Origin of the sequence: Streptomyces griseoluteus, from assembly GCF_004784465.1 — a bacterium.
GTDB classification, from domain to species: domain Bacteria; phylum Actinomycetota; class Actinomycetes; order Streptomycetales; family Streptomycetaceae; genus Streptomyces; species Streptomyces griseoluteus.
In genome coordinates this window covers 282136-504873 of record NZ_SRRU01000003.1, presented here as the reverse complement: position 1 = coordinate 504873, position 222738 = coordinate 282136, and the positions used below count along the sequence as shown (strand labels likewise).

General features: G+C 71.4%; 217 protein-coding genes and 11 pseudogenes (2 of these 228 cut by a window edge). 106 read left to right on the top strand and 122 right to left on the bottom strand.

All coding sequences use genetic code 11. The features are described from left to right. The 5 genes from E5082_RS11245 to E5082_RS11225 all read left to right on the top strand — a co-directional run. Positions 1 to 1231: the 3' portion of an urease subunit alpha gene (locus E5082_RS11245; protein ID WP_135791103.1), read on the top strand. The gene continues 491 nt to the left of window position 1, outside the view; the window shows 1231 of its 1722 coding nt (coding positions 492–1722); its start codon lies beyond the left edge, outside the window; the stop codon is at positions 1229 to 1231. A gap of 8 nt (positions 1232 to 1239) precedes the next feature. Next, entirely contained in the window at positions 1240 to 1914 is a 675-nt protein-coding gene (locus E5082_RS11240) for an urease accessory protein UreF (protein ID WP_135791236.1), read from the top strand. Positions 1915 to 1945: 31 nt separating this feature from the next. Beyond that, entirely contained in the window at positions 1946 to 2623 is a 678-nt protein-coding gene (gene ureG / locus E5082_RS11235) for an urease accessory protein UreG (protein ID WP_135791102.1), read from the top strand. After that, a complete protein-coding gene (locus tag E5082_RS11230) occupies positions 2620 to 3390 on the top strand; it encodes an urease accessory protein UreD (RefSeq protein WP_135791235.1) in 771 nt (256 codons plus the stop codon). The genes ureG and E5082_RS11230 overlap by 4 nt, the downstream gene beginning before the upstream one ends. Before the next feature lie 114 nt (positions 3391 to 3504). Beyond that, positions 3505 to 5100: an alpha/beta hydrolase gene (locus E5082_RS11225; RefSeq protein WP_135791101.1), complete on the top strand. Its 1596-nt coding sequence runs from the start codon at positions 3505 to 3507 to the stop codon at positions 5098 to 5100. Positions 5101 to 5166: 66 nt separating this feature from the next. Here E5082_RS11225 and E5082_RS11220 read toward each other — a convergent pair whose 3' ends face one another. Continuing rightward, positions 5167 to 5877 carry a lysophospholipid acyltransferase family protein gene (locus E5082_RS11220; RefSeq protein WP_135791100.1) on the bottom strand — a complete coding sequence of 237 codons (711 nt, stop codon included), beginning with the start codon at positions 5875 to 5877 and terminating at the stop codon, positions 5167 to 5169. A 211-nt stretch (positions 5878 to 6088) separates the two neighbouring features. On the opposite strand from E5082_RS11220, the gene E5082_RS11215 reads away from it, so the two are divergent. From E5082_RS11215 to E5082_RS11200, 4 genes are all read left to right on the top strand, one after another. Further along, positions 6089 to 7528, top strand: a complete 1440-nt coding sequence (locus E5082_RS11215) for a cytochrome ubiquinol oxidase subunit I (RefSeq protein WP_135791099.1) — start codon at positions 6089 to 6091, stop codon at positions 7526 to 7528. Then, positions 7529 to 9235, top strand: a complete 1707-nt coding sequence (locus E5082_RS32895) for a cytochrome d ubiquinol oxidase subunit II (protein ID WP_135791098.1) — start codon at positions 7529 to 7531, stop codon at positions 9233 to 9235. Between the two features lie 51 nt (positions 9236 to 9286). Beyond that, complete coding sequence (locus E5082_RS11205; protein WP_190045243.1) at positions 9287 to 9685, top strand: DUF6153 family protein; 399 nt, start codon at positions 9287 to 9289, stop codon at positions 9683 to 9685. 81 nt (positions 9686 to 9766) lie between these two features. Beyond that, the gene (locus E5082_RS11200) at positions 9767 to 10375 is read left to right on the top strand and encodes a DUF305 domain-containing protein (RefSeq protein ID WP_135791097.1); all 609 of its coding nucleotides are present in this window, start codon (positions 9767 to 9769) and stop codon (positions 10373 to 10375) included. Positions 10376 to 10427: 52 nt separating this feature from the next. On the opposite strand, the gene rocD is transcribed toward E5082_RS11200, so the two are convergent. From rocD to E5082_RS11160, 8 genes are all read right to left on the bottom strand, one after another. After that, positions 10428 to 11654 carry an ornithine--oxo-acid transaminase gene (gene rocD / locus E5082_RS11195; RefSeq protein ID WP_135791096.1) on the bottom strand — a complete coding sequence of 409 codons (1227 nt, stop codon included), beginning with the start codon at positions 11652 to 11654 and terminating at the stop codon, positions 10428 to 10430. Beyond that, positions 11651 to 12463: a dimethylargininase gene (gene ddaH / locus E5082_RS11190; RefSeq protein ID WP_135791095.1), complete on the bottom strand. Its 813-nt coding sequence runs from the start codon at positions 12461 to 12463 to the stop codon at positions 11651 to 11653. The genes rocD and ddaH overlap by 4 nt, the downstream gene beginning before the upstream one ends. Positions 12464 to 12630: 167 nt before the next feature. Next, complete coding sequence (locus E5082_RS11185; RefSeq protein ID WP_030809053.1) at positions 12631 to 13116, bottom strand: Lrp/AsnC family transcriptional regulator; 486 nt, start codon at positions 13114 to 13116, stop codon at positions 12631 to 12633. 13 nt (positions 13117 to 13129) lie between these two features. Then, entirely contained in the window at positions 13130 to 13315 is a 186-nt protein-coding gene (locus E5082_RS11180; RefSeq protein WP_135791094.1) for a hypothetical protein, read from the bottom strand. A 90-nt stretch (positions 13316 to 13405) separates the two neighbouring features. Then, complete coding sequence (locus E5082_RS11175; RefSeq protein ID WP_135791093.1) at positions 13406 to 14356, bottom strand: cytochrome c oxidase assembly protein; 951 nt, start codon at positions 14354 to 14356, stop codon at positions 13406 to 13408. A gap of 105 nt (positions 14357 to 14461) precedes the next feature. Next, positions 14462 to 15487 carry a 6-phosphofructokinase gene (locus tag E5082_RS11170; RefSeq protein ID WP_135791092.1) on the bottom strand — a complete coding sequence of 342 codons (1026 nt, stop codon included), beginning with the start codon at positions 15485 to 15487 and terminating at the stop codon, positions 14462 to 14464. Positions 15488 to 15699: 212 nt separating this feature from the next. Next, complete coding sequence (locus E5082_RS11165; RefSeq protein WP_030809066.1) at positions 15700 to 16428, bottom strand: type 1 glutamine amidotransferase; 729 nt, start codon at positions 16426 to 16428, stop codon at positions 15700 to 15702. A gap of 23 nt (positions 16429 to 16451) precedes the next feature. Beyond that, positions 16452 to 17690, bottom strand: coding sequence for a MurT ligase domain-containing protein (locus E5082_RS11160; protein ID WP_135791091.1), 1239 nt, complete (start codon positions 17688 to 17690; stop codon positions 16452 to 16454). 160 nt (positions 17691 to 17850) lie between these two features. Between E5082_RS11160 and def the strand changes: the two genes are divergently transcribed. After that, positions 17851 to 18390, top strand: a complete 540-nt coding sequence (gene def, locus E5082_RS11155) for a peptide deformylase (RefSeq protein ID WP_135791090.1) — start codon at positions 17851 to 17853, stop codon at positions 18388 to 18390. Between the two features lie 17 nt (positions 18391 to 18407). Here def and E5082_RS11150 read toward each other — a convergent pair whose 3' ends face one another. Then, complete coding sequence (locus E5082_RS11150; RefSeq protein WP_135791089.1) at positions 18408 to 19052, bottom strand: TetR/AcrR family transcriptional regulator; 645 nt, start codon at positions 19050 to 19052, stop codon at positions 18408 to 18410. A 171-nt stretch (positions 19053 to 19223) separates the two neighbouring features. Here E5082_RS11150 and E5082_RS11145 point away from each other — a divergent pair, with 171 nt between their 5' ends. Continuing rightward, entirely contained in the window at positions 19224 to 20450 is a 1227-nt protein-coding gene (locus E5082_RS11145; RefSeq protein WP_135791088.1) for an acyl-CoA dehydrogenase family protein, read from the top strand. An 86-nt stretch (positions 20451 to 20536) separates the two neighbouring features. On the opposite strand, the gene E5082_RS11140 is transcribed toward E5082_RS11145, so the two are convergent. The 7 genes from E5082_RS11140 to E5082_RS11110 form a co-directional block, all read right to left on the bottom strand. Continuing rightward, positions 20537 to 21058: a cupin domain-containing protein gene (locus E5082_RS11140; RefSeq protein WP_135791087.1), complete on the bottom strand. Its 522-nt coding sequence runs from the start codon at positions 21056 to 21058 to the stop codon at positions 20537 to 20539. 7 nt (positions 21059 to 21065) lie between these two features. After that, complete coding sequence (locus tag E5082_RS11135) at positions 21066 to 22280, bottom strand: cytochrome P450 (protein ID WP_135791086.1); 1215 nt, start codon at positions 22278 to 22280, stop codon at positions 21066 to 21068. A 10-nt stretch (positions 22281 to 22290) separates the two neighbouring features. Continuing rightward, positions 22291 to 23343 (bottom strand): type III polyketide synthase, encoded by a 1053-nt coding sequence (locus E5082_RS11130; RefSeq protein ID WP_135791085.1) that lies wholly within the window; start codon positions 23341 to 23343, stop codon positions 22291 to 22293. A 228-nt stretch (positions 23344 to 23571) separates the two neighbouring features. Next, the gene (locus tag E5082_RS11125; RefSeq protein WP_190045242.1) at positions 23572 to 23805 is read right to left on the bottom strand and encodes a DUF6213 family protein; all 234 of its coding nucleotides are present in this window, start codon (positions 23803 to 23805) and stop codon (positions 23572 to 23574) included. 25 nt (positions 23806 to 23830) lie between these two features. Next, positions 23831 to 25216, bottom strand: a complete 1386-nt coding sequence (locus tag E5082_RS11120; RefSeq protein WP_135791084.1) for an NADP-dependent succinic semialdehyde dehydrogenase — start codon at positions 25214 to 25216, stop codon at positions 23831 to 23833. A 75-nt stretch (positions 25217 to 25291) separates the two neighbouring features. Next, entirely contained in the window at positions 25292 to 25765 is a 474-nt protein-coding gene (locus tag E5082_RS11115) for an NUDIX hydrolase (RefSeq protein WP_135791083.1), read from the bottom strand. After that, the gene (locus E5082_RS11110) at positions 25762 to 27300 is read right to left on the bottom strand and encodes an ATP-dependent DNA ligase (RefSeq protein ID WP_135791082.1); all 1539 of its coding nucleotides are present in this window, start codon (positions 27298 to 27300) and stop codon (positions 25762 to 25764) included. Before E5082_RS11110 ends, E5082_RS11115 begins: the two co-directional genes overlap by 4 nt. A gap of 78 nt (positions 27301 to 27378) precedes the next feature. Between E5082_RS11110 and E5082_RS11105 the strand changes: the two genes are divergently transcribed. The 5 genes from E5082_RS11105 (at position 27379) to E5082_RS11085 (ending at position 31625) form a co-directional block, all read left to right on the top strand. Then, positions 27379 to 27993: a helix-turn-helix domain-containing protein gene (locus E5082_RS11105; RefSeq protein WP_135791081.1), complete on the top strand. Its 615-nt coding sequence runs from the start codon at positions 27379 to 27381 to the stop codon at positions 27991 to 27993. Between the two features lie 98 nt (positions 27994 to 28091). Continuing rightward, positions 28092 to 29063 carry an NADPH:quinone oxidoreductase family protein gene (locus E5082_RS11100; RefSeq protein ID WP_135791080.1) on the top strand — a complete coding sequence of 324 codons (972 nt, stop codon included), beginning with the start codon at positions 28092 to 28094 and terminating at the stop codon, positions 29061 to 29063. Further along, the gene (locus E5082_RS11095; protein WP_135791079.1) at positions 29060 to 30241 is read left to right on the top strand and encodes an acyl-CoA dehydrogenase family protein; all 1182 of its coding nucleotides are present in this window, start codon (positions 29060 to 29062) and stop codon (positions 30239 to 30241) included. The genes E5082_RS11100 and E5082_RS11095 overlap by 4 nt, the downstream gene beginning before the upstream one ends. Next, a complete protein-coding gene (locus E5082_RS11090) occupies positions 30238 to 31329 on the top strand; it encodes an acyl-CoA dehydrogenase family protein (RefSeq protein ID WP_135791078.1) in 1092 nt (363 codons plus the stop codon). Before E5082_RS11095 ends, E5082_RS11090 begins: the two co-directional genes overlap by 4 nt. A gap of 101 nt (positions 31330 to 31430) precedes the next feature. Then, the gene (locus tag E5082_RS11085) at positions 31431 to 31625 is read left to right on the top strand and encodes a hypothetical protein (RefSeq protein ID WP_030809112.1); all 195 of its coding nucleotides are present in this window, start codon (positions 31431 to 31433) and stop codon (positions 31623 to 31625) included. Between the two features lie 10 nt (positions 31626 to 31635). On the opposite strand, the gene E5082_RS11080 is transcribed toward E5082_RS11085, so the two are convergent. The 7 genes from E5082_RS11080 to E5082_RS11045 form a co-directional block, all read right to left on the bottom strand. Then, positions 31636 to 31998 carry a DUF779 domain-containing protein gene (locus E5082_RS11080; RefSeq protein WP_373310016.1) on the bottom strand — a complete coding sequence of 121 codons (363 nt, stop codon included), beginning with the start codon at positions 31996 to 31998 and terminating at the stop codon, positions 31636 to 31638. A 147-nt stretch (positions 31999 to 32145) separates the two neighbouring features. Then, positions 32146 to 34119 carry an N-acetylmuramoyl-L-alanine amidase gene (locus E5082_RS11075; protein WP_135791077.1) on the bottom strand — a complete coding sequence of 658 codons (1974 nt, stop codon included), beginning with the start codon at positions 34117 to 34119 and terminating at the stop codon, positions 32146 to 32148. Between the two features lie 197 nt (positions 34120 to 34316). Next, positions 34317 to 35867: a M1 family metallopeptidase gene (locus tag E5082_RS11070; protein WP_229918797.1), complete on the bottom strand. Its 1551-nt coding sequence runs from the start codon at positions 35865 to 35867 to the stop codon at positions 34317 to 34319. A gap of 35 nt (positions 35868 to 35902) precedes the next feature. Further along, positions 35903 to 36559 (bottom strand): M15 family metallopeptidase, encoded by a 657-nt coding sequence (locus E5082_RS11060; protein WP_135791076.1) that lies wholly within the window; start codon positions 36557 to 36559, stop codon positions 35903 to 35905. Beyond that, entirely contained in the window at positions 36556 to 37590 is a 1035-nt protein-coding gene (locus tag E5082_RS11055) for a bifunctional GNAT family N-acetyltransferase/NUDIX hydrolase (protein ID WP_229918796.1), read from the bottom strand. The genes E5082_RS11060 and E5082_RS11055 overlap by 4 nt, the downstream gene beginning before the upstream one ends. Further along, the gene (locus E5082_RS11050) at positions 37587 to 38165 is read right to left on the bottom strand and encodes an NUDIX hydrolase (RefSeq protein ID WP_135791075.1); all 579 of its coding nucleotides are present in this window, start codon (positions 38163 to 38165) and stop codon (positions 37587 to 37589) included. Before E5082_RS11050 ends, E5082_RS11055 begins: the two co-directional genes overlap by 4 nt. After that, positions 38162 to 39451 (bottom strand): NUDIX hydrolase, encoded by a 1290-nt coding sequence (locus tag E5082_RS11045; protein WP_229918795.1) that lies wholly within the window; start codon positions 39449 to 39451, stop codon positions 38162 to 38164. Before E5082_RS11045 ends, E5082_RS11050 begins: the two co-directional genes overlap by 4 nt. 414 nt (positions 39452 to 39865) lie before the next feature. On the opposite strand from E5082_RS11045, the gene kdpF reads away from it, so the two are divergent. The 8 genes from kdpF to E5082_RS11005 all read left to right on the top strand — a co-directional run bounded on the left by kdpF (position 39866) and on the right by E5082_RS11005 (position 48757). Next, positions 39866 to 39955 (top strand): K(+)-transporting ATPase subunit F, encoded by a 90-nt coding sequence (kdpF, locus tag E5082_RS11040; RefSeq protein WP_135791073.1) that lies wholly within the window; start codon positions 39866 to 39868, stop codon positions 39953 to 39955. 8 nt (positions 39956 to 39963) lie between these two features. Then, complete coding sequence (gene kdpA, locus E5082_RS11035) at positions 39964 to 41625, top strand: potassium-transporting ATPase subunit KdpA (RefSeq protein ID WP_135791072.1); 1662 nt, start codon at positions 39964 to 39966, stop codon at positions 41623 to 41625. Positions 41626 to 41678: 53 nt separating this feature from the next. Then, a complete protein-coding gene (kdpB, locus tag E5082_RS11030) occupies positions 41679 to 43778 on the top strand; it encodes a potassium-transporting ATPase subunit KdpB (RefSeq protein ID WP_135791229.1) in 2100 nt (699 codons plus the stop codon). Between the two features lie 2 nt (positions 43779 to 43780). Next, entirely contained in the window at positions 43781 to 44449 is a 669-nt protein-coding gene (locus E5082_RS11025) for a potassium-transporting ATPase subunit C (protein WP_135791071.1), read from the top strand. A 109-nt stretch (positions 44450 to 44558) separates the two neighbouring features. After that, positions 44559 to 45245 (top strand): response regulator, encoded by a 687-nt coding sequence (locus E5082_RS11020; protein ID WP_135791070.1) that lies wholly within the window; start codon positions 44559 to 44561, stop codon positions 45243 to 45245. Between the two features lie 164 nt (positions 45246 to 45409). Then, positions 45410 to 46633, top strand: a complete 1224-nt coding sequence (locus tag E5082_RS11015; RefSeq protein WP_135791069.1) for a PP2C family protein-serine/threonine phosphatase — start codon at positions 45410 to 45412, stop codon at positions 46631 to 46633. A 139-nt stretch (positions 46634 to 46772) separates the two neighbouring features. Next, positions 46773 to 48314, top strand: a complete 1542-nt coding sequence (locus tag E5082_RS11010) for a sensor histidine kinase (RefSeq protein ID WP_135791228.1) — start codon at positions 46773 to 46775, stop codon at positions 48312 to 48314. After that, positions 48311 to 48757 carry a response regulator gene (locus E5082_RS11005; protein WP_086690552.1) on the top strand — a complete coding sequence of 149 codons (447 nt, stop codon included), beginning with the start codon at positions 48311 to 48313 and terminating at the stop codon, positions 48755 to 48757. Before E5082_RS11010 ends, E5082_RS11005 begins: the two co-directional genes overlap by 4 nt. Positions 48758 to 48812: 55 nt before the next feature. Here the strand turns inward: E5082_RS11005 and E5082_RS11000 are convergent, their stop codons facing one another. Beyond that, entirely contained in the window at positions 48813 to 50471 is a 1659-nt protein-coding gene (locus tag E5082_RS11000) for a DEAD/DEAH box helicase (RefSeq protein WP_135791068.1), read from the bottom strand. A gap of 87 nt (positions 50472 to 50558) precedes the next feature. Next, positions 50559 to 50762, bottom strand: a complete 204-nt coding sequence (locus E5082_RS10995) for a cold-shock protein (RefSeq protein ID WP_007502648.1) — start codon at positions 50760 to 50762, stop codon at positions 50559 to 50561. 278 nt (positions 50763 to 51040) lie between these two features. Here E5082_RS10995 and E5082_RS10990 point away from each other — a divergent pair, with 278 nt between their 5' ends. The 3 genes and pseudogenes from E5082_RS10990 (at position 51041) to E5082_RS10980 (ending at position 52630) form a co-directional block, all read left to right on the top strand. Continuing rightward, positions 51041 to 51388, top strand: coding sequence for a DUF1330 domain-containing protein (locus E5082_RS10990; protein WP_135791067.1), 348 nt, complete (start codon positions 51041 to 51043; stop codon positions 51386 to 51388). Between the two features lie 315 nt (positions 51389 to 51703). Continuing rightward, a pseudogene (locus E5082_RS10985) lies at positions 51704 to 51973 on the top strand (STM4011 family radical SAM protein); the annotation flags it as partial. A gap of 105 nt (positions 51974 to 52078) precedes the next feature. Then, entirely contained in the window at positions 52079 to 52630 is a 552-nt protein-coding gene (locus E5082_RS10980; RefSeq protein WP_135791066.1) for a type 1 glutamine amidotransferase domain-containing protein, read from the top strand. Between the two features lie 30 nt (positions 52631 to 52660). Here E5082_RS10980 and E5082_RS10975 read toward each other — a convergent pair whose 3' ends face one another. Both E5082_RS10975 and E5082_RS10970 read right to left on the bottom strand, forming a co-directional pair. After that, positions 52661 to 54292, bottom strand: a complete 1632-nt coding sequence (locus E5082_RS10975; RefSeq protein ID WP_135791065.1) for a phytoene desaturase family protein — start codon at positions 54290 to 54292, stop codon at positions 52661 to 52663. After that, complete coding sequence (locus E5082_RS10970) at positions 54285 to 54752, bottom strand: SRPBCC family protein (RefSeq protein ID WP_135791064.1); 468 nt, start codon at positions 54750 to 54752, stop codon at positions 54285 to 54287. The genes E5082_RS10975 and E5082_RS10970 overlap by 8 nt, the downstream gene beginning before the upstream one ends. Positions 54753 to 55013: 261 nt before the next feature. On the opposite strand from E5082_RS10970, the gene E5082_RS10965 reads away from it, so the two are divergent. Beyond that, the gene (locus E5082_RS10965) at positions 55014 to 55523 is read left to right on the top strand and encodes an NfeD family protein (protein ID WP_135791063.1); all 510 of its coding nucleotides are present in this window, start codon (positions 55014 to 55016) and stop codon (positions 55521 to 55523) included. A 71-nt stretch (positions 55524 to 55594) separates the two neighbouring features. Beyond that, positions 55595 to 57118: a flotillin family protein gene (locus E5082_RS10960; protein ID WP_135791062.1), complete on the top strand. Its 1524-nt coding sequence runs from the start codon at positions 55595 to 55597 to the stop codon at positions 57116 to 57118. A gap of 42 nt (positions 57119 to 57160) precedes the next feature. Here E5082_RS10960 and E5082_RS10955 read toward each other — a convergent pair whose 3' ends face one another. Beyond that, complete coding sequence (locus E5082_RS10955) at positions 57161 to 58207, bottom strand: PucR family transcriptional regulator (protein ID WP_135791227.1); 1047 nt, start codon at positions 58205 to 58207, stop codon at positions 57161 to 57163. Positions 58208 to 58290: 83 nt separating this feature from the next. After that, the gene (locus E5082_RS10950) at positions 58291 to 58827 is read right to left on the bottom strand and encodes a cysteine hydrolase family protein (protein WP_135791061.1); all 537 of its coding nucleotides are present in this window, start codon (positions 58825 to 58827) and stop codon (positions 58291 to 58293) included. Positions 58828 to 58943: 116 nt separating this feature from the next. Between E5082_RS10950 and E5082_RS10945 the strand changes: the two genes are divergently transcribed. After that, positions 58944 to 59363: a CBS domain-containing protein gene (locus E5082_RS10945; RefSeq protein WP_135791060.1), complete on the top strand. Its 420-nt coding sequence runs from the start codon at positions 58944 to 58946 to the stop codon at positions 59361 to 59363. A gap of 52 nt (positions 59364 to 59415) precedes the next feature. On the opposite strand, the gene E5082_RS10940 is transcribed toward E5082_RS10945, so the two are convergent. From E5082_RS10940 to E5082_RS10930, 3 genes are all read right to left on the bottom strand, one after another. Then, on the bottom strand, positions 59416 to 59619 hold the full coding sequence (locus E5082_RS10940) for a hypothetical protein (RefSeq protein WP_135791059.1): 204 nt from the start codon (positions 59617 to 59619) through the stop codon (positions 59416 to 59418). A 14-nt stretch (positions 59620 to 59633) separates the two neighbouring features. Then, a complete protein-coding gene (locus E5082_RS10935; protein ID WP_135791058.1) occupies positions 59634 to 59954 on the bottom strand; it encodes a hypothetical protein in 321 nt (106 codons plus the stop codon). A gap of 123 nt (positions 59955 to 60077) precedes the next feature. Further along, the gene (locus tag E5082_RS10930) at positions 60078 to 61562 is read right to left on the bottom strand and encodes an aminotransferase class I/II-fold pyridoxal phosphate-dependent enzyme (RefSeq protein WP_135791057.1); all 1485 of its coding nucleotides are present in this window, start codon (positions 61560 to 61562) and stop codon (positions 60078 to 60080) included. A gap of 130 nt (positions 61563 to 61692) precedes the next feature. Between E5082_RS10930 and E5082_RS10925 the strand changes: the two genes are divergently transcribed. The 14 genes from E5082_RS10925 to E5082_RS10855 all read left to right on the top strand — a co-directional run bounded on the left by E5082_RS10925 (position 61693) and on the right by E5082_RS10855 (position 75283). Then, entirely contained in the window at positions 61693 to 61875 is a 183-nt protein-coding gene (locus tag E5082_RS10925; protein WP_135791056.1) for a hypothetical protein, read from the top strand. A 369-nt stretch (positions 61876 to 62244) separates the two neighbouring features. Beyond that, positions 62245 to 63306 (top strand): NAD-dependent epimerase/dehydratase family protein, encoded by a 1062-nt coding sequence (locus E5082_RS10920; RefSeq protein WP_135791055.1) that lies wholly within the window; start codon positions 62245 to 62247, stop codon positions 63304 to 63306. A gap of 40 nt (positions 63307 to 63346) precedes the next feature. After that, positions 63347 to 64981 (top strand): carbamoyltransferase family protein, encoded by a 1635-nt coding sequence (locus E5082_RS10915; protein WP_135791054.1) that lies wholly within the window; start codon positions 63347 to 63349, stop codon positions 64979 to 64981. Continuing rightward, the gene (locus tag E5082_RS10910; RefSeq protein WP_135791053.1) at positions 64978 to 65973 is read left to right on the top strand and encodes a glycosyltransferase family 2 protein; all 996 of its coding nucleotides are present in this window, start codon (positions 64978 to 64980) and stop codon (positions 65971 to 65973) included. Before E5082_RS10915 ends, E5082_RS10910 begins: the two co-directional genes overlap by 4 nt. Beyond that, a complete protein-coding gene (locus E5082_RS10905; RefSeq protein WP_135791052.1) occupies positions 65970 to 66515 on the top strand; it encodes a D-glycero-alpha-D-manno-heptose-1,7-bisphosphate 7-phosphatase in 546 nt (181 codons plus the stop codon). The genes E5082_RS10910 and E5082_RS10905 overlap by 4 nt, the downstream gene beginning before the upstream one ends. Beyond that, complete coding sequence (locus tag E5082_RS10900) at positions 66512 to 67519, top strand: glycosyltransferase family 9 protein (protein WP_135791051.1); 1008 nt, start codon at positions 66512 to 66514, stop codon at positions 67517 to 67519. Before E5082_RS10905 ends, E5082_RS10900 begins: the two co-directional genes overlap by 4 nt. A gap of 12 nt (positions 67520 to 67531) precedes the next feature. Beyond that, a complete protein-coding gene (locus E5082_RS10895) occupies positions 67532 to 68494 on the top strand; it encodes a glycosyltransferase (RefSeq protein WP_135791050.1) in 963 nt (320 codons plus the stop codon). Then, entirely contained in the window at positions 68491 to 69723 is a 1233-nt protein-coding gene (locus tag E5082_RS10890) for a glycosyltransferase (RefSeq protein ID WP_135791049.1), read from the top strand. Before E5082_RS10895 ends, E5082_RS10890 begins: the two co-directional genes overlap by 4 nt. Beyond that, positions 69720 to 70355, top strand: coding sequence for a D-sedoheptulose-7-phosphate isomerase (locus E5082_RS10885; RefSeq protein ID WP_135791048.1), 636 nt, complete (start codon positions 69720 to 69722; stop codon positions 70353 to 70355). Before E5082_RS10890 ends, E5082_RS10885 begins: the two co-directional genes overlap by 4 nt. Further along, a complete protein-coding gene (locus E5082_RS10880; protein WP_135791047.1) occupies positions 70352 to 71776 on the top strand; it encodes a PfkB family carbohydrate kinase in 1425 nt (474 codons plus the stop codon). The genes E5082_RS10885 and E5082_RS10880 overlap by 4 nt, the downstream gene beginning before the upstream one ends. Further along, a complete protein-coding gene (locus E5082_RS10875) occupies positions 71773 to 72789 on the top strand; it encodes a glycosyltransferase family 9 protein (protein WP_135791046.1) in 1017 nt (338 codons plus the stop codon). Before E5082_RS10880 ends, E5082_RS10875 begins: the two co-directional genes overlap by 4 nt. Then, positions 72767 to 73708, top strand: coding sequence for a glycosyltransferase family 2 protein (locus E5082_RS10870; RefSeq protein WP_135791045.1), 942 nt, complete (start codon positions 72767 to 72769; stop codon positions 73706 to 73708). Before E5082_RS10875 ends, E5082_RS10870 begins: the two co-directional genes overlap by 23 nt. After that, entirely contained in the window at positions 73705 to 74613 is a 909-nt protein-coding gene (locus E5082_RS10865; protein ID WP_135791044.1) for a glycosyltransferase family 2 protein, read from the top strand. The genes E5082_RS10870 and E5082_RS10865 overlap by 4 nt, the downstream gene beginning before the upstream one ends. A 457-nt stretch (positions 74614 to 75070) precedes the next feature. After that, on the top strand, positions 75071 to 75283 hold the full coding sequence (locus E5082_RS10855) for a hypothetical protein (protein ID WP_135791042.1): 213 nt from the start codon (positions 75071 to 75073) through the stop codon (positions 75281 to 75283). A gap of 225 nt (positions 75284 to 75508) precedes the next feature. On the opposite strand, the gene E5082_RS10850 is transcribed toward E5082_RS10855, so the two are convergent. Next, entirely contained in the window at positions 75509 to 76531 is a 1023-nt protein-coding gene (locus tag E5082_RS10850) for an NAD-dependent epimerase/dehydratase family protein (protein WP_135791041.1), read from the bottom strand. 142 nt (positions 76532 to 76673) lie between these two features. Between E5082_RS10850 and E5082_RS10845 the strand changes: the two genes are divergently transcribed. Next, on the top strand, positions 76674 to 77861 hold the full coding sequence (locus E5082_RS10845) for a zinc-dependent alcohol dehydrogenase (protein WP_135791040.1): 1188 nt from the start codon (positions 76674 to 76676) through the stop codon (positions 77859 to 77861). Between the two features lie 25 nt (positions 77862 to 77886). On the opposite strand, the gene E5082_RS10840 is transcribed toward E5082_RS10845, so the two are convergent. Next, complete coding sequence (locus E5082_RS10840) at positions 77887 to 78474, bottom strand: UdgX family uracil-DNA binding protein (RefSeq protein ID WP_135791039.1); 588 nt, start codon at positions 78472 to 78474, stop codon at positions 77887 to 77889. Then, positions 78471 to 78806, bottom strand: a complete 336-nt coding sequence (locus tag E5082_RS10835) for a DUF6343 family protein (protein ID WP_135791038.1) — start codon at positions 78804 to 78806, stop codon at positions 78471 to 78473. The genes E5082_RS10840 and E5082_RS10835 overlap by 4 nt, the downstream gene beginning before the upstream one ends. 245 nt (positions 78807 to 79051) lie before the next feature. Between E5082_RS10835 and E5082_RS10830 the strand changes: the two genes are divergently transcribed. Together E5082_RS10830 and E5082_RS32890 are read left to right on the top strand one after the other, a co-directional pair. After that, entirely contained in the window at positions 79052 to 79633 is a 582-nt protein-coding gene (locus E5082_RS10830) for a hypothetical protein (protein WP_135791037.1), read from the top strand. A gap of 46 nt (positions 79634 to 79679) precedes the next feature. Continuing rightward, entirely contained in the window at positions 79680 to 80384 is a 705-nt protein-coding gene (locus tag E5082_RS32890) for a hypothetical protein (protein WP_229918794.1), read from the top strand. 71 nt (positions 80385 to 80455) lie between these two features. Here E5082_RS32890 and E5082_RS10815 read toward each other — a convergent pair whose 3' ends face one another. From E5082_RS10815 to asnB, 6 genes are all read right to left on the bottom strand, one after another. Beyond that, on the bottom strand, positions 80456 to 81328 hold the full coding sequence (locus tag E5082_RS10815) for an SDR family oxidoreductase (RefSeq protein ID WP_135791036.1): 873 nt from the start codon (positions 81326 to 81328) through the stop codon (positions 80456 to 80458). After that, a complete protein-coding gene (locus E5082_RS10810; protein WP_135791035.1) occupies positions 81325 to 82335 on the bottom strand; it encodes an iron-containing redox enzyme family protein in 1011 nt (336 codons plus the stop codon). Before E5082_RS10810 ends, E5082_RS10815 begins: the two co-directional genes overlap by 4 nt. Beyond that, the gene (locus tag E5082_RS10805) at positions 82332 to 82547 is read right to left on the bottom strand and encodes a CDGSH iron-sulfur domain-containing protein (RefSeq protein ID WP_135791034.1); all 216 of its coding nucleotides are present in this window, start codon (positions 82545 to 82547) and stop codon (positions 82332 to 82334) included. Before E5082_RS10805 ends, E5082_RS10810 begins: the two co-directional genes overlap by 4 nt. Positions 82548 to 82633: 86 nt before the next feature. Then, positions 82634 to 83299, bottom strand: a complete 666-nt coding sequence (locus tag E5082_RS10800) for a HemK2/MTQ2 family protein methyltransferase (protein ID WP_135791033.1) — start codon at positions 83297 to 83299, stop codon at positions 82634 to 82636. A 172-nt stretch (positions 83300 to 83471) separates the two neighbouring features. Continuing rightward, positions 83472 to 84371, bottom strand: coding sequence for a glycoside hydrolase family 19 protein (locus tag E5082_RS10795; RefSeq protein WP_135791032.1), 900 nt, complete (start codon positions 84369 to 84371; stop codon positions 83472 to 83474). Between the two features lie 285 nt (positions 84372 to 84656). Continuing rightward, positions 84657 to 86498 carry an asparagine synthase (glutamine-hydrolyzing) gene (gene asnB, locus E5082_RS10790; RefSeq protein ID WP_135791031.1) on the bottom strand — a complete coding sequence of 614 codons (1842 nt, stop codon included), beginning with the start codon at positions 86496 to 86498 and terminating at the stop codon, positions 84657 to 84659. A gap of 420 nt (positions 86499 to 86918) precedes the next feature. Here asnB and E5082_RS10785 point away from each other — a divergent pair, with 420 nt between their 5' ends. Next, positions 86919 to 88073 (top strand): glutathione-independent formaldehyde dehydrogenase, encoded by a 1155-nt coding sequence (locus E5082_RS10785; RefSeq protein ID WP_135791030.1) that lies wholly within the window; start codon positions 86919 to 86921, stop codon positions 88071 to 88073. A 21-nt stretch (positions 88074 to 88094) separates the two neighbouring features. Here E5082_RS10785 and E5082_RS10780 read toward each other — a convergent pair whose 3' ends face one another. Continuing rightward, complete coding sequence (locus tag E5082_RS10780) at positions 88095 to 88382, bottom strand: hypothetical protein (protein WP_086695328.1); 288 nt, start codon at positions 88380 to 88382, stop codon at positions 88095 to 88097. Positions 88383 to 88719: 337 nt separating this feature from the next. Between E5082_RS10780 and E5082_RS10775 the strand changes: the two genes are divergently transcribed. Next, positions 88720 to 90093: an NAD-dependent succinate-semialdehyde dehydrogenase gene (locus tag E5082_RS10775; protein ID WP_135791029.1), complete on the top strand. Its 1374-nt coding sequence runs from the start codon at positions 88720 to 88722 to the stop codon at positions 90091 to 90093. A gap of 21 nt (positions 90094 to 90114) precedes the next feature. Here the strand turns inward: E5082_RS10775 and E5082_RS10770 are convergent, their stop codons facing one another. From E5082_RS10770 to E5082_RS10695, 17 genes are all read right to left on the bottom strand, one after another. Next, a complete protein-coding gene (locus E5082_RS10770) occupies positions 90115 to 91200 on the bottom strand; it encodes an NADase-type glycan-binding domain-containing protein (protein ID WP_135791028.1) in 1086 nt (361 codons plus the stop codon). A gap of 5 nt (positions 91201 to 91205) precedes the next feature. Beyond that, positions 91206 to 91775, bottom strand: a complete 570-nt coding sequence (locus E5082_RS10765) for a phage tail protein (protein WP_135791027.1) — start codon at positions 91773 to 91775, stop codon at positions 91206 to 91208. Next, on the bottom strand, positions 91772 to 93730 hold the full coding sequence (locus tag E5082_RS10760; protein ID WP_135791026.1) for a putative baseplate assembly protein: 1959 nt from the start codon (positions 93728 to 93730) through the stop codon (positions 91772 to 91774). Before E5082_RS10760 ends, E5082_RS10765 begins: the two co-directional genes overlap by 4 nt. Next, the gene (locus E5082_RS10755; protein ID WP_031181818.1) at positions 93730 to 94152 is read right to left on the bottom strand and encodes a GPW/gp25 family protein; all 423 of its coding nucleotides are present in this window, start codon (positions 94150 to 94152) and stop codon (positions 93730 to 93732) included. Before E5082_RS10755 ends, E5082_RS10760 begins: the two co-directional genes overlap by 1 nt. Further along, positions 94149 to 94469: a PAAR domain-containing protein gene (locus tag E5082_RS10750; RefSeq protein WP_135791025.1), complete on the bottom strand. Its 321-nt coding sequence runs from the start codon at positions 94467 to 94469 to the stop codon at positions 94149 to 94151. The genes E5082_RS10755 and E5082_RS10750 overlap by 4 nt, the downstream gene beginning before the upstream one ends. 44 nt (positions 94470 to 94513) lie before the next feature. Continuing rightward, the gene (locus E5082_RS10745) at positions 94514 to 96337 is read right to left on the bottom strand and encodes a VgrG-related protein (RefSeq protein WP_135791024.1); all 1824 of its coding nucleotides are present in this window, start codon (positions 96335 to 96337) and stop codon (positions 94514 to 94516) included. Beyond that, positions 96334 to 97059 carry a CIS tube protein gene (locus tag E5082_RS10740; protein ID WP_135791023.1) on the bottom strand — a complete coding sequence of 242 codons (726 nt, stop codon included), beginning with the start codon at positions 97057 to 97059 and terminating at the stop codon, positions 96334 to 96336. The genes E5082_RS10745 and E5082_RS10740 overlap by 4 nt, the downstream gene beginning before the upstream one ends. A 49-nt stretch (positions 97060 to 97108) precedes the next feature. Further along, positions 97109 to 97534 (bottom strand): phage tail protein, encoded by a 426-nt coding sequence (locus tag E5082_RS10735; RefSeq protein WP_086696354.1) that lies wholly within the window; start codon positions 97532 to 97534, stop codon positions 97109 to 97111. A gap of 60 nt (positions 97535 to 97594) precedes the next feature. Beyond that, positions 97595 to 98569 (bottom strand): hypothetical protein, encoded by a 975-nt coding sequence (locus E5082_RS10730; protein WP_135791022.1) that lies wholly within the window; start codon positions 98567 to 98569, stop codon positions 97595 to 97597. Between the two features lie 1972 nt (positions 98570 to 100541). Beyond that, positions 100542 to 100700: a DUF6760 family protein gene (locus E5082_RS32345; RefSeq protein ID WP_165507338.1), complete on the bottom strand. Its 159-nt coding sequence runs from the start codon at positions 100698 to 100700 to the stop codon at positions 100542 to 100544. Then, positions 100697 to 101194 carry a zinc-ribbon domain-containing protein gene (locus tag E5082_RS10725; RefSeq protein ID WP_031183844.1) on the bottom strand — a complete coding sequence of 166 codons (498 nt, stop codon included), beginning with the start codon at positions 101192 to 101194 and terminating at the stop codon, positions 100697 to 100699. The genes E5082_RS32345 and E5082_RS10725 overlap by 4 nt, the downstream gene beginning before the upstream one ends. Further along, positions 101191 to 101631 carry a phage tail protein gene (locus tag E5082_RS10720; RefSeq protein WP_030803419.1) on the bottom strand — a complete coding sequence of 147 codons (441 nt, stop codon included), beginning with the start codon at positions 101629 to 101631 and terminating at the stop codon, positions 101191 to 101193. Before E5082_RS10720 ends, E5082_RS10725 begins: the two co-directional genes overlap by 4 nt. Before the next feature lie 48 nt (positions 101632 to 101679). Continuing rightward, positions 101680 to 103239: a phage tail sheath family protein gene (locus tag E5082_RS10715; RefSeq protein WP_135791021.1), complete on the bottom strand. Its 1560-nt coding sequence runs from the start codon at positions 103237 to 103239 to the stop codon at positions 101680 to 101682. Between the two features lie 141 nt (positions 103240 to 103380). Next, positions 103381 to 105426 (bottom strand): ATP-binding protein, encoded by a 2046-nt coding sequence (locus tag E5082_RS10710; RefSeq protein WP_135791020.1) that lies wholly within the window; start codon positions 105424 to 105426, stop codon positions 103381 to 103383. Beyond that, positions 105423 to 106130 (bottom strand): Pvc16 family protein, encoded by a 708-nt coding sequence (locus E5082_RS10705; RefSeq protein WP_135791019.1) that lies wholly within the window; start codon positions 106128 to 106130, stop codon positions 105423 to 105425. The genes E5082_RS10710 and E5082_RS10705 overlap by 4 nt, the downstream gene beginning before the upstream one ends. Next, positions 106127 to 109348 carry a DUF11 domain-containing protein gene (locus E5082_RS10700; protein WP_229918793.1) on the bottom strand — a complete coding sequence of 1074 codons (3222 nt, stop codon included), beginning with the start codon at positions 109346 to 109348 and terminating at the stop codon, positions 106127 to 106129. The genes E5082_RS10705 and E5082_RS10700 overlap by 4 nt, the downstream gene beginning before the upstream one ends. Before the next feature lie 155 nt (positions 109349 to 109503). After that, the gene (locus E5082_RS10695) at positions 109504 to 110211 is read right to left on the bottom strand and encodes a response regulator transcription factor (RefSeq protein ID WP_086690412.1); all 708 of its coding nucleotides are present in this window, start codon (positions 110209 to 110211) and stop codon (positions 109504 to 109506) included. 216 nt (positions 110212 to 110427) lie between these two features. On the opposite strand from E5082_RS10695, the gene E5082_RS10690 reads away from it, so the two are divergent. Next, positions 110428 to 111783, top strand: coding sequence for a COG1470 family protein (locus E5082_RS10690; protein ID WP_135791018.1), 1356 nt, complete (start codon positions 110428 to 110430; stop codon positions 111781 to 111783). An 880-nt stretch (positions 111784 to 112663) separates the two neighbouring features. Here E5082_RS10690 and E5082_RS10680 read toward each other — a convergent pair. The 5 genes from E5082_RS10680 to E5082_RS10660 form a co-directional block, all read right to left on the bottom strand. Further along, the gene (locus tag E5082_RS10680) at positions 112664 to 113419 is read right to left on the bottom strand and encodes a YqjF family protein (protein WP_229918792.1); all 756 of its coding nucleotides are present in this window, start codon (positions 113417 to 113419) and stop codon (positions 112664 to 112666) included. Further along, complete coding sequence (locus E5082_RS10675; protein WP_167514034.1) at positions 113416 to 114111, bottom strand: SDR family NAD(P)-dependent oxidoreductase; 696 nt, start codon at positions 114109 to 114111, stop codon at positions 113416 to 113418. Before E5082_RS10675 ends, E5082_RS10680 begins: the two co-directional genes overlap by 4 nt. Before the next feature lie 186 nt (positions 114112 to 114297). Then, a complete protein-coding gene (locus E5082_RS10670; RefSeq protein WP_135791016.1) occupies positions 114298 to 114984 on the bottom strand; it encodes an SDR family NAD(P)-dependent oxidoreductase in 687 nt (228 codons plus the stop codon). A 40-nt stretch (positions 114985 to 115024) separates the two neighbouring features. Continuing rightward, the gene (locus E5082_RS10665) at positions 115025 to 115411 is read right to left on the bottom strand and encodes an ester cyclase (protein ID WP_135791015.1); all 387 of its coding nucleotides are present in this window, start codon (positions 115409 to 115411) and stop codon (positions 115025 to 115027) included. 24 nt (positions 115412 to 115435) lie between these two features. Beyond that, the gene (locus E5082_RS10660) at positions 115436 to 116176 is read right to left on the bottom strand and encodes an SDR family NAD(P)-dependent oxidoreductase (RefSeq protein WP_135791014.1); all 741 of its coding nucleotides are present in this window, start codon (positions 116174 to 116176) and stop codon (positions 115436 to 115438) included. Between the two features lie 90 nt (positions 116177 to 116266). Here E5082_RS10660 and E5082_RS10655 point away from each other — a divergent pair, with 90 nt between their 5' ends. Together E5082_RS10655 and E5082_RS10650 are read left to right on the top strand one after the other, a co-directional pair. After that, complete coding sequence (locus tag E5082_RS10655) at positions 116267 to 116875, top strand: TetR/AcrR family transcriptional regulator (protein WP_190045241.1); 609 nt, start codon at positions 116267 to 116269, stop codon at positions 116873 to 116875. Between the two features lie 166 nt (positions 116876 to 117041). Then, positions 117042 to 117542: a hypothetical protein gene (locus E5082_RS10650; protein ID WP_135791013.1), complete on the top strand. Its 501-nt coding sequence runs from the start codon at positions 117042 to 117044 to the stop codon at positions 117540 to 117542. Positions 117543 to 117599: 57 nt separating this feature from the next. Here the strand turns inward: E5082_RS10650 and E5082_RS10645 are convergent, their stop codons facing one another. Continuing rightward, complete coding sequence (locus E5082_RS10645) at positions 117600 to 118223, bottom strand: TetR/AcrR family transcriptional regulator (RefSeq protein ID WP_135791012.1); 624 nt, start codon at positions 118221 to 118223, stop codon at positions 117600 to 117602. Between the two features lie 135 nt (positions 118224 to 118358). On the opposite strand from E5082_RS10645, the gene E5082_RS10640 reads away from it, so the two are divergent. Continuing rightward, positions 118359 to 118943, top strand: coding sequence for a hypothetical protein (locus tag E5082_RS10640; protein ID WP_135791011.1), 585 nt, complete (start codon positions 118359 to 118361; stop codon positions 118941 to 118943). Positions 118944 to 119039: 96 nt separating this feature from the next. On the opposite strand, the gene E5082_RS10635 is transcribed toward E5082_RS10640, so the two are convergent. From E5082_RS10635 to E5082_RS10625, 3 genes are all read right to left on the bottom strand, one after another. Further along, positions 119040 to 119444, bottom strand: a complete 405-nt coding sequence (locus E5082_RS10635) for an FKBP-type peptidyl-prolyl cis-trans isomerase (RefSeq protein ID WP_135791010.1) — start codon at positions 119442 to 119444, stop codon at positions 119040 to 119042. A gap of 135 nt (positions 119445 to 119579) precedes the next feature. Next, positions 119580 to 120242 (bottom strand): LysE family translocator, encoded by a 663-nt coding sequence (locus E5082_RS10630; RefSeq protein ID WP_135791009.1) that lies wholly within the window; start codon positions 120240 to 120242, stop codon positions 119580 to 119582. Between the two features lie 149 nt (positions 120243 to 120391). Next, positions 120392 to 120901, bottom strand: coding sequence for a 2'-5' RNA ligase family protein (locus E5082_RS10625; RefSeq protein WP_190045240.1), 510 nt, complete (start codon positions 120899 to 120901; stop codon positions 120392 to 120394). Between the two features lie 226 nt (positions 120902 to 121127). Between E5082_RS10625 and E5082_RS10620 the strand changes: the two genes are divergently transcribed. Beyond that, complete coding sequence (locus E5082_RS10620; protein WP_135791008.1) at positions 121128 to 122594, top strand: purine-cytosine permease family protein; 1467 nt, start codon at positions 121128 to 121130, stop codon at positions 122592 to 122594. Positions 122595 to 122827: 233 nt separating this feature from the next. Here E5082_RS10620 and E5082_RS10615 read toward each other — a convergent pair whose 3' ends face one another. Together E5082_RS10615 and E5082_RS10610 are read right to left on the bottom strand one after the other, a co-directional pair. After that, on the bottom strand, positions 122828 to 123139 hold the full coding sequence (locus tag E5082_RS10615) for a hypothetical protein (protein ID WP_135791007.1): 312 nt from the start codon (positions 123137 to 123139) through the stop codon (positions 122828 to 122830). Further along, complete coding sequence (locus tag E5082_RS10610; RefSeq protein ID WP_135791006.1) at positions 123136 to 123414, bottom strand: hypothetical protein; 279 nt, start codon at positions 123412 to 123414, stop codon at positions 123136 to 123138. Before E5082_RS10610 ends, E5082_RS10615 begins: the two co-directional genes overlap by 4 nt. 416 nt (positions 123415 to 123830) lie before the next feature. Here E5082_RS10610 and E5082_RS33695 point away from each other — a divergent pair, with 416 nt between their 5' ends. Continuing rightward, positions 123831 to 124139: a ferredoxin gene (locus tag E5082_RS33695; RefSeq protein ID WP_135791005.1), complete on the top strand. Its 309-nt coding sequence runs from the start codon at positions 123831 to 123833 to the stop codon at positions 124137 to 124139. Between the two features lie 361 nt (positions 124140 to 124500). Here the strand turns inward: E5082_RS33695 and E5082_RS10600 are convergent. Then, positions 124501 to 125058: pseudogene (locus E5082_RS10600) on the bottom strand (TauD/TfdA dioxygenase family protein); the annotation flags it as partial. 169 nt (positions 125059 to 125227) lie between these two features. Between E5082_RS10600 and E5082_RS33690 the strand changes: the two are divergent. The 4 genes from E5082_RS33690 to E5082_RS32340 all read left to right on the top strand — a co-directional run bounded on the left by E5082_RS33690 (position 125228) and on the right by E5082_RS32340 (position 128226). Beyond that, positions 125228 to 125341 (top strand): putative leader peptide, encoded by a 114-nt coding sequence (locus E5082_RS33690; protein ID WP_350882521.1) that lies wholly within the window; start codon positions 125228 to 125230, stop codon positions 125339 to 125341. Between the two features lie 75 nt (positions 125342 to 125416). After that, positions 125417 to 126628, top strand: coding sequence for an LLM class flavin-dependent oxidoreductase (locus E5082_RS10590; protein ID WP_135791004.1), 1212 nt, complete (start codon positions 125417 to 125419; stop codon positions 126626 to 126628). Between the two features lie 21 nt (positions 126629 to 126649). Beyond that, entirely contained in the window at positions 126650 to 128047 is a 1398-nt protein-coding gene (locus tag E5082_RS10585) for an NtaA/DmoA family FMN-dependent monooxygenase (protein WP_135791003.1), read from the top strand. Positions 128048 to 128058: 11 nt separating this feature from the next. Continuing rightward, positions 128059 to 128226 (top strand): hypothetical protein, encoded by a 168-nt coding sequence (locus E5082_RS32340; RefSeq protein ID WP_167514033.1) that lies wholly within the window; start codon positions 128059 to 128061, stop codon positions 128224 to 128226. Position 128227: 1 nt separating this feature from the next. On the opposite strand, the pseudogene E5082_RS10580 reads toward E5082_RS32340, so the two are convergent. Next, positions 128228 to 128788, bottom strand: a pseudogene (locus tag E5082_RS10580) (substrate-binding domain-containing protein); the annotation flags it as partial. On the opposite strand from E5082_RS10580, the pseudogene E5082_RS10575 reads away from it, so the two are divergent. Further along, positions 128786 to 129361 (top strand): annotated as a pseudogene (locus tag E5082_RS10575) (LLM class flavin-dependent oxidoreductase); the annotation flags it as partial. The pseudogenes E5082_RS10580 and E5082_RS10575 overlap by 3 nt on opposite strands. A gap of 100 nt (positions 129362 to 129461) precedes the next feature. Here E5082_RS10575 and E5082_RS10570 read toward each other — a convergent pair. The 8 genes and pseudogenes from E5082_RS10570 to E5082_RS32335 all read right to left on the bottom strand — a co-directional run bounded on the left by E5082_RS10570 (position 129462) and on the right by E5082_RS32335 (position 136238). Further along, positions 129462 to 132056 (bottom strand): fumarate reductase/succinate dehydrogenase flavoprotein subunit, encoded by a 2595-nt coding sequence (locus E5082_RS10570; protein ID WP_268255619.1) that lies wholly within the window; start codon positions 132054 to 132056, stop codon positions 129462 to 129464. Between the two features lie 190 nt (positions 132057 to 132246). Then, positions 132247 to 133014, bottom strand: coding sequence for an ABC transporter ATP-binding protein (locus E5082_RS10565; RefSeq protein ID WP_135791002.1), 768 nt, complete (start codon positions 133012 to 133014; stop codon positions 132247 to 132249). Beyond that, a complete protein-coding gene (locus E5082_RS10560; protein WP_229918803.1) occupies positions 132998 to 133804 on the bottom strand; it encodes an ABC transporter permease in 807 nt (268 codons plus the stop codon). The genes E5082_RS10565 and E5082_RS10560 overlap by 17 nt, the downstream gene beginning before the upstream one ends. 53 nt (positions 133805 to 133857) lie before the next feature. Next, positions 133858 to 135201 (bottom strand): ABC transporter substrate-binding protein, encoded by a 1344-nt coding sequence (locus E5082_RS10555; RefSeq protein ID WP_135791000.1) that lies wholly within the window; start codon positions 135199 to 135201, stop codon positions 133858 to 133860. Between the two features lie 14 nt (positions 135202 to 135215). After that, positions 135216 to 135350: pseudogene (locus E5082_RS10550) on the bottom strand (4Fe-4S binding protein); the annotation flags it as partial. Further along, positions 135329 to 135535, bottom strand: a pseudogene (locus E5082_RS32875) (GntR family transcriptional regulator); the annotation flags it as partial. The pseudogenes E5082_RS32875 and E5082_RS10550, both read right to left, overlap by 22 nt. Positions 135536 to 135698: 163 nt before the next feature. Further along, positions 135699 to 135950: a hypothetical protein gene (locus tag E5082_RS32655; protein WP_190045239.1), complete on the bottom strand. Its 252-nt coding sequence runs from the start codon at positions 135948 to 135950 to the stop codon at positions 135699 to 135701. A 141-nt stretch (positions 135951 to 136091) separates the two neighbouring features. Continuing rightward, entirely contained in the window at positions 136092 to 136238 is a 147-nt protein-coding gene (locus E5082_RS32335) for a hypothetical protein (RefSeq protein ID WP_167514032.1), read from the bottom strand. 165 nt (positions 136239 to 136403) lie between these two features. On the opposite strand from E5082_RS32335, the gene E5082_RS10530 reads away from it, so the two are divergent. Further along, positions 136404 to 136886 carry a GNAT family N-acetyltransferase gene (locus tag E5082_RS10530; protein WP_167514031.1) on the top strand — a complete coding sequence of 161 codons (483 nt, stop codon included), beginning with the start codon at positions 136404 to 136406 and terminating at the stop codon, positions 136884 to 136886. Positions 136887 to 136890: 4 nt separating this feature from the next. Here the strand turns inward: E5082_RS10530 and E5082_RS32870 are convergent, their stop codons facing one another. After that, a complete protein-coding gene (locus tag E5082_RS32870) occupies positions 136891 to 137088 on the bottom strand; it encodes a hypothetical protein (RefSeq protein WP_229918791.1) in 198 nt (65 codons plus the stop codon). Between the two features lie 910 nt (positions 137089 to 137998). On the opposite strand from E5082_RS32870, the gene E5082_RS10515 reads away from it, so the two are divergent. Next, positions 137999 to 139102, top strand: a complete 1104-nt coding sequence (locus tag E5082_RS10515) for an AI-2E family transporter (RefSeq protein WP_135790999.1) — start codon at positions 137999 to 138001, stop codon at positions 139100 to 139102. Positions 139103 to 139527: 425 nt separating this feature from the next. Here the strand turns inward: E5082_RS10515 and E5082_RS32865 are convergent, their stop codons facing one another. Beyond that, positions 139528 to 139734 carry a three-helix bundle dimerization domain-containing protein gene (locus E5082_RS32865; protein ID WP_229918807.1) on the bottom strand — a complete coding sequence of 69 codons (207 nt, stop codon included), beginning with the start codon at positions 139732 to 139734 and terminating at the stop codon, positions 139528 to 139530. 939 nt (positions 139735 to 140673) lie between these two features. Between E5082_RS32865 and E5082_RS10505 the strand changes: the two genes are divergently transcribed. From E5082_RS10505 to E5082_RS10485, 5 genes are all read left to right on the top strand, one after another. Beyond that, positions 140674 to 142413 (top strand): AIPR family protein, encoded by a 1740-nt coding sequence (locus E5082_RS10505; protein WP_135790998.1) that lies wholly within the window; start codon positions 140674 to 140676, stop codon positions 142411 to 142413. Between the two features lie 1142 nt (positions 142414 to 143555). Next, on the top strand, positions 143556 to 145244 hold the full coding sequence (locus tag E5082_RS10500; RefSeq protein WP_167514029.1) for a KAP family P-loop NTPase fold protein: 1689 nt from the start codon (positions 143556 to 143558) through the stop codon (positions 145242 to 145244). After that, positions 145244 to 146077, top strand: a complete 834-nt coding sequence (locus tag E5082_RS10495; RefSeq protein WP_135790996.1) for a hypothetical protein — start codon at positions 145244 to 145246, stop codon at positions 146075 to 146077. Before E5082_RS10500 ends, E5082_RS10495 begins: the two co-directional genes overlap by 1 nt. Beyond that, complete coding sequence (locus E5082_RS10490) at positions 146074 to 147345, top strand: adenine nucleotide alpha hydrolase family protein (protein WP_135790995.1); 1272 nt, start codon at positions 146074 to 146076, stop codon at positions 147343 to 147345. Before E5082_RS10495 ends, E5082_RS10490 begins: the two co-directional genes overlap by 4 nt. Continuing rightward, complete coding sequence (locus E5082_RS10485) at positions 147329 to 148093, top strand: TatD family hydrolase (protein ID WP_135790994.1); 765 nt, start codon at positions 147329 to 147331, stop codon at positions 148091 to 148093. Before E5082_RS10490 ends, E5082_RS10485 begins: the two co-directional genes overlap by 17 nt. A 26-nt stretch (positions 148094 to 148119) precedes the next feature. On the opposite strand, the gene E5082_RS10480 is transcribed toward E5082_RS10485, so the two are convergent. After that, positions 148120 to 148956, bottom strand: a complete 837-nt coding sequence (locus tag E5082_RS10480) for a pentapeptide repeat-containing protein (protein WP_135790993.1) — start codon at positions 148954 to 148956, stop codon at positions 148120 to 148122. Between the two features lie 64 nt (positions 148957 to 149020). Here E5082_RS10480 and E5082_RS32650 point away from each other — a divergent pair, with 64 nt between their 5' ends. Further along, on the top strand, positions 149021 to 149158 hold the full coding sequence (locus E5082_RS32650) for a hypothetical protein (RefSeq protein WP_208766234.1): 138 nt from the start codon (positions 149021 to 149023) through the stop codon (positions 149156 to 149158). A 626-nt stretch (positions 149159 to 149784) separates the two neighbouring features. Further along, complete coding sequence (locus tag E5082_RS10475) at positions 149785 to 150882, top strand: IS110 family RNA-guided transposase (RefSeq protein ID WP_167514028.1); 1098 nt, start codon at positions 149785 to 149787, stop codon at positions 150880 to 150882. A gap of 442 nt (positions 150883 to 151324) precedes the next feature. Here E5082_RS10475 and E5082_RS10470 read toward each other — a convergent pair whose 3' ends face one another. Beyond that, entirely contained in the window at positions 151325 to 152377 is a 1053-nt protein-coding gene (locus tag E5082_RS10470; protein ID WP_135790991.1) for a fatty acid desaturase family protein, read from the bottom strand. 29 nt (positions 152378 to 152406) lie between these two features. Here E5082_RS10470 and E5082_RS10465 point away from each other — a divergent pair, with 29 nt between their 5' ends. The 4 genes from E5082_RS10465 (at position 152407) to E5082_RS10450 (ending at position 155279) form a co-directional block, all read left to right on the top strand. Further along, positions 152407 to 153243: a magnesium transporter CorA family protein gene (locus tag E5082_RS10465; protein WP_229918790.1), complete on the top strand. Its 837-nt coding sequence runs from the start codon at positions 152407 to 152409 to the stop codon at positions 153241 to 153243. 189 nt (positions 153244 to 153432) lie between these two features. Continuing rightward, positions 153433 to 153909 (top strand): DUF5994 family protein, encoded by a 477-nt coding sequence (locus E5082_RS10460; RefSeq protein ID WP_190045238.1) that lies wholly within the window; start codon positions 153433 to 153435, stop codon positions 153907 to 153909. Positions 153910 to 154233: 324 nt separating this feature from the next. After that, complete coding sequence (locus E5082_RS10455) at positions 154234 to 154506, top strand: hypothetical protein (RefSeq protein ID WP_135791221.1); 273 nt, start codon at positions 154234 to 154236, stop codon at positions 154504 to 154506. A 284-nt stretch (positions 154507 to 154790) separates the two neighbouring features. Beyond that, complete coding sequence (locus E5082_RS10450; RefSeq protein WP_135790990.1) at positions 154791 to 155279, top strand: DUF5994 family protein; 489 nt, start codon at positions 154791 to 154793, stop codon at positions 155277 to 155279. Positions 155280 to 155318: 39 nt separating this feature from the next. On the opposite strand, the gene E5082_RS10445 is transcribed toward E5082_RS10450, so the two are convergent. From E5082_RS10445 to E5082_RS10435, 3 genes are all read right to left on the bottom strand, one after another. Beyond that, entirely contained in the window at positions 155319 to 156587 is a 1269-nt protein-coding gene (locus tag E5082_RS10445) for an ATP-binding protein (protein ID WP_135791220.1), read from the bottom strand. 119 nt (positions 156588 to 156706) lie between these two features. Next, complete coding sequence (locus E5082_RS10440; protein ID WP_135790989.1) at positions 156707 to 157558, bottom strand: slipin family protein; 852 nt, start codon at positions 157556 to 157558, stop codon at positions 156707 to 156709. Positions 157559 to 157681: 123 nt separating this feature from the next. Further along, the gene (locus E5082_RS10435; protein WP_135790988.1) at positions 157682 to 158374 is read right to left on the bottom strand and encodes a DUF5994 family protein; all 693 of its coding nucleotides are present in this window, start codon (positions 158372 to 158374) and stop codon (positions 157682 to 157684) included. A 353-nt stretch (positions 158375 to 158727) separates the two neighbouring features. Between E5082_RS10435 and E5082_RS10430 the strand changes: the two genes are divergently transcribed. Beyond that, positions 158728 to 159333 (top strand): DUF5994 family protein, encoded by a 606-nt coding sequence (locus E5082_RS10430; RefSeq protein WP_135790987.1) that lies wholly within the window; start codon positions 158728 to 158730, stop codon positions 159331 to 159333. A 62-nt stretch (positions 159334 to 159395) separates the two neighbouring features. On the opposite strand, the gene E5082_RS10425 is transcribed toward E5082_RS10430, so the two are convergent. From E5082_RS10425 to E5082_RS10405, 7 genes are all read right to left on the bottom strand, one after another. Then, a complete protein-coding gene (locus tag E5082_RS10425; protein WP_135790986.1) occupies positions 159396 to 160637 on the bottom strand; it encodes a PP2C family protein-serine/threonine phosphatase in 1242 nt (413 codons plus the stop codon). A gap of 350 nt (positions 160638 to 160987) precedes the next feature. Continuing rightward, positions 160988 to 161143, bottom strand: a complete 156-nt coding sequence (locus E5082_RS32325; RefSeq protein WP_099054839.1) for a DUF6131 family protein — start codon at positions 161141 to 161143, stop codon at positions 160988 to 160990. Between the two features lie 85 nt (positions 161144 to 161228). Then, positions 161229 to 161849, bottom strand: a complete 621-nt coding sequence (locus tag E5082_RS10420; protein WP_135790985.1) for an alkaline shock response membrane anchor protein AmaP — start codon at positions 161847 to 161849, stop codon at positions 161229 to 161231. Between the two features lie 28 nt (positions 161850 to 161877). Beyond that, positions 161878 to 162504, bottom strand: coding sequence for a DUF6286 domain-containing protein (locus E5082_RS10415; RefSeq protein ID WP_229918789.1), 627 nt, complete (start codon positions 162502 to 162504; stop codon positions 161878 to 161880). Between the two features lie 104 nt (positions 162505 to 162608). Next, on the bottom strand, positions 162609 to 163016 hold the full coding sequence (locus E5082_RS10410) for an Asp23/Gls24 family envelope stress response protein (RefSeq protein WP_135790983.1): 408 nt from the start codon (positions 163014 to 163016) through the stop codon (positions 162609 to 162611). After that, on the bottom strand, positions 163013 to 163180 hold the full coding sequence (locus E5082_RS32320; RefSeq protein WP_030645371.1) for a hypothetical protein: 168 nt from the start codon (positions 163178 to 163180) through the stop codon (positions 163013 to 163015). Before E5082_RS32320 ends, E5082_RS10410 begins: the two co-directional genes overlap by 4 nt. Before the next feature lie 84 nt (positions 163181 to 163264). Then, on the bottom strand, positions 163265 to 163762 hold the full coding sequence (locus E5082_RS10405; protein WP_135790982.1) for an Asp23/Gls24 family envelope stress response protein: 498 nt from the start codon (positions 163760 to 163762) through the stop codon (positions 163265 to 163267). Between the two features lie 153 nt (positions 163763 to 163915). On the opposite strand from E5082_RS10405, the gene E5082_RS10400 reads away from it, so the two are divergent. From E5082_RS10400 to E5082_RS10355, 9 genes are all read left to right on the top strand, one after another. Then, on the top strand, positions 163916 to 164491 hold the full coding sequence (locus tag E5082_RS10400) for an RNA polymerase sigma factor (RefSeq protein WP_171151366.1): 576 nt from the start codon (positions 163916 to 163918) through the stop codon (positions 164489 to 164491). Further along, positions 164482 to 165153 carry a hypothetical protein gene (locus E5082_RS10395; RefSeq protein WP_135790981.1) on the top strand — a complete coding sequence of 224 codons (672 nt, stop codon included), beginning with the start codon at positions 164482 to 164484 and terminating at the stop codon, positions 165151 to 165153. Before E5082_RS10400 ends, E5082_RS10395 begins: the two co-directional genes overlap by 10 nt. Beyond that, on the top strand, positions 165150 to 165518 hold the full coding sequence (locus E5082_RS10390) for a hypothetical protein (protein WP_229865396.1): 369 nt from the start codon (positions 165150 to 165152) through the stop codon (positions 165516 to 165518). The genes E5082_RS10395 and E5082_RS10390 overlap by 4 nt, the downstream gene beginning before the upstream one ends. A 452-nt stretch (positions 165519 to 165970) precedes the next feature. After that, positions 165971 to 167131: a PP2C family protein-serine/threonine phosphatase gene (locus E5082_RS10385; protein ID WP_373310013.1), complete on the top strand. Its 1161-nt coding sequence runs from the start codon at positions 165971 to 165973 to the stop codon at positions 167129 to 167131. Between the two features lie 723 nt (positions 167132 to 167854). Next, a complete protein-coding gene (locus E5082_RS10380; RefSeq protein WP_167514026.1) occupies positions 167855 to 168952 on the top strand; it encodes an IS110 family RNA-guided transposase in 1098 nt (365 codons plus the stop codon). Between the two features lie 807 nt (positions 168953 to 169759). Next, positions 169760 to 169963 carry a cold-shock protein gene (locus E5082_RS10375; RefSeq protein ID WP_006136369.1) on the top strand — a complete coding sequence of 68 codons (204 nt, stop codon included), beginning with the start codon at positions 169760 to 169762 and terminating at the stop codon, positions 169961 to 169963. 345 nt (positions 169964 to 170308) lie between these two features. Continuing rightward, positions 170309 to 171802: a DEAD/DEAH box helicase gene (locus tag E5082_RS10370; protein WP_135790980.1), complete on the top strand. Its 1494-nt coding sequence runs from the start codon at positions 170309 to 170311 to the stop codon at positions 171800 to 171802. Between the two features lie 46 nt (positions 171803 to 171848). Next, positions 171849 to 172241: a CBS domain-containing protein gene (locus E5082_RS10365; protein ID WP_135790979.1), complete on the top strand. Its 393-nt coding sequence runs from the start codon at positions 171849 to 171851 to the stop codon at positions 172239 to 172241. A 117-nt stretch (positions 172242 to 172358) separates the two neighbouring features. After that, positions 172359 to 173315, top strand: a complete 957-nt coding sequence (locus tag E5082_RS10355) for an IS481 family transposase (RefSeq protein WP_135790978.1) — start codon at positions 172359 to 172361, stop codon at positions 173313 to 173315. A 301-nt stretch (positions 173316 to 173616) separates the two neighbouring features. Here E5082_RS10355 and E5082_RS10350 read toward each other — a convergent pair whose 3' ends face one another. Further along, the gene (locus E5082_RS10350) at positions 173617 to 173859 is read right to left on the bottom strand and encodes a DUF5302 domain-containing protein (protein WP_135790977.1); all 243 of its coding nucleotides are present in this window, start codon (positions 173857 to 173859) and stop codon (positions 173617 to 173619) included. Between the two features lie 213 nt (positions 173860 to 174072). Then, positions 174073 to 174256, bottom strand: a pseudogene (locus tag E5082_RS32855) (DEAD/DEAH box helicase); the annotation flags it as partial. A 32-nt stretch (positions 174257 to 174288) separates the two neighbouring features. Here E5082_RS32855 and E5082_RS10340 point away from each other — a divergent pair. From E5082_RS10340 to E5082_RS10325, 4 genes are all read left to right on the top strand, one after another. Further along, positions 174289 to 174654, top strand: a complete 366-nt coding sequence (locus tag E5082_RS10340) for a hypothetical protein (RefSeq protein WP_208766233.1) — start codon at positions 174289 to 174291, stop codon at positions 174652 to 174654. Positions 174655 to 175238: 584 nt separating this feature from the next. Continuing rightward, on the top strand, positions 175239 to 176234 hold the full coding sequence (locus E5082_RS10335; RefSeq protein ID WP_167514025.1) for a LacI family DNA-binding transcriptional regulator: 996 nt from the start codon (positions 175239 to 175241) through the stop codon (positions 176232 to 176234). A 368-nt stretch (positions 176235 to 176602) separates the two neighbouring features. After that, positions 176603 to 177058 (top strand): RpiB/LacA/LacB family sugar-phosphate isomerase, encoded by a 456-nt coding sequence (locus tag E5082_RS10330; RefSeq protein WP_135790975.1) that lies wholly within the window; start codon positions 176603 to 176605, stop codon positions 177056 to 177058. A 236-nt stretch (positions 177059 to 177294) separates the two neighbouring features. Next, a complete protein-coding gene (locus tag E5082_RS10325) occupies positions 177295 to 178647 on the top strand; it encodes an MFS transporter (protein WP_229918788.1) in 1353 nt (450 codons plus the stop codon). Positions 178648 to 178681: 34 nt separating this feature from the next. Here the strand turns inward: E5082_RS10325 and E5082_RS33685 are convergent. Further along, positions 178682 to 178807, bottom strand: a pseudogene (locus E5082_RS33685) (IS701 family transposase); the annotation flags it as partial. Positions 178808 to 179849: 1042 nt separating this feature from the next. Here E5082_RS33685 and E5082_RS10310 point away from each other — a divergent pair. Both E5082_RS10310 and E5082_RS10305 read left to right on the top strand, forming a co-directional pair. Beyond that, entirely contained in the window at positions 179850 to 180188 is a 339-nt protein-coding gene (locus tag E5082_RS10310) for a helix-turn-helix domain-containing protein (protein WP_135790973.1), read from the top strand. Between the two features lie 243 nt (positions 180189 to 180431). Continuing rightward, positions 180432 to 180635 (top strand): cold-shock protein, encoded by a 204-nt coding sequence (locus E5082_RS10305; RefSeq protein WP_123545149.1) that lies wholly within the window; start codon positions 180432 to 180434, stop codon positions 180633 to 180635. A 193-nt stretch (positions 180636 to 180828) separates the two neighbouring features. Here E5082_RS10305 and E5082_RS10300 read toward each other — a convergent pair whose 3' ends face one another. After that, positions 180829 to 181389: a hypothetical protein gene (locus tag E5082_RS10300; protein WP_190045237.1), complete on the bottom strand. Its 561-nt coding sequence runs from the start codon at positions 181387 to 181389 to the stop codon at positions 180829 to 180831. Between the two features lie 419 nt (positions 181390 to 181808). On the opposite strand from E5082_RS10300, the pseudogene trhA reads away from it, so the two are divergent. Beyond that, positions 181809 to 182359: pseudogene (trhA, locus tag E5082_RS10295) on the top strand (PAQR family membrane homeostasis protein TrhA). A gap of 308 nt (positions 182360 to 182667) precedes the next feature. Here trhA and E5082_RS33680 read toward each other — a convergent pair. The 7 genes and pseudogenes from E5082_RS33680 to xylB all read right to left on the bottom strand — a co-directional run. Beyond that, positions 182668 to 182877 (bottom strand): annotated as a pseudogene (locus tag E5082_RS33680) (serine/threonine-protein phosphatase); the annotation flags it as partial. Between the two features lie 500 nt (positions 182878 to 183377). Further along, positions 183378 to 185063, bottom strand: coding sequence for a ribonuclease J (locus tag E5082_RS10285; protein ID WP_135790972.1), 1686 nt, complete (start codon positions 185061 to 185063; stop codon positions 183378 to 183380). A 546-nt stretch (positions 185064 to 185609) separates the two neighbouring features. Next, on the bottom strand, positions 185610 to 187133 hold the full coding sequence (gene exaC, locus E5082_RS10280; RefSeq protein WP_135790971.1) for an acetaldehyde dehydrogenase ExaC: 1524 nt from the start codon (positions 187131 to 187133) through the stop codon (positions 185610 to 185612). 57 nt (positions 187134 to 187190) lie between these two features. Then, positions 187191 to 188525: a GAF domain-containing protein gene (locus E5082_RS10275; RefSeq protein ID WP_135790970.1), complete on the bottom strand. Its 1335-nt coding sequence runs from the start codon at positions 188523 to 188525 to the stop codon at positions 187191 to 187193. A gap of 77 nt (positions 188526 to 188602) precedes the next feature. Then, on the bottom strand, positions 188603 to 189199 hold the full coding sequence (locus E5082_RS10270; RefSeq protein WP_373310024.1) for an N-acetylmuramoyl-L-alanine amidase: 597 nt from the start codon (positions 189197 to 189199) through the stop codon (positions 188603 to 188605). 481 nt (positions 189200 to 189680) lie between these two features. Continuing rightward, on the bottom strand, positions 189681 to 190889 hold the full coding sequence (locus E5082_RS10265; RefSeq protein ID WP_135790969.1) for an ROK family transcriptional regulator: 1209 nt from the start codon (positions 190887 to 190889) through the stop codon (positions 189681 to 189683). Positions 190890 to 190982: 93 nt separating this feature from the next. After that, complete coding sequence (gene xylB, locus E5082_RS10260; RefSeq protein ID WP_135790968.1) at positions 190983 to 192428, bottom strand: xylulokinase; 1446 nt, start codon at positions 192426 to 192428, stop codon at positions 190983 to 190985. Positions 192429 to 192587: 159 nt separating this feature from the next. Here xylB and xylA point away from each other — a divergent pair, with 159 nt between their 5' ends. Continuing rightward, positions 192588 to 193754, top strand: coding sequence for a xylose isomerase (gene xylA, locus E5082_RS10255; RefSeq protein ID WP_135790967.1), 1167 nt, complete (start codon positions 192588 to 192590; stop codon positions 193752 to 193754). Positions 193755 to 193944: 190 nt separating this feature from the next. Next, complete coding sequence (locus tag E5082_RS10250) at positions 193945 to 194127, top strand: hypothetical protein (protein ID WP_086693740.1); 183 nt, start codon at positions 193945 to 193947, stop codon at positions 194125 to 194127. A gap of 27 nt (positions 194128 to 194154) precedes the next feature. Here E5082_RS10250 and E5082_RS10245 read toward each other — a convergent pair whose 3' ends face one another. Together E5082_RS10245 and E5082_RS10240 are read right to left on the bottom strand one after the other, a co-directional pair. Continuing rightward, positions 194155 to 195018, bottom strand: a complete 864-nt coding sequence (locus E5082_RS10245) for a hypothetical protein (protein WP_135790966.1) — start codon at positions 195016 to 195018, stop codon at positions 194155 to 194157. Positions 195019 to 195158: 140 nt separating this feature from the next. Beyond that, positions 195159 to 195455 carry a hypothetical protein gene (locus tag E5082_RS10240; RefSeq protein ID WP_135790965.1) on the bottom strand — a complete coding sequence of 99 codons (297 nt, stop codon included), beginning with the start codon at positions 195453 to 195455 and terminating at the stop codon, positions 195159 to 195161. 95 nt (positions 195456 to 195550) lie between these two features. Here E5082_RS10240 and E5082_RS10235 point away from each other — a divergent pair, with 95 nt between their 5' ends. Beyond that, a complete protein-coding gene (locus E5082_RS10235) occupies positions 195551 to 196450 on the top strand; it encodes an oxygenase MpaB family protein (RefSeq protein ID WP_135790964.1) in 900 nt (299 codons plus the stop codon). A gap of 26 nt (positions 196451 to 196476) precedes the next feature. On the opposite strand, the gene E5082_RS10230 is transcribed toward E5082_RS10235, so the two are convergent. Further along, positions 196477 to 197076 (bottom strand): class I SAM-dependent methyltransferase, encoded by a 600-nt coding sequence (locus tag E5082_RS10230; RefSeq protein ID WP_135790963.1) that lies wholly within the window; start codon positions 197074 to 197076, stop codon positions 196477 to 196479. A 173-nt stretch (positions 197077 to 197249) separates the two neighbouring features. On the opposite strand from E5082_RS10230, the pseudogene E5082_RS10225 reads away from it, so the two are divergent. The 5 genes and pseudogenes from E5082_RS10225 to E5082_RS10205 all read left to right on the top strand — a co-directional run bounded on the left by E5082_RS10225 (position 197250) and on the right by E5082_RS10205 (position 202242). Then, positions 197250 to 198021, top strand: a pseudogene (locus E5082_RS10225) (MHYT domain-containing protein). A 48-nt stretch (positions 198022 to 198069) separates the two neighbouring features. Then, positions 198070 to 200583, top strand: coding sequence for a sensor histidine kinase (locus tag E5082_RS10220; RefSeq protein WP_135790962.1), 2514 nt, complete (start codon positions 198070 to 198072; stop codon positions 200581 to 200583). Next, complete coding sequence (locus tag E5082_RS10215) at positions 200580 to 201017, top strand: roadblock/LC7 domain-containing protein (RefSeq protein ID WP_135790961.1); 438 nt, start codon at positions 200580 to 200582, stop codon at positions 201015 to 201017. Before E5082_RS10220 ends, E5082_RS10215 begins: the two co-directional genes overlap by 4 nt. A gap of 18 nt (positions 201018 to 201035) precedes the next feature. Continuing rightward, positions 201036 to 201449: a DUF742 domain-containing protein gene (locus E5082_RS10210; RefSeq protein ID WP_135790960.1), complete on the top strand. Its 414-nt coding sequence runs from the start codon at positions 201036 to 201038 to the stop codon at positions 201447 to 201449. A gap of 190 nt (positions 201450 to 201639) precedes the next feature. Next, positions 201640 to 202242: a GTP-binding protein gene (locus E5082_RS10205; protein ID WP_086692341.1), complete on the top strand. Its 603-nt coding sequence runs from the start codon at positions 201640 to 201642 to the stop codon at positions 202240 to 202242. A 7-nt stretch (positions 202243 to 202249) separates the two neighbouring features. On the opposite strand, the gene E5082_RS10200 is transcribed toward E5082_RS10205, so the two are convergent. Beyond that, positions 202250 to 202678: a PPOX class F420-dependent oxidoreductase gene (locus E5082_RS10200; RefSeq protein WP_135790959.1), complete on the bottom strand. Its 429-nt coding sequence runs from the start codon at positions 202676 to 202678 to the stop codon at positions 202250 to 202252. Between the two features lie 92 nt (positions 202679 to 202770). Between E5082_RS10200 and E5082_RS10195 the strand changes: the two genes are divergently transcribed. Both E5082_RS10195 and E5082_RS10190 read left to right on the top strand, forming a co-directional pair. Beyond that, entirely contained in the window at positions 202771 to 203184 is a 414-nt protein-coding gene (locus E5082_RS10195) for a roadblock/LC7 domain-containing protein (protein ID WP_030803533.1), read from the top strand. Between the two features lie 126 nt (positions 203185 to 203310). Next, positions 203311 to 204375 carry a DUF6397 family protein gene (locus E5082_RS10190; RefSeq protein ID WP_229918787.1) on the top strand — a complete coding sequence of 355 codons (1065 nt, stop codon included), beginning with the start codon at positions 203311 to 203313 and terminating at the stop codon, positions 204373 to 204375. On the opposite strand, the gene E5082_RS10185 is transcribed toward E5082_RS10190, so the two are convergent. Together E5082_RS10185 and E5082_RS10180 are read right to left on the bottom strand one after the other, a co-directional pair. Then, positions 204362 to 205228 (bottom strand): acyl-CoA thioesterase, encoded by an 867-nt coding sequence (locus E5082_RS10185; protein ID WP_135790957.1) that lies wholly within the window; start codon positions 205226 to 205228, stop codon positions 204362 to 204364. The two genes, E5082_RS10190 and E5082_RS10185, sit on opposite strands and share 14 nt — an antisense overlap. A gap of 19 nt (positions 205229 to 205247) precedes the next feature. After that, complete coding sequence (locus E5082_RS10180) at positions 205248 to 207761, bottom strand: DEAD/DEAH box helicase (protein ID WP_167514024.1); 2514 nt, start codon at positions 207759 to 207761, stop codon at positions 205248 to 205250. 145 nt (positions 207762 to 207906) lie between these two features. Here E5082_RS10180 and E5082_RS10175 point away from each other — a divergent pair, with 145 nt between their 5' ends. Beyond that, positions 207907 to 208701 (top strand): metal-dependent hydrolase, encoded by a 795-nt coding sequence (locus E5082_RS10175; RefSeq protein WP_135790955.1) that lies wholly within the window; start codon positions 207907 to 207909, stop codon positions 208699 to 208701. A 17-nt stretch (positions 208702 to 208718) separates the two neighbouring features. Here the strand turns inward: E5082_RS10175 and E5082_RS10170 are convergent, their stop codons facing one another. From E5082_RS10170 to E5082_RS10150, 5 genes are all read right to left on the bottom strand, one after another. Next, on the bottom strand, positions 208719 to 208982 hold the full coding sequence (locus E5082_RS10170) for a type B 50S ribosomal protein L31 (RefSeq protein ID WP_030803545.1): 264 nt from the start codon (positions 208980 to 208982) through the stop codon (positions 208719 to 208721). A gap of 42 nt (positions 208983 to 209024) precedes the next feature. Continuing rightward, entirely contained in the window at positions 209025 to 209495 is a 471-nt protein-coding gene (locus E5082_RS10165) for a DUF5709 domain-containing protein (protein ID WP_135790954.1), read from the bottom strand. Positions 209496 to 209739: 244 nt separating this feature from the next. Next, positions 209740 to 211521 (bottom strand): ABC transporter ATP-binding protein, encoded by a 1782-nt coding sequence (locus tag E5082_RS10160; protein WP_135790953.1) that lies wholly within the window; start codon positions 211519 to 211521, stop codon positions 209740 to 209742. Beyond that, entirely contained in the window at positions 211518 to 213377 is a 1860-nt protein-coding gene (locus E5082_RS10155; RefSeq protein WP_135791215.1) for an ABC transporter transmembrane domain-containing protein, read from the bottom strand. Before E5082_RS10155 ends, E5082_RS10160 begins: the two co-directional genes overlap by 4 nt. Before the next feature lie 208 nt (positions 213378 to 213585). Continuing rightward, positions 213586 to 214032, bottom strand: coding sequence for a MarR family winged helix-turn-helix transcriptional regulator (locus tag E5082_RS10150; RefSeq protein ID WP_135790952.1), 447 nt, complete (start codon positions 214030 to 214032; stop codon positions 213586 to 213588). A 114-nt stretch (positions 214033 to 214146) separates the two neighbouring features. Between E5082_RS10150 and E5082_RS10145 the strand changes: the two genes are divergently transcribed. Next, complete coding sequence (locus E5082_RS10145) at positions 214147 to 215988, top strand: ABC transporter ATP-binding protein (RefSeq protein WP_135790951.1); 1842 nt, start codon at positions 214147 to 214149, stop codon at positions 215986 to 215988. A 43-nt stretch (positions 215989 to 216031) separates the two neighbouring features. Next, on the top strand, positions 216032 to 216910 hold the full coding sequence (mltG, locus tag E5082_RS10140) for an endolytic transglycosylase MltG (RefSeq protein WP_135790950.1): 879 nt from the start codon (positions 216032 to 216034) through the stop codon (positions 216908 to 216910). A gap of 39 nt (positions 216911 to 216949) precedes the next feature. Here the strand turns inward: mltG and E5082_RS10135 are convergent, their stop codons facing one another. The 5 genes from E5082_RS10135 to E5082_RS33675 form a co-directional block, all read right to left on the bottom strand. Beyond that, entirely contained in the window at positions 216950 to 218107 is a 1158-nt protein-coding gene (locus E5082_RS10135) for an LLM class flavin-dependent oxidoreductase (RefSeq protein WP_135790949.1), read from the bottom strand. Positions 218108 to 218123: 16 nt separating this feature from the next. After that, positions 218124 to 219137 (bottom strand): ABC transporter substrate-binding protein, encoded by a 1014-nt coding sequence (locus E5082_RS10130; protein WP_190045254.1) that lies wholly within the window; start codon positions 219135 to 219137, stop codon positions 218124 to 218126. Between the two features lie 79 nt (positions 219138 to 219216). After that, positions 219217 to 219972, bottom strand: a complete 756-nt coding sequence (locus tag E5082_RS10125) for an ABC transporter ATP-binding protein (protein ID WP_135790947.1) — start codon at positions 219970 to 219972, stop codon at positions 219217 to 219219. Further along, positions 219945 to 220814, bottom strand: a complete 870-nt coding sequence (locus tag E5082_RS10120) for an ABC transporter permease (protein WP_135790946.1) — start codon at positions 220812 to 220814, stop codon at positions 219945 to 219947. Before E5082_RS10120 ends, E5082_RS10125 begins: the two co-directional genes overlap by 28 nt. 143 nt (positions 220815 to 220957) lie before the next feature. Beyond that, a complete protein-coding gene (locus E5082_RS33675; RefSeq protein WP_343235472.1) occupies positions 220958 to 221041 on the bottom strand; it encodes a putative leader peptide in 84 nt (27 codons plus the stop codon). Positions 221042 to 221162: 121 nt separating this feature from the next. Between E5082_RS33675 and E5082_RS10115 the strand changes: the two genes are divergently transcribed. The 3 genes from E5082_RS10115 to E5082_RS10105 form a co-directional block, all read left to right on the top strand. Continuing rightward, positions 221163 to 221588: a YjbQ family protein gene (locus E5082_RS10115; RefSeq protein WP_135790945.1), complete on the top strand. Its 426-nt coding sequence runs from the start codon at positions 221163 to 221165 to the stop codon at positions 221586 to 221588. Between the two features lie 209 nt (positions 221589 to 221797). Beyond that, a complete protein-coding gene (locus E5082_RS10110) occupies positions 221798 to 222202 on the top strand; it encodes a Tat pathway signal sequence domain protein (protein ID WP_135790944.1) in 405 nt (134 codons plus the stop codon). Continuing rightward, positions 222199 to 222738: the 5' portion of a class F sortase gene (locus tag E5082_RS10105; RefSeq protein WP_135790943.1), read on the top strand. It continues 81 nt past the right edge of the window; only the first 540 of its 621 coding nucleotides appear in the window; the start codon lies at positions 222199 to 222201; the stop codon falls past the right edge of the window. Before E5082_RS10110 ends, E5082_RS10105 begins: the two co-directional genes overlap by 4 nt.

Genomic DNA, 222738 nt, shown 5'->3' with positions numbered 1-222738 from the left:
CGGTACCGGCCCGGCCGAGGGCTCCAAGGCCACCACCGTCACACCGGGCCCCTGGCACCTCGCCCGGATGCTGGAGGCGATGGAGGCGTACCCGGTCAACGTCGGCTTCCTGGGCAAGGGCAACACCGTCTCGCAGGAGGCGATGCTGTCCCAGATCAGGGGCGGCGCCGTCGGGCTGAAGCTGCACGAGGACTGGGGCTCCACCCCGGCCGTCATCGACGCGGCCCTCACCGTGGCCGACCGCACCGGCATCCAGGTCGCCATCCACACCGACACCCTCAACGAGGCCGGTTTCGTGGGCGACACCCTCGCCGCCATCGCCGGGCGGGGCATCCACTCGTACCACACCGAGGGTGCCGGGGGCGGGCACGCGCCGGACATCATGACGGTCGTCTCGCAGCCCAACGTGCTGCCCAGCTCGACCAATCCGACCCGGCCGTTCACCGTCAACACCGCCGAGGAACACCTCGACATGCTGATGGTCTGCCACCACCTCAACCCGGCCGTCCCCGAAGACCTCGCCTTCGCCGAGTCCCGCATCCGGCCGTCCACCATCGGCGCGGAGGACATCCTCCACGACCTCGGCGCGATCTCGATCATCTCCTCCGACTCCCAGGCCATGGGCCGCGTCGGTGAGGTCGTCCTGCGCACCTGGCAGACCGCCCACGTGATGAAGGGCCGCCGGGGCGCCCTGCCCGGCGACGGCCGCGCCGACAACCACCGGGTACGGCGCTATGTCGCCAAGTACACGATCAACCCGGCGCTCGCGCAGGGCCTCGCCGCCGAGATCGGGTCGGTGGAGACCGGCAAGCTGGCCGACCTGGTGCTGTGGGAGCCCGCGTTCTTCGGGGTGAAGCCGCTGCTCGTGCTCAAGGGTGGCCAGATCGCCTACGCGCAGATGGGCGACGCCAACGCCTCCATCCCCACCCCCCAGCCGATCCTGCCCCGCCCGATGTTCGGCGCGATCGGCCGCGCCCCGGCCGCCAACTCCGTCAACTTCGTCTCCGAGCTGGCGATCGAGGACGGCCTGCCCGAACGGTTGGGCCTGGGCAAGGAGTTCGTGGCGATCCGGTCCACCCGGGCGGTCACCAAGGCCGACCTGCGGGAGAACGACGCCATGCCGGAGGTACGGATCGACCCCGACAGCTTCGCCGTGCACATCGACGGCGAGCTGGTCGAGGCGGCACCGGCGGCCGAACTGCCCATGGCCCAGCGCTACTTCCTCTTCTGATGCCGCTGATGTCACGGGCCGCCCTGCTCGTCCTGGCCGACGGCCGCTTCCCCGCCGGAGGGCACGCCCACTCCGGCGGGGCGGAGGCCGCCGTCAAGGCGGGGCGCGTCACCGACGCCGCGACCCTGGAGCGCTTCTGCCGGGGACGCCTGCACACCACCGGCCTGGTCGCCGCCTCCCTCGCGGCGGCGGCCGTACTCGGCCTTGCCGCAGATGAGCTGGACGCGGCCGCCGACGCCCGCACCCCGTCACCCGCCCTGCGCACCACCGCCCGGCGGCTGGGCCGTCAGTTGGTACGGGCGGCCCGCGCCACCTGGCCGTCTCCCGAACTGGACGCTTTGGCGAAGGCGTTCCCCAAGGGCGCCCACCAGCCCGTCGTCCTGGGCCTCACCGCCCGCGCGGCCGGCCTGGAGCCCCTGGACGCCGCGTACTGCGCGCTGTACGAGAGCGTGAGCGGCCCCGCGACCGCCACCGTACGGCTGCTCAGCCTCGACCCGTTCGACGCCACCGGCGTCCTCGCCCGGCTGGCACCCGAGCTGGACCGGGTGGCGGACCGTGCCGTGGAGGCCGCCCGGCGCGCACTGACCGAGGGAGTGGACGACCTGCCCGCCGCGTCCGCACCCCTGCTGGAGATCGGCGCACAGGCGCACGCCGCCTGGCCGGTCCGCCTCTTCGCCTCCTAGAGGCCCCGACGAACCGCACTTGGAGCCGTACATGCATCTCGACCACACCCACACCGGCCCGGAGGCCGTCAGCGCCGACGCGCGCCGCCCCGACGGCGAGCGGCGTGCCCTGCGCATCGGGCTCGGCGGCCCGGTCGGCTCGGGAAAGACCGCGACCGTCGCCGCGCTGTGCCGGGCGCTGCGCGACGAACTCTCCCTCGCCGTGGTCACGAACGACATCTACACCCGCGAGGACGCCGAATTCCTGCTCCGCGAGGCCGTGCTGCCGCCCGAGCGGATCACGGCCGTGGAGACCGGTGCCTGCCCGCACACCGCGATCCGCGACGACATCTCCGCCAACCTCGAAGCAGTGGAGGACCTGGAGGACGCCGTCGGCCCGCTCGACCTGATCCTGGTCGAGTCCGGTGGCGACAACCTCACCGCGACCTTCTCCAAGGGCCTGGTGGATGCCCAGATCTTCGTGATCGACGTGGCCGGCGGCGACGACATCCCGCGCAAGGGCGGCCCCGGCGTCACCACCGCCGACCTGCTCGTGGTCAACAAGACCGACCTCGCCCCCTACGTCGGCTCCGACCTCGCCCGGATGGCCGCCGACGCCAAGGCGCAGCGGGCCGAACTGCCCGTGGTGTTCCAGACCTTGCGCGTCGAGAACGGGGTCGGCGAGGTGGCCGGCTGGGTGCGCGAGCGGCTCGCCGCGTGGACGGCGTGACGGCGGCCGGCGTCACCGCCCGCGCCCGGATCGAGGCCCGCGCCGACGGCCGGGGCGGCACCGCGCTCCCGGTGCTGGAGGGCGGGGGCCCGCTTGCCCCCCGCCGCACCCGCGCGCACGGCACCGAGGCCCGCGTCCTGCTGGTCGGCGCGATGAGCGGGCCGCTCGGCGGCGACCGCTTCGCCGTCGAGGCCCGCGTGGGGGAGGGCGCCCGGCTGCACCTCGGCTCGGCCGCCGCCACCCTGGCGCTGCCCGGCCAGGCCAAGGGTGAGGCCCGCTACGACGTACGGATCGACGTGGCCGCCGGGGGAGAGCTGCACTGGCTGCCCGAGCAGCTCATCTCGGCGCGGGGCAGCGACCTGCACGTCACCACCCGTGCCGAACTGGCGCCCGGCGCGCGGCTGTTGCTGCGAGAAGAGCAGGTGCTCGGGCGGGCCGGGGAGGAGCCGGGCCGGCTCACCAGCAGGCTCACGGTCCGGCTCGGGGGCGCCCCGCTGCTCGACCAGGAACTGTCGTGCGGCCCCGGAGCGCCGGGCGGCTGGGACGGGCCTGCCGTGCTCGGGGGGCATCGTGCGGTCGGGCAACTGGTCCTCGTGGCGCCCGGATCGCCGGCGAACCCGGCTGAGGCCCGGATGCTGGGGGAGGGCACCGCCCTGATGCCGCTCGCCGGTCGGGCGGTCCTCGTCAGTGCCGTGGCGCCCGACGCGCTCGCCCTGCGGCGCCGTCTCGACGAGGCTTTGGCGCTACTGACCGCCGATCGGAAATGACCATCCGTTTATCGGATTGGTAAAGAAGGTCGGTCAACCCTGTTCTCAGACGGCTCACAGCCGAGAGGATTCCCCGCCTGACTATTCGCAGTGAAGTCACGGGGAGGGGACCCCTTGAGGGAGAACAAGCCGAAGAGCCGTCTGCTGGCGCTCAGTTCGGCCGGCGCGCTCGTCACCGCCACGCTGATAGCCGGCGCGGTGACCGCGCCCGCGGCCAGCGCCGACAGCGGCCGGGGCCAGGACCGCAAGGCCCTCGGCGCCGCCACGGCCGCCGCGCGCGCCGCCAAGGCCGGCATCGACTGGCAGGACTGCCCCGCCGACTGGGGGCTGGAGAAGCCCATTCAGTGCGGCTGGGTCTCCGTGCCGCTGGACTACGCCAAGCCGAACGGCAAGCAGATCAAGCTCGCCGTCGACCGCATCGGCAACACCGGCACCAAGGAGGAGCGCCAGGGCGCCCTCATCTACAACCCCGGCGGCCCCGGTGGCTCCGGCCTGCGCTTCCCGCGCCGGGTCACCACCAAGAGCGCGCTGTGGACCAACACCGCCAAGGCGTACGACTTCGTGGGCTTCGACCCGCGCGGTGTCGGCCACTCCGCCCCCATCTCCTGCGTCGACCCGCAGGAGTTCGTCAAGGCGCCCAAGGCCGACCCGGTGCCCCGCGACGAGGCCGACAAGCGCGCCCAGCGCAAGCTCGCCCGCGAGTACGCCGAGGGCTGCGCCGAGCACAGCGGCGCGATGCTGCCGCACATGACCACGCCGAACACCGCCCGCGATCTGGACGTCATCCGGGCCGCGCTCGGCGAGAAGAAGCTCAACTACCTGGGCGTCTCCTACGGCACCTACCTCGGCGCCGTCTACGGCACGCTCTTCCCGGGCCACATCCGCCGGATGATCGTGGACAGCGTCGTCGACCCGGCGCGCGAGAACATCTGGTACCAGGCCAACCTCAACCAGGACATCGCCTTCGAGCGCCGCTGGAAGGACTGGCAGTACTGGGTCGCCGCGAACGACGCCGCCTTCCACCTCGGGACCACCCGCGCCGCCGTGCAGGAGCAGTGGCTCAAGCTGCGCGCCGCCGCCGCGAAGAGCCCGCTCGGCGGAGTCGTCGGCCCGGCCGAGCTGATCTCCTTCTTCCAGAGCGCCCCGTACTACGACTCCTCGTGGGTGCCGGTCGCCACGGTGTTCAGCAAGTACGTCGCCGGTGACACCCAGGCGCTCGTGGACGCGGCCGCGCCCGACCTGTCGGACACCGCGGGCAACATCTCCGCGGAGAACGGCAACGCGGTCTACACCGCCGTCGAGTGCGCCGACGCCAAGTGGCCCACCAGCTGGCAGACCTGGGACCGGGACAACACCCGGCTCAACAAGGACTACCCGTTCATGACCTGGGCCAACGCCTGGATGAACCTGCCCTGTGCCACCTGGCCCGCCAAGCAGCAGAACCCGGTCGAGGTCGGCACCCACAAGGGTCTGCCGCCCGTGCTGATCGTGCAGTCCACGCGGGACGCGGCCACTCCCTACGAGGGCGCCGTCTCGCTGCACCAGCGCTTCAAGGGCTCGCGTCTGATCACCGAGGAGGGCGCCGGCTCCCACGGCGTCACCGGCCTGGTCAACCCGTGCGTCAACGAGCGGGTCGACGCCTACCTGCTGACCGGTGAGCTGGACAGCTCCGACGTCACCTGCGCACCGCACGCCACGCCCAAGCCGTAACGGTTCCGAGCGACAAGGAAGGGGCGGCCGGAGATCTCCGGCGGCCCCTTCCGGCGTTCCCGCGACTCAGTGCCGCCGGGCGAACCGGCGGGTCTTCGCCGCCTCCGCCTCCGCCTTCACCTCGGCGGCGTAGCGGTCCACGTATTCCTGGCCCGACAGCTCCAGCACGGCGTACATGATCTCGTCGGTGACGGCCCGCAGGACCGCCTTCTCGTCCTCCATCCCCTCGTAGCGGGAGAACTCCAGCGGCTCGCCGAAGCGGATGGTGATCGGGCGCAGTCTTGGGATCTTGCGGCCGGGGGGCTGGGCCTCGAACGTGCCGATCATGGCGCAGGGCACGACCGGAGCCCCGGCCTTCAGGGCCATCACGGCGACCCCGACCTTCCCCTTGTACAGGCGCCCGTCGTGCGAGCGGGTGCCCTCGGGGTAGATGCCCAGCAGTTCTCCCCGGCCCAGCACCTTCAGCCCCTCGCGGACCGCCGCCTGCCCCGCCTCCTTGCCCGAGCGGTCCACCGGGATCTGGCCCGCGCTGCGGAAGAAGAAAGCCGTCAGCCTGCCCTTGAGCCCCGGCCCGGTGAAGTACTCCGCCTTGGCGAGGAAGGTGATCCGGCGCTTCAGGATGGCGGGCATCAGGAAGTGGTCGGAGAATGAGAGATGGTTCCCGGCGATGATCGCCGCGCCCGACTCCGGTACATGGTCCAGGCCCTCGATGCGGGGACGGAAGACCAGTCGGAGCACCGGACCCAGCAGCACGTACTTCAGCAAGTGGTAGAACAACGGCTCCCCCTCGCTCGCAGCGGCCTGTGCAGACACCTGTTACCGCCGGACACCGGGCTCATGCCCGGCACGCGGCGAATTCGCGGAAGCGGCCCTGTCCGGCGGCTCTGTCCACAGGCCGGAACACGCCGCATCCGCAGCCGTTACATTGGGCGAAATAGTGACAGATCAGCCCGAGAGCGCCTGAACCTGCGAAGAGGAGGGCCCGTCCATGTTGACGGTCGACCTGGCCAGGTACCCCTTGTTCCTGGCCGCCGCAGCGGAGCCGGACCAGCTCTTGCCCGCCAGGGAGCAGATGGCCTTCACGCTGGGCTTCCACATCATCCTGGTGCCCTTCGGCGTGGCGCTGACCTCCCTGATGCTCGTCGCCAACTACCGGGGCCTGCGCAAGGGCGACGAGGCCGCTCTGATGCTGGCCCGGCGCTGGTCCAAGGTGGCCGCCGTGCTCTTCGCGGTCGGCGCCATCACCGGAACGGTCCTGTCCTTCGAACTGGGTCTGCTCTGGCCGGGGCTGATGGGGACCTACGGCGCCGCGTTCGGCTTCCCCTTCGCCATCGAGGGCCTGTTCTTCTTCCTCGAGGCCATCTTCGTGGCCATCTACATCTACGGCTGGGACCGCATGCGCCCGTGGGCCCACTTCTGGTCGGGCGTGCCGGTGGCGCTGGCCAGCATCGGGGGAGCGGGCGCCGTCATCGCCGCCAACAGCTGGATGAACCAGCCCGGCGGCATCACCATGCGGAACGGCAAGGTGGTGGACGTCCGGCCGGGCGAGGTCTTCTTCAACAACGCCTTCTGGCTCCAGTTCTGGCACATGCTGCTCGCCGCCTACATCGTGGCCGGATTCGTGGTGGCCAGCGTCTACGCCGTCGGCATGATCCGGGGCCGGCGCGGTCATTACCAGAAGCTCGGCTTCCTGATCAGCTTCATCACCGCCGCCGTCGCCCTGCCGGTGCAGATCTTCGTCGGGGACACCATCGCCCGCCAGGTCTTCGACAGGGAGCCCGCCAAGTTCGCCGCCATCGAACTGCTGCCCACCACCGGCACCCACGTCCCCGAGACCCTCGGCGGCGTCCTCATCGACGGCGAGCCGCGCTACGGCATCTCGGTGCCCTGGGCGGCCTCCATCCTGGCCGGATTCAAACCCTCGACCCGCATCCAGGGGCTCGACGCCATCCCGGCCGATATCAGACCCACCACCGCCCAGGTCAACATCGTGCACTGGGCGTTCGACATCATGGTCGGCACCTCCATGCTGATGCTGGCCGTCGCCGCCTGGTTCGTATGGGTGTGGTGGAAGCGCCGGAACACCCTGCAGACCAACCGCTGGTTCCTGGGCGCCGCCTCCCTGTGCGGCATCGTCTCGATCCTCAGCCTGGAGAGCGGCTGGGTGGTCACCGAGGTCGGCCGCCAGCCGTGGGTCGTCGTCGGGCTGCTGCGCACCAGAGACGCGGTGACCACCCAGGGCAACCTCTGGCCCACCTTCGCCGGGGTCCTGGTGCTCTACGCGGCGGTCGGCACCGGCGCCATCTGGGTCCTGCTGTCGATGAAGCGGCGCTGGCACAAGCAGGGCGACGAGAACGTCCCCGTCCCCTACGGCCCCGATGCCGCCCCCGCCTCCCGGCGCGAGCGCTCCGAGGGGAAGGTGCGGTAAATGGCCGAGCTGGTCGCGGCATTCCTCTTCATCGGCGTCGTCGCCTACGCGGTGCTGGGCGGGGCGGACTTCGGCGCGGGCTTCTGGGACCTGATCGCGGGCGGCGCCAAACGCGGCCGCGAGCCACGCCATCTGATCGACGTGTCCCTCGCCCCCGTCTGGGAGGCCAACCACACCTGGCTGATCTACTGCCTCGTCGTCCTGTGGACCGCCTTCCCGCCCGCCTTCGCCGCCATCACCACCACCCTCTACATCCCGCTGATCCTCGCCCTGCTCGGCATCGTGCTGCGCGGCGCCGGATTCGCCTTCCGCAAGGCCACCGTCCGCACCGAGGAGCAACGCCTGTACGGGGCCGCCTTCGCGCTGTCCTCGGTCCTGACGCCGTACTGCTTCGGCGCCATCGCGGGCGGCCTGGCCTCCGGCCGCGTGCCCACCGCGGGCAACGGCGACGCGATCTCCAGCTGGGTCAACCCCTCCAGCATCCTCGGCGGCATCCTCGCCGTCCTGGCCTGCTCCTACCTCGCGGCCACCTATCTGACGGTGGAGGCGCTGCACCGCGACGACCAGAAGCTCTACCGGTACTTCCGGGACCGGGCGATGGCCGCCGGGGCGGTCACCGGTGCGGTCAGCATCGCCGGCATCTTCGTCCTCCAGGCCGACTCGCCGCGCCTCTTCGACCGCCTCAGCGGGCCGGCGCTGCCCCTGGTGGTCCTCGCGGCCGTCGGCGGCCTGGTCGGACTCGCCCTGCTGTGGGCCAGGCGGACCGTCGGCACCCGGGTGGCGGCGGCGGGCGCGGTCGCGCTGGTCATCGTCGGCTGGGGCGTGGCCCAGACGCCGTACCTCCTGGGCACCCACCTCTCCATCACCGAGGCCGCGGCACCGAACGCCACTCTGGCGGTCGTGGTGGGCGTCGCCGTCGTCGCGGGCCTGCTGATCGTGCCGTCCCTGGTGCTGCTGTTCCGGCTCACCAGCCGGGGCGAGGTGGGCGTGGGCGACCGGCCCTTTCGGGGCGGCATGACGGAGGGGGAGGGGGGTAGCGGGGAGGGCATGACCGAGGGCGACGGCAGTGCTGCGGGCGAGGCCGGCCGCAGTGGCGCGGCCCAGGCCGACCGGGGTGCCGCGGTCGGGTTGAACAAGGGCACCCGAAGCACCGGCGCGAAGGCCGACCGCACTGCCGTACCGCTCGACCCGGCCACCGTCCGGAGCCGGCCCCACCGCTGGGTGCCCTACGCCCTCTGCGCCGGGGCCGTCACGGCGACGGCGGTCGCGGGGGCGCGGGCCACGCGGCCGGACGCCCGCTGGTACCGCGAGCTGAACACTCCCGACTGGCAGCCGCCGCCCTGGGCGTTCGGCGCGGTCTGGACCCCGCTGTACGCCTCCATCGCCGTGGCGGGCGGCCGCGCCCTGAACGCGGCTCGCGGGCCCCAGCGGAAGGCCCTGGCCGGTGAATTCGCCGCCAACCTCGCCCTGAACGCCGGCTGGAGCAACCTCTTCTTCCGGCTCCGCAGCCCGCTCGCCGGTCTCGCGGGCACCCTCCTGCTGGACGCGAGCAATGTCCGCCTCCTGGCCCGCGTCGCCCGGACGGACCGCAAAGCGGCCGTCGTCCTGCTGCCCTACGCGGCCTGGTGCGCGTACGCCACCTGTCTGAACGCCTCGATCGTCGCCCGCAACCACGAACCCCGGCACCGGGGGCCCGCCAAGGGCTGAGCGGCGAGTCCCGCCGCAGCGGGCGCGAGGGGCACTCGTAGGATGACCTTCATGCCCGGCACCGCCCACGAGCGCCCCCCGCGACCGCCCCAGCGGCGTTCGCCCGCGCTGCTCGTGCTCGCGGTGCTGGTGGGGCTGCTCGGCATGCACACGCTGGCCCCGGCCGTCGGCACCGGGCACCCGGAGCGCGCTCACCGCGTCCATGCGGGCGTCGTCCTCGACGCCCCCGGCGACTGCCCGGACGGCCACTGCGGCGGCCACAAGCTCCACCACGCCGATCCGACCTGCGCCTCCGGGGCCGTGAGCAGCGGGCCCGAGCTGCCGAAACCCGTCGCGGGCCCGGCCGGCGCGCCGGCACCGTGCGGCGACCCCCGTATCCGTACCGCCACCGCGCCGGACGGCGCCCGCGCACCGCCCTCCCTGGCCGAACTCCAGCTCCTGCGGATCTAGAGGCACCCACGACCGCGCACCCATGCGGCGCGGCCGTTCCCACGCGTGCCCACATCCACTTTCATCAGCAGGAGTGCAAGCATGACCACCACCCACGCGATCCGCCGCGCCGCGCTCGGCGTCGCCACCGCCTCCGCCGTCGTCCTCCTCGCCGCCTGCGGCGGGGAGAAGCACACCGCAGCCCACGGCGCCCCGGCGGCGTCCGCCACGGCGGGCGTCCACAACGCCGAGGACGTCACCTTCGCGCAGGGCATGATCCCGCACCACCAGCAGGCCGTGGAGATGGCCCGGCTCGCCCCCGGCCACGCCGCCTCCGCCGAGGTGAAGGCCCTCGCCGCCCGGATCGAGAAGGCGCAGGACCCCGAGATCCGCACCATGACCGGCTGGCTGAAGTCCTGGGGTGAGGAGCCCCCGATGGCCGGCATGGACCACTCGCGCCACGGCGGCAGGGCGGGCATGTCCGGGATGATGAGCGCCGACGACATGACCGCGCTGAAGAAGAGCACCGGCGCCGACTTCGACAGGAAGTTCCTGACCCTGATGATCGTCCACCACCAGGGCGCCGTGGAGATGGCGCGCACAGAGAAGGCCAAGGGCCGGGACAGCCGGGCCACGAAGATGGCGGACGACGTGATCGCCGCACAGAGCGCCGAGATCAAGCAGATGAAGGGCCTGCTCGCCCAGAAGTGAGCAGACGGGCGGGGCCGGGACTTGAAGAAGCCCCGGCCCCGCCCGCGCACGCTCAGCCCGCCTGCCCCAGCACCTTCTCCAGCGTCCCCAGCGCGGAGCGCAGCTCGTCCGCCGTCACCGTCAGCGGGGGAGCCAGCCGGATCGTGGAGCCGTGGGTGTCCTTGACCAGGATGCCCTCGCGCATCAGCCGCTCACTGATCTCCCGGCCGGTGCCCAGGGCCGGGTCCACGTCCACACCCGCCCACAGACCCCGCGCGCGGAACCCGGTCACCCCCTGCCCCTCCAACGCCTGGAGCCCCTCGCGCAGGACGAGCCCCAGCTCGTCGGCCCGGCGCTGGAACTCACCCGTCTCCAGCAGCTCGACCACCGCCGTGCCGACCGCCGCCGCCAGCGGGTTGCCGCCGAAGGTGGAGCCGTGCTCGCCCGGACCCAGGACGCCCATCACCTCGCGCCGGGCCACCACCGCCGAGACCGGCACGATGCCGCCGCCCAGCGCCTTGCCCAGCAGCAGCACGTCCGGCACGACCGACTCGTGCTCGACGGCCAGGGTGCGCCCGGTGCGGCCGAGCCCGGACTGGATCTCGTCCGCGATGAACAGGCACCCCTTGCGCCGGGTCAGCTCCCGGACACCGGTGAGATAGCCCGCGTCCGGGATGATCACCCCGGCCTCGCCCTGGATGGGCTCGATCAGCACCGCGGCCGTGGTCTCGTCGACCGCCTCCTCCAGCGCGGCCAGGTCGTTGTACGGCACGATCCTGAAACCGGGCGTGAAGGGGCCGAAGCCCGCCCGCGCCGACTCGTCCGTGGAGAAGCTGACGATGGTCGTCGTACGGCCGTGGAAGTTGTCCGCCGCGACCACGATCGTGGCCTGCCCGTCCGGCACGCCCTTCACGTCGTACGCCCACTTGCGGGCCACCTTGATGCCGCTCTCCACCGCCTCGGCGCCGGTGTTCATCGGCAGCACCATGTCCAGGCCGGTCAGCGCGGCGAGCCGCTCGGCGAACTCCGCCAGCCGGTCGTTGTGGAAGGCGCGGGAGGTCAGGGTCAGCCGGTCGAGCTGGTCGTGCGCGGCCTGGATCAGCGCCGGGTGGCGGTGGCCGAAGTTGAGGGCCGAGTAGCCGGCCAGCATGTCGAGGTACCGGCGGCCCTCGACGTCCTCCACCCAGGCGCCCTCGGCCCGTGCCACGACGACGGGCAGCGGGTGGTAGTTGTGCGCGAGCACCGGCTCCTCCGCCCGGATCAGGTCGGCGGACGTGCGCGCGTGCGCGGGTGCGGTCATGAGCGGATCTCCTGAGTGCAGCACTTGATGCCGCCGCCTGCCTTGTGCAGCTCCGACAGATCGACGGGCACGGGGTCGTAGCCATGCGTCGCCAGGCGCTCGGCGAGCACCTCGGCCTGGGGGGCGATGAAGACGTGCCGGCCGTCGGACACGGAGTTCAGGCCGAAGGCCATCGCGTCGTCACGGGTGGCGAGCACCGCGTCCGGGTACAGCCGCTGGAGCACCTCGCGGCTGCCCGCCGAGAAGGCTTCCGGGTAGTAGGCGATGTTGTCGTCGTCCAGTACGAACAGCGCCGTGTCCAGGTGGTAGAAGTACGGGTCCACCAGGGTCAGTGTGATCACCGGGTGGCCGAAGAACTCCTGCGCCTCCCGGTGGGCGTCGCGGGTGGTGCGGAACCCGGTGCCGGCCAGCACGTACCGGCCGGTCCACACCAGGTCGCCCTCGCCCTCGGTCACCGCCAGCGGGCGGTACACGTCGTACCCCGCCGTCTTGAACCAGGAGTCGTAGTGCAGCGACTCCGGGCGGCGCTCCGGGGCGTGGAACAGCGAGCCGAAGACGCGGCCGCCGACCACGAAGGCGGCGTTGGCCGCGAAGACCATGTCGGGCAGGCCCGGCACCGGGTCCACGGCGTCCACGGTGTGACCATGGGCGCGGTAGGTGTCGATCAGCGCCTGCCACTGGGACTGGGCGAGGTCGACGTCCACGGGGGTGTCGGGACGCATCCAGGGGTTGATCGCGTACTGCACGGTGAAGTGCCTGGGTTCGCAGACCAGAAAGCGCCGGGGGCGCTGCACACGGGTTTCGGCCACAGAGGGTTTCCTCCGCTTTCCAGTGTGTTACTCACGGGGGTGACACCACGGTAGAAACTCCGGCCGAGGCACGACAAGCGAGGAAAGCTGCGTGATCGCGCAGGATCGCTGCGCATCCGCCAGTAGGGACGCACGAGACCTGCGCGCTCGGCGGGTTTGACCGCCGATCACTCGGGAGCGGCCTGGGTGGCGCCCGCCTCGGGGCTTTCCGGGAGGAGGTGGGACAGCACCATCACGCTGATCGTCTTCCGGATGAAGGGCTCGGCGCGGATGCGCTCCAGCACCTCCTCGAAGTGCTCCACGTCCCGTGCCCGTACGTGCAGCAGGGCGTCCGCGCCCCCTGTGACCGTCATCGCCGCCGTGATCTCCGGATGGTTGCTGACCACCTCCGCGAGCCGCCGGGGCGGGGCGGCGCCCTCGCAGTAGACCTCGACGTACGCCTCCGTGCGCCAGCCGAGCGCGGAGGGCTTCACGGTCGCGGTGAACCCGGTGATCACCCCGGTCTCGCGGAGCCGGTCGACGCGCCGCTTGACCGCCGTGGCCGACAGCCCGACGGCGGCGCCGATCTCGGCGAAGCTGCTGCGGGCGTTCGCCATCAGCGCGGTGATGATCTTGCGGTCGAGGTCGTCGAAGGACGCGGCCCTGCTGTTCACGCGGCCACTGTAGTCACGACTGCGTGACCGCCAGCGCCACCGTCAGCAGCCCCAGCACCACCCAGCCGAACCACAGCCAGCCATTGCCGCCGAGCGCGACCGTGTACGCCGTGACGACGACCAGACCGCCCACGGTCAGCGCCGCCATCGCCCTGGTGGAACCGTCCGCCTTGCTGGAACCTCGCATGGAACCCGGCATCGCGGCACCCTCCTCGTGGTCCGTCCACCACCATCGTGCCCCGGTTCCGCCGCCACCGGCACTCCGATGGCCGGGCGGATCCGCGCGGGATCAGCTCTCGCGCGCGCTGAGGGAGGCCAGATAGGCGTTGTACGCCTCCAGCTCCTGGTCGCCGTTGCGGTCCGCCGCCCGGTCCTTGCGGCGGGCCTGCCGCTGCTCGGAGCGGTACCACTGGAACAGCAGCGCGATCAGCACCAGCACCGACGGGATCTCGCTGAACGCCCACGCGATACCGCCGGCCGCGCCCTGGTCCGAGAGCGCGTCGATGCCGAGCGAGGCGGGCGGGTTCTTGAAGGTCTCCACCATCGGCTCGGAGGCCATCATCAGCGCGATGCCGAAGAAGGCGTGGAACGGCATGCCCGCGAACAGCTCCAGCATCCGCATCAGGTGGTTCGGCCGGTGCGGGCCCGGGTCGACGCCGATGATCGGCCAGAAGAACACCACGCCCACCGCGAGGAAGTGCACCATCATCGCGATGTGCCCGGACTTGGACCCCATCAGGAAGTCGAAGACCGGCGAGAAGTACAGCGCGTACAGGCTGGCGATGAACAGCGGGATCGTGAACGCCGGATGCGTGATGAACCGCATGTACCGGCTGTGCAGCAGCGCCAGCAGCAGCTCACGCGGGCCGGTGCGGCCCCGCCCCGCCGTGGGCAGCGCCCTGAGCGCCAGCGTCACCGGCGCGCCCAGCAGGATCAGGATCGGCGACAGCATGCTGATCACCATGTGCTGCACCATGTGCACGCTGAACATGACCATGCCGTAGTCGTTCAGCCGGGTGCACATCACCAGACCGATGGTCAGCACACCGACGACGTACGACAGGGTGCGCGAGACGGGCCACGCGTCCCCGCGCCGCCGCAGCCGCAGCACACCCCAGCCGTACAGGGCGAGCCCGGCCAGGCAGGCGATCAGGAAGAAGGGGTCCGCCGACCACACGAGCCCCCGTCCCAGCGTGAACGGCGGCAGATCCGGCATCATGCCGTGCCCGCTGTGGTCCATCCGGCGGCTCCTGGTTCGTGGGGGTTGAGCGGTTTCTGTCCGCACTCAGGGTACGGGCGCCCCCGCGCCCGCCCGTGAGCGGGGTCCGCCCGGCCCCGCGAGCCGCTACAGCACGCACTCCGCCTCGGCGTACCGCTCCGCCGGTACCGTCTTCAGGGTGCTGACCGCCTCGGCCAGCGGCACCATCACGATGTCCGTGCCGCGCAGCGCGGTCATCCGGCCGAACTCCTCCCGGTGCACCGCCTCCACCGCGTGCCAGCCGAAGCGGGTCGCCAGCACCCTGTCGTACGCCGTCGGGGTGCCGCCGCGCTGCACGTGCCCCAGGATCACCGGCCGGGCCTCCTTGCCGAGCCGCTGCTCCAGCTCGACGGAGAGCTGGCGGGCGATCCCGGCGAAGCGCTCGTGGCCGTAGATGTCCCGGCCGCCCTCGTCGAACTCCATGGAACCGGCGCGCGGCTTGGCGCCCTCGGCGGCCACCACGATGGCGAACCGCTTGCCCGCCTCGAACCTGGCACCGACGCGGCGGGTCAACTCGTCGATGTCGAAGGGCCGTTCGGGGACCACGATGGCGTGCGCGCCGGCCGCCGTGCCCGAGTTCAGCGCTATCCAGCCGGTGTGGCGGCCCATGACCTCCACGATCAGCACCCGCTGGTGGGACTCGGCGGTGGTCTTCAGCCGGTCCAGCGCCTCGGTGGCGACGCCCACGGCCGTGTCGAAGCCGAAAGTGACGTCGGTCGCCGAGATGTCGTTGTCGATGGTCTTGGGCACGCCCACGATGGGCAGCCCGCTGTCCGACAGCAGCCGGGCCGCCTTCAGCGTGCCCTCACCGCCGATCGGGATGATCGCGTCGAGCCCGAGTTCCTCGACATGGCCCTTGACCCGCTCCACCCCGCCGCGCAGATGCTCCGGACGGACGCGTGAGGAGCCCAGGATCGTGCCGCCGCGCGCCAGGATGCCGCTGACGGCGTCCAGGTCGAGCTTCAAGTAGTCGCACTCCAGCAGGCCCTTCCAGCCGTCGCGGAAGCCGATGACCTCGTCGCCGTGGTCGGCGACGGCTCGGTGCACGACCGACCGGATGACGGCGTTCAGGCCGGGGCAGTCGCCGCCGGAGGTGAGGACACCAATGCGCATAGCCCGAATTACCTTCTCGACGTGGGCCGGGAGGCCGGACCACATTGTCCGGCGGGTTCCCGGCCACACTACCGGCGGCAGGGGCCCCTCACCCAGCGGGCGTCCGCCTGCTGGACGCACCCGCACAGGTGAGCGGACGACGCGTCAGGCGGGCCCGCGAAAGCTCACGGGCCCGCCTGACGGGTGTACTGATATGCGGTGGTACGCGGGGATCAGGCCGGCTGCTGCGCCGCCGCGATGCGCTCGTCGCGCAGCGCCTCGTACCAGCGGTCGTCGATCGGCGGCAGCGCGTTCACGTCCAGCGCCAGCTTCAGCAGCAGGTCCGCGATCTGCGGGTTACGGGCCAGCACGGGGCCGTGCATGTACGTACCGAACACGGTGCCGTTGTACGCGCCCTCGGTCCCGTCACCGGTGCCGTTGCCCCGGCCCATGGTGACCTGGGCGAAAGCGCGGGCGGTCGGGCCCAGATGGGTGACGCCCTGGTGGTTCTCGAACCCGGTCAGCGGAGGCAGACCGAGGCGCGGGTCGATGTCGCCGAGCACATCGCCCACGCACCGCTCGCCCTCGCCGCGCGTCGACATCACGTCGAGCAGGCCGAGGCCCGGCTCGCGCTGGCCCAGGTCGTTGATGAACTCGTGGCCGAGGATCTGGTAGCCGGCGCACACGGAGAACACGATCGCGCCGTTCTCCACCGCACGCTGGAGGTGCCCGTCGCGGCGCAGCCGCTCGGCCGCCAGCCGCTGCGGACGGTCCTCACCGCCGCCGATCAGGTAGATGTCGCCCGAGGTCGGGATCGGCTGGTCGCTGCGCACGTCGAGACGGGCCACGTCCAGGCCGCGCTGACGCGCCCGGCGCTCCACGACGAGGGCGTTGCCCTGGTCGCCGTAGGTGCTCAGCAGGTCGGGATAGATCCACACCAGCCGCAGTTGGTTGTCGCTCATGGGGAGGTGTTCGCCCTTCTGGCTCAGTTGCCGACGCGGCGGCGCAGGTCCTGGAACGCGGTGTAGTTGGCGATGACCTCGATACGGCCCGGCGGGGCCGCGGCGACGGCCTCGTCGAGGTTCTCGCACACCTGGAAGTGCTGGTTCGCCACTTCCAGACGGACGGCGAGGTCCAGCTTCCGGTCACCGATGACGAAGATCGGGTGGCCGGTGAGCCGGGTGTAGTCCACGTCCCACAGCCAGGAGGTGTCGGTGCCGTCCGCCCCGCGCGCGTTCACCGAGAGGATCACCGGGGTGGGCGGCGGGTCGATCAGGGAGAAGGTCTCCAGCCAGCCGGCCGGGTTCTTCGCCAGCAGCAGACGCAGGTCGCGGTTCTGGAACTGGACCACGTCGTAGCGTCCGGCGACCGCCTGCACCTGGTACATCCGCTCCAGCGCCACCTGCGGCGGCACGCCGAACACGGCGGCGACCGCGGCCGAGCTGGCCGCGTTCGCCTTGTTGGCGCGGCCCGGCAGCTGGAGGTGGATCGGCCAGGCCGAGCCGTGCGGGTCGAGGACATGGTCGCCGGAGAGCGCCCAGGTCGGCGTCGGACGGCGGAAGCCGCACTCGCCGCAGAACCAGTCGTCACCGGGGCGCTGCATCACACCGCCGCAGGACGGGCAGGACCAGGCGTCGTCCTTCCACATCTGGCCGGCCGCGACCCAGACCACGTTCGGGGAGGACGAGGCCGCCCACACCACCAGCGGGTCGTCGCAGTTGGCGACGACGACGGCCTTGGAGCCGGACAGGCCCTCACGCCAGTTCTCCGCGAGCATCCGGGTCTCGGCCGCGCGGTCCAGCTGGTCGCGGGAGAGGTTCAGCAGCGCGATGCACTTGGGGCTGGTGTCACGTGCCACACCGGCCAGGTACTTCTCGTCGACCTCGATGACACCGAACTTGGCGTCCGAGCCGCCCGCGAGGGCGGAGGTGATACCGGCCGGCATGTTGGCGCCGAGCGCGTTGGACACCACCGGACCGGCGGCGCGCAGGGCCTCCGCGATCAGCCGGGTGGTGGTGGTCTTGCCGTTGGTCGCCGACACCAGGACCACGTCCAGGTGGGTGGCGAGCCGGGCGAGCAGGTCGGGGTCGAGCCGCAGGGCGACCTTTCCGCCGATCACCGACCCGCTGCCGCGCCCCGCGGCGCGCGATGCCGCCGCGACCGCCTTGCCCGCGGTCACGGCCAGCTTGGCCCGCGGCGAGAGCGGGTCCGAGTTGCCTGCCATCAGTCCTCGATCCTCCTTGCGTACGCGCCGCGCCTGGGGCCATCCGGCAGCGTGGTGGGGGCCTCAGCCTATCGAGAACCGTTCGCACACCCGAATCCCGGTCCGCCCGGCCCGCCCTCGCGCGCTCGGCGCGGGCCGAACGAACCGTACCCTTGCCGCCATGCGACACCGCTCGATACCGGGTGCCCACGGGCGCGTCCGGCCCCTCACCCTCCTCGGCGACCCCGTGCTGCACGCACCCTGCGGGGACGTCACCGACTTCGGCCCGGAACTGGAGGCGCTCGTGGCGGACTTGTTCGCCACCATGTACGCCCACGAGGGCGTTGGCCTGGCCGCCAACCAGATCGGCGTGAACCAGCGGGTGTTCGTGTACGACTGCCCGGACGACGACGAGGTCCGCCACCTGGGCCATGTGGTCAACCCCAGGCTGGTGACCGCCGACGGGCTGGAGTTCCTGGGCCCGGAAGGCTGTCTGTCCCTGCCGGGCCTGGAGGCGGGCACGGAGCGGTACGACCACGCGGTGGTCGAGGGCGTCACGATGACGGGGGAGCCGGTCACCGTCGACGGCACCGGGTTCTTCGCCCGCTGCCTCCAGCACGAGTGCGATCATCTGGCCGGCACGGTCTACGCCGACCGCGTGACGGGCCGCCGCCGGCGCAGGCTCGACCGCCAGGTACGGAAGGCCCCCTGGCGCACGTGAGGCCGGCCGGGACCGGTCTAGAAGCCCGGACCGCCCACCCGGTCGCCGGCGGCCGCCAGCCGTCCCCACAGCAAGTCGGCCAGCGAGCGCACCAGTTCGGCTTGCGAGCAGGGGCGCTCGCCCAGCCACCAGTCCCCGGCGGCGTGCATCATGCCGACGATCCCGTGGCCCCAGACCCGCGCCAGCTGCTGGCTGCCCGGACCGAGGTCCACCCGCTCCTCGATGACCTGGGCCAGCTCCTCGCCCATCCGGCGCAGCAGCGGGGCGCTGTGCTTGCCGACGTCGAAGCCGTGGTCGCCGCCCTGGCCGCCCTCGGAGGGGTGCATCAGGAACCGGTACACCTGCGGCCGGGCCTCGATGGCGGCGAGGTAGGTGTCGAGCGTGGACTCCACCCGCTCCCGGCGGTCGGCCGGGGCGTCCAGCGCCGCGCGCAGCGAGTCGAGCAGGGCGTCGGTGTGCCGCGTGGCGAGGGCCGCGTAGAGGCCGCCCTTGTCGCCGAAGTGGCGGTAGAGGATCGGCTTGGTGATGCCCGCCTCCGCGGCGATGGCGTTCATCGACGCCTGCGGGCCGTCGCGCAGCACCACCCGGTCGGCGGCCTCCAGCAGTTCCCGCCGTCGTCGGTCGGCGGACCGCTGCTGATCGGTCCGCTGTGTGGTGTCCATGTGGTCTCCCCACCCGTGCTGATTCGGTGACGCCTGCGCAAACTAACACTCACCGCGGGCCCGGCATCGAACGGGATACCGAGCCGTCATCCGGAGTTGACTTCACCTACCCGTCGGTAACATACTTCGGTTACCGCTAGTAACACCGTACGCGCCGCCGCTGGAGGGGACATGGCCGAGTTCACCATGGAGCTCAACGACGAACAGAAGGAGGTCCGGGACTGGCTGCACGGCTTCGCCGCCGATGTGATCCGGCCCGCGGCCGCCGAATGGGACGAGCGTGAGGAGACTCCCTGGCCGGTCATCCAGGAGGCCGCCAAGATCGGCGTCTACTCCCTCGACTTCTACGCCCAGCAGTACTTCGACCCCACCGGCCTCGGCATACCGATGGTCATGGAGGAGCTGTTCTGGGGGGACGCGGGCATCGCCCTGTCCATCGTCGGCACCGGCCTCGCGGCCGTGGGCGTCCTCGCCAACGGCACCGAGGAGCAGATCGGCACCTGGATTCCGCAGATGTACGGCGATGTGAACGACGTCAAGGTCGCCGCCTTCTGCTCCTCCGAGCCGGACGCCGGCTCCGACGTGGCCTCCATGCGCACCCGTGCGGTGTACGACGAGGCCAAGGACGAGTGGGTGCTCAACGGCACCAAGACGTGGGCCACCAACGGCGGCATCGCCAACGTTCATGTCGTCGTCGCCGTGGTCGACCCGGAGCTGGGCTCCAAGGGCCACGCCTCCTTCATCGTCCCGCCCGGCACGCCCGGTCTCAGCCAGGGCCAGAAGTTCAAGAAGCACGGGATTCGCGCCTCGCACACGGCCGAGGTCGTCCTGGAGGACGTGCGGGTGCCGGGCTCCTGCCTGCTCGGGGGCAAGGAGAAGCTGGACGAGCGGCTGGCGCGGGCGCGGGAGAAGGCCCGCAGCGGGGGCGAGCGGGTGAAGAACGCGGCGATGGCCACCTTCGAGGCGTCCCGGCCCGCCGTGGGTGCGATGGCTGTGGGTACGGCACGCGCCGCCTACGAGGTCGCGCTCGAATACGCCACTACGCGTGAGCAGTTCGGGCGGCCCATTGTTGACAACCAGGGGGTCGCCTTCCAGCTCGCCGACATGCGGACGTCCATCGACGCGGCTCGGCTGCTGGTGTGGCGGGCGTCCTGGATGGCAGTCAACGGCAAGCGGTTCACCGCGGCCGAGGGGTCGATGTCGAAGCTGTTCGCCAGCGAGACGGCGAAGAAGGTCACCGGACAGGCGATTCAGATCCTTGGGGGGAACGGCTACACGCGGGAGTATCCGGTGGAGCGGATGCACAGGGATGCGGCGATCTACACCATTTTTGAGGGGACCAGTGAGATTCAGCGGCTGGTGATCGCCCGTACCTTGGCCGGGGTCCCTATTCGGTAGCAGCCATAAAGGGCGCGGCGATCTGCGGGCCGACCCGCCGTTCTGGCAGGTCACGCAGTTCCCCGCGCCCCTTCGGGCCCGGACTCTCACCGGTGTTTCAAGGGTGTGAGCTGGTCTATGTCGTAGCGCTTTCTCAGTTCCTCGATGGCCTCCTGGTCCGGGGGGCCTCCCGCGTCCAGGATCTCCAGGAGTTCCTCGAAGTAGCGCTCGTGGTCCGGTGGGGGAGAGGCCTGGAAGAACATGCGGGCCGGGGTGTCGGTGGGGTTGGCGAAGGCGTGGGGGCAGCCGGGCGGGACGACGATGACCGTGCCCGGTGTCGCCCGGACCACCCTGGTGCCCGAACTCGACTCCCACTTCTGCCAGTTGTCGGGGGTGCGGACGCGGGGCTCGAAGGCGAGGACGTCGAGTTCTCCCTCCAGGACGTAGAACAGCTCCTCGCTGCGCGTGTGCACATGGGCGCCCACGTCGAAACCCGGCGGGACCTCCACCTCGAAGGTGGAGGCCGTCCGCGAGTGGGTGCCGGTGACCTTGAACGTGACCCGCTGGGCGGCCGTCGCCACGACCCGGCCGTGTCCCGGCGGTACGAGCAGTCCCTCGGTCGTCGTCATGACCGGCTCACCAGGTCACCGGCAGGGACTCGGGTCCCCGGATCAACGCACCCTTGCGGAAGGGGACTTCCTCCGGCGGAACCGCGAGCTTCAGCCCGGGCACCTGGTCCAGCAGGACGTCGACCAGCAGCTCGGACTCCAGCCGGGCGAGCATCCCGCCCGGGCAGTAGTGCGGGCCGAAGCCGAACGCCACATGCGGGTTGGGGCTGCGCTCCACGTCGATGGTGTCCGGGTCGGGGAACACCTCCGGGTCCCGGTTGGCGGCCAGGTAGGAGGTGTAGACCGCGTCGCCCGCGCGGATACGGACGCCCCTGATCTCCACGTCCTCCAGGGCGATCCTGGAGAGACCGACCGCGTTGCGGTGCGGGATGTACCGCAGCAACTCGTCGATCGCCTTCGGCCGGATCTCCCGGTCCGAGCGCAGCCGCTCCGCCAGCTCCGGCCGGGTCAGCAGCAGATAGAACATCTGCCCGCTGTTGTTGGTGACCGCCTCGCCGCCGATCTGGAGCAGCACGGCGAGGCCGACCGCCTCCACCAGCGTGATCTCGTCCCGGTCCACGGCCTCGCTCAGCAGCGAGCAGACCGAGCCCTCGGGGCCGCGCGCGCCGTGCCCGACGAGGTCGGTGAAGTAGGCGCTCATCTCGCGCTTGGCCCGCTCGCTGACCTCCTTGCCGTGCGCGGAGGACAGGATGAGCTGGGTCCAGTCGTGCATGGAGTGCCGGTCGGCGGCGGGTACGCCCATCAGCTCGCAGATCACCGCGATGGGGAACGGGCTGAGCACCGCGCTGGTGAGATCGGCCGGCGGCCCGTCCTGGAGGAGTTCGTCCACAAGCTCCTCCAGTATGGCCCGCGACCGCTCCCGGACCCGCTCCACGCCCTTGGCGGTGAACGCTGCGGCCACCGAGCGGCGCAGCCGGGTGTGGTCGGGCGGGTCGAGGAAGCCGACCGCGCCCCGGTCCGGAATGAAGTGCGGGGCGAGCCGCGTGACCTGATGGCCCATCACGGCTTCCCGGCCGAAGCGGGGGTCGTTGGTCACCATGCGTACGTCGTCGTACCGGGTGATCAGCCACGCCCAGCCCTCGCCGTTGGGCAGCTGGACGCGGGTGACCGGGCCCTCGTTCATCAGTTCGGCCAGCACCGGGTCGAAGTCGGTGCCCGCCAGGTCGGTGACCGGCCACTGCCGGATCGGAGGCGGGGTGCCGGTGAGCGTCTCGTCGGTCATGGCGCCCCTCCTATTCCCGGCCGACCCAGCGGCCGACGGTCATCTCGGCGGTGATGCCCGGCCCGAACCCGGCCAGCAGCCCGCGCGCCCGCTGCTCGGCACCGCCGTCGTCGAACAGCCGGCGCAGCGCGTCCAGGACGACGGCGCTGGCGATGTTGCCGTACTCGGTGAGCGTGGCCCGGCTGAACCGGAACGCGTGCGGCTCGACCTTCAGGAACTTGCTGAGGTCGTCGAGTATTCGGGGGCCGCCGGCGTGGATGATGTAGAAGTCCAGCTCGGAGGCGTTCCAGCCGTGAGTGCCCGCGAGTTCCTGGAGCGCCGGGGCCAGCGGCTCCATCGTGGTCGGCACCCGCTTGTCCAGCAGGAAGTGGAACCCGGTGTCCCGGACGTCGTACGAGATCCAGTCCTCGGTCTTCGGGATCAGGTACGAGCCGTTGCGCTCGAGCTGCACACCCGTGCCGCCCCGGCCGCGCACCACGGCGGCCGCGATGCCGTCGCCGAACAGGCCGTTGGAGAGCAGGGAGCCGACGCCGAGGTCGGTGGGCTGGTAGCACAGCGAGCAGAACTCGCAGGCCACGATGAGGGCGTTCGCCTCCGGGTAGGCCGAGCAGAAGTCGTGCGCCCGGTTGATGGCCGCACCGCCGGCCGCACAGCCCAACTGGGCGATGGGGAGCTGCCGGGTGGTGCTGGAGAAGTCCATCTCGTTGATCAGCCACGCGGTGAGCGACGGCATCATGAAGCCCGTGCACGACACGTAGACGATGACATCGATGTCGGAGGTGAGGAGTTCGGCCGAGTCGAGCGCCTCCTGGATCACCGCGGGAACCCGGGCCTTGGCCTCGGACTCGTACAGCTTGTTGCGCTGCTCGAAGCCCGGGTGCTTCAGGGTCTCCTCGATGGGCTGCACGATGTGCCGGGTGCGCACTCCGGTGTTCTCGATCAGACGGAGGGCCAGCGGGAGCTGTGGGTTGTCCGCGTGGTGCGTGCGGGCCAGCTCCAGGGTCTCCTCCATGGTGATCACGTGTTCCGGCACGGACACCGAGGGTCTGCACAAAGTCGCCATGAGCGGTCCCTGCTTTCGCCGTCCGGCGGGCCTTCGTCCGCCGGTCAGAAGGTGGTCCACCCACACTCACCCGGAAGGCCGACGATCTCGCGCCGGATTACTCCGAACCGGCGAGAACAGAGAGTGATAAGGGATCATTTCCGCAGCTCAGGCCCACTGCAAAAGGGGGGGCGGGGAACTGCGCGACAAGCCACGACGGCGCAGCACCCCACCACGCGCCCCAGCCCCCTACGGCGCTCCACTGCTATGAGCAATGCACGCCACATCGATCCGATCCGCCAGCTTGGCCAGCTCAATGGCCAACTCGGCGACGGTCTCCTCGTCGAGCCCCCGCTCCCCGGCCTCCACAAGATGCACCCACCGCGCGCCGACGCTGCGCAGCAGCTTGCTGACGTCGCCGGCCGAAACCCGCAGCGCACCACGGTCGTCCACGATCAGAGGCAGAGTCACTTCGCCGTTCACAGACCGGATCGTATCCGTGCGATCCTCACGCTCCCTGCCAAACGGTGGTGATGTTGCAGAACTCCCGGATTCCCTGCGCCGACAGTTCACGCCCGTACCCAGACCGCTTCACCCCGCCGAAGGGCAACGCCGGGTGCGAAGCGGTCATGCCGTTGATGAACACGCCCCCGGCCTCCAGGTCCCGCGCGCAGTGCGCCATCTCGTCCTCGTCCCGCGTCCACACGTTCGAACTCAGTCCGAACGGGGAGTCGTTGGCGATCAGGATCGCGTCCTCCAGGTCCTCCGCCCGGTACACGGTCGCCACCGGCCCGAACGCCTCCTCGCGGTGGATACGCATCTCGCGGTCGACACCCGCGATGACGGTCGGCGGGTAGTACCAGCCGGCGCCGCCGGGCCGCTCGCCCCCGCAGAGGATGTCGGCCCCGCTGCGGCGCGCGTCGTCCACCAGTTCCTCCACGTCCGCACGGCCCTGCTCGGTGGCGAGCGGCCCGACGTCGGTGTGGTCGTCCATGGGGTCGCCGACGGTCAGGTCCTTCATCCCGGCGACGAACTTCTCCAGGAAGGCGTCGTAGACGTCCGTGTGGACGATGAACCGCTTGGCGGCGATGCAGGACTGCCCGTTGTTCTGCACCCGCGCGGTCACCGCGGTCTCGGCCGCCCGGTCGAGGTCGGCGGAGGGCATCACCAGGTAGGGGTCGCTGCCGCCCAGCTCCAGCACGGTCTTCTTGATCATCTCACCGGAGGTGGAGGCGACCGCGCGCCCGGCGGGTTCGCTGCCGGTGAGGGTGGCGGCCTTGACCCGCTCGTCCCGGAGGATCTCGTCGACGGCGGCCGAGCCGATCAGCAGCGTCTGGAAACAGCCGACGGGGAACCCGGCCCGCTGGAACAGGCTCTCCAGGTAGAGGGCGGTCTGCGGCACGTTCGAGGCGTGCTTGAGCAGGCCGACGTTGCCCGCCATCAGCGCGGGCGCCGCGAACCGGATCACCTGCCAGAGGGGGAAGTTCCACGGCATCACCGCGAGCACCGGCCCCAGCGGCCGGTAGACCACGCGGACCCGCGAGGCGCCGGAGTCCTTCACGTCCGCCTCGTCCGGCACCTCGTCGGCGAGCAGCCTCTCGGCCCGCTCGGCGTACCAGCGCATCCCCTTGACGCACTTGGCGGCCTCCGCGCGGGCCTGCGCGAGCGGCTTGCCCATCTCGGTCGTCATGATCCGGGCGACCTCGTCGTTGTCCGACTCCAGCAGGTCGGCGGCCCGGTTCAGATGCTCGGCGCGCTCGGCGAACGACGTCGTCCGGTAGGTCCGGAAGGTGGCCTCGGCGAGCTGGAGCCGGCGCTCCACCTCGGCCTCGTCCATCGGCTCGTACGTCTTGACCGTCTCGCCGTTGGCCGGGTTCACCGTGGCGATGGGCATGGCTGACCTCCTGGTGCGGGGTGTGCGTCGACCTTCGCGCGCGGCAGGCGGCGCCGCAACGCTTCGATCCCCTGTTCAGCCCGAGTGCTCCGCCAGACGGTCCAGAAACGTGCCCTGTCCGGGGACCATCAGCGGCCTGGCCTCCTCGGGAGTGAACCAGGCCACCCGGTCCAGCTCCGGGAACTCCTGGACGCGGCCCGAGTGGGGCGGCCACTCCATGGTGAAGGTGCCGGGCGCGATGGTCGCGGGGTCGAGGTCGGCCTCCACCGCCCAGGCGGTGACGATCTTGCCGTTGCGCTGGGCGACCTCGCCCAGCGGCAGCGCGGGGCCGTCCGGCGGGGCGATGCCCAGCTCCTCCTGGAACTCCCGGCGGGCCGCCTCCCATGCGGGTTCGTCCGCTTCGTACTCGCCCTTGGGTACCGACCAGGCCCCCTCGTCCTTGGTGGCCCAGAAGGGGCCGCCCATATGGCCGAGCAACACCTCCAGCCCTCGGTCGGTGTGGCGGAACAACAGCAGTCCCGCGCTGCGCTTCGTCGCACGCACTGTCACGCCTTGACCTCCGGGTGGGCCGCGAGCAGGTCCTCCACCGTATCGGCGTCCTCGGGCCGCTTGTCCTCGCGGTAGCGGATCACCCGCGCGAACCGCAGGGTGACCCCGGCCGGGTAGCGGGTGGAGCGCTGGAGCCCGTCGTAGGCGATCTCCACGACGAGTTCGGGACGTACTCTCACGCCCCAGCTCTTCTCCTCCACCGCGAGTTCGCCGAGCCGTTCGGTCTGCCAGGCGAGCATCACGTCCGTCATGCCCTTGAAGGTCTTGCCGAGCATCGCGTAACCGCCGTCGGCCGTGCGGGCGGCCAGGTGGAGGTTGGAGAGCTTGCCGGTGCGGCGGCCGTGGCCCCACTCGGCGGCCAGCACCACCAGGTCGAGCGTGTGCACGGGCTTGACCTTCAGCCAGGACGCACCGCGCCGGCCCGCGCTGTACGGCGCGTCCAGCCCCTTGGCCACGATGCCCTCGTGCCCGCGCGCCAGGGTCGCGGCCGAGAACTCCTCCGCCGAGGCGGTGTCCTCCGGCCCGGCCACCAGCGCCCGGCGCACCCGCATCGGCTCCGGTACCAGCCGGGCCAGCTCCGCGTGCCGTTCGGCGAAGGGCAGGTCCAGCAGGTCCCGGCCGTCCACCGAGAGCGCGTCGAAGAACACGGGGGAGACCGGGACCTCCTCGGCCGCCCTGGCCACGTCCACCCGCGAGCCGACCCGGCCGGCCGTCTCCTGGAAGGACCGGGGGCGCCCGTCCGGGCCGAACGAGATCACCTCGCCGTCCAGCACGAACCGCTCGCCCGGCAGTTCCAGCGCCGCCGAGGTCACCTCGGGCAGCCGGTCGGTGATGTCGTCCAGCGTTCGGGTGTAGACGCGCACCTCGTCACCCTCCCGGTGCACCTGGACGCGGATGCCGTCGAGCTTCTCCTCCACCGCGCAGGCGCCCAGCTTCTCGACCGCCTCCGCGACCGAGGACGCGCTGCGGGCCAGCATCGGCAGCACCGGGCGCCCCACGGTGAGCCGGAACTCGTCCAGCGCGCCGGGGCCCTCGGCGAGCAGCGCCTGGGCCACCGTCTGGAGTGAGCCGGCCAGCATCACCGCCCGCCGCACCGTGGCCGGGTCGGCCTCCGTGGCGCGGGCCAGCCCCTCCACGGCGAGCGCGTCCAGGGCGCCCTGGCGTACCTCGCCGGTCAGCAGGCCCCGCAGGAACCGCTGTTCGTCGTCGGTGGCCGCGCCCATCAGTTCGTCCACGATCCGTGCCCGCTCGGCCTGCGAACCGGCCCCGGACACCCCGGCCAGCTCGGTCAGCAGGGCGTCCACCCCGCGCACGGTGAGCGTGGGATCGGCGGCGGGCGGCACCTCGCGGCCGAGCACCTTCCAGCCGACCCCGATCCTGCCCTGCGGCAGCCGTCCCGCGAGATACGGGATCACCACGGGCACGTCGTCGGGCTCCGCGTCCCGGAAGAGTTCCGCGAGCAGATCCGTCTTACGGGTCCGGGACGCCGTAGCGGCGACCTGACCCGACACCTCAGCGAGCCGAGTGAGCAGCATGCAGCATTGGTGCTCTGCGAAGGCCCCGCTCACACCTGCCGGATTGACAAACCGCCTTGCCGAATCTGCAATGCAGGCATGAGTGAGACGAGCGACGCGGGCGCGGAGAGCACCGACGAGGTGCTGGCCGCCGTCGGCCCGAGACTGCGGCGCATCCGCAAGGAACGGGACGTGACGCTGGCCGCCCTGTCGGAGGCGACCGGCATCTCGGTCAGCACCCTCTCCCGGCTGGAGTCCGGCCTGCGCCGCCCCAGCCTGGAACTGCTGCTGCCCATCGCACAGGCCCACCGGTTGCCGCTGGACGAGCTGGTCGGCGCCCCGCCGGTCGGTGACCCCCGCGTGCGGGCCGAGCCGGTCAAGCGGGACGGCCGCACCTTCTACCCCCTGACCCGGCGTCCCGGCGGGCTCCAGGCGTACAAGGTGCTCGAACCGCGCCGCGACCGGCAGCCGGACCCGCGCACGCACGAGGGGTACGAGTGGCTGTACGTGCTCTCCGGGCGCCTCCGGCTGGTCCTCGGGGACCACGACGTGGTGCTGGGTCCGGGGGAGGCCGCCGAGTTCGACACCCGCGTACCGCACTGGTTCGGGTCGGCGTGGGACGGGCCGGTGGAGTTCCTGAGCCTGTTCGGGCCGCAGGGGGAGCGGATGCATCTGCGGGCGCGGGCGGGGCGGCGGTCCGCGGGGGAGGGGTGAGCGTTTCCGTACCCCGGCACCTGTTCCCTGATCGGCAAGCGACCGCTTAGTATGCCCAGGACCCCGGTTCAGACGACGCAGTCCCGTGGAGGCCCGGCATGCAGGCATGGCAAGTGCACGAGAACGGCGAGCCGCGCGAGGTGATGCGCCTGGCGGAGGTGGAGCGCCCCACGCCCGGCGAGGGCCAGGTGCTGCTGCGCGTGCGTGCCGCCAACGTCAACTTCCCGGACGCCCTGCTCTGCCGGGGCCAGTACCAGATCCGGCCCCCGCTGCCCTTCACACCGGGCGTGGAGATCTGCGGCGAGACCGAGGACGGCCGCCGCGTCATCGCCAACCCGGCGCTGCCGTACGGCGGTTTCGCCGAGTACGCGCTCGCCGACGCCCGGGCGCTGCTGCCCGCGCCCGAGGCCCTGGACGACGCCGAGGCGGCCGCGCTGCACATCGGCTACCAGACCGGCTGGTTCGGCCTGCACCGGCGTGCGTACCTGGAGGCGGGGGAGACCCTGCTGGTGCACGCCGCCGCGGGCGGTGTCGGCAGCGCCGCCGTCCAGCTCGGCAAGGCCGCCGGGGCGCGGGTCATCGGTGTCGTCGGCGGCGCCGACAAGGCCGCCGTCGCCCGCGACCTGGGCTGCGACGTGGTCGTGGACCGCCGCGCCGAGGACGTGGTCGCCGCCGTGAAGGAGGCCACCGGCGGCAAGGGCGCCGACGTGATCTACGACCCCGTCGGCGGAGAGGCGTACGCGCAGTCCGCCAAGCTCGTCGCCTTCGAGGGCCGGATCGTGGTCGTCGGCTTCGCCAGCGGTTCCATCCCGAGCCCCGCGCTCAACCACGCCCTGGTGAAGAACTACTCGATCCTGGGCCTGCACTGGGGCCTGTACAACACCAAGAACCCCAAGCTGGTGCTGCGCTGCCACGAGGAGCTGACCGAGCTGGCCGCGCGCGGCGCGATCAAGCCGCTGGTCAGCGAGCGCGTACCGCTCGCCGGGGCGGCCGACGCCGTGCAGCGGGTCGCCGACGGCGTGACCACCGGCCGGATCGCCGTCCTGCCGCAGAACGGAGCCACCGCATGATCGACGCCGGTGAACTGCGCCGCCGCACAGCCGAGTTGCTGGCCGCGTACCCGCCCGCCACCACCGACCGCCTCGACTTCCTCCGGGCCCGCTTCGACGCCGGGCTCGCCTGGGTCCACTACCCGGAGGGCCTCGGCGGACTCGGTGCCCCGCGCTCCCTCCAGGCCGTCGTGGACGAGGAGCTGGCCGCGGCCGGCGCCCCCGACAACGACCCGCGCCGCATCGGCATCGGCCTCGGCATGGCCGCGCCGACCGTGCTGCGCTACGGCACCGACGAGCAGAAGGCCCGCTTCCTGCGCCCGCTGTGGACCGGCGAGGAGGTGTGGTGCCAGTTGTTCAGCGAGCCCGGCGCCGGGTCCGACCTGGCCGCGCTCGGCACCCGTGCCGTGCGGGACGGCGAGGACTGGGTGGTCGACGGGCAGAAGGTGTGGACCTCCAGCGCCCATCTGGCCCGCTGGGCCATCCTCATCGCCCGCACCGACCCGGACGCGCCCAAGCACGCGGGCATCACCTACTTCATCTGCGACATGACCGACCCCGGCGTGGAGGTCCGGCCGCTGCGCCAGATCACCGGCGAGGCCGAGTTCAACGAGGTCTTCCTCACCGGCGTCCGCATCCCCGACCGCCACCGCCTCGGCGAGGCCGGCGACGGCTGGCGGGTCGCCCAGACCACGCTGATGAACGAACGCGTCTCCATCGGCGGCATGCGGCTGCCCCGCGAGGGCGGCATGATCGGCCCGGTCGCCAAGACCTGGCGCGAGCGCCCCTACTTGCGCACCCACGACCTGCACCAGCGGCTGCTGAAGCTCTGGGTCGAGGCCGAGGTGTCCCGCCTCACCGCCGAACGGCTGCGCCAGCAGCTCAACGCCGGCCAGCCCGGCTACGAGGGCTCCGGCATGAAGCTCGCCTTCGCCCGCCTCAACCAGGAGATCAGCGGCCTGGAGGTCGAACTCCGGGGCGAGGAGGGGCTGCTGTACGACGACTGGACCATGCGCCGTCCCGAGCTGGTCGACTTCACCGGGCGCGACGCCGGGTACCGCTATCTGCGCTCCAAGGGCAACAGCATCGAGGGCGGGACCAGCGAGGTCCTGCTGAACATCGTCGCCGAGCGCGTCCTCGGCCTGCCCGCCGAACCGCGCACCGACAAGGACGTCCCCTGGAAGGACCTGGCCCGATGAGCACGCCGAACGCCGAGCCCGACCTCCTCTACTCCGAGGAGGAGGAGGCGCTGCGCGCCGCCGTCCGCGACCTGCTCACCGATCACTGCGGGCCCGCCGCGGTGATCGCCCGCACCGAGTCGGACACCCCGCACGACCCCGCCCTGTGGAAGCAGCTCACCGAAGGCATGGGCCTGGCGGGGCTGCTGATCCCCGAGGCGCGGGGCGGTCAGGGCGCCACCCACCGCGAAGTCGCCGTCGTGCTGGAGGAGTTGGGGCGGGCCGTGGCGCCGGTGCCGTACCTCACCAGCGCCGTGGTCGCCACCGAGGCACTGCTCGCCTGTGACGACGCCGAGCTGCTGGAGCGACTCGCCTCCGGCCGCACGGTGGGCGCGCTCGCCGTCTCCCTGACCGCCGCGCCCGGCGCCCCCTTCGCCACCGCCCGAGTCGAGAACGGCGTACTGCACGGCGAGCTGACCTCCGTGGCGGACGCGGTCGCGGCCGACGTACTGCTCGTCCCGGCCGACGACGGCGATCTCTACGCGGTCGCCGCCGACGCGGTCACCCGCACCCCGCAGATCCCGCTCGACCTCACCCGCCCGCTCGCCACCGTCACCCTCGACGGCGCCCCCGGCCGCCGCCTGGGCCCCGCCGAACCCGCCGTACGGCGTGCGCTGCGGGCCGGTGCCGGACTGCTGGCCTCCGAGCAACTGGGCGTGGCAGACTGGGCGTTGACCGAAACCGTGCGCTACCTGAAGGAGCGCAAGCAGTTCAACCGGCCGGTCGGCGGATTCCAGGCGCTCAAGCACCGGCTCGCCCAGCTCTGGCTGGAGGTGGTCAACCTCCGCGCGGCCGCCCGCGCCGCGGCCGACGCGCTCACCACCGGCCACGACACCGACCTCACCGCCGCCGTCGCGCAGTCCTACGCCTCTCCCGTCGCCGTCCGCGCCACCGAGGAGGCGCTGCAGCTCCACGGCGGACTCGGCATGACCTGGGAACACCCCGTCCACCTGTACCTCAAGCGGGCCAAGGCCGACTCCCTCGCGTACGGCAGCGCGGGCGCCCACCGCGCGGCCCTCGCCGGCCTGGCGGACCTCCAAGCCCCCTGACACCACCCTTACGGGGGACACGTCAGCGCCCCGGAACAACCCTCCGCTACGCCACACTTGCGGCCGAACGCCGCACACCGGGCGTGGCGGAGGAGGTTCCGATGGCTGTTTCCATCTCAGTGGTGCTGCTGCTCCTGATCCTGGCGGTGGTCTTCATGCGCAACGGCGCGCTGAAGATCTCCCACGCCCTGGTCTGCATGCTGCTCGGCTTCTACCTGGCCAGCACCAGCATGGCCCCCACCATCAGCAGCGGCCTCACGGCGACCGCGGACCTGGTGAGCGGACTACGGCCGTGAGGCGCGACCGTCAGCTGCCGATCACGCGCGAGCGGATCAGGAAGCGGACGCCTTCGGGGGCTTCCAGCGAGAAGCCGCCTCCGCGGCCGGGGACGACGTCGACGATGAGGCGGGTGTGGCTCCAGAGGTCGTGCTGGGACTTGGACATCCAGAAGCCCACCGGTTCCGGGACGCCGTCCAGGACCAGTTCGGCGAGGAGGACGTCGGAGGCGCCGGTGCGGAACTCGCCCTCGGGGTAGCACATGGGGGCGCTGCCGTCGCAGCAGCCGCCCGACTGGTGGAACATCAGCGGACCGTGCCGCTCGCGCAGCCTCCGCACCAGTGCGGCCGCCTCGGGCGTGAACTCGACGCGCTGACTCTCTTGCGTTTCCACGATCACCGTCCAGGAAGAGCGGAGCGTCCGGCACCCCCAGTCTGGGCGCTCACCGGAAGCCAGTCCAGCGGTCGGCGACGACCCGCGCAAGCGGCCGGGGCCGGACCTCCGCGGTCCGGCCCCGGCCGCGGTGGGTCAGCTCCCGGCCTACGGCTTGGCCGGTTTCGGCGCACCGGCGGCCGCCGGAGGCTCCTTCACGTCCACGTCGCTCGCCCGCACATAGGCGAGCCGGTGGTCGAGCTGGATCTCGTAGTACTCCTCCTGCCCCTTCACCACCGGCGCCGGGGTCTCGGCGAAGGAGGACCGGTCGACGTAGGTGCCGTGCACGACGGACTGCGTCACATACCGCTGACCCTCCTCGATCGTGTACGGCAGCGGCGTCTCCTGCTGCTCTTCCATCCCCTCCGGGTACGCCGACTCCTCCGGGAGCGCCCGTCCGAACACCGGGATCTCGTGGAGTCCTTCCTTCGGCGTGACGGTCCGGGCCCGCTCGCCCACGGCGGTCGGCTGGTTCTTCGGGTTCTTGAACCACGCCTTGTGGCCCTGGAACCAGATCGCCGTCCAGTCGCCCTGCCGCCCGGCCACCGCGAACATCTGGCCCGCCGACACCCGCGATCCCAGGTCGTTGACGTCCACCGTGGTGTCGTCGCCGTCCGGCTTGCGGCCCGGGTCCTGGATCAGCCCGGAGTCCTCGCTCGGCTCGGTGTGCAGCCGGACCGCGCTGGAACCGTGCGGCGCGCACTTCTCGCCGCTCTCCACGCACCCGGTGAACACCGGCTTGTGCTTGGCGTACTCCGGAAGGATCATCACCGTGTCGCTGTCCGGCCCGGCCTTCGCCTTCAGCGGTGCGCCCAGCAGGTCGAAGTAGTGCCGCCAGTCCCAGAACGGGCCCGGGTCGTCGTGCATGTCCGGGATGGCGCCCTCGGTCGGCGCCGGCACGTTGTCGTGGCCGAAGATGTGCTGACGGTCCAGCGGGATATCGTACTTCTTCGTCAGGTACTTCACCAGCCGGGCGGAGGAACGGTACATCTGCTCCGTGTACCAGGCGTCAGGCTGCCGCAGGAAGCCCTCGTGCTCGATGCCGATCGAGCGGCCGTTCACGAACTGGCTGCCCGAGTGCCAGGCGGCGTCCTTGGTCTTGACGTGCTGGGTGACACTGCCGTCGCTGGACCGGATCGAGTAGTGCCAGGACGCCTCCGTCGGGTCCTGGACGGTCAGCAGCATCGAGGCCAGCGGCGCCTCGGTGTCATGGATGACGATGTACTCGATCCGCTGGTCCTCGGGCCGGTCGGCCAGGTCGTGGTTGCCGTACGCGTCGTCGTCGAGCCGTACGTACGGCGCGCTCAGCCAGGAACACGACAGTTCCGCCGGGCACTCCACGTTCTTCGAGCGGGCCGCGCCCGCCGCCCCGGCCTTCGGGCGCACCCGGGGACTCGCGGCCAGGACGACGTGCTGACCCGCGTCCGTGACGCGGTTCGCGCCCTTCCTGATGATGTCGAAGACATCGTTGGCATAGGCCGCCGCCGAGCCCGCGTCATTGGAGCCCGGGAAGCGCGAGACCGCCTCCCACCAGTCGGCGGGGTCGGTGCTGAGCGGCTTGCCGAGCTGCTTCTGCGCCGCCGCGAGCAGGGCAGCGCCGCCACGCACGTTGGCGGCGTCGTCGGTGCGCAGCCGCTCCACCGGGAGACCGACCAGATCGGCCGCCCGCCGCAGGTCGGCGGAGCGCCGGGCCTCCTCGGCGGCGTTCTGCGCCGGGGACGGGCTGGCCTTCCGCACCTTCGGGTGGGGCGTCACATGGTGCGGCGGGGTGGCGGCCGGCGGCCCGGCGGAGTCCACCAGGTGCATCGGCCCGTAGCCGCCGATGACGCTGGGCGCGCCCTGGTGGGAGTCCCACCGGGACTGGAGGTAGGACACCCCCATCAGGACGCTGCGGGGGACGTGGAACTCCTCCGCCGCGGCGGTGTAGTCGTCCTGGAGGCGATGGTCGTCGGGGCCGCCGGAGTCGTCCGAGCGGTCGATCAGCAGGGGCACCAGGAGCGCCGCCGACGCGGCGGTCACGCAGACGATCCGCCGATGCCCGCGCACGGCACTGGACAGGCGGGGGGCAACGCGCTTTCTCATACGGGTGGCTCCAACGAGGTTCGGCGTGGCCGGAACATGCGGCCAGGGCGCGAACCAGGGCGCGCCCCGCATGTCACCCCGCTCACGTTTCCTTGCCTCGCGCGCCGCGTCGCGCCGAGCGTCACTGGCGTGGACGAGCCCCCGCGCTCAGGCCACCCGGTCGGCGGCAGCCGACCCCGCCGGGTGGGGGCAGCCCTTCACCCCTCCTCCACCGGGTCCACCCGCCAGCCCGGCCGGCCCGGCATGGGCGGGGTGTGCGACCCGTACAGCCACGGGGTCAGAAAGCCCGTCAGGTCCTCGCCGGCCACCTTCGAGGCCAGCCTGACGAAGTCCCGGCTCCCGGCCACCCGCCCCTGATACGTCGTCACCCAGGCCCGCTCGACGCGCCCGAAGGTCTCCGCGCCGACCTTCTCCCGCAGGGCGTACAGCACGAGCGCCGAGCCGTCGTACCGCATCTGCCGGAACAGGCCCTCCTCGTGCGGCTCGGCGGGGGCGCCGTCGTCGTGCCGCCACTGGTCGTGCTGCTCGTAGGCCGAACGCATCATGTCCTCCAGGCTCGGACCGCCCCGCGAGTCGGCGTACAGCAGCTCGTAGAACCGGGCATGACCCTCACTCAGCCACAGGTCCGACCAGCGGCGGATCGCCACGCTGTCACCGGTCCAGTGGTGGGTCAGTTCGTGCACGAGATTGCGTTCCGCGGCGACCTGATCCCCGAGCAGGTCCGCGCTCGGCACCACCGAGAGGGACTGCGTCTCCAGCGCCACCGGCAGCTCGGTGTCGCCCACCAGCACGCCGTAGCGCCGGAAGGGGTACGGGCCGAGCCGCTGCTCCAGCCACGCGAGGTGGTCCGGGGTCAGCGCCCGGTACGCCTTCGTCTCCGCCACCAGCCCCGCCGGGACCACGTCGCGCAGCGGGAGCCCGTGCGGGCCGGTGCCGTCGACCACGTCGAACTTGCCGATGGCCAACTGGACCAACTGGGGGGCGACCGGATGCTCCGAGTCGTACGTCCAGCGGACCCGGCCGTCGCGCTGCGGGGCGCGGGTGACGAGCCGTCCGTTGGCCACCGCCGTCAGGCCTGGCGGGGTGGTGATGTGGAAGGTGAACGGCGCGCGCAGGCTCGGGTGGTCGTCCGCCGGGAAGATCATCCGGGCGCCGTTGGGCTGCGGGGACAGCACGGTGCCGTCCGCCGTCGGCACCCAGCCGTAGTCCTGGATCGCGTCGGTGCGGTGGCGCCGCTGGGTGGGGTCGGCGGTGTAGGTGACCTTCACGGTGAAGGCGCGGCCCCGCGTGAGCGGCTTCGCCGGGGTGACGACCAGTTCGTCGCCCTGGCGCGCCGTCTTCGCGGACGCGCCGTCGACGGTGACGCCGCGCAGGGTGTTGCCCGCGAAGTCGAGGTCGAAGCGGGAGAGGGCCTGGGTGGCGGTGGCCCTGATCGTGGTGGCTGCGGCGAAAGGGGTTTTCGGCGCCTGCCAGTCGAAGTCCAGGGTGTAGCGGCGGACCGTGTAGCCGCCGTTCCCGTCCCGCGGCATGAGGGGGTCGCCGATGCCGGGGGCGCCGGGGGAGGGGACGTCCGCCGGTCCGGGGGCGGGGTGGCCGGGGAGGGCGGCGGGGGAGCGGGGCTGGTCCTCGGAGAGGTCCAGCGCGAGGACGACGCCGCCCGTGATCCCGAGGACACAGGCCAGCGCCGGCACCGCGCGACGGCGGCCGCCGCCCCGCCGCGAGCCGTCCTTACGGGGCGTGAGAGTCATGGGGGCACTATGCCAGCGATGGGGCGATATGCGGCTTATATGGCTCCCGGTTCGGTGGGGCCGTAGAGCGCGGTCGGGTTGTTCGTCTGGAGCGCCCAGTAACGGTCGCCCCAGCTCCAGTGCCACCACTCCGTCGCGTAGTTGACCAGGCCGGCCTCGGACAGCACGGTGGCCAAGGTGTTCCGGTTGGCCGTGGCCTCGGCGCCGATGTTGGTGGCCGAGGTGTAACAGGCGCCCTCGCTCTCCACCGGGTCCGCGTTCATCCGGGTGCCCAGGTCCAGTTCGTTGCCGTCGGCGTCCACCAGGGTGAGGTCCACGGCGGCGCCCGCGCTGTGCGGGGCCATCTCCGGCGGGGAGACGAACCGGCTGGCCTCGTCCCGCACGCGGGCCGGGGACCAGCCGGGGTTGTCCCGGCCGAGCGCGGCGGCGTACTCCTCGAAGTACCGGCGCTGGAGGCCGGGCGGCCGGTACCCCTCGACGTACAGCAGCCGCATACCGTCCGGCAGGAGCGACTGGGCGTGCAGCAGGCGGTGCAGCACCCCTTGGCGCAGATACGCGAAGGCCCCCGAGGCGTCCGCCTTGCGCGGGTCGACCCGGAGGGCGCCGTGCGCCCGGACGTCGACCAGCGGCTCGCCGCACTCGCGCACCGGGACCGCCGCCACCCGCTGGTCCGACATCAGTACGACGCTCATTCCGTCCCCCAGTCCCAGGTGTCGAAGTAGGCGGCCACACCGGTGCGGCGGGCCTCCATCACCGCACTGAGCCGCGCGAAGTCCCGCGGCGGCATCAGCGGCCGCCACTCGGGAAGCGCCAGCACCCGCATCTCGTCGTGCTCACGCGGGTCCAGCACGATGTCCCGGAGCCGCGCCTCGTCCAGCCGCCCGCCGTCGAAGACGAGTCCCATCGTGCTGTACGGCCACTCGGCGCCCGGCAGCCCGTACACCGTGGCCAGCAGGCGGGGCGGGCTGTCGAGTTCGATGCCGGTCTCCTCCCGGCACTCCCGCACGGCCGTCTCCCAGGGCCGCTCACCGGGGTCCATGGTGCCGCCCACCAACTGCCAGGGGTGGGTCGCGCTGTAGACCCCGTGGAGCTGCACCGGCCGGTCGTGGACGTCGGTGAAGAGGACGCAGGCGAAACCGGTGGCCTTCATGACCGTCTCGGCGTACTGCTCCGGCGGGAGCCAGACATGGCCGGTCCTCTCGTCCACCCGCCCCCGGACCGCCGGCTCGGGCCATGTCATCCGCATGGGGGCCACGCTGCCGCAGAATCCCGAGGCACGGAAGAGCGCGCCCACGCCGGCGGGCGCGTCCGCCTCGACGGGCGCCACCCCCTCCGCCCGGAGCCGGTCGAGCAGCGCGGTCAGGGCCGACCTGGCGTGTCCCCGGCGGCGCCACGCGGGATGCGTGGCGACCGTGTGCATCCGCGCCGCCCTCCCGCCGGGGGACGCCGGTTCGGGCAGCGCCGGGTGGAGCAGCGCGAGGGCGCAGGAGACGAGGGCGCCGTCGGCGGCGTCGACGACACAGGCCCGCGCGTCGCCAGCGGGGGCCAGTCGGGCGGCCAGTTCGGCGCCGGAGCGGACGATCCACTCCTCAGGCAGCGGCTCGGCGAGGACGTGGGCGGACCTGAGCCGGACGATGCCCTCCGCGTCGGCGGGCGTGGCGAGCCGCGCCGCGTGCGCGGTGCCGGGGTGCTGGGGGCGGGTGTGCAGGGCCTCACTGCTCACGATGCGTCTCCAAGGGTTGGGGCGGGGCCGGGCCACCACTGGACGGGCAGGGGGCTGACGCCGGAAACGACCTGGAGCCGCTCGGCCGCAGGGTCGTGGGCGATCGGGTCGCCCGGCCGCTGGAAGTGCACGGCCAGGTGCTCCCCGGCCCGGTACGCGTCCAGGCCGGCCCGGCAGTACGCCACCGTCGCGGCGGGCAGCGCGTCCAGCGGGACCCAGGTCATGGCGTCGCAGACGTCCGGCTCCATGACCCGTGGCTCGCCCGCCCACCGCCGCACCTCGAAGAGGAAGCCGACGCGGGCCGAACCGCCGGGCGCGCGATGGTGGACGGTGACGGCCGCGCGCACGTCGGCCCGGTCGATGACGACCCCGGTCTCCTCGCGCGCCTCCCGGATCAGCGCGTCGACCACGTCCTCGTGCGGGCCGTCCAGGTGCCCGGAGGGCAGATGCCAGAGCCCGGCCGCGTACACCGCCCCGGCCCGGCGTGACACCAGCACCTCCGGGCCGTCGCCGGTTTCCCGACGCAGGATCAGATGCACGTCCACCGGCACGGTGTGCCGCCGCCGGCCGCTCATGCCGGGCACCAGCCCATCTCCGAGTAGGTACGGCCCGTCCGGATGCCGTCGATGGCCGTGCGGGCGTAGGGCACGAGGGGTTCCGGCAGCCCGTCCGGGTCCCACCAGCGCCAGGCGAGGCACTTGTCCGGCTCCCTGAGCCACGGTGTTCCGCCCAAGCGGCGTGCGCGGAACACCAGTTGCATGCGCGGCCGCGCGCTCGGTCCGTGCAGCACGTGCACCACATGGGCCAGCTCCAGGTCGGCGGGGTCGATCACCAGCCCGGCCTCCTCGTACGCCTCCCGCACCAGGCACGCGACGGCCGACTCCCGCTCGCAGTGTCCGGCCAGGAAGTGCCAGGTGGACCCCGCGAAGGCCGCGTCCGGGTGGCGCAGTCCGAGCAGGACGCGGCCGGCGTCGTCCTCGGCGTACAGATGGACGCCGACGATGTTCAGCTCCGTGCCGCCCGTCTCCGGTGCCCTCGCCGGGCGCGGGATCACCGGGGCCCGCACAGCCGGGCCCGCCGCGTGGCGCAGGATGAGGTCACGCGTGCCGGTACTCAGCCGCAGCCGGTGCAGCATGTCCGGGCGGAACCAGCGCAGCAGCACCCCCTCCGCCAGCCCCACCCCGTCCGGATCGCCGGTCCAGCGGCCCGAGAAGACCTGCACGGGCACGCACAGCCCGTCGGTACCCGTGGCCTCCTCGACGGCGTACGGCTCCAGGCAGGCCGGGTCGAGACCCGGTACTTCTTCGGCCAGTTCGCGTCGGAGGGTGTCCTCCAGTGTGCGGTCCCCCGGCTCCCGGCCGCCGCCGAGCAGGGCGAAGGCACCCGGCTCCCAGATGCCCGGGATGTTGTCGCGCAGGTGGAGGAGGTAGCGGCCGTCACCGTCGTGGATCAGGGCCGAGGCGTTCACCGGAGTCGGTCTTCCGTCCAGGTTCAGGGCGCGCAACTTGGCTCCCAGGGAGCCTGAGTCGAGCTGCTCGACCGGTAACCAGTCGGCCTCCAGGGGTTCTGGCAGCTCGCGGGCCAGGCAGAGGGCGAAGGTGAACTCGTAGTGGGCCGGTCCGACTGCCTCGACATGGACCGGAGCGGTCAGCAGCTCCGGGGTCAGGCACAGGTCACCCGGTGCGAGCCCGGTCCGCTCGGTCACCGCCCGCAGCGCGGCTTCCAGCAAGGTGCGGTCGTCCGCCCCGGCGGGCGCACCGGGCAACTCGGCAGGTTCCCGTGTCCGCAGGACGCGCCCCTCGCGGTCGACGACGAGCGCGCGGCAGATGAGCTGGGCGGAACCGGGGGCGAACGTACTCATGTCGTCGATCTCCTCCATCCGAGCGGGAAGTGAACTGGTGCTCTAAAAACGCGCCGGACACCGGCCTTGTCACGGTCTCGGCCAGGCAATTTCCGGAACGCGTGTTCCCATCCCCCGCTCGGCCCGGCGCGCCAAGGGCCGTCGTTTCCAAACTCGTTCGATCGAGGGAAGCGCACCCTCATCGCCGCGCTCCGCCGCGCGCCCCCCGTCAGAGACCCGTCAAGGCCGCACCTCTGCCCGTATGAGAGGCGTCAACGCGGGGCCCCGACCCCTTGGAGCGGGGGTTTCCTCGAAGCGTTCCCCTTTCGAACCCCGTCTGTTCAGGAGTCCCAAGATGGCCGACCTGGCCTTTGTCGTCACCGTGCTCGCGGCCTTCGCGCTGGTGGCACTCGTCGCCAAGGGGGTGACGAAGCTGTGACCGCCGAGAACGTCGTCGGCCTGGTCGTGGCCGTCGCCCTGCTGGGCCATCTCGTCCTCGCCCTGATCTTCCCGGAGAGGTTCTGAGAGCAGACATGGGTTCCGTACTCGCGGGAGTGCTCCAGCTCCTCGCCCTCATCGGCGCGCTGGCCCTCGTCCACGCGCCCGCCGGCGGCTACCTGGCCAAGGTGTACTCCTCGCGCCGTCATCTGCGTGCCGAGCGCTGGATCTACCGGGCCATCGGCGCCGACCCCGACACCGAGATGCGCTGGCCGGCGTATCTGCGCGGGGTGCTCGCCTTCTCCGTGGCCGGTGTCCTCTTCCTCTACCTGCTCCAGCGGCTCCAAGGGGTGCTGCCAGGCTCGCTGGGGTTCTCCCCGGTGAACCCGGCGCAGTCCTTCAACACCGCCGTCTCCTTCGTCACCAACACCAACTGGCAGTCGTACTACGGCGAACAGACCATGGGCCATGTCGTGCAGACCGCGGGGCTCGCGGTGCAGAACTTCGTGTCCGCCGCCGTGGGCATGGCCGTCGCGGTCGCCCTGGTGCGCGGCTTCGCCCGGTCCCGCTCCGGCGAACTGGGCAACTTCTGGGCCGACCTGGTGCGCGGCACGCTGCGCGTCCTGGTCCCGGCCGCGGTGCTCGGCGCGCTGGTCCTGGTCGCGTGCGGCGTCATACAGAACTTCTCCGGCATCCATGAGGTCGGCCAGTTCCCGGGGGGCACCCAGCAGTGGAACGGCGGCGCGGTCGCCTCCCAGGAGGCCATCAAGGAGCTGGGCACCAACGGCGGCGGCTACTTCAACGCCAACAGCGCCCACCCCTTCGAGAACCCCACCCCCTTCTCCAACCTGTTCGAGATCTTCCTGATCCTCGTCATCCCGTTCTCGCTGACCCGCACCTTCGGCCTGATGGTCGGCAGCGTCCGGCAGGGCTACGCGATCCTCGCCGCCATGGCCGCCATCTGGCTCGCTTTCACCGCCCTGATGACGGCGGCCGAGTTCAGCCACCACGGCCCGGCGCTCCAGGCCGCGGGCGGCGCCATGGAGGGCAAGGAGGTCCGCTTCGGCGTCGGCGGCTCCGCGCTCTTCGCCGTGTCCACCACGCTCACCTCCACCGGCGCCGTGGACTCCTTCCACTCCTCCTACACCGGGCTCGGCGGCGGTGTCGCCATGCTCGGGATGATGCTGGGCGAGATCGCGCCCGGCGGCACCGGCTCCGGGCTGTACGGCATGCTGATCATGGCCGTGATCGCGGTGTTCCTCGCCGGTCTGATGGTCGGCCGCACCCCCGAGTACCTGGGCAAGAAGATCGGCGCACGCGAGATGAAGCTCGCCGCCTGCTACATCCTGGTCACCCCCGCACTGGTCCTCGTCCTCACCGCGGCCTCGCTGGCCCTGCCGACCCCGCCGCACTCCATGCTCAATCCGGGCGCGCACGGCTTCTCCGAGGTCCTGTACGCCTACACCTCCGCCGCCAACAACAACGGCTCGGCCTTCGCCGGGCTGAACGCCGACACCGACTGGTTCAACACCACGACCGGGCTCGCCATGCTGCTCGGCCGCTTCCTGCCCATGGTGTTCGTCCTCGCGCTGGCCGGCTCGCTCGCCGCCCAGCGGCCCGTCCCCGAGAGCGCGGGCACCCTGCGCACCGGAAAACCGCTGTTCGCGGGCCTGCTGGTCGGGGCGATCCTCATCATCACCGGCCTGACCTACTTCCCGGCGCTGGCGCTGGGACCGCTCGCGGAGGGGCTGTCATGACCCATCCCCGTACCGACGCGCCGACCCCCCGTACCCACGACCCTGAGGCCGCCATGTCCACACTCACTCCCACCCGCGCGCCGCAGGATGAGGCGGCGGCCGGGGTTCCGTCCGGCGGGGGGCGGGTCGGTGCGGGCCTCTTCGATCCCCGGCAGTTGCTGAGATCGCTGCCCGACGCCTTCCGCAAGCTCGATCCGCGGGTCATGGTCAAGTCGCCCGTGATGTTCGTGGTGTGGGTCGGCTCCGTGCTGACCACGGCCTTCTCCCTCACCGACCCCACCGACTGGTTCGGCTGGACGATCAGCGTCTGGCTGTGGCTGACCGTGCTGTTCGCCAACCTCGCGGAGGCGGTGGCCGAGGGCCGGGGCAAGGCGCAGGCCGACACCCTCCGCAAGGCCCGGGCGGACACCGTGGCCCGCAGGCTGACCGGAACCGCCGAGGAGCATGTCTCCGGCACCGAGCTGCGCGTCGGTGACCTGGTCGTCTGCGAGGCGGGTGATGTGATCCCCGGCGACGGTGATGTCGTGGAGGGCGTCGCCTCGGTGGACGAGTCCGCGATCACGGGTGAGTCGGCGCCGGTCATCCGGGAGTCCGGGGGCGACCGGAGTGCTGTCACGGGTGGCACCAAGGTGCTCTCCGACCGGGTCGTCGTCCGGATCACCACCCGGCCGGGGGAGACCTTCATCGACCGGATGATCGGACTGGTGGAGGGGGCGGCCCGGCAGCGCACGCCCAACGAGATCGCGCTGAACATCCTGCTGGCCTCGCTCACCCTCGTCTTCCTGCTGGCCTGCGCCACGCTGCCGCCGTTCGCCGCCTACGCCGGCACCCATCTCACGATGGTCGTGCTGGTCGCCCTGCTGGTGTGCCTGATCCCCACCACCATCGGCGCCCTGCTCTCCGCCATCGGTATCGCCGGGATGGACCGCCTGGTCCAGCGCAATGTGCTGGCCATGTCGGGCCGGGCCGTGGAGGCGGCCGGTGACGTCTCGACCCTGCTGCTGGACAAGACCGGCACCATCACCCTCGGCAACCGCCGGGCCGCCGAGTTCCTGCCGGTGGGCGGCGCGAGCGAGGTCGAACTCGCCGACGCCGCCCAGCTCTCCTCGCTGGCCGACGAGACCCCCGAGGGCCGTTCCGTCGTCGTCCTGGCCAAGGAGGCGTACGGCCTGCGCGAGCGCCACCAGGGCGAGCTGGCCGGTGCCGAGTGGGTCGCGTTCACCGCGCAGACCCGGATGTCCGGCGTGGACGTGGACGGGCGCAGTGTCCGCAAGGGCGCGGCCGCCTCGGTGCTGCGCTGGGTGCGTGAGCAGGGCGGCACGGTCGCCGACGACACGGAAGCCGCCGCCGACCGGATCTCCCGCGCGGGCGGCACCCCGCTGCTGGTCGCCGTACGGGACGCTCGGGGTGCCCGCGTACTCGGTGTCGTCCACCTCAAGGACGTCGTCAAGGACGGCATGCGGGAACGGTTCGCCGAGCTACGCCGGATGGGCATCCGGACCGTCATGATCACCGGGGACAACCCGCTGACCGCCAGGGCCATCGCGGAGGAGGCGGGCGTCGACGACTTCCTCGCGGAGGCCACCCCCGAGGACAAGATGGCCCTCATCAAGCGGGAGCAGGCGGGCGGCAAGCTCGTCGCCATGACCGGGGACGGCACCAACGACGCCCCCGCGCTGGCCCAGGCGGACGTGGGCGTGGCCATGAACACCGGCACGTCGGCCGCCAAGGAGGCCGGCAACATGGTCGACCTGGACTCCGACCCGACCAAGCTCATCGAGATCGTCGGGATCGGCAAACAGCTCCTCATCACGAGGGGCGCGCTGACCACGTTCTCCATCGCCAACGACGTGGCCAAGTACTTCGCGATCATCCCGGCGCTGTTCGCCGCCGTGTATCCGGGGCTCGACCGGCTGAACATCATGCGGCTGGCCTCGCCCGACTCGGCGATCCTCTCGGCCGTCGTCTTCAACGCGCTGATCATCATCGCGCTGGTCCCGCTCTCCCTGCGCGGGGTGCGGTACCGGCCGGTGAGCGCCGACCGCCTGCTGCGGCGCAACCTCGCCGTCTACGGCCTCGGCGGACTCGTCGCGCCCTTCGCCGGCATCAAACTCATCGACCTGCTCCTCTCCTTGATCCCCGGGATCGGCTGACCATGAACACCTCCCTCACCGGCAAGATCCGGTCCCTGGGCGCGGGCCTGGGCGCCCTGCTCATCCTCACCCTCGTCACCGGCGTCCTCTATCCCCTCGCCGTGACCGGCGTGGCCCAGCTCCTCCTCCCCGGCCGGGCGGGCGGCTCCGAGATCCGGGCGGACGGACGAGTCGTCGGCTCCTCACTCATCGCGCAGTCGTACACACTTCCGCTGAGGAAGGGCCAGGAGACGGCGCCGCCGGACCTCAGGTGGTTCCAGGGGCGTCCGGCGGCGGGGCTCGGCACCAACACCGAGAACACCCGCTACCACCTGCTGCTGTCCGGTGCCACCAATCTCGCCGCCGACAACAAGGTGCTGGTGCGGCGAGTGGAGGCCGCCAAGGCCGCCGTCGTCCGCGACAACTCCGTGCCCGGCCGTCCGGTGCACCCGGCCGACGTCCCCGCCGACGCGGTCACCTCCTCCGGCTCCGGCCTCGACCCGGACATCTCCCCGGAGTACGCCCGGCTCCAGACGAACCGCGTCGCCGCCCGGAACCACCTGCCCGTGCCCGAGGTGGCCCGGCTCGTCCACGACCACACCGAGGGGCGCACCCTGGGCTTCCTGGGCGAGCCCCGCGTCAACGTGCTGGAGCTGAACATCGCCCTCGAGGAACTGGCGGCCCGGCGCTGAACCGCCTCAGCGGTGTCCGGAAGCCGCACCTGGACCGCCGACTCCCGCCCCGATGCCGTAGGTTGCTGCCGTCGGTCCACCGAGGCGTACGACAGGAGGGCGCGCGTCCATGACACGGGTGCTCGTGGTGGAGGACGACCCGCAGCTCGTACGGGCCCTCGTGATCAATCTCCAGGCCCGCCGGTACGCCGTCGACGCGGCCCCGGACGGCGCCACCGCGCTCCGGCTCGCGGCCGACCGCGGGCCGGACGTGGTCGTGCTCGACCTCGGCCTGCCCGACATGGACGGCGCCGACGTCATACGGTCCCTGCGCGGCGGCCGGAGCCGGGTGCCGATCCTCGTCCTCTCCGCCCGCCAGGCGTCCGAGGAGAAGGTCGCCGCGCTGGACGCCGGGGCCGACGACTACGTCACCAAGCCGTTCAGCATGGACGAGCTGCTGGCCCGGCTCCGCGCCGCCGTCCGCCGCACCGAGGCCGGCCGGGCGGCCCCGGAGACCAGCCTGGTGCGGACGGCGGACTTCACCCTGGACCTCACCGCCAAGAAGGCCGTGCGCGACGGCCGTGACATCCGCCTCACCCCGACCGAGTGGCATCTGCTGGAGATCCTTGTCACCAGCCCCGGCCGTCTGGTGAGCCAGAAACACCTGCTGCGCGAGGTCTGGGGGGCTTCCCTGAGCGACCGGACGAACTATCTGCGCGTCTACATGGCCCAGCTCCGCCGCAAGCTGGAGGCGGACCCCGCCCACCCGCGCTACCTGATCACGGAGCCCGGCATGGGCTACCGTTTCGAGGGCTGAACCCTCATCGAGGGAAACCATGCCCTCGCGTTCGAGTCCGGACGGGTGAATGATGTCACTCGGACTGGTCACGCCCGGATCTTCGCACTGAGTATGCTCGTCCAATGTTGTCGGTCGACAACTTATGGCGACGGGCGGCATGAGCGGAGCGGAAGGGCGGGACCATGGTGACGTCGCGGGCTGATGCCGATGAGCTGAGGCCGGTGACCGCGGACGGGATCGACGCGGACTGGGACGAGCGACGGCCGTCCGTGCTCCTGGTGGAGGACGACGCCGGCGACGCGCTGCTGGTCGAGGAACTGGTCGCCGACAGTGCCCTGGAGATGCGGCTGCGCTGGGTGCGCACGATGGCCGAGGCCGCCGGGGTGCTCGCCACCGAGCGCCCGGACTGCGTCCTGCTCGACCTGCACCTGCCGGACGCGAGCGGCCTCGAAGCGGTCTCCCTGGTCAAGGCGCACGCCGATCCGGTGGCCATCGTCGTCCTCACCGGCCTCGCCGAGGAGCAGACCGGCCTCGCCGCGGTGACCGCCGGCGCCCAGGACTACCTCGTCAAGGGCCGCGTCGAACCCGAACTCTTCGGCCGCGCCGTCCGCTACGCGATCCAGCGCAAGCAGGCCGAGCAGTCCGCGGTGGAGCTCCAGGCCAGCCTGATGCAGGCCCAGGAGAACGCCCGCCTGGAACGCGGCCTGCTGCCCCGCCCGCTCCTGCGCGCCGACGGAGTCCAGGTCGTCGCCCGCTACCGCCCCGGCCGCGCCCAGGCCCTTCTGGGGGGCGACTTCTACGACATCGTGCAGAGCGGGGACGGCACCGTGCACGCCCTGGTCGGGGACGTCTCCGGGCACGGCCCGGACGAGGCCGCCCTCGGTGTCGCCCTGCGGATAGCCTGGCGAACACTGGTCCTCAGCGGCATCACCGGCGTCGAGCAGGTGGCCCGCCTGGAGGAGATCCTGGTCGCCGAGCGCGCCCGCGACGAGGTCTTCGCCACCCTGGTCAGCCTGTCCGCCGTACCCGGCGAGCACCGGGCCACCGTGGTGCGGGCCGGCCACCACGGGCTGCTCCGGCGCGGCGCCCGGGAAGTGGACTGGATCGAGGTGCCGGGCGGTCCCGCGCTGGGCCTCATTCCCGGTGGCGCCCGCTGGCCCACCGCGGAACTGCCGGTGCCGCCGGGAGCCTCCGTCGTCCTCTTCACCGACGGTCTCTTCGAAGGGCACGTCAGCCGGGGCCCGCAGCGCCTCGGCGAGGAGGGGCTGCTCGAACTCGCCCGCGAGGCGGCCGCACTGGCGCCCGACGAGTTCGTGGACCGGCTCATCGGCGAGGCCGAGGGGCTGGCCGAGGAACAGGGCGGGCTCGCGGACGACGTCGCCGTCGTCCATGTGAGCTGGAACTGAGAAACGTGAGACGAGGGAAACGAGTGGGACGCGTGAGTGACGAGTCGGTACGGAGCACACGGTGAAGAACCTCGCGGACAAACCGTGGACCGGGCGCCGCCTGACCGTGCAGGGCTGGTTCTACCTCGTGCTGTCGCTCATGAGCCTCCTGGTGCTGCTCGGCACCGTGGTGGGCGCCAGCCTCCTCAACCGCACGGCCGTGGCGACCGACTCCCTGCTGCGGGGCGTACAGCCCGCCCAGACCGAGGCGTACCGGCTCCAGTCCGCCATGGTCAATCAGGAGACCGGCATCCGGGGCTACGCCATCACCGCCGACAAGCGCTTCCTCAAGCCCTACACCGAGGGCAAGAAGAGCGAGTCGGAGTCCGCGGCGCGGCTGCGCCGTCTGGTCGCCGACCAGCCCGAGCTGCGTGACGACCTGACCGCGGTGGAGCGCCAGGCGGCCCAGTGGCGTCTCAGCTACGCCGAACCGCTCGTCGCCTCCGTCACCCCCGGCAAGCCGAAGTCCGTCGACCTGCGGACGGTGGAGAACGGCAAGGAGGACTTCGACAAGCTGCGGAAGAGCTGGGCCGACCAGAACGCGCACCTGGCCCGCGTGGTCCGGGACGGCAACGCCCACATCGCCCACGAGCGCACCCTGCGCAACTCCGTGCTCGCCGCCATGGTCGCCGCGTTCCTGCTGACCGGCGTCGCGCTCGCCGTCCTCGTGCGCATGCTCGTCACCCAGCCCCTGCAGCGGCTGCGCACCGCGTCCCGCCGGGTCGCGGGCGGCGACTTCGACCACGTCATCGAAGGCGGCGGACCGGCCGACCTGATCGCCGTGGCCCACGACGTCGAGGAGATGCGCAAGCGGATCGTGTCCGACCTGGACGCCTCCCACGCCCAGCAGCGCATCCTCACCACCCAGGCCGCCGACCTGGACGCCCAGGCGGTCGAACTGCGCCGCTCCAACGTGGAGCTGGAACAGTTCGCCTACGTCGCCTCCCACGACCTCCAGGAACCGCTGCGCAAGGTCGCCTCCTTCTGCCAGCTCCTGGAGAAGCGGTACTACGACAAGCTGGACGACCGCGGGCGGCAGTACATCGACTTCGCGGTGGACGGCGCCAAGCGCATGCAGGTGCTCATCAACGACCTGCTCACCTTCTCCCGCGTCGGCCGGCTCACCGACGACCGCGTGCCCGTCGGCCTGGAAAAGGCGCTGGAGAAGGCGATGCTGAACCTCGACGCGGCCGTGGAGGAGTCCGGCGCCCGCGTCGAACGGCCCCAGGAGATGCCCGAGGTGGTGGGCGACCCGACCCTGTTCACCATGCTCTGGCAGAACCTGATCGGCAACGCCCTCAAGTTCCGCCACCCCGACCGCGCCCCGCAGGTCACCCTCACCTGCGAGCCCGACCCGGACGAAGCCGGCAGCGTGCGGCTGAGTGTCTCGGACAACGGCATCGGCATCCCCGGCGAGTTCGCCGACAAGGTCTTCGTCATCTTCCAGCGACTGCACAGCCGGGACGCCTACGGTGGTACCGGGATCGGCCTGGCCCTCTGCAAGAAGATCGTCGAACATCACGGTGGCCGGATCTGGCTGGACACCGAGTACACCGGCGGCACCCGGTTCCGCTTCACCCTGCCCGTGGCGACCGCCCCGGACGAGACCAGCACCCACTGCGAGGAAAAGGCCCTCACATGACGACTCCCGACGGCACCCCGATCGATGTCCTCCTGGTGGAGGACGACCCCGGTGACGAGCTGATGACCCGGGAAGCGTTCGAGGACAACAAGATCGGCAACACGCTGCACGTGGTCCGCGACGGCGAGGAGGCGCTCGACTTCCTCTACCGGCGCGGCGACCACACCGGCGCGCCCCGGCCCGACCTCATCCTGCTCGACCTCAACCTGCCCAAGTACGACGGGCGTCAGGTGCTGGAGCGCATCAAGTCCGACCAGGACCTCGCGGACATCCCGGTGGTCGTCCTCACCACCTCGGCGGCCGAGGAGGACATCCTCCGCAGCTACAGGCTGCACGCCAACGCGTACGTCACCAAGCCGGTCGACCTCGACCAGTTCATCGCCGCCGTCCGCCAGATCGACGACTTCTTCGTCCAGGTGGTCCGCCTGCCCCGGCGGAGGTGAGCCCGGAACACGAAACACCCCCCGACCGGCCCGGTCGGGGGGTGTTCTGTTTCGCTCAGCTCGCGGCCGGGCGGCGGCCGCCACGGCGGTCGGAGCCGCCCGTGCCCGTCGTGCGCTCACCCGGTGCCCTGCGGGCGGTGCCGCGCGCGCCCGCCTTGCCGGGAGCCCCGCCACCGGCGGTCCGGCGACCGGAGGCGCCCCCGCCCTTGGCGCCCTCGGCGCTCGTACGGCGGCCACCGGACGCACCGGCGCTCGCCGTGCCCGGCTTGGACCGGCCCTCGGGCTTGCGGCCCTGGCCGCCGGTGCCTTCGCCGGCACCGGCCGGACGGCGGCGCCGGCTGGAACGGCCGGCGCCCTCGGCACCGGCACCGGGCCGGCGGGCCGGACGCGCCTTCGGGGGCGTGGGCTCCGGCGTGGCGATGACCACGGCCACACCGGAGGGCTCGCGGGCGCCCGTGATGGTGACCAGCTCGGGGGCGCTGGAGGTGACGCGGGCGGTCTTCGGGCGGATGCCGGCGGCCGACATGAGCTGGTTGACCTCCCGCTTCTGCTCGGGGAGCACCAGCGTGACCACGCTGCCGGAACCACCCGCGCGGGCGGTGCGGCCGCCGCGGTGGAGGTAGTCCTTGTGGTCGGTCGGCGGGTCGACGTTCACGACGAGGTCGAGGTCGTCGATGTGTATACCGCGCGCCGCGACGTTGGTCGCCACCAGCGCGGTGATCTCGCCGGTCTTGAACTGCTCCAGGGCGCGGTTGCGCTGCGGCTGGGAGCGGCCGCCGTGCAGGGCGGCGGCGCGGACACCGACCGAGAGCAGGCGCTTGGCGAGCCGGTCGGCGGAGCGCTTGGTGTCCAGGAAGAGGATGACCCGGCCGTCACGGGCCGCGATGCGCGTGGTGACGGCCTTCTTGTCGGTCTCGTCCTGGAGGTGGAGCAGGTGGTGCTCCATCGTGGTGACCGCACCGGCGGACGGGTCCACCGAGTGCACCACGGGGTCGGTGAGGAACCGCTGCACCAGCTTGTCGATGTTCCGGTCCAGGGTGGCCGAGAACAGCATCCGCTGGCCGTTGGGGCGCACCTGCTGGATCAGCCTGGTGATCTGCGGCAGGAAGCCCATGTCGGTCATCTGGTCGGCCTCGTCCAGCACCGTGATGCCGACGTCGTGCAGCACGCAGTCGCCGCGCTCCACCAGGTCGTTCAGTCGGCCGGGGCTCGCCACCAGCACCTCGACACCGCGCCGGAGCGTGGCGGCCTGCTTGGTGATCGACAGGCCGCCGACCACGGTGGCCATCCGGAGGTTGACCGCCGTTGCGTAGGGCGTCAGCGCGTCGGTCACCTGCTGGGCCAGCTCGCGGGTGGGCACCAGGATCAGGGAGAGGGGCGCCTTGGGCTCGGCGCGCCGGCCTGCCGTCCGGGCGAGGAGGGCGAGGCCGAAGGCGAGGGTCTTGCCGGAGCCGGTGCGGCCACGGCCCAGGAGGTCCCGGCCGGCCAGCGAGTTGGGCAGTGTGGCGGCCTGGATGGGGAAGGGGGTGGTCACCCCTTGCGCGGTGAGCGTCTTCAGCAGTGCCGCGGGCATGTCGAGGTCGGCGAACTCAGCGACGGCGGGCAGTGCGGGCGTCGTGCTCTCCGGCAGGCGGAATTCCTGGGGAGCCTGGGGAGCAGACGAGGGCCGGGACGGCGACGAGCCGCGGTTCGGCTTCTGATACCTGCGGGGCATGCGGTTACTGCCTTCCTCAACACAGCACAAACCGGGGTCCGCACCATGACGGTGCGGACCCCGGTGAGCGGAATACGCGTCCCGCAATCAGGCGGGAACGATGTTCTCGGCCTGCGGGCCCTTCTGGCCCTGCGTGACGTCGAAGCTGACCCGCTGGCCCTCCTGGAGCTCACGGAAGCCCTGGGTCGCGATGTTCGAGTAGTGGGCGAAGACGTCCGGACCGCCACCGTCCTGCTCGATGAAGCCGAAACCCTTTTCAGAGTTGAACCACTTGACGGTTCCCTGTGCCATGACTTTCTCCTTCTGATGGCAGAGGCCCCATCCGGAAGATGCCGGAAAACAAAATGCGCCCAAAGAGAAAACATTTCCCGTCAGGCGCACATAAAGTTCATGGGTACCACAACTGCAACAAGAGAAAGACTAGCACACGTGCCGCTCGGCGGCGGGGGTGGCTCTCGCGCCCCGGCGTGTCTGAGTCGATCTTCCGACGCGCCATCGACGCCGGTCGGCGAGGGTGGCAGCATCGCGGGGTACGGAGATCCGACGATCATCGACGCCGTGGAGGAACCATGCCCGCCTACGCCGTAGCCCATCTCCGCGAGGCCGCGCCGCACCCCGAGATCGCGGAGTACATCGAGCGCATCACCGCCACGTTCGAGCCGTACGGCGGCCGCTTCCTCGTCCACGGCACCCAGCACGAGGTCAAGGAGGGGGAGTGGGCCGGGCATGTCGTGATCATCGGGTTCCCGGGGATCACCGAGGCGCGGACCTGGTGGGACTCGCCCGCCTATCAGGAGATCGCCCCACTGCGCTCCCGGCACATCGCGGGCGACATCATCCTGGTCGACGGGGTGCCCGAGGGCTACGACCCGGCCACCACCGCGAAGAGGCTGCGTGAGGCGCTGGCCGACGAGTAGTCGTCCACGTCCGTGACCGGTTGCCAGTGCGAGTCGGCAGAACTTCCCGCGTACGCCGGGGACCGCACACGTTCGCGCCCGTCGCACGTGGGGAGCAGCCCGCATGACCACCGGTCACCACGTGGAGGAGCTGTACGGCCTCCCCGTTTTCGCCTTTCCCGGCCCCGGCGCGAAGACCGGGCTGCCGAGCCGGACGCCGTCGCGTGGCGGGTCGCCGGGGACGTGTGCGACGCGGAGGAGGAGGGGGAGGACGTCTTCGCCCGCACTGTGGCTCGGCGACTCGATGTACGGCGCCGACACCACGGTGTCCGGCGCCGGCACCCGCACGCCAGCGCCGGGCTGCCGCGCCGTACCGGTGAGTCCGTCATCCCGGTGGACGGCGACGGTACGGTCCGCCGCCGCCACTTCGTCCCCGCCGCATTCGACAACCTCTACGACGGGCTCCTACCGGGCCGCGCTCCGCCCCGCCCCTGCCCGCTGACCAGCTGCGACTGCCACATCGGCTACGTCCATCCGGAGACCCTGCCGCTGTACGACGTGTTCGCGGGCGGGGTGCTCGAAAGGATTCCGGCCGCCGTCGAATGAATCGGGGCCAAAGGGGCAGCCGGTGCAGGTAAGACCGGCACCGGACGCCGCCACGGAGCGACTTCCGCACCGGGAAGCAGGGGGAGACGGGAGGAGTACGAATCCATGGCTCTCGACGGCAAGAGCGTCCTCGTTCTCACGACGAACTACGGGACGGAACAAGACGAACTGGAGAAGCCGGTGGCGGCCCTGCGCGACGCGGGTGCCCGCGTCGTGATCGCGGCTCAGAAGCAGGAGGCCATCGCCACCCTCGTCCTCGACAAGGATCCCGGCGACAAGGTCGAGCCGGACACCACGCTCGCGGAGGCGACGTCGGACGGCTACGACGCGGTGGTGGTCCCCGGCGGCACCATCAACGCCGACCAGTTGCGCATCGACGAGGACGCACAGCGCCTGGTCACCGCGTTCGCACGGGAGGGCAAGCCGGTGGCGTCGGTCTGCCACGGCCCCTGGCTGCTGGTGAACAGCGAACTCACCGAGGGCCGCGACATGACCTCCTACCAGACGCTGATGGAAGACCTGGTCAACGCGGGCGCCAACTGGACGGACCAGGAGGTCGTGGTCGACACCGGGGGCGGCCACACCCTGATCACCTCCCGCCACCCCGGTGATCTCGACGCCTTCTCCTCCGCGATCATCCGCACCCTGGAGGGCTGAACCCTTCAGGGCCCGCCCGGAGCGGGGCGGTCAGCGGTTCCCCACCGCGGCCGCCCCGCTTCCGCGCGTCAGGGTCCGCTGCACCAGGGACATCACGTCCGCGAAGGAGCGGCGGATACCCAGCGCGGCCCGCGCCGCGTTGGCACCGGGGGCACCGTGCACCCCGCCGCCGGGGTGCGCGGAGGAGGAGGCGAGGTACAGCCCCCGGACCGGTGTCTCCGGGCGGCCGGTGCCCGGGATCGGCCGGAACACCGCCTGCTGGTGCAGGGAGGTGGTGCCGCCGTTGAGGGCGCCCACGCTGAGGTTGGCGTCCATGGACTGGAGCGTGAGCGGCGACAGCACGCGCCGGCTCAGAATCCGGGCGCGGAAACCGGGCGCGAACTGCTCGATCCGCTGCTCCATCCGGTCCGCCATGATCTCCCGCTCGGCCGCGTCCCAGGAGCCGGTGAGCCCGGCGTCCCCGGCGTCGCCGCGCACCTCGCGGGGCAGATGGGTGTAGGCCCACGCGGACTCGGTGCCCGCGGGCGACCGGGTCGGGTCGGCCGTGGTCATCTGCCCGACCAGCAGGAACGGGTTGTCGGGGATCCGCCCCATGGCGATCTGGGCGGCGAACCGGGTGAGGTCGTCCACGCTGTCCGCCAGATGCACGGTGCCCGCTCCGGCCGCCGCCCCGGCCCGCCACGGGATGGTGGAGTCCAGCGCCCAGTCGACCTTGAAGGTGGCGAAGTCCCACTGGAAGCGCCGCATGTCCTGAAGGACCTGCGAGGGCAGGTGCTCGGGCGCGACCAGTTGGCCGTAGAGGACGGGCGCGGAGACGTCCGCCAGCACGGCGCGCCGGGCCGGGACCGTGTCACCGGCGGCCGTACGGACCGCGACGGCCCGGCCGCGCTCGACCACGATCTCCGTCACCGGCTCCCCGCAGCGGATCACGCCGCCCCGCCGCCGAAGCCGGCCGACCAGCGCGTCCGTGAGGCCGACCGCGCCGCCCACCGGCACGGGAAAGCCGAACCGCTGGCCGAGCATCGACATGATCCACCCGAAGCCGCCGCTCATCGCCGACTCCGGGCCCAGGTCCGCGTGCAGGGCGTTGCCCGCGAGCAGCAGCCTGGCTCCCTCGCCGTCGAACTCCTCCTCGCCCAGGCGGCGCACCGGCAGCAGCATGGAGCGGGCGAGGCGCAGGGCGCCGCCCCCGCGCAGCTTCAGACCGAGCCCGGCGAGCGCCCGGACCGGCGGCATCGTGGTGAACAGGGCCTGGAGGAGGTCGTAGCCGACCCGGTCCCAGGTCGCGTACTGGGCGCGCCAGGCGTGGCCGTCCCCGGGGCAGAGTTTCTCCAGGACCTCGGCGGTGACGTCCACATCCCGGTCGATCACCGCGCAGCGGTCGTCGGCCAGCGGGTGGGCCAGGACGTGCGGGGCGTGCGTCCAGCGCAGCCCATGGTCCTCCAGCCGGAGTCCGTCGATCACCGGGGAGGCGGCGGCCAGGGGGTAGAAGGAGCTGAAGACGTCGTTGACGAAGTCGGGGTGGACCCCGCGGTCGCTGTACACGGCGCCGCCGGGCCGGTCCTGGGCCTCCAGCACCTCCACGTTCCAGCCCTGGTCGGCGAGCAGGTTGGCCGCGACCAGACCGTTCGGCCCGGAGCCGATGACCACCGCGTCACTCATGGTCCGCCTCCTCGGCGCCGGGGGGCCGGGGACTCAGCCGCTCGACGAGCTTGGCCAGCCGGCCCAGCATGTCCCGGTGCCGGAGCTGGATCACGGCGTCGAGCACGACGTTGTGCAGCTTGCCGCCCAGCCCGCTCAGCGGATGCTCGTCCACGATGACGAGGGAGTCGCCGCCCCAGTCGCGCACGTCGATGGCGATGCGCGCGTTGCCGAACGGCGCCCTGGCCTCCAGCTCCAGACACCGCGGCGGCTCGTAGCGGCGCACCACGGTGTAGCCGTCGACGCGGCACGGGCCGAGCTTGATGTTGTAGGCGAGGGACGAGCCCAGCTCGGGCCAGTTGCCCTCACGGGGTGCCGTCTCGTGGGTGCCCACGACCCAGTCCGCGTAGCAGGAAGGCTCTTCGAGCACCTTCCAGACGGCGGCCGGCGGACGCCGGATGAGCTGGTACCGGATGGCCACGGTTTCCTCCTTCGCGCAACATCCGGCGCGGGCCGGAAAAGCCCGCGCACTGCCGCACGAGTAACCCGGTGACCACGGATCACGCGTTCCCGCCCCGAACGGGTGACGTGAGCGCCCGTCGGAGCGGCAGGGCGGTCCGGCGGAAAGGAGGCATAAAAGAAGCATAAAGATTGCCGGATTCTGGCAATGAAATGACCAAGGCGCTGTGTGAACATTCCGCCAAGCCGGGGATCAGCGACGGGCGGAAGGGGGACGGCGCGGATGGCGTGGTTTCTGGGAATCGGCATCACGGGGGTCGTGCTGCTCGTCCTGTCGCTGATCTTCGACGGACTGCTGGACGGCCTGTTCGACGGCGCGCTCGGGGGCGCGCTGGACGGGTGGCTGTCGCTGCCGGTCGTCGCGGGGTTCCTGTCGATGACCGGCTTCGGCGGAGTCATCGCCCACGAGGGCCTCGGTGTGGCCCCGGTGGGAGCCACCGCGATCGGCGCGGTGGCGGGGGTGGGCGCGGCCTGGCTGACCTACCGCCTCAGCCGGCTGCTGCTGCGCGACCAGACGGACGCGACCCCGACCGGGGACGACCTGATCGGCACCTCGGGCAACGTGGTGACGGCCATCCCGGCCGGCGGCTTCGGCGAGATCCTCGTCCGGCTCGGCGGGCAGACCGTCAAGTTCGCGGCCCGCAGCGCGGTGCCGGTGGCGCGCGGCAGCGAGGTGTGGGTCGAGGCGGTGCCGTCGCCGACCTCGGTCGTGGTGCGTCCGGTGGAGCGCTGAACCACCGCCCGGCTGCTTTCCGCCCCTGACGGGGTGTCATGTGTCTGTGTCTTACCTATGGGGGCCTTGATATGAGTCCTGTGTTCATCGCCGTGGCCGGAGTCGTCGTACTCCTGGTGCTGCTGGCGCTCACCGTGGTCAGCCGCTACAAGGTGGCCGGGCCCAGCGAGGCGTTCATCGTCACCGGGCGCCGGGGCAAGAAGTCCACCGACCCGGAGACCGGGCGCGTCTTCACCGACAACAGCGGCCAGAAGGTCGTCGTCGGCGGTGGCGTGTTCGTCGTCCCGTTCGTGCAGCAGCGGTTCACCCTCGACCTGTCCTCGCGGCACATCCCGGTCGCGGTGCGCGGCGCGGTCACGCTGCGCGGGGTGAAGGCCAACCTGGACGGTGTCGCCATCGTCAAGGTCGGCGGGACCGAGGACTCCATCCGCGCCGCCGCCCAGCGGTTCCTGATGCAGCAGGACGGCATCGTCGGCTTCACCCAGGAAGTGCTCTCCGGCGCGCTGCGCGCCATCGTCGGCCGGATGTCCGTGGAGGACGTCATCCGCGACCGCGCGGCCTTCGCCGGGCAGGTCGCGGAGGAGGCCGAGGCCAGCCTGTCCGGGCAGGGACTGGTGCTGGACGCGTTCCAGATCCAGGACATCACCACCGAGGGCTCCTACCTGGAGGACCTCGGCCGTCCCGAGGCCGCCCGCGCCCGGCAGGAGGCCGACATCGCGGAGGCCGTCGCCCAGCGGGCCGCCGAGCAGGCCCGGCTCAAGGCCGCCGAGGAGATCGCCGTCGCCCAGCGGACGTTCGCGCTGAAGCAGGCGGAGATCAAGGCCGAGACCGACGAGGCCGCCGCCCGCGCCGCCGCGGCCGGACCGCTCGCCGAGGCCGCCCGCCAGCAGGAGATCCTCATCGAGCAGGAGCGGGTCGCCGAGCGGCAGGCCGCGCTGACCGACCGTCAGCTCGACACCCAGGTCCGCAAGCCCGCCGACGCCAAGCGCTACGCCGCCGAGCAGGAGGCGGAGGCCCGCAGGGTCGCCCGCGTCAAGCAGGCCGAGGCGGAGCGGCTGGCGGCCATCGCGGCGGCCGAGGCCGAGGCGGAGCGGGCCCGGCTCACCGGTGAGGGCGAGAAGCAGCGCCGTGGCGCGCTGGCCGAGGCCGACGCCATCGAGGGTCTCAAGCAGGGCGAGGCCGAGCGGTCCCGCCGTGCGGCGGCCGCCGAGGCGGTCCGGCTGGAGGGCGACGCGGAGGCCGCGGCCATCACCGCCAAGGGCACCGCCGAGGCCGACGCCATGCGCAAGAAGGCGGACGCGTACGAGCAGTACGGCGACGCGGCAGTCCTCCAGATGCTGGTCTCCGTGCTGCCCGAGGTCGTCGCCAAGGCGTCCGAGCCGCTCAGCGCCGTGGACAAGATGACGGTCATCTCCACCGACGGCGCCGGCCGGATTCCCCGCGCGGTCGCCGACAACGTGGCCCAGGGCCTGGAACTGCTCGGCTCCACCACCGGTGTCGACCTGACCCAGCTCCTCAAGGGCGTCACCGAGCGCGCCGCCGCGAGCGTGGAGCGATCCGCGCAGGACAACGGCAAGGTCGAGATCACCGGCTGAGCCGGGACAGCGAAGGGGGCCCGCCACGGTGGCGGGCCCCTCTCAGAGCTCCCGCGCGGGCCACCCCAGCAGCCGGGCTCCGATGACGGCCGTCTGCAAGGTGTACCGGTGCACCGGGTCGGCCGGGTTGTTGCCGGTGAGCTGGTGGATGCGCTCCAGCCGGTACGTCAGCGCCCGCACGCTCAGCGCCAGCCGCCGCGCGGCCTCCGCGCCCCGGCACCCCGAGTCGAAGTACGCCTCCATCGTCCGCAGCAGCGGCTCCGCGCCCCCGCGCGCCCCTCGCAGCGGGCCCAGTGCGCTGAGCACCAGGTCGGCCATCGCCTGCCGGTCCCGCAGCAGCACCGGGTAGACCAGCAGGTCGGCCGCGCGCACCACCGGCTCGGGCAGCTTCAGCCGTTCAGCCAGCTCCAGCGTGCTCAGCGCCTCCTCGTACGACTGCACCACACCGCCCGCGCCCTGCCGGGGGCGGCCGATGGCGACGCGGCCGCAGTCCGGGGTGGCGCGCACCTGCTCGGCGAAGCAGATCAGCACCTCCTCCTGGTCGCCGGGGGCGATGCAGATCAGCTTGCCGTTCTTCGTGGTCAGCAGGACGCGCCGCTCACTGAACCGGGTGAGCAGCGCCGACTCCACCTGCCGGGTGATCGGGGCGGTGTCGACGTACGCCTCCGGGCCCTCCGCGACCGCGACCGCGTGCGCGTGGGACAGGACCAGGCCGAACCGCTCGGCGCGCTCGGCCAGCCGGCCCAGGTCGCTGCGGCCGTACAGCAGGTCGTCGATGAACTCCCGCCGCGCCGCCTCCTCCTGCCGTACGGCGAGTCGCTGGGCCCGCTCGTACCCTTCGGCGAAGGCGTCCACCGCCTGCTCGACGGCGGCCAGCACCCCGTCCACCGAGCGCGCCGGGGTGCCGTCGGGCCACGCGGTACGGGTGGCCGCCAGGTGGCCGCGCACCAGGGCCCGGAGGCTGTGCCCCGCCTCGGCGGCCCGTTCCCCCAGGGCGCGCCGCTCCGCCAGTTCCGTACGGGTGGGGCGGCGCCCGGTGTGGGAGACCTCGGCCAGCATCCGTGCGTATCCGCCCAGGTACTCGGCCATGTCCAGCTCGGTCACCCCGCGCCCTCCCGCTCTCCCCCGACGTGGTCCGTCCGGGGGAGCGTATCCACAACGCGGTGTCCGGCCTAGAAGTGGATCTCCTTGGCCGGGACCAGCCGGGCGCCCATGTTCCGCTCCATCATCTCCAGCGCGGCCGACTCCAGATGGGGGTGGATGGAGGCGACGGCGTCCGGGGGCACCGTGACCTCCAGGTGGCGGATGTGGGCGTCCAGCGCGGAGTACAGCACGCACTGCTCGGTGACCTGGCCGCACAGCACCACGTGCCGGACGCCCAGTTGCCACAGCAGATACGTCATCGGCGTCTCGTAGAAGATGGAGTGGCGGGCCTTCATCACGAACATCGAGGCGTCGTCCGGGAGGACGGGCTCGACGAGTTCGCGGTGCGGGCCGGCCAGCGCGGTCTCGACCAGTTCGCCGTGGTGGGAGCGCCACTGGCCGAAGTTGTCGTTGGCGTAGATCACCGGCGCCTCCGCCGCGCGGGCGCGGGCGATCAGGTCGGCCACCACGGGCACCGCCCGCTCGGCCGAGGGCAGCAGCAACTCCGCGTCCTGGTGCTCGTACGTGTTGATCATGTCGATCACGATCAGGGCGGGGGCATCCATCTCGCTCCTCTCTGTCTGTCTCCGGCCGAGTACCCGCTTCCCGGCAGTGGTGTGAAGTCGCGCCGCGGGGTACCCGGCAGGCGCCTTGCACGCAGCGACGAGAAGGGAGGCCCGTGATGGCGCAGCATGTGCGCGACATCATGACCAGCGAACTCGTGACCGTGGAACCGCAGGCGTCGGTGGCGTCCGTGGCCCGGCTGATGCGCGACGAGGACGTCGGCACCGTGCTGGTGACCGAGGAGGGCCAACTGAAGTGCCTGGTGAGCGACCGTGATCTGGTGGTACGCGCCTTCGCCGAGGGTGTGGACCCGGATCAAACCACCGTGATCGAGGCCGCCTCGGAGGAGCTGGTCACCATCGGGCCGGACGAAAGCGTCGACCACGCCGTGGAGTTGATGCGTGAGCACGCCGTCCGCAGGCTTCCCGTGGTGGAGGGCGACGAGGCGGTGGGCATCATCGCCCTCGGCGACCTGGCCATCGAGCGGGACGAGACCTCGGCGCTCGGTGACATCAGCGCGGCCAAGCCGAACAACTGACCAACCGGGCCTTCGCCCGGCGGCTGGATCGACAGCCGCCGGGCGAAGGGTGTCAGTGGGCCGCGGCGCCGAACTCGGCATGCTGGGTGCTCAGCGCCACCGCGGAGTCCTCCTCGGGCGGCCGGCCGTACCGCAGCCGGCGCGCCTCCTGCCGGGCCTCCCGCATCAGCTCACGGAACTCCTCCTCCGTGCGCCGGCGCCGAGGCCGGGGCAGAACCGTTTCCCCAGGTTCCTCGCTGTCCAATTCTTCCGGCATCTTCGCGTCCCCCCTCACACCTGCGTTGGATCCATCGGCCACGGCGCCTGCCGGCCGGCCCGCTCCGCCGCCTCCCAGCGACGGCACGCCCGCACCACCAGACCCACGAGCCCGGCCGCGGTGAGCAGCCACACGCCCGCTATCGCCCAGGTCAGATACGACTGCCGCAGGACGACGTCGAGGCCGAGCAGCGTGAGGGTCGCCACCGCGCCGAGGGTCACCCACAACGCGAGCGCCCGGCGCCGTGCGCGCCGCGCCCAGGTCGCCGGCCGGCTGGAGACGCGCATGGTGCTCAATTGCCGGGCGAGCACCTCGTCGTTCAAGCCCTGCTCCATCTCGGCCAGTATGCGCAGTTCCTGCGGGGTAAGGCTTGGTGCGCCCACCGTGAACACTTCCTCTGAGCTGTTGGTACGACCGGGTGCGGGTATCCGTCTGCTTTGTCCTGAAACGTGAAAATTTCAATTTCCTGTGCCGTGCTCCGCGACCACCCGCACGGTCTTCAGGCCGGGGTCGGCCGCGTCCGGGAGGTTCATGCCCGCCCGGACGCCGGTGACGAGGTAACGCAGCACGGGCTCGGTGAGCCGTTCGCCCGGCAGCACGGCCGGGATGCCCGGCGGATACGGCGTGATCATCTCGGCGGCGATGCGCCCCGCCGCCTGCTCCACCGGCACGTCGGTGTGGTCGTCGAAGTAGGCGTCGCGCGGCAACGCGGCCTGGTCCATGCGGAGCTCCTCCGGCGAGGGCACGTCCACCCGGGGCGCGTCGCGCAGGCTGTCGGCGTGCCGCACCAGGTCGTTCAGTGCCGTCAGCAGCCGGTCGGCCGTCTCGGTGTCGTCGGCGTGGGTGAACTGGGCGCTGATCCGCCGGTGATCGAAGAGGTGCAGGTCGATGTGATGGTGTTCGCGAATCCAGTCACCGGCCCGGTAGCCGGTCGTGCCCAGTGCGCCGATGTCCATGACGGAGGGCAGCGGATCGAAGTCGGCGGCGAGGCCGGGACCGCAGAAGTCGTCCGCGTCGTTGACGTGGATGCCGTCGATGGACTCGATCTCCTCCCGGACCCGGCGGGCGAGTCCGAGGGCGCGGCCCATCAGCTCCTCCCCGTGCTGCACCATCTGCCGCCGCCAGGCGTCCATCCCCGCGTAAAGCAGCACGCTGGGGCTGGTGGTGCCGAGGAGGTCGGCGCGGGAGGCCAGCTCGGCCGGGTCGACGAGATCGCCCTGGAGGTGGAAGACCGACCCCTGCTCCAGCCCGCTGCCCATCTTGTGGACGCTGGTGACACAGACGTCCGCACCGGCGTCCATCGCCCAGCTCGGCAGGTCGTCGTGGAAGGGCAGATGCGCGCCCCACGCCTCGTCGACGATGAGCGGCTTGCCCCGGCGGTGGCAGACGTCGGCGATGGCGCGCAGGTCCGCCGCCGCGCCGTACGGCGTCGGGCTGGTGACCAGGGCGCCGTCCGCCTCGGGATGCTCGGCGAAGGCCCGCTCGTACGCGTCGGCGGACGGCGGATGGGCCAGGTGCCGTTCCGCGTCCCACTGGGGCTCCACCCACACCGGGCACACCCCGGAGAGGATCAGCCCGGCGATCACCGACTTGTGGGCGTCCCGGCCGACGAGCAGCCTGCGGTGCGGGCGGGTCACGGCCAGCATCGCCGCCTTCACCGACAGCGAGCTGCCGCAGGTGGAGAAGAAGGTGTGCTCGGCGTGGACCGCGTCCGCCATCAGCGCCTCGGCCCGTTCGAGGACGCGGCCGCCGGTGAGCCTGCTGTCCAGGCCGCCGCTGGCCAGGACGTCCCCGGCGTACACCGCCTCGCCCAGCACGGCCACCGCCCGCGGATCGGCTCCGCGTGCCTGCTTGTGGCCGGGCGGGGTGAAGCCGAGCTCCTTCGCCGCGTGGTATTCGGTCAGCGCGTCGAGTACGGGTGCTTCCTCGTGGTCGAAGGCCATGTGTCCCGGAGTTCCCGGTCGGCTGCCGGTCATGCCCGCATCGGGGAGGCACATCCGGTGCGGCTCCGGGTAGCCGAGCGGACGGCACGAGGCAGGACGCCGATCAAAGCCGAGGGAAAGGGAGAACACCATGTCCGACGACGACCGTACGAAGCGGCCCACCACCGCAGTGGGGGAGACGCTGCGGGAGATGGCCGACGCCGAGAAGCCCGAGACGCCGAGGAAGCGGGCGGAGGAGCGGCGGCACGAGGGGGAGGGGGCGGACGCGATCACCCCGAACACCGCGGCCCAGCGGGAATCGCAGGGCGACTGAGCCGGGGCACGGGCCCGGCGGCGGGCGGTACGTCTCACGCAGTACGTTTCAGGAGATGAACACGGCTCCGCCGCCGGGCCCTCCCCTGCGCGGGATACGGGAAATCCGGCGGCCCCGGCGCCGGTGGAAGGGCCCCGCGACACCGCAGCAGGAATCAACGTGTGAACTCTGCCGGCATGGGAACCCCGTGACAGTGCCGCCCCGAACGGCGGCCCGCGGAGCGAGCCACGTTCCGCATCGCTCCTGCGATCACTTCACATCCGCAGCTCCCCACACCTCCCCGTGCGAGCGCGCGTCTCCCCTCCCCAGTGACGGTCCCGCCCCGTGGCGTACGGACCGGTGCGACTCGGCGCGGGACCGAGGACTCCCATGACTGATGCCACGCCTTCCACACCCTGGCGGCGCGCCGTGGTGACCGGCGGTGCCGGTTTCCTCGGCAGCCATCTGTGCGAGCACCTCGTCGAGCAGGGCGTCGCGGTCGACTGCGTCGACAACCTGTCGTCCGGCTCCCGCGCCAACATCGCCCATCTCGTCGGCCGCCCCGGCTTCCGGTACTACGAGCAGGACGTGTGCGCCGACGGCGCCCCGGACCGGCTGCCGGGCCCCTACGACCTGGTCCTGCACTTCGCCTGCCCCGCCTCCCCGGCCGACTATCTCCGGCTGCCGCTGGAGACCCTGGACTGCGGGAGCCTCGGCACCCGCAACATGCTGGCCGTGGCGGAGCGCGACGACGCCCGCTTCCTGCTGGCCTCCACCTCCGAGGTGTACGGCGACCCCCTGGTGCACCCCCAGCGCGAGGACTACTGGGGCAACGTCAACCCGGTCGGCCCGCGCAGCGTCTACGACGAGTCGAAACGGTTCTCCGAGGCGCTGGTCACCGCCCATGTGGGCGCCAACGGCGCGGACGCGGGCATCGTCCGCCTGTTCAACACCTACGGCCCGCGCATGCGCCCGCTGGACGGCCGGGCCGTGCCCGTCTTCGTCTGCCGGGCCCTGGCGGGGGAACCGCTGCCGGTCGCCGGTGACGGCAGCCAGACCCGGTCGCTGTGCTACGTCGACGACACGGTGGACGGCATCCTGCTGGTCGCGGCCAGCAGGTCGGTACGGCCGGTCAACATCGGCGGCACCGACGAGGTGACCGTCCGCGACATCGCGCTGCGCGTGGTGGAACTCGCCCGCTCCAGTTCCCGGATCGAGTACGTGGACCGTCCCGCCGACGACCCCCAGCGCCGCCGCCCCGACACCACCCTGGCGCGCGAACTGCTCGGCTGGAGTCCGCGGGTGCCCTGGGAGGAGGGCATCCGGCGGACCATCGACCACTTCGCCGCCGCCCGCTTCGGCGCACCCGCGCCCGCCCAGCCGCCGGCGTCGCCCAACGGCGACCACCCGGAGCCGTACGGGCACCCCGCGCCGAGCCGCCTGCCCTCGTAAGGCCCCGCGCCCCATCCCCCCAGCTCAACGGAGGCACCGCATGCGCGTCCTCGGCATCAACTCCCTCTTCCACGACCCGGCCGCCGCCCTGATCGTGGACGGCCGTGTCGTGGCGGCGGCGGAGGAGGAGCGGTTCAGCCGGCGCAAGCACGGAAAGCGCCCGGTGCCCTTCTCGGCCTGGGAACTGCCCGAGCTGTCCGCCCGCTGGTGCCTGGACCGCGGCGGACTCGACCCCTCAGCGCTGGACGCCGTCGCCTATTCCTACGACCCCGGACTGGCGCGCCCGGCGGACCAGTTGGGCCTCGACGACCCCTGGGACCGGCTGCGGCAGGAGTACGCCCGCGAGGCCCCCGGCTTCCTGGCCGAGGTGCTGCCGGGACTCGACCCGGAGAAGGTGCGCTTCGTCCCCCACCACGTGGCCCACGCCGCCTCCGCCGGCCAGGCCTCCCCTTACCCCGACTGCGCCGTCCTGGTGCTGGACGGCCGCGGCGAATGCGGCTCCCACCTGGCCGGCCGCTACACCGGCCGCCGCCTCGACGTACTGGCCACGCAGTCCCTGCCCGACTCGATGGGCCTGTTCTACGAGGAACTCACCGAGCACCTCGGATTCCTGCGCAGCAGCGACGAGTTCAAAGTGATGGCGCTCGCCTCCTACGGCAAGCCCCGCTTCCTCGACGAACTGCGCGGTCACGTCGGCACGGACGGCGCGGGACGGTTCCGGGCCCGCTCGGTGCCCTGGGCCGAACTCGCCCCGGCCCGGCCCGCCGGGGAACCGTGGACCGAGGAGCACGCCGACCTGGCCGCCAGCGCCCAGGCCTGCCTGGAGGAGGTCCTGCTCGGTCTCGCCCGGTGGCTGCACGAGCGCACCGGCGACCGGGTGCTCACCCTCGCCGGGGGCGTCGCCCTCAACTGCGTGGCCAACACCCGGCTGCACCGCGAGGGCCCCTTCGACACCGTCTGGGTGCAGCCCGCCGCCGGGGACGCCGGTACCGCGCTCGGCGCCGCCCTGCACGTCGCCCACCTCGCGGAGCCGGTGGAGGCGATGGCGACCGCCGCGCTCGGCCGGGAGTGGAGCGTGCCCGAGCTGCGCGGCTGGCTGGAGCGGGCCGCCGTACCGTACGAGGAGCCCGAGGACATCGCGGAGACGGTCGCGGAGGAACTCGCCCGCGACGGCATCGTGGCCTGGTTCCAGGGGCGCAGCGAGTACGGGCCGCGCGCGCTGGGGCACCGGTCGCTGCTGGCCCATCCCGGCCGCGCGGCCAACCTCGAACGCCTCAACGCGGTCAAGGGGCGCGAGGAGTTCCGGCCCGTCGCGCCGATGGTGCTCGCCGAGCGCGCCTCGGAACTCTTCGACGGCCCGCTGCCCAGCCCGTACATGCTCTTCGTGCACGAGGTCGCCCAGGCGTGGCGGGAGCGCATCCCGGCCGTGGTGCACGTGGACGGCACCGCGCGCATCCAGACCGTGGACCGGGCCGAGGAGCCCCTGGTGGCCCGCATGATCGAGGGGTTCGAGCGGCGCACCGGGCTGCCGGTGGTGGTCAACACCAGCCTCAACACCGCCGGACGTCCGATGGTCGACGATCCGCGTGACGCGCTGGAGTGCTTCGGGTCCGCCCCCGTGGACCTGCTGGCCCTCGGGCCGTTCGCCGTCCGGCGCGCGGAGGTCTTCGCGTGACGGCCGCCCCCGCCTACAGCGTCGTCGTCCCGACGATCGGCCGTGCCTGCCTCGCCGACTGCCTGCGCGCGCTGGCCGCGGCCACCGGGCACCCGCCCGAGGAGATCGTCGTCGTGGACGACCGCCTTGACCCCGCCGGGCCGCTGCCGCTCGCCGCCGCCGGTGTGCTGCGGGAGCGGGTGCGCGTGCTCGGCACCGGGGGCCGGGGACCCGCCGCCGCCCGCAACACCGGGTGGCGCACGGTCCACACGCCCTGGACCGTCTTCCTGGACGACGACGTCCAGGTGCTGCCCGACTGGTCCCGCCGTCTCGCCGACGACCTCGCGCGGGCCGGCAGGGCCACCGGGGGCATCCAGGGCCGGCTGTCCGTGCCGCTCCCGGCGGGGCGCAGGCCCACCGATTTCGAACGCGGCACCGCGGGGCTGGAGGGAGCCGCCTGGGCCACCGCCGACATGGCGTACCGGACGGTCGCGCTCGCCGCCGCCGGCGGCTTCGACGAACGGTTCCGCCGCGCGTTCCGGGAGGACGCCGACCTCGCCCTGCGGGTGCTGGCGGCGGGCTGGACGCTGCACCGGGGCGTGCGCACCACCCGGCATCCGGTGCGGGCCGCCGGCCCCTGGGTCTCGGTGCGGGCGCAGCGCGGCAACGCCGACGACGCGCTGATGAACCGGCTGCACGGCCGGGACTGGTGGGCCCGCGCGCAGGCGCCCCGTGGACGGCTGCCGCTGCACGCGCTGGTCACCGCCGCCGGGCTCGCCGCTCCCGTTCTCGCCCTCGCCGGGCGGCGCCGGGCCGCCGCACTCGCCGGGGCCCTGTGGGCGGCCGGCACGGCCGAGTTCGCCCTCGCCCGCATCCTGCCCGGCCCGCGCACCCCGCGCGAGACCGCGACCATGGCCGCGACCAGTGTCGTCATCCCCCCGCTCGCCGTCGGCCACCGGCTCACCGGCCGGATACGGCACCGCAACGCCGCACCGCTGAGGAGGGTGCCATGAAACGCCGGGACACCCCCGCCGCCGTCCTCTTCGACCGCGACGGCACCCTCGTCGCCGACGTCCCCTACAACGGCGACCCCGGCCGGGTCCGGCTGCTGCCCGGCGCCCGGCGGGCCGTGGACCTGCTGCGCGCCGCCGGGATCGCCACCGGTGTGGTGAGCAACCAGTCGGGCGTCGGCCGGGGGCTGATCTCCGACGCCGCCGTGCGCCGCGTGAACGCCCGCGCCGACGAACTGCTCGGCGGCCTCGGCGTCTGGGTCTACTGCCCGCACACCCCCGACGCCGGCTGCGAGTGCCGCAAACCCCGGCCGGGCCTGGTGCTCCGGGCCGCCGAGGCCCTCGGACAGGCACCCGGGGACTGCGTGGTCATCGGTGACATCGCCGCCGACGTGCGGGCCGGCCGGGCCGCCGGGGCCCGCGCCATCCTCGTCGCCAACGCGGCCACCCGGCCCGAGGAGGCCGCGGCGGAACCCGATGCCGCCGCCGACCTGCTCACGGCCGTACGGTCGCTGCTGCCCCCGGACGGGGGTGAGCGGACATGACGGCACTGGTCGTCAGACTCGACAGCTTCGGTGACGTGCTGCTCGCCGGGCCCGCCGTGCGCGCGGTCGCCGCGCACCACGAGCACGTCGCCCTGCTCTGCGGCCCGCGCGGGGCACCGGCCGCCCGGCTGCTGCCCGGCGTCGACGAGGTGCTGGTGTGGGAGGCGCCGTGGGAGGGCTTCGACCCGCCCGACGTCCAAGTGGCCGACATCGAGGACCTGCTGGGCCGCCTGCGGGCGGTCGCGGCGGACGACGCGCTGATCCTCACCTCCTTCCACCAGAGCCCCCTGCCCACCGCGCTGCTGCTGCGCCTGGCCGGAGTCACCCGGACCGGCGCCGACAGCACCGACCACCCCGGCCGGCTGCTCGACGTACGGCACCGGCGGCTGCCGGGGCGGCACGAGGCCGAGGCCGCGCTCGACACCGCCCTGGCCATGGGGTTCACCCCGCGCCCCGGCGACGATGGGCGGCTGCGCGTGCTGCCGCCCCCCGACACCGCCGGCCTCACCGGCAACGGCCCCTACGTCGTCGTCCACCCCGGCGCCAGCGCCCCGGCGCGCGCCTGGAGTCCCGAGCGGTGCGCCGAGGCCGTCGCCCTGCTCACCGACGCCGGGCACCGGGTGGTCGTCACGGGCGGGCCGGACGAGGGCGAGCTGACCCGGCGGGTGAGCGGCGGCACCGCGATCGACCTGGGCGGCCGCACCGACCCGCGCACCCTGTCCGGCGTGCTGCGCCTGGCCGACGCGGTGGTGTGCGGGAACACCGGCCCGGCCCATCTGGCGGCCGCCGTCGGGACACCGGTGGTCTCGCTGTTCGCCCCGGTGGTCCCGGCCGAGCGCTGGGGCCCGTACGGGGTCCCCAGCGTGCTGCTCGGCCGCCAGGACGCGCCCTGCGCGGACAGCAGGGCCCGGCAGTGCCCGGTGCCCGGCCATCCCTGCCTGGACGAGGTGACGGCGCACGACGTGCTCAGTGCCGTCCAGAAGCTGCTCCAGCCCGCGATGTGAGGAGGGAGAACCATGAACATCCTGGTATGGCATGTGCACGGCTCATGGCTGACGGCGTTCGTGCAGGGCCGGGCCACCTTCCTCGTCCCGGTCACCGAGGACCGCGGCCCCGACGGACTCGGCCGCGCCCGCACCTGGCAGTGGCCCGACACCGTGCTCGAACGCACCCCGGAGCAACTGCGGGACGCGGAGATCGACCTGATGGTGCTTCAGCGCCCGCACGAACTCGAACTGGCCCACCGCTGGACCGGCCGCCGCCCCGGCATCGACGTACCCGCGGTGTACGTCGAGCACAACAGCCCCCATGAGACGGCGGTGGACACCCGGCACCCGCTGGCCGGCCGCTCCGACATACCCCTCGTGCACGTCACCCACTTCAACCACCTGATGTGGGACGCCGGCCGGGCGCCGACCACGGTGATCGAGCACGGCATCATCGACCCCGGCCACCGCTGGACGGGGGAGGAGCCGCGTGCAGCGGTCGTCGTCAACGAGCCCGTGCGCAGGGGCCGTACCACCGGCACGGACCTGCTGCCCCGGTTCGCGTCCTGGACGCCGCTGGACGTCTTCGGCATGCGCACCGAGGGGCTCGCCGGGCACCTCGGCCTGCCGCCCGAACGCTGCCGCAGCCGCGACCTCGCCCAGGACGACCTGCACACCGCGATGGCCCGCTGCCGGCTGTACGTGCACCCGATCCGCTGGACCTCGCTGGGGCTGTCCCTGCTGGAGGCCATGTTCCTCGGCATGCCGGTGGTCGCGCTCGACACCACCGAGGTGCGCGAGGCGGTGCCCGAGGGCGCCGGGGTCGTCTCCAACCGCCTGGAGGTGCTCGGCTCCGCCGTGCGCGCCTTCCTCGCCGACCCCGGCCAGGCGCGGCGGACCGGCGAGGCGGCCCGGGCGGCCGCGCTGGCCCGTTACGGAGAGCGGCGGTTCCTGGACGACTGGGAACGCCTGATCAAGGAGGTCACCCGATGACTCAGCACCACACCCCGGCCCGCGTCGCCATGGTCTCCGAACACGCCAGCCCCCTGGCCGCGCTCGGCGGCCCGGACGCGGGCGGCCAGAACGTCTACGTCGCCCAGCTCGCCGGAGTGCTGGCCCGCCGGGGCCACCACGTCACCGTGTACACCCGCCGCGACTCGCCCCGGCTGCCGGACCGGGTGCGCACGGCCGACGGTGTCGAAGTGGTCCACGTCCCCGCCGGGCCGGCCGCACCCGTGCCCAAGGACGAACTCCCGCCCTACATGCCCGAGTTCGGTGCCTGGCTGGGCCGGGAGTGGGCCGAGCGGCGCCCCGACGTGGTGCACGCCCACTTCTGGATGTCCGGCACCGCCGCCCTCGCCGGGGCCCGCGAACTCGGCGTGCCGGTGGTGCAGACCTACCACGCCCTGGGCACCGTGAAGCGGCGGCACCAGGGAGCCGCCGACACCAGCCCCGCCGACCGGATCGCCGCGGAGACGGCCGTCGGCCGGGCCTGCGACGCGATCATCGCCACCTGCGCCGACGAGGTGGCGGAACTCCAGGCCATGGGGCTGCCCCGCGAGCGCATGCACGTCGTGCCGTGCGGCGTCGACCCCGGGAAGTTCGCCCCGCGCCCCCGCCCCGCACCCGCGGGGAAGCACCGCCTGCTCACCGTGGGCCGGCTGGTCCCGCGCAAGGGCTTCGACCGTACGATCCGCGCCCTGGCCCACATCCCCGACGCCGAACTGCTCGTCGCAGGCGGCCCGGAACTGGCCCTGCTCTTCGCCGAGCCCGAGGCGGAACGGCTGCTGGCCCTCGCCGGCGAGTACGGCGTGGCCGACCGGGTCACCCTGCTCGGCGGGGTCGGCCGAGAGGACATGCCCGCGCTGATGTCCGACGCCGACCTGGTCCTCTCCCTGCCCCGCTACGAGCCGTTCGGCATCGTCCCCGTCGAGGCCATGGCCTGCGGGACCCCCCTCGTCGCCACCGCGGTCGGTGGCCAGCTCGACACCGTCGTCGACGGCCGCACCGGCGTTCTGGTCCCGCCGGGCGACGGCGACGAGGCCGCGATCGGTGCCGTCGTCCGCGAACTCCTCGCCGACCCCGCCCGGCTGGCCCGCTACGGCGCCGAGGGGCGGCGGCGGGTGCTGGAGCGCTACACCTGGGACCGCGTCGCCGACGGGGTCAGCCGCGTCTACGGCGCGGTGTCGTCCGTCCCCTCGCTCTCCGGAGTCGTCCGATGAACACCGCCACCGACACCACGCACTGCGACGACCTGATGACGGCGCTCACCGTCTTCCGCGAGGACGCCGCACGCGTCCACCGGTGGGGCGGCACCCTCGCCGCCCATCTCGCCGGCGGCTCCCGGCTCCTGGTCGCGGGCAACGGCGGCAGCGCCGCCCAGGCCCAGCACCTGACGGCCGAACTGGTGGGCCGCTACCGCGCCGACCGGCCGCCGTTCTCCGCGCTCGCCCTGCACGCCGACACATCCGCCACCACCGCCATCGCCAACGACTACGGTGTGCAGGAGATCTTCGCCCGTCAGGTCGGCGCCCACGGCCGCAGCGGCGACCTGCTGATGCTGCTGTCCACCAGCGGCGCCAGCGCCAACCTGCTCGTCGCCGCCACCGAGGCGCACCGCCTCGGCATGACCGTCTGGGCCCTGACCGGCCCCGCCCCCAACCCCCTCCAGGCCGCCGCCGACGACGCCCTGTGCGTCCGCGCGGACAGCACCGCCACCGTGCAGGAACTGCACCTGGTCGCCGTGCACATGCTCTGCGAGTCCTTCGACAGCGCGATCGAACGCCACACGGCGTGCCCCCGGCGGTCGCCGGCCCGGCAGCACTGGGCGGTGACCGGGAAGGAACGCCCATGACCACCCCGGCCCCGCTCCTCGTCGTAGGAGACGCCCTCCTCGACCACGACCTGTTCGGCCGCGTCGAACGGCTCGCGCCCGATGCGCCCGTACCCGTCGTCAGCGACGTACGCCGCGCCACCCGGCCCGGCGGGGCGGCGCTGGCCGCCTGGCTCGCCGCCGCCGACGGCCGGGACGTCACTCTGGTCACCGCCCTCGGCGACGATCCGTCCAGCGCGGAACTCCGCGCCGCGCTCGGCGACCGGGTCCGCCTGCTGGCGCTGCCGCTGGACGGCACCCTGTCCACCAAGACCCGTGTCCTCGCCGAGGGCAGGCCCCTGTTGCGCCTGGACGACGGCGAGGGCCGCGCCGAGGAAGGCACCGCCGAGGCCCGCCGGGCCGTCGCCGCCGCGGGCGCCGTCCTGGTGGCCGACTACGGGCGCGGCTGCGCCGACGTCCTGCGGGCCGCGCTCGCCGAGGCCGCCGCCGGGGTGCCCGTCGTCTGGGACCCGCACCCGCGCGGCCGTCCGCCCGTTTCCGGCGTCCGTCTGGCGACACCGTCCGCCACCGAGGCGCACATCTTCGCCGCCCGCAGCGGCGGCGGCCCGGTGGGGGACCCCGACGACGAACTCCGCCTCGCCGCCCAGGACGCGCACCAGCTCGTGGGGGACTGGCGGGCCGCCTCCGTGGCCGTGACGATGAGCGGGCGCGGCGCGCTCCTCTCGCACGGCGGCACCCCGCTCATGGTCCCCTCGCCGGTCACCGCCCAGGGCGACGCCTGCGGCGCGGGCGACCGCTTCGCCGCCACGGCCGCCGGACTCCTGGCCGACGGCCAGCTCACCGAGGCCGCCGTGCGCGGCGCCGTGCACGCCGCCACCCGGTACGTCGCCGAGGGCGGCGTCCGCACCCTGGACGCCGGCCGGGCCCCCGAACCGGCGCCCCCGGCCGCTGTCGGCGCCCCCACCGACGAGGCGCTGCGCACCGCCGCGCGGGTGCGGGCGGCGGGCGGGACCGTCGTCGCGGCCGGCGGCTGCTTCGACCTGCTGCACGCCGGCCATGTGGCCCTGCTCCAGGCGGCCCGCCGCACCGGCGACTGCCTGGTGGTGTGCGTCAACTCCGACGCCTCTGTACGCCGCCGCAAGGGCGACGGCCGCCCGCTCGTCCCGCTCGCCGACCGGGTACGGGTGCTGCGCGCCCTGGAGTGCGTCGACGCGGTGGCCGTCTTCGACGAGGACACCCCCGAACTCCTCCTCGCCCGGCTGCGCCCTCACATCTGGGCCAAGGGCGGCGACTACGCCCGCACCGACCTGCCCGAGGCGTCCCTGGTGGCCAGCTGGGACGGCCAGGTCGTGCTCTTCCCCTACCTCGACGGGCGCTCCACCAGCGGCATCGCCGAGCGTGCCGCCCACGCGCCGGGCGGCACCGAGGGAGTGCGCCGATGACTCCTCCGCCCGACCGCCCCGGCGTGCTGGTGCTGCGCGCCCTGGGCCTGGGCGACCTGCTGGCCGGGGTGCCCGCGCTGCGCGGCATCCGCCGGGCCTTCCCGGCCCACGGGGTCGTCCTCGCTCTGCCCCCCGCGCTCACCGACGCGGCCCTGGCCACCGGGACCGTCGACGCCGTACTGCCCGCCGAGGCACCCGGCCGCGCCGTCCCCGTACTGACCCACTGGCCCGGCCCGCCCCCCGACCTCGCGATCGACCTGCACGGCAACGGACCCGAGAGCCGCGACGCCCTCGCCGCCCTGCACCCCCGGTACCTGCTGGCCCACGCCCACCGGGGACCCGGCTCCCGGCCGCCCCCCGCCTGGCGGGCCGACGAGCACGAACGGGCCCGCTGGTGCCGCTTCCTGTCCGCCTACGGCATCCCCGCCGACCCGGCCGACCTCCGGCTGCCCCCGCCGGACGACCCCTCGCCGGCAGCGGGCGCCGTCGTCGTCCACCCGGGCGCCGACGCCGTCGCCCGGCGCTGGCCCCCCGAACGCTTCGGCGCCGTCGCCCGGCGGCTGCGCGACCGCGGACACCGGGTCGTCGTCACGGGCGGGCCGGGCGAGGACCGGCTCGTCCAGGACGTCGCCGACAGCTCAGGTGTGCCCGCCGGGGACCTGCTCACCGGCGGCCTGCCCTTCGGTGCCCTCTCCGCGCTCGTCGCCCACGCCGCGCTGGTCGTCAGCGGCGACACCGGGATCGCCCACCTGGCGTTCGCCCACGGCACGCCTTCGGTGACGCTCTTCGGGCCCGTACCGCCCACCCTGTGGGGGCCGCCCGCGCTGCCGCGTCACCGGGCCCTGTGGCGGCCCGGCCCGCCCGGCGACCCGCACGGCACGGTCACGGACCCCGGTCTGCTCAGGATCGGCGCCGAGGAGGCCGTTCTTGCCGCGCTCGCCCTGCTGCCGCCCGTCCCGCCCACCGGACCGCCGAGAGGAGACGGCGTCGATGCCGGTGCCCTCCACCTCTGACCCGTCGGCCACGCGCCCGGACACCGCCGAGGACCGGGTCACCGTCGCCGTGATCACCCGCGACCGCTGCGCCAGCCTCGTCCGCACCCTCGACGCCCTGACCGCGCTGCCCGAACGGCCAACGGTCATCGTCGTCGACAACAGCACCGGCGACGCCTCCCTCCACGCCGTCCGCCGCCATCCCGGCGCCCCCCGGCTGCTGCGCCCCCGCGCCAACACCGGTGCGCTCGGGCGCAACCTGGCCGTGGACCGCGCCGACACCCCCTACGTCGCGTTCAGCGACGACGACTCCTGGTGGGAGCCCGGCGCGCTGAGCCGGGCCGCCGACCTGCTGGACGCCCACCCCCGGCTGGGCCTGGTCGTCGCCCGCACCCTGGTCGGCCCCGACGGCACCGAGGACCCCCTCAACAGCGTGCTGGCCGCCTCCCCGCTGCCGCCCGACCCCGACCTGCCGGGGCGCCCGGTACTCGGCTTCCTCGCCTGCGCCTGCGTGGTCCGCAAAGACGCCTTCCGCGCGGCCGGCGGCTTCCATCCGCTGCTCTTCTTCGGCGGCGAGGAGACCCTGCTCGCCTACGACCTCGCCGCCGAGGGCTGGGGCGTCGCCTACGACCCCTCCCTGACGGCCCGTCACCACCCCGCCCCGACAGGCCGCCGCGGGCGCAGCCCCCGGCTGTGGCGCAACGAGGTCCTCACCCTCTGGCTGCGCCGCCCCCTGTCCGCCGCCCTCGCCGCCAGCGCGCGCCTCGCGGTGGCCGCCGCCACCGGCCGCCCCGGAGCCGCGCCCGCGCTGCGCGAACTCCTGGCCCGGCTGCCCGCCGCCCTGGCCCGCCGCCGGCGGCTGCCTCCCGCCGTCGAGCGGGCGGCCCGGCTCCTCGATGCCGACCGGGCCGCGCGCGCCCGGAGGGAGGGACCCGCATGACCAGCGCAGGACCGGACACCCGTACGACCGTGGTGGTCATCACCCGCAATCGGCGGGACGAACTGCTGCGCACGCTCGGCGAACTGGCGAAGCTGCCGGAGGCGCCCGAGGTGATCGTCACCGACAACGGCTCGGTCGACGGCACGGCCGAGGCGGTCCGCCGGGACTTCCCCGCCACGCGGCTGCTGGAGCCCGGCCGCAACCTGGGCGCCGTCGGCCGCAACCTCGCGGTGCGTGAGGTCCGCACCCCCTACATCGCCTTCTGCGACGACGACTCCTGGTGGGAGCCCGGCAGTCTGCGCCGGGCCGCGGACGCGCTCGACGCCCGGCCGGGGCTCGCCGCGGTCACCGCACGCATCGTCATGGAACCCTCCGGCGCGGAGGACCCGGTCACGGCGGAGCTGCGGGACTCGCCGCTCACCGGTCCCGACTGGCTGCCCGGCCCGGCCCTGGGCTCGTTCCTCGCGGCCGCCACCGTGCTGCGCACCGACGCCTTCCGGGGCGCGGGCGGCTTCCATCCGGGGCTGTGGCTCGGCGGCGAGGAGGAGCTGCTCGCCACTGACCTCCAGCGCCAGGGCTGGTGGCTCAGCTACCTGGACGACATGACCGCCCATCACGAGGCGTCCGTACGGCGGGACAGCACCGAGCGCCGGGTCCTCGGGATCCGCAACACCCTCTGGTTCACCTGGCTGCGGCGCCCCCTGCTGCCCGCGCTGTTCCGCACCGGCGCCCTGCTGGCCACGGTGCCCAGGGACGCTGCCACCCTCCGCGCCGTCGGCCGGGCGCTGGCCGGGGTGCCCTGGGTGCTCCGGCAGCGCGACCCCGTCCCGCCCGATCTGGAACGCCGGCTCAGCACCCTCCAGCGGGCCCGCCGGGGCTCTACCGCCCGCAGGTACGTGGGCTGACCTTCCCGGCCCGGGTCGGAGTTCCGTACCGGTCTGCGCGTCGATGCCCGCCCGCGCCCGGCAGGCCCGCACCACCTCCACCGACGCCGGACCGCGCGGACGCCGGCCGGGCCGGGTGTCCACGGCGAACGTCTTCGACGGAGGTGTCGGTGAAGAAGCCCACGCGCGGCGGGGCGTCGGGGCAGCCGTCGGCGGCGGCCAGGTCCGGCTCCGGCCCGGACAGCAGCTCGCCCCCCGGCCGTGTGCCGTCGTCGTCCCGAAGCATGCGACAACCCTGCTCGGTCTCCCGGTGGCCCTCACTCCCGAGGGTGGCACGTGTGCCCGGGCCGCGCGCCCCGAGACGGCCGGCTCCCGCATCCGGCCACCCGGCTCCGCATGCTCACGCGACCACGGGGTACCCGCGACGGGCCGCCCCACCGGCGCGGCGAGCCCAGGCCCCGGCAGACGAGGAGAAGCCATGACGGAGCACCACGACACCCACGCCCGGCCCGTCCCCCGGGACCTGCCCGACCAGCAGGCGAGCCACGACAACGACCGCTGGGACGCCCCCGTGAAGGACGACGCCGGCGAGGTGCCCGACACGGACGAGGCGGGCGCCGGCCCGCGCGGCGCACCGGACTCCGCCGGGGTGCGCCCGGACCAGCCCGTGCCCGACGAGCCCTCCGGGTGACGCCCCCCGAAGCCGCGTCGGCTCAGTGCCGGCAGCTCGGGCACCACAGCGTGCGGCGGCACGGAGCCGCGCCCCGGGCGCAGCTCCGCGCCGCGCCGCGAGCAGGCCCGGGGATGCGCCGTCCCGCCCGCTGACCCACGCGCGGCACGGCGGCACCCGCCCGGCGCGCACGGCGGACGCCGGCACGCGCCGCGTCGACCCCCAGCGGGCCCGAGTGAGCCGACTTCACGAGGCGAGCGGGGCGGTGTTCATGCCCGCGTGCTCCCTCAGCCCCTCCAGGAACTCCTGGATCGCCTCCACGGCCGTGTACCGGGGTTCCCAGTCCAGCTCGGTGCGCGCGCGGGCGGAGTCCAGCAGTGGCAGGCGAAGCACCGCGTCGAAGAGGTCCGGCGACGCGGGCACCAGCCGCAGCCGCCACGCCGCCGACAGCACGGCCCGTAGCGGCGGCAGCGGGACGCGCAGCGGGCGCGCCTGAAGCAGTCCGGCCAGCGTCGCCGCGTCCAGGGGCGGATCGGCGGCCAGGTTGAAAGCACCGCGCACCGGGCGCAGCACCGCCTCGGTGAACGCGGCGGCCGCGTCGTCGGTGTGCACCGCCTGGAACTTCAGCCCGGGCAGATCCGGGATCGCCGGCACGAACGGCGGCCGCACCCACTGGGTGGGCAGCCAGGACCCGGCGAAGATCCGCCGCTGCTCCGAGGCCGCCTCCCGCTTGAAGAGGAACCCCGGCCGCATCCGCACCACCCGCGTCTGAGGGTGCTCCAGCTCGTAGGCGTCCAAGTACCGCTCCAGATAGGACTTTTCCCGGCAGTACGCGGCCTGCGGCCAGCCGTGCGTGGGCCAGGACTCGTCCACCTCGCGGTCCTTGGGGCCCGGTGAGTAGGCGCCGACCGACGAGGCGTGCACCACCGCGGGCACGCCCGCCTCCGCCGCCGCCTCGAACACCCGGATGCTGCCGAGGACGTTGGTCCGCCAGGTCGTCACCGGGTCGTGGGTGGGCTGGAACTTCCACGCCAGATGCACCACCGCGTCCGCGCCCCGGAACAGGGACACGAGGTCGGCGCCGTCCGGGTCGACGTCGGCCGCCACCCAGGTCGTGCCCTCCGGCTGCCAGCCGGGGGCCCTGCGCGCCACGCCGGTCACCGACGCCACCTCGGGACGCCCGCGCAGCGCCTCCACGACGCTCGTGCCGACATTGCCGGTGGCGCCGGTCACCACCACCTGGAGCCCGCCGTTCACCGTGCCGGTCATGACAGCCGCCTTCCCTTGAGGTCGAGGGCCCGCCGGGTACCCGTGGCACGGCCTGTCATGCGCCGGGTAAGTGCGGGAGTGCCGGGTATCCGCCACGGGAGCGAGCCGCAGCACCTACGAACATACGAACATTGGAGGCCACATGCGCGCTCTCACCTGGCACGGCAGGAGGGACGTCCGGGTCGACACCGTCCCCGACCCCGAGCTCCAGGACCCCACCGACGTCATCGTCCGCGTGACGTCCAGTGGGATCTGCGGGTCGGATCTGCATCTGTACGAAGTCCTCGGCCCGTTCCTCGACCCCGGCGACATCCTCGGCCACGAACCCATGGGCATCGTGGAGGAGACCGGCTCCGAGGTGACCTCCCTCGCCCCCGGCGACCGCGTGGTGGTGCCCTTCAACGTCTCCTGCGGCCAGTGCCACATGTGCGGGCAGGGCCTGCACTCCCAGTGCGAGACCACCCAGGTCCGCGACCGGGGCATGGGCGCCTCCCTGTTCGGCTACACCAAGCTGTACGGCCAGGTCCCCGGCGGCCAGGCGCAGTTCCTCCGGGTGCCCTTCGGCGACCAGCTCCCCGTGAAGGTCCCCGACGGCCCGCCCGACCAGCGCTTCCTCTACCTCTCCGACGTACTGCCCACCGCCTGGCAGGCCGTCGAGTACGCCGGTGTGCGGCCCGGCGGCAGCCTGGTGGTGCTCGGCCTCGGCCCGATCGGCGAGATGGCCTGCCGCATCGCCCGGCACCGGGGCGTGGAGAACGTCATCGGCGTCGACCTCGTCCCCGAACGCCTCGCCCGCGCCCGCGAACACGGCATCACCGTGTACGACCTCGGCGAGTACGGGGACGGCCTGGCCGACGCGATCCGCGACGTCACCGACGGACGCGGCCCGGACGCGGTCATCGACGCCGTCGGCATGGAGGCGCACGGCGCGCCCTTCGCCAAGGCCGCCCAGTGGGCCACCGGCCTGCTCCCCGACGCCGTCGCGCAGCGCTTCATGGAGAAGGCGGGCGTCGACCGGCTCGGCGCGCTGCACCTCGCCATCGACATCGTCCGCCGGGGCGGCACCATCTCGCTGTCCGGCGTGTACGGGGGCATGGCGGACCCCATGCCGATGCTGACCCTGTTCGACAAGCAGATCCAGCTCCGCATGGGCCAGGCCAACGTGCACCGCTGGGTCGGCGACATCCTGCCGCTGCTCACCGACGAGGACCCGCTGGGCGTGGACACCTTCGCCACCCACACCCTCCCGCTGGAGCAGGGGCCGCAGGCGTACGAGACGTTCCAGGCGAAGAAGGACGGCATGATCAAGGCGGTCCTCAGGCCCTGGTGAGGCGCGCCCCCTGACGGCGGGCCGGTCAGCAGCGTCGCAGGAGGTCCGCGACGACGCGCAGGTCGGGCACCAGGCCGTCGTAGACCGCGTCCCGGTCGTCGGCCCGCAGGACGGCGGAGGGGTGGATCGTGGCGAGCGGCCCGGAGATCCCGTCCTCAGCCGTCTCGCCGTCCGGTCCCGGCCAGGGCAGCAGGGCGCCGCGCTGCTCGGTGACCCGGAAACCGGAACCGAGCAGCGCCTTGCCCGCCGTGGTACCGAGCGTGACCACCACCTCCGGTGACACCAGGCGCAGTTCGGCCAGCAGCCAGGGGCGGCACGCCGTCATCTCCCGCAGGGTCGGGGACTTGTGGATACGGCGCTTGCGGCCCGGCCGGACCGTGAACTTGAAGTGCTTGACCGCGTTGGTGACACAGGCGTGCCCGGAATCGACTCCCACGTCCGCCAGGGCCCGGTCCAGCACATGGCCGGCCGGGCCGACGAACGGTCTGCCCTGCCGGTCCTCCTGGTCGCCGGGCTGCTCACCGAGGAGCAGGACCCGCGCCCTCGGGTCGCCCGCCCCGAACACCGTCTGCGTGGCGTCGTACCCACGCCCGACCTCGGCGCCCCCGCTCATGTACGGCGGGCGCGTTCGCGTGCGAGGCGCAGCAGGACCACGACCAGGTCCACGGCGGCGAACACCGCGAGGACACCGCAGATCACGGCCAGGACCGTGAGCTGGGTGGGGTCCGGCACGTCCTGCTGCCGCACCGCGCCCGCCCAGACGGCGAAGAGCACCGTACCGAGTACGAAGACCAGCAATCCGATCACGCTGAGCACCAGCCGCAGCTTCAGCGCGCTGCGGGCGGTGACCGGTTCGGTCCCGGTGCGTGCCCGGCGACGGCCGACCGTGCCCGGACGCGCGCGCGGCACGCGTGCCGTCTCGTCCTGAGTGTGTCGTCGGCTCATGCCCTCATCCCCGTCCAGGTCGCGAGGAGTCGTCAAGGACTCCGAGGAGGGAGGCGGCCCGCCGCACGACGGACGCCGGGCTGCCCGGTGCCGACTCCGCGTACCCGCCCCCGCGCCCCGGCAATCACCCCCTGCGCGCCAGGCCGGGCGGTGTGCGGGAACGGGGCCGGGGTACTCGGGCGGAGTAACCAGCAGGCCGCCGACCCGGCCGGCCCCTTCACTCAACTCACCAAGCGGGAGAGGCGATGTCCACCGCACAAACGCTGATCGCCATTCTGGTTCCCATAGCGGTCGTCCTGATCCTGGTCGCCGCGGGAGTGTGGCTGGTGACGCGCCGCCGCAGGCGCCGCCTCCAGGAGAAGTTCGGCCCCGAGTACGACCGGGCCGTGCAGTCCGGCGAGAGCAGGCGGGAGGCCGAGCGCGAACTGCAGGCCCGCGAGAAGCGGCACCGCGACCTCGACCTCAAGGAGCTGTCCCCCGAGGAGCGGGACCGCTACGCCGCCGAGTGGAGGGACACGCAGGAGCGGTTCGTCGACCATCCGGCGCAGAGCGTCGACGACGCCGACCGCCTGGTCACCCAGCTCATGCGCGACCGCGGCTACCCCACCGAGGGGTTCGAGCAGCAGCTCCGGGACCTGTCCGTCGAGCACGCGCAGACTCTGGAGCACTACCGCGACGCCCACGACGTGAGCCTGCGCAACGAGAACGGCGAGGCCACCACGGAGGAGCTGCGCGGCGCCATGGTGCGCTACCGCACCCTCTTCGACGACCTGCTGGGCAGCGGCCGTCCCCCGCACCACGAGAGCACCGGGCACGACGCGGCCTGACCCGGCGCGCACTTCCACCACGGCACGAGCGGAAAACGAGGTTGTCATGTCAGACCGGCACACCAACAGCGGCCCCGGCGAGGGTGAGTTGACCACGGAGGACCTGGCCCGCCCCGGCCGGGAGAGCCCCGACGCCCGCTCCGGCCCCCTGTCCGAGCCGCGTCCGGACGCACCGTCCGACACCGGCCACGACGCCCCGCCGGACGCCCGCTCCGGCCCGCTGCCGGGGGCGCGGCCCGACCGTACGGCCGAGCGCTCCTCCGACACGCCCCCGCCGGCCTACCCCGGTGAGGCGTCGGCCGTCTCCGACGACGGGCGGGGCGTTCCCGGCGCGCGGGAGAGCGTGCCCGAGCGCACCGCCACCGGCGAGCCGGCCGGCGCTCCGGAGCGCACCCCCCTGACCGAGCGCGACGACCGCGACCGGCGCCCGGACGGGGACCAGCGGCAGGGCGGCGGGCAGCCGCGCTCGGTGGACGAGGGCGCCGACCCGCTGATCGCCCACCAGGAGGCCGACACCTTCCGCGAGCGCTGGGCCAAGATCCAGGGCACCTTCGTCGACGATCCCAAGGACGCCGTCCGTTCGGCGGACGCGCTGGTCGCCGACGTCATACAGTCGCTGGCCGCGACCTTCGCCGACCACAAGAAGGAACTCGAGGGCCAGTGGAGCCGCGGCGAACAGGTCGAGACCGAGGGCCTGCGGGTGGCGCTCCAGCAGTACCGCACCTTCTTCAACCAGCTCCTGGACGCCTGAGCCCGGCTCACGTCGCACACGACAGCGGCCCGGACCGACGAGGTCCGGGCCGCTGTCGTGTCGTACGGCGGTTACGGCAGCGGCGTGCCGCCCGTCGCGTTGAGGATCTCCGCCGTGATGAAGCTGGCGTGCGACGAGGCCAGGAAGACGTAGGCGGGGGCCATTTCGGCCGGCTGAGCGGGGCGGCCGAGCGGGGACTGCTTGCCGAACTCGACCGTGTCCGGCATCGTCGCCGGGATCAGCGGCGTCCACACCGGGCCCGGCGCCACGGCGTTCACCCGGATGCCGTCCTGGGCCACCATCTGCGCCAGCCCCTGGGTGAAGGTGACGATCGCGCCCTTGGTCATCGCGTAGTCCAGCAGATGCGGACTCGGCTTGTACGCCTGCACGGACGTGGTGTTGATGATGCTGCCGCCCGCCGGGATGTGCGGGAGTGCCATCTTGCTCAGCCAGAACATGCCGTACAGGTTGGTGCGCATCACCCGGTCGAACTGCTCGGTGGTGATCGCCTCGATGCCGTCCGGCTGGGACATCTGGTAGGCGGCGTTGTTCACCAGGATGTCGATGCGCCCGAACTCGTCCACCGCCCGCTCGATCAGCCGGCGGCACTGCTCCTCCTCCCGGATGTCACAGGGCACCGCCACCGCCTTGCGGCCGGCCTCCTCGACCAGCCGGCTGGTCTCGGCCGCGTCGTCGCCCTCCTCGGGCAGATAGGTGAAGAGCACGTCGGCGCCCTCGCGCGCGTAGGCGAGCGCCACCGCCCGGCCGATGCCGGAGTCGCCGCCGGTGATCACCGCCTTCCGGTCGGTCAGCAGGCCGCTGCCCTCGTAGGACTCCTCGCCGTGGTCCGGCGGGGGGTCCATCGGGCCGGTCCAGCCCGGATGTTCCTGCCCCTGCTCCGGGAACTCGGGGCGGGGATGCCGGTGGAGGGGATTCTCGGTCACGGGGACTTCCTTTCCGTTCCGCCGTGCGGGAGTGTCCGCAGGGCGCTGTGCTGTTGCTGCCACGCCTTCAGCACATGCGCGCCGAACCGGTCCTCCAGCAGACCGGTGGCGTGCACACCGAAGGCGATGTCGGCCTCGAGATGCGGCTCGTCGGCGAGCAGCCCGCCGACCACGTCCCGGCGGACCACCTGCTCGTGCACGGCGTCCGCCTCCACGTGCTCGTCGTAGAACCGCTGCGCGGCCTTCCCCGCGCCGGTACGGCGCAGGGCGGCCGCCATCCGGCGGGAACCCGGCGACGAGGTCACCTCGACGGTGGCGAAGTGCCCCACCAGGGCGCCCCGCAGCGCGCGGTGCAGCCCGAAGAGGGACATCAGGTTGACCGTGGCCAGTGCGACCGCCGGCGCCCGGTCGAGATAGTGGCCGTAGGTGGTGTCCAGGCCGAGGTCGGTCATCAGATCGGCGTAGAGCCGCGCGTGGATCTCCTCGGGGCGGCCGGCGCCGAACTCGTCGAACTCGACGGCCACCATGCCCGCCTTGGCCCGGCCGCGCAGCCTCGGGATGACCCAGGCGTGCGGGTCGGCCTCCTTGAGGTGGTACAGCGAGCGCAGGGCCGCGTACTCGGTGAGCTGCCACAGCTCGCCGTCGCGCTGGAGGTGGTGGCTGACGCTGCTGTCGTCGTGCCCGACCGGCTCCACCAGCAGCGCGTCCAGCGCCTCGTCGGCGCTGGTGCCCGGCGGCACGTCCCGGCGCAGGGCCGCGAGGAACGGCCGCTCCAGCGAGCGCCGCACCGCCAGCAGGCCGGGGTCCCACTCCAGCTCGTCGGGCACGCCCGTAAAGCCCCGGTAGTGCAGCTCGTAGAGCACGTACAGGGCGAGCTGGAGGTCGTCGCCGTACGGGTCGACGGTGGGTGGGAGCGTGCTGTCCAGCGCGGTGTCGCCGCTGGTCAGCGCGGCGATAACGGCGGCGGACAGCTCGCCGCGCGGCTGGGGGAGTGCGGGCCCGGTCACCGGGTCTCCTTCGCGTTCTTCGTACGGCGGCGGTGGCTGGTGTCGCACCAGGGGTAGATACGGCTGCGGCGGCAGGTGCAGAGCGCGACCGTGAAGCGCCGCGAGGTCACGACCGTGCCGTCCGGGAGGGTCACCTCGACCGGGCCGGGCAGGAGCAGCGGGCCGTCGGGGGTGATCGTCACGCTCGTCGGGTCCTCGGCTTCTCGGCCCACGGGTGACCACCGTCCTCTCGGCTCGGGTACTGGGGTCCGTGCTGCTCGAGTACCCGCTGAAAGCCGCCGAAACGGGCCCGTCCGGGTCAACGGCGCACGGCGCGCACGACCACCAGCTCCTCCTGGTCCTCGTGCCGGTCGCGCAGCATGCCCCGGCTGTGCAGCCAGGAACGGCGCTCGCGCAGCACGGGGCCGAAGGGCACGGTGGCCCGGTCCACCACGGTGGCGTCCAGCCCCGCGGCGTTGAGCCGGTCCAGGGTCGGCGCGGTGCCGCACAGCGCGGAGTGCACCAGGAGCAGGACACCGCCCCGCTTCAGCACACCGGCACTGGTGTCGCAGATCCGGTCCACGAAGAGCCGCCCGTCCGGCCCGGCGTCCCAGGCGCGGGCGGAACCCCGGCTCGGCGGCCTCGGCGCGGGCGCGGGGACGTAGGGCGGGTTGCTCACCACCAGGTCGTACCTGCGGCCCGGCACGGCCGAGACGAGGTCGCCGCGGCGCACCGTGATGCGCTGCCCGGCGAGCAGCGCGTTGCACCAGGCGGTGGCCAGGGCCCGCCGGGAGATGTCGACCGCTGTGACCCGCGCCCCGCGCGCGGCGGCCCGCACGGCCAGCGCGCCACTGCCGGTGCACAGGTCGAGCACACAGGAGTCGGCGTCCAGGTGCTCCTTCTCCATGACACGTGCGATGAGATCGGTGTCGTGCTGCGGGGTGTACACGCCCGGCGGTGTCGGCAGGGCTGCCAGGGGTCCCATGTCGGCCTCCAGGGCGCTGATCGTTCCTCGTGCCGTTTCTGAGTGCCCTGCGTAGCGATCGGCACACCTCGTGGAACCGCGACGTGACTGCACGTGACGGAGTGGAAGCCTTCGGTGACGCACGAGCGCGCCACGGCCGGGATGGCCGTGGCGCGCCGGGAGCGTCGTGACGTCAGCAGTAGAGGTTGCCGCCGGGGGAGACGCCGAGGATCTGCGCGAAGCGCTGGTAGGCGTCGACGCGGCTCTGCACCTGGGCGGGGTTGCGGCCGTCGCACTCCAGGGAGCCGTTGATGCTGCGGATGGTCTGCCCGAAGCCCGCCTGGTTCACCATGGCGTTGTGCGGCGTCATGGACCCCGGTCCGGACTGGGTGTTCCAGTACCAGAGACCGGTCTTCCAGGCCACGGCGCTGTCGTTCTGGACCAGGTTCGGGTTGTGCAGCAGGTCGATGCCGAGCGCGTCGCCGGCCGCCTTGTAGTTGAAGTTCCAGCTGAGCTGGATCGGCCCGCGCCCGTAGTACGCCGCCTGCCCGGCCGGGCAGCCGTACGACTGGCTCCAGTCGCAGTACGTCGGGTAGTTGGCGGTGTTCTGCTCGACCACGTAGACCAGGCCGCCGGTCTCGTGGTTCACGTTGGCGAGGAAGGCCGCGGCCTCCTGCTTCTTCACCGTGTCGCTGCCGGTGTTGGCGAAGCCGGGGTACGCGCCGAGCGCGTTCACCAGCCCGCTGTAGGAGTAGAACGAGTTCCGGTTCGGGAACATCTGGTTGAACTGGGCCTCGCTGACCACGAAGTTGCCGACGGGCGTGTTCCCGCCACCGCCGTCGCAGTTGTACGGGTCCCAGTACCAGGTGCTGATGACCGGGTCGTAGCCCGGATTGTCGTGCTCGGCGATGTACGCCTTGCCGTCGGTGTACCGGACGATGTCACCGGCCCGGTACGACTTGCCGGCCACCCAGTTCGGGTAGCTCGAACAGGAGGCCGCCGGGGCGGCCGACGCGGCCGGCGCCGGCAGCAGCACGGGTGCCACGGCGAGCGCGAGCGCGGCCAGCGCGGCGGAGATGTGCCGTCTCGACACTGAATCAACTCCTAGATGTGCCACGGCCGTTCCAGCGCGGAGCGGAACGCGGGCGCGCTCACTGCGGGCATGCCGGAGACACCGGCGAAGGCGTGGGGGGCGGCCGTGATGGGGGGTGTGAGGCCACACTCAAACGCATTGGTCTGTACCAGTCAAGAGGATGTGCCGGGGAGGGTCGAAGTTCGGTCAACTTCCTTGCTTGAAGGGGGAGTCAGGTGTCCGGACGACGGCGTACAAAAGGGTGCGGAGGGCGTCCTCGACGCCCTCCGCACCCCTTTTCGGATCTCAGCCGGTGCTCACCTCCGGCGCGTACAGGTCCAGCCACGTCGCGAGGTCGAGCGCCCGCTCCAGGCCCCGACGGGCCGCCTGCGTGCCCGCCAGGGACTCGTTCTCCGCGATGCGCCGCACCTTCTCGCGGTCCAGGAGGTCGAAGACCCGGTGGGACGGCTTGGCGAGGAGGTCCTTGACCTGGGTCTGCAGGGCGCGGCCGTAGCCGGGGTCCTGGGTGGAGGGGTAGGGGCTCTTGACGCGGTCGTACACCGACCGGGGGAGCACGTCCGCCGTGGCCTCGCGGAGGAGGCTCTTCTCGCGGCCGTCGAACGACTTCAGCGCCCAGGGCGTGTTGTAGACGTACTCCACGAGCCGGTGGTCGCAGAACGGCACCCGCACCTCCAGCCCGACCGCCATGCTCATCCGGTCCTTCCGGTCGAGCAGGACGCGCACGAACCGGGTGAGGTGGAGGTTGGACATCCGTCGCATGCGGAACTCGAGATCGCTCTCGCCGTCGAGCCGTTCGACCCCGGCGGCGGCCGTACGGAACCCGTCCGCGATGTACCCCCTCAGGTCCAGCGCGTCCGTCAGGTCGGGACGCAGCACGCCCGTGTCGTCGCCGAAGTGGCGGCCGAAGCTGACCAGCCAGGGGAAGGTGTCCGCGTGCCGGGCCTCCTCGTCGAAGAACTGGAGGTAGCCGCCGAACACCTCGTCCGCCGACTCCCCCGACAGGGCCACCGTGGACTGGTCCCGGATGGCGCGGAAGAGCAGCAGGAGGGAGGCGTCCATGTCACCGAACCCGGCGGGCAGGTCACGGGCGCGGATCACTTTCTCGCGTGCCGCCGGGTCGGCGAGGGACTGCACGTCGAGGACGATGTCCTGGTGGTCGGTCCCGGCGAGCCGGGCCACGTCGTGGACGAAGGGGGTGTCCGGGGTCCCCCGCAGCTCGTCCGCGACGAAGTTGTCCGCCTGCCCGGCGAAGTCGACCGCGAAGCTGCGCACCTTCTCGCCCCGTTCCGCGAGCTGCCCGGCGGCCAGCGCGGTCATGGCGGAGGAGTCCAGCCCGCCGGAGAGCAGGGTGCATCGGGGCACGTCCGCGACGAGCTGACGGCGCACGATGTCGTCCAGCAGCGTGCGGACGGTGGTGATCGTCGTGTCCCGGTCGTCGATGTGCGGCCGGGTCTCCAGCCGCCAGTACACGCGGGTGCGCAGGCCGGAGCGGTCGACGGTCACGACGGTGCCCGGCTCGACCTCGCGCATGCCGTCCCACACCGCGTGGCCCGGCGTCTTGATCATGGTGAACAGCTCCCGCAGCCCGTCCAGCGTGACGCGGGGGCGCACCAGCGGGTTGGCGAGGATCGCCTTGGGCTCGGAGCCGAAGAGGACGCCGTCGGCGGTCGGGTGGTAGTAGAACGGCTTGATGCCCATCCGGTCGCGGATCATCACCAGCTTGTCGTCCCGCCCGTCCCAGACGGCGAACGCGTACATGCCGTTCAGCCGCTCGGCCACCGCGTCGCCCCACTCCAGGTAGCCGCGCAGGACGACCTCGGTGTCGGAGTCGGTGGTGAACCGGTGTCCCCGGTCGGTGAGTTCACGGCGCAGCTCGGTGAAGTTGTACGCCTCTCCCGAGTAGACGAGCGCGACGTTCCCCTGGGGTGTGCGCACCGACATCGGCTGGCGTCCGCCGGGCAGGTCGATGATGGCGAGCCGGCGGTGCCCGAGGGCGGCGGGCCCCTCCGCCCAGACGCCCCGGTCGTCCGGGCCACGGCAGGCCATCGTCTCGGTCATCGCATCCAATACGGAGTCCTCGGCGCCGAGATCACGGTCGAAGGACACCCAGCCGGTGATGCCGCACATGCGCTGCCTCCTGTTGCCGGCGTACCGCCGACGCGCTGCTGACGTGCGGTTTCCCGCGCGCACCGGGTCTGGTCGCCAAACCAGTTGTATCGAGCACCTATGTGACGAGCCTCCGCCTGGCACCGGCGCCGGTCAACGGCTCCGTAATCTCCGCGACACCAACCACCGCCGGTTTCGGCCGCACTTTGCCGAAGCGAAAACCGGCGTGTGCCGGGTGAGCAGGGCGGCGGCACCGCGAACCGGCCACAGGCAAAAACTTCACCAATCCGGGTGAGTTGCAGCACCCGGCCAGGGGGCGTTACCTGGAAGCAACGGCGGTGAAGCGAGGGCCACGGGCCCCGGCCCGGCCGCGCTTCCGCGCGTCCCGCACCGGCCCGCCCCCGTCGCCGTCAGCCGGCACGAGACGCGGAGGTGACACAGGTGAAAGCCGTTGTCTACGAGAGGCCCTTCAGCGTCACGGTGACAGAAGTCGACGATCCGCAGATCCAGCACCCCAACGACGTGATCGTCCGCATCACCTCGTCCGCGATCTGCGGCTCCGACCTGCACATGTACGAGGGGCGCACGGCGGCCGAGCCGGGCATCGTGTTCGGCCACGAGAACCTGGGCGTGATCGAGGAGGTCGGCGACGGCGTGGTCTCGCTGTCCGTGGGGGACCGCGTCGTGATGCCGTTCAACGTCGCGTGCGGGTTCTGCAAGAACTGTCTCGCCGGGGAGACCGGGTTCTGCCTGACGGTGAACCCCGGCTTCGCGGGTGGCGCGTACGGCTATGTGTCCATGGGCCCGTACCCGGGCGGCCAGGCGGAGCGGCTGCGGGTGCCCTTCGCGGACTTCAACTGCCTGAAGCTGCCCGAGGGCGACGAGAACGAGACCGACTACATCCTGCTGGCGGACATCTTCCCGACCGGCTACCACGGCTGCGAACTCGCCCAGGTGTCACCCGGCGAGACGGTCGCGGTGTACGGGGCCGGGCCGGTGGGCCTGATGGCCGCCTACTCGGCGCTGCTGCGCGGTGCGTCCAAGGTGTTCGTGGTCGACCGGGTGCCCGAACGGCTCGCCAAGGCCGAGGAGATCGGGGCCATCCCGATCGACTTCACCAAGGGCGACCCGGCCGAGCAGATCAAGGCGCAGACGAACGGCGAGGGCACCGACAAGGGCATCGACGCCGTCGGCTACCAGGCCCAGAAGGGCGACGAGAGCGGTCACGAGGAACCCGCGATCGTCCTCAACCAACTGGTGGAGACGGTCCGTCCCACCGGCCGGCTCGGCATACCGGGCCTGTACGTGCCGTCCGACCCCGGTGCCCCGGACGAGCACGCCAAGCACGGTCAACTCCTGGTCTCCATCGGCAAGATGTTCGAGAAGGGCCAGAAGATGGGCACCGGTCAGTGCAACGTCAAGAAGTACAACCGCCAGTTGCGCGACCTGATCGCCTCGGGCCGCGCCCGGCCGAGCTTCGTGGTCTCCCACGAACTTCCGCTGGACGAGGCCCCGCAGGCGTACGACAAGTTCGACAAGCGGATCGAGGGCTACACCAAGGTGGTACTGCACCCCGGCCACGACCTCGCGGCGTGAACCGGGGCTCCGGCCCGCCGGTCAGGCGTGCTGGGCGGTGATCTTCCGTCCCGGCGCCGCGTGGTGGGCCGGAGCGTCCTCGTCCGAGGTGCGCAGCCGCTGGAGCCAGAGCGTCGCCGTGACCAGCAGCCCGGCGAACAGCACGAGCAGGAGCAAGGAGACCCACATCTGGCGACTGCCGGGATGCATCCAGCCCGTCCAGATCGCGGCGGTGAGCCACAGGGCCACGCCGGTCGCGTAGAAGGCACGCACCCGGCGCAACTGCCGTACGGCCCGCAGGATTCGGGAGTGATCGGTCTTCGCTGCCATGCGGCCCCTGTACCCCCGATTCCGCGCCGCACGACCCCTGGATCGCAGACTCTTGCCGTCCGGCAAATTCGCCCTGGTCAGAGGCGCACGACGACCAGGGCGGTGTCGTCCGTCATGCCCTCGGCGGGGAGCATTTCGGACAGCACGGAGTCGGCCGGCGCCTCCGGCGACATGATGTCCCGGTTGCTCTCCAGGGACTCGGCGGGCCGGTCCAGCCGGGGAGGGGGAGGTGTGTTCGGGGTCTGCCCACGGGTAGCCGGTTGGCCGTACCGTCCGGTAATACCCGGCTGCCGCCACCCGCCCCGCGGCTTTCCGGACCGGAGAACGAGAGGACGTCATGGAGCACTACCGAATCGTCAACCCCGCCACCGGCGAGACCGAGCGGGAGTACCCGACCGCGACCGACGCCGAACTGCGCGAGGCGCTCGAAGCCGCCGACACCGCCCAGCGCGAGTGGGCCGCACGGCCGCCCGCGGAGCGTGCGGCCGTGCTGCACCGGGTGGCCGACCTCTACGAGGAGCGCAAGGACCAGCTCGCCGCGATCATCACCCGCGAGATGGGCAAGCCGGTCCGGCAGGGCCTCGGCGAGATCGACATCGTCGTCTCGATCTACCGGTACTACGCCGACCACGGCGAGGAGTTCCTGAAGGAGGAGGAGCTCGACGTGGCCTCCGGCGGCCGCGCCGTCATCCGCAAGGAGGCCGTCGGCACCCTGCTCGGGATCATGCCGTGGAACTTCCCGTACTACCAGGTCGCCCGTTTCGCCGCGCCCAACCTGATGCTGGGCAACGCGATCCTGCTCAAGCACGCCCCGCAGTGTCCGGAGTCCGCGCTGGAGATGGAGCGGATCTTCCAGGACGCGGGGCTGCCGAAGGGGGCGTACATCAACATCTTCGCCACCAACGACCAGATCGCGGACGTGATCGCCGACGACCGGGTCCAGGGCGTCTCCCTCACCGGCTCCGAGCGGGCGGGCGCGGCGGTGGCCGAGATCGCGGGCCGGAACCTGAAGAAGGTCGTGCTGGAACTGGGCGGCTCCGACCCGTATCTGATCCTCGGCGTCTCGGACATGTCCCGCGTCGTGAAGAACACCCTCCAGGGCCGCATGCTCAACGCGGGCCAGGCGTGCAACGCCTCCAAGCGGATCATCGCGCTGGACGAGCACTACGACGAGTTCGCCGAGCGGTACACCGAGGCGATCCGCCGCATCGTCCCCGGCGACCCCACCGACCCCGGCACCTTCATGGGCCCGCTCTCCTCGGAGAAGGCCCTTAAGACCCTGGACGAGCAGGTCCAGGACGCCGTCTCCAAGGGCGCGACCGTGCTGGCCGGCGGCCGCCGCATGGACCGGCCGGGCGCCTGGTACGAGCCGACGGTGCTCGCCGGTATCACGCCCGACATGCGGGCCTACAGGGAGGAGCTGTTCGGCCCGGTCGCGCTGCTGTTCAAGGTGGGCTCCGAGGACGAGGCGGTCGAGTTCGCCAACAACTCGCCCTACGGGCTGAGCGCCTCTGTGCAGACCGACGACGACGAGCAGGCCGAGCGGGTGGCCCAGCGTCTCGCCGCCGGCATGGTGTTCCTCGGCGGCCCGGCCGGCTCCGCCGCAGAACTGCCCTTCGGCGGGGTCAAGCGGTCCGGCTTCGGCCGCGAACTGGGCCGCTTCGGCATGGAGGAGTTCGCCAACCACAAGCTGATCCGCGTCACCCGCTGAACTCCCCGCCGCCCCTGAGCATCACGTCCGCTGGAAGAACTCCACCTCCGCCAGCGCGACGTGCCGCCCGCCGGACAGGCCGACCGGGTCGCTGAGCGTCAGCCGGACCGAGGTGACCCGGCTCATGCCGACCGCGACGGGCTGCGGGCCGGGCTTGTCGCTCAAGTCGATCACCTTGCGCCGGACTTGGCCGTCCTCCGAGTAGACGTCCATGTCCAGGCGGAGGGCGCGGGCCTGGGTGCCGTAGTCCTCGGCGTTCTTGGACGCGCCGTTGGTGACGATCACGTCCACGAACCGGAACGGCTTGGCGAAGGCGTACGTCACCGACGCGCTCCTGCCGGGGATCGCCCAGTAGCGGTTGGTCAGCCCGTCCGTGGTGAGCCGGGCCGAGTGCCCCGGAAGCTCGGCGGTGGCGGTGACGCGGGACGGGCTGACCGCCTTGGGCGTGCCCAGCTTGTCCCGCGTGTCCTCGATCAGAGCCCGCCCGGCCGGAAGCAGCAGGAACCCCGCCACGCACAGCGCCAGCACCACCGCGAGGATCACCAGCAGCCGGGTCAGCGCGCCCGAGCCGGCGCGGGTGCGCCGCCGGAACGGCCACACGGTGCGCCACCACGGCAGCGGCTCCGACACCGCGACGGGCGCCAGCGGAGCGGCGCACTTGCGGCAGAAACGGCGGTGCGGAGGGTTGGGCGTACGGCAGACGGGACACGGGATGCCCGAGGTGTCCTCGTCCGCCGGCAGGGGGCGGACCACCGGGCGCGGGGCGACCGCCTTGGCGGGTTTGACGGGCTGGGGAGCGGTCGAGGGAGCGGGGGTGACCGGGCGCGGGGGAGCCGGGGTGGGCCCGGGTGCCGGTGCCGGTGCCGGTGCCGGCGTGGGCGTCGGCGCGGGTGGCTCGGCTTCGTCGGTCCGGTCCGGGGCGGGCTCGGCGGCCGGCTCGGGGGCGGGTTCCGGTTCCGGCACCGCCTCCGGTTCCGTGGGGGCGGCGGCAGCCGCCCGGCGCGAGGACCGCCCCGACTCCTCCGACCAGCCCAGATAACTCCCGCAGTTCCCGCAGAAGTCGTCCGTCGCCTCGTTCGACGCCCCGCAGGCGGGACACTCGCGCATGGCCGTCACTCTCCTTCACCGGAGCCGGAGGGCGCGGCGGAAAGGACCTCGACCCGGCATCGCGTGTGCACCGGGACCAGGGCCTGGACCAGTTCATGGACCCGTGACTCCTCGACCGTCGCCTCCCGGCGGGGCCACACCCGGACGACGATCCCGGCGTCCGGAGCGGGCGGCAGCTCGCTGCCGGGGGTGCCCGACCAGACGGCGGCGCCGTCGCCCACCACCTCGGCCCGTACCCCGAGGATCAGCCGGAGCGCCTCCACCAGCCCGCGCCTCGTACCGCGCCACCGGTGCAGCTCCATCGCCCGGACCGTGGCCTCGCGGCGCAGCTCCAGCGGCCAGCGCGGGTCGTCCACCCCGCCCACCCAGGAGGCGAGCCAGGCCACGAAGTCGGCCGGGGCCACCCGTGGGTCGAGGTAGGCGGGCAGGTTGTCGAGTGTGCTGAACACCGGGGCCAGGACCGTGTCCAGACCGGCGGTGAACCGCTGGGCGAAGTCGTCCTCCGCGTACAGCGCGGGCAGTTGGCCGCCGATCGGATGGCGGCTCGGCAGACCGGGGATCGCGGCGCGGCTCATACCCGTGCCTCCGGCTCCGCCGCCGTGACGACCACCTGGTGCTGGTACGGGAAGACCAGTGCGCCCGCGCCGATGTCGACCCGGTCCACCGGCGCACCGCGCCGCCCGGTCACCGGGTCGGCCGGGAACAGCCGGATGTCCTCCACCAGCACGTCCCCCACGGCCCGCTGGAGCACGCCGAACACCTCCCCGTACTGCACCGGCCGCCCGAACGGCCAGCCCGTGCCGTCGGGGCCGCCGTGCAGCGGGTCCAGGTGGTCGTAGAGCGCGGCCAGGGCGGTGGCCCGTACGCGGTCCGCGACGGCGGCCGGGGCGGTGAGCCGGGCCACCACGGTGACGCCCTGGTAGACCGGCGGTTCCACCACGAGACGGGTGCCGATCAGGCGCCGCTCGTCCAGGGCCCCGGTGATCGCGGCGAGCACCTGGTCGGACGGGATGAGCTGCTCGAAGCGGACCCGGCCGTCGTCGTCGGGCACCGCGTCCGGCACCACCAGCACCCGGACGGCGCCCGGCTCGTCGGCGGCGGGCAGACAGCGCACCCGGCGCACCGAGGGCGCCGCCTGCCGGGCGATGATCTCGTGGTCCTCGGCGGTCACCGCGCGCTCCTGCATGCGCAGCGCCTGCGGGGCGCGCAGCCGGGCGTTGGCCACCGACTCGCCCGCCACCCCGCCACGGGCCGCCTCCCGGTTGCCCACCCGGGCGACGTACGGCACCGAACTGCGCAGCACGTTGATCGCGCCGCGCGCCACGTTGCCCGCCGGGCCGCCGCCGGTGCGGTAGCGGGCCACACGGACCTGGGCGCCCTTGGGCGGCACCGCGCCGCACGGGCGCAGCGTGCCGTCGGGCTCACGCAGCGCGGGCGCGAAACCGAACTCGCCCGAGGTGGCGTCGACCCGTACGTGCCGGTCCTCGGGGCCGGAGCGGCCGAAGTGCTCGACGACCTGCCAGCGCTGCCAGCCGTCGGCGGAGGACACCTCCACCACGGGCGGCTCGCCGTCGAGCAGCACCGGCGGCCGGTCCAGGCGGAACGTCTGCCCGGCGACGCCCTCGGAGACGCCGAGCGGCACGTCCGTCACCGTCTCCGCGTGCTCCACCGTCATGGTGCCGCCCACCGTGAACACGGCGGCCTCCCGCACGGTGGGCGACTCGGAGTAGAACGGCTGGCCGGGCTCGGCCGGCACGACCCGGCAGCGCAGCCAGCCCGCGCGCGTCCCGCCGATCACGGACGCCGTGTGCGACGCCGGGACGTAGACGATGACCTCGCCGGGCCGGTTCAGACCGCCCGTGGTGTCCTCGCCGGTCTCGCACCGCAGCCAGCGCGTGCCGTCCCACGCCTCCCAGACCAGCGGGGGCTGGCGCGGGTCGACGCCGACGCCCTCGACCCGGCTGTCCAGGCGGACGGCGACCACACAGCGCGGCACGGCCGTCGGCAGCCCGAACAGCAGCGCGTCACCCGGCTCGGGCGTCGTCTGGAAGCAGGGCACGTCCCGGCCCTCGGCGAGCGCGTTCGTCCGGTCGGTCTGGTCACCGCCGCGCGGCGCCGTCACCAGCCGGATCAACTCGCTGGGCACGATGCGCAGTTCCTCGGTCGTGGCGAAGACGACGGCGTCCTCGTCCTCGCCCGCCGCCGTCGTCACCTCGGTGCCCGCGGTGAGCGTCACCGGCTCCGGCTGCGGCGCGGAGAGCCAGAAGTCGACCTCTGCGGACGCCGCCGACGGCGGGAACAGCCGGATGCCCAACAGGTCGAGAAAAGCGAGGTAGTTCTTCTCCGGCACCCGGTTCAGCCGGTACAGCAGCTGGTCCACCAGATAGGCGAACGTCTCGATCAGCGTGACACCTGGGTCCGACACGTTGTGGTCGGTCCACTCGGGGGCACGCTGCTGCACATACCGTTTCGCCTCGTCGACGAGCTGCTGGAAGCGCCGGTCGTCCAGATTGGGGGAGGGCAGGACCATCAGTCGCCGACCACTTCCTCGACACCCTCCTCGGAGGGGATCGTGTAGAACGGAAACACCAGATTGCGCCGGTCGTTGGTGGAACGCACCGTGTAATGCACGTCGATGTAGAGCGTCCCGGCGTCCACCGCGTCGAAGGCCACCACCACGTCGTCCACGGAGATCCGCGGCTCCCACCGCTCCAGGGCCTCCCGGACCTGCTGCGCGACCCGGCCCGCCGTGTCGCCGTCGCCCGGCGCGAACACGTAGTCATGGATGCCGCAGCCGAACTCGGGCCGCATCGGCCGTTCGCCGGGGGCGGTGCCGAGGACCAGCCGGATGGCCTCCTCGATCTCCCGTGCCCGCTCCACCATGGCGATGCCGCCGGTGGGGCCGACCCGCAGCGGGAACGCCCAGCCCCGGCCGATGAACCGCTCGCTCACAGCACGCCACCTATCTCCACGCTCAACTCACCCATCACGATCTGCGCCTGGCACGCCGTCTTGTCGCCCATCCGCGCGGCCGGCAGGCCGCCGATCAGCACGCCCTCGCCGGCCGGCGCCATCGGGTCGGGGATGATCACGTTCGCCGGGCCGGTGGCCGCGTGCGGGGGGACGACGCACACGTGCAGGCTGCCCACGACGGCCGCCGGACGCCCACCGATCAGTACGGTCGCCACCCGCGCGGCGGCCGCGGGCGGCGGGGTGGTGATCCGGCCGCCATGGCTCGTCGGATCACCGGTACGGGCTGCGGCCGGCATCGTGAACTCCTCGGTAATCGACATCAACGGACGTGCGCGACGGATCAGTTGATCCGGATGAGCTTGGCCTTCAGGACACCCAGCAGACCACCGTCCACCTCGACCGACGAGCGCCCGGTCACCGCCACCGCGCGCCCGGACACGGACACCCGCGACTGCCCGTCCAGCACCACCCGGCGCCCCTTCAGGGTCACCTGGCCCTGCGGCGCGCTCAGCGTGATGTCCTGCTTGTCCAGCACCATCGACGTGCCCACCTGCCCCGGCGACCGGTACACGGTCACCTCGATCCGGTCCTCGCGGTCGTCCATCCGGACCTCCAGACGCTTGTCCGCCGTCATCAGCCGCAGCCCCGAGGGACCCGGCCGGGGCGCGTCCAGCAGTTCCAGCCGGTGTCCCGAACGCGAAACGATGGAGCGCCGGTTGACCTTCCCGCTGGTCTTGTCCACCAGCGGCACATCGTGCTTCGACGGCTTGTCCACGCCGTTGTAGAGCCCGCCGAGAACGTACGGACTGTCCAGCAGCCCCTGCTCGAACCCGACCAGCACCTCGTCGTTGACCTCGGGGCTGACCACACCGCCGCCGCCCTTGCCGCCCCACTGCACGGTACGCGTCCAGTCCGAGACGTAAGTGTCGTCCAGCCAGGGGAACTTGAGCCGTACCGCGCCCTGCTCCGCGCCGTTCGGCTCCCGCACATCGGTGACCACGCCGATCGCCAGACCCGGAATGCGCGCACCGCGCGATCCCGCCGCCCCGGCACCGGACAGCCCGGTCAGCGAGGGGTCCGGGCGGGAGCTGACCCACAGGGTCGTCCGGTAGCCGCCGTGCGGCTCCAGCACGTGCTGCACCGCCGTCGCCGTGTACCGCCCCGAGAACGCGGGGCCCACATTGCCCAGGGCGACCGCCCTGCCCGCCCGCAGCGCCGGATTGCCGGTGGTCAGCGCCTCCAGGTCACCGTAGGACGCGCTCACCTGCTCCGCCGTCGCCCGCGCCACCGCCGCCGCCTCCGCCTGCGTGCGGTACGGGGTGTCGGCCACCGTCACCTGGGTCTTCCTGCCGAACCGGTTCACCGACGCGGGGTTCAGACCCGGCACGACCGTGCCGCTGGTGATGGACGCCTGCTCGGCCACCACCGCCCGCTTGGTGGTCGCGTCCCAGCCGCGCACCTGCACCTTCTGCGCCGCGTCCGCCATCGACAGCGACGCCCGCAGCGCCAGCAGGTTCCGGCCGTACTCCAGCACCAGCGGGCTCCGCGTCGCGGGCGTCGACGGAGCGGGCGCGCCGGACGCCTTCACGGGGCGGGTGAACTGCAGGACACCCTTGTCGTCCACCCGTACCTGCGCACCGCACTCGCCCGCCAGATACTGCAGGAAGTCCCAGTCGGAGACGTTCGCCTGCGAAAGCTGCTTGTGCGTGACCGCGGGCGCCTCCACCTTGCCGCAGGCCAGGCCCGCCGAGGTGGCGACCTTGCGGATGATCGCCGCCGTCGTCATGTTCCGGTACGCCACCACCTTCCGGCCGCGCTGCAGCCGGTGCGCCTTGGAGTACGCCCGTACGACGGTGAAGGTGCCCGTCCCGTCCCGGTCCAGCTCCAGGGCCGTCACCTCGCCGCTGAACAGCGGCTCCCGCGCCTGCCCCTTCACCGTCACCACCGACACCCGCAGCGGCGTGCCGATCGTGACACCGGTCGCCGCGAGGAACTCGTGCTGCGGATCGCGGTACGTCAGCACCGCCGCGTCCGGCAGCCCCACGCTCTCCTCGATCACACAGCTCACCAGCTGCGTCGCCCAGGTGTTCGGCAGCTCGCCCGGCGCCTCGACCACCGGATCGGCCGCGAACGACCGCACGTCACCCGACTCGGCGGCCGTCACCGCTCCTCCTCCTCGTACCCGGCGTCCCGCAGTCCGGGCACCACCAGTTCGGTGCCGGGCCGGAGTGCCATCGGGTCGTCGATGCCGTTCGCCTCGGCGATCGCCCGCCAGGCCGTCGCGTCCCCGTACTCCCGCCAGGCGAGCATCGCCAGGCTGTCGCCCGCCACCAGCGTGTGCGTGCTGCGCGCCGTCCGCGCGCCCGAGGTGGGGTTCTGCCCCGGCGGATCGACGCTCGCCTCCTCGATGGACAGCGAGCAGGTGGCCCGCAGCGGCTTGCCGTCCACGTCGAACAGCGTGTAAGACACCGACAGGCTGGACAGCACCCCGTCGAACGACGTCGTACGCGCCGTACCCCACTCGAACCGCACCCACGGGCTCGCCGGCTTCTTCCGGCCGAGGCTCGCCTGGGTGGGCACGCACGCCTTCATCAGCTTCTCCACGGCCTGCTCCACGGAGTTGTCGTGGGTGGCCGTCGCGTCCAGGAACACCTCCAGGCTCAGCACCCTCGGCCCACTGCCGACGAACTCCGGCAGCGCCGACTCGCCCGCCATGCGCGCCGGGGAGCGGCGCCACTCGGTGGACTTGCTCAGCTCCAGCGTCGACGGGTTGAACTGGAGGTCGAGCCGCGCGAGCGTGCCGCCGGGCTTGGCGCCGACCGAGGCCGGCGGCTCCTTGAGGGTGAGCTGCGCCCTGGCCCGGCTGGCGCGGACCGATGGGGACATGGGGTGGTTCCTTCCTGGGATACGGGGGCTTGGCGGGGCGAGCGGGCGGTCAGGAAGGAACCAGCCCCTCGTGCGCGATCTCCAGCGTCTCCACCGCCGCCTGCGAACTGGCCGGATCGAACGACGGGCCCTGCCAGCGGACCGGCACGATCCCGTACACCTGCCAGCCGATGATCCGGCTGAGGTCGGGGCGCAGCGCGACGATCTCGCCGTCCTTCGGCTCCACCCGGCGCAGCGTCTCGTCCAGCCACCGGCCGATCTTCGCCGTGTCCGACGTCACCGGCCGGGTCAGCGTGATGTTCGACCAGGTCACCCGGCCCGGCAACTGCCACGTGAACCCGTTGTTCCCGCCCTCCGCGTACGTCTCCATCTCGACCTGCGCCCCCATGCCGGAACACGTGTGGAACGCGCCGAGGTCGTTCCCGCCGATGTTGAGCCGGAAGAAGACGCTCGTGGCGAAGATGTTGTCGGTCATGCTGCTCGGGTTCCGTCCGTGGGGCGTTCGGGGGTGGCGGGGTGGGTCAGGGGCGGTGTCTCAGCGACGGCCGTCGAAGGGGCGGCCCGTGCGGTCCCGGCCCCGGCGCAGCTCGTTGCGCAGAAGGCGGGAGACGGGTTCCAGCAGGCGCCGGGCCAGGTCGTCCAGGTCGGGGGAGGAGTCGGGGGCGGGGGGTTTGGGCCGGGTGGAGTTCTTGCCCGGCTGCTTCGTGCCGGTGGTCGTGTTGGCGGCTTGCGCGGCGGGCGTGCCCTGGGCGGGCGGGGTGCTGGTGCCGCCCTTGTCCCGCTGGATCTGGGTGCGGACCGCCGGAGGAGTGGGACTCGACGGGGTGAGGGCTGCTCCGGTGTCCCGCTGGATCTGGGCGGGGCGGACCAGTGGAGTCGCGGCGTTGGGCGTGGCGGGGGCTCCGCCGCGCGTGGGGCGGACCAGGGGAGCGGGGGCCGGCGGGGTCGCTTCGTGGGCGGGGGAGTTCACCAGGAAGGGTTGTACGGTGGGGGGTTGGGGTGCAGTGACCGGGAGCGGGCGTGGCGCCGGGGTGGTGGGGGTCGCGGCCAACGGGGTCGAGCGGGCGGCGGCGGGGGCGACCGGGCGTTGGGGGGCGCGTTGGACCGGGGTCGATGCCTGTTCCGCCGTCTCGCGCGGCCAACGGGCGGCCACCACGGGGCGTTCGGCCGTCCTGCGCTGGGCGGGCGCGGCGATGGGAGGTGCCCCCTCGGTGCTGAGGGTGAGGGGGCGGGCGGGGAGGAGGTTCAGGGTGGGGGACGGCTTGCCGGTGGCCGTAGGGGTGGGCTGACCGGCGAGGGTCACGGACCGGGCTACGACCAGGGGGGTGGTGCCGGGGGAGGGACGTGCGGGGGTGCGGGGCGCCGGGGCCGGGGTGGTGCCGGGGGAGCGGGGTGCTGAAGTGGGGGTGGCGCCGGGGGTACGGGGTCCTGGGGCCGACGTGTTGCTGGGGGTACGGGGTGCCGCAGTCTGCGGGGTGGCGGGGGCGCTGGGCGCCTGGCGGGTGGGCATTCCGGGGTGTGCCGGAGCCGAGGCCGCGGGGGACTGGGGGGTACCGGGTGCGTGAGGGGTCGGGGTGCCCGGGTGTGCCGGGTGCCGGTCGGTACGGGACGTCTGGACGGTGGGCGTGACCGGGCGGGCGGGGGTCAGGGGAACCGAGGCCTGGCCGGTGCCGGACGTGTTGCCGGACGTGCTCGGGCGTGCCGAAGTCAGCGGTACGGAGCCCGGATCGGTGCCGGACACCCGAGGGGCCGACGTGCCCGGACGCGCCGGGGTCAGGGGCACCGCGCTCTGGCCGGCGCCGGGGGCGGGACTCGGGCCGCCGGGGGACGTGGCCGGGGACGCGGGACTCTGGCGCTCCGGGGCACCCAGGGTCGGACGCTCGGAGGCGCGGGGCGTGGTGGGAGTCGCCGAAGCGCGTTGCGCCGCAGGACGCGTGTCTTCGGGTGCCGTGGTGCGGCGCGCGGGGGTGTCCTTGGGTGTCGTGCCGGGCGTCTCGGGCGCGGGGGCGCTCGTACGGGCCACGGTCAGAGGCGCGGGGCCGGCGGGGCCGCCGGTCGGCGCGGGGTCCGTGCTCGTGCGGCGCTGGACGGCGCCGGGCGTCGGCTCGTTGCCGCCTTCAGGCTGCCGGCTGCCCAACAGAGGCTTACGCGCGTCCTGTTGAGGCGTCGGTGCGGCGGACCGCTGCACCGGGGTCCGCCCGGACCGCTGCCCGGTGCCGGGCACGTCGGCCGTCGGAGGCAGCTCCGACAGCGGCGCCCCCAGACCTGTCCGGGTACGGGGAGCCTGCGGCTCGACCGGGCGCTGGACGGGCTCGGCGGCCGCCGTCTCCGCCCGACTCCGCACCATGGGAAGCACGGGCCCCGGAGTGCTGCCCTCGACGGTCCCCTGCTTCATCGGCACCGCAGTGGGCGGAAGCTGGGGCATCGGCTCACCCAGCGGCGGACGGCTCCCCTCCCGCCGCTGAACCGTGGCCTGCTCGGCCTGGGCACCCTGAGAACCCTGGGCACCCTGAGAACCCTGAGCACCCCGAGTGACCTGACCAGCCTGCGCCTGAGGCTCGGGCGCGGCCACCGTGGAAGCGACGGCCGGCACAGCAGCCACCCGCCGCACAGGACCGGCCGGCCGCCGAGCGACGACCAGCGAGCGGCCCACCGGAAGCGGACGCACGGAAGGGGTTACGGCGCGCCCCCTCTCCGTACCGGACGAAGCCGGGACGCTCTCGGCGCGCGAGCCGGTGTGCGCAGGCGCGACAACCGGTGCCGCCCCACCTGTGCGAGGGTCCACCACCGCGACGCGCCGCACGACGGGAAGCGCCCGCGCGGCAGGAGCCGTTGCGGCCGCCGCCCGCTGCACGGCAGGCTCCGGCGCACCGGCGTCGAGGGCCACCGCCCGCTGCACCGCGGGCTCCGCCCCACCGGCGCCGAGTACCGCGGGAGACGACGTGGACGTAAGCCCACGCTGTTCCCCGACCGAGTCGGCAGCCCCCCGCCGCCGCACCGCAGGCCCACCATCACGCACGGCCCCAGTGGATGTCGCCGCTTGCCGGGGCCGGCCGGTCACAACCCTCTCCGGCCGCTCCCCACCCGCAGGCGCGACCTCTTCCGCTTCCTCCCGCCGCACCGCACGCAACAGCAGCGGCCCGCCGCCACTGAACGTCTCCCCGGGCCCCGAAGCAGCCTGGGCGACCCCCCGCACCAGACCAGCGGGAGCCGAAGGCAGCACCCCGTGCGCGAGCCCCGTGTCGAAGGACGGGTCGCGCCAGGCCGCCAGCCCCGCGCGGAAGCCGAGCCCGTCACTGACCGCCAACGGGGCACGGGAAACCGTCAGTTCAGGCGTGGCAGCCGCACGCCAGCCGCCGTCCCAGCCCTCGGGCACGCCGACGCCGGCAGGCGCCTGCTCCACTGGACCGGAGCCGGCGCTGCCGACGTCCCCGGCGGCGGGCGGCCGGGGCCGACGCACCCTGTCTCGCCATCCCATGCGGTCAACCGCCTTCGTTCACGCGGGTGTTGATGCGGGCGATCTCGGTGACCCACTCCCGGCGCTCGGCATGGGTGAGGTCGAGGATCTCCTCGCGGCTCCAGTGGAAGTGGTAGGCGACGTACGCGATCTCCTCCCGCAGCCGGGAAGGCGCGTACGTCACGATTCCCCCAGGCGCCCACCCGAGAGGTCGACCTCGAAGCCGCCCTCGCAGTGCGGGCAGGTCACCGCCGCACGCGTGTGGCCCTCGCTGTTGACGCGCCGGTAGAAGTCCTGGAGGAACGCGACATCGGTCGCGTACATCCGCTCCACGATCCCCGCGTGCACATCGGTGACCGTGCCGATCCGGGTGATCACCTGGCTGAGCAGCACGACACTGAGGTACGCCGGGTTCTCCTTGACCCGCAGGTCGATCTGCGGGCGCAGCTCGTCGCGAGCCGTGGCCAGGCGCATCGAGCCGTGCCGGTGCACGGTGCCCGCCTCGTCGACGTACCCGCGCGGCAGCTCGAACTCGAACTCCGTGCGCAGCGCGGGCTCCTGGCGCGGCGGCGCCGCGGGCGTGAACGGCTTGGACACCGCCTCCGCCTCGTCCTTCGCGGGAGCCGTCGCCTGGAGGATCTCGTCCAGGTTGCCCGCGGTCACCGTACGGCGCCTCATTCGACGATGATCTCCTCGAACACGATGGTCACGGACTCGGTGGCGGCCGACGACTCGCCCGCCTTGAGGGACGGGCCCTCCCACTTGGACGCCCAGCCCTGCATGAGCTGGATGCGCCGCACGGTCTCACCGGTGGAGTCCTTGATCTCGATGGTGAGATTCTGCCGCGCCGTGTCCACCGCGCCGTTGTTCAGCGTCTCCTTGATCCACGAGGTGAACTCGCTGCTCTGGTCGAGTCCCCGGGTGATCGTGATCTCGCCGGCCTGGCGGGCGCCCGGCTGCTTGCGGATGATCTGCTTGCCCTCGGAGCTGACCTGCCGGACCTCGACCACCTCCTCCTCGACGCTCAGGCCGCTGATCTCCTGGATGGATTCGACCAGGTAGCCGCCGAGCTGGACGCCGAAGATATGGGTGGAAAGAGCATCGCCCTCAGCCATGACTGTCTGTCACCTTTCTGGGTGGATAAGTGCCGGAAGCGACGGAGGTCACTCGTCGACGAGGCTGGTGCTGTCGGAGAACTGCGCCAGCCGGAACACCACGAACTCGGCCGGCTTGACCGGCGAGACACCGATCTCGCAGACCACGCGTCCCTGGTCGATGGACTCCTGCGGGTTGTTGTCCCGGTCGCACTTGACGTAGAACGCCTCCGCCGCCGTGCGCCCGAACAGCGCGCCCCGGCGCCACTCCTCGGTGAGGAAGGCGCTGACGTTGCGCCGGATGCTCGACCAGAGCCGGTCGTCGTTCGGCTCGAACACCACCCACTGGGTGCCGAGCAGGATCGACTCCTCCAGGTAGTTGAAGAGCCGGCGCACGTTCAGGTAGCGCCACGCCGGGTCGGAGGAGAGGGTGCGCGCACCCCAGACCCGCACACCCCGGCCGGGGAAGGTACGGATGCAGTTCACGCCGATCGGGTTGAGCAGGTCCTGCTCCCCCTTGCTCAGCCGCAGCTCCAGGTCGACCGCGCCGCGGATCACCTCGTTCGCCGGCGCCTTGTGCACCCCGCGCTCGGTGTCGCTGCGGGCCCACAGGCCGGCGACGTGGCCGCTCGGCGGGACGGTGATGTTGCGTCCGGCGGCCGGGTCCAGCACCCGGACCCAGGGGTAGTACAGGGTGGCGTAGCGGGAGTCGTAACCCGCCTCGTCGTTGCGCCAGTTGCGGACCGCCTGCGCGGAGAGGCCGGGCGGGGCGTCGAGGACGGCGACGCGGTCGCCCATCTGCTCGCAGTGCGAGATGACGGCGAGCTGCACCGTGCGCAGGCCCTCGGCGTCGATGTCACCGCGCTGGTAGGCGCTCATCAGGTCGGGGACGGCGACCATGGTGATCTCGTCCACGCTCTCCAGACCGGCGAAGCCGGTGCGCGCCTCGGCGTCACCGACGTACTCGGCCGGGTCCAGCCGGGCCACCTGGCCGGAGGCCGAGGGCGCGGGCGCGGCCGGGGCGTCCGGCACGGCGATCGTCTGCGCGGCCGGCCGGGTCTGGTTCCCGCCGCGCTGCTCGCTCACCTCGATCAGCTTCGAGTTGCGGGCCTGGGTGGGCAGGTAGCCCTTCACATTCCGGCGGGTCGAGGCGTCGTAGGTCTCGGCCACCTGCTCGCCCTGGCGGACCAGGACGCGGAAGCGGTCCTCCGGCGGGTTCTCGCCCTCCGGGTCGGCGATCTCGATGGACACGCCGGTCACGCCGGGCTTGGCCGCGATCTGGAAGCCGCCCACCTCGACGGCGAGCGCCGCCTGCTCGGGCCGCGCGCCGTCGCCGTTGCCGGCCGGGGCGGAGGAGTCGTCGGCGGAGCCGCCGATGCGCACGACGTAGGCGGAGCCGCCGCCGTTGGCGAAGTAGCCGTAGACGGAGTGCGGCAGGTACGCGCCCTGCACGAAACCGCCGAAGATCCGGCTGTACTGGTCCCAGCTCGTCACCAGCGTGGGCTCGTGGAACGGGCCGTCCTCGGCGAAGCCGACGAACGCGGCGACCGCGGTGCCCACACCCTCGATCGGGCGAGCACCGGACTGCACCTCCTCCACGTAAACACCTGGGGTGAGGTACGTCGGCATGCTCGCTCCTTCACGGGTCCTGCGGTCCGGGTCTCCTCAACCCTTTCCTCGGACCGTGCCCCGCGGCAGGGGACATCGGGCCCTGCCCGGGGGCAGCCAGGCTGCCCGCGCGGGCGGACCGGCCGCACCTCGCGTGCAGGGTCAGGCGGCCGTGACCTGCGCGAGCCAGGGACCGAACTCGGCGGCCAGCACCAGCCGGCCGAGCTTGCGGTACTCCTGCGCGACCGACTCCACCACCTGCCGCATCGTCAGCTCATTCCCCGAATCCGCCGCGAGATACGCGGCCGTCACCGCACACGACCGGATCGAGCCGCCCGCCAGCTCGAACCGGTCCGCGCAGAACGTGAGGTCGACGTCCTCGGCGCGCGGCAGCCGCTCGCCCAGACACCGCTCCCACAGCGCGAGCCGCTGCGCCGCGTCGGGCATCGGGAAGTCGGCCACCACGTCGAGCCGCCGGGTGAACGCCTCGTCCAGGTTGGCCCGCAGGTTGGTGGTCAGCACCGCGATGCCGTCGAAGGACTCCATCCGCTGGAGCAGGTACGCCGACTCGATGTTGGCGTGCCGGTCGCGGGCGTCCTTCACCTCGGAGCGTTTGCCGAAGATCGCGTCCGCCTCGTCGAACAGCAGCACCGCGTTGACCGCCGACGCCTCGGTGAAGATGCGCTCCAGGTTCTTCTCGGTCTCGCCGATGTACTTGTCCACCACGGTCGACAGATCGACCACGTAAAGGTCCATGCCCAGGTCGGTGGCGACCACCTCGGCGGACATCGTCTTGCCGGTGCCGGACTCCCCGGCGAACAGCGCGATCACGCCGCGCCCGCGGCCGCCGCCCGGCCGCATCCCCCACTGGCCGAGCACCTGGTCGCGGTGGCGGGCGCGCACCGCGAGTTCGCGCAGGCCCCGCAGGGTCCTCGGCGGCAGCACCAGGTCGTCCCAGCCGACCGCGGGCTCCACCCGGCGCGCCAGCCGGGCCAGTCCCGCCCCGTTCTGCGCCCGCACGGCGGCCCGTACGTCCTCGGCGGCCACCGGGCGCCCGGCGAGCGCCGCCGTGCGTACCGCGGCGTCGGCCGCGCGCCGGAGCTGGCCCGAGTCGAGCCGGTGCGCGGCCACGGCACGCGCCAGGTCCTCACCGCCCGAGCCGTCCGGGGCCCCGGCCGCCTCCAGCGCGAACCGCCACCGCACGGCCTGCTGCCCGGGCGAGGAGGTGCCCACCGTGAAGGACACCGGGGTGCGGACGGCCCACGCCGGGTCCCAGACCTGCGAGCCGTAGGTGAACATCGGAATGCCGGACAGCGCCGCGCACACCGTGCGCAGCACGTGGGTCCGCTCGGAGGGCTTGTCCGGGAGATCGTCCAGCGGGCCGAGCACCACCCCGGCGCCGGTCAGCCGGGCCTCGCGGGCGGCGGCAGCGGCCAGTTGGGGCAGGTCACGTGCGTGCCGGGCCAGGGCCACCGCGTCCAGGACCAGCGGGACGCGGCCCGCCTCACGCAGGGCCGCGTCCGCCAGGCCCTCGGGGGCACCGCCGACTGCCCGCAGGTGCACATGCCCGGTGCCGCTCCGGACCCCGGCGGCGGCCCGCCGGACCAGCGCGGGGTCGGCCGCCGGGTCGGCCGTGTGCTCCCCGAGCACGGAACCCAGGCGGGCGTCCGGCGCGGTGTCGCCCAGCAGATGCGCGGTCACCCGGTCGGGCACCGTCAGCACCCGCGACAGCGGCGGCCGTTCCGGCTCCTGGACCTCCAGCAGACCGCCCGCGAGCAGCGGTGCGCCCAGGGAGAGGCGGAAGCGGGCCGGGGACAGTCCGGTGTGCCCGCACAGTTCGAGGGCCAGTCCGACGGTGGGCCGGCGCCGGGTGAGGTCGTCGTTCAGATAGCCGTAGAGCTGCTCGAAGCGGGCGTCCAGGTCCGGGGCCAGGGCGACCAGCAGCAGGTCCAGGTCGAGCGGGGAGAGCCCGAAGTCCCGTGCCAGGCGGCCGAGTGGGGAGTGCTCCGCCGACCGCTCCGGCTCGGCGGCGGACGGTTCGCCGCGCGTGTCGAGGACGCGCTGGGCCGCCTCGGGGGTGAGGTACTGGCCCCGGTAGGGGTCGTCCGGGTCGGGGTCGACGGCACGCCGTGCGGCGACCGCCTTCCGTACCCGCTCCTCCACGGTGTGCAGCCGCCGCCACAGCTCCGGTTCCACGGTGTGCGTCATGGCTGGCGGTCACCCCTCCTGCGGCGCCGGGCGGGGGCGGGGCGCCGCTCGCGGGACCCGCCGAAGCCCTCCCCGCCGGGGTCGTCGATCTCCGTGTAGCGCAGCCGGCGCGCCGACTCCGCCTCGTCCGGCGGGGAGTGGGGCACCGACCGGACGACCAGGCCCTCGGTGACCGGCGGTGCGGCGACCCGCTCGATGCCGGCCAGCGGGGCGCGTACCCGTACCCCGAGCGACGGTTTCAGCTCGCCGCCCAGCGCGGACCACACGTCGGACGCGGCCGGGGCGTCCAGGCCGGTACCGCCCGCGTCCAGGCCCACGATCAGGCCCAGTTCGGCGAGCGTGCCGGTCAGCAGATGCGGGGGCAGGGTGTCCGTGGACACCAGGGTGGACAGCACCTGGGACAGCAGCCGGTGCTCGTCCTGCGGCCGGCTCGCCCACGCGGTGACCAGATAGGTCAGCTCGAACCAGCGGGCGGGCGAGCGGCGGGCGACGACGAAGCCGTCCTCGTCGTAGATCTCGCCCGCGCTGCTGTTGCGCCGGGAGTTGTCCTCGCGGATGTCGTACAGGAACGCGCACACCGTGGGCGCGCTGCGCCGGGCCGCCCAGTCGCTGGTCGGCGCGTCGAAGACCACCTCGACGCCCGACGCGGCCAGTCCGGACTCCTCCAGCAGGCCCCGCAGGGCCTCGTCGACCTCGTGGATCACCGTCGGGTCACCTCGTCCGGGGGCTGCACGCTGCCGTTGACGACCAGGAAGTCCGTCTTCACCGGGGAGAAGCCGGGGCCGCTCGCGGTGATGGTGCGCGGGCCCGTCTGGTCCTTGGCGAGGATCAGCAGCTGCCCGATGAACGTGCCGTCGGGCAGTGGCACCGTCGGCGCGGCGGCGGCCGTGATGCCGGGCTTCCAGCGGAACCGGACCGGCACGCCCGGCGGGAAGTCCTTGCCGCGCACCGAGGTCACGAAGCCGGGCTTGCCGATCGGCGGCACGGCGACGATCTTGGGCTGGAGGACACGCAGCCGCTGCTGGGCGGAGTTGTCGCTCCGGTCGGCGTCCGTGCCGGTGGTGGTCAGGGTGCCGGTGACCTGGGCGGTCAGCGCCCTCTTCGGGCTGAGCACGACCTGCAGGGTGCTGCGGCCGCCGGGCGCCAGATCGGGCAGCGCGCACAGCCAGTCGGCGTCACAGCCGGGCGGGCGCCCGTTGTTCGGCACGTTCGCGGGCAGCCCGATGCGTAGCCGGAGCCCGGTGGCCAGCGCGTTACGGCCGTTGCGGACGGTGTACGTGACGACCACACGGCCGCCGACATAGCCGGGGTTGGGGTTCGCGGTGACCGTCACGCCCGGCCCGGCCTTCGGCGCCGGGGGTTCCGGAACCGGCGGCGCCGGGGGCGCGGGCGGTACCGGAGGCGCCGTGGGCGGCGTCGGAGTGGGCGGGGCCGGGCTCGGTGTCGGCGTCGGGGTCGGTGTCGGTGTCGGGTCGGGCGGCGCGGGTGCCTCGCGCACCGGGACCACCGTGCGGTCGGTGTTGTCGCTCGGGTCGGGGTCTATCACCGCGCCGGTCACCGACCAGTCCACGGGCTGGTCGCCGGGCGTGACCCCGGTGACGGTGACGGTCACCGGGACGGTAGCGCCGGGCGGCACCACGCCGAGGTCGCAGGTGAGCCCGCGCACGTCGCAGTTCCGGCCGGGCGCGGTCAGCCCGGTGACGGACGCCCCGAGGGGCGGCGCCACGGTGAACCGGGTGCCGGGCGAGGCCGCGGGCCCCTGGTTCACGACGTCGACGCGGACGGCGCCGGTACGGCCGACGACGACCTGCCCGGAGGTGTCCGGGGCCTGTACGGCCAGGTCCACGGACTGCTGCACCGAGGGCTCCTTCTGGCGGCCCCCCAGCGCGGTGGTGAGCGGGGTGAGGGCACCCGACTCCACGTCCACCCGGCTCAGCTTCTCCGGGCTGTTCGCCGCGAGCCGGGCGCGCGAGCTGAACACCAGACCGGTGCCGTCCGCCGTCCAGGCGGCGTCACGCGGCTGGAACGGACCCGTGGCCGAGGCGTCCGGCAGCTCCCGGCGGCACGCGCCCGGCAGACCGCGGCCGGCGGCGGGCAGCAGCACCCGGCAGTCGTCGCCCGACACCGAGGTCAGCAGAAGCCCGCCCTGCTGGTCGACCCGGCCGCCACCGGCCTTGCGGTTGAAGGCGATGGTCTGCCCGTCGGGAGAGAAGGCCGGGCTGTCGTCGATGACGTCGCAGGCGCCGGGGCAGTTGGCGGAGCTGAGATCGCGCTGCTGGTCGAGGTGGTCGACCGGGACGGTCCAGATGTGCTTGTTGCCGTTGCCGCCGTCGATGACCTGCGTACGGGTGAAGGCGAGGCGGGTGCCGTCCGAGGACCAGGTCGGCTGGGCGTCGGTGCCCTGCGCCTGCCCGGCCGGCGGGGTGATCGTGCCCCGGAGCGCGCCGGTGGCCACGTCGGCGATGAGCACCCGGCCCGGCCCGGCCGCGTCGCCGGTACCGCCGGGCGAAGTACGCCGGAAGGCGAGCAACTTGCCGTCGGGGGAGAAGGTCGGGTCGGTGTCCCAGTCCTTCGGGCCGCGCCCGGCCAGCGGCAGGGCCCGCGGGTCGGAGCCGTCGGCGTCGGCCAGCCAGATCCGCTCGATGCGTCCGGCGTCGGAGTCCTCGAACCGGGTCAGCACGATCTGCCGCCCGTCCGGGGTGTAGTTCTGCCGCTCGGTCCACGGGTCGGACCCGGCGGCGGGCTGGAACAGCGGGTCCTTCGCCGGATCGGTGTTGGTGTCGGCCGCCGGGTCTTCCTTGAGGATGGTCAGGCCCAGGTCACGGGGGTCCGAGCCGTCCGCGCGGGCGTCCTGGAGGGTCACCACATGGGGTCCGGCGGCGGTGGTGCGGTCCACCACGGCCCCGCCGCCGTCCACCGGCCCGAGCCAGGTGACCGTGCCGACCTCGCGGTCCTCGGTCAGGACGAGCGACCGGTTGCCGTCGTCGTCGGAGTGCACGACCGTCCTGAAGACATGGTCGAAGTCGCCCTCGCAGGTGCAGTCGCGGTCCGGGCTGAGGAACAGCAACTGGTTCCCGTCGGGCAGCCAGGCTGCCCCGTGGGTGCGCCAGCCTGCCTCCGTGGCGCCCAGCAGCGGGCCGCCGTCACCCGAACTCGCGTAGACGTAGCGCAGCTTGGGGCCTTCGGCGGTGGTGGCCGTGTAGGCGATGATGTCGCGCTTCTCGGCGTTGTCCAGCGGGTTCCACGCCGGCTCGCTCGCCGTGCCGTTCGCCGGATCGGTGACGCGGTTCGCGGTGCCGCCCTGGAGCGGGCGGACGTAGACCTGCTGCCCGGCCAGGGGATCGGCGTCACTGGAGTACGCGAGCCGCTGACCGTCCGGCGACACTGTCGGGCATTCCTCGTCGGCCGGGGTGTTCGTCAGCCGGGTCAGGCCCGTGCCGTCGGTGTGCACCAGCCACAGGTCGCGCTGGGTGGCGCCGCCGGGGCCGCCGGGCTCGGCCGAGTCGAAGACGACCGACCGGCCGTCCGGCGTCAGCCGCGGGTGTGCGGCGTCCCGGCCGCTGGTCAGCTTGGTCACGGAACCGTCGGCGGCCCGGAGGTAGACCTGCGGGTTCCGCTCGTCCCGGCGGCTGGCGAACACCAGCCGGTCGCCCAGCGCCGAGGGTTCCACGTCGTAGTGGGTCGCGCCCTCCCCGAACAGCGGGGTGCTCGACTTCGTCGTCGCCACCCGGCCCAGGCTGCGGTGCCGGGTGCCCGCGAAGGCGATCCGGGTCACTCCGTCGTCACCGGCTCGGGGGCGGGCCTTCGCCGTACCGGGACCGGCGGCCGCCGTCACCGCCAACAGGGGGACCAGCAGCAACAACGCCAGGCCGATCCGCTCCAGCGGGTACCGCCACCCGCCGGCCTTGTCCGTGCCCGTCACGGGCCCACCTCACCGTCCGCACTCCGCTTTCGCACAACCGCCCGCCATCCTGGGCGTCGCCGTCCCTGGTGCGGCAGGGCCGACGGGACGCTCCCGGGGGAAGCGGCGGAGGGGCTTTCGGGCAGTGTGCCGACAGCCGGTGGTCAGTACACCTGTCAGATCAAGCCGTTGCGCAGGGCGTAGCCGACCGCGTGGGCCCGGTTGCGGAGCTGCAGCCGGGTGATCACCTCGTGCAGCACGTTCTTCACGGTCCGCTCGGAGTACGAGGTCTTCCGGGCGATCTCCCCGGTGTCCAGGCCCTCCGCCACCAGCCGCAGCATCTCCGTCTCGCGGGGCGCCAGGGTGGACAGCGACGCCGCCCGTGGGTCGAGCGGGGAGGAGCGCTGCATGCTGCCCACGTGGGTGAGGAGTTTGGCGAGCAGATCGCCGGGCAGCATGCCCTCGCCGTTGGCTATGGCGAGGACCAGACGCAGCAGCCTGTCCTGGTCGGCCTCGGCGCGGCGGAGCACCGCGGCGACCCCGTTGTCTATGGCGCGCTGGAGAGCGTCACCCGACTCGAAGGTGCCGACCACCAGACCGGTGCGGGTCGCGGAGTTGTGGCGCAGCCGGTTGAGCAGCGCCGACGTCTCGTCGTCCACCGTGTCGACGGTGATCAGCGAGACCTGGGCGCTGTCGGCCGCCCCGGCCTCCACGAACTCGATCTCGGGGCGCTGGCGCAACTGGTGCACGATGCCGACGTAGAGGACGGGGTCGGGGGCGTAGACGGTGACGGAGACCCGCTCGGGCCGTCTGGCCGAGGTGGTCCAGGGTGCGGTGTGGGCGGCGGGAGCGGGATGGTTGGCCTGAGGGCAGCTCGTGGTCATGAGTCCTGTTTCCATCGAACGTGTGGGGGTGGTGCGGCGCGCCGGTGGAGCAACGTGCGGGACCGAGCGGCGGAAGTCGGCCCGCGCACGGTCTTCGAAGGTCAACTGGCGCTATCCGAAAGGGAGTAGAGGAGCGCTGTCCGGGGCACGAGTACTGCCCGCGGGCTTGCCCTCGCGCCTCTCCGAAGGGGCGGGGCCGCGTCATACGGTCACCGGGTGACGTCTCCAGCATCCACCCCCAGCCCCGGCGCGCCCGGTTCCGACATCCCCGCGGTGTCGGTGACGCCCGGCGGGCTCGCCACCACCACCCTGACCGTCCGCAACGACAGCGACATCGTCGAGGCATACGGCCTCGAGGTGGTCGGCGACTGCGCGGCCTGGGCCACGGTGGAGCCCGCGCGCGTGTCCCTGTATCCGGGCACCTCCGAGACGGTGACCATCCGCCTCGAACCCCCGAGGTCCCCCGAGGTCCGCGCCGGCGAGGTGCCGCTCGCCGTACGCGTGCTGCCCACCGAGCACCCCGAGGCGGTACGGGTGCCCGAATCGACCGTACGGGTCGAGGAGTTCCGGGAACTGCGGGCCGAGATCGCCCCGCGCCGCCGCCGGGGCTGGCTGCGCGGCCGCTACCGGCTGGCGCTGCGCAACGAGGGCAACACCCCGGTGACGCTGGGCTTCACGCCCGCCCAGCCCGGTGAGGAACTGCGCTTCACCCTCAAGCCCGCCGAACAGACGCTGGAGCCCGGCGAGTCGGCGGAAGTGGGTCTGCGGGCCCGTATCGGCAAGCCGGTGTGGTTCGGCGCCCCCGTCATCTGGCCGTTCACGGTCACCGTCGCCGAGACGGCGGCACCGGACGCGCCCCTGCCGGAGCCCGCCGACGCGATCCGCACCTCGCTGGACGCCGAGTTCGTCCAGATCCCCGTCTTCCCCAAGTGGCTGCTCGCGGTGCTCGCCGCGCTGATCGCCCTGCTCCTCGCGTGGTTCACCCTGGTACGGCCCGCCGTGCGCAGCGCGGCCAAGGAGGCGGCCGACGAGGTCGTCCAGCAGCGGCCCACCCCCGGCGGCAGCGAGCAGGCCGGCCAGGGCACGGGAGCCGGCGGCGGGCAGCCCGGCGCCGGGACCGGTGGCGCGGGCAGCCGGCCGGGAACGGGCGGCGGCGCCGGTACGGGCACCGGGACCGGCGACGGCGGCGGTGGCGGCCTGGCCGGCGGCGGTGGTGGTGGCCAGAGCTCGGCCACCATCGACGTGCAGACGGGCGGCGGCGCGGAGAAGACCGGCACCTACACGGTCCCCGCGGACAAGGTGTTCCAGGTCACCGACATCGTCGTGGCCAACTTCCAGGGCGACGAGGGGGTGCTGACCATCAACTTCGGTGACCGGAAGATCACGACGATCGCGCTGGAGACCTTCCGCAACCAGGACTATCACTGGGTCACCCCCATCAGGATCGCCGCGAACGACACGGTCACCGCCCAGGTCACCTGTGCCAAGCCGGGCACCCCCGCCACCGGCAGGCGGGCCCAGGAGTGCCATGAGGTGCTCAACGTCAGCGGAGTGCTCAGCGACATCAGGTGACTTGGGGCGTCACGCCCATGCTCTGCGAGACGCGCCGTGATGCAAAGCCGCGACAGGGCCGGGCGTCCGGAAAACGGACCCCCGGCCCTGTCGGCCATATGACCGGATTGCGCGAGTATGTTCGGGTGTCTTGCCTGAATTTCTCTCGGTAACCGCGTGTAGCCGTCGTTGACTATGCATCAAACTTGGCTTGATCTCCCCTAAGCACCGGAGCGGGGCAACCGTCATGATCCGGTTCCGTTCGAGGTGGGGGCGAGGGAGCGCGTAGCGCACACACAGGCACGGGGCCGAACGGGACGGAACGCCTGGTCCCGGCGCCGGCCGCACGTGACCGGGCGGCCCCCGGCCCCTCCGCTCCCGGCCCTCCAGCGGTCGGCGGGCAACGCGGCGGTGTCCCGGCTGGCCGAGCAGGGTGCCGTCCGAGGTGACGGTCCAGTCCTGGGCGTACGTACCGTTGCAGGCCCACAGCTGGATCGCCATGTGATCCGCCGTACCGGAGTTGGCGTCGTCCACGCAGAGGGAGGAACTGACACCGGACTTCAGCGGACCCACCCGTGGGCTGGCGGGGGCGGAGGTGTCGCCGGGTTAGGACGGGGGGAGCGGCGGAAGTCCCAGGGGCCCAAGCGGTGTTGGCAGTGGTGCCCAGGGTGAACCCGAGGGTGCCGCCCGAAGTGAGCGCGGAGGTCGGAGCGTAGGCGTTGTTCCACGCCGAGCCGTTGAAGGGCGCGGACTGGACGTAGGGCGCGTTGTCCGCCGCACCGGAGCCGTTGATCGGGAGCGTCCTGCCCGAGGCGTGACCTGCGCCTGCGAGAACAGCGGCGAACCGAGGGCGAGATCGGCCGTGCCCCGGGGGTGAGAGCGGTGCGGAGTCCGGCTGGGTTCAGCTTCCCCGGGGCAGCCGGAGCGGCGGGCCGAAGCGGACGGGGACACCGGGCGCGTAGAGCACGCTGACGGGATCTTCGCGTGGGGTGCGCAGCCCGGCCGCCGCGATGGCGGTTTCGTCGTACGAGGTCAGCTCGGCACGGGTGAACGTCCACCGGGGGTGGAGGTTCGGCAAGTAGTAGGTGCGGCCCCGGAATTGGGCGTGGAGTCCCCATCGGCAGGTCAGGAACTCCTCCAGGGCGTTCGCCTCGTACGGCTCGGCGGAGACCTCCGCCCGGACGCGCGCGCCCGCTCCGGAACCGTCGCGGCGGAGGGAGTCGTAGGAAATCCCGGAGTCGGTGCGGCGGGCGCGGATGCGGGCCCAGCGGTACGGCAGCCCGAACGCCGCCCGCGCCGTCAGTACGGGCAGCAGGCGGTCACAGTCCAGGGAGCGGAACACCACTCCACGCCGCCCGAGGGCGTCCCGGCTGTAGAGGCGGACGTTCACCTCGCCGAAGCTGCCCAGGTAGGGGAGGGCCGGGCCCCGGCCGAGGGCCAGGTGGTCCATGCGGAAGAAGACGAGGCCGACGTACGTGCGGCCCAGGTGGAAGTCCGGGGACGTGCCCGGGGGCAGCAGCCGTGCGACCTCGTCCGGGTCGGCGGCCCAGTGCAGGAAGACCAGTTCACGCCACCACTGCCGGAAGAGGATGTGCGGGAGGGGGCGCGGGGGCAGGGGCGTGATGTCCTCCACGTGAGCGGACGCGTCCGCTGTCACGACGTACCCCGCTTGGACTCGGCGGGTCCCATGACCCACGCGTCCGTACGCATGCCCTCCACGATCGTGTCGACGGCCTGCGCCACTGTGACGCCCGGTGGCAGGGCCGGAGCGGTCCCGGTCACCGCGCGGCCGGCGAACCCCGACTCGACGTGGGGCAGGAAGATCTCCAGCACCCCCACCCCGGAGCGCCGCAGCTCCCGGCGACCCGACGGCGGCCAAGTGGCCAGCGCGGCCTTCGCCGCCGCGTAGTCCGCCATGCCGGCCGGTGCCGAGCGGGCGACGGTGCCCGTCACGGCGGCCAGCAGACCACCCGGGAACACGTGGGTCGACGCGGAGCGCAGGATCGCCATGGGGGCGAGCGCGTTCACCGCCATCACCTGCTCCGCGACCGCTTCCCCGATCTCACCGACCGGCCCGAACGCGACCACCCCCACACAGACGACCACGGCATCGAGTCCATCCAGCTGCCGCGCCGCCCACGCCGCCGTGCCCTCGGCGCCGTCGAGGTCCCACGCGTCGACGGTCCGCGAGGGGCCGGGCCCGCACCGCTCGCGCACCCCGGCCAGCCGGTCCGGGTCCCGCCCCGCGAGCGCGGTCACCGCCCCGAGCCCGGCCAGCCGCTCGGCCAGCGCCGAGCCGATGTCACCGGTCGCCCCGGCGACGAGAATGCGTGCGCCCCGGATCGCCACACCGCGCCTCCCACTCCTGTGTCCTGGGAAGACTTCGCCCGTTGAGGGCCGGGCGGATGCGGCGGGGCGGCTTTGCGCGTCGCCGTCGGCGGAGGCCGGCTCGGCCATGATCCGTCGGCCCGGCTCGGGGCCCCGGTGCTTGGGGAGGGCGCCGATGTCACCCGGACCGGTCGGCACGCACGGTGGCTACCAGGGCAGCTCCCCATTCTCGTCCTGAAGCGTCCCCGTAGGACCGTCCGCGCCCAGCGTCGCCAGGCGGACGACAACCTTCGCGCTCTCCTCCGGAGACCGTCCGATCCCGAAGTCCGCGGTCATGTCGGTGGCGGTGGTGCCCGGCTCGACCGTGTTGAACTTGATCTCCGGATAGGCCTTGGCGTACTGCACCGTCAGCATCGTCGCAGCCGACTTCGACGCGGAGTACAGCAGGGTCGGCAGGCTGAATTCGGGCCGCTCGGGGTTGTTCACGGCCCAGAAGGAACCGGCGCTGCTGGAGACGGTGACCACGGTGGGCGCGGCGGACCGACGCAGCAGGGGCAGGGCCGCCTCGGTGACGCGTACGATCCCCACCGCGTTGGTGTCGAACACGCGCAGGGCACTGGGGCCGTCCACCTCGCCGAGCCCCAGGACGCCCGCGTTGTGCACCAGGACGTCGAGTCGGCCCTCGTCCGCATCGATCTTCTCCAGCGCGCTGTCGACCGACGCCTCGTCGGTCACGTCGAGTCGGACGAACCGTGCCCCGAGCGCGGCCGCGGCCTTCTCACCGCGCTCGATGTCCCGCGCGCCGAGGTAGACGGTGTGGCCCGCGGCAAGAAGCTGCTTGGCTGTCTCGAAACCGATACCTTTGTTGGCGCCGGTGATCAGCGTGATGGTCATGCGTATTCCTCCGTGATGAGTGATGCGTGCGTCGCCGCCGTCAGCCGGTCAACTGCCGCCGGAGCTCGGCGGCATCGTGCAGCGCCGCCATGTGGACGAACCGGCCGTCGCGGACCTGATAGATCGCGTACTCGACGATCTCGAAGGAGGCCCCGGTGGGTTGCACGCCGAGCCATTCCTTCACCGGCGTACCGGTGTTGACGAGACGGGCGGCCAAGCGGTCCCCGTCGAAGAGCAATTCCTTCAGTTCCCAGTGCAGATCGGGCACCGCGTCCACGTCGTGCCGCTGTACGGCGAGGAGGTCGTCCCGGGTGGCGGGCTCGCCGTTCAGGGTGGTCCGGTCGGCGATGAATTCGCCCATACCGTCGAACTCGTGGGCGTTGAGCGCCTCGAGGTAGCGCTCGTAGAACGCGCGCAGGTCGCACATCGGTCGGCCTTTCTGTGGACGCGCTCAGATCTGGTTGAGACCACCGTCGACGTACAGGCTCGACCCCGTGACAAAGCTGCTCTGGTCCGACGCGAGGAAGGCCACGGCGGCGGCGACCTCCTCCGGCCGTCCGAGCCGGCCCAGCGGCACGCGCGCCGACAACTGCTCCTTGAACCGCTCCGCGTCGGGGGTGAGCGCCGAAAGGGCCGGGGTGTCGGTCGGGCCCGGCGTCACCGTGTTGACCCGGATGCCGCGTCCCTTGAGTTCGTTGGCCCAGGTCCGGGCGAGCGAGCGGGTGGCGGCCTTGGTGGCCGCGTACACCCCGAGCCCCTCGTCGCCGGCGTCCACGTTGGTGGAGCCGTTCAAGATCACGGAGGCGCCGTCGTTGAGCAGGGGCAACGCCTTCTGGACGGTGAACAGCGTGCCCCGGACGTTGATGCCGAAGAGCTTGTCGAAGTGCTCCTCGGTGACCTCTTCGAGTGGTACGAGGTCGGCGACGGAGGCGTTGGCGAACAGCACGTCCAGTCCCCGCCCCCGGCTGCGGACGGCCTCATAGAGCCGGTCGAGGTCGGCCAGGTCCGCGATGTCGCCGGTCACGGCGGTGGCCGCCGGGCCGATCTCCTCGGCGGCCGCGTCGAGTTCGTCCTTCCGCCGCCCGGTGATGAACACATGCGCGCCCTCGGCCGCCAGCCGTTTGGCGCCGGCGAGGCCGATCCCGGCGCTGGCCCCCGTGACCACAGCGGTCTTGCCCTCGAGCAGTCCCATGTCGGCCGCCTCCATGTTCAGTAGTGATCGATACAGAATTCCAGCCTAGCACTTCCGTATCGGTCACTACAGAAGAGATAGAATGAACGGGTGAAGACGGAGAAGAAGGGCCCGAGCGGCCGCCCGCGGGGCTTCGACACCGGCGAGGCCCTCGAACGCGCCATGCTGGTCTTCTGGGAACACGGCTACGAGGGCGCGAGCCTGGGTCGCCTGACCAGCGCCATGGGCATCTCGGCCACGAGCATGTACGCGGCCTTCGGCAACAAGGAGGAGCTGTTCCGCAAGGCTCTGGAGCGCTATACGGAGGGGCCCAGCGCCTACCTGGACGAAGCGCTGAAGGAGCCGACCTCCCTGGGTGTGGCCACCGCGATCCTGTCCGGCGTCATCCGGACCACCACCGCTCCGTCCCGGCCCCAGGGCTGTATGGGCATCCAGGGGGCATTGGCTGCGGGTGAGTCCGCCCAGTCGGCCCGTGAGCTGCTTGTCGGATGGCGCAACGACGGTTACCTGCGGATTCGGAAGCGGTTCGAACGGGCCGTGGGGGAGGGTGACCTTCCGGCGGGCGCCGATGCGGGGCTGTTGGCCCGGTATGTCACCACGTTGGCTCATGGCATCGCCGTCCAGGCGGCCAGTGGGGTGTGCCGGGACGAGCTTCAGGCGATGGCCGACGCGGCGCTGCGGGTGTGGCCGCCCTTGTAGGGGGGCGAGGGGGCTGCCTCGGTCGAGGGGTCGGCGAGGTCGACCGCAACCGCCGTCAGGCGAACACCCGTCCCCTCTCGTGGTGCGGCGAGTGAGACACGGGAGACGTGCGATGGCTGGTGGGGTGGGCGCGGATACGGCTCTGCGGGTACGGCGGCAGAGGAGAGTGTACGGCGCTCTGGGGCTGGTGGCTGTGGCGCCCCCGGTGCTGGAACTGTACGTGGACGTCTCGGGGGTGTTCGGGCTCTGGTGGGCCCTGGGGTCGGTGGTGGTGTTCAGTATCGTGTTCGGCGCCCGGCGGGTCCGCGAGGGCGCCGAGACCGGCCGGGTGGTCGCCGTTCGCGACGAGAGGCTCGCGGCGGGCGAGTACACGCTCACCGACTACAAGGTGTTCCTGCCCTTCGACCGGCCGAAGAGTTCCCCGGAGCGTGCGGAGTCGCCGCTGCTCCTGCGGTTCACCAACCGCGGTATCCAGCACTGGGACGGTGACACGCTGCGCTGGAGCCACCCGTGGGACGGTCTTCACCTTGTCTTCGAGGACGAGGTGTTGCTCGTGCACCACGAGGATCGGCTCGTCGCCCGGTTCTGGGTGTTCATTCCGTTCGGCACGCCTGACGAGATACTCCTCGCCGCCGACCGGCTCCAGAGGCACCGGCCCCGGCGCTGAGCTCCGGCGGCGTACCGCCACCGGGCCGCCCGGCCGGAGCTGCGCCCTCTGGGACGGTCACGTGGACGGTGAAGCGGGGGAGTTGGGTTCCGGCGCCGGTGCTGCGGCCGTGTGCAAGATCCCCTCGACACCGTCCAGGAACGTCGCACAGATCAGGGTCGGGTCGAAGAGACAGCCGGCGGCCATGGCGCCGTCCCGGAGCATGACGAAGTGCCGCCCGGTCACGTCGGCGGGAGCACAGCCGGCGTCCTCCATGAGCTGCGTGGCCGTTTCCAGGAACCATTGCCGGTGGTCCAGCACCGCTTGGTGGACGGGGTGCGCCGGGTCGGGATACTCGGCCGCCGCGTTGAGGAAGGCGCAACCACGGAAGCCGGGGGACTGGATGCCGTCCGCGATGGACCTGCCCACGGCCCGGACCGTCTCCGCCGCCGGAAGGTCCTGCGCCCGGATGGCGGCCACCTGCCCCCGGATGCCGTGATCGGCCTGCTGGAGGTAGGCGAGGATCAACTCGTCCTTCCCCTTGAAGTGGCGGTACAGGGTGGCGCGAGTGACCTGGGCCTCCGCGATGATCCGGTCCACGCCGACCGAGTGAATGCCCTCGGCGTAGAAGATCCGGGTCGCCGTGTCGAGCAGCCGCGCCCGGGCCTCGGACGTGCTCCTGCCTTCTGTGCGCGTGCTCATGGCGGCCACGGTAGCAGGTAGTGAGGGAGAACGTTCGGTCTTGACAGGCCCAGAAGGGGCCTCTTAGATGAAAGAGAGAGACCGAACGTTCTCCCTCCTCCGTCTTCGCCTTCCCCCTCGCCGAAAGGGCACCTCATGGCTTCCTCCACTGCCACCCCTGTCCCCGCCGAAGAGGACACCGGGTCGCTGCGCCGCCTGTACTTCCTGCGCTTTGCGTTCGCCACGGTATGGGCCGTCCTCGTATTCGCCTCCGCCCACACCCTGAGCCCCCTCAGCGCGACACTGCTGGTGATCTACCCGTTGTTCGACGTGGCGTGCGCCGTCCTCGACATCAGGTCCGCCAAGGCGAACCGTGGGCCGGTACGCGGCCTGTACGCGAACGTCGCGCTCAGTGCCCTCACCACCGCAGGTCTGGTCGCGGCGGCCACCTCGGGCATCCCGGCGGTCCTGCGCGTCTGGGGCGCCTGGGCGATCACCGCCGGAGCCGTCCAGCTGATCGTCGGCGCCCTGCGACGCCGACGCGGCATGGCAGGACAGTGGCCGATGATCCTCAGCGGAGCCATCTCCACCTTCGCCGGAGCCTCCTTCGCGGCCCAGGCGGGCAAGGAGAACGCCTCCTTGGGCGCGCTGGCCGGCTACGCCTTCCTGGGCGGAGTCTTCTTCCTGGTCTCGGCCTTCCGCCTGGGGCAGTCGGACAGGACCGGCCGAATCGGGGTGTGAGGTCCCGGCGTCGGCCCCGCGCGGGCGGTGCACGCGGGGCCGGCTCCCTGCGGCGATCCGACTCGCCGGCCAGCCACCGGCGTGATCGCGACGCGACTAGGCGTTGCTCCACCCGGTCGCGGGGGAGTACACGTCCAGCAGATCCACCACGAACACCAGGGTCGAGCCCGCCGGGATCAACGGCGTCGGCGACTGATTGCCGTACCCGAGCCGCGGCGGAACGATGATCTCGCGCCGGCCGCCGACCCTCATCCCCTTGACCCCCCGGTCCCACCCCTTGATGACCCTGCCACTGCCGAGGGCGAACTTGAACGGCTCTCCCCGGTCCCAGGACGCGTCGAACTCCTTCCCGGACGCGAAGGTCACCCCGACGTAGTGAACCCGAACCACCATGCCGGACTTGACCTCAGGCCCGTCCCCGACGACCAGATCCCGAATGGTCAGCTCGGTAGGAGCAGCACCCTCCGGAACCTCGACCTCGGGCTTCGTCAGCTCACTCATTCCCACCTCATCACTCTCCGCCGAAGGCCGTCGGACGGACCAGGCGGACGCTCCACGCATCTGATGGCCACGCTACCGATACCGCGGCAGGCGACTCCGACGTGCCGGCGGTGAGGACGCCAGGCGCTCCGACGGTCAGGCGGCCGCTGCGACCCCGACACCGATGCCGATGCCGATGCCGATGAACAGCCAGCCGGTGGTCAACTCCCACCGGCGTCGGAACTTCGGACGAGCCAACAAGGTGCGCAGCCGGGCGGCGACGGCGACCAGGACGAACCAGTAGACGATCCCGATCAGCACATCCAGGATGCCCAGGAAGAAGATCTGCTGGGTGGCCGAACCGCCCCCGTGGACGAACTGGGGCAGGATGCTGAGGAAGAACAGCGCGGCCTTGGGGTTGAGGACGTTGGTGAAGAACCCCTGAGCGAAGCCTGAACGCCACCGTGCGCCGGCCGACCGCGTTTCCGTCAACGCTGCACATGACGCGGCGGAGCTTTCGTGACGTTGCCGCGCAGCACGTCGAGCGGCCAGCACGGCCCGTACTCCCAAAGAGATCAGGTAGGCGGCGCCGAGCAGCTTGATGGCGTCGTAGACCACGGGGCTACGGGCTGCGATCACCGACAGACCTATGGCGGCGGCGACCATGTGCACACACAGTCCGGCTTGGGCCCCCACCGCCGCCGCCCGCCCCTTGGAGGGATGCTCGGCCGCCGACCGAACCACGACCAGGAAGTCGGGACCGGGGACGACATACGCCACCAGCACCACACCGAGGAAACCGATGAGGTCGACCGACATCCGTTCTCCGTCCGTCCGCTCCGCCGCCGTGCGGCAGGGGGGGGATATGTGCGTCACCTCGAGAAGTTCGTCGCCCAGTCGCGGCCTCCGGAGGCGACCACGTCGGTCCCCACCTCAACCTGTTGCCCCCAATTCCCGTACCTGGGCGCCTAGGTCAGCCGCTCCACGGTCCGCGACCCGGTGTCGTAGCTCCGCGCCGCGGTGAACCGTCCCTCCCAGGGCTCGGACAGCTCGGCGGGCAGGAGTTCCGCAGGCCATGCGCCGGGTCCGGACCGCGTCCGGCCGAGGCTGAGGTGGGGCACCCAGTTCTCCGGCTCGAACAGCGGATTCCCGGCCAGGGGCAGCAACTCCCACACGCGCCGCTGCAGGGCGGCCAGCCCGGCGTCGGCCGCAACACGCCAGGCCAGGAAAGAAGTTCGCCCCTCGAAGCGAAGCGTCCCCTCCAGTCGCAGCGGCAGCGGAAGCACCGAGAGTGCCTCCGTGAGCGCAGGCCGCACGTCCCACGGCAGCTCGGACGCGGTGGTCAGTGTGAGGTGGGGCCGATTCGTCACATGCCGGTGAGCGGCCAGACTCGGCATCCCCCTCTCCGCGAGCCGCCCCCACACCCGCCGCACCCGCGCCTCGGTCGCGTCGTCGGGCAGCAACTCCACTGTGCGCACGGGAACAGCGTAGGGCGCGAGCCGGACGCTCGTGATCCTTGCCGGCAGGGCCGTACGGAACCAGCGGGCCATCGCAGCCCAGCCCCCCAGACATGAGCCGATCACTGCCCGACCAGCAGGGTATTGACAAATCATTCAGCGGGCCAGAGTCTGCATGGCGATATGCAGAACGGGTGGGCGAGCACGCGGAGGGCAGACGATGACCGGGGCGGGTCGTAGAGACCACATGGACGCGCACACCACGAACGGCCCCGGCCGGGCCGACGGCGTGATCGAGCGACATTCCATCGACGTGGTGCCCGACAGTGAGCGGCACGGCCGGGCGTTCAACCAGTTCACCCTCTGGCTCGGTGCCAACCTCCAGATAACCGCCATCGTCACCGGCGCCCTCGCTGTCGTCTTCGGCGGTGATGTCGTCTGGTCGCTCGTGGGGCTGGTCGCCGGCAATCTGCTGGGCGGTGCCGTCATGGCGCTGCACTCCGCTCAGGGCCCGAGACTCGGACTGCCGCAGATGATCCAGTCGCGGGCACAGTTCGGCGTCCGGGGCGCCGCGGTGCCACTGCTCCTGGTCATCCTGATGTACGTCGGTTTCTTCGCCAGCGGCAGCGTGCTCGCCGGGCAGGCCACTGCCCGCCTCGCCCATACCAACGACACCACGGGCATCATCGTCTTCGCCGTGCTCACCGCAGTCGTGGCCGCGATCGGCTACCGCGTCATCCACGTCGTGGGCCGAGTCGCGAGCGCCGTCTGCGCCGTCGCCTTCGTCTTCCTGGGCATCCGGCTGCTCGACCGCGTCGACGTGGGCGCGCTCCTCGGCGACGCCCACTTCTCCCTGCCGATGTTCCTGCTGGCCATGTCGCTGTCCGCGTCCTGGCAGCTCGCCTTCGGCCCGTACGTCGCCGACTACTCGCGCTACCTGCCGCGCACGACCAGTGCCCGGGCGACGTTCTGGTGGACGCTGTCGGGCTCGGCGCTCGGCTCCCAGTGGTCCATGACGTTCGGCGTGCTGGTGGCGGCGAGCGCCGGGGAACGGTTCCTCGACGACCAGGTTGGTTACGTCGTCTCGCTCGGCGGTGCCGGGGCGGCCGCGTCGCTCCTGTACTTCGTCATCGCCCTGGGCAAGCTCACCATCAACGTCCTCAACACCTACGGCGGCTTCATCTCCATGGTCACGGGGATCAGCGGCTTCCGTGGACAACGGACCCTGTCGCCGCGCGGCCGGGCCGCGTACATCGCCGGGATCATGGTGGCGGGCACCGCGATGGCCCTGCTCGGCAAGGACAGCTTCCTCGTCTCGTTCAAGGACTTCCTGCTGTTCCTGCTGACCTTCTTCACCCCCTGGTCGGCCATCAACCTCGTCGACTACTACCTGATCTCCCGCGAGCGCTACGACATCCCCGCCCTCTTCGACCCCCACGGCCGCTACGGCGCCTGGCGCGCCAACGCGCTGATCGTCTACGCGGTCGGCGTCCTGGCCCAACTTCCCTTCCTGGCGACGTCGTTCTACACGGGGCCGCTCGTCGCACCGCTCGGCGGCGCGGACGTGTCCTGGATCGTCGGACTTGCCGTGCCGGCCACGCTGTACTGGCTGCTGGCGAGGTCCGACAACGCCGCCAAGGGCACCGCTCCGGCGCCGGAGGTGGCAGCACCGAGCGGCGAAGTCGCCGCGGCCTCGCCGCCCGGTGATCGCTGACCGCGTCGCGAAGAACCGGCGGGGCGTAATCGCCGATCAGCGGCTCAGCGAGGGGCGCTTGACGGGTGGGAACCCAGTTCAAGCGCCCTTTCGCATGCTCTGGAAGAAGTCCAGCTTCTTCAGTTCGCCTACCGCTGTCTGGCTCTGGCTCGGGTTGTCCAAGCTTGACGCGGACCGGTGAAGGCGGCAGACCAGCCTGATGGCGCGAGCCGAGGTGTGCCGTCCTCCGGCAGCTAGTCGGTGGTGATCACCCAAATGAGATCGCAAACCCTGATCTGCAGTTCGTCCGGATAAATGCTGTAGTTGAAGAACACGGGATCGTCGAACACGGCCATGCTGTACCAAGTGACACCGCGAATGGTCATGGGCAGCCCTGGTGGCGGATTGCCGGATGCGACTGCACTGCCGACTTCCAGCGCCAGAGCATTCAAGAACCGCACGATATTGTCGTGCAGATCCACGAAGCCTGAGGCGCGCATCTGACTGAGCACTTTGGACGCAGTGATCTGCGCGACTGCGGTCCACCCCTTTGATCCCGGATTCATCGCTCTTCCGTCTCCGGCTCGAGCTCGACGAGTCCTACGCCCGCGACTGTGTCATCCAGCCGCTGGTCCCGGCCTGGCACTGTTTCAAACATCGCTTCGAGCCACCACGTCATCAGCGCAGCATCCAGTTCGGCTCCCTGTTGAGCGTGGTGCACATCAGCGTGAAACTCATCGCGCCGGGCGGGAGGGAGCGCGTCGGTGATGGCGGCGATGGTGCGTGGGATCGCCGCTGTCCGGGTGCTGCTCTGCTGCGGATACTCGTCATTCACGCTCACTTGCGTCCCCCTCCGCGGAATCGATCCCTGCAGACGTGCCGCTCACTGTACGTCCGCGGTACGTCACGCGGGGTCCAATATGCCGAAAAGATCGAGAACTGCCCCGCCTCTGAGACATGTTGGGTCCCGCAACGGCGGTTTGCGATCGTCGGAGGGCGGCGCGAACATTTTTATAGGGCGACGGCGGGCCAAGCCTTGAGTGCTGGCCTCGTGGGAGGAGGGACGCGTCCTTCGTGCTGCGGCACTCCCATAGACGTCACTGTGAAGGCAGCGACACAGCGAACAGGACAGGACCCGCTCAGCCGGTGTCCAGGGGCGAGGGGTAGGACGCCCGCAGTCGGGTCGCCCGGCACCACACCGTGACCGGGCCGCCGGTCGCCGCCACGGGGCGGGGGCAGAGCGGAAGGAGTCTGCCCATGCGGATCGTCGTGGACCTGAATCGATGTCAGGGATACGCACAGTGCGTGTATCTGGCGCACGAGGTCTTCCGGTTGAACGGTCAGGAGGCGCTCACTTATGAGCCGAATCCTGATGACGAGCGGCGCCTGCAGGTCGAGCGCGCGGCTGCGGCGTGCCCGGTGCAGGCGATCGTGATCGACCGCTTGGACGGCGAGGAGGGGGACGAGACGGACCCGCCGCCGTACCGGCACAACCAGATCTTCCGCGGACCGCGACACGTTCTGGTCGACATCGACGGCATCCGCCGACTGACCCGGCGTGCGTGAAGGAACACAAGAGGACTACTGCCAGAACCTCGGCGGTCAGGGCCCGGGCCGGGGAGGTCGCCGCGACGGCGGAATGGCCGAGTACCTCATCGTCCCCGCCCCGCGATACCTGATTCCGCTGGACACCCTCGACCCCCGTCAGGCAACCCCGCCCAGCGACGCCGGACTGACCAGCCGTCACGCCGTCAAGAGGTCTCTGCACCTGCTGGAGCCAGGCATAGGGACCGTGGCCGAACGTGGCGTTCACCCCGAGGGGCGCGTTCAAGATCCACTGAGGCTTCCGTCGGTATCCGCTGCCGGCAGGCCGCCGGGCGGGAGCGGATACCCCTGCCCGGCGGCCGTGCGGTGGCGCGTGCCGTGTTCAGGCTGCGGCCGGGGTGTAGTGGGCGGCGTCGTCGCCCTCGATGACGTGGCTGAGAGTGCCGTCGACACCGGCGGGGACGTCGCCCGCGACGGTCACCCGGTGCAGCAGTCGCGGCAGGTCGCCGTAGTCGTCGGGGGCGTAGTGCTGGGTGGTGCGGTTGTCGAACAGGACGAGGTCGCTGGGCGTCCAGGCCACGCGCACGATGTTCTCGGGACGCGTGACGTACGACTGGAAGATGCGCAGCAGGTTACGGGAGTCGGACGGGCCGAGGCCCACGATGCTCTGGGCGAAGCCGCCGATGAACAGCCCCCGCTCCCCGGTCTCGGGGTGGACGCGGACGACCGGATGGGCGGTGCGGTACTTCCGGGAGACGAACCGCCTGCGGTGCTCGGCCGCCTTCTCGCTCTTCGGGGCGGCGTAGTCGTAGTCGTTGGCGTGCACCGCCCACAGCTTGTCCGCCAGCTCCCGTAGCGGCTCGGGCAGATCCCGGTACGCTGCGGCCGAGTTGGCGATGAGCGTGTTGCCGCCATAGGGCGGGACCGCCATGGCGATCAGCCCCCCGTGGGGGATGGTGCCGCCGGAAACGCCTCGGCGATCCGCCTGTACGAGTTCATCGGTTTGACCTTGCGACGCCGCTCGCCCATCCGGCTCGTGCGCAGCCCGGGAATATCGCGCGAAGCCGGGGCGTTGTGACTGAGACGAGCTGTGCGAGGCGCCGACGCGCATGACCCTGAGGACGGTGGTGGCAGACGTGACGCACATTTTCCACGCCGTCCACCTCCACTCCCGGCCCCACATAGACCTCCAGCGCGTGGCCGGCGCCCTCTGTTGTTCCTGACCCGTTCCTTCACCGCCGTTGTCCTGTCCGAGGGGCCGGCGTTCTCGTCACGGACTTCCAGGAAGGCACCCACTCGTGTCCTCGACACTTCCTTCTTCTCTGCACCTTGCCGTTGCCCTGGACGGCACCGGCTGGCATCCCGCCTCCTGGCGCGAGCCGGTGGCCCGCCCGCGCGATCTGTTCACTGCCGGATACTGGGCCGATCAGGTGACCGAGGCCGAACGCGGTCTGCTCGACTTCGTGACCGTGGAGGACGGCCTCGGCCCGCAGTCCTCCCACTTCCTGGACCCGGACGAGCGCACCGACCAGGTGCGCGGCCGCCTCGACGCCGTCCTCATCGCCTCCCGCGTCGCCCCGCTGACCCGGCACATAGGCCTGGTCCCGACGGTGGTCTCCACCCACACGGAGCCGTTTCACATCTCCAAGGCCATCGCCACCCTCGACTACGTCAGCTCCGGCCGCGCAGGCCTGCGCGTGCAGATCACCGCCCGCCCGAACGAGGCCGCCCACTTCGGCCGCCGCACCATCCCGCGCATCGAAGCCTACGACCACCCGAACGCCCGGGAGTTGGTCGCCGACCTCTTCGACGAAGCCGCCGACTACGTGGAGGTGGTGCGCCGCCTCTGGGACAGCTGGGAAGACGACGCCGAGATCCGGGACGCCGCCACCGGCCGCTTCATCGACCGGGACAAGCTCCACTACATCGACTTCCAGGGCAGGCACTTCAGCGTCAGGGGCCCCTCCATCACGCCCCGCCCTCCGCAGGGCCAGCCGATCGTCAGCGCCCTCGCCCATGACACCGTCCCGTACCGGCTCGTGGCCCGCGCCGCCGACATCGGTTACGTCACCCCGCACGACGCCGGCGAGGCCCGCGCGATCGTCGCCAGGATCCGCGCCGAGCAGGACGCGGCGGGGCGAGCCGCCGAACCCCTCCATGTCTTCGGTGACCTGGTGGTCTTCCTCGACGACGACCCGGCCGCCGCGACCGCCCGCCGGGAACGGCTCGACGCGCTCGCGGGACAGCCGTACACCAGTGACGCCCGCATCTTCACCGGCACGCCCTCTGAACTGGCCGATCTGCTCCAGGAGTTGCACAGCGCCGGGCTGACCGGTTTCCGGCTGCGCCCCGCCGTCGCCGGCCACGACCTCCCCGCGATCACCCGGGGGCTGGTCCCCGAACTGCAGCGCCGCGGCGCCTTCCGCCGCGCCTACGAGGCAGACACGCTGCGCGGCCTGCTGGGCCTGAGCCGCCCCGCCAACCGCTACGCCGCAGCTGCCACCGCCTGAGCCGGAGGGACGACCACGACCATGAGCAAGCCGCTGAAGCAGATCCATCTGGCCGCCCACTTCCCCGGCGTCAACAACACCACCGTGTGGAGCGACCCGCGGTCCGGCAGCCACATCGAGTTCAGCTCCTTCGTGCACTTTGCGCAGACCGCCGAACGCGCCAAGTTCGACTTCCTGTTCCTCGCCGAGGGGCTCAGGCTCCGCGAACAGGGCGGACAGATCTACGACCTGGACGTCGTCGGGCGCCCCGACACCTTCACAGTCCTGGCCGCACTCGCCGCCGTCACCCAGCACCTCGGTCTGACCGGCACCATCAACTCCACCTTCAACGAGCCCTACGAGGTCGCCCGCCAGTTCGCCAGTCTCGACCATCTCTCCGGCGGGCGCTCGGCCTGGAACGTGGTCACCTCCTGGGACGCCTTCACCGGCGAGAACTTCCGCCGCGGTGGCTTCCTGCCGCAGGAGGAGCGCTACTCCCGCGCCAAGGAGTTCCTGGCCACGGCGAACGAACTCTTCGACTCCTGGCATGGCGACGAGATCCTCGCCGACCAGGAGACCGGCACCTTCCTGCGGGACGCCAAGGCCGGCGCCTTCGTCCACACCGGGCAGCACTTCGACATCCACGGGCAGTTCAACGTGCCGCGCTCCCCGCAGGGCCGTCCGGTGATCTTCCAGGCCGGCGACTCCGAGGAGGGCCGCGAGTTCGCCGCCTCCGAAGCCGACGCGATCTTCAGCCGGCACGCCACCCTCGAAGCGGGCCAGGCCTTCTACACCGACGTCAAGAAGCGCCTCGCCAAGTACGGCCGCCGCCACGACCAGCTGCTGATCCTGCCCGCCGCCACCTTCGCCCTCGCCGACACCGACGCCGAGGCGGAGGAGCTGGCCAAGCTGGTGCGCCGCCAGCAGGTCAGCGGCGCCACCGCCCTCAAGCACCTGGAGTTCGTCTGGAACCGGGACCTGTCCTCCTACGACCCGGACGGACCGCTCCCCGACGTCGACCCCGACGTCGGCGACGACCACATCTCCAAAGGCCGAGCTCAGGTCCGCATGTACCGCGACCCGCTGGCCACCGCCCGCGAGTGGCGCGAGCTCGCCGCCGCGAACAACTGGTCGATCCGCGACCTGGTCATCGAGACAGGCAACCGGCAGAGCTTCATCGGTTCGGCGGAGACGATCGCCCGCACCATCAACGAGTTCGTGCAGGCCGACGCGAGTGACGGCTTCATCCTCGTCCCGCACATCACCCCGACCGGCCTCGACGAGTTCGCCGACAAGGTCGTCCCGCTCCTGCAGGAACAGGGCGTGTTCCGCACGGAGTACGAGGGCCCGACCCTGCGCGACCACCTCGGCCTGGCCCTCCCGCACTCTCGGCCTCGCTCGAGCGGGAGGACCCCCACCGACGACGTCACCCGTGACTAACGCGCAGCGTCGTGAAGTACCCCGCCATCACCCTGATGGTGCACCGGCCGGATCCGATCAGCGGGATGCACAAGCCTTGTCTGCGCGAGCAGCTCGGCGGACTCGCGGAGCTGCGTCCGGCTGAGGCCAGCCGTTCCGAGCACCACCTGCCGAGCCGACGGGGACAGCGCGACGTCTGATTCAGGAAGTGGCGCGATATGCACGGGCGTTGCGCACGAACAGCTCGTGCAGATCGCGGACGGCTCGCGGGACGGAACCGGAGTGCCGGCGCTGCAGGATCAGCAGCACGTCGGCTGTGTCCCCGGCGAGCGGTCGTACGGTGATCGTGCCCCGCCGTTCCAGGGGATCGCCGATGACACTGAAGTCGGGCAGCACGGTGGCTCCCAGTCCCTCGGCGACCATCAGCTTGCCCATCTCCGCGCCGTCGGTGGAGTACGAGAAGGACGGCGTACGGCCGCCCAGCAGACGGTGGACAAAGCGATGCATGACATAGCCGGACCGCATCACGACCAGCGGCTCGGCCAGGAGGTCGTCCACGTCCACCGCGTCCAGGGCCGAGAGTGGACTGTCCGGGCGCACGCACACCACCGGCCGGCCCCGCAGTAGTTCGGTGGTCTCGAAGCCGGGTGGCATGTCGTCGCCTCCGAGGTAGTTCACCAGCCCCAGGTCGAACGCGCCCTCCAGCAGCCCGCGATGGATCTCGGACTGCTGTGCGCCGGCCAACTCGACCTGGGTGGCCGGCACGCCGACGTCTACCTCACCTGGGGCGAGCCGCCCGCCCAGGTCGCTGAGAAGATCGCGTGGATCCGGGCGCTGGCCGAGAAGGAGGGCCGGAGCATCCGCTTCGGTATCCGGCTGCACGTCATCACCCGCGACACCGCCGAGCAGGCCTGGGCCGAGGCGAACCGGCTGCTGGACGGCTTCGACCCGGAGGCCGTGACATCGGTGCAGGCCGGGCTCGCCCGCAGCGAGTCCGAGGGCCAGCGGCGCATGCTCGCCCTGCACGGCGGCGGCAGTCGCGAGCGCCTCGAGATCCACCCCAACCTGTGGGCCGGCATCGGCCTGGTGCGCGGCGGCGCAGGCACCGCCCTGGTCGGCAGTCACGACGAGGTCGCCGAGCGGATCAAGGAGTACCACCCCCTGGGGATCGAGGAGTTCATCTTCTCCGGCTACCCGCACCTGGAGGAGGCGTACTGGTTCGGCGAGGGCGTCCTGCCGAGGCTCCAGGCCCAAGGGCTGTGGCAGCACCCCTTCGGCAAGCGGGCTGCCTCCTCGGCGCAGATCCCCTTCGCGGGCGCCGCAAGCCCACGATGAATCCGTGAATGCCGACGACGCCGAGGCGGTCCCCGCAGGCCACCCGCCGCGTCGTCGTCAGCCGGCGCACAGAACTTCCCCAGTGTGCTTTCGCGTGCCGTCACAGTGCCCGGGCCGCATAGGCCCTGACGTCCGCGTCCGGGTCCGTCGTCGCCGTGGCCAGGGCCACTCGTGCGTCCTCGGTGGCACGGTGCCGGGTCAGTGCCGTCACGGCGGCCTTGCGGACGTCGGCGTTCGGGTCGGCGAGGGACTTGGCGAGGGCAGGTATGGCGAGGCCGGGAGCCGCCAGGGACAGGGCGGTGGTGGCGCCGGCCCGCACCTGCCAGGCCGGGTCCGACAGGGCTGCCTCCGCGCGGGCGACCAGGGGCGCCGGGCAGCCGGTCGTGCCCAGTGCTTCGTAGGCGGCCGCACGCACCAGGGCGTCGGGATCGTCGATGAGCTCGGCGAGGGCCGAAAGGACCATGTCGGGTCCGGGGCCGGCCGACGTGGTGCCGTCGGGCTGTCCCGCGGTCACGGTGGCCAGGGCCTTGGCGATGGTGACGCGGACCTCGCGGGAGGGGTCGGCGGTCGCCGCGCGGGCCAGCTCCCCGGCGGCGTCGACCGACACGAGTGCTCGCACGGCCGCGATGCGAACGGCGATGTCGGAGTCCGACAGGGAGGCCGTGAACAGCCCGGTGTCACCGAGGCGCAGGACGTGCAGAGCATCCAGTGCGGCGGCACGGACGACGGGGTCGGCCTCGGACAGGGCGGCCGCGAGGCCGTCGCGCAGGGCCGGTTCGGGGGCGAGCGTCTCGATCAGTTCGCGCAGTGAGGCGGCTGCGGTGGCGCGGACGCCGGCGTCGGTGTCGGCGAGCGCCGCTGCCAGTGCGGGGCCGGTGCCCGGCGGCACCGTCTCCGTCAGGACCGTGACGGCCGTTCGGCGGACGGTGGGCTCCGGGTCGGTCAGATAGGGGGTCAGTGCGGAGAGCGGGGGCTCGTCCTCCGCGAGCGAGAGCAGTTCGAGCAGGCGCGGTGTGACCGGCGCGTCCGCGTCGGTACCGGGGCGGCCGACCGTACCGGCCCCGGTGGGCTCCTGCCGCATCGCCACCGGTGCCGCTTCCCGGGCCCCCGCGATCGCCACCCGTTCCGGGTGGACCTCGCCGAGATGACGGGAGGCTCCGCCGACCGGCCCGAACTCGTCGACCGGGACGAGATAGGGAGCCACGGGACGTGCCGTGAACTCCATCGCCCCCGCGGGGGACTTACGCAGATCGAGGTGGTGGAACCAGGACGCGTCGTCACGACGCGGATGGTCGAGACGGTCGTGGTAGAGGCCCCAGCGGGACTCGGTGCGGGCCAGGGAGGCCCGGGCGGCCATCTCCGCGCAGTCACGGATGAAGCTCACCTCCGCGCAGCGCATCAGCTCGTGCGGAGTGCGGGCGCCCATCGCGGCGATGTCGGCGCGCATCCGCTCGAACGCCTCCAGGGCCAGCGACAGCCGGGCGCCGGACTTCGGCGGAGCCACGTAGTCGTTCACGAGGCGCCGCAGCTTGTACTCGACCTGAGGCTGCGGCGGGCCGTCGGGGTTGCGCAGCGGGCGGTAGATCAGCTCGTGCGCCTCCTGGAGCTGGTCAAGGGGCAACTCCCCTTCGTAGGGCGTGTACTGGGACGCGTCCGCCCCCGCCAGGTCCCCGAAGACGAACGCGCCGATCATGTAGTTGTGCGGGACACTGGCCAGGTCCCCGGCGGCGTACAGACGGGGGACGGTCGTTCGGGCGTGGTCGTCGACCCGTACGCCCGAGGCCGAGTGGCCGCCGCACAGGCCGATCTCGGAGATGTGCATCTCGACGTCGTGGGTGCGGTAATCGTGACCGCGGCCGGCGTGGAAGGTGCCGCGCGTCGGGCGTTCCGTCGAGTGCAGGATCGACTCCAGGGCCGAGATCGACTCCTCCGGCAGATGGCTCAGCTTCAGGTAGACCGGACCCCGGTCGCTCGCCACCTCGGCCGCGAACTCGGCCATCATCTGGCCCGACCAGTAGTCGGAGTCGACGAAGCGTTCGCCGTGCCGGTTGACCTGGTAGCCGCCGAAGGGGTTGGCGACGTACGCGCAGGCGGGACCGTTGTAGTCCTTGATCAGGGGGTTGATCTGGAAGCATTCGATGCCGGTCAGTTCGGCACCTGCGTGGTAGGCCATCGCGTAGCCGTCACCCGCGTTGGTCGGGTTCTCGGACGTGCCGTACAGGTAGCCGGAGGCGGGCAGGCCAAGCCGTCCGCAAGCGCCGGTCGCGAGGATCACGGCGCCGGCGCGTACGGTGACGAAGGTGCCCGTGCGGGTGTGGAGGCCGACCGCGCCCACAGCCCGGCCCGCCGCGGTGAGCACGCGTACCGGCATCACCCGGTTCTCGATCCGGATCCGCTCGCGCATCTCGCGTCGGCGCAGCTGCCGGTACAGGACCTTCTTGACGTCCTTGCCCTCGGGCATCGGCAGCACGTAGGAGCCGGAGCGGTGGACCCGGCGGACCGCGTACTCGCCGTGCTCGTCCTTCTCGAACTTCACCCCGTACGACTCCAGCCGTTGCACCATGGCGAAGCCGCGGGTGGCGGTCTGGCGGACGGTGGACTGGTCGACGATGCCGTCGTTGGCGCGGGTGATCTCGGCGACGTAGTCGTCGGGCTCGGCACGGCCCGGGATGACCGCGTTGTTGACGCCGTCCATGCCCATGGCGAGCGGCCGGAGTGGCGGACGTGCGCCTTCTCCAGCAGCAGGACGTCCGCACCGTGCTCTGCTGCGGTCAGGGCGGCCATGGTACCGGCGGTGCCGCCGCCGATGACGAGGACGTCGCAGGTCACTTCCTCGGCGTCGGTGGGGGCCGGGATCTGCAAGAGGGTGTCCACCAGGGTGCCTTTCAAGAACCGAGTGACGTGAGGATGTCGTGCCGCAGGGCGATACGCGCCGGATCGTCGTGGGCGGCGCGCTCGCGCGGGCGCGGTACGTCCCGTACGGCGATGAGACGGCCGGCGCCGAGCAGGGCCACGCGGTCACCGAGGAACAGGGCCTCCTCCACGTCGTGAGTGACGAAGACGACGGTGGCGCCCGTGCCGTGCAGCACCTCGACCAACAGGTCCTGCATGCCGGCGCGGGTCTGGGCGTCGAGGGCGCCGAACGGTTCGTCCATCAGGACGGCACGGGGCGCTCCCGCGAGGGCCCGGGCCAGTTGGATGCGCTGGCGTTGCCCGCCGGAGACGCGGTGCGGCAGTTGCCGGGACTGTTCGGTCAGCCCGACGCGGGTGAGCCAGGTATCGGCCTGGGTACGGCGTGCGGAGCGGGACAACCCCTTGATGGCGAGGGGGAGTTCGACGTTCGCGCGCAGGGTGCGCCAGGGCAGGAGGGCGTCCTCCTGGAAGATCAGCGCACGGTCGGCGGAAGGCCCGGTCAGCGGGCCCCCGTCCTGGCTTGCCTCTCCGGCCAGGGGCGACAGCAGCCCGGCCAGCGAGCGCAGCAGCGTCGACTTGCCGCAGCCGGAGGGGCCGACGACGGTGAGGATCTCACCGGGGGCCACGTGGAGGTCCACCTCGCCGAGCACGGGCGCGCCGGGCCGTCCGAGGGTGGCGCCACGCAGGGCCAGCCCCGCACCGATGTCAGCGGGGGAACGCACGTCAGACGAGCTGGTCATGGGGCAGGTTCTCCTTGGTACCGGGTCCGGCCGGCATGAGGGCGGTGGCGCCGCGCACCCGTCGCGGGGGCCGTCCGCCGGGGACGTACGACGTACGCGGCAGCCAGTGGGTCAGGCGGCGGCCCAGCAGCTCGACGGCCGTGGAGGTGAGCCAGCCGAGCACGCCGATCGTGACCATGCCGACGAACACGCCGGGGTAGTCGACGACTGTATAGTCCTGCCAAGTGCGGTAGCCGACCCCGTACTGGCCGGAGATTATCTCGGCGGAGATCACGCAGATCCACGAGACGCCGATGCCGACCGACAGGCCGCCGAAGATGCCGGGCAGCGCGCCCGGCAGGACGACCGAGCCGAGGATCCGCCATCGGCCGCCGCCCATGGTGCGCACCGCCTCCTCCCACACGGGGGTCAGCGCGCGCACCGCGTGCCGGGTGGAGACCAGGACGGGGAAGTAGGCGGCGGTGCAGGTGATGAAGATGATGCCCTGTTCGTTGGAGGGGAACAGGAGGATCGCCACGGGGACCAGGGCGATGGCCGGGATGGGGCGGAGGACTTCCAGCAGCGGGCCGAGCAGGTCCTCGGCGAGCCGTGAACGGGCCACGAGCACGCCCGTTGCCACACCGAGGACGGCGGCCAGCAGGAAGCCGGTGAGGATCCGGGTGAGGCTGTCGGTCAGATCGGTCCAGTAGTCGGGACCGGACAGCCGGTCGGCGAAGGCGCGGGCCACGTCGGTGACCGTGGGGAACTGCGAGAAGCGCAGCCAGACGTCGGCGTTCAGGCTGGTCAGCATCTGCCAGAGGCCGAGGCCGACGGCCAGGGACAGCCCGCGCAGCGCGTACCGGGTCACGACGCCCGCTCCAGCGCCTCGGCATAGGTGACGACGCTCGCGCCGCCGTGACCGTCGACGTAGGCCCGTGCGGTCGCCGGTGCGACGAAGGGCAGCAGCTTCTCGCCGTCGGCCACCCACACCGCCTTGTCCGCGAACCACGGGGTGCCGGTGGTGGCGTCGGGGACGTAGGCGGCGCGGATGGCGTCGCGGTGGGCGGACACGTAACTCAGCAGCTCGCCGGACGACTTGAAGGTCCGCGTCTGCCTCGATCCCTCCGGCCACACTTCGCTGGCGGGGGCCGGGGGCGTGGCGGCGAGCCGCTCGGCGTACGTCGCTCCCAGGGCCTTCTTCAGGTACTGGTCGTCGACGAAGGAGTCCACGTCCACGTCGCCGGTCAGCTGCGCGGACTTCAGGATCGTCACGTCCCGCTTCAGGGCGGAGACGAGCGGTGGCTTGAGGGCCGGGTCGAAGGTGGCGATGCCGTGGGCGCCGTTGTAGAGGTAGACGACCTCGGCGGGCAGGCCGGTCGCCCTGGCGACCTTCTCGGCGGCGGTGACGGGATGGTCGTTGAGGTAGTCGGTGGCCTGTGCCTGGGCCTTGAGGAACGCCTCCAGTACGGTCGGCCGCTCCTTCGCGAAGTCCTCGCGGGCGGTGACGCCGTGGAAGGTGGGCAGGTTCAGCTGCGCCCCGTCGTACAAGGCCTTCGCCTTGCCTTGGCGGGCGAGCAGGCCCGGCCAGGCGACGAACTGCGACAGCGCGTCCGCGCTGCCCGCGGCGAGGGCCGAAGCGCCCACAGCGGGCTGCTGGTTGAGCTTCTCGACGCCCTTGCCGGGATCGATGCCGGCGCGTTGCAGGGCCCGTACGAGGGTGCCGTCGGCGGCGGAGCCGACGCTCGTGGAGACCTTCTTGCCCTTCAGGTCCTTCAGGGAGGTGAGCCCCGAGTCGGGCGCCGTGACGATGGTGTTCAGGCCGCCGCGCAGGTTGTAGCCGGTGACCGCGACCAGATGGGTGGGGCGACCGAGTTGCTTGCCGCGGGCGGCGTTGATGAGCAGCGGGAAGTCGCCCATCGACCCGATGTCGATCTTTCCGGCGGTCATCTGGGCGGTGATGGGGGCACCGGTGGCATAGTCCTGCCAGGCGACCTTGTAGGTGCGGCCGTCGCCGAGCGAGTTCAGCTGCTTCTCGAAGTAGCCGAGCGAGCGGAGCAGGGTGCCGGCCGTGACCGTGTTGATGGTCTTGGACTGGTAGCCGACGGTGATGGTGACCGTGGAGCCGCCGCCGGCCTCGGCGTCACCGCCGCAGGCGCTGAGCGGGAGCAGAAGGACGACCGTGGATACCGCGACTGCAGTGCGTTTCATGGTGGCGGGGCCTTTCACCGGAGCAGGTAAGGCATGTTGACCGTGACGGCTCCGGTGGGACAGCGGGCCGCGCACGGGCCGCAGTACCAGCACTCGTCGACGTGCATGTACGCCTTCCCGCTGCTGACGTCGATGGCGAGGGAGTCCAGCCGGCGGCGAGGGTGGACTCGTGAGGGAGGGCGCCGGAGGGGAAGCGGTCGGCGAGGATCTGGTGGCGGAGGAGGTCGGCGAGCTGGCGTGCCCGGTCCGCGCGCAGCCGGCGTCGCGCGCGGTGGGCGGCGACAGTGGTCGCGCCCTGGCCGACGTGGTCTCGGATGCGGTCGGTCGGAGGCATGGCCGGAACCATAGCCATCCGGTAGGGATAGTGGTGTTGCGGAACTGTTGCGCCACCTGAGACATCGCCGGGTACGCCGCTGACTTGGGCTTTCGGCGGACAGGAGGGGAGATCTGCCATGCCCCCCCGCCGCTGGGAGTGGCATGCCGGCAGCAGGAAGGGCCTATACGCGTCCGGTCCGCTGCGCCAGGCGGCCGCGCAGGCGGGTCAGGCGCTCGATCTCGGCGTCGATGGCCGCCAGCCGGTCGGTGACCGGTTCGACGTGGCACCTGACGGTCGACTTTTCCGGAACCAGGCCGGCAACCACGTGGACGCTGCCGCCTACGGCATCACATGGGCGCGGGACCGGGAATACGCCCTGACCCGGACTGAGCGCGCTTCTCGCCTGACCAAGCGGCCTTACGATCTCCGTCACGCCGGGATCTCGTTCTGGCTCCACTCCGGAGTGGACCCGGTCCATGAACGAGTGCCAGCGCGTCAGTCAAGGTGACGTACCCGAGGGACGAACCGGCGCCTGACCGGTGAAAACCCAGGCCAGGCGCCTTTTCGCAGGCGTCTAGAAGAAGCCCAGCTTCTTCGGCGAGTAGCTGACCAGCAGATTCTTCGTCTCCTGGTGGTACAGCGGCACCACATCGCTGACCAGTACAAAGAGTGCCCGTCGAGACTGGGGCGGGGCCGCGGGTCCGGGAATGGTCCGGGTCATGATCGATGCCGTCCCTCGGATCAGTGGGCGGGCTGTTGCCTGAGGGCTTGCGGCGCGCGTCGCCTGCGGGGCGCCGGACTTCTGCATCGGTGGAAGAAGCCGCGAATGCCCAGCCCGCCGGCATCCGCCGCACGAGGGCACTCCCCGGTGCGAAATACTCGCCTGATGAGTTCACGCAATTCCTCGATCAGCCGGTCGATCACGATACGGCGGGCCGTCGCGCGGGATGCCAAACGGCTCACGCGGCTCGTGCGTGGTTCAAGCGCCTACGAGGGGAAGTACGCATCCGCGGTCGCGGGCTACCGGGTCGGTCCTGATTACATCGAGGCACACCGCGTCTTCGTGGCCGTCGGCGCCGACGAGCAGGGAAGCCGGGTCCTCGGGTTCTACTCGCTCGTCCTCACTCCACCGGAGCTCGACCTGCTGTTCGTCGCCGACGAAGCGCAAGGACGCGGTATTGGACGACTGCTCGTCACGCACATGCGGTCCGAGGCCCGTGCCGCCGGGCCCGACCGTGTCAAGGTCGTGTCGCATCCGCCCGCCGCGGACTTCTACCCCCGCGTCGGTGCGGTGCGGACCGGAACCGCCTTCGCGAACCCGCCCGCCGTGCCCTGGGACCGTCCCGAATTCGAGTTTCGGATTCCTTAGTGGATCAAGCCGCGGCCAGCTCGACGAGGTGCCCGGCCGTTCCAGCAGGATCGATGATCTGATGGAGGTGTTCGCCGGGCGGACGTGCGACCAGCGTCACGGGGCTGTCGGCCGGGACATGCTGGAGGTCGTCGCGTACAGCGCTGACGACGCGGGGCCGGAAGGGCGGGGTGTCGGCGCCAATGTGCGGCAGGGATGGCACCGGGTCAGTGGGTGTTACGGCCGTGAGACCGTCCGACAAGTGAGGCCGCCCGACGGACGACGGTCCATCCCGGAGGCCGCCATCTGGTGGGCACGGCGCCCGGTCGATGACGGGGAACCCGTACCCGCAGCCTCGGGGACTGATCCGGCAGAGCACGGGAGTGGGCAGGGTGACGGCTTCGCCATCGAGCCCGACGGGGAGGACCGGGGCGTCGGTGTGGACGACGACGTCGTCAGGTGTCGCGAGACGGGTCAGACCATGTTGTATCTGCCCGCTTCGCAGCCTGGCGGTCGTCTCGGCGGGTGTCTCCGCCCTGGTCGGGCCAGGAACTCCAGGAGGATCCTCACCATCGTGCCGATCTTGTCCTCCCGGTCGGCAGGATCCTGCACCAGGGCGGCATACGATCCGAACGACACGTTGTTGCGGAACGCCCGATCGCCCGCGTATCCGAGGTCCACGCACAGTTCGGCGCCATCCGCGGGGGGGTCCAGCGCGGCCGAAGGGTTCTCACGGTCCAAGCCGAGATCTGGCACGTACCGACAGGCCGCATGAATCGGCCCGGCGCATATCACCCGGCGACAGCAGGACCGTAGCGATCACGCCGGCGGCTGAGGGCGCCGTCTCCCACCAAGCCGACGGTCCTGCGATTGCGCCGGCGGCCACCGCCACGTGCTTTGCGGCCCTACCCGGTCGGGATGTTCAGGTGCCGACCAGTGGTCTGGGTGCTCTCCTCACCCTGATGCCCGCTTCAACCGCGGAGTACAGCGGACTACAGGTGAGAGCCGGCGGCGGCCCTCTTCAGCGCCGGCCGAGAGAGGCGGCCAACGCCCAGGACGTGGTCGGCGGCCCGGCGACGGGTGCTGGCGCCGCCCTCTCGTTTCCCATGACTGGGGCTGGGCACCCGGCGCCTATGGCATCGCGTCCGGTTCCGGTGCGAACCATCCTTGCCACCATCGGGCTGCTGCTCGCCACCTACGTCGTACTCGAGCTGGTGGTTCACGCTCGCCGGGTCTTGATCTGGGCGGTCATCGCGTTGTTCTTGGCCGTCTCCCTCCACCCGGCCGTCGAGGTGCTGCAGCGACGGGTGCCGCGGTGCCGACGGTCGGTGGCCACCTTGCTGGTCTTCTTCGCTGCTGCCGCAGCCGTCGGCGCGGTGATCGCCCTGCTCGTCATCCCCTTGGTTCAGGAGGGAAGCCGGTTCGCCGATCGTCTGCCCGCGATGATCGGGGACATCCGAGCCGGCCGCGGGCCGGTCGGTAACCTGCTGGAGCGGATGCACGTTCTGCAGTATGTCCAGCGGCATCCAACGCAGATCGGCGCGTTGGCCACAGGACTGAGCACGCCCGCGTTGAAGTTCGTCCGCGGTGCCGTGGGTACCGCGACCGGCGCTCTCACGATTTTTGTCCTGGCTTATCTGATGGTCCTGGAGGGTCCCAAGGCCATCGATCGGGCTCTGGCCCTCGTGGACGAGGCGCCCGCGGCCCGCATACGCCGCGTGGGAGCCGCTTGCGCCCGTACCGTCAACGGTTACCTGACCGGAAACCTACTGATCAGCTTCATATGCGGGCTCCTGACCTACGTCATGCTGCTGGTTTCCGGAGTCCCGTTCGCCGGCCTCCTGGCCCTCTTCGTCGCCCTGACCGACCTCATCCCCCTGGTGGGCGCCACCATAGGGGCTGTCGTCGCCTCGTCAGTGGCGTTCGTCCACTCCCTGCCGGCCGGTATCGGAGCCATCGTCTTCTTCATCGTCTACCAGCAGGCCGAGAACCACCTCCTGCAACCGGTCATCCTGTCCCGGACGGTGAAGCTCAATCCCCTTACCGTGCTGCTGGCCGTCCTGATCGCCGCCGAAGTAGCCGGTATCCTCGGTGCCCTGCTGGCGATCCCCGTCACCGGCATCATCCAGGTCGTCCTCGGTGACATCTGGGCTCACCGCGACGGTCGGCCGCTGAGGCTGCCGATGCGGGCAGACAAGGGTCCCGAGAACGCCGACGGCTCCGGCGACCCTGAATGACCGTCCATGGAATTCGGCCGCCACGCCACAAGCACAGCGAGTCATCGTGAGCCTCCCCTGTTCCACCTTCCATGCCCGTCCGCGCCCCCAGCACTGACCGATCGAGCCGGATCGAATCGGATGTGGCCGGCGACGACTTTGCACAGTTGACGCCGCCGTCATGGCGCTCTCGGCGTATGCCGCGTGCACGCACACTGGCCGGGGCGATCCCGGACGGGCCACGGCCGGATCACGCAGGCCCTGGGTCCCCCCGCGCTGGTGCGGTAGCTCGTGTTCCCGGAGCCGCCGGTGGCGGCCGAGACCAGCGCAGTCGCACCACGCCGACGGCGCCGGCAGCGACGGTGGGCAGTGCGATCAGGGCGTACGGCAAGGTGAGGCCGCGCAGGACGTTCATGCGGCGGGGGCCTCGGATCGAGCCGCGACCGTCACCCGGAAGCCCCGTCGAGGATCCGGCGCGCCCTGTGCTCGACGAGGATCGGAATGAAGTCACGTACCGGCCCGTCCCCGAACACGGCACAGGCACCCGCCACGACCGCCTGGATGTCGCCAGGGCTGTGCGTTTCGCCGTAGGCGGCCTTCAGTTGCTCGTAGACGCCCCGAATGGCCTCGTCCTCGCGGGGGTCGGTCGCCACGGCTCCCGCTCGCGTCACCTGGTGGTCCTGTGTGGTTCAGGTCATTGTCGCGGTCCGGCATCGTGACGCGGCGGAAATCGCACGTAGCGGGCGGTGCGTCCACGAGCGGACACACCGCCTGACGCGCCTGCAGCGCGATGCTGACCAGGCTCATCAGGAGGTCGCCGTCGCAGTCGAGGTGCACGGTCACCCACCGCGAACCGGGCTTCAGTCGAACAGCCGTCGTCGCCTTGAGGTCCTCCGAGAAACGCTGGATGACACGCGCCGTGAGGTGCAGGTCCACGTCGCGGCCCGCACCTGGTCCGGATCTTGATGAGTGGTACGTGGTGCTAGCGAGTGGGCCGCAGTACCACATGGCACAGGTTGTAGAGACCGTCTGCAGGCGTCCAGGTAAGTCCAAGGTGACCGTGTAAGGCCAGCTCAGAGCGTTTTGATCTGAAGGCGTCGACTCAGTTGGTGATCGGCTTGTGATAGCGGCGTTCGACGAGAAGCTCCGCAGGTGCGGTCCGGCAGGGCTCTTGAGCGGGTGGGTTTGTGCGTCTGTCTTGGGTGTCCTTTCACTTGGGGCTCCTCCTCTCCGAGTACGGAGGCGGGGACGCGGTGACAGCAAGCCTCCAGGGTCGAGCCACAGCTTGCGGCCCAAGAACTGTGCGCGGTCGACTGCGGCGCACACTGTCCGCTACTGCAAAGTTCACGCTCGGTGTCCCGGCTCTGGCTGTCCTTTCGAGGGCGCGCGGATGGCTGACCGTGCACGCGACCATCCAGCCACCATCGGACGCGGGAGCGTGAGAGTCGCCGGTGGCTCGGGGAGCAGCCTGGTCCATGGCTGGTGCGGTCTACGGGGGCGTGGGGAGGGGTGCTCGGAAATTCGTGCGCGACCTGTTCATAGCCGGTCGGGCCTGTCAACATCTCACTGACAGGTGACGTTGGGGGGCTTGCGTGGTGTCGGTGCAAAGCAATGATCAGCGGTTGTTGGAACGAATCCTGGAGGACCAGCATCGCAAGCTGGCGCCGGACAAGAATCGGGATGACTTCTTCACGTTCTTCGCCGCGGACAAGGCTCTGCAGGACTGGGACCTGGACAACGACGAGATCACGGACGGCATCGTCGACGGCGCGCATGATTGCGGCATCGACGGCATCTGGACGTTCGTGGACGAGCGCTACATCACCGCTGATGCTCACCAGTTTCTCCCGTCGCGTGCCGGCAAGATCGAGTTGGTCATCTTGCAGGCGAAGAACTCCTCGGGATACCAGGAGTCGGTGATCGAGAAGCTGCACTTCCATCTACCCGCTCTGTTGGACATGGGCCGGGACGAGGAAGACCTGGTCGCCCACACCAACGCCAAGCTGCTCGAACGCACGCGCCGCTTCCTGCATATCCTCGAAGAACTGGCATCGTCCTTCCCGCAAGTTCGCATCAAGGTCATCTATGCGAACAAGTCGGCGGAGACACCGCACCCCAACGTCAAGGCCAAGGGCGACAGGCTCAGACGCCAGCTGGCGAAGATCACTTCCGACACCCGGGCCGACCTTGAATACCTTAGCGCCGCTGACCTGCGCGAGCGGACTGCCCGCGGAGCCAAAGCTGTCGCACAGCTAGTGTTCACCGAAACACCCATGAGCACATCGCTCGGCGAGGGATATGTCTGTCTGGCGCGGCTGGACGAGTACTACCGCTTCATCACGTCCGATAACGAAGCGTTGCGCTTGGAGCTGTTCGAGTCCAACGTGCGCGACTACGCAGGGTCTACGGCCGTGAACAACGCCATCGGCGAAACTCTGAAGTCCGGGACCGGCGAGGACTTCTGGTGGTTCAACAACGGTGTCACCGTCGTCGCGGACGCTGCCCAGATCGCCGGCAAGAGGATCGTGGTCAAAGAGCCTCAGATCGTCAACGGGCTCCAGACCAGCCACGAGATATACAGCTACATTCAGAACGGTGGTCAGCACCGCGACCGGTCCCTCCTCGTCAAGATCGTTGTCGCGCCTGAATCCGGCACGGCTCGCGACCGCATCATCCGAGCGACCAACAGCCAGACCCAGCTGCCCGCCGGCGCACTGCGAGCCACCGAGTCCATTCAGAAAGACATCGAAGAGAGCCTCGGCCAGGCGGGCGGCTACTACTACGAGCGCCGAGCCAGCTACTACCGCAACCTCGGGTTTCCCCTCGATCGGGTCGTCAGCATGGCCAGGCTTGCCCGAGAGTTCACCGCCTTCGCTCTGCGCGAGCCACATACCGCGCTGCGACACTCTGACGCGCTACTACTCGACGACCAGCACTACGCGCAGATCTTCTCCCCTCGGTATGATCTGGACATCTACCCCTTGTGCCTCGATGTGCACACCAGGCTGCGCGCGTTTCTCACCCGGTATGCCGAAGACCGGCCCTTGCTGGGTGACTCGCTGGAGAACTGGCTCTACCCGCTGGCAGCCATGTCCGCCTACACACTCACTCGGCTGCGGCAGCCTTCGCCGCGAGACCTGCTCAACATCGAACCCGGGCACCTCAGTGACGACTTGATGTTCCGCATGACAGGCACTCTGGAACAGAGCTTCAAAAGCGTCCTCCGCCGCAACAAGGCCGGCGGCGTAGACCGGATCGCCCGTACCCCCGACTTCACCACCAAGATTCGCCAAGCCGTCGTGTCCCAGAGCCGTTATCACATCGAAGGCTGAGCGCTACCCAGGAAATGCTGCCGGGCATGTCCACGGCCGATGATGGGGTCGGCTGGCGTGGCCCGGCCCAGTGCCATTTCGCGGCGGCGATAAGCGCGGACGGCGCACGGCCCAAGGGCCGAAGCCGTCGCTGCCTGGACTCGAAGAAGTCCAGCCCAAGGGCCGACGACGCAACATCGCGGACGCAAGAGCCGGAGCCCTCAGCCTGCATCGGTTCGGTACATCAGGATCCGCTCTGGAAACTGCCCCGACGTCGGCCGACACCGTCGCGTCCGGTCCGGCGTCCTGACGCTGTCGTCGGCCGGTGCGGCCTGCGATGTCCCTGCCGTCCGGGCGACGTTGACGACCCCGGCCAGGGGTGGGACCGGCGTCGTGTCAGGACTCCTGCCGTCACCGGTGCGGTAGGTCGCGGCAGGAGTGTTCCTGCCTGGCCGACAGATCGTCATGCCCGATCCCCAGCACCCGGACAGGGAGAAAATATTCGCCGTCGTGTTAGGACTTGCGGGCCCATGGGCAAGGCTGCGGAGGAAGTGGCCCGGACGTACTGCGGATTCCGGTCTTGGCCGTTCAGCCCAGGTCAGGCAGACCGAGTACGGAGCGGCAGCGGACGTCGTTGCGCCGCAGACGGTCCAGGACCTCGCTCACTCGTGCCGAGGGGAGCAGTTCGGTGCCGAAGGTGGCGCCGTGCTCGGCGCGGAGCCCAACATGGTGGGGGTCGCGAGCCTGCCGCTGCCTGCGGAGTTGAGCTTCTTCGTCCCATGAGCAGGTCGGTGGTCCTCGCAGTGACAGGTCCCAGTGCCCGGGATGGCCGAGCGTCCCAGCTGGGTGAAGGCCCTGGCCGGGCCCAGGGCGCTTATGGTGTCGGCGCCGGGAGCATACGGAGTGATCCTTTGACAGGGGAGGCGTTTGTTGCAGCATGTCAGCTGCTGTGGTGATTGCTGCTGTTGTGGTAAGTATGACGATCGAAGGGGAGTCGTCGCGCGATACGGTCGGGGTGTCCGCTCCCGGGTGACACTGGGGCGTTGACGGCCCCGGGGCCGACGGTACCTGCGCCGGCCGCTTGGCCGGGCCCCCCGAACACCCATTGCGCTGTGCGCGCGGCGTCGGCGGAGCATTGCAGGGCTGGGGGGATGATGAGCGACATGAGACTGTGGGACGACAATCCCACAGGCGTGGACCTGCTGGGCTTCGCATCCATCGTCGACACGGTGGTGGCCACGCTCGAGATCCCGTATCTGGACCCGGTGACGATCGGGATCGCTGCGCCCTGGGGCGGCGGGAAGTCGACGGTGCTGCGGCTTTTGCACAAGGAGCTGGACGGGCGAGACGGTTACCGGGTGATCCGTCTCGATCCCTGGGAGTTCGACGACCAGTTCGATGTGCGCGGTGGCGTGATCGGTGAAGTCCTGCAGGATCTTCTGTCGGCCTACGGGGCGCAGGAGGGCCTGCCGAAGAAGATCAATGGGCTTCTTGAGCGTGTGAGCTGGTCACGTGTTGCGGTCAGTATGGCGAGGGGGTCGCTGGTCGCTCAGTCCGAGGGCTTGGTCGAGGCCCTCACGCCGCGTTCGAAGAGCGATGCCAGGAGCCTGGCGGGCTTCCGGGAGGAGTTCGCCGGCCTGCTCAGAGACTTGACGCAGATGAAACGTCTGGTCGTGCTGGTCGACGATCTGGACCGCTGCTTGCCCGACGCGGTGATGGCCACGCTGGAGGCCATCAAGCTGTTCCTGTCCGTCGAGAAGGTCGCGTTCGTCCTGGCGGCGGACCAGGACATGGTGCGCGAGTCGATCGCGGCCAGTCTGGACGCCACGGGCCGGGGGGAGCGGTTCGCCCACCGCTATCTGGAGAAGATCGTCCAGGTGCCCCTGTCGCTGCCGCGGATCGGCGCTGACGAGGCAGCCACCTTCATCGCTCTGCTGCTTTCGGCCCACCAGTGCTCGCCGGAGCACTACACACGGCTGGTCGAGCACGCCCAGCAGCGGCGGGCCGCTGGGCAGTCGCCGGTTCTGTCGGATCTACAGAGTCTTCCGTGGCAGCCCGACGGGGCCTCGCTCGCTCTGGCCAGTCGGCTGGCCACCGGTCTGTCGGCCGACCGGTCCGGAAGCCCGCGGAGCATCAAACGCTTTCTCAACGCGTTCGCCCTGCGGACCCGGATCGCCGAGAGCCAGGGCATCAGCATCGACCCCTCGGTGATCGTCAAGCTCATGCTGCTGGAGGATAGCCCCGGCAAGGACTTCGAGACCCTCGTCAAACTCCAGGACGTCCCGCGCAGTGAACTCCTTGAGCATTGGCAGGCATGGGGGAAGGGGGAACGTGACGACAGGCCGGACCAGGTCAGTGAGGCTAGCAGGCACTGGGCCGCTTCCGAACCCGACCTCACCACGGCCCCGATCGGCCCCTACCTCAGCCTGGCCGCCTCTCTCGTGAGCCTCACCGCGGCTGCGTCCCTCACCCAGGAGCAGGTCACCTGGGTCTCCCACCTCGCCGGTCAGGCCGAGCCGCACCGGCGCAGCGCGCAGCAGGAGGTGACCGCACGCCCGGTCACGGAGCAGCAGGCCGTCGTCGAGGCCCTGTTGGAGCGCGGCCGCCGGGAACAGGAGAGTGAGCCGCTCGTGGAGTCCCTCCTGTACATCGCGAAGGCCACCGAGGACCTACGCCGCCGCATCGCCGACGGCCTGTGGGATATGCGCCACAACCTCACCCCCGGCTCCGCCCTGGACATCGCCGACAGTGACAGCGAGGAACTGCGCGACCTGGCGGCACGCCTGGCAGACGCCACCGACATTGACCCGATGGTGCAGGAAGCAGCCAAGGTGGAACAGGAGGGCCGCTGATGGGGACATCAGGCTCTTACGGAGGCAGCGGCTCCGCGGAGTGGAGCGCGGCCCATGACGCTTTCGACGCCCTGCCCGGCATAGGAACGGGACCTGCGGACACTCTGGATCTGCCGGACGGCCAGCAGTTCCTTGACGACGTCGTGCAGGCGCTGGCCACCGCGCTGAGCAAGGACGACGCGGACCACGGCACGGTGCCGGCCGGCGGCTATCCGCTTTCTGGCCTGATCGCCCCTGCCCGCGGCAGCGGCGGTGGCGGCGGGGGAGGAGGAGCCGGGGGCGCGGCCGGCCCGGGCCGTATCGGCGGCGGATCGCAGCGCCAAGTGCTCAAAGGCTCCTCCCGCGGTGCCGCAGCCCTCGCGGGAGCCTACGCACTGCGTAACGGTGATGCCGCGCAACTGCGTGAACTCGGCCTGGACTTCCTCGAGCTGAGCAGCTTGCCACGGCGCACCCAGATCTCCCGCATCCTGCAGGCCGTCCTCGGCGACGCCGGACACCCCGATGAGGCGGCCCTGCGCAGGGCCACCGTCAAGCACGTCAAAGAGGTCCTCCTCGCGGCCGAGCCGCCCACGCCGGAAGACAGCCTGCGCGGCCTCGTCGCCGAATGGATCTACGAACTCGGCCTGGTCGAGCTCCAGTCCCAAAAAGCCAGCGACAACCTCACCCCGGAAGAAGCCGTCCGCAAACAGGGCTGGCTGCGGTCCTGGCTGCAACGCCGAGTACGTCATATCTCCGTGCCCGACACCCGACGCATGACCGTCAAGGAATTCACCGCCACAGCAGCGAGAGTGACGAGGGAGGCACTGCGCATTCTGCGCGCAGGACGCTCATGACGACCGCCTACGAAGTACTGCCGCACGACGGACAGCAGCACGAGCCCTCCGCCACCGCCCTGCACTGGCCCCGCACCCGCGCCCACAGCCCCACGCCGACCGTCACCTGCACAGTCGGCTGGGACCTCGACCTCCTGGGCCCCGCACCGGCCGCGGCCGCCGACCTCGTCCGTATCGCTGCCTCCGCCTACCTCGCCGACCGCAGCGCCCGTCGCCCCACTACCTTCGCGCGCACCATCGACCTCACCGTCCACACCGTCGATCCCGACCCCTGGAACGCCTCGTCCGGCCGGCTCACCGAAGACTTGCTGTCCTGGCTCACCGGCGACGCCTGGCACCTGCACGCAGTACCCGCCGCTCCCGGCGGCCGCCGCCCGGCACCCGTGCCGGACGCCGACGACGTGATGCTCCTCAGCGGCGGACTCGACTCCTTGTGCGGCGCCGCGGACCACCTTGGTGACACGGCAGAGCGCATCCACCTCAGCCACTACGACGGCAGCACCGTCATCCGCCACGCCCAGCAGCAGACCACTGCCTGGCTCAACGGCCGTGGGCGGCAGCCGCTGCGCCACCTCAGCGTGAAGCTCTGCCAGACCCATTCCGCCGCGGAATCCTCCTCGCGCAGCCGCAGCCTGTTGTTCGCCGCCCTGGCCTCAGCGGTCGCCGCCGGCGCTTCGAGCCCGCAGGTGACCGTCCCCGAGAACGGCTTCACCAGCATCAACCCGCCCCTGACCGCAGCCCGGGGCGGCGCCCTGTCCACCCGCTCGACCCACCCGGGCACGTTCGCTCGCATCAACGAGCTCCTGGCCAACCTGGACATCCCCGTGACGGTGGCCAACCCCTACGCCTACCTCACCAAGGGACAGCTCCTCGCGCGAGCCTTGGACCGTGCGGGCCAGTCCCTGCTGCTGGCGGGGGCGAAAACTCTCTCGTGCAGCAAACTCGACGGCAACTGGTACTCCGGCGGGGACCCCACCCTCAACTGCGGCCTGTGCCTGGCCTGCCTGGTACGCAGGGGATCATTCACCGCGGGCCCCCACCGTGACGCCACCACCTACCTCGTTGATCACCTCACCGGCGCAGCACACCAGCTGCTGCTGGACCGCCGTCGTAAAGACGTCCACGACGTGCGGCAGGCCATCGCCCGCGGCATCGACGACACCGACATCCTCGCCGTCGGTGAACTCCCCCCCGACACAGACCTCGACGCCGTCGTGGACATGTGCCAACGAGGTCTGCAGGAGCTGAACCATGTCCCCCTTCCCTGACGAATTGCCACCGCTCGACTGCCACGCCCACATCGCACCCGATGTGACCCCCACGCAGATCGACGCCCTACAGGGAGCCGTCGTCTTCGCCGTCACCCGCACCCCGGCCGAAGCGCACCGCGCCTGCCGGCGCCGTGACGCCCGCCTGGTGTGGGGATCCGGCGTACACCCCGGCGTTTCCGAAGCACTCGATGCCTTCGACCTGCAGCAGTTCCGCGCTACCTTGCGGCACACCTGCCTCATCGGGGAAGTCGGCCTCGACCGCCGAGGCAACCTCGAGCGGCAACGCACCGTACTTGCCCAGATCCTCCATGCCGCACAGGACCAGGCCGTTCTGCTGTCACTGCACAGCACCGGACGCACCGGCCCCCTCCTCGACCTGCTGACGGACCAGCCGCACCCCGGAATGATCCTGCACTGGTTCCTCGGCAGCCCCACCGAGCGGCAACACGCCATCGCCTTGGGGGCCTACTTCTCTGTCAACGCCGCCATGCCCGACGACATCCTGACCTCCCTGCCCCTGACGCGCCTGCTGCCGGAGACCGACTTTCCGGCCAGCCGGCGCACCACCGGCGCATCCCGCCCCGGCCACATCGACCGGCTCGAACAACGGCTCGCCCAACTCCACGGCATGACACCAGAACACCTCAGACGACGCTTCTGGCAGAACCTGCGCGAACTGACCACCCGCACACACGTCCTGGACAGGCTTCCCGAACCCGTCGCGGACTGGGCTCTGGAAGCCTGACACGCAGCCCGTTGAAGCCACCGGCGTCACTCACCCCGGCTGACACGCTCCACGACCCGAGGATCACTGCGCACGGGTTCCGGCAGCACACAGTCCTGCAGACCGCGGGCCGCAAGAACCTGCTCGACCGTCAGCCCCCGCGCACCGGACAAGTCCGCCCGCACCAGATCGGCATCCGCCAGATCCGCACCGTCGAGCCGCGCCCGACACAGAACGGCGCCCCTGAGCGTCGCCCCCTCAAGGAGAGCCCCCCGCAGGTCAGCCCCCGGCAGCCGGGCCTTCGCGAGATGACGTCCAGCGAGATCAACCGGCGGCCAGGAACCTCCTCGACGCCGTGAACCAGGTGCGGTGAGCGCCCGCAGCGCCTCCTGAACCATCTCGCCGGGTTCCTCCGGAAGCTGCACGGACGCCAGACCGCCCGGCGCACCGGCAAGCTGCGTATGGCGGCGCACGAACGCATTCAGCACTCGCGCGGCATGCCCTCCCTGGTCAGGGGCATCCTGGACGATCTGTTCCAGCGCCAGAACACCCCCGATGCACACATACGGCTCAGCCGAACTCAGCCGCTCCAGCGCCTTCGTGAAGCGGTCCGTCACCTGCCCGCGACGGCTCAGCCGGTAGGACCGGGCGGTATAGATCAGCGCGATGCCGGCACCGATGCCCGCAACGGCCTGCACCACGGCCAGCCGGACTTGCCCCACCGCCGCAGACCGGGCCGCGGTGTCCATCGACGACCAGTCCTGCCCGGCCAGCCAGCGTGCAAGGCGCCGGCTCAGCGGAGTGAACATCAGAGCCAGCGCCCCCGCCAGCCCGGCCGCGCCCAGCACAGCCATCACGGCTGGCCACACCTTCTTCAACTCCATGACCCGGTTTCTATCGCGCCCAGCCCACCGGGGGCGACTGTAAGCCGCGTACGGAATACGGGAGGTGGCCACTACCGTACCCGTGCCGCCACGCGATCGTGCCCTTGACGTAGTTCGTCCCGAAGAAGTACAGCAGTACGTCGAGGCGGTCGGCGTGCAGGAGGCGCAGTTCCAGAAGGCGGACGAGTTCGAGTCGGTGTAGGCGCCCGCGATGTTGAGGTCGACGCACAGCCGGGCCCGCTCGTGCCTCCTGTCAGGAATTTCGGAGACGGATTTGGGAGCAGTCGCTGGACATGCCCATACGTGGGACGACAGCGGCGGGCCTGGGCGCGGAAGACATAGAGCCTTCGTGGGTCGATCCGCAATCGAAGCAGACCCAAGAGTCCTCTGCTTATGAGTTGGCCATCGAGTGTTGATCGCGGAGTAGGGGCTGCAGCCGGTGAGGTCGCCACCTCACTGCTTGATGCCCGCCCGCCAATACCGGTCAGAAGTGGACGAGAGCTAACGCCTTGTCAGCGTGCTCAGTCAGATTGAGTGTCGGTTCGGTCGAAGTCATCCGGCAGTGATCGAGTCATGCCGCTGTACCGGGTTCGATGGGACGGTTGCGCAGTGCCGTCCCGGGCGGAGGTCTGACTCGTGAGATCTATGACCGAAGTGTCCAGTCACGGACCTGTCGACTGCCGTTGCGGGATGCTGCCTGCCACCGAGCCACAGGGCGTGTCCCTATAGGGGCCTTGCCGAGTTTCAGGCGCCATCACGGTTCAGACCGCCCGAGCAGGCCGGTGCCATCCACCCAGCAGCACGTCACCACGCGCGAGGCAAACCACCATGACGACCAGACAGCGCAGCACCTCCTCGAGCACGGATCCTCCCGCTCGGAAAGAGGTCGTACTGGGTGTGGACACGCACGGCGAGGTGCACGTTGCCGCCGTGATCTCCCCGCTCGGGAAGATCCTCGGATCGGAGTCCTTTCCGGCGACGGCGGCCGGCTACCGGCAGCTGCTCGTGTGGGCCCGTAAGCGGGGTACCGTGCGCCGGGCCGGCGTAGAGGGCACCGGCACCTTCGGCGCGGGCCTGTCCCGCTACCTGCTGGCCCAGCAGATTCAGGTGTATGAGGTGAACCGGCCCGACCGGTCGGCCCGTCGGCTGCTCGGGAAGTCGGACCCGCTCGACGCTCAGGCCGCCGCGCGGGCCGTGCTCAGTGGCCGCGCCCGGGCCCGGGCCAAGTCCGGTGACGGTCCGGTGCACAGTGCCCGGTTGTTCAAGCTCGCCAAGGACTCCGCGGTCAAGGCCCGTACCCAGGCGATCAACCAGCTCAAGGCCGTCCTGGTCATCGCCGACCCCGCCCTGCGGGAACAGCTGTCCAGCCTGGGCAATGCCGAGCTGTTCCGCACCTGCGCACGCCTCGGCTCACCCGACGGTGGGGGAGACGAGGACGCGGTGACCCAGGCCACCCACCTGACGTTGCGCATGCTCGCCGAGCGCATCGAGCAGCTCACCGCTCAGATCGACGAGCTGAACCAACGCCTGACCCGGCTCGTCGAACGCCACGCCCCACAGCTACTCGAACCGGTGGGCATCGGCCCGGACAGCGCCGTCACTCTCCTGATCACCATGGGAGACAACCCCGACCGGCTGAACACCGAGGCGTCCTTTGCCGCCCTTTGCGGAGTCAGCCCCATCGAGTACTCCTCCGGACGTCGGAGCACGCGCCGGCTCAACCACGGCGGCGACCGGCAGGCCAACGCGGCCCTGCACCGCATCGTCTTCACCCGCCTGCGCCACGACCCCCGTACCCAGGCGTACTACGAACGCCGCACCCAGGAAGGCAAGACCCGACGCGAGATCATCCGATGCCTCAAGCGATATGCCGCCCGCGAGGTATTCAACCTGGTCAGACCGGTTGCCCGCACCCCCGCGTTATAGGGGCGTCCGTGAGAGAGGGCGAAGCAGTGAAGCCCTTCCGGGAACCATCCCCCGACGGGGCTTCTGCTCGGAGCCATGAGACGAAGCCCCGCCGGAGCGCTCCGGCGGCGCTTCGCTGTGATCTCGACTGTGCTTGCGCGCATGACCGCGTTCGGCTCCGCACACAGTGCGCGCTCCTGCGATGCTCGCGGGACGCTGGATTTGCGATTGCGCCCATCTGGGAGGGGAGCCGTAAGACGACGCAGCCGCGCCGGGAAGCCGACGGGGCTGTTCCAGCCGCTGGGTCTCACCGGATCACTTCAGCCGGGCACCGGGACAAGGCGCTGGAGTACGGCAAGGGCATCTGGATGCGTTACAGCTGCCGACTCACGCAAGCGGTTCGACGGGACTGCCTCCTGGTTCAGACAGGGCGGCGAGATCATCTACCGTCGGCGCCGGTGCGTCATGCTCGGGCGCTGCTGATACGGGCTCGCCGCAGTGGCGCTCCTGCTCGGTGGAGGCTGGCGAGTGCTTGCCGGTAGGAGGCGATCAGTCCGGTTTCCAGATAGTCGACTCCCAAGTCCTGGCAGTAGCGGCGGACGATGGGCCGGGCCCTGCGCAGGTGCGGGCTGGGCATGCTGGGGAACAGGTGGTGTTCGATCTGGTGGTTCAGGCCGCCCAGGGCGAGGTCGGTGAACCAACTGCCGCGTACGTTGCGTGCGGTGAGGACCTGGCGGCGCAGGAAGTCGGGGCGGTCCTTGCCGGTCAGGATCGGCATGCCCTTGTGGTTGGGGGCGAGCAGACAACCGAGGTACAGGCCGAACAGGCACTGGTGGACGGCCAGGAACGCGATCGCCATGCCGGGTGGGAGGACGATGAACACTGCGGTCAGGTAGGCGGCGGTGTGCCCGTAGAGCAGCGTGCCGTCCAGGGCGCGGTTCTTCAGGGCGCGGTTGCCCAGTGCTCGCGCGCTGGAGACATGAAGGTTGACCCCTTCGAGCAGGAGCAGGGGAAAGAAGAGGAACGCCTGCCGACGGCCGATGATCCTCGGCAGTCCGGTCGCGGCGCGGGCCTGGTCCTGGGACCACACCAGCAGGTCCGGGGCGATGTCGGGGTCGAGGTCCTCGTGGTTGGGGTTGGCGTGGTGGCGGGTGTGTTTGTCCTGCCACCATCCGTAGCCCATCCCGATCGCGGCCCCGGCGATGCGGCCGGCCGTCTCGCTGGGCCGGCGCCGGCGGAAGACCTGGCGGTGCGCGACGTCGTGGGCGAGCAGAGCCACCTGCCCGAACATCACGGCGAGGAACGCGGCGAGCGCCAGGGTCCACCACCTGGCGCCGATGGCGACGAACGCGCTCCAGCCCCCGGCGTAGGCGACGGCCACGACGACGGACCGGACGGTGTAGTAGCCGGGGCGCCGGTTCATCAGGCCGGCCTCGGCGATCTTCTTCGACAGGCGGGCGAAATCACTGCCACCTGCGGGGGGAGGCGGGCGACGGCGCGGGGCATGCGTGGTCATGGTGTCGGAGTGTCCTTCCCGGCTGACGGTTGCTCGGTCAGGAGTTCGACATCCACGAACTGGCTCTGGAGGATGCCGCTCACCGTGGACAGCGGCCGAAACTCGACCGCTATCGCACCCACGAGTTCCTCAGCGCCTATGCCGTGACCGTCAGCCCGGACGGTGCGCAACTGACGTACAGCGAGATCGCCGTATTCCTCACCAGCCAGGCCATGATCACCGTCCGCAAGGACGACGGCGTCGACATCGAGGACGTCGTCGCCCGCTGGGACGAGAGCCCGGACCTGGCCGGCCACGGCGTCGGATTCCTGCTGCACGGTCTGCTCGACCATCTCGTGGACGGACACTTCGCCGCGGTCCAGCAGTTGGACGACAGCATCGAGGAGCTGGAGGGTCTGCTCTTCGCGGCCGGGCGCCGTGAGATCGAAGCCGTGCAGCGCCGGGTTTTCGCACTGCGTAAGTCGCTCGTCCAGCTGCGCCGCGTCGTGCTCCCGATGCGTGAGGTGGTCAACACCCTCATGCGCCCCGGCCTGCACCTGATCAACGACCCTCTCGCCCCGTACTACCAGGACGTCTACGACCACGTGCTGCGTGCCACCGAGTGGACGGAATCACTGCGGGACCTGGTGGCCTCGGTCATGGAGACGAACCTCTCGGTCCAGGCCAACAGCATGAACCTGATCATGAAGAAGGTGACGAGCTGGGCCGCGATCATCGCCGTACCCACCGCGATCACCGGCTACTACGGCCAGAACCTCCCCTATCCCGGTTTCGGCCGCGAGTCGGGATTCATCACCTCCGCCGCCGTCATCGTGCTCCTGTCCGCATTGCTGTATCTGACGTTCAAGCGCAAGGACTGGCTCTGACCGGCATCGGCACCGGCGACCAGGTCCCGAAGGCAGGAAACTGCCTGGTCATCCCGGGCTTTTCGGACCGGTGGGCGGAGTAGTGTGAAGACACCGGGAGTTCTTCGCGCACCGGCTCCGCTGCGGGTGCCGTTCCCGGTGATCGACAGCGCCGGGCCGTACCCACGAGCCTGGGGACGGGTCCGCGCCATGGCCGTGACCATTGACCGTACGACATCGAGCACATGTGCGCCGCCGCAGCCGGCCCGGCTGTCCCTGACGCCCGCGCCGGGCGGGCTGGACGGTATGTGGTGGCCTCGCTCCCGTGCCTTCACCCGTGAGCTGCCGTCGTTGACGGCCGCATTGGGCGATCGCTGGGGTCGTATCACGGGTGTCACCGTGCACCCGGCGTACTGGCCCGTCCTGCCGCATTGGGTGTCCTACGCCGGGCGCACCGTGCAGGTGGGCTGGTCCACCGAGGAGCAGGATCCCCACAGGCTCACTCTTTTCTCCGCTGACGGCCGCTGGGACGTGCTGGTGATTCCGCCGGAAACCGGTGCGGATGCCGCCGCGCAGCTGATGGTCGGCGACGGCGTCTCGATGCCTCGGCCCGGGAGCAAGCAGCAGACGGGATCGATGCACGAGACAGGGAAGAAGCCTGGGAGGCCGACGGCGGAGCAGGTCTAACGTCGTCCCTGCCCCCCCCGGCCCATCGGCTCGGCAGGGCCTTCGCCCGCCGGTCGGCGGAGGTGAGATCCCATGCTCGTCATCGCCGTGGCCGTGCTGCTCGTCCTGATCGCCGTCGGAGTCGTTCTGATCCACCAGCTCAATGGTCAGCACGATGAACGGATTGCTGCCTTCCACTACAGCGATGTCCTGCCGGGGATCGGGCGTCGGCCCCGGAGGCGCCGTCGGTCGACGGTGGACGCGAGCGTTCCGATGCGCCCCACCGCGACGGCGGCCGCGGATGACATCGACTTCGGCCCGACGGACGGTAGAGGAAGGCGCGTCATGGCGATATTGCGAGACCGGAAGACGTACCGCGAGAGGATCATGCAGGCTCTGTACCAAGCCGCCGAAGGCAATCGCCTCCTGGGCGTCGATGGGGCGAAGCTCCGCACCGACCTCGGCATCCCTGAGCAGGACATGGCCGCTGCCTGCACGTACCTGGCGGGTGAAGGCTGGGTCGTCGTGGACTGGGGGAGGGGCAACACGCCCGCGATGATCACGCTGACGCACCAGGGGATCCGGCAGATGGAGACGGAAGAGGAAGGGCATGGCTGAGCCGCTGCGTCGGCTCATCGGACCGATGCGAACCTTCGCAAAGATGGTTCATGTCGGATTAATCCCTTTGGCGTAACATGAATAGCGGGTCGGCGCACGCTCACGTGCAATGACCCGGAAGGGCGGCTCCGGCGGGTATACGCCGGAGCCGTTGCCTGTTTCCGTAACCGCGCCCTGCGGCGAAGCGCTCGCGCGAGCGTCGTACGGAGTACGGTGAGCGAGCAGGGTCGTATCGCGGTCGCATGCCTTGCGGTCGCATTGACCTTCGCGGACGGGCGGACATCATGGCCGACTCAGACACCCCCGACCACCTCCCCCGGCTCCTGCCGGACGCCGTTCACCGGTCGGTGAGACCGGGGACTGCCCTGCTGCGGTTGGAGACGACACACGCACGCGAGGGAATCCTGGACGGTGCCTGGTGGCCGCGGTCCCGGGACATCGGTGCCGAGCTTCCCTCGCTGATCTCCGCGTTGACCGAGCATCTCGGGCCTGTCACCCGGGTCGGTCTGGACGGCAGCGCCTGGGACGAACTGCCGACCCGGGTGATGGTCGACGACCGGGTCGTGCACATCGACTCCTTCCCGGTCGGTGACGACACCGTCCTCATCACCCGAGGCGAAGGGGACCTTTTCTCTCTGTTGCTGGTCCCTCCGGACACGTCGCCCGACGCGGCACGCGCCGCGATGGCCAGGGCCGTACGGGCCGAAAACGTCACCGAGGCCAGGCAGATCCTCATCGAAACGGGCAGCGACACGCCACCTACGCCGGCCTGACACGTCCGTCGCAGATCGACTCCCCACCCGGCCTGGACGCTACATGCGGGCGAACTCCTCCGTCTGCTGGGCGAATTCCCGGGCCATGGCGGCGCTGACCGTGGGCTTGGTGTCGCAGATCGTGTCCAGGTAGTCGTCGGTGGTGGGGGTGGTCCGGGTTCCGGTGTCGAAGGTGCGCTCGAACTGGGCCTGGGAGACGGTACGCGCCGCGTGGGCGATGTCGGCGGGGGTGAACCCCTCGCTGGCGGACGCGAGTACCGCGCTGTCGGCCCGCGCGCCCGCTCGGGCCAGGTAGCTCTCCCACAGTGCGGTCCTGGCGGTGTGGTCGGGAGGGCCGATCGGCAGCACGTAGTCGAAGCGGCCGTGCCGCAGGAACGCGGAGTCGAGCGTGGTCACGTTGTTCGTGGCGCAGACGAGCAGCCGTCCGTCCTGGCTTCGGAACCGGACGATCGCCTTGAGCAGTTCGTTGACGACGCCGACAGCGGTCGCGTCCGCGCCGCCGCGTTCGCCGGCGACCTCCTCGACCTCGTCGATGAAGACGAGGACGTGGTCGAGCCGGGCGATCTCGTCGAAGCGCCGGTTCAGCCCGGTCGCCAGGCCGTACTCGGCGGCCAGACGGGCGGGGAACAGTTCGAGGAAGGGCCATCCCAGGCGGCTGGCGATCGCGTGCGCGAACGTGCTCTTGCCGGTCCCGGGCGGGCCGAACAGCATCACCGCCCGTGGCGGTTCCACTCCGTGCTGGGCGGCCAGTTCGGGATGGGCCAGCGGCAGGACCAGGCGCCGCTCGATGAGCTGCTTCTCCCGTTGCATGCCCGCGACCTTCTGCCAGAGCCCCCCTGGCGGCAGCTCCGCTCCGAGCGAGGACAGCGTGCCGGCCGACTGCGGGGTCACCGGTCCGCGTTTCTCGAAGAAGACCAGCCCGGGGCGGGCGCCGAAGTCGCAATTGCGCAGGGCGGTGGCACCGGTCTCGCCCTCGGGCAGGGCGGCGTGCACCGCGCGGACGCCGGCGGCGAAGACGCGTTGCTCAAGGGCGGTGATCAGGGCACTGCTCAGCCCGCGCTGCCGCCAACCGGGCGCCATGCAGATGCGCAGGATCCATGCCCGTTCGCCCTCCACCCTGCTCACCGCGGCGCCGATCAGCACGTCGTCGGCCGTGGCCACCACGGCCGGGTGGCGGGTCTGGAGGGCCGTTACGGCGTCCGAGAGCCGGAAGAGCGGCGGCTCCTCGGTCGTGCCGCTCTGCATGTCGACACGGATCACCGCTTCGAGATCGTCCTGGGTGTAGTCCCTGACCCGCCAACCCGTCATCATCAGCTCCGCGTGTTCGGCCGTACTTCCATCATCGGCCGGTGCCCGGAGGACGCGCGCGACGGGCGATGGTCACGAATCCTCCCTGATGCCACGGGTAGCTCGGGCCGTAGTCGGCTTCACGGCGCGCTGCCTGCCGCGCTGAGGGACTTGTCGGTGCGGCCGGTGCCGGCCGGTGGCGCTGCCACGGCGGGTGCGGCGGCAGCGGTTTCCCGGGCGAGGAAGGAGCCGAGCTCGCCGATCGTGCTCATGAGGGGGGCCGGGAAGACGACGGTGGTGTTCTGGTCGACTCCGATCTCCACCAGGCTCTGGAGATTGCGCAGTTGAAGCGCCAGGGGGTGGGCCATCATGGTGTCCGAGGCGTCGCCGAGCGCGGCTGCGGCCAGGGACTCGCCCTCCGCGTTGATGATCTTCGCTCGCTTCTCCCGCTCGGCCTCGGCCTGGCGGGCCATGGCGCGCTTCATGGTGTCGGGCAGCTGGATGTCCTTGAGCTCGACCAGCGTGACCTGCACACCCCAGTCGACGGTGGTGACGTCGAGGATCTGGCGGATGTCCAGGTTGATACGGTCCGTCTCCGACAGTGTCTCGTCGAGCGTGTGCCGGCCGACGACCTTCCGCAGGGTGGTCTGGGCGATCTGGTTGATCGCCGCGTTGACGTTCTCCACGGCGACGACCGACTTCACGGCGTCGACGACCCGGAAGTAGGCGACCGCCGACACGTCCACGCTCACGTTGTCCCGGGTGATGATGCCCTGGGACTGGATCGGCATGGTGACGACCCGCAGCGACACCCGGTGCAGGGTGTCGACGAACGGGATGATGAACCGCAGTCCCGGGGAGCGTGTTCCGACGAGTCGGCCGAAGCGGAACAGCACTCCCTTCTCGTACTGCTTGACGACCTTCACGGACAGGGCGAGGGCCAGGACGGCCAGGAGGCCGATCACGACGATGAGAACGATCAGGGCTTGCATGTGCTGCTCCTCGGGACGAGGACCACGGGGGCGGGGATCCGCCGGTCGAGACCCCTGCATGTGCCTGCGCCGGTTCGCGAGGCAGGGCCGAAACCCGGGAAGGCACCGGTCGTGGCGGCCGTCTCACATGCCGATGACCAGGCGACTGGCGCGATCCGTCCGTGCCGGAACGGCCGCTGAGGCGGGGCCGTCCTCCCCGTACTTCCCTGCGTCGTCGGGTTCGAGTGGCCGGTCGGCGGCGGAGACGGCGTGCCGGGTCTCGTCCGCGGCCATGAGAGCGCTTGCGGTCAGCGGTGGGCCGTCGTAGTCGGACGCGGCCGCCATCAGGCGGGCCGCCGACTTCGTCTCGGTCTCGGGTGGGATGACCAGCAGGTCCCAGCGGCCGGTGCCGTAGGAGAGCAGCAGCAGCTTGTGCGGGTCGATCTCCGGGGTGAACCATCCGGCCTTGACGACATGACCGCCCACGGGGATCTCGTGCGGGATGACCGGCCAGTACGTCGGGTTGACGGCGATGCGGGTGATGCGGCCCCACAGAGGGTCCAGCACATCGGTCAGTGCGGGCAGCTCGCTCAGCAGGTCCCGGGAGCGGGGCCACCAGGCACCGTCCAGGAGGCCGCGCGACGGGCCGTCGGTCTTCAGCGCGAGACGCGCGGCCGGGGCTGCGACGGGCTCGTGGTGTGGCAGGGCTTGGTGCAAGGTCGCCGACATGATGCGGACCCGTCTCCGGGCCGCCTTGGCGGCGCCCCGGGTTTCGTCTCTCGCCGAGAACGACCCGGAGTGGAAGCCGGTGTGCGAAATGTCCTCGGTGCTGTCCACGGTACTCCGCACACGCCGGGGCGGTTGTGGAGGCGCCGCCGGATCCGTGAAGCGGCTGTCGATACCGGCGGGCAGTGGGCTGAGGGCGCCGGGGCACGTCGTACGCCGGCTACCGGACCGGTCTCACGCCCGACGGCTCGCATGCCCTGGCCGGCACTCCTTGGCTGTATTGCGCGGGAGGTTTTCCTCGTGTTTTGTTCAACCCGTCGCTCCGCATCGGTCCGCCGGGCGCGGGCGAGGAGTATCCTGGTGATTACCGAGAGCATCTCGTACACCGGCTTCCACGCCGGGTCGTTCTCGGCGATTCATCACAACCGGGCCGGCCGTGACCGGCCCGGGGTTGGGTCCCCGCCATGACCGCGACCATTCCGTTCACACCCGCAGTCGGAGGCCGGGCTCCTTCTTCGTCACCGCTCCGACTCACGCTGGCGCCGGCCGGCGCCCCTCCGGCCCTCATCGACGGTGCCTGGTGGCCCCGTTCGCGCAACCTGACGGAGCAGCTCCCGGCGCTCGTCGAATGTCTCGACCGGCTGTGGGGGCGGATCACCCGGGTAGCGGTGAGCCGCACGTTCTGGCCGGTCATTCCGGGGGAAGTGCCCGCGCACGGCCACATGGTGCGCGTCGGCTGGTCCAACGCCGGGCAGGATCCGCACAAGCTGTTGCTGCTGTCCTACACCTTCGGCCGCTGGGACCTGCTGGTGATCCCACCGGAGACAGCCCCGGCCACCGCGGCCCGGCTCATGGCCGCGGCCACCGACCCGTCACGGAGCCTCACGGCGACCGGCCTGATCCATGAGGCCGAACGTTTCCGGGCCGCGGCAGAGGCAGCGGCCGACTCGGACTCACTCGGGGAGGCGGTCTGGGACTCCGAAGGCGGACACGACGCCCCCCACCCCGCCTCACGCACTCCTGACGGACCGGTCACCCGTCACGTGCCCACCGCGGCAGCAGGAGTGTGAGAGATCGGCGGTGGGGGAAAGGCTGCGTGCCGTCGGCCTTTCCCTGGGGGTGGGAGGCCGGCTCACTCCGGGAGGGCGAGGTCGTCGGTGGCGCTCCCGCGCCATTCGATCAGCAGGAGCGTCGCATCGTCCGTCGTGATCCCGCCCCGCGCCCGTTGCAGCGTGTGGGAGAGGGAGCGCGCCACCGTCCGGATCTGTTGGGCCGTGGGCTCAAGGCGGTTCACCCACCCGATGAGCTGCTCCTCACTGAATTCCTCACCGCCGACATCGCGCTCCTCTATCAGTCCGTCGGTGAAGCACAGGATCCGGTCGCCGGGGATGAGAGCCACTTCGCTGATCCGGGGCTCGTGACCGCCGAAGCCGACGGGCAGCGTCGTCGGGCCCTGCAGCGGTCGTACGACACGGTGTCCACGGATCAACAGAGGAGCGGGATGTCCGGCGTTGACCCACTGAAGCCTGCCCGTTGCCGTGTTGAGCCGCATCATCTGAGCGGTCACGAAGTGGTCGGGGCCGAACTGATCGGCGACGGCCCGGTCCATGAACGTATAGATCTCCGACAGGCCGACGCTGATGCGCCGGGCATGCCGGTAGGCTCCGATGACCACCGTGGCCATCGTGGCGGCGTCCAGTCCGTGGCCCATCGCGTCGACCATGGCCACATGCAAGACATCGCCGTTGAGGGCGTAGTCGAAGCTGTCGCCGGCCACGTCGTAGGCGGGTTCCAGCATCCCGGCCAGCTCGACCCGGGGCGTGGACATCGCCAGCGGTGGCAGCAGCGACCACTGGATCTCCGCCGCCACACTCATCGGTTCTCTGCGCCGCAGCCGGAAGAACAGATCGGTGTAACCGTGCTTGGTCACCAGCATGTCGGCCACGAGTGAGGCGAGCCTGCGCAGCAGCCGTCGCTCGTCGTCCTGGAGGTGGTCCAGGGTGACGGCCATCACTCCCACCTGGTCGCCACCGTCCAGCAGGGGAAGGTAGACCCGCACACCGTCGGCCTGCGAAACCTCGACGGGACGCGCCTCCCGGAAGGCGCGTCCGGCGTCGGAGCCGTCGATCGGCTGCGGTTCCCCGGCCGCCAGCCCGTCACCCGGCAGGGGGACGAGCCACACCTGGCCGTAGTCCTGCAGGAAGATAGAGGTCTCGCGGCCGTCGAGCCTGCCGATCTGCCGTGCGACGAGCGGACCGAGCTGGTACGGCGGCAACTCGTGCCCCTGGTCCAGCAGGACTCCCAGAAACTCCTCCCCGAAGTGCTCCGACCGGGTGGAGCCTTCCGCGGGTCCTTGCCGCTCACCGCCCGTCATCGCCGTGGCCCCGGGGGACGTTCGGACGGATCCTCACGAAGGTGCTGTGCATACGAACTCCCGACGGAGACTCACCGGCCGACGCGGTGGGGAACTTCCGCCCGGACCGTGGGGGCCGATCCACCGACTCCCCAACGAGTCGGCCGTGCGCTCGTGCGGCGAGGACCGGCACAACGGCCACCGGGCGCCCCGCGTCCGAGCCGCGGCGGCTGGCCGGCACCGGCGGCGGCCTCAGGCGGATCGACCTCTTCGCCGTCGTCGTCCGCCGCCGCGAACATCTTGGTGGGGTCCGCGCCGTCTGCCGGCCTGCCCGCAGCATGGATCACTGCCCTGCAGGGCAGTGATCCCGCCTACCAGTAGTGGCGTCTGCCGGCGACGGCGTGTCCCATCGCGCCGAGGATCCACAGGATGGCTCCGACGACCAGCAGGATGATCCCGATGGTCCACAGGATGGACAGGCCGGTGAGGAAGCCGACGACGAGCAGAATGACGCCCAGGATGATCATGATGTCTCCTTCGGGGGGTGGTGCCGGCGCGCCCGCGAACTGCTATGGGCCGCAAGGGCGTCGGCGGGAACGGCCGATCTCCTCCTTACTCCACACGGTGTGGTCCGTGGCGGCTGACCTGTAGGCGGACCTCGGCGGGCATGTCGATGAGGCCGGTGGACCGACGCGCGGTGCCGATCGGGCCTTCGCACAGGGCACCGAGAGTGGCGCCGGGCGTGCCCTCGGGGGTGAGGGTGAGGTCGATGCGGGTGCGGGTGCGGGTGCGGTGGCGGGCCGGTCGGCCGGTGATGACTACGGCCGCATGGCCTACCCCTGGCAGGGCACCGGCTTCGTTCGCGATCGCTTCGCTGAGTGCGCGGTCGCGCAGTTCGACGCCCTCCTGCGGGGGTGTGCCGCCGACGGGTAGTGAGCCGGGGCGGTGTCGGCTCAGCTGGGCGAGCAGCCACCACAGGGCGAGCAGGGCGGTGAGGACGAGGGCGGCGATGACCGCGGGCCACCACCACCAGCCCTGGCTGCTCCAGCGTGCCCGGTCGGCGGAGCCGAGCAGGACGTCGGCCGGGGTGGTCAGGGGCCAGCCGGCGGGTGGGGCCAGATCGTGCCGCCGGTAGAGGTCGAGCCCGGCGAAGAGGATGAGCAGTCCGCCGCCGAGGAGGACCAGTCCGGCGAGGGCCAGCAGAGTGCGGTTGAGGGCGGATCGCGGCGTCATGGCGGGCTCCGGTGCTGCGGGTCTTGTGTCAGCGGGTGCGTCGCCGCGCCCGTACGGCGATGCGGGGAGGACGGGCGAGGGCGAGCCGGTCGCGCTCCTCGTCGAGGACGGCGGTGAGGTCGTCCTTCACCTGTCGGGGGTCTCGGAAGCGGACGTCCGCGCGGGCTTTGATGCGGTGGCGGCCCACCAGGACGTGCGCCGCGCCGACTCCGGGGACCCGCATGGCGGCGTCGCGCAGCAGGACGGCGGCGCTGTTGCGGTCCACGAAGGCCCGCAATCGCGGGCAGCCGGCGGGTGAGCGCAGGGGCAGCCAGCGTCGCTGACCGGGGGTGAGGGCCAGAACGATCAGCCAGACGCCGACGGCGGCGGCCACGGCGGCCCCCGTCAGCATCCACACGTCGTCCACCGGGCGGGTCGCCAGTTCGTAGGCCAGGTGCCGCCGCCAGGCCGCGGCCGGACGTCCCGCCCGTACGGCGACGACGTCGACGAGCGTCGCGACCGCGGCCACGAGGATCACCGCGGCGACGAGCGCCGCCGTGACGCTGCGCGCCGACCACTTGCGACGGGTTCGGTGCCCTCCTTCGCGCTCACCGGCTGTGAGGTCCGAGGGGGACACGTCGCGTTCGGGAGGATCGGGCTCCTTCGTCAGCGGCACTGCGGCACGGTGCCCGGACGACGCGGAGCCGCGGCCCGGGGGATGTGGACCGGATGTCATCACGATCGCCCTTCCTGCACGGCTGACCCGGGCCGCCCGGCCGCTCACCGGACCCGCCCCCGGCTCGAGTCGGTGGCGGTCACCAGCCGCCGGACGGTGAGGAGGACCTCTCCCACTCGCAGCCCGGTCAGCTGGGCGACCCGTTCGGCGACGTCCCGCTGGATCCGCTCGCAGACACGCGGGATGTCGGTGGGGTAGGGCAGGTCCATGGTCAGATGCAGGCGCACCGATCCGGTACGGACGGCGGCGGAGGCGTGGGGTGCCTCAGATCCGCCCCGATCGGGCGGTACCGCGGCGCGCCGCGACTGCGCCGCGCGCGCGGCCTGCGCGGCGATACGGGCGACCACCCTGTCCGGGATGACGGTGGCGCCCCGCTCGGCCGGGGGCGGCAGCCCGGCGGCCGGCGCCGGCGGGCCCGACCCCTCACCGGGGGAACCGGGCTGGGTCTTCACCGCTGCCTCCGTGTCCGGAGGTCCAGGTCGCCCTGTACGACGAGGCCGACGATCAGCCCCGCCGCGCCCAGGACCAGCACCAGCAGAAACGCCCAGAAGCCGCCGAAGTAGCCGGCGAAGCCGAGGGCCATGCCGGCCGCGAGTCCCGTCGTTGCTGTGTTCATCTCGCACTCACCCGTCTCGCGAGCATCCCTCTCGCCGTGATCATCCGCTCGGGCCCGAGGACACGGCGGTGCTCCTGGCAGCGGTCACCTCACGCGGCCCTCGTTCGGTTCGGTCTGTTCCTCCTCGTCGTCAGGCAGATGGACGTCGTCGACGGCGATGTTCACCTCGACGACCTCCAGGCCCGTCATCCGCTCCACGGCGCTGATGACGTTGGTGCGTACGCCGCCCGCGACGTCGACGATGGAGACGCCGTACTCGACGACGACGTCCAGGTCCACCGCGGCCTGCCGTTCCCCGACCTCGACCTTGACGCCGCGGGTGACCGCTCCGCCTCCGCCTCCGCCTGCGCCGGGGACGCGTTCGCGCATGGCGCCGAAGGCGCGGGCCATCCCCGCGCCCAGGCTGTGGATGCCCGGTACCTCGCGGGCGGCCATGCCCGCGATCTTGGCCACCACACCGTCCGCGATGGTGGTCCTGCCCCGTGTCTCGGCCGGAGCCCCGGCCCCGGTGCGGCCCTTGAGCGCGCTCACGTCCGCTTCGGGCCGGCTGCCCCCGCCGACGCTGGTGATGTTGTCCGTCATGGCGGTCGCCTCGATCGGTCGGCCGGACACCGGAATGGTGCCCGTCGAACGTTGGACATACCGGGCGGCACAATCCTCACGCGTCTGGCATGTGATGTGCGTCACAACTCGTATCAGGGGTACACGATCGTTCCGAGCCTGCGTGGGAGCTTCATGATCGAACGCACTGCTTCCCCACGACTGGGGTGCGACCTGCCCGACCGCCTGCTGGCGGTACGGGCGGCCGAGGGGGACGAGGACTCCTTCGCCGTTCTCGTCCAGCGGCACAGCCGGTCCCTGCTGACCCTGGCCCGTTGCATGCTGGGCAACCCCCAGGACGCAGAAGAGGCCGTTCAGGACGCCTTCGTCAGCGCCTGGCGCCACCTGCCGGAATACCGCCACAGGGCGGAGTTCCACACCTGGATGTACCGGATCACCGTCAACCGCTGCCAGACCATGTGCCACCGACGGCCGCCGCCTCTTTCCCTGGACACCGTCGCCGAACCCGCGGCGGGCGACGCGTGGAGCCAGCCCGCCCGGACCGCCGAGGAGGACGCGGCCATGGCCGCCCTGTTCCGCGCGCTCGCCGAGCTGGACGCCGGACAGCGGGTCTGCTGGATCCTGAGGGAGGTGCAGGGCCTGCCCTACAAGGAGATAGCGCACGTGACGCGTACCGACGAGCAGACGGTACGCGGCAGACTGTTCAGGGCACGCCGATCCCTGCAGGAGGCGATGGGCTCATGGCGCTAGACGACCCGCACACGCGGCCTCCCGAACCGCCCGGAGCCGAGGGGCCCCGCAACGGCTGGGCCGCCGCCGACGTGCCCCCGTTCGCAGGCGATGAGGTACTGCCCTGCGGCCGCCTGCTCAGCCGGGTCTGGGAACAGGCGCGGGACGCACCGCCGGCCGCGGACCCGCACCCGGTGTCCTGTCCATACTGCCGAGAGGCGGTCGAGGGACTGGCCACGGTGAACGCGGCCGCCCGGGCGCTGCGCGACGAGGACCCTCCGGGCCTGCACGCATTCGCCGACCGGGTCATGGACGTCGTCAGGGCAGAGGTCCGGTTCGGGCGGCTGCTGCCTCTGGCCGACCCCGACCGGGACCTGCGGATCGCCGAGAGCGCCGCGGCGAAGGTGCTGAGGCGGGCCGCGGACACGGTCCCCGGTGCCAGGGCCGCGACCTGCCGGCTCGTACACGAGGGCAACGGCACCGACGTGCGGGTGACCATGACCCTGGCCGCCGCCCTCGACCGCCCGCTGCCCGACCGGGTCCACCAGGTACGCCGATCGGTCCTCCACTCGGCCGGACAGGACCTGGGGCTCACGGTGACAGCCGTCGACATCACCGTGGCCGACGTACTGGAACCGGGACCGACCCTCGGTCCCCGCCTCCCGACGGGCGGTGGCGCATGATGACCGCCACCGGCACCACCGCGCTCCCCGGCGTCGCGGCCGAAGCAGCCCTCGCGGTTCCTGGCGTGGCCGCCCTGCAGCCCCGCCTCGCCCGGCGCCTCGCGGCAGCCGCCGCGCCCACCCGGGCGGACACCACGCCACCTGAGGCCGGCGTACGCGCCGACCGGGCGCCGGACGGTTCGGGATGGCACATCGAGGTGCGCTGCGTCCTGACGGAGGGTCGGCGGGCGCTGGACATCGCCCGAATCGTCCACGACCGGGTGACAGCCGCCCTCGTCACCCACCTCGCCACCCACGGTGCCGCGGAGCCGGTCACCGTCGCGGTCACGGTGACCGGTATCGCCGCCTGGCGCGACGCGGCATGAGCGGCGGCGCGGGCACAGGCCCCACGAACCGTCGTTCGGCAAGCGGCAGGTCGCCGACCGTGGGAGCGCGCCGCTCCCCGTCCGGAAGTCCTACATGGGTGGTCGCGGCTCAAGCCTCAGTGCCGCCGACGATCCGGCTCCCGTACGGGGTGACCGGCTGTGAGTTACTCCTCCGGACGTGCCCGTCGAAGCCCGCCCACCATGGAGCTCCAGACTCTGGCGTGTCGCATAAGACATCGGCCTGTCGAGCCGCTTTTGTACAGAGCAGCCGTGGCGGCCGCGTCCGCGGGCGGATGCCGGAGCGTGACTGTTCACGGATTGACGCTCACTGCGGTTATTACCAAGCTGGTGGGGGGGGTGCGGAAGGGACTGCGGTCGTGAGCGGTGGACAAAGTGGGCTCACTCGATTGCTGACAGCAGCGGAGACAGCGGCGCCGGCGGACGCCGTCGACGTGATCGCGGAGGACCTGCGGCGGCGTTTCGAGGCCACTAAGGTCTCTTTCCTCATCGTGGACCTGACGGGGAAGGCGGTGGCTCGGCTGTCCACCGCTCCCACTCAAGGTGGGCGGCAGGCCGAGCGGGTTCCCCTGTTCGGCAGTGTCTACGAGGAGGTGATCCGTACCCAGCGCCTGTATCAGGACGCGACCGGCGAGGGGCAGCGGGTGATCGTGCCCGTCACCAACCGCGGGGATGCGATCGGGCTGCTGGAACTGCTCCTGCCGACCGGCCCTGGCGAGGACGTGCTCGACGCAGTCGGGGAAGCCGCCCACATCCTGGCCTACATCGTGATCGCCAACGGCCGCTTCACCGATCTCTACACCTGGGGCAAACGCTCCAAGCCGGCCACCCTGGCAGCTGAAATCCAGTACCAGCTGCTGCCCCTGTCGCTGTCGTGCGAGGCCGCACAGTTCACCCTGTGCGGGAACCTGGAGCCCTCCGAGGACCTCAGCGGCGACACCTTCGACTACACCGTGGACCGCGACACCTTGCACGTGTCGGTGACCGATCCCATGGGCCACGACATGGATTCCGCCCTGGCCGCCACGGTCCTGGTGGGCGCCCTGCGCGGTGCCCGCCGGGCGGGCACCGGCCTGGGCGAACAGGCCCACCGGGCAGACCAGGCACTGATCGAACACGGCCACGGTCATGCCACCGGGCAGCTCCTGCGCATCAATCTCCATACCGGGCGGGCCCAATTCGTCAACGCCGGTCATCCCTGGCCGCTGCGCATGCGCGACGGGGCTGTGGAGACGATCACCTGCGAGGTGGACCATCCCTTCGGGCTGTCTGAGCTGACTCCCCACCCGTACCGTGTGCAGGACCTCGACCTGCGGCCCGGTGACCGTCTGCTCATGTTCACCGACGGCATGCTCGAACGTCACGGAGAGAAGGTCGATCTGCCCGCCCTGCTGGGGTGCACCCGGAATCTGCACCCGAGGGAGACCGCGCTGGCGCTGACGTCCGCGGTCCGGGACGCCGCCGACGGCCGGCTCGAAGACGATGCCACCGCCGTCTGCCTGGACTGGCACGGCCCCCAGGAGACCCAGCGGCACGTCAGCAGCGGCGCAGACACCCGGCAAGCCTCAGCCGCACGCACGAAGGACCAGTCGTGACCTGGGTGAACGGTGCCAACGCGAATGAGACATCACGAGGTGTCTGGAGAACCGTCCCACTTCTCCTCGGCGGCCCACCCATCGGGCGGCGCCGGGTCGGTGACGGGGGCCGCGAGCATCGGGTCCGGCAGCGCCCACATGCGCCATGCCTTCCACGCGGGCGCCCCTTCGTGCGGTGCTGCTGTTCCCCGTTACTCGAGTAGACCGAGTTCCCAAGCACTCGCCGGTGCCTTTGCCGAGTTGCTAGGCAGCCTCTTTGGCAGCCCGCGCCATGACTGCGGACAACCGTGCACCAGAATGAGGGCTCGAAGCCGTTCGTGCGATGGCCGATGGAGGGCGACCGTAAGGCGGCCCAGACGGCTGTCTGTCATTGCCGGTCGCGAGTGGGCGGGGAGTCAACTCATTCTCAGCCTGCTCCGGCCAGGTTGGGCATTGGTTCGGGCGAAGCCATCCGGCTGTGGTCGGTAGATGCCGATACGCCGGGATCGATGCGACGGTTGCGCGATGCCGTCCCGGACGGGGGTCTGACTCTTGAGATCTTTGACCGAAGTGTCCAGTCACAGGCTTGTCGACCGTCGTTGCGGGCTGGCTTCTGCTGTCACCGAGCCACAGGGCGTGTCCCCATAGGGGCCTTGCCGAGTTCCAGGCGCCATCACGGTTCAGACCGCCCGAGCGGGCCGGTGCCATCCACTCAGCGTGTCACCCTGCGGGAGGCGAACCACCATGACGACCAGACAGCGCAGCACCTCCTCCAGTACGGATCCTCCCGTGCGGAGAGAAGTCGTGCTCGGCGTGGACACGCACGGTGAGGTGCACGTCGCCGCCGTAATCTCCCCGCTGGGGAAGGTCCTTGGCACTGAGTCCTTTCCGGCGACGGTGGCCGGCTACCGTCGGCTGCTCGTGTGGGCCCGCAGGCGGGGGACGGTGCGCCGGGCCGGTGTGGAGGGCACCGGTACCTTCGGCGCGGGCCTGTCCCGCTACCTGCTGACCCAGCAGATCCAGGTGTTCGAAGTGAATCGGCCTGACCGCACAGCCCGCCGTCTGCTCGGCAAGTCGGACCCGCTCGATGCGCAGGCCGCAGCGCGAGCCGTGCTCAGCGGTCGCACCCGGGCCCAGGCCAAGTCCGGCGACGGACCCGTGCAAGGCGCCCGGATCTACAAACTCGCCAAGGACTCCGCGGTCAAGGCCCGCACACAGGCGATCAACCAGCTCAAGGCCGTCCTAGTGATCGCCGACCCCGCCCTGCGGGAACGGTTGTCGAGCCTGGGCAACGCCGAGCTGTTCCGCACCTGCGCGACCCTCAGCCCACCCGATGGCGGGGGAGACGAGGACGCGGTGGTCCAGGCCACCCACATGACATTACGCATGCTCGCCGAACGCATCGAACAGCTCACCGGGCAGATCAACGAGCTGAACCAACGCCTGACCCGACTCGTCGAACGCCACGCGCCGCAACTGCTCGTACCGATGGGCATCGGCCCGGACAGCGCCGTCACTCTCCTGATCACCATGGGGGACAATCCCGAGCGGCTGAACACCGAGGCGTCCTTTGCTGCCCTTTGCGGAGTCAGCCCCATCGAGTACTCCTCCGGGCGGCGCATCACGCGACGGCTCAACCACGGCGGCGACCGGCAGGCCAACGCCGCCCTGCACCGCATCGTGTTCACCCGCCTGCGCCACGACCCCCGAACCCAGGCGTACTACGAACGCCGCACCCAGGAAGGCAAGACCCGGCGCGAGATCATCCGATGCCTCAAGCGGTATGTCGCCCGCGAGGTCTTCAACCTGGTCAGACCGGTTTCCCGCGCCCCCGCGTTATAGGGGCGTCCGTGAGACGTGAGAGGGTCTGGGGCGTGAGTGAGACACCCCCGAACACCCTGCAATACCGCTTTGACGGGCCAGAAGACGCTCCGGTCCTGATCCTGGGTCCCTCACTGGGTACCACATGGCACATGTCGTAGACGCCGTCCAGGGCCGTCCATCCAGTCCTGCGCGGTGGCGCGATGGTGGCTATGGCGCGCGCTGAGCCTCGGCGTACTGGGTGCGGGCCTCTTCTGCGACGGCTTCCCGGTGGATGCGCCTGTGGTGTGCCGCTTCGATTCCGGCAACGCGCCTGTGCTCGGAAGGCGTGCAGGCAGGCGTGATCTCCTGGTGGTCTCCGCAGGCTGGTACGCCTCACCCACATTGAGGAGGTGGGCTCGCTCATCCGGGACCGGGAACGGCAGCCGCTGCATGGTCGTCCCCGCAGGCTCGCAGCTGCATTTCCTGGGCGGCAGCGGTTTTGCTCCAGCCGTCGCGCAGCGTGCCGGCCGGCAACTCTTCCTAAGACGTTAAGCTCTGAGTGAATCAATATCTGTTCCCGAGGGATCAGATTTTGGGGGCCCGTGCAGTGGGAGTTTTTGCCGCGACGAGCAGAGTGGAATTATCCACCGCACAGGGGCCGCTCCGGCGTGCTACTGTCTATCTCAGTTGCAGTTGTGGTTCCCGAAACTTCAAGTGCCCCCACCAGGCTTCCGCCGGTCGGGAGCACTTCTGTATTTCCGGTCATTTCCGGGCGGGGTGATCATCGCGGCGACACGGCGTCCGCGTGGTGCGGACGCCGATGCACTGCCCCAAAGGAGATACGACATGGCTACTGGTACCGTGAAGTGGTTCAACGCGGAAAAGGGCTTCGGCTTCATCGAGCAGGACGGTGGCGGCGCCGACGTGTTCGCCCACTACTCGAACATTGCAGCGCAGGGCTTCCGTGAGCTGCTCGAGGGTCAGAAGGTCACCTTCGACATCGCGCAGGGCCAGAAGGGCCCGACGGCCGAGAACATCGTTCCGGCCTGACGCTCACGCGCAATCCGTAGCTGGGGCCCGCATCCTTCGGGGTGCGGGCCCCAGCTGCATGCGTTTCCCGCAGGGGCTTTCACCCGCGGGACGCGTCGGAGGAATCCGCAGTACCACCACAAGCGGTTCCTCCCACAGGAAGCGGACGCATCCTGAAGTGCTGCATCGCAGCCGACGTCCGGATCGCAAAGTCCCCATCGCGTCACCCATTTCAGCACCTGCGCCCACGGAGATTTCCGTCGGCCAGATCTGCTTTCTTTTGCCGCCGGTCCATACTGGTAATTCTCCGTGCCGTTCATCGCAGCGGGAATTCCTTGATATGTGCCACATCGAGGAAGGTTCCGCATGAACCGCACGTACACGAACGACCGCCCCGCCCGCTCCCGTGACGGCCGTGCCGGCGCCGGAAAGGGCGGCAGCCGCACGAGCTCGCAGGCACCGCGCCGTACCGGCGGGCCCGTCCGCTCCGGCGGTTACGGCCGTCGGCCCGCCGCAGTGCAAGGTGAGTTCGCGCTGCCAATGACGATCACCCCCGCGCTGCCCGCGGTTGAGGGCTTCGCCGATCTCGACATGCCCGAGCAACTGCTGGCCGAACTCGGCAGGCAGGGTGTGACCGCACCGTTCCCGATCCAGGGAGCGACGCTGCCGAACTCCCTGGCGGGCCGTGACGTCCTGGGCCGCGGCCGCACCGGTTCCGGCAAGACCCTCGCGTTCGGCCTCGCCCTGCTCGCCCGCACCGCCGGACAGCGTGCCGAGCCCCACCGGCCGCTGGGGCTGATCCTCGTACCCACGCGTGAGCTGGCGCAGCAGGTGACCGACGCGCTCACCCCGTACGCCCGGTCCGTGCGGCTGCGGCTGGCCACGGTGGTGGGCGGCATGTCGATCGGTCGGCAGGCCGGCGCGCTGCGCGGCGGAGCCGAGGTCGTCGTCGCGACACCGGGGCGGCTCAAGGACCTCATCGACCGCGGCGACTGCCGGCTGAACCACGTCGGCATCACCGTGCTGGACGAGGCCGACCAGATGGCCGACATGGGTTTCATGCCCCAGGTCACCGCGCTGCTCGACCAGGTGCGCCCGGAGGGGCAGCGCATGCTGTTCTCCGCCACCCTGGACCGCAACGTCGACCTGCTGGTGCGCCGCTATCTGACCGACCCCGTCGTGCATTCGGTCGACCCGTCGGCCGGTGCGGTCACCACGATGGAGCACCACGTGCTGCACGTCCATGGCGCCGACAAGCACGCCACCACGATCGAGATCGCCGCCCGCGACGGCCGCGTGATCATGTTCCTGGACACCAAGCACGCCGTCGACCGGCTGACCCAGGAGCTGCTCAACAGCGGGGTACGCGCCGCCGCGCTGCACGGCGGCAAGTCGCAGCCGCAACGCACCCGCACGCTGGCGCAGTTCAAGACCGGGCACGTCACCGTGCTGGTGGCGACCAATGTCGCGGCGCGTGGCATCCACGTCGACAACCTCGACCTGGTCGTCAACGTCAATCCGCCGACCGACCACAAGGACTACCTCCACCGCGGCGGCCGTACCGCCCGCGCCGGCGAGTCCGGCAGCGTAGTCACGCTCGTCACGCCGAACCAGCGCCGCGGCATGGTCCGCCTCATGTCGGACGCCGGAATCAGGCCCCAGACCACCCAGATCCGCTCGGGCGACGAGGCCCTGAGCCTGATCACCGGCGCCCAGGCCCCGTCAGGCATCCCGGTCGTCATCACCGCACCGGTGGTCGAACGCCCCAAGCGCGGCGCCACCTCCCGAGGCCGACGCCGTCCTTCCTCGGCGACCCGGCGCGCCCGCGTACGCCAGCCCGTCCTCGACACGGTGGCATAGAACCTTCGCGATCAGGAAGCCAGCCCATCTCTGCAGGAGGCACCTTTTGACGCTGATTCAGACGCAGCCCCGCCCGACGGGCGCCAACCCCGCGCACAGGACGGCGGTGGAGGGCATGGACGCAGCCGGACCGCAGGTCTGTGACGACATGAGCGTCGAGGTGGCGCTGGCCGTCATGGCCGCCGCACGCACGGGCCGACTGGTCGTCTGCGACCAGGACGACCAGTGCACCGGCCTGGTCACCCGTACCGAACTCGCCGCCGTCCGTGACAGATCCGACTACACGGACCGTGTCCGCCTGCGCGATATCCTCGGCGACCACGGTTCGTTCACCACGCTGGCCGAAGCCGGGCAGGCGATGCGCTCCCGTCGGCTCGGTGTCCTGCCGGTGGTCGACGAGCAAGGCAGCAGCCTGGGTATCCTCGCCCTCTCCCGCTGAAACGCCTCGCCCCTAGGTGTATTGATCACGAGCGTGGTTAACGCCGACGGGTCTTGATCATGGCGAAGACCTCCGGTGTGGTGGAGCTGTCTAGGACTGCACCACACGGAGGTCTTCGTGTCCCACCGTAATGCCCGGCTGACCATTCACGGCAGGCGGTTGCTCATCGAGCGTGTCCGCACCGGCCGTCCCGTCGCGCACGTCGCGGCCGAGATGGGCATCTCACGGGTCACCGCCCACAAGTGGGTCCGCCGCTGGCGGGCCGAGGGCGAGCCGGGGCTGCACGACCGCTCCAGCCGGCCACGCACGACACCGCACCGCACCCCGGCAACGGTCGAGGACCAGGTGCGCCGCCTGCGCCAGGACCGAAAGCTCGGCCCCGCCCGCATCGGCCCCATCCTGGGCCTGCCCGCCTCCACCGTGCACCGGATCCTGGTCCGGCACGGCCTGCACCGCCTGGCCTTCCTGGACCGGCCCACCGGCCAGCTCATCCGCCGCTACGAACGCGAGAAGCCCGGCGAACTCATCCACGTCGACGTCAAGAAACTCGGCCGGATCCCGGACGGCGGCGGCCATAAGGTCCTGGGCCGCCAGGCCGGCCGGGCCACCCGCAGCGGCATGGGCTTCGACTACATCCACTCCGCCGTCGACGACCACACCCGCCTCGCCTACAGCGAGATCCACGGTGATGAGAAGGCCGCCACCTGCGCCGCCTTCCTGCGCCGGGCCGCAGCCTTCTTCCTCGCCCACGGCATCGACCACGTCGAGCGCGTGCTGACCGACAACGCCTGGCCCTACCGCAAGAGCTTCGCCTGGCAGCAGGCCCTGGCCGACCTCGGCGCGAGAGGCAAGCTCACCCGCGCCTACCGGCCGCAGACCAACGGCAAGGTCGAACGCTTCAACCGGACCCTGCTCGATGAGTGGGCCTACCTGCGGCCCTACACCAGCAACACCGAACGAACAGCAGCCCTGGCAGACTTCCTGCACACCTACAACCACCACCGCTGCCACACCGCACTCGACGGCCACCCACCGATCAGCCGCGTAAACAACCCTGCGGGTCAATACACCTAGGGCCTGTCCGGCGGATCAAGTCGGAGGAAACCGGCGGTGCCCTGGAGCCCAGGTGAGCGAGGGCCGGCGCGTCTGGCTGCACGGCGAAGGAGGGCGTCGGCGCGGAGCGTCGACAACCGACGACAACACCGCAGACAGGCATGCCGGCCCTCGCGTCTCCGGCATGATCCGCCGGCCAGGCCCTAGGCCTCGCCCGCAGCGCGCACAGGGGTACGCGCACGTGGCGGGCCACTGCACGGGGCGCGCGAGTGGGTGGCGCTCAGAGTGCTGGTTGAGCGGCCAGACCGCGGGACTGATCGACTCAGCCACCGCTCTTGCGCCTGAACGACCGCTGGCTCGCAGCCGGGCCGTGCGCCGCGCGCACCTTCGACGCATTCGGGTTGGCGGCAACATCGGCGGCGTCCGCCTGCGCACCGCGCTTGCGCGCCAGGGCTTCGCGGAACTTGCGCTTGAGGTCGTAGTTGCCGTCGCTGTCCGGCGCCAGAGGGGACGTCTCGGGGGCAGCCGGCTCCGAACCTTCCGTAGACGCGGGCTCTGCGGTCATGGTGACCTCCTGGGTTCGGGGGTGGGCAAGCACAGCTTGCCACGCCGGGCGCAGTGCGGGACGCCGGCAACATCATCCTGTTCCGTTTCGGCGGGTATCCCTCTCGCTGCCGAGGGCGTTCGCTTCGTAGGCGGGTGGCGCAGGCCGGGCTCCGGGCCGGGCCGAGGGCTGTCGGTCCCGTGGCCAGGAGATTCGCTGCCACGGCAACGGCTTTCAGCCGTTGCGACGCACGTGGGCGGCCTTGCGGGCCTCGGCGAGCTTGGGGGCCTCGCCGGCCTTTCGGGATGTGCCGCCGGTGCCGCGGGAGGTGTCCTTGCTGGTTGCCGAAGCCGCGGAAGGGAGCGTTGGTGTTCTTGGGCCGGGGAACGGCGGGCCCGCCGTCGAGCGGGATGCCGGTGGCGGGATCCGGCCGCTCTGCAGGCACATGAGATGTACCTCGAAGCCGGGAAGTATTCGCTGCCCAACGGGTTGTGGAACCGCCCGCCCGGGGACATCAGGGCGTGGCAGGGTCTGCCGTACGCGATCCTCTTCTTGGAATGGGAGGCAAGGTATCCGCAGGAGTGGACCCGGCATGCCAAGGAGTGGGGCACGAAACAGAGCCTCGTACGGGACGTGGCGGTCGCTGGCCACAGTGAGACGGTCAGGGCGAAACTTACTGACCTGGTCGAGATCGTCGTTCAGAGGGCCTACCGCTGCAAGGACCGCGAGTACCTGCGCGTTGCTCGATCCGTCGACATGCGCGGCAGGCTGGAAACTGCGCCGCCTGACCGAGCAAGCCACGCCTGGCCAGTGTGACTACGCCCGCCGTCCCAGCCGCACGGAACTCGGGTAACGGCGCTGCTCGCTCTCCCCCCTGGACGAGGCGTTCGTCAGGAAACGCACCGGAGCCCCGGACGACGGCGCCGGCGAGGACGCTCGACTCGGCCTGGAGGCAGGCGTTCTGCCGCTGCGCGTCACTGGGGACGACCTGGAGCCGGACCCGCTGCTGCCCGCAGGCATCGAGGCCCCCACCCTTCTGGCGGAGCGGGTCGGTACCCCGGCCAACTGAACGCCACGCCGACCCGGCGCGACCGGCGCACGCACACACGCTCCATGACGGAACGGGACGAAACACCTCGTCCAATTCGAGAAGAGGCATGCCCGGCAGGCGGGCCCTCGCGCTGTGCGCGCACGCGACACGGAGACCATCGAAGCCCTCGCCGACCCTCGCCAGAGCCATCGCCGGGGTCGTCCGACGACGCGGTCCACCGCTGGCGCCCTGTCGGGCAGGGGCAGCAGCTCGTTGCTGCACTTGTTTCGACCCTTGTTCATCTCTCGATGGATGTGCGATCTTAGTCTCATTCCAGCCATGGAAACGTTTCCGTAAGGAGGTGGGGTGGATGGCCACGATCAAGGATGTCGCGGCACGAGCCGGCGTCGCGCTGGGTACCGCATCCCGTGTGCTCAGCGGCAGCAGTCAGACGTCGGCCGACTCCCGTGCCCGTGTGCTCGCGGCCGTCGCCGAGCTGGGATACATCGCCAACGGCCCCGCCCGTTCGCTGCGGCGTGCCCGTACGGACGTGCTGGGGTTGCTCGTCTCGGACATCCGTAACCCGTTCTTCTCCGAGCTGGCTCACGCCGCAGAGCAGGAGGCACGCCGCCACGGATACACCGTGCTGCTGGCCAACGCGAACGAGGACGCCGAGCAGGCCGACGAATACCTTCGGACCTTCGCCGCTCAGCGCATCGACGGCCTGCTGTTCTCACCGCAGAGCACCGTCTCGCCGCAGGTTGCCGCCACGCTCGCGTCAGGACTGCCGGTCGTGTTCCTCAACCGCACGATCGAGGGCGTCGGCGCCCCGCTGTACGGCACGGACAACGCTCAGGGCGTGCAGCAGGTGCTTGCCTGGCTGCAGCGCCGGGGCCACCGCGACGTCGCCTTCATCGGAGGCCCGGACTCGATCTCCACCGGCGCCGAGCGCCGCGCCGCCTACCTCGCCGGGCGCCAGGCACACGGCATCAGCACCGACGACAGGCTGCTCGACGCCGGTGACTTCCTGGCCGGCGGAGCGGCCGAGGCCATGTCCCGCATCCTCGACCGTGGCGTCACGTTCACGGCCGTGTTCGGCGCGAACGGTCTGACCACCCTGGGAGCCGTACGCGCCCTGCGTGATCGGCTCGGCGCAGAGCAGGCCGCCCGTATCGAAGTCGTCTCCTTCGACGACCTCGACTGGTTCGAGTTCGCCTCTCCGCCCATCAGCGCGGTCCGCAACGACGCGTCGTCGATCGGCCGACTCGGTGTACGCGGGCTCGTCGACCTCATCGCTGGCCGCGCCGCACTCGGACAGCGTGTCCCCACCACCTTCGCCGACCGGTCCGCGCAGGACGTCCGATGACCGTGGGGATCGCCCTCGGCGCCGCCCCCAGCAAGGACGCCGGCTTCCTCAGCCAGCCGCGTCGTCAAGGCGTAACTGTGCAGTCCACATCGAGGCCGACGCCGTCGACGGTGATGCCCCTGGACGCCTTCCTCGCCCGCGATCCCGGCGGCTTCACAGCCACAGCCGCCAGGTGGAGAGCACCCCTCGGGGCCCGGCGCCGAGCGTGCAATGCCCGGCAAGGCCGTCGCCTGCGCTTACGCGATCGCGCAGCGTGCGACCGACACCCGCACCACGCACTCACCGTCACTATCAGACCAGACCCACCACCACAACCTCCGTCCCCAGTCCGACGGCAGGCAGTTCGCCCGTCCTGAAAGGAACCACCGATGAAGGTCGCCCTCGGCGCGGACCACGCCGGATATCCGCTCAAAGATGCCGTCCGCCAGGCCATTGAGGCTCTCGGTCACGACGTGATCGATTGCGGCACCCACAGCTGCGACCCTGTCGACTTCCCCGACATCACCCGCAGCACCTGCGAGGTGGTGCTCTCTGGCTCCGCCGAGCGGGCGGTGCTCGTATGCGGCACCGGCCAGGGCGCCGTCATGGCCGCCAACAAGCTGCCCGGCGTTCGTTGCGGTCTCGCCCACGAGCCCTACTCCGCCCACCAAGCAGTCGAGCACGACGACGCCAACGCCATCGCCATCGGGGCCTGGCTGGTCCCGCACGCACTCGTGCCCGACATCGTCCGTGAGTTCCTCGGTGCCGTCTTCGACGACGACGAAGAAACCCGCCGCCGGGTCGCCAAGCTCAACGCGCTCGACGCCCTGACCTCGGCCTCCTGACAAGCCGCCCACACACCCCTTGAGCGGGTGAACTCTCTCTTCTGCTGAACCGAAGTGCCCCGCCCGCGAACGACTGCGCCGGGCGCCTGTTCGTCACGCCCAGAAGCACCCAGTTGAAGGATCCGGCCTCCCCCTCGTGCGGCCCCATCCTCCTCACTGCGCAGACGCCGGCTTCTCTCCGGCGACTCACCAAGGAGATCCTCATGTCCACCAGCGCCCCCGCCGGACGGCGAAGCGTGCTCGGCTCCAAGGACCGCGTCAAGACAGCAGTCGCCGCGGGCCTCGGCACCAGCGTCGAGAACTACGACTTCATCGCATACGGCACCGCCTCCGCGCTCTACTTCGGAGCGGTCTTCTTCCCCGAGAGCGACCGGTTCGTCGGCACCCTGCTCTCCTTCGCCACCCTCGCCGTCGGTTTCGTCATGCGACCGCTCGGAGGAGCCATCGGCGGCTACTTCGCCGACAAGGTCGGCCGCAAACCCGTCCTCGTCACGGCGATGCTCGTCATGGGTGCCGCCACCTTCCTCATCGGCGCGCTGCCGACCTACGAACAGGTCGGCGCGCTTGCACCGATCCTGCTCGTGGCCCTCCGCATGCTTCAGGGCCTGGCATTCGGTGCCGAATGGGGCGGTGCGATCACCATGGCCTACGAGCACGCGCCGTGGCACCGCCGCGGCATGTTCGCCGCGATCCCCCAGTCCGGCAACCCTCTGGGCATTGCTCTGGCCAGCGGCGTGTTCGCGTGGAGTGACACCCTCGACGGCAACTGGCAGTGGCGGACGCCCTTCCTGCTCAGCGCCGTCCTTGTGATCGTCGCGCTGATCGTACGTTCCCGTCTCACGGAATCGCCCGAATTCAAGGAGGCCCAGGCAAGCGGCAAGACCGAGAAGAACCCGCTCCTCGCGACCCTGGTCGGCGATTGGCGCGGCATCGTGCGTGTCATCGCCCTGCGCGTCGTGGAATCCTTCGCCTACTACTCCACCGCGACCTACCTGCTCAACTACATCACCGAACGCCACCCCGACCTCAGGTCCGTGGCCCTTAGCGCGATCACCGCCGCGAGCGTCCTCGCCATGGCAGTCACCTTCCTCGCCGGCGCACTCACCGACCGCATCGGACGCCGCCCCATCTACATAACGGCCTGTACGGCGGCGATCCTCTTCGCCTTCCCGATGTATCTGCTCACCAACTCCGCCCGACCCGCCCTGGTGGTGACGGTGTTCATCATCGGCATCGGCCTCATCCACGCATCGCTGACTGGAACCCAGGGCTCTCTGCTCACCGAGCAGTTCCGCACCGCCACTCGTACCTCGGGCGCCTCCCTCGGGTACCAGGTCGCCGCGGCCATCGGCGGCTTCGCACCACTGCTCGCCGCCGCCCTGGTAGGCGCCTTCGGGTGGCCGGGCGCGGCGCTGCTCTACCTCGGCGCGGCCTTGATCGGTCTCGTCGGCATCCTCGCGACCAAGGAGACCTGGGGCCGCCAGGAGCGGGAGCGCGTGCTTCGCCTCGTTGCAGAAGAAGGCCATGCTCAGATCGCGGCCGGCACGCCCGTGAATGCGGTCCTGCGGCCCTCGCCTGGCTCTCGGTGAACTCGTCGCGGCGACGGTGTTCCCGCGGATGGGGGCGGCCTGAATTGATCCGCACCCGTGTGGAGCAGGCGACCGCCATCACGTAGCCGACGCCGCGCGCTTCCAGGGCGGCACGAAGCCGAGGGTCCTGCCCGTAGGCTTCGTTGCCGGTCACCCATGGCAGTTCGACGGCGAGGCTCATGGCAAAAGCAAGCTTCGCGGTGCGTGCCCCCGCGCCGTAGGCCTGCCTCGACGCGTGCGCCGAGGCAGGCCGCCTCGCGCTCCTCGGCGCGGGGGTACCCGGACTATCGGCAGGGCACCGAGGGCGCGTCCCAGGTCGGCGGCAATGGCGCCAACCGAGTCCTGAATCTGTTCGGACGCATGGGCCGTGTGGTGGCCGGCGCCGGACGACAGTAGCCGCGGCGCAGCCGGCGACGTCACACTCAGCCCGACGTGCCTGCGCGGCGGGGAATCCCTGCGCCGGACTGAGCCTCGGAGCTGCTTGAACCAGCCATGGACCCATCGGGGCGGATTACCTGGTCTTCGAGCACTCGGAAATCTATCCCGGTCACAGTAGAAATTGGGTGGCGGTGTGGTTATGGTTTCTGTCGTAGCCGAGATCGAGCGAGCCCGGCAGAGATGAACTGCCGGGCAGCAGTACCGCAGTTGCAGTTCGCAGGACGGTTCGGTGGTGGAGTTTCGAAGCCAGAGTGGTTGCAGGACGGCGACGGGACTGACGACCGGACCGGGTGGCCCGCGGTGATCAGGGGCCGCCATGAGCAGTACCGCAGTGGCAGTACCCGTGAATGAAGGATCGCAGTACCCAGCAGCGAGGTCAGTGAGCAGTACCCCGGTGAAGGCGTCGGCTGCGGACGCGCGCACCGGGAGGTTCGGCAGTGGGGTTCCAAGCCAGAGCAGACGCACGACGGGTGACGGGGCCGACTGTTGGTGAGTAGTTGATCAAGAGGGAAGAACGGAGGAGCCGAGCGCCATCAGGATCGCCCGGGTGAAGGTCTTGAACCCGGGTACCGCAGGACATCGATAGTGAGGTGGTCTCCGGTCGAGCAACCGCGATCCCCGCACCCCCGACAGTGTCTCGGTCGGGTCTGCGGAAACAGAGGGCCGGTGCAGTATCAGGGCCGGCAGATGGTGTAGTAGTTCCTTCGGGGCCCTGGTGCCAGTACGGCGCCAGGGCCCCTCCGCCCGTTCCACAGAGAGGTGCAATGACAGCAGACGACACGTTCGGCCGTCTCGACGACGACGATTACCCCGCCTACACCATGGGCCGGGCCGCCGAGTTGCTCGGCGCTACCCCTGCCTTCCTTCGCGCCCTTGGCGACGCCCGCCTGATCACCCCCCTGCGCTCCGAAGGCGGACACCGCCGCTACTCCCGCTACCAGCTGCGTATCGCCGCCCGCGCCCGGGAACTCGTCGACCACGGGACCCCCATCGAGGCTGCCTGCCGGATCGTCATCCTCGAAGACCAGCTCGAGGAAGCCCAGCGCATCAACGTCGAATATCGCCGCGCCGCCGAATCAGCGAATCCCACGGCAGCGGCATGAGATGAGCGTGCCCGTCAGCGCCGGCGGGCACCGCACGCACGGCCTAGTGCGCGGTGTGATCACCACCTCTGGTGACGCGGTGTGTGGGCGTGTAACGTCTGCGTCAGCTGTCGTGGTTCGGAATTCCCCCTTGCCCACGCCTCTGGTGTGGGCGTTTTGCTGTGCTGTGCCGCAGGAACCAGGGCGATCACCTCCGTCTGCCACATGGAGTGGGAGACGTTCATCGACTGGAAGGCGTAAGACATGGCAACGGGAACTGTGAAGTGGTTCAACGCGGAGAAGGGCTTCGGCTTCATCGCCCAGGACGGCGGCGGCCCGGATGTCTTCGCGCACTACTCCGCGATCAACTCCACCGGCTTTCGTGAGCTCCAGGAGGGCCAGGCCGTGACGTTCGACGTCACCCAGGGTCAGAAGGGTCCCCAGGCCGAGAACATCAACCCGGCCTGACCCCGCAGACCTGCCCGAGGGATCGCGCACGCCGCGTCAGGTGGCCGCCGCTCGTGCGGCCCCTGATCCTGGGCCGGCCCGGGGCCAGTGCGACTTCGGCCCAAAACTACGTGACTCCAGTCGCGGCAAGCGTCGTCGGGCACGGGAGCCGCATGTCTGGCGCGGCTACCGTGCAGTTGGGAGGAGCCGACGTTCAGACGCTCGTCCAGGCGTCGAGGAAGGCTTTCCGCCCAGCCGGATCGTCCGACCTGCGGTCTGCGTGCAGGACGCGCCAGGCCGTGAGCTCGAGATCTCGGAGCCACAGTTCCCCGATGACCTGTGTCTTGAGGTCGGGCAGATGGTCGGACTCGACGAGGGCCTGACCGATCACCTCCCCGGCCGCGAAGCGCTGGGGCGGGGTAAACTCATCGACGGCCGAGAGGACCTGACGGGCCAGGGCGGTTCCCTCTCCTGCCAGCGAACGCAGGACCGAATCCTTGATGTTGACGGGCAGCAGGTACGCGGTGCCCGAAGACCTCCACAGGTCCGACCAGAAGCGCTCGCCCGCCGCGGTGGGGGCAGGCAGCGCGGCCAGCAGTCCGAGGAGATGGCCGGTTGCCGCGTAGCCATCGGAGTGGGCGGCTGCGACCACTGCGACGCCGGCGACGCCCTCCACATCGAGTTGGCCCGCCTCGAGATGCGGAGCCAGGTCCAGTTGGTGTTCCAACTGGTCTGCGAGTGCGGTGGATACGTAGGGGCGGACCTCGGGAAGCATCGGCGATCCTTGCGCGTAGGCGAGCGGAGATGCCCGTTCGTAAGCCCTGATCATTCCCAGGACCAGCCGTTCTACTCGGCTTCCGCAGGCCCAATTGGCGGTGGGTCGACGGGCTGGAGTTCCCACGGTGGCGAACCGGCTCGGTCCCGGCGACGTGGCTCCGGGGTTCTGGACCGACCTCCCGTCATGTGTCCGGGTGAGGTTTCCTAGCATGACCGCATGGTTGCCAGTGACGCCCAGGAGCCCGGGAGAGGACGAGCGCCTGTGTACCGCGACGCCGCTGAAGTCGAATGTGGTCACGTCGTGTCAGCGCGGGGAGAGCGCCGTGCAGACGGGCTACCCGACGAATCACCAGGCGACCACGCGGGGAAGGGGGCTCACTCGGTTACTGCGCTGCACTGAGCGCGGGCGTCGTACTCATGTGCCTGGCCGGTACTCAGCAGGCGGTCCTGGCCTGCGCCGTGTACTCGATCACCGCCTGGCTGCTGTTCGCGAGGAGCGCCGTCTACCACCGCGGCACCTGGGGGCCGCTCGGCGAGGCTCTTCTGCGACGCCTCGACCACGCCAACATCTTCCTGATCATCGCCGGCACCTGCACCCCCCTGGCCGTGCTCCTCCTCCCGCCGGACCAGCGGTCCGTGCTGCTGTGGATCGTCTGGACGGGAGCGCTGGCCGGCATCGCGTTGCGGGTCCTGTGGATCGGAGCTCCGCGCTGGCTGTACACCCCGTGTTACCTGGCCCTGGGCTGGGCGCCGGTGAGCTACCTTCCCGACTTCCTGCATACCGGTGGAGCACCGTAGTCGTCCTGATCGTTGTCGGTGGTCTCCTGTACAGCGCGGGCGCGGTCGTCTACGCCCTGCAGCGGCGCGACCCCTCACCCCGTTGGTTCGGCTATCACGAGGTCTTCCATGCCCTGACCGTGGCAGCGTTCACCGCGCACTACGCAGCCATCTCCCTCGCCACCTACTGACCGGGGCAGGTTCGGGCTCGCGCCGCTCGTCACACACGTGGCCGCGTGCTGCTCCGCGAGGGGCGGGGCCGTCCCTGGGCGGACGGAGGAGCGAGAGAAAGACGAGACTGCGGTCTTCAGCCGACCGCGATGGAGGCGCCCCGTGTTCGAGGCGGAAGACATGAGGGAATGGGAGGGCCACGACGTGCCCGACCATGAGCGGCACACGATCGGCGTCCCGGCTACGTGCTCCTCGGCCTGTGCCTGGGCCGCCGCAGGCGTCTGCCTCGGTGACGCGGTCGCCTGGGAAGAGCACCCCCGTTTCACCTGCCCCAGGAGTCGGTGATGAGGAACGACACCGACGCGGCCCCGAGCTGCTCCCTGAGCATGCGTGCGATCACGTCGAGTGACTCCACGGGCGCTGCGGTCTCCGCCGCCGCCAGAGTCCCCGCCAAGGTCATCGCGCTGCCCCGGCCGTCCCCGTTCTCCGAAGGACGAGTGGTCGGCCCATCGCCCCCGTCAGGCCCGCATACGGTCACGGTGTCGGTGGTGCTCAGTGTGCTGTCCCGGACGCGCGAAGGGCCCGCGCCAAGCCCGATGCGGGGCAGATGCTATGGCACCGCACCTCCCGTGAAAGGCATTCCACCCGGCGCGTGTTCCCTCTCACTGACTGCTTACTGGATCTGGTCGATGAGGTGGTGCTGCGACGCCGTCGGCGAACGTGATCGCCTCGTCGAGCCCGGTGGTCTTGTCGCGGGTGACGGCGGCGTACAAGTGGGCGAGGTCCTGCACACCGTCGCCTGGCGCACCCGTGACGCTCGTCTGACGCTCCGGCCGCTCCAGAGACCGTCCCCAAAGTGGGGGAGCCCCCGTTGAGCTGCGGGTTTTCGCGCCTCCAGTCCTTGGGATGTGTTCCCGAGGACTCGTCATGTGGAGTGCGTTGCCACCCCGGCCTGCTGGGGTGGCAACGCACTCCCGTGCCCGACCTCCAGGCCGGCGGGGCCAGGGCCGGAACGGGGACCGCCTGCCGGGCTACGGCTCAGGCGTCGATGATGATGGGGATGATGAGGGGTTTGCGGCGGTGGGTGCGGAACGCCCAGTTCGCCACGGCCCGAGCGAGGAGTTGTTCGAGTTGGTGCGCGTCCCCGACGCCTTCCTCGGCGGCGGTGGCCAGGGTCTTCTCGATGACGGGGATGACCGGCTCGAAGGTGGTGTCGTCGTGCACGAAGCCGCGGGCCAGGAAGTCGGGGGGCTCGGCGAGGGCGCCGGTGTCCGCGTCGACGATCGCCACCACCGTGACCACGCCTTCGGCGGCGAGGGTGAGGCGGTCCTTGAGGGACGCTTCGGTGGCGCCGCCGACTTCCATGCCGTCCACGTAGACGTTGCCGGCGGGGACCTTGCCGGTGATGGACGCGCGCCCGTCGACGAGGTCGACGACGACGCCGTCCTCGGCGATGACGACCCGCTCGGGGTCGACACCGGTACGGATGGCGAGGTCGCCGTTGGCCCGCAGGTGGCGCCATTCGCCGTGCACGGGCATGACGTTGCGGGGCTTGACGATGTTGTAGCAGTAGACGAGTTCGCCGGCGCTGGCGTGGCCGGAGACGTGCACCTTGGCGTTGCCCTTGTGGACCACGTGGGCGCCCCACCGGGTGAGCCCGTTGATCACCCGGTAGATGGCGTTCTCGTTGCCGGGGATGAGGGAGCTGGCGAGCAGGACGGTGTCGCCCTCGCCGATGCGGATCAGGTGGTCGCGGTTGGCCATCCGTGACAGTGCGGCCATCGGTTCGCCCTGGGAGCCGGTGCACACCAGCGTGATCTTGTGGTCCGGGAGCTTCTCCAGCTCCTTCGTGCTCACGACCAGACCGGAGGGGACCTTCAGATAGCCCAGGTCACGGGCGATGCCCATGTTGCGGACCATCGACCGGCCGACGAAGGCGACCTTGCGGCCGTGCTGGTGGGCGGCGTCCAGGACCTGCTGGATGCGGTGCACATGGCTGGCGAAGCTGGAGACGATGACGCGGCGCGGCGCGGTGCGCATCACCTGCTCGATCGCCGGGTTCAGCTCACGCTCGGAGGTGGTGAAGCCGGGCACTTCGGCGTTGGTGGAGTCGGTGAGGAACAGGTCCACGCCCTCCTCGCCGAGGCGGGCGAAGGCGCGCAGATCGGTGATGCGGTCGTCGAGGGGGAACTGGTCCATCTTGAAGTCGCCGGTGTGCAGCACCATCCCGGCTCGGGTACGGATCGCGACCGCGAGACTGTCGGGGATGGAGTGGTTGACCGCCACGAACTCGCAGTCGAAGGGCCCGAAGCCGCGCCGGTTGCCCTCCCGCACCCGCACCGTGCGCGGCCGGATGCCGTGTTCCTTGAGCTTGGCCTCCAGGAACGCCAGCGTCAGCTTGGAGCCGACGACGGGGATGTCGCGCCGCTCGCGCAGCAGGTACGGCACGCCGCCGATGTGGTCCTCGTGGCCGTGGGTGAGGACCACGGCCACGATGTCGTCCAGCCGGTCCCGGATCGAGGTGAAGTCCGGCAGGATCACGTCCACGCCGGGCTGGGTCTCCTCGGGGAACAGCACACCGCAGTCGACGATGAGCAGCTTGCCCGCGTGCTCGAAGACGGTCATGTTGCGGCCGATCTCGCCCAGGCCGCCCAGGGCGATGACCCGCAGCCCTCCTTCGACAAGGGGCGGGGCGGGCTTCAGCTCGGGGTGCGGATGACTCATACCCTGACGGTACCCGGAGAGCGGGACGGGGTGATCCATTGCCCGTGCGATCTCCTTTTCCCGATGGAGCGGGATACCCGCAGCGGGCGCCTCGGCGCGATCGCATCACGCCGGCGGGCGGAACAGGCAGGGGTGAAAGCGGTACCACCTTCCGTGGCCGAACCCTTCGCCCGGTGCTGGGCCGAGAGCGCCCCGAGGCAGCTTCTCTCGCCGGGCGGACAGTTGGCGGTGTCCTCGAAGCGCTCGCCGCCCCCGCCAGCCATGCCGGAACCCGATGTGGAGCCCCATGAACTCGACGACGAGGTCGCGCGGGGGCGGCTCGGCCGTTGTCCCGAGCCGGTCCCGGGAAGTCCTGGACTCGCGGCGCTCATGAGCGGGCGGCTCGTCGGGTGATGTCGTTCGGCGCCGTTTGGTCCACGACTGGTCCGGGCGAGACCCTCTTGGGTGTCAGACAGTAGCGCGAAGGCTCCAGCTCATCACTGAACGTAGTCGTTATTTGGGGTTGCCTGGAGCGCAACGTTGCCTCCAGGCAACCGACTTCAGGCTCTAGAAGAAACCAAGCTTCTGAGGGCTGTAGGAACAAAGAATGTTCTTCGTCTGCTGGTAGTGCTCCAGCATCATCTTGTGGTTCTCCCGGCCGATCCCGGACTGCTTGTAGCCGCCGAACGCCGCGTGGGCCGGATACGCGTGGTAGCAGTTGGTCCAGACGCGGCCGGCCTGGATCGTGCGGCCGGCGCGGTAGGCGGTGTTGATGTCGCGGGTCCAGACGCCCGCGCCGAGGCCGTACAGCGTGTCGTTGGCCAGCTTCATCGCGTCGTCGAAGTCGTCGAAGGACGTCACCGAGACGACCGGGCCGAAGATCTCCTCCTGGAAGATCCGCATACGGTTGTCGCCCTCGAAGATGGTGGGCTGTACGTAGTACCCGCCCTTCAACTCGCCGTCGTACTCGATGCGTTCGCCCCCGGTGAGCACCTTGGCCCCCTCCTGGCGGCCGATGTCCAGGTAGGAGAGGATCTTCTCCAGCTGGTCGTTGGACGCCTGCGCGCCAATCATCGTCTCGGTGTCGAGCGGGTGCCCCGGCTTGATCTGCTGGGTGCGGGCCACCGCCGCCTCCAGGAAGTCGGTGTAGTGGCCGCTCTGGACGAGCGCTCGGGAAGGACAGGTGCACACCTCGCCCTGGTTGAGCGCGAACATGGTGAAGCCCTCAAGCGCCTTGTCCCGGAAGTCGTCGTCGTGCGCCCACACGTCGTCGAAGAAGATGTTGGGCGACTTGCCACCCAGCTCCAGCGTCACCGGCTTGATGTTCTCCGAGGCGTACTGCATGATCAGCCGCCCGGTCGTGGTCTCCCCGGTGAACGCCACCTTCGCCACCCGGGCACTGGAGGCCAGCGGCTTGCCCGCCTCCGCACCGAAACCGTTGACGATGTTGACCACGCCCGGCGGCAGCAGGTCGGCGATCAGACTCATCCAGTAGTGGATGGACGCCGGGGTCTGCTCGGCGGGCTTGAGGATGACCGCGTTGCCCGCCGCGAGCGCGGGCGCCAGCTTCCAGGCCGCCATCAGGATCGGGAAGTTCCACGGGATGATCTGCGCGACGACCCCGAGCGGCTCGTGGAAGTGGTACGCCACGGTGTCGTCGTCGATCTCGCCCAGCGACCCCTCCTGCGCACGGATCGCCCCCGCGAAATAGCGGAAGTGGTCGATGGCCAGCGGGATGTCGGCGGCCAGCGTCTCGCGGACCGGCTTGCCGTTCTCCCAGGTCTCGGCCACCGCCAGCGACTCGAGGTTCGCCTCCATGCGGTCGGCGATCTTCAGCAGGATGTCCGAGCGCTCCGTCACCGACGTACGGCCCCAGCCGGGCGCGGCCGCGTGCGCCGCGTCGAGTGCCCGCTCGACGTCCTCCGCGGTACCGCGCGCGATCTCGGTGAACGGCTGCCCGTTGACCGGCGACGGGTTCTCGAAGTACTGCCCGCGCGCCGGCGGCACGTACTCACCACCGATGAAGTGGTCGTAGCGCGGCTGGTAGGAGACGATCGAGCCCTCGGAGCCGGGCGTCGCGTAACGGGTCATGCTGGTGTGCCTCCCGGTGCAGCGCTGCCCGCCATTGGGCAGCTCCCGTCGTGCAGGCTAGACGGGCGGACGTTGCGAATATGTTGCACCGCTGGTCACCCAGGGTGTCTGGCGCACATTAGGGCGTCGGCTCGGTACCCCCGGTACGGCCAGCTCGGCCTCCAGCGCCGCGATCCGCGCCCGTACCGGAGCGGTCGGCCGCACGGCCGCCAAGGCCCGCCAGATCAGCAGGTCGTGCTCACCCCACGGCGCGTGAGCCCAGTCCGCCAGCAGATCCGGGTCGCCCCGGGTGATCAGCGCCGTTCGCAGAGCCGCGGCGAGTCGGCGTCGCAACCCCACTACCGCCGGGGCCTGGGAGTTCGGCAGCAGCGGGCCATGATAGGCCCGGAGGGCGGCCGTGAGCGCACCCGTCTCCAACTGCCGTTCGACCAGAGCCGCGTCGCACTCGACCGGCACGGAGAGCCGGTAGGGCCGGGACGCCAACAGTCCTGGCGGCAGCAGCGGGCGCAGTCTGGCGAGCTCGGCGCGCAGGGTCACCGGCGTCACCGACTCGTCCGCGTACAACGCGCACAACAGTTCGTCCCCGGTCATGCCCTCGGGATGCCGGGCCAGGAGCACGAGCACCTCGCTGTGCCGACGGCTCAGCCTGATCCGGCGCCCGCCACCCGGACGGAGTTCCGCCTCGTCCCGGCCCAGCACGCTCAGCGTGACCGTGTCCTCCGTCTGCTTCGGTGGGGCGACCAGGCTGAGCTGCGACTCGGCCGCGCGTGCCACAGCCTGTACGAAGCCCAGGCTGTGCGGATGTGCCAGGCCGTCCCCTCCGGTGATGTCGACGGCTCCAAGGACCCGGCCGGTGTGCGGATCGTGGATCGGTGCGGCCGCACAGGTCCACGGCTGCACCCGCCTTATGAAGTGCTCCGCCGCGAAGACCTGCACCGGACGGTCCACCGCCACCGCTGTGCCCGGCGCGTTGGTGCCGACAGCCGCTTCCGACCAGCGCGCCCCGGGAACGAAGTTCATCCGGTCCGCCTGCCGCAACGTCGTCGGATGCCCCTCGACCCACATCAGTCTGCCGTGCGCATCGCACACCGCGAGCAGATGTGAGCCATCGGCGGCGAACGTGCCCACCAGCTCCCGGACCAGCGGCATCACCTTGGCCAGTGGATGTTCGGCACGGTATGCGCCCAGGTCGTCGTCGGTCAGTTCCACGCTCGCGGTGCCGTCCGGCCCGACGCCGGCCCGTGCGCTGCGCCGCCAGGACTCGGCCACCACCGGCCGGACCGGGCGCGGGACCGTGCCGGCGGTCGTGAAGGTCTCATGGGCTCGGCGTAGCGCCCGGACTCTTTCGTCTGGGTCGGCTCCCGGCTCCAGAGCCACCCACTGATCGGTCAACTCGTCCTCCCTGCGAGGGAACCAACTGGGCCATCGTCACGCGTGGGTCCGCTCCGGACAACCGGGCCGACAGGAGCTCAGGAGAAATTGACGAGTCTGATGTAGCGGACCCAGTCCCAGGTCATCCCCGGGTCGGTGTGATTGGTGCCGGGTACCTGGTAGTGGCCGATGATGTGCTCCCGGTCCTTCGGGATGCCGTACTTGTTGCACACCACGGCCGTCAGTCTCGCGGACTCCTCGTAGAGCGCGTTCGTGAAGTAGGCCGGCTGGTCCACCCAGCCCTCGTGCTCGATGCCGATGCTCCGGGTGTTGTACTCCCAGTCGCCCGCGTGCCAGGCGATGTCCGCCTCCCGGACGCACTGGGCGACATGGCCGTCCGCCGAGCGTACGAGATAGTGCGCGGACACCTTCTTATCGGTGTTCCGGAAGATGGCCAGAGTGTTGGTGTAGGTCTCCTGGGTGACATGGATGATCACCCGGTCGATCTTGTAGGCCGCCGGCCGGCTGGACACCGTGTAATTGCCGCTGCTCGCGGGCTGCCAATCGCCGGGCGGGTAGTCGACCGCCGCCTGCGCGGCCGCCTGGGGGCCGGGGAGGAGTGCGTAGGGGACAGCGGCGAGCGCCGCGCCCTTGAGGATGCCGCGTCGGGTGAGGTGGGTACGGGGCGGGTTCATCTCCATCGTCGGCTGCCCTTCAGCGGTGTGAGGTGTCATCTGCCATGTGTGAAAAGGAAGTTGAGGATGCGGGTGCGCGTGACCGTGGTGCGCGCGGATGCGTCTGTACTGCGGGGGTGCACGTCCGGCTCAGTGGAGCCCGGCACGTATGACCGACACAGTGTCAGCTCCGGTCGGCGGGAACCGGCAATGGTCGCCGTGGTGTCGGTTGTGGCGTCGTGCGCCGGTCGCTTTCGCGGACATGTATCCCCCGAGGCAGGTGGCAGATGGTGCTCAGCACGTGTACGGCCTGGGCTTCCGCCATTGAGATCCGGCGGTTGCGGCTCGCGTGAATGACGGTACGGCGCGCGGGAGTTGGGCAGAAGGGTGAGCGCCGAGTCCGTGGACAACTGGCGGATTGTGGATAAGTCGGCCACCCGTTCGAGGCACTTCGGGTCCCGGTGAGCGTGGCGGGCTTTAGCCACGGGCATCCGCCCATGTGTCAGGGCCGTTCCGCCACCATCGCCGGATCATCCAGCACGGCCCGTACCACCGAATGCGCGGCGCCGAGCAGTGGACCCTCCGGCCCCAGCTCGGACACCGCCACGGGACATGCCGGACCGGCTGTGCGACTGCGCAGCTCACGTTGCAGAGAGGGGAGAAGCCATGGCGAGAGGGCCGCCAGCGCGCCACCCAGGACGACCGTGTCCGGGTCCAGGAGATTGACCGCCCCGGTCAGAGCGATGCCGAGTGCCGTACCCGCCTCCCGCAGTGCCGAGCGCACATCCTCGTCGCCCGCTTCCGCCTGCTCCGCGAGCACCCCCACCACGTCACCGCGGGGTTCGATCCCGGCCGCCCGCAGTACCGCTTCCTCGCCGGCGTACTGCTCCAGGCAGCCGCGTCCGCCGCACGGGCAGGGAGGTCCGTCCGGCCGGACCGGAACATGGCCCAGCTCTCCGGCGAAGCCACGGGTTCCACGGAGCAGCTGGCCGTCCACCACGATCGCCGCACCGATGCCGATCTCCGCAGACACATGGAGGAAGTCTCCCGGCGTGCCGGCACCGAGCCACAGTTCCGCCAGGGCGCCGAAGTTGGCCTCGTTGTCCACGGTCAAGGGCACCCCGCCGGGCAGTACACCGCCGAGGTCAGTGTCGTGCCAGCCGAGATTGGGGGCACGCACGACACTACGGCCGTCGCGGGCGATCAGACCGGGAACGGCGACCGCGAGGCCCGCGACCCAGAGACCGTCCTTCTCCACCTCGGCCGTGACCTGCTGGAGAAGAGAGGTCAGATCCTCGGCCACGGATTCCGGGGAGCGCCCTCGGTTCGCGCCGCGCCGCACGGCCCGCGCGCGAACCGCACCCCGCAGGTCGACCGCGCACACTGCGAGATGATCCACCCCGATCTCCGCCCCGACCCCCGCGGGACCACGCCCGCTCACCGCGAGCGCAGAGCCGGGCCGTCCCACCCGGCTCGGTCGTTCGGGGCCCAATTCCTCCAGCAGGCCCCAGCGGATCAGCTCGTCCACGAGGGACGACACGGCCGCTCGTGTGAGACCTATGCGCGAGGCGACCGTGGCGCGCGACAGCGGGCCGTCCGAGCTGACGGCGTGCATGACCCGAGCCAGGTTGCGGCGACGCATGCCCTGCTGGGTGTCCGGCAGGGCGCGTCCGCTCCCCGTCGGTCGGCTGTCGTGCGGCGGTGCGGTCATGCCTCCGTCGATCCTCGGTTTCCGTGGTCCTGCCCAGCTTGTGGTTCGGTCGCTCGCTGCCGGACCCGGTGCGCGATCCCCTTGCGGGCCGGGTCAGAGGGAGTCCGCACCCCGCTCCAGCAGCGGGGCCGCGTCGGAGAGTACCCCGGCGATCCGGTCCAGGGCTTCCTCGTCCCGCTCCACGGCGTCCAGGACCCGTCCCTCCGTGGTGTTCCAGCGGCGGGCAACGGCCGCCGGGTCCTCACCGGTCAGCAGTCCCGCAGCCTGAGCGGCCGCGCCGAGGGCCACCAGTTCCTTCGCCTCGGGGATCTGTACCGGCCGCCCGGACAGTCGGCGCACCGTTTCCTGCCAGGCCGTGCCGCGGGCGCCACCGCCGATCAGCAGCAAGGGAGCGGTGCGGTCGGCGTCCTCGTCCAGAACCAGGTCGAGTGCGCCGAGCAGCGAGTGCACGGCGCCGTCGTAGGCGGCCTGGAGCACCTGACCGGCGGTCGTGTCATGGCGGAGGCCGTGCAGCAGACCTGAGGCGTGAGGCAGGTCGGGAGTGCGCTCACCGTCGAGGTACGGCAGCAGGGTGACCGCGGTGCCCGGCTCCACGGCCTCCCGGTCCAGCCCCAGCAGGGCCGCGACCCGGTCCACGGCGAGGGTGCAGTTCAAGGTGCAGGCCAGCGGCAGCCAGTCGCCGTGCGCGTCGGCGAACCCCGCCACCGTGCCGGTCGGGTCTGTCGGGCGGCGCCTGGAGACCGCGTACACCGTGCCCGAGGTGCCGAGGCTGAGCACCGGAGTGCCGGATCGCAGGCCCAGACCCAGCGCGGCGGCGGCGTTGTCCCCGGTACCCGGCGCCACCAGCGTGCCCCTGGAGAACGGCAGGTCATGGCCGTCGCGCACGGTACCCGCCACCTCGCCGGGCCGCACCACGCGCGGCAGTAGCGCCGGGTCGAGTCCCACGTACGCCAGGGTCTCCTCGTCGTACGACTCCGTCGCGGACGCCCACCAGCCGGTGCCGGAGACATCGCCGCGATCGGTCGTGCCGAGGCCGGTGAGGCGCTCGGTGAGGTAGTCGTGGGGGAGACGTACCGCCCTGGTGGCACGGACCGCGTCCGGCTCGTGCTCCGCCAGCCACGCCCACTTGGTCACCGTGAACGAGGCGCCCGGCACGCTGCCCGTGCGCTCTGCCCAGGCCTTGGGGCCGCCCAGCTCCTCCACGAGACGGCGGGCCTGCGGGGCCGAGCGCACATCGTTCCAGAGCAGCGCGGGACGCACCGGCTCGCCGTGCGCGTCGAGCGTGACCAGGCCGTGCTGCTGGCCGCCGATCGACACTGCCGCCGCCTCGTGCGCTACGTCGCCGCACTGGCGCAGCGCCTCGCACAGCGCGTCCCACCACTGACGCGGATCGCTCTCCCGTCCCGTGCCAGAGGTCACCGTGTGCGCGGCCTGGCCGCTCGCCACCACCCGCCCGGTGGAAGCGTCGACGACGAGTGCCTTCGTGGACTGGGTGGACGTGTCCACACCGACGACGAGCGGACCCTCGGCTGCTGACATCGGGCTCTCCCTCTTCCGCGGCGTCATCGACCGGCAGCGACGCCGTTCATCGATGGCGCCCCGGCGTCGAGGACATCTGGTCTCTTCCCAGAGGCGCCTTCGCATACTAATTTGTAAACGGCCATGACGAAATAGTCGTACGCACCAAGGAGCCGCGGCATGAACTACCAGCCCACCCCCGAGGACAAGTTCACCTTCGGTCTGTGGACCGTCGGCTGGCAGGGGAGGGACCCGTTCGGCGACGCCACCCGCCGTGCCCTCGACCCCGTCGAGTCGGTGCAGCGCCTGGCCGAGCTGGGCGCCCACGGCGTGACCTTCCACGACGACGACCTGATCCCCTTCGGTGCCTCCGAGACCGAGCGCGAGTCGCACATCAAGCGCTTCCGCCAGGCTCTGGACGCGACCGGTATGGCCGTGCCGATGGCGACCACCAACCTCTTCACCCACCCCGTCTTCAAGGACGGCGCGTTCACCGCCAACGACCGCGACGTGCGCCGCTACGCGCTGCGCAAGACGATCCGCAACATCGACCTCGCCGCCGAACTAGGCGCCAAGACCTATGTCGCCTGGGGCGGCCGCGAGGGCGCCGAGTCCGGTGGCGCCAAGGACGTCCGGGCGGCCCTGGACCGCATGAAGGAGGCCTTCGACCTCCTCGGCGAGTACGTCACCGCGCAGGGTTACGACATCCGTTTCGCCATCGAGCCCAAGCCCAACGAGCCGCGCGGCGACATTCTGCTTCCCACCGTCGGCCACGCGCTCGCCTTCATCGAGCGCCTGGAGCGCCCCGAGCTGTACGGCGTCAACCCCGAGGTCGGGCACGAGCAGATGGCCGGGCTCAACTTCCCGCACGGCATCGCGCAGGCGCTGTGGGCGGACAAGCTCTTCCACATCGACCTCAACGGCCAGTCGGGCATCAAGTACGACCAGGACCTGCGCTTCGGAGCCGGTGACCTGCGGGCCGCCTTCTGGCTTGTCGACCTGCTGGAGAGCGCCGGCTACGAGGGCCCCCGGCACTTCGACTTCAAGCCGCCGCGCACCGAGGACCTCGACGGCGTCTGGGCTTCGGCCGCCGGATGCATGCGGAACTACCTCATCCTGAAGGACCGCGCGGCCGCCTTCCGTGCCGATCCGGAGGTGCAGGAGGCGCTGCGCGCGTCGCGGCTGGACGAGCTGGCGCAGCCCACGGCTGCGGACGGCCTCGACGCCCTGCTGGCCGACAGTTCGGCCTTCGAGGACTTCGACGTGGACTCCGCCGCTGCGCGGGGCATGGCCTTCGAGCGGCTCGACCAGCTGGCGATGGCCCACCTGCTCGGCGCCCGCGGCTGACGGGATCGCGCGTGGTCAGCCCGTCGAGGCTGGTCACGCGCGTCCTGCGTCGGCCTTCGACCTGGGCCTCAGGGGTTCCTCAGGGTCGGCTTCAGGGATGTCTCAGGGGCGGTGGCCGGAACCGTGAGGCGCTCGGGACCGTTTCCCATGCAGAGAGCGGCAGTGGGTCGTGACGTAGGAGGCGGAGTTCATGTCGAGAAACGCGAAGATCGCCGTGGGTGGCGTGGCGGTCGGGCTGATCCTTCTGATTTGGCTGCCCTGGTGGGCGGCACTGCTGATCATCGTGGGCGTGCCCGCCGCCGCGTACCTGACGTTGGACCCTTCGCAGCGGCGCAGGCTGCGTCGGGTGGCGCGCAAGGAGATAGGCCGCTGACGCCTTTGGGCGGCGCTTCGCACGGGGTCACAGCGGGCGTACGGCGATCTTGTCCAGCCCTTCCAGCAGGCCGGGGAGTTCCGGGCCCCGTCCCACGGGGATGACCTCGCCGGGTTCCGTGTCGAGCAGGATGAACGCGATGTCGTCGGTGCGGGCCACGATCGACCATCCGGGACCGTCGGCACGCAGGGTGCGCGCGTCTCCGGGGGCGAACGAGGAGCGGACGCGTCCGAGGGGCGGCGGGGCGTCGATGTAGGCGCGTGCCTCCTCGAGTACCTGGCGGACGCCGGGATGGCCGGGCTTGGCGGTGCCTTCCGGCTCGGTCTCCGGTGCCGCTTCGGCCTCCGGGGCGGTTGCCTCGGTTCCGGAAGCCTGCTTGTTCGGCAGGACATCGGCGTCGTCGAGCCGGCCGCGCCACTCGGCCCACTGGAGCGCTATCTCGTCGGCGCCGAGGCGTCGCTGGGCCGGTCCCCAGGTGCTGGTATCGGGTGGAGTGAGAGGCGGGGGGTCCGTGGCCTCGGTGTCCGGGTCGTGCGGGGCCGGTACATCGGGTGCGGCGACGGCGAGCGCCAGGGGCCAGCCGGGCAGGGCCGCCACGAGGGTGCGCTCGTCGGGCGACAACTCGTACTCCATGCCGCAGTCCCAGGAAGCTATGGCCACCGCGACCAGGGACACGTCATCGATGACGGCCGTCCACCGGGCCCCGTCTCCGTCCTGCCCGAGAACCAGGCCGTACCCCTCGTCGAGCGGCGTGAGACCGAGCGCCGCGCAGGCCGCGGGATAGTCGTCACCGAGCACGCTCGGGAACTGCGCCGGTGTCAGCAGCACCGCCGTCAATACGTAGAGCGCCTCGTCCGCAGCAGCCACGGGTGCATCGTCCGACCCGGCCATCTCAGCCTCCCCAGTGGTTCGTCTGTCGGCGCGCACCCTAGTGCGCGGGGGAGAAGCTTGTCACGACTCCCCGCACCGGGCGGAGCTGCGGTTTTCCTGCCGGACGGGGGCGAAACACCCCTTGGCCGTCAAGAGTCTCCTCAGTCCGCCGGCAGGCCCAGCAGATCCCGGGCCACCGCCCGAGGGGTCGTGGAACGCTCCCGGGCGAGGGCGACCACGGCTCGGCTCGCCAACTCGCCCACACCGAAGGAGAGTGCCTCGGGCGACACCCACGACGACGCCTCATCGACTCCGTCCTGGTCGTCCTGCGCGCGGGCCGCCGCATAGGCAGCCGCGGCCTCGAAAAGGTTGTGCCCCCGCGGCTTCGGCTCGGTGGGTGCCTCCCCGTGCGCGGAAAGACCCAGCCTGGCCACGTACTTGCGGATCATGTCGAACATGCGAACCACCTTTCCCCGGCCCAGGGCTCGCTCATCACACATGTCTCGTCACTCAAAGTAGAGTCGGAACTTCCGCGACAGAAGGGGACCTCACGGTGAAACGCTTCGAGCGGCTCGACCAGATCCGGCGGATGGACCCGGTCGCCGATGCCCCGGAGATCTACCGGCTCAGCGCCGCGTTCGAATTCCCCTGGGACTACACACGCGCGCTGGAACTGGCCCTCTACCGCACCTATGCCGTCCCCAGCATCGGCCGGCTGCTCGCCGACACGGCGGAGCTGACCGAGCGCTCCCAGCGGCGGTACGACGACACCGCCCTGCTGCTCGACGCCGTCATGGAGCACGGCTTCGCCGCCCCGGAGGGCCGTACCGCGATCCGGCGCATCAACCAGATGCACCGCAGCTACGACATCGGCGGCGACGACATGCGTTACGTGCTCTCGACCTTCGTGGTCATGCCCAGGCGCTGGATCGACACCTACGGCTGGCGGCGGTTGTCCCGGCACGAGATCGTCGCCACCACCGAGTACTACCGCACCCTCGGGCGCCACATGGGGATCCCTGACATCCCGGAGACGTTCGAGGAGTTCGAGGCTCTCCTCGACTCCTACGAGAGGGAGCACTTCGCCTGGGACCAACGGTCCCGGCAGGTGTCCGACGCGACGCTCGACCTCATGACGTCCTGGTACCCACGTCCGCTCGCGCCGCTGTTGCGGACGGCGACGCTCGCCCTCCTCGACGAGCCTTTGCTGCGCGCCTTCCGCTACGAGGCGCCGAGCGCGACCGCCACCTCCCTGGTGCGCCGTGCCGTAAAGACCCGTGGACGGCTGGTGAGGCTGCTCCCGCCACGCCGCGCGCCTCACTTCGCCCGGCAGAACTGGGAGATCAAGAGCTACCCGAGCGGCTACCGTACCGCCGACCTGGGCACACACCCGGTTCCGGGGACGGGTGGCTGCCCGGTGAGGCAGGTGAAGTTGACCGACGCTGTGGACTGAGGCGAGCAGCCGCCGGCAGTCCGATTTCAGGGCTCGCGCACTGCCAGCGCCAGGAAGTGGCCGGGCTGGTCGACGTAGGACGTCATGTGCCACCCGGAATGCGCGAGGAGAGGACCGAGGTTGGCCTCGGCCCGCAGGTCGTCCGGCGTGAGCTGCCTGCCCTGGCGAGCGGCCAACGCGGCCCGGCCGATGGGGTGGAACAGCGCCAGCGTGCCACCGGGCCGCACCACGCGGGCCAGTTCGCGCAGGTTCGCAGTCGGCTCAGGGAGGTGAGCGACCAAACCCGCCGCGAAGACGGCGTCAAGGGACTCCGTCCTCAAGGGAAGGGCGGTGACGTCGGCGAGCAGTAGGGCACCCTCCTGGCCCCGCCCGGCCTGCGAGGCGACCTCGAGCATGGCCGAGGTGAGATCGGCCCCGATCACCGTCCCGGACGACCCCACGGCGGCGCGCAGCGACGGGAGCGCGCGGCCCGTGCCGCACCCCGCGTCGAGCACCCTGTCGCCCTCGCCCAGCCCCATCTCGGACACCGCGGCCGCGTAGGCGGGCCCGTCGTCGGGAAACGTGCTGTCCCAGCCAGCCGCCCGGGCGGTGAAGAACTCCTGGACGTGCGTGTGGTCGTCACTCATACTCCGATGATCTCTCACCGTCCCCGTTGAGGCCGCACGCACAGGGATAGGCCGCGATGCGGTCCTTTCACCGCAACTCCACGTCATGTTCGGACACCCGCTGTGTCATGTTGTGGCAGCTTTCGAAATGCGCCCCCTGCGTACGCCCCTGCCCCGGCTAGCGTCCGTGGGCCATGGGACACCTTGACCACGCGGCCTTCGGCTGGCTGACCCCCGCGCTCTCGTATGCGATGGCCTGCATCGGCGCCGCACTCGGCCTGCGCTGTACCGCGCGCGCTGGCGACGACCGGCCGGGCCCGCCGCAACTGGCTCATCACGGCCGCCTCGGCGATCGGGACCGGCATCTGGACCATGCACTTCGTGGCGATGCTCGGCTTTCGCGTCAGCGGCACCGACATCCGCTACGACGTGCCGCTGACGATCCTGAGCCTCGTCGTCGCCATGGTCGTCGTGTGCGCGGGCGTCTTCGCCGTCGGCTACAGCAAGGACCGCAACCGCGCCCTCCTGGTCGGCGGCCTCACCACGGGCCTCGGCGTCGCCAGCATGCACTACCTGGGCATGGCCGCCGTCCGGCTGCACGGGGACGTCACCTACGACCCCGTACTCGTCGGGCTGTCGATCGTGATCGCGGTGGTCGCCGCGACGGCCGCGCTCTGGGCGGGCCTGAACATCAAGTCCCCGCTCGCGGTCACCCTCGCCTCGCTGGTCATGGGGGCGGCCGTCAGCAGCATGCACTACAGCGGCATGCTCGCGGTGAGCGTCCACGTCGACCCCTCCGGCGCGACCCTGCCGGGCGCCACGGCCATGCAGTTCATCTTCCCGCTCGCCGTGGGCCTCGGCTCCTACCTCTTCATCACCTCGGCTTTCGTCGCCCTCTCGCCCTCGGCGGACGAGCGCCAGGCGTCCGCCACCGCTCAACGGCCCGTCGAGAGCGCCGCCCACTAGCGGAAGCCCGGCCCGAGAGCCCCGACCCACTGCCCGAGCGAGGAGGCCATGCGCCCACCCCGTAGCACCCCGAAGGCCGGACCACCGGCGCAGTCCCCGACCCCGCTGCGCGGCCGGCGCGCACACGCCGGGCCCCCGGCCGACGAGGGACCCGAGGCGTACCTCGACATGGCGCCGGACTACACGCCGCCGCGCTCGGGCCGCTGGCACATGCGCCCCCGTACCGTTCGCGCCAAGGTGGTCTGCCTCCTGATGGTGCCGGTGGTCTCGCTCCTCGCGCTGTGGGCGTACGCCACCGTGACCACGGCTCAGGACGTGTCCAAGCTGCGCCAGTCCCAACGGGTCGACGCCGAGCTGCGTGCGCCCGTCGCGGTCACCGTCGCCGCGCTGCAGGCCGAACGGGCCGCCGCCGTGCGGTACGCCGCCGAACCGAACGCGGCACGCGGAAACGATTTGCGCGGTCTCGCGGCCACCACCGACCGGGCCGTGGCGAAGCTGCGACTCGGCGGCGACAGCACCGTCGCCGCCGGCCAGCAGCTCCCCGCGGGAGTCGGCAACCGCCTGGAGACCTTCGTCGGCGGCGTCGGGCAGCTCCGCTCGCTGCGGACCGCCGTGCTCGGCCGCGAGGCGGACTGGGCCACAGCGTACGACCGGTACTCCACGACCATCGGCGCCGCGTTCGCCGTGGACGGAGCGCTCTCCGGCATCCAGCGGGCCGACGTCGGCTCGGACGCGCGCGTGCTGCTCGAATTCTCCCGGGCCGCCGAAGCACTGGCCCAGGAGAACGCCGTCCTCGGCAGCACGAGCCCGGACGACACCCTCCGCGGCCGACGAGCCCTGTTGCTGGACGGCGCCGTCGCCAACCGGCGTGCCCTCACCCAGGTCGCCGTCGCCGACCTGCCCGCCGCCCAGCGCGACGACTGGAACCGCGTCGCCCGTGGCCGTGCCTACCTCGCCCTCACTGCTACCGAGGACCGCCTCCTGGCCGCCGGCTCCGGAGCCAGGGCGGTCGACACGACGCCCGGTTCGGGCTGGGCCACCGCCCACGCACGCGTGCAGGCCGACATGAGCAGCATTGCGGCGGACACCAGCCGGACGGTGGCGGGCCGCGCCGACCCGTTCACGCATGGCGTGCTGAGCCCGGCCGGCGCCGCTGTGCTCTTCGGCCTGGCCGCGGTCGTCGCCTCGCTCGTGATCTCGGTCCGCATCGGACGCGCGCTCGTGGTCGAGCTGGTGAGTCTGCGCAACGACGCTCTGGAGATCGCCCGCCGTAAACTCCCGGCGGCCATGCGGAAACTCCGGGCCGGTGCGGAGATCGACATCCGGGCCGAGGCGCCCGCCGGGCCGCCCGCCGAGGACGAGACCGGGCAGGTGGCGGAGGCCCTGACGACGGTGCACCGGGCCGCCCTGCACGCCGCCGTGGAGCGCGCCGAACTCGCCAGCGGCATCTCCGGTGTCTTCGTCAACCTCGCCCGCCGCAGCCAGGTGCTGGTCCACCGCCAGCTCAGTCTGCTGGACAGCATGGAGCGCCGCTCCGACGATCCGAACGAGCTGAGCGACCTGTTCCGGCTCGACCACCTCACCACGCGCATGCGGCGCCATGCCGAAAGTCTGATCATCCTCTCCGGAGCCGCACCCGGCCGGGCCTGGCGCATGCCGGTGTCCCTGACCAATGTCGTCCGCGCCGCCGTCTCCGAGATCGAGGACTACGCGCGCGTCGAGGTCCGTCAGCTCCCCGAAGCGGCCGTCATCGGGGCGGCCGTGGCCGACCTCACGCATCTGCTGGCGGAACTGGTCGAGAACGCCGCCCAGTTCTCGCCGCCCCACACGCGCGTGCGGGTGTCCGGCGAACCGGTCGGCAACGGCTACGTCCTCGAGGTCGAGGACCGGGGCCTGGGCATGAGCGCCGAGACGCTCGTCGAGGCCAACCGGCGCATCGAGCAGTCCGAGAGCCTCGACCTCTTCGACAGCGACCGCCTGGGCCTATTCGTGGTCAGCAGACTCGCCGCCCGCCAGGGCATCAAGGTGCACCTGCGCACCTCCCCGTACGGCGGTACCACCGCGGTCGTTCTGCTGCCCACCGCCCTGGTCCACCAAGGGACCCCGGAGCAGCCCGCCGAGGCGCCCCCGGCCCCTCAGGAGCCGGAACGTGAGTACGCGCGCATGCCCGAGGCACCCGCCCCGGCAGCGGTGATCACCCAGACCGGACGACCCGCCCTGGTAGCCACCGTGCCACCGCCCGCCGAACCCGTCCCCGACACACCGCCTCCCGGAGTCAGCACCTTGAGGCCCCACCGCCTGCCCACCGACTCCGAATCCTCGGACGACCTCCCGCGCCGCGTGCGCCAGGCCAGCCTCGCGCCTCAGCTCCGCAAGGAGCGCCCCGCCGAACCGGCTGCGGAACCCGAACCACCCAACGACGAGGGACGCACCCCGGAAACCGTGCGGGACCGCATGGCGGCCTACCGCGACGGCTGGGTCCGCGGCGGCGGCCGCCGTCCCGGCCGCGTCGCACCGGAGCCCGCAACGGGCAGCGACAGCACCGAAGGAGAACCCGCATGATCCAGGAGCCGAACACGACCGTGAACCAGCGATCCGGCGAACTCGACTGGCTCCTGGACGACCTGGTCAGGCGAGTGGGCGAAGTACGCCACGCCGTGGTGCTCTCCAACGACGGCCTCGCCGTCGGCGCCTCCACCGGCCTCGGCCGCGACGACGCCGAACACCTCGCCGCGGTGGCTTCCGGCTTCAACAGTCTGGCCAAGGGCACAGGACGCCATTTCGGCGCGGGCGGTGTGCGTCAGACCATGGTGGAGCTGGATGACGCCTTCCTCTTCGTGGTCTCCGCCGGCGACGGCTCCTGCCTCGCCGTCCTCACGGCCGCGACCGCCGACATCGGGCTGGTCGCCTACGAGATGGCACGCCTGGTCAGACGCGTGGGTGAACACCTCTACGCGGCACCGCGGGTCGCCTCACGGCCGCCCGCGGCAGGCTGACCGGGAAGGCCGGAACGGATGACCGAGAAGCCGCCGGGAGACCTCCACGACGAGGGCAGCCAGTGGTACGACGGCGAGGCCGGACCCTTGGTGCGCCCCTACGCCATGACCGGTGGACGTACCCAGCCCGGCCCGACCGGGGTGCCCTTCGACCTCATCGCCCTGGTCACCCTCGACCCCGCCGCGCCGGGCATGGACGGCGACAGCGCGCTGGGCCCGGAACACCGGACCTTGATCGAGCTGTGCCGCACCGAGACGCAGTCGGTCGCGGAACTCGCGGCCGACGCCGACCTGCCCGTGGGCGTGGTCCGCGTGCTCCTGGGCGACCTGCTGGAACTCGGCTGCGTCACCGTCAGCCGCCCGGTGCCGCCCGCGCATCTGCCGGACGAGCGGATTCTGCGCGAGGTCATCGAAGGATTGCGGGCCCTGTAGATGAACGTTCACGACCGACCCGGCGCCTCTTCGGCCGCCGTTCCGCACGCTTCCGGTGGCCAGTCGGCCGGAAGTCGGTCACATCTGGTGCTTTCCAGTCCAAACCCCCGAGGCGGTGTCGAAGTTGCCATGATGCTGACCTCACGCCCGAGCACGTCGACCGCAGCCGGCCCTCCCGAGAGAAGTGATCATGGCCTCTGAGCACGTCGAAGCCGCCGACGACATCTCCGCCCTGGCGCTGAAGATACTGGTGGCGGGGGGATTCGGCGTCGGCAAGACCACACTGGTCGGCTCCGTCAGCGAGATCCGGCCGCTGCGCACCGAGGAACTGCTCAGCGAGGCGGGTCAGCTGGTCGACGACACCGATGGCGTGGACCGCAAGGTCACCACCACCGTGGCGATGGACTTCGGCCGCATCACCATCCGCTCCGGCCTCGCCCTCTACCTGTTCGGGACGCCGGGACAGGACCGCTTCTGGTTCATCTGGGACGAACTCTCGCAAGGAGCTCTCGGAGCCGTGGTCCTCGCCGACACCCGCCGTCTGGAGGACTGCTTTCCGGCGGTCGACTACTTCGAGCACCGGCGCATCCCGTTCGTCGTCGCCGTCAACTGCTTCCCCGGCGCGCGCCCCTATGGCGCCCAGGACGTCTCTCGCGCCCTCGACCTGGACCAGGGAACCCCCGTGGTGCTCTGCGACGCCCGTGACCGCGACTCCGGCAAGGAGGTCCTGATTCGCCTCGTCGAGTACGCCGGGCGCATGCACACCGCCCGGCTTCTCGACTCGGTGAGCTGAGGCCGCCTCAGTCCGCGAGGTCCTGCACGGCCACCACATGGTCGATGTGCACTCGCACCAGCAGCTCACCCGGAACGCCGTTGCGGGCGCCGAACTCCTCGGCGCGGTCCTGGCCCATGTACCGCGCGGCGATCCGGGTGGCCCACCGGCGGATCTCGTCCAGATCCTCGGACAACCGGGCCTGTCCGTTCAGCACCACGAACGAGAACGGCGGCCGGTCGTCGTCCACGCAGAGCGCGACCCGCGGGTCACGGGCGAGATTGCGCCCTTTCACTGTCTCCTCACCGGTGTTGAAGACCAGATCGTCACCGTCGAGCAGGAACCAGATCGGGGCGATATGAGGGCTTCCATCGGCCCTTACGGTCGCCAGCTTGCCGGTTCGGGTGCCCTGGGAGACGAACGCCCGCCATTCCTCGTCGGTCATCTTGTGTGCCATGAGCCCATCCTGCTTGCCCGGACGCCGGAGGTGGGGAAGGCTTGCGGAAAGCTCCTCCAGCCAGGGGGAGAGGCCACACGGGGAGAACGAACATGGCGCAGAACCAGGGACTGGGCTGGCTCCTGGACGATCTCACCCAGCGCGTGGACCACGTGCGGCACGCGCTGGTGCTCTCGAACGACGGACTGGTCACCGGGGCGAGCACCGGACTACGGCGCGAGGACGCGGAGCATCTGGCGGCCGTCTCCTCCGGACTGCACAGCCTGGCAAAGGGATCGGGCCGCCACTTCGGTGCGGGCCGCGTCCGGCAGACCATGATCGAGTACGACGACGCCGTACTCTTCGTCACCGCGGCCGGACCCAGCAGTTGCCTGTGCCTGCTCAGCGGTGCGGAGGCGGACATCGGTCAGATCGCCTACGAGATGACGTTGCTGGTGAACCGTGTCGGCGAACACCTCGGGGTGAACGCCCGGCAGCCCGAACACTCTCCGGTCTCCGAACTCTGACCTGCGGATTCACGGGATTACGGAAGGTTATGCACAGGTCCGACACGGAGTGCGCTGATATGGCTACGGTGTGTGCACGGCGAACGCGCAGGGCGGGAGCCGACCACTCCACGGGGGAGCAGAGCCATGTCGGGAACCACCATCGCATCCGTGACCACCCTGACCCCGGAGCGCCCCGCGCTCTGCGCACCGAGCCGCGCGGCCCGGGAACTGGGCCTCCAGCGCTACGAGTTCGACCTGGCCATCGAGCTGGGCCGCATCCGCATCGTGTCCGGCGGGGCAAGCGGCGGCCGACGAGTCGCCCGGACCGAGATCGCCCGCCTCCAGGCGCAGCCCGGTTTTCCCCAGACGCTTCGCGAGCGGGTGAGGGTCGTGGGCACCAAGGAGGGCGCCTCCCTCATGGGCGTCTCCGAAGGCAGGTTCGCCAGGCTCGCCCGGCTGGGACTGCTGGTGCCGGTGCGCTTCTACCTGAACCGGTACCGAGCCGTGGTGTGGCTGTATCTGGCCGAGGAACTGCGGGAGTTCGTGGCGAACGGTGAGCACGCCGATCTGATCACGGGCAGGACGCCCGAGACACTCAGGAGCCAGCTCACTGCCGGGCTCGACCTGCGCCCGAGGAACTGGCGTGGACGTCACCTCGGTTTCCTGCTGCGGCAGGCCGACGACCCGTGGGCGCGAGCCGGAGCCATTGCCGCCTTCCTGCCGAGCGAGGAGATCGCGGACATCGTCAAGGTCCCTTATGAGCGGGCCAGGTTGGACCGCGCGAGGCCGAACCTGCCCGAGCACGGCGCCCCCGGATCACCTTCCGCGCTGCTCGGCGAGCAGATCATGACCGCGCAGGACGCGGACGAGATCGCGTGGCTGAGTGCGGATCTCGTACGACAGCTGGAAGCGACACGGGCACCGTGGCCCGCGCCCTCACCAGTGCCGAGCCGGCGGGATCATGCCGCGCGACGACCGCGCGTACGACGAGTGCCCACACTGCCGGTACCGCGACCTTCCGCCCCGGCTGCACCGGTCGACATCGCCACGGCGCGAGCATGCTCCGACATCCCGGTCTCCGCGCCGCTGCCAAGAAGCGGCCACGGGCCCGATGTCACCAGAGCGCGACCGCCCCGAGGGCTGCTGACCTGGCTGCGTCGCGGAAGCCCCTGGAGCCCCCCGGCCGGCGATCGCACTAGAGGGACCTGAACAGGCCCTCCTGGACGACCGATACGAGCAGTTGCCCGTGCACGTCGTAGATGCGCCCGCGGGCCAGGCCGCGGCCGCCGATGGCGATCGGGGACTCCTGGTCGTACAGGAACCACTCGTCGGCGCGGAACGGACGGTGGAACCACATGGCGTGGTCCAGCGACGCCATGTCGAAGTTCCGCTGACCCCACAGCGGCTCGACCGGGATGCGGACCGCGTCGAGCAGGGTCATGTCGCTCGCGTAGGTCAGCGCGCAGGTGTGGATCAGCGGGTCGTCGCCGAGCGGACCGACCGCGCGCATCCATACCGCACTACGCGGTTCGGCACCGTCGATGTCGTCCGCGTTCCAGCGCAGCCGGTCGACATAACGGATGTCGAAGGGCTGGCGGCGCGCCATCAGCTCCAACTGCTCCGGGAGCGCGCCCAGATGCTTCCGGATCTCCTCGGCCACGGGCGGCAGGGACTCCGGGTCCGGCACCTCACGGGCGGGCGGCAGCTGGTGCTCGAACGGTCCTTCCTCAGGCTTGTGAAAGGAGGCGGTCAGATTGAAGATCGTGCGGCCCTGCTGCACGGCCGTGACCCGGCGCGTGGTGAAGGAGCGTCCGTCACGGACCCGCTCCACCTGGTACACGATCGGCACGCCCGGCCGGCCCGGACGCAGGAAGTACGCGTGCAGCGAGTGCACGGGACGGTCGCCTTCCGTGGTGCGCCCCGCCGCGACCAGCGCCTGGCCCGCCACCTGGCCGCCGAAGACCCTCTGGAGGGACTCCTGCGGGCTGCGGCCGCGGAAGATGTTGACCTCGATCTGCTCCAGGTCGAGCAGATCGACCAGGCTCTCGGCCGGATTCGTCATCGGTGGGTTTCTCCTGTGCTCACAACTGACCGACATCGGTGACACGGACGACCGCACGGCCCTCCGCGTCGGATGCGGCGAGATCGACTTCCGCGCTGATGCCCCAGTCGTGGTCACCATTCGGGTCGTCGAAGATCTGACGGACGCGCCACAGCTTGGCCTGCGGCTCCTCCTTGATCACCAGCAGCTTGGGGCCGCGGGCGTCGGGACCGGTGCCGAGGTCCTCGTACTCGTCCCAGTACTTGTCCATGGCCTCGCCCCACGCGTCCGCGTCCCAGCCGGAGTCGGCGTCCAGCTCGCCGAGTTCGTCGACCTGGTCGAGAGCGGCCAGCTCCACGCGGCGGAAGAGAGCGTTGCGGACCAGCACGCGGAAGGCGCGAGCGTTGGTGGTGACCGGCTTCACCTCGTCGGCCTTCTCCTGAGCCTCCTCGGCGGTCATCACCTCCGGGTTGGCGAGCTGCTCCCACTCGTCCAGGAGGCTGGAGTCGACCTGGCGGACCATCTCACCGAGCCATTCGATGAGGTCCTGGAGGTCCTCGGACTTCAGGTCGTCCGGGATGGTGTGGTCGAGGGTCTTGTAGGCGCTGGCGAGGTAGCGCAGCACGATGCCCTCGGTGCGGGCCAGCTCGTAGAGCGAGACCAGCTCCGTGAAGGACAGGGCGCGCTCGTACATGTCGCGGACGACCGACTTCGGCGACAGCGGGTGGTCGCCGACCCAGGGGTGGCTCTTGCGGTAGGTGTCGTAGGCGTGGAAGAGCAGCTCTTCCATCGGCTTGGGGTAGCTGATGTCCTGGAGCCGCTCCATGCGCTCCTCGTACTCGACACCGTCCGCCTTCATCAGGGCCACGGCCTCACCGCGCGCCTTGTTCTGCTGGGCGGCGAGGATCTGACGCGGGTCGTCCAGGGTGGACTCGACGACGGACACCATGTCGAGGGCGTAGGACGGCGACTCGGGGTCGAGGAGTTCGAAGGCCGCGAGCGCGAAGGTGGACAGCGGCTGGTTGAGCGCGAAGTCCTGCTGGAGATCCACGGTGAGACGGACGATGCGGCCCTCGGCGTCCGGCTTGTCGAGCTTCTCGACGATGCCGCCGTCCAGCAGCGAGCGGTAGATGGCGATCGCGCGGCGGATGTGGCGGAGCTGCTGCTTGCGCGGCTCGTGGTTGTCCTCCAGCAGATGGCGCATCGCCTCGAAGGCGTTGCCCGGCCGGGCGATCACCGACAGCAGCATGGTGTGCGTCACCCGGAACCGCGAGGTCAGCGGCTCGGGCTCGGACGCGATCAGCTTCTCGAAGGTGTTCTCCGTCCAGCCGACGAAGCCCTCCGGAGCCTTCTTGCGCACCACCTTGCGGCGCTTCTTCGCGTCGTCCCCCGCCTTGGCGAGGGCCTTCTCGTTCTCGATGACGTGCTCGGGGGCCTGCGCGACGACGAGTCCGGCGGTGTCGAAGCCGGCGCGGCCGGCCCGTCCCGCGATCTGGTGGAACTCGCGGGCCCGCAGCGTGCGGACCCGGTTGCCGTCGTACTTGGTCAGGGCGGTGAAAAGCACGGTGCGGATGGGCACGTTGACGCCGACACCGAGGGTGTCCGTGCCGCAGATGACCTTCAGCAGACCAGCCTGGGCCAGCTTCTCCACCAGGCGCCGGTACTTGGGCAGCATGCCGGCGTGGTGGACGCCGATGCCGTGCCGTACGTACCGGGAGAGGTTCTGGCCGAACTTGGTGGTGAAGCGGAAGTTGCCGATCAGCTCGGCGATCCGGTCCTTCTCCTCACGGGTGCACATGTTGATGCTCATCAACGCCTGCGCCCGTTCCACGGCCTGCGCCTGCGTGAAGTGCACGATGTACACCGGAGCCTGCCGGGTCTCCAGCAGCTCGGTGAGCGTCTCGGTGAGGGGAGTGAGCCGGTACTCGTAGGAGAGCGGCACCGGGCGGGTGGCCGAACGGACGACAGCGGTGGGGCGCCCGGTGCGGCGGGTGAGGTCCTTCTCGAAGAAGGACACGTCACCGAGCGTGGCCGACATCAGGATGAACTGTGCCTGGGGCAGCTCCAGCAGCGGAATCTGCCAGGCCCACCCCCGGTCGCCCTCCGCGTAGAAGTGGAACTCGTCCATCACGACCTGGCCGATGTCCGCGTCCTTGCCGTCCCGCAGCGCGATGGACGCCAGCACCTCGGCCGTGCAGCAGATCACGGGCGCGTCGGCGTTCACGGAGGCGTCGCCGGTCAGCATGCCCACGTTCTCGGTGCCGAAGATCTTGCACAGTTCGAAGAACTTCTCCGACACCAGGGCCTTGATCGGAGCGGTGTAGAAGGTGACCTCGTCGCGGGCCAGCGCCGCGAAGTGCGCGCCGGCGGCGATCATGCTCTTGCCGGAACCGGTGGGCGTCGAGACGATCACGTTAGCCCCGGACACCACCTCGATCAGCGCCTCTTCCTGGTGGGGATAGAGGGTGAGGCCGCGATCCTGGGCCCACGACTCGAAGTTTTCGTACAGGGCGTCGGGGTCGGCGGTCCGCGGGAGCTGATCGATGAGGGTCACGCCCCCATCTTGCCTGCCCATGCCGTCAACCGGGGAATCGGCTGCGGGCGTCAAGATCATGGAGGCTACGCTGTGTCGCCGACGGATCATCAGCACCGCAGGTCAACTGGACAGCGGCACACCAAGAATGGGGCGGGACGCGGCCATGATGGGACCAGCACACTCACTGTCGGGGGCCGCGGCCTGGCTCGGTGTCGGAGCGGCGGCCGCCGCCTTCGGGTACCCGATGCCCTGGCCGGTCCTGCTGGTGGGTGCCCTGGTCTGTGCGGGTGCCGCGCTCGCCCCCGATCTGGACCACAAGGCGGCCACCATCTCGCGGGCCTTCGGACCGGTGTCCCGCTGGATCTGCGAGATCGTCGACAAACTGTCGTACGCCGTCTACAAGGCCACCCGGAAGCCGGGCGACGCGCGCCGCACGGGCGGGCACCGCACCCTCACGCACACCTGGCTGTGGGCGGTCCTGATCGGCGTGGGCAGTTCTGCCGTGGCGGTCACCTGTGGCCGCTGGGGCGTCCTGGCCATCCTGTTCGTGCACATGGTGCTGGCCATCGAGGGCCTGCTGTGGCGGGCCGCGCGTGGTTCCAGCAGCGATGTGCTGGTGTGGCTGCTCGCTGCGACCAGCGCCTGGATTCTGGCGGGGATGCTGGACAGACCGGGCCAGGGCGCCGACTGGCTGTTCAGCGATCCGGGCCAGGCGTACATGTGGCTGGGTCTGCCGGTCGTGCTGGGCGCCCTGGTCCACGACATCGGGGACGCGCTGACCGTCTCCGGCTGCCCCGTCCTGTGGCCCATCCCCGTCGGCCGCAAGCGCTGGTACCCGGTCGGACCGCCGAAAGTGCTGCGCTTCCGGGCGGGGAGCTGGGTCGAGCTGCGGGTGCTGATGCCCGCGTTCATGGTGCTCGGCGGGGTGGGCGGCGCGGCGGCGCTCAACTTCATCTGAGGCCCCGGCCAAGTTCGTCAGGCGCTCGCGTCCGGGCGCTGCCCGCCGTACCGGCGTTCGAACCGGTCGATGCGGCCCTCGCTGTCCAGCGTGCGGGCCTTGCCGGTGTAGAAGGGGTGGCTCTCCGAGGAGATCTCCACGTCGATCACCGGGTATGTCTCGCCGTCGTCCCACTCGATGGTCTGCTCGCTGCTCGCGGTGGACCGGGTGAGGAAGGCGTAGCCCGCCGAGCGGTCGCGGAAGACGACCGGGCGGTAGGCGGGCTGCTTGTCCTGCTGCATGGCGGCTCCTCGCACGAGTGGGCGGGTCGGGAGGCTTCCGGATCAGCCGGGAAGGGGGTTCTCGTCGACGATGTGGACGGCGGCCTCCTCGGAGGAGGCGGCGGCGCCGTCGATGCCGACGTCGGTGGCCACGAGCGCACTCTCGGCGTCCTCGTGCACGCCCTCGTCGGGAGCGACCAGGCGGCCGGAACGGCGGAGGCCGACCTCGTTGTCGAGCACTTCGCCATCGGTGTCCTCGCAGTCGCCGAGGCCGTCGCCGTCGGGGGTGGCCGAATCGGGCACCTCCTCGGCGAGTCGCTGGTCGAGCGTTTCGCCGGCCTCGCGTTCCGCCGCCGTCACCCCGGTGTGCTCGACCGCCCACGGCCGCTCGGGAGGGGACCAGCCCCGGTCGAGGGGATCATTGACACCGTCGCCGTCCAACGTGCCCTCGACGTCGAGCACCCCCGAGTCCTCCGGGATCTCGTCGGGGTCGGGCTGATAGACGTCGTCACCCCATCCGTCGGCGCTGTTCACGTGGACCTCCATCCGGTAAGCAGTACCCGACGCTGTGAGAACGGGCGCGGGCCCATCGGCACACACGGCCCTGCTGTCCCGTGGAACGACCGGGAAAACGTCCCTCCGGAGTCCGGGCCCGGTGCCTTCGTCCAGCCTTCCACCCCCATTCGGGACCGCGCAACGGCAACGCTGGGTAGCGGGCGAGAGGCGGCCGCCGACCCGCCGCGCCACCTGGTTCCGTCATGGTCTGGTGGACCGGCCCTCACCCGTGCCAGGAACGCCAGAGCGCCGCATAGGGTCCGTCCGCCGCGACCAGGTCGTCATGGCTGCCCAGCTCGCTGATGCGGCCGTTCTCGACGACCGCGATCACATCGGCGTCATGGGCGGTGTGCAGGCGGTGGGCGATGGCGACCACCGTGCGCCCGTCTAGGACACGGGACAGCGAACGCTCCAGGTGTCGGGCGGCGCGCGGATCGAGGAGCGAGGTCGCCTCGTCCAGCACCAGCGTGTGCGGGTCGGCCAGCACCAGCCTGGCGAGCGCGATCTGCTGGGCCTGTGCCGGGGTCAGCGGCAGACCACCGGATCCGACCTCGGTGTCCAGCCCCCCGTCCAGCGCACGCGCCCAGGTGTCCGCGTCGACCGCGCCCAGTGCCGCCCACAGCTCGGCGTCGCGTGCCTCGGTGCGGGCCAGCAGAAGGTTGTCCCGCAGGGAACCGACGAAGACGTGGTGCTCCTGGTTGACAAGGGCGACATGCGAACGGACCCGTTCGGCCGGCATCCCGGACAGCTCGGCGCCGCCCAGGGTGACATGGCCGTCCCGAGGTGCGTAGACACCGGCGAGCAACCTGCCCAGCGTGGACTTGCCCGCGCCCGAGGGGCCGACCAGCGCCAGCCGGGTGCCCGGCGCGACCTGGAGGGAGACATCGCGCAGCACGTCGACGCCCTCGCGGTAGCCGAAGCGCACCCGGCCGGCGTCCACGTCCCGCCCGTCCGGCACCAGCGACGCGTCACCGGCGTCCGGCTCGATGTCCCGTACGCCGACGAGCCGGGCCAGCGACACCTGGGCGACCTGCACCTCGTCGTACCAGCGCAGGATGAGATTGATCGGGTCGACCAGCATCTGGGCGATCAGCGCGCCCGTGGTGAGCTGTCCCACGTCCATCCAGCCCCGCAGGACGAAGACCCCGCCGACCATGAGGACGGAACCCAGCACGATGATGTGAACGGCGTTGATCACGGGAAACAACACCGAGCGCAGCCACAGTGTGTACTGCTCCCACGCGGTCCATTCCCTGATTCGCCGGTCCGAGAGAGCGACGCGGCGGGCGCCGAGGCGGTGGGCCTCGATGGTGCGGCCGGCGTCCACGGTCTCGGCGAGCGACGCGGCGACGGCCGCGTATCCGGCGGCCTCCGAGCGATAGCCGGAGGGGGCGCGCTTGAAGTACCAACGGCACCCGGCCACCAGCACCGGCACCGCAAGCAGGACGGCGGCCGCGAGCGGCGGGGCCGTGACGACGAGGCCGCCGAGCAGCAGAAGCGCCCACACGACACCGATCGCCAGCTCGGGAACGGCCTCCCGCATGGCGTTGGAGAGACGGTCGATGTCGGTCGTGATGCGGGAGAGCAGGTCGCCCGTCCCGGCCCGTTCCAGCACACCCGGTGGCAGCCGGACCGAACGGACGAGGAAGTCCTCGCGCAGATCGGCCAGCATCTGCTCCCCGAGCATCGCGCCGCGCAGCCGCACTTGCAGCGTGAAGAGCGCCTGCACGGCCGACGCGAGCACGAAGAGACCCACGGTCAGACCCAGCCGGAGATCGGAAGCCCGGTCGGCGACGCGCTCGACCAAGCCGCCGAGCAGGTACGGACCCACCATGGACGCCACGACCGCGACGGTGTTGACGCCGATGAGCAGCAGGAAGGCCCGACGATGACGGCGGAACAGCTCCGCCACATAGGCGCGCACGGTCGACGCCGCGCCGACGGGCAGGGTGGTGGCGGTCGTCGGGGCCGCCGGGTCGTAGGCCGGTGGCGCTACGCCGATCATGCGCTCTCCTCGATCTCTTCGAGCGGTTCGAGAGCGCCCGGGAGAGGGGCTCCGTCGGAGGTGGCCGGTCGTTCCGGCGGGGGAGGCGGGGCTGCGGTTTCCATGGCGCCTGACTCGCGCTGCTCGGCCTCGGTCTCGCGCGTCACGACGGCGCGGTACCGGGGTTCGGTACCGATCAGCTCGCGATGCTTGCCGGTCGCCGCGACCGCGCCCTCGTGGAGGAAGACGACCTCGTCGGCGCGGTCCAGCAGCAACGGTGAGGAGGTGAGCACCACGGTCGTACGGCCCGAGCGCAGCCGGCGCAGCCCGTCCGCGATCCTCGCCTCGGTGTGCGAGTCCACGGCGGAGGTCGGTTCGTCCAGGACCAGGACCTCCGGATCGGCGACGAGGGAGCGGGCCAGGGCGAGACGCTGGCGCTGGCCGCCGGACAGGGAGCGTCCGCGCTCGGTGATCTGTGCGTCCATCGGGTCGGACGCGTCCAGCGACCCTTGCACCAGGGCCTCCAGCACGTCCGCGCACTGGGCCGCCCTCAGGGCGTCCTCGGCGCGGACGGTGCCGGAGGCGGGCACATCGAGCAGTTCCCGCAGGGTGCCGGACAGCAGCACCGGGTCCTTGTCCTGGACCAGGACGGCGGTGCGGGCCTGGTCCAGAGAAAGCTCGTCCAGCGGCACGCCGCCGAGCAGGACCGACAGACCGGGCTCGGGGGCGTGCCCGCCCAGGCGATCCGCGAGGCGCCCTGCCATGTCGGGGTCACCGCACACCACTGCGGTGAATCCATGCGCGGAGACGCGCAAACCGGTAGCCGGATCGAACAGGTCGCCGCCCGGCAGCTCGGCCGCGCGCGAGCCCTCGGTGTCCGTGAGGCGTTCCAACGACAGCACCCGCGCGGCCCGTTGGGCGGAGGGCCGGGAGAAGGAGTACGCCATGGCGATCTCCACGAAGTGCCGCAGCGGATAGTTCACGATCATGACCGCGCTGTAGACGGTGACCAGCTCACCGACCGTGATGCGGCCCTCGCGGGCCAGTTGGACGCCGCGCAGGACGACCACGATCAACAGCAGACCCGGCAGCAACACTTGAAGGGCCGAGATGACCGACCACATCCGGGCGCTGCGCACGGCGGCGTGGCGTACCTCCTGCGAGGCGCGGCGGTAGCGGTCGAGGAACAGGTCCTCGCCGCCGATGCCCCGCAGCACCCGCAGTCCGGCCACGGTGTCCGAGGCCAGTTCGGTCGCGCGACCGGCCTTCTCGCGCTGAACGTCGGCGCGGCTGGTGGCCCTGGGCAGCAGCGGAAGCACCGCGAGCGCGACCACCGGCAGGCCCACGGCGACAACGACGCCGAGGGCCGGCTGGTAGATCAGCAGTGCGACGCAGACCACCGCGACCGTCAGCGCGGCCGCGGTGAAGCGGGACACCGCCTCGACGAACCATCCGAGCTTCTCCACGTCACCTGTTGAAACGGTGACCACTTCGCCGGCCGCGACCCGTCGGGTCAGGGCGGAGCCGAGGTAAGCGGCCTTGCGCGCCAGGAGCTGCTGGAGCCGCGCGGCCGCCGTGATCCAGTTGGTGACGGCGGCGCGGTGCAGGAAGGTGTCGCCCACCGCGATCGCGGTTCCGCACAGCAGCATCAGGCCGCCCGTCAGGGCGAGTCGGCGGGCGGATCGGTCGACGGCCGCCTGAACGGCCAGGCCGACGCAGAAGGGCAAGGCGCAGACCGAGGCGAAGTGGAGCATGCCCCACAGCAGTGCCCTGCACTGGCCGCCCAGCTGATTGCGGCCGAGCCACCACAGCAGGCGGGGGCCGGACCGCGCGTCGGGTACGCCTGGATCTGAGTACGGAAGGTCTTGGATCTGCATGGCGTCCCAGTGGCTCGTGTCAGGGAAGGGCATGCTGCGACGACACCCGGAGGCGGCGGCAAGCCGTGAAAGGTTCGCCTTGCGCGGAGGTGAATTTCAAACGGTTTTTCCGGTGTGGCCCGACCCGCACCGAGTTCCGGCCACGCCCCGCCGCCCCGCTACGCCCGGTCCGACGCCGGGCGGATGGCGGGGGAGCCGGGCGGAGGATTCACCGCGTCGGGGTGTCGCCGTCGACCAGGGTGTCCAGCAGGACACCGAGCACCTGCCGCTCCTTCTCGGTCAGGGGGGCGAGGATCTCCTCGGCCGCGGAACGGCGTGCTCCGTGCAGTTCGCTCAGGGTGGCGCGACCCTCGTCCGTCAGCTCGATCCGGGTGACCCTGCGGTTGGAGGGGTCCGGCACCCGGCGGACCTTGCCGTGTGCCTCCAGGCCGTCGACCAGGGTCGTCACCGCACGCGGCACCACTTCGAGGCGCTGGGCGAGGTCGGCCATGCGTGGCGGCGAGTCGTAGTGCGCGAGGGTGCGCAGCAGGCGGGACTGAGCGGGAGTGACGCCGAGATCACGCCATTCGAGGTGGCGCTTCTGGATGCGGTGCACCCGGCGGGTCAGCCGCAGCAACTGCTCGGCGAGCACGCCCTCGGGATCTGGGGTCGACATGTGGGAACAATATCAGGACGCCATTCATTGTGAGTGAAGGTAACAATGAGCTATGCTCAATGAACCAGAGTCGGCCGTCGTCGGTCCGGCCCTTCTCGCTTTCCTAGGAGTCCTTTGAACCTCGAACGAGAAACGTCCTGGACGCCGCCACCCGACACCGGGGAGCAACCCCGGCAGGTGCGCCGCATCCTCAAGCTCTTCCGTCCCTACCGTGGCCGGCTCGCCGTCGTCGGCCTGCTGGTCGGCGCCTCCTCGCTCGTCTCGGTGGCCACACCCTTCCTCCTGCGCGAGATCCTCGACGTAGCGATCCCGCAGGGCCGCACCGGACTGTTGAGCCTGCTCGCGCTCGGCATGATTCTGAGCGCGGTCCTCTCCAGCGTCTTCGGCGTCCTCCAGACGTTGATCTCGACCACGGTCGGCCAGCGCGTCATGCACGACCTGCGCACCGCCGTCTACGGCCGCCTTCAGCGGATGTCCCTCGCCTTCTTCACCCGCACCCGCACCGGCGAGGTGCAGTCCCGCATCGCCAACGACATCGGCGGGATGCAGGCGACCGTCACCTCCACCGCCACCTCTCTCGTCTCCAATACCACCAGCGTGGTCGCCACGATCGTGGCGATGGTCGCCCTCGACTGGCGGCTCACGCTCGTCTCGCTGGTCCTGCTCCCGGTGTTCGTGTGGGTCAGCCGCCGGGTCGGGGACGAGCGCAAGAAGATCACCACCCGGCGGCAGAAACAGATGGCCGTCATGGCCGCCACCGTCACCGAGTCGCTGTCGGTCAGCGGCATCCTGCTCGGCCGCACCATGGGCCGCTCCGACTCGCTGACCGCCGGCTTCGCCGAAGAGTCCGAGCGCCTGGTCGATCTGGAGGTCAGGGCGAGCATGGCGGGCCGCTGGCGCATGGCTGTGATCACCATCGTCATGGCGGCGATGCCCGCGTTCATCTACTGGGCCGCGGGTCTGGCCCTCCAGTTCGGCGGTCCGGAGGTCTCGCTGGGCACGCTGGTCGCCTTCGTCTCGCTGCAGCAGGGCTTGTTCCGGCCTGCGGTGAGCCTGCTGTCCACCGGCGTCCAGATCCAGACGTCCCTCGCGCTCTTCCAGCGCATCTTCGAGTACCTCGACCTGCCCATAGACATCACCGAGCGCGAGGACCCCGTCCACCTGGGCGAGGTCAAGGGTGAGGTCCGCTTCGAGGGGGTCGAGTTCCGGTACGACGACAAGAGCGGCCCGGTCCTCGACGGCATCGACCTCACCGTGCCCGCCGGGGGCAGTCTCGCCGTGGTGGGGCCGACCGGTGCCGGCAAGTCGACGTTCGGCTGCCTGGTGCCCCGGCTGTACGACGTCACCGGGGGCCGCGTCACCGTGGACGGGGTGGACGTCCGTGACCTCGACTTCGACACCCTCGCCCGCGCGGTCGGCGTCGTCGCGCAGGAGACCTACCTCTTCCACGCCTCCGTCGCCGACAACCTCCGCTTCGCCAAGCCCGACGCCACCGACGACGAGCTGCACGCGGCCGCCCGCGCCGCCCAGATCCACGACCACATCACCGCCCTGCCGGACGGATACGAGACGATCGTCGGCGAACGGGGGCACCGGTTCTCCGGTGGGGAGAAACAGCGTCTGGCCATCGCCCGCACCATCCTGCGCGATCCGCCTGTGCTCATCCTGGACGAGGCGACCAGCGCCCTCGACACCCGGACGGAGGCGGCGGTCCAGGATGCGATCGACGCCCTGTCGGCGGACCGGACCACGATCACCATCGCCCACCGGCTCTCGACCGTCCGGGACGCCGACCAGATAGCCGTCCTCGACTCCGGCCGGGTCGCCGAACTGGGCACGCACGACGAACTGCTGGAGCGCGACGGACGCTACGCGGCACTCGTGCGCCGGGACGCTCAGCTCGAACCCAGCGGCGGACGTGCCGTCATGACGGGCGATCAGGAGCCGACAAGCTGACGATATGTCGGGTTTACGGCAATATGCGTATTACCGTGCCCGCATGCAGACGAAGACTCGGTCATGGAGCATGATGCGGCTGACGCGCCGGGGCAGGCTCGCCCTCGTCGGGGTCGGCGCCGTCCTGGCCGGCACCGCCGTGGTGGTGCCGCTGAGCCTGGGCGGATTCGGGGACGACGAACCCACCACCCTGGTCATCCCGGAGGGCTGGCGCGCGAGCCAGATCTACGACGCGATCGACAAGGCGCTCGCCTTGCCGCCCGGCAGCGCCCAGAAGACCGTTGCCACGGCGGGGCTCAAGCTGGAGTCCGCTGCCGACGGCAACCCGGAGGGCTATCTCTTCCCGGCGACCTACACCCTCACCGACGACACCACCGCCGAATCGCTGCTCCGCCAGATGGTCGAGACGGCCAACCGAAGGTTCAACGGCGCACCGGTCGCGGCCGGAGCGCAACGGAACGCGATGAACGTCTACGAGGCGGTCACCGTCGCGAGCATCGTGCAGGCCGAGGCGGCCACCAAGAGCGACATGGGGAAGGTGGCCCGCGTCGTCTTCAACCGGCTGGAGCGCGGGATGCCGCTTCAGATGGACTCGACCCTCAACTACGCCCTGAAGCGCAACACCATCCACACCAGCATCAACGACACCCGGATCGAGAGCCCGTACAACTCCTACCAGCGCATGGGGCTGCCGCCGACGCCGATCGACAACCCCGGTGAGGACGCGATGCGGGCGGTGACCAACCCGCCGAAGGGGGACTGGTTGTACTTCGTCACTGTCAAGCCCGGCGACACACGCTTCACCGCTGACTACACCCAACATCTTCGGAACGTGGCCGACTTCAATGCCCAGCAGAAGGCCGAGACCCGTCCGGGCACGCGGTCCGGAAGCCACGGTCCGGTCACCCCGCCGCCCCAGTGAGCGGCCGGGGCGGCCAGGGGTGAGCGCGGCCCGGAGGGCTCAGCGGCCGCGGGCGACCAGGAGCGGGGCCCGGCGCCCGGTGACCCGGGACGCGGTGTCGGGGGACAGCAGCCCACGGGCGGCCAGTTCGGGGATCACGCCCTCGCCGAACCAGTACGCCTCCTCCAGGTGCGGATATCCGGAGAGCACGAAGTGTTCGACGCCGAGGGTGTGATACTCCTCGATCCGGTCGGCGACCTCCGCGTGGCTGCCGACCAGGGCGGTGCCCGCGCCACCCCGGACCAGTCCGACGCCCGCCCAGAGGTTGGGGTAGATCTCCAACTGGTCGCGGGAGCCGCCGTGCAGTTCCAGCATCCGCCGCTGGCCGACCGACTCGCTGCGTCCCAGGGCCGCCTGGGCGGCGGCGATGGTGTCGGAGTCCAGGTCGTCGAGGAGCCGGTTCGCCGTCGACCAGGCGTCGGCGGAGGAGTCGCGGGAGATGGTGTGCAGCCGGATGCCGAACCGGACCGTGCGCCCCTCCCGTTCGGCCAGTGACCGAATCCAGTCGATCTTCTCCTTCACCTGGGCCGGCGGCTCACCCCAGGTCAGATACACGTCCGCGTGGCGGGCGGCCACTGGACCAGCGGCCTGGGAGGAGCCGCCGAAGAAGATCTCCGGCACCGGGTCCGGCGGGAGGGAGGTGAGGCCGCCGTCCACGTCGTAGTGGGCGCCGTGGAAGTCATACGGCTCGCCCTGCCAGACGCCGCGTACGACGGACAGGAACTCGCCGGTGCGTTCGTAGCGCCGGTCGTGGTCGAGGTGGTCGCCGAAGCGGCGCTGTTCGGCGGAGTCGCCGCCGGTGACGACGTTGAGCAGGAGCCGTCCGCGGGTGAGGCGCTGGTAGGTCGCGGCCATCTGCGCCGCCAGGGTGGGCGAGAGAAGGCCGGGGCGGAAGGCGACCAGGAACTTCAGGCGTTCGGTGTGCTGGGCGAGGGCCACCGTGGTCAGCCAGGCGTCCTCGCACCAGGTACCGGTCGGGGTGAGCACCGCCTCGAAGCCCAGTTGCTCGGCCGCCTTGGCTATCTGTGCCAGGTACTCGATGTCGGGGGTACGCAGGCCGCGGGTCTCGCGGCCGATGTTGGAGCCGTAGGCGTGCCGGTCGAGGAGGGTGCGGCCGTCGCCGCCGGTCGGCAGGAACCAGTGGAGTCGTACGGTCATGAGGGGGCCTCCCGTGTCAGTGCTTGGCCGGAGTGGTGGAGGGCGGCAGGTCGCCGTTGAAGCGCGCGTCCACGAAGTCTCCGAAGTCGACCTTCTTCGGGATGAGGTTCAGCTCGGTGAACGTGTCGGCGATCCGCTGCTCGGAGGCGACCAGGGGCTTGTCCACGGCGACGGCGACACGGGTGGCGTTGGTACGGCGTACGGAGGCGAGCGCCACGTCGTACGGCAGCCCGGTGTCCTTCGCCCACACCTTCGCCCACTCCGCCTGGTGGCCGTGCACCCAGTCCTGCGCGCGCCGCAGCCGGGCCAGGTAGTCCTTGACGGCGGCGGCCTTCTCGGGGTTCCGCAGCGCGGCGGGCGAGGCGACCTGGAAGGAGAGGCCGTTGGTGACACCGTCGCCGGTCGTGAGTACCCGGCCCTGCTTGCCCTGGAGAACCTGCGAGGTGTACGGGTCCCAGACCGCCCAGGCGTCGACCTTGCCGGAGTTGAACGCGGCGAGCGCGTCGGCCGGCTGAAGGTACTTCACCTTGATGTCCTTCAGGTGGAGCCCGGCGGCTTCGAGGGAGGCGACCAGTTGGTAGTGGGCGGAGGAGCCCTGGGCGACGGCCACGGACCTGCCCTTGAGCTGCTTCGGACTGGTCAGCTTGGAGTCGTTGCGGACGAGGATGGTGTCGCCTCGGGACCTGCCGTGCCAGGCGGCCACGACCGAGATCTTGGAGCCGGCGCCCGCCGCGAAGACGGGCGGGGTGTTGCCGACGCCTCCGACGTCCACGGCCCCGGCGTTGACCGCCTCCAGTAGGGGCGGCCCGGAGGTGAAGGTCGACCACTTGATCCGGTAGTCCAGGTTCTTCAGCTCCCCGGCGGCCCGCAGGATGGCCTCGGAGCCGCCCTTCTGGTCGCCGACGGAGAGGGTGACGGAGCCCGAGCCGTCGATCCGCGCGCCCGTGTCGGCGGCGGAGTCCCCACCGCAGGAGGTGAGCAGCAGGGCCAGAGGGAGGAGCAGCGCTGAGGGGACCAGGAGTCGTCGCATGAAGGTTCCGTTCATGGTGCGGAGGTCATGGTGGGGAGGTCACGATGCGAGGGTCATGGGGCGAGCGAACGAGGGAGGGTCAGGCCGCTTGGGCCGCCGGTGTGACACCGAGGCGGCCCAGCAGATCGGCGCGGATCGCGGCGAAGCGGGGGTCGGTGAGTTCGCGGGGCCGGTCGAGTTCGACGCGCTGCTCGTGCGCGATGCGGCCGCCGTCCATCACCAGGACGCGGTCGGCGAGCAGTACGGCCTCCTCCACGTCGTGCGTGACGAGCAGGACCGCGCAGCCCCGGCGCTGCCACAACTCGCCGACAAGACGCTGGGCGTTGATGCGGGTCAGCGCGTCCAGCGCGCCGAACGGCTCGTCCAGCAGCAGGAGATCGGGTTCGCGGACCAGGGCACGTGCGAGGGAGACGCGCTGGGCTTCGCCGCCGGAGAGGGTCTTGGGCCAGGCGTTCACCCGGTGGCCGAGCCCGACCTCCTCCAACGCCTGCTCAGCCAGGGCGCGTTCGGGCTTGCCGGGCAGACCCAGCAGGACGTTGCGCCACACCCGCTTCCAGGGCATGAGCCGGGGTGCCTGGAAGGCGACCCCGCGGCGGCGGGGGACCATCACCGTGCCGTCGATGTCCCGGTCGAGCCCGGCGAGCACCCGGAGCAGCGTGGACTTGCCGCAACCGCTGCGGCCGAGCAGGGCGACGAACTCGCCCGGTGCGAGGTCCAGATGGAGGTCGTCGACGACGGCGCGGCCGTCGAACGCACGGGTCAGCCCCTCGACGTGGACGGCCTGGGCGACCGGGGTGGCCGCGGGGCTCACCGGCCCGTGAACGTCGGTCGCCATCGCAGCAACAGCCTTTCGAGGGAGCGGACGATGAAGTCGGCGAGGAGGCCGAGGAAGGCATAGACGATGAGGCAGACCACGATCACGTCGGTCCGCAGGAAGTCGCGGGCCTGGACCATCAGGAAGCCGATGCCGGAGTCGGCGTTGACCTGTTCGGCGAAGACCAGCGCGAGCCAGGCGATGCCGAGGGAGTAGCGCAGACCGGTGAGTGCGCCGGGCAGGGCGCCCGGCAGCACCACATGACGGACCAGACCCCAGCGGGAGAGCCCCAGAGATTCGCCCGCCTCGATGAGTTGGGTGTCGACACCGCGAATGCCCGCGTAGACGTTCAGGTAGAGCGGGAAGGTCACGCCCAGCGTGATGATGGCGATCTTGGGGGTCTCACCGATGCCGAACCAGATGATGAAGAGCGGGATCAGTCCCACGAACGGCACCGTGCGCAGCATCTGCACAGGGGCGTCGACGACATCCTCGCCGATGCGGAACAGCCCGGATATCAGGGCGAGTCCGGTGCCGACGACGGTGCCGAGGACCAGTCCGGCGGCGACGCGGCGCAGGGAGATGCCCATCGCGGAGGGCAGCGAACCGTCGGCTATCAGGTCACCGGCGACCTGGGTTATCCGTCCAGGGGAGGCGAGCACATCGGGTGCCAACGCGCCGGTTGAACTGAGCACTTGCCACAGCACGAGGAGGGTGAGCGGGCCGGTGGTGCGGCGCAGCCAGCGGGGGAGCCGGCTGCGCCGGGAGGAGGCGGGGACGAGGCGCTGCAGGGTGGGGGAGGCGGGCGGCTTGGCGGTGCCCGCCGCGTCGGATGGATGCGGTGGGGCATGGCTGATGCTCATGGGTGCTCCACACGGTGGAGAGCGGGAACGAGGGTGCGCCCGTCACCGCCACGGCGCCCTCGGCTCAGCGGAGGGTCACGTGCGGCGGGCGGGGAACGCGAGGCGGCCCGGGGAAAGGGCGGAGGTGGAACGAGAGAAAGGCGTCAGCGGCCGGGGCGACACGCGGCGGAGGCCACCCGCAGCAGGTCGATGTGACCGCGCGTGGTGAGCAGGGCTGAACGCGACATGCCGGTGAACGTAGCCAGGCGGGCGTTCGCCGGTCAACGGTGTCTCGGTCAGTGGACTGCCAGTGTCGGGAACAGTCGTGCCGGAAGGCGTGAAGCGTGAACGGTGGGTGAGGATGGAGACATGTCAGATGCCTTCACCACGCGCGTGCTCGACGTCGCCACCGGGTCCCGTGAGCGGGTCGTGGACCTCACTCAGGAGTGCGAACACTTCCTGGGCGAGGTCGCGGCGGGCCGCGACGGCCTGCTCAACATCTTCGTCCCCCACGCGACCTGCGGCGTCGCCGTCATCGAGACCGGCGCCGGCAGCGACGACGACCTGCTCACCGCCCTGCACACCCTGCTCCCGGCCGACGACCGCTGGCAGCACCGCCACGGCAGCCCCGGTCACGGCCGCGACCACGTCCTCCCGGCGATCGTCCCGCCCCACGCCACGCTGCCCGTCATCGGCGGCAGCCTGGAGCTGGGCACGTGGCAGTCGGTGTGCCTGGTGGACACCAACAGGGACAACCCCAGCCGTCAGGTGCGGCTGAGCTTCCTCGGCCAGTGACTCGCTTCGGCCCTGAACTGAGGGAACGCGTGCGCGTCACCGGTGAGTTGCACCGGACGTGGTTCACGGGACCGCCGGCCCGGGCCAGTGGCTGACGCGACTTTGCCGATCCTTTACAACCCCTGCTGAGCCTGTCTCGTCTCTTCGCTCGATTCATCACGCAGCCGTCCCGGCCACCCGCCGGACCGGCCGACGAAAGAGAGCGATACATGCGCCGAACAGTCCTCAGTGCCACGGCAACCGCGTGCGTCGCCGTGCTGGCGAGCACGGTGCCCGCGTTCGCCGCCGGGGCGAACTCGTCCCCCACCCCCCGCCCCGTCGGCTCCGCACCGTCGGCCCGGCCGAGCGCACCGGCCAGTGCGGAGCCGAGTGCGGTTCCCACCCGGATGCCGGGCCGGGCGGCCACCCCCGTGCCGTCCGTCGCGCCGGGCGAGGGACGCGGCCAGGTCGGCGTCGTACCGAGTGGCGCGCCCGACACCGGCGTGGCCACCGGCTCCGCCGGCACCGACTCGGGCTCCGACGGCATGCTGATCGGCGGCAGTTCCGCCGGTGCGCTCGCGGCGGGCGGCGCGGTGGTCTTCCTCGTACGCCGCCGACGGGCGACCGGGGCATGACCCACCTCTCCAGGCGCGTGTTCGTCACCGCGGCGGCGGCCTCGCTGCTCGTGAGCTGCGCCGAGCACGGCGGTGACGGGGCATCTGCCGCTCGCCCCCGTGGTACGCACGTGACACCCCACCCCTCCGCCGGTTCGTCGAATGCGTCGGCCGCGCCAAGCGGTTCGGTCCCGGTGCGCCTGCGGATTCCCGGGATCGGCGTCGACACCCCGGTCATGCGGCTCGGGCTGGCACAGGACGGCAGCGTCCAGGTGCCCCCGATCACCGCGCGCGACCAGGCGGGCTGGTACCGGAGTTCCCCGGCGCCGGGACAGACCGGCCCGTCGGTGATCCTCGGTCATGTCACGGTCGGCCCCTACGGGGACGGCGTCTTTCGCCGGCTCGACCGGCTGCGCCGGGGCGACGAGATCACCGTGCGCCTGGAGAACGGCACCTCGGCCGAGTTCACCGTCACCTCCGTACGGACCGTCGCCAAGGCCGAGTTTCCTACCGAGGCGGTGTACGGGGACGTCGACCGGCCAGAGTTGCGACTCATC

Bases quoted from the DNA above. Each gene is read 5' to 3' on its own strand.
- E5082_RS10135 (WP_135790949.1), bottom strand. From the start codon at position 218,107: ATGACCGTACGACTCCACTGGTTCCTGCCGACCGGCGGCGACGGCCGC.
- E5082_RS11135 (WP_135791086.1), bottom strand. From the start codon at position 22,280: ATGACCGACGAGACGCTCACCGGCACCCCGCCTCCGATCCGGCAGTGG.
- E5082_RS10270 (WP_373310024.1), bottom strand. From the start codon at position 189,199: ATGAACCCGCCCCGTACCCACCTCACCCGACGCGGCATCCTCAAGGGC.
- E5082_RS10120 (WP_135790946.1), bottom strand. From the start codon at position 220,814: ATGAGCATCAGCCATGCCCCACCGCATCCATCCGACGCGGCGGGCACC.
- E5082_RS10300 (WP_190045237.1), bottom strand. From the start codon at position 181,389: ATGCTTCCCGAGGTCCGCCCCTACGTATCCACCGCACTCGCAGACCAG.
- E5082_RS10800 (WP_135791033.1), bottom strand. From the start codon at position 83,299: ATGGGACCCCTGGCAGCCCTGCCGACACCGCCGGGCGTGTACACCCCG.
- E5082_RS10975 (WP_135791065.1), bottom strand. From the start codon at position 54,292: ATGAGTGACGCGGTGGTCATCGGCTCCGGGCCGAACGGTCTGGTCGCG.
- E5082_RS10640 (WP_135791011.1), top strand. From the start codon at position 118,359: ATGGCTTCCTCCACTGCCACCCCTGTCCCCGCCGAAGAGGACACCGGG.
- E5082_RS10855 (WP_135791042.1), top strand. From the start codon at position 75,071: ATGACGGAGCACCACGACACCCACGCCCGGCCCGTCCCCCGGGACCTG.
- asnB (WP_135791031.1), bottom strand. From the start codon at position 86,498: ATGTGCGGCATCACCGGCTGGGTGTCCTTCGACCGTGATCTCGGCGCC.
- E5082_RS10900 (WP_135791051.1), top strand. From the start codon at position 66,512: ATGACGGCACTGGTCGTCAGACTCGACAGCTTCGGTGACGTGCTGCTC.
- E5082_RS11170 (WP_135791092.1), bottom strand. From the start codon at position 15,487: ATGCGCATTGGTGTCCTCACCTCCGGCGGCGACTGCCCCGGCCTGAAC.
- E5082_RS10570 (WP_268255619.1), bottom strand. From the start codon at position 132,056: ATGGACGGCGTCAACAACGCGGTCATCCCGGGCCGTGCCGAGCCCGAC.
- E5082_RS11120 (WP_135791084.1), bottom strand. From the start codon at position 25,216: ATGCCCATCGCCACGGTGAACCCGGCCAACGGCGAGACGGTCAAGACG.
- E5082_RS10150 (WP_135790952.1), bottom strand. From the start codon at position 214,032: ATGTCGACCCCAGATCCCGAGGGCGTGCTCGCCGAGCAGTTGCTGCGG.
- E5082_RS11090 (WP_135791078.1), top strand. From the start codon at position 30,238: ATGAGCACGCCGAACGCCGAGCCCGACCTCCTCTACTCCGAGGAGGAG.
- E5082_RS10470 (WP_135790991.1), bottom strand. From the start codon at position 152,377: ATGACCACGCATGCCCCGCGCCGTCGCCCGCCTCCCCCCGCAGGTGGC.
- E5082_RS10340 (WP_208766233.1), top strand. From the start codon at position 174,289: ATGTACCTCGAAGCCGGGAAGTATTCGCTGCCCAACGGGTTGTGGAAC.
- E5082_RS10440 (WP_135790989.1), bottom strand. From the start codon at position 157,558: ATGCAAGCCCTGATCGTTCTCATCGTCGTGATCGGCCTCCTGGCCGTC.
- E5082_RS11050 (WP_135791075.1), bottom strand. From the start codon at position 38,165: ATGAGCGGCCGGCGGCGGCACACCGTGCCGGTGGACGTGCATCTGATC.
- E5082_RS10835 (WP_135791038.1), bottom strand. From the start codon at position 78,806: ATGAGCCGACGACACACTCAGGACGAGACGGCACGCGTGCCGCGCGCG.
- E5082_RS11025 (WP_135791071.1), top strand. From the start codon at position 43,781: ATGAACACCTCCCTCACCGGCAAGATCCGGTCCCTGGGCGCGGGCCTG.
- E5082_RS10530 (WP_167514031.1), top strand. From the start codon at position 136,404: ATGAGTTCACGCAATTCCTCGATCAGCCGGTCGATCACGATACGGCGG.
- E5082_RS10950 (WP_135791061.1), bottom strand. From the start codon at position 58,827: ATGGATGCCCCCGCCCTGATCGTGATCGACATGATCAACACGTACGAG.
- E5082_RS10245 (WP_135790966.1), bottom strand. From the start codon at position 195,018: ATGGCCGGGTCGGACGATGCACCCGTGGCTGCTGCGGACGAGGCGCTC.
- E5082_RS10940 (WP_135791059.1), bottom strand. From the start codon at position 59,619: ATGCCGGAAGAATTGGACAGCGAGGAACCTGGGGAAACGGTTCTGCCC.
- E5082_RS10990 (WP_135791067.1), top strand. From the start codon at position 51,041: ATGCCCGCCTACGCCGTAGCCCATCTCCGCGAGGCCGCGCCGCACCCC.
- E5082_RS10945 (WP_135791060.1), top strand. From the start codon at position 58,944: ATGGCGCAGCATGTGCGCGACATCATGACCAGCGAACTCGTGACCGTG.
- E5082_RS10330 (WP_135790975.1), top strand. From the start codon at position 176,603: ATGAAGGTCGCCCTCGGCGCGGACCACGCCGGATATCCGCTCAAAGAT.
- E5082_RS10350 (WP_135790977.1), bottom strand. From the start codon at position 173,859: ATGACCGCAGAGCCCGCGTCTACGGAAGGTTCGGAGCCGGCTGCCCCC.
- E5082_RS10620 (WP_135791008.1), top strand. From the start codon at position 121,128: ATGGACGCGCACACCACGAACGGCCCCGGCCGGGCCGACGGCGTGATC.
- kdpA (WP_135791072.1), top strand. From the start codon at position 39,964: ATGGGTTCCGTACTCGCGGGAGTGCTCCAGCTCCTCGCCCTCATCGGC.
- E5082_RS10420 (WP_135790985.1), bottom strand. From the start codon at position 161,849: ATGACGCCGCGATCCGCCCTCAACCGCACTCTGCTGGCCCTCGCCGGA.
- E5082_RS11160 (WP_135791091.1), bottom strand. From the start codon at position 17,690: ATGGCAGGCAACTCGGACCCGCTCTCGCCGCGGGCCAAGCTGGCCGTG.
- E5082_RS10740 (WP_135791023.1), bottom strand. From the start codon at position 97,059: ATGTCCCCATCGGTCCGCGCCAGCCGGGCCAGGGCGCAGCTCACCCTC.
- E5082_RS10780 (WP_086695328.1), bottom strand. From the start codon at position 88,382: ATGGCAGCGAAGACCGATCACTCCCGAATCCTGCGGGCCGTACGGCAG.
- E5082_RS10765 (WP_135791027.1), bottom strand. From the start codon at position 91,775: ATGAGCCGCGCCGCGATCCCCGGTCTGCCGAGCCGCCATCCGATCGGC.
- E5082_RS10770 (WP_135791028.1), bottom strand. From the start codon at position 91,200: ATGCGCGAGTGTCCCGCCTGCGGGGCGTCGAACGAGGCGACGGACGAC.
- E5082_RS10665 (WP_135791015.1), bottom strand. From the start codon at position 115,411: ATGTGCGACCTGCGCGCGTTCTACGAGCGCTACCTCGAGGCGCTCAAC.
- E5082_RS10445 (WP_135791220.1), bottom strand. From the start codon at position 156,587: ATGACGGGTTGGCGGGTCAGGGACTACACCCAGGACGATCTCGAAGCG.
- E5082_RS10585 (WP_135791003.1), top strand. From the start codon at position 126,650: ATGAGCAAGCCGCTGAAGCAGATCCATCTGGCCGCCCACTTCCCCGGC.
- E5082_RS10670 (WP_135791016.1), bottom strand. From the start codon at position 114,984: ATGACCATCACGCTGATCACCGGCGCCAACAAAGGTATCGGTTTCGAG.
- E5082_RS10980 (WP_135791066.1), top strand. From the start codon at position 52,079: ATGGCTCTCGACGGCAAGAGCGTCCTCGTTCTCACGACGAACTACGGG.
- E5082_RS11010 (WP_135791228.1), top strand. From the start codon at position 46,773: ATGAGCCTCCTGGTGCTGCTCGGCACCGTGGTGGGCGCCAGCCTCCTC.
- E5082_RS10210 (WP_135790960.1), top strand. From the start codon at position 201,036: ATGACCGAGAAGCCGCCGGGAGACCTCCACGACGAGGGCAGCCAGTGG.
- E5082_RS10185 (WP_135790957.1), bottom strand. From the start codon at position 205,228: ATGACGAATCCGGCCGAGAGCCTGGTCGATCTGCTCGACCTGGAGCAG.
- E5082_RS10555 (WP_135791000.1), bottom strand. From the start codon at position 135,201: ATGAAACGCACTGCAGTCGCGGTATCCACGGTCGTCCTTCTGCTCCCG.
- E5082_RS10865 (WP_135791044.1), top strand. From the start codon at position 73,705: ATGACCAGCGCAGGACCGGACACCCGTACGACCGTGGTGGTCATCACC.
- E5082_RS11150 (WP_135791089.1), bottom strand. From the start codon at position 19,052: ATGGACACCACACAGCGGACCGATCAGCAGCGGTCCGCCGACCGACGA.
- E5082_RS11085 (WP_030809112.1), top strand. From the start codon at position 31,431: ATGGCTGTTTCCATCTCAGTGGTGCTGCTGCTCCTGATCCTGGCGGTG.
- E5082_RS10390 (WP_229865396.1), top strand. From the start codon at position 165,150: ATGATGACCGCCACCGGCACCACCGCGCTCCCCGGCGTCGCGGCCGAA.
- E5082_RS10720 (WP_030803419.1), bottom strand. From the start codon at position 101,631: ATGGCTGAGGGCGATGCTCTTTCCACCCATATCTTCGGCGTCCAGCTC.
- E5082_RS10965 (WP_135791063.1), top strand. From the start codon at position 55,014: ATGGCGTGGTTTCTGGGAATCGGCATCACGGGGGTCGTGCTGCTCGTC.
- E5082_RS10370 (WP_135790980.1), top strand. From the start codon at position 170,309: ATGAACCGCACGTACACGAACGACCGCCCCGCCCGCTCCCGTGACGGC.
- E5082_RS10875 (WP_135791046.1), top strand. From the start codon at position 71,773: ATGACTCCTCCGCCCGACCGCCCCGGCGTGCTGGTGCTGCGCGCCCTG.
- E5082_RS10205 (WP_086692341.1), top strand. From the start codon at position 201,640: ATGGCCTCTGAGCACGTCGAAGCCGCCGACGACATCTCCGCCCTGGCG.
- E5082_RS10175 (WP_135790955.1), top strand. From the start codon at position 207,907: ATGATGGGACCAGCACACTCACTGTCGGGGGCCGCGGCCTGGCTCGGT.
- E5082_RS10925 (WP_135791056.1), top strand. From the start codon at position 61,693: ATGTCCGACGACGACCGTACGAAGCGGCCCACCACCGCAGTGGGGGAG.
- E5082_RS10775 (WP_135791029.1), top strand. From the start codon at position 88,720: ATGGAGCACTACCGAATCGTCAACCCCGCCACCGGCGAGACCGAGCGG.
- kdpB (WP_135791229.1), top strand. From the start codon at position 41,679: ATGTCCACACTCACTCCCACCCGCGCGCCGCAGGATGAGGCGGCGGCC.
- E5082_RS10460 (WP_190045238.1), top strand. From the start codon at position 153,433: ATGGCCGTGACCATTGACCGTACGACATCGAGCACATGTGCGCCGCCG.
- E5082_RS32335 (WP_167514032.1), bottom strand. From the start codon at position 136,238: ATGACCCGGACCATTCCCGGACCCGCGGCCCCGCCCCAGTCTCGACGG.
- E5082_RS10450 (WP_135790990.1), top strand. From the start codon at position 154,791: ATGGCCGACTCAGACACCCCCGACCACCTCCCCCGGCTCCTGCCGGAC.
- E5082_RS33690 (WP_350882521.1), top strand. From the start codon at position 125,228: ATGACCCTGAGGACGGTGGTGGCAGACGTGACGCACATTTTCCACGCC.
- E5082_RS10335 (WP_167514025.1), top strand. From the start codon at position 175,239: ATGGCCACGATCAAGGATGTCGCGGCACGAGCCGGCGTCGCGCTGGGT.
- E5082_RS32895 (WP_135791098.1), top strand. From the start codon at position 7,529: ATGGCCGAGCTGGTCGCGGCATTCCTCTTCATCGGCGTCGTCGCCTAC.
- E5082_RS10895 (WP_135791050.1), top strand. From the start codon at position 67,532: ATGAACATCCTGGTATGGCATGTGCACGGCTCATGGCTGACGGCGTTC.
- E5082_RS10760 (WP_135791026.1), bottom strand. From the start codon at position 93,730: ATGGTCCTGCCCTCCCCCAATCTGGACGACCGGCGCTTCCAGCAGCTC.
- E5082_RS10215 (WP_135790961.1), top strand. From the start codon at position 200,580: ATGATCCAGGAGCCGAACACGACCGTGAACCAGCGATCCGGCGAACTC.
- E5082_RS10265 (WP_135790969.1), bottom strand. From the start codon at position 190,889: ATGACCGCACCGCCGCACGACAGCCGACCGACGGGGAGCGGACGCGCC.
- E5082_RS10475 (WP_167514028.1), top strand. From the start codon at position 149,785: ATGACGACCAGACAGCGCAGCACCTCCTCGAGCACGGATCCTCCCGCT.
- E5082_RS10735 (WP_086696354.1), bottom strand. From the start codon at position 97,534: ATGACCGACAACATCTTCGCCACGAGCGTCTTCTTCCGGCTCAACATC.
- E5082_RS10560 (WP_229918803.1), bottom strand. From the start codon at position 133,804: ATGCTGACCAGCCTGAACGCCGACGTCTGGCTGCGCTTCTCGCAGTTC.
- E5082_RS10960 (WP_135791062.1), top strand. From the start codon at position 55,595: ATGAGTCCTGTGTTCATCGCCGTGGCCGGAGTCGTCGTACTCCTGGTG.
- E5082_RS11100 (WP_135791080.1), top strand. From the start codon at position 28,092: ATGCAGGCATGGCAAGTGCACGAGAACGGCGAGCCGCGCGAGGTGATG.
- E5082_RS11165 (WP_030809066.1), bottom strand. From the start codon at position 16,428: ATGAGCGACAACCAACTGCGGCTGGTGTGGATCTATCCCGACCTGCTG.
- E5082_RS10710 (WP_135791020.1), bottom strand. From the start codon at position 105,426: ATGACGCACACCGTGGAACCGGAGCTGTGGCGGCGGCTGCACACCGTG.
- E5082_RS11200 (WP_135791097.1), top strand. From the start codon at position 9,767: ATGACCACCACCCACGCGATCCGCCGCGCCGCGCTCGGCGTCGCCACC.
- E5082_RS11130 (WP_135791085.1), bottom strand. From the start codon at position 23,343: ATGGCGACTTTGTGCAGACCCTCGGTGTCCGTGCCGGAACACGTGATC.
- E5082_RS10955 (WP_135791227.1), bottom strand. From the start codon at position 58,207: ATGGCCGAGTACCTGGGCGGATACGCACGGATGCTGGCCGAGGTCTCC.
- E5082_RS10715 (WP_135791021.1), bottom strand. From the start codon at position 103,239: ATGCCGACGTACCTCACCCCAGGTGTTTACGTGGAGGAGGTGCAGTCC.
- E5082_RS32325 (WP_099054839.1), bottom strand. From the start codon at position 161,143: ATGATCATCCTGGGCGTCATTCTGCTCGTCGTCGGCTTCCTCACCGGC.
- E5082_RS10695 (WP_086690412.1), bottom strand. From the start codon at position 110,211: ATGACCACGAGCTGCCCTCAGGCCAACCATCCCGCTCCCGCCGCCCAC.
- E5082_RS10730 (WP_135791022.1), bottom strand. From the start codon at position 98,569: ATGCCCACCCGCCAGGCGCCCAGCGCCCCCGCCACCCCGCAGACTGCG.
- E5082_RS10890 (WP_135791049.1), top strand. From the start codon at position 68,491: ATGACTCAGCACCACACCCCGGCCCGCGTCGCCATGGTCTCCGAACAC.
- E5082_RS11205 (WP_190045243.1), top strand. From the start codon at position 9,287: ATGCCCGGCACCGCCCACGAGCGCCCCCCGCGACCGCCCCAGCGGCGT.
- E5082_RS10110 (WP_135790944.1), top strand. From the start codon at position 221,798: ATGCGCCGAACAGTCCTCAGTGCCACGGCAACCGCGTGCGTCGCCGTG.
- E5082_RS10285 (WP_135790972.1), bottom strand. From the start codon at position 185,063: ATGAGTCATCCGCACCCCGAGCTGAAGCCCGCCCCGCCCCTTGTCGAA.
- E5082_RS10375 (WP_006136369.1), top strand. From the start codon at position 169,760: ATGGCTACTGGTACCGTGAAGTGGTTCAACGCGGAAAAGGGCTTCGGC.
- xylB (WP_135790968.1), bottom strand. From the start codon at position 192,428: ATGTCAGCAGCCGAGGGTCCGCTCGTCGTCGGTGTGGACACGTCCACC.
- E5082_RS33675 (WP_343235472.1), bottom strand. From the start codon at position 221,041: ATGTCGCGTTCAGCCCTGCTCACCACGCGCGGTCACATCGACCTGCTG.
- E5082_RS32320 (WP_030645371.1), bottom strand. From the start codon at position 163,180: ATGAACACAGCAACGACGGGACTCGCGGCCGGCATGGCCCTCGGCTTC.
- E5082_RS11020 (WP_135791070.1), top strand. From the start codon at position 44,559: ATGACACGGGTGCTCGTGGTGGAGGACGACCCGCAGCTCGTACGGGCC.
- E5082_RS10480 (WP_135790993.1), bottom strand. From the start codon at position 148,956: ATGGAGTTGAAGAAGGTGTGGCCAGCCGTGATGGCTGTGCTGGGCGCG.
- E5082_RS10930 (WP_135791057.1), bottom strand. From the start codon at position 61,562: ATGGCCTTCGACCACGAGGAAGCACCCGTACTCGACGCGCTGACCGAA.
- E5082_RS10645 (WP_135791012.1), bottom strand. From the start codon at position 118,223: ATGAGCACGCGCACAGAAGGCAGGAGCACGTCCGAGGCCCGGGCGCGG.
- E5082_RS32890 (WP_229918794.1), top strand. From the start codon at position 79,680: ATGTCAGACCGGCACACCAACAGCGGCCCCGGCGAGGGTGAGTTGACC.
- E5082_RS10635 (WP_135791010.1), bottom strand. From the start codon at position 119,444: ATGAGTGAGCTGACGAAGCCCGAGGTCGAGGTTCCGGAGGGTGCTGCT.
- E5082_RS10935 (WP_135791058.1), bottom strand. From the start codon at position 59,954: ATGGAGCAGGGCTTGAACGACGAGGTGCTCGCCCGGCAATTGAGCACC.
- E5082_RS11215 (WP_135791099.1), top strand. From the start codon at position 6,089: ATGTTGACGGTCGACCTGGCCAGGTACCCCTTGTTCCTGGCCGCCGCA.
- E5082_RS10200 (WP_135790959.1), bottom strand. From the start codon at position 202,678: ATGGCACACAAGATGACCGACGAGGAATGGCGGGCGTTCGTCTCCCAG.
- def (WP_135791090.1), top strand. From the start codon at position 17,851: ATGCGACACCGCTCGATACCGGGTGCCCACGGGCGCGTCCGGCCCCTC.
- E5082_RS10615 (WP_135791007.1), bottom strand. From the start codon at position 123,139: ATGAATCCGGGATCAAAGGGGTGGACCGCAGTCGCGCAGATCACTGCG.
- E5082_RS11045 (WP_229918795.1), bottom strand. From the start codon at position 39,451: ATGAGTACGTTCGCCCCCGGTTCCGCCCAGCTCATCTGCCGCGCGCTC.
- E5082_RS10485 (WP_135790994.1), top strand. From the start codon at position 147,329: ATGTCCCCCTTCCCTGACGAATTGCCACCGCTCGACTGCCACGCCCAC.
- E5082_RS10870 (WP_135791045.1), top strand. From the start codon at position 72,767: ATGCCGGTGCCCTCCACCTCTGACCCGTCGGCCACGCGCCCGGACACC.
- E5082_RS10230 (WP_135790963.1), bottom strand. From the start codon at position 197,076: ATGAGTGACGACCACACGCACGTCCAGGAGTTCTTCACCGCCCGGGCG.
- E5082_RS10155 (WP_135791215.1), bottom strand. From the start codon at position 213,377: ATGCAGATCCAAGACCTTCCGTACTCAGATCCAGGCGTACCCGACGCG.
- E5082_RS10565 (WP_135791002.1), bottom strand. From the start codon at position 133,014: ATGACCAGCTCGTCTGACGTGCGTTCCCCCGCTGACATCGGTGCGGGG.
- E5082_RS10125 (WP_135790947.1), bottom strand. From the start codon at position 219,972: ATGGCGACCGACGTTCACGGGCCGGTGAGCCCCGCGGCCACCCCGGTC.
- E5082_RS10405 (WP_135790982.1), bottom strand. From the start codon at position 163,762: ATGACGGACAACATCACCAGCGTCGGCGGGGGCAGCCGGCCCGAAGCG.
- E5082_RS11105 (WP_135791081.1), top strand. From the start codon at position 27,379: ATGAGTGAGACGAGCGACGCGGGCGCGGAGAGCACCGACGAGGTGCTG.
- E5082_RS10850 (WP_135791041.1), bottom strand. From the start codon at position 76,531: ATGACCGGCACGGTGAACGGCGGGCTCCAGGTGGTGGTGACCGGCGCC.
- E5082_RS11110 (WP_135791082.1), bottom strand. From the start codon at position 27,300: ATGCTGCTCACTCGGCTCGCTGAGGTGTCGGGTCAGGTCGCCGCTACG.
- ureG (WP_135791102.1), top strand. From the start codon at position 1,946: ATGCATCTCGACCACACCCACACCGGCCCGGAGGCCGTCAGCGCCGAC.
- E5082_RS11075 (WP_135791077.1), bottom strand. From the start codon at position 34,119: ATGAGAAAGCGCGTTGCCCCCCGCCTGTCCAGTGCCGTGCGCGGGCAT.
- E5082_RS10425 (WP_135790986.1), bottom strand. From the start codon at position 160,637: ATGACGGGCGGTGAGCGGCAAGGACCCGCGGAAGGCTCCACCCGGTCG.
- E5082_RS10885 (WP_135791048.1), top strand. From the start codon at position 69,720: ATGAACACCGCCACCGACACCACGCACTGCGACGACCTGATGACGGCG.
- E5082_RS10905 (WP_135791052.1), top strand. From the start codon at position 65,970: ATGAAACGCCGGGACACCCCCGCCGCCGTCCTCTTCGACCGCGACGGC.
- E5082_RS10160 (WP_135790953.1), bottom strand. From the start codon at position 211,521: ATGATCGGCGTAGCGCCACCGGCCTACGACCCGGCGGCCCCGACGACC.
- rocD (WP_135791096.1), bottom strand. From the start codon at position 11,654: ATGACCGCACCCGCGCACGCGCGCACGTCCGCCGACCTGATCCGGGCG.
- E5082_RS10305 (WP_123545149.1), top strand. From the start codon at position 180,432: ATGGCAACGGGAACTGTGAAGTGGTTCAACGCGGAGAAGGGCTTCGGC.
- E5082_RS10220 (WP_135790962.1), top strand. From the start codon at position 198,070: ATGCGCCCACCCCGTAGCACCCCGAAGGCCGGACCACCGGCGCAGTCC.
- E5082_RS10830 (WP_135791037.1), top strand. From the start codon at position 79,052: ATGTCCACCGCACAAACGCTGATCGCCATTCTGGTTCCCATAGCGGTC.
- E5082_RS10195 (WP_030803533.1), top strand. From the start codon at position 202,771: ATGGCGCAGAACCAGGGACTGGGCTGGCTCCTGGACGATCTCACCCAG.
- E5082_RS10455 (WP_135791221.1), top strand. From the start codon at position 154,234: ATGGCGATATTGCGAGACCGGAAGACGTACCGCGAGAGGATCATGCAG.
- E5082_RS10250 (WP_086693740.1), top strand. From the start codon at position 193,945: ATGTCGAGAAACGCGAAGATCGCCGTGGGTGGCGTGGCGGTCGGGCTG.
- E5082_RS10170 (WP_030803545.1), bottom strand. From the start codon at position 208,982: ATGCAGCAGGACAAGCAGCCCGCCTACCGCCCGGTCGTCTTCCGCGAC.
- mltG (WP_135790950.1), top strand. From the start codon at position 216,032: ATGCAGACGAAGACTCGGTCATGGAGCATGATGCGGCTGACGCGCCGG.
- E5082_RS10310 (WP_135790973.1), top strand. From the start codon at position 179,850: ATGACAGCAGACGACACGTTCGGCCGTCTCGACGACGACGATTACCCC.
- E5082_RS10490 (WP_135790995.1), top strand. From the start codon at position 146,074: ATGACGACCGCCTACGAAGTACTGCCGCACGACGGACAGCAGCACGAG.
- E5082_RS10840 (WP_135791039.1), bottom strand. From the start codon at position 78,474: ATGAGCGGGGGCGCCGAGGTCGGGCGTGGGTACGACGCCACGCAGACG.
- E5082_RS10630 (WP_135791009.1), bottom strand. From the start codon at position 120,242: ATGTCGGTCGACCTCATCGGTTTCCTCGGTGTGGTGCTGGTGGCGTAT.
- E5082_RS10395 (WP_135790981.1), top strand. From the start codon at position 164,482: ATGGCGCTAGACGACCCGCACACGCGGCCTCCCGAACCGCCCGGAGCC.
- E5082_RS10995 (WP_007502648.1), bottom strand. From the start codon at position 50,762: ATGGCACAGGGAACCGTCAAGTGGTTCAACTCTGAAAAGGGTTTCGGC.
- E5082_RS11000 (WP_135791068.1), bottom strand. From the start codon at position 50,471: ATGCCCCGCAGGTATCAGAAGCCGAACCGCGGCTCGTCGCCGTCCCGG.
- E5082_RS10380 (WP_167514026.1), top strand. From the start codon at position 167,855: ATGACGACCAGACAGCGCAGCACCTCCTCCAGTACGGATCCTCCCGTG.
- E5082_RS11240 (WP_135791236.1), top strand. From the start codon at position 1,240: ATGTCACGGGCCGCCCTGCTCGTCCTGGCCGACGGCCGCTTCCCCGCC.
- E5082_RS10400 (WP_171151366.1), top strand. From the start codon at position 163,916: ATGATCGAACGCACTGCTTCCCCACGACTGGGGTGCGACCTGCCCGAC.
- xylA (WP_135790967.1), top strand. From the start codon at position 192,588: ATGAACTACCAGCCCACCCCCGAGGACAAGTTCACCTTCGGTCTGTGG.
- E5082_RS10190 (WP_229918787.1), top strand. From the start codon at position 203,311: ATGTCGGGAACCACCATCGCATCCGTGACCACCCTGACCCCGGAGCGC.
- E5082_RS10240 (WP_135790965.1), bottom strand. From the start codon at position 195,455: ATGTTCGACATGATCCGCAAGTACGTGGCCAGGCTGGGTCTTTCCGCG.
- E5082_RS10725 (WP_031183844.1), bottom strand. From the start codon at position 101,194: ATGAGGCGCCGTACGGTGACCGCGGGCAACCTGGACGAGATCCTCCAG.
- E5082_RS11180 (WP_135791094.1), bottom strand. From the start codon at position 13,315: ATGCCGGGTTCCATGCGAGGTTCCAGCAAGGCGGACGGTTCCACCAGG.
- E5082_RS11015 (WP_135791069.1), top strand. From the start codon at position 45,410: ATGGTGACGTCGCGGGCTGATGCCGATGAGCTGAGGCCGGTGACCGCG.
- E5082_RS11005 (WP_086690552.1), top strand. From the start codon at position 48,311: ATGACGACTCCCGACGGCACCCCGATCGATGTCCTCCTGGTGGAGGAC.
- E5082_RS11145 (WP_135791088.1), top strand. From the start codon at position 19,224: ATGGCCGAGTTCACCATGGAGCTCAACGACGAACAGAAGGAGGTCCGG.
- E5082_RS10500 (WP_167514029.1), top strand. From the start codon at position 143,556: ATGAGACTGTGGGACGACAATCCCACAGGCGTGGACCTGCTGGGCTTC.
- E5082_RS11060 (WP_135791076.1), bottom strand. From the start codon at position 36,559: ATGAGCGTCGTACTGATGTCGGACCAGCGGGTGGCGGCGGTCCCGGTG.
- E5082_RS11140 (WP_135791087.1), bottom strand. From the start codon at position 21,058: ATGACGACGACCGAGGGACTGCTCGTACCGCCGGGACACGGCCGGGTC.
- E5082_RS10920 (WP_135791055.1), top strand. From the start codon at position 62,245: ATGACTGATGCCACGCCTTCCACACCCTGGCGGCGCGCCGTGGTGACC.
- E5082_RS10880 (WP_135791047.1), top strand. From the start codon at position 70,352: ATGACCACCCCGGCCCCGCTCCTCGTCGTAGGAGACGCCCTCCTCGAC.
- E5082_RS10750 (WP_135791025.1), bottom strand. From the start codon at position 94,469: ATGCCGGCCGCAGCCCGTACCGGTGATCCGACGAGCCATGGCGGCCGG.
- E5082_RS10495 (WP_135790996.1), top strand. From the start codon at position 145,244: ATGGGGACATCAGGCTCTTACGGAGGCAGCGGCTCCGCGGAGTGGAGC.
- E5082_RS10845 (WP_135791040.1), top strand. From the start codon at position 76,674: ATGCGCGCTCTCACCTGGCACGGCAGGAGGGACGTCCGGGTCGACACC.
- E5082_RS10430 (WP_135790987.1), top strand. From the start codon at position 158,728: ATGACCGCGACCATTCCGTTCACACCCGCAGTCGGAGGCCGGGCTCCT.
- E5082_RS10915 (WP_135791054.1), top strand. From the start codon at position 63,347: ATGCGCGTCCTCGGCATCAACTCCCTCTTCCACGACCCGGCCGCCGCC.
- E5082_RS11070 (WP_229918797.1), bottom strand. From the start codon at position 35,867: ATGACTCTCACGCCCCGTAAGGACGGCTCGCGGCGGGGCGGCGGCCGC.
- E5082_RS11175 (WP_135791093.1), bottom strand. From the start codon at position 14,356: ATGGACCACAGCGGGCACGGCATGATGCCGGATCTGCCGCCGTTCACG.
- E5082_RS10115 (WP_135790945.1), top strand. From the start codon at position 221,163: ATGTCAGATGCCTTCACCACGCGCGTGCTCGACGTCGCCACCGGGTCC.
- exaC (WP_135790971.1), bottom strand. From the start codon at position 187,133: ATGACCCGTTACGCGACGCCCGGCTCCGAGGGCTCGATCGTCTCCTAC.
- E5082_RS10515 (WP_135790999.1), top strand. From the start codon at position 137,999: ATGGCATCGCGTCCGGTTCCGGTGCGAACCATCCTTGCCACCATCGGG.
- E5082_RS10130 (WP_190045254.1), bottom strand. From the start codon at position 219,137: ATGCGACGACTCCTGGTCCCCTCAGCGCTGCTCCTCCCTCTGGCCCTG.
- E5082_RS11095 (WP_135791079.1), top strand. From the start codon at position 29,060: ATGATCGACGCCGGTGAACTGCGCCGCCGCACAGCCGAGTTGCTGGCC.
- E5082_RS10660 (WP_135791014.1), bottom strand. From the start codon at position 116,176: ATGGGACTGCTCGAGGGCAAGACCGCTGTGGTCACGGGGGCCAGCGCC.
- E5082_RS33695 (WP_135791005.1), top strand. From the start codon at position 123,831: ATGCGGATCGTCGTGGACCTGAATCGATGTCAGGGATACGCACAGTGC.